Consider the following 230,686-nt stretch of genomic DNA (forward strand, 5'->3'; position numbering starts at 1 on the left):
AGGCGGCGGCACCGGTGCCGCCTCGGCAGCCGCCGCCACCGAGGCGGCGACCGGCACTTCGATCGGTGTCGCGGCGACCGGCGTCGGGGCAAAGATTTCCGAGGTCTGGACCGGGGCGGCCACCGTCGTCTCGACCGGTGCCGCGGCGGCCATCGCCGCTGCCGCCGTCGCCGCGTCCTGCACGTCGATCTGCGACGGCTCGATCACGAAGCAGCACACCGCGAGAATGTCGTCGGCGCCGCACGTGGTATCGAGCCACAGGTGCAGCGTGTCGCCGCTCGACTGGCGGCCAGCCACGTCGCCCAGATTGCCCAGTTCTTCCGCGAGCAACGTCTGGTCCTTCTCGCCCACGCCGGTGAGCGTGACCTTCAGACGCGTCTGGCCCGGCGGGACAGCGCTTGCGGGCGCGCCGCTCGCGTCGGTCGCCGCCACGCCCGCGGCCGGTGATGCGGCTGACGCGGCAGTCGTCGCCGATGCGACAGGCGCCACGGGGGCGACAGGGGCGGCCGCGACACCGCTCTCTTCGGCGGCAAGCTGCTGAAGGACGGCACAGATGCGCTTCATCGCCTCGGCATCGGGCTCACTGGAGGCGCGGTAGGCATTCAACTGTTGATGCAACACGTCTTTGGTTTCCAGGAAGGTGTCGACCATCTCCGTGCGCAACTGCAATTCGCCGCGGCGCGCGCGGTCCAGCAGGTTTTCCAGCAGGTGAGTGGTCTCGGTGAGCGCGGTGAAGCCGAACGTCGCGGCGCCACCCTTGATCGAGTGCGCCGCACGGAAGATCGCATTGAGCTGCTCGTTATCGGGTGCATTGATATCGAGCGCGAGCAGGAGATGCTCCATCTCGGCGAGCAACTCTTCCGCTTCATCGAAAAAGGTCTGGTAGAACTGGGTGATATCCACCGATTTCCTCGTCCTAACTTGGTTGTGCCATCGACGACATCGTCATGCGCCTTCGCCGACGAGCGAGCCCACTACGTCGACCAATGCCTCGGGGTCGACCGGTTTGATCAGCCAGCCACTGGCGCCCGCCTCGCGGGCCGCGGCTTTGTACGCGCCGTCGACTTCGGTGGTGAGCACCAGAATCGGCGTTTCGGCAAACGTGTCGAGTTCGCGCAGCGCGCGAATGAGCGACAGGCCGTCCATGCCAGGCATATGCTGGTCGGTCAGCACCAGATCGAACGCCGCGTTCGACGCCAGCGCCAGGGCCTCCTGCCCGTCGCGGGCAGTCGTCACGGCGTAGCCGGCCTCGTCAAGCGTGGCCGCCAGTATCTGACGCATCGACGCAGAATCGTCGACGGCGAGAATCGTGTTGCGAAGGGCCTGCATGCGTCTCCTCTTGTCCGTTATCGCAGAGCGGCGTCGGGTGCCGCCGGGGGGGCAGGCGGTGCCGGCAGCTCGCCGTTGATGAGGGCGTTCACGGCATCGCTGCCGGCACCGCGGGCATTCGCTGCGTCGATCGTCGGTTGGTCGGCCTCACGCTTGACCGACTGCTCCGCGCGCCGATTGAGCACGATGATGCTGATGCGGCGATTGATCGGGTTGTACGCGTTATCGCGATCGAGCGGCACGGTGGACGCCAGGCCCACCACGCGCAGCACCTTCTCGCCATCGAGACCGCCGGCAATCAGTTCGCGACGCGACGCGTTCGCGCGATCGGCCGACAACTCCCAGTTGCTGTAACTCTTGTCGCCCTGTGCGTAGGCGGTGGCGTCGGTATGGCCCGACAGGCTGATGCGGTTCGGCATGTCGTTGAGCGACTTGCCGATCTCGCGCAGGATGTCGCGCATATACGGCTGCACCTGCGCGCTCGCGTTGGCGAACATCGGCCGGTTCTGGTCGTCCACGATCTGGATGCGCAAGCCCTCGGTCGTCACGTCGATGAGCAACTGCTTGCGGAACTGCTTGAGCGTAGGATTGTTTTCGATCGCCTTCTCGATGCGCGCCTTGAGTTCGCGCAAACGCTGCGCTTCGGCCCGCTCGGCCAGCTCGGCTGACATCGCCTGACGCGATCTGGCTTGATCGCCGCGCGATTTCTGGCCGTCGGTGCGGGTCGTGTCGGGGCCACCACCGGGAATGACGCCGCTATTGTCGGCCGCGTTATGTCCGCCGGAGAGCGCGACCATGAGCGGCGTGCGGAAGTATTCGGCAATCCCCGTCAGCTCCTTGCTCGTCGCGGAACTGAGCAGCCACATCAGCAAGAAGAACGCCATCATCGCCGTCATGAAGTCGGCGTACGCAATCTTCCACGCGCCGCCGTGATGGCCGTGCGCGCTGCGCGCTCGGCGCTTGACGATGATGGGCCGCTCTTCTTTCTCGCTCATTGCTGCGGCCCGTCAGCGTGCCTTGACCTGTCGCACGTGCTCTTCGAGCTCGGCGAACGACGGACGGACGGTGGAATACAGCACCTTGCGGCCGAATTCGACCGAGAGTGCCGGCGCGTAACCGTTCAGGCTGGCGAGCAGCGTGACCTTGATGCACTCGTAGAGCTTCACGGATTCGTTGATGCGGTGTTCGATGAGCTGCGCCAGCGGCGAGATGAAGCCGTAGGCGAGCAAAATGCCGAGGAACGTGCCCACGAGGGCCTGGGCGATCAGCGCGCCCAACACCGCCGGCGGCTGGTCGGCCGACGCCATCGTGTGCACCACACCCATCACGGCCGCCACGATACCGAAAGCGGGCATGGCGTCGCCCGTCTTCTGCAGACAGTGCGCGGGGACTTCGCCTTCATGACGATACGTTTCGATTTCGTGATCCATCAGGTTCTCGATCTCGAACGCATTCATGTTGCCGCTGACCATCAGGCGCAGGTAGTCGGTGAGGAATTCCATGATGCGCGGCTCGCCGAGAATGCGCGGGTACTGCGAGAACACCGGGCTCGATGCCGGGTCTTCCACGTCGCCTTCGATGGCGAGCATGCCGTCCTTGCGCGCTTTCGCGAGCAGCACGTACAGGAGCGCCATCAGCTCCATGTACAGATCCTTGGTGTATTTCGAGCCCTTGAACAGCATCGGCAGCGCTTTCATCGTCGCCTTGATCGCCTTGCTGTTGTTGCCCACCACGAACGAGCCGATGCCCGCGCCACCGATGATCAGCAGCTCGGTCGGCTGAAACAGCGCGCCCAAGTGGCCTCCGCCCATGACGAAGCCGCCAAAGACCGATGCCAGAACGATGATGTAACCAATGACGACAAGCACTGCCGGATACCTCTCGCAAAAATACGTCTACGGAAAATTGTCCGTCCTGTTCAGAGGGCTTAACGGCAGACACGCAGGGAAACTGTAGGGGGTGCGACCTCGTGACGTAGGCTTGCCTAGGCGGCCAGCGGAGAAATTTCGGTGACTGGCGCCAGATCGGCCGCGTGCGCATGCTTCGCCTTGCGGGTCTTGCCGGCGCGCGACGGCGGCTGGCAAAGTCCGCAAACGTACTGGCCATGCGGCTCATGGGCGTGCGTGACGAAATGTCCGCCGCATCGCGTGCACGGCGTCATCTGCAACATCTTGCTGTCGAAGAAGCGAACGAGCGTCCACGCGCGTGTAAACCCGAGCACCGCTTCCCAGTCGTGCATCTCCACGTGCTCCATGTACAGGCGGTACGCCTTGACGATGGCTTCGATGCCCCGGCACCCGCCGTGCTGCACAAGGTGGCGATAGATATTGTGGAAAAGGGACGAATGGATGTTCGGCAACCACGTCACGAACCAATCGGTCGAGAACGGCAGCATGCCCTTGGGCGGCGATGCCCCCTTGAGTTCTTTGTAGAGTTTGATGAGCCGGTCACGGCTCAGGCTCGTTTCCGCTTCCAGCAGCTGGAGGCGGGCGCCGAGTTCAATCAGCTCGATGGCCAACTGAATTTCACGGGCCTCGAGAACGACGCTTTTGGTACGCATGGGCAAACTTCCTGGCAAGTCACGCGAGGCGCCGCCCACCGGGCGGCGTAGCGTGCGTGGCGTGCTTAGCCGATCTGCTCGACGGGTTGCCCCGCCAACAGAATCGAAGCGTGCGATTGCTGCATACCCACGTCTTTCGTGCTGTGCGTGAGACTCGACAGCATCACGTGGTCGTCGAAGCGAAATCGGCACAGAAGCTGGTTCGACCCCGCGAATTTGACGAGTTGAGCCAATGTGAGACGACCGAGCACGTCGGCCAGTTGATCGCTGATCCCCATGCGGAACATTGCCGCGGCACGATCCTCACGGATCAGGCGCTGAGCCAGGACGAGATAAGAGAGATTCAATTCACGAATCTCATTGAGTGTTTCGCTGTTTCGCATGCGGCCCCCCGGCGCAATGGATGGATCTGGCGTACGACTGCCTAGTCCCTCGCATTGTGGACAAGGGCGAAAGATAAAGAAATCGGAGAAAAACTACGCGGGGCGGCGAGAAAAGCAGACGTTTTTTGTAGGAGTTTTTCCTACAGACGGGGCGCAAGCGGCCCCTTCGATACGCTTGGGGATAGCGATCGTGGCGAAATCATGTCAGCGTCACGAAGACGTCATGAAGCTGCGCTTTACTACCTGACTGTATGTCGGCAGGCGGGTGCCGAACTTTAGCCATTCTTGCAAAAAATTTCCGGGGGCTTTGCAGAGGGGCTATGCATCGCACTTTGCCTATCGCGCCAGCGCACGAACAGTCCAATTACAAACTGTTACAGGTGGCATGACGCGTCTCGAAGATCAGGGTTGGAAGCCAATTTCGCGCATCGGTTCCCCGAAAATCTTCGGCATCGGCGCTCGTTTGTCGTTCGTACCCGTCTCGGTGTGGTGCGATTCCAACACTCGATGATGCCGGGTGCGGCGGCGTTCGCGACTTATGGCGAAGTAGCGCGGGATCAAGCCGGTCCGGCAGCGGGGGGCAATGCCCGGGCCGCGCGGCGGATCAGTACCGTGTGGAAGCACCACGACAGCACACCGCACACGGCCATGACGGCCGCCATCGGTACCGCCGAGCGGGCGTGCATCAGACCGACCGCGGCCCCCGCGCTCGCGGCGGCGAGGAATTGCAGCGCGCCCAGCAGGGCCGATGCGGCCCCGGCGCGTTGATGCTGTCGGTTCAGCGCTTCGGCCACCGCATTCGGCTGGGAAAAGCCCAGGCTCGTGACATAGGCGAATAGCGGCACCATCAACCCGACCAGTCCACCGAGCTTGAGCGCCGCCACCGCCAGCATCAACAATCCCAGCACGGCGACCAGATTGTTGGTTCGACGCAGCACTTCGGCCGGTCGGCGCTTGCGCAACAGGTGGGCGTTGACCTGCGAGCCGGCAATAATGCCGCACGCGTTCAGCCCGAAAAGCCAGCCGTAGTGCGCCGGGTCGACTCCGTACAGATTGATGAACACGAAAGGCGAGCCGGTGATGTAGGCGAACATCCCCGCCTGGGAGACGCCCCCCGCGAGCGCATTGCCCATGAATTCGCGATCGCGCACGAGTGCGCCGTAGTTGTGCCACGCCGTAGCGAGCCAATGACGAGCCTGTTTTGCGGCCGCGCGCGTCTCCGGCAGCCAATAGACGGACATCGCAAAACACAGCGCGCCGAACACCGTCAGGCCCCAGAAGATCCAGCGCCAGCCGACGACCAGCAGGACTTGCCCGCCGATCAGCGGTGCGAGGATCGGCGCCGCGCCCATGATGAGCGTCATGCGCGACAGCACACGCGCCACGGTGCTCGTGTCAAACAGGTCGCGCGCCATCGCACGGGCGATCACGAAGCATGCACAGCCGCCCACCGCCTGAATGAAGCGACAGACAATCAGCGTCTCGATATTCGTGGCGAGCGCACATCCGGCCGAGGCGATCGTATAGAGCGCCAGACCGGCGTAGAGCGGCCGCTTGCGCCCGTATCGGTCGGCCAGTGGCCCGTGCAGCAATTGGCCCAGCCCGAGACCGATGAAGAACGACGCCAGCGAGAATTGCGCGGCGGCGTCCGTCGTATTCAATTCGCGTGCAATGCTCGGCAGCGCGGGCAGATACATGTCGATCGACAGCGAGCCGATGGCCGACAGAATGCCGAGAACGAAAACCGTGCGGAAGGTGTGGGCAGGCATAGCGCGAAACCTAGGGTAATCCCGAATCATACGGCATTGCCCGCGGGTGCGCTCAAAAAATAAGCAAGGGCCCGCTATTCACGCGGGCCCTGACCCGGCGGCGGTCAGGCTGTCTTCGCTTCCGACAGCCCCAGCGATTCGACCATCTGCTCGCGCATGACGAACTTCTGCACCTTGCCCGTGATCGTCATCGGCATCTCGGTGACGAAGCGGATGTAGCGCGGAATCTTGTAGTGCGCGATCTGATCCTGGCAGAAGGCACGGATATCGTCTTCCGTCGCACTCTGTCCCGGTTTGAGAATGATCCAGGCGCACACTTCCTCGCCATACTTCGCATCCGGCACGCCGAACACCTGCACCGCCTGCACCTTCGGGTGACGGAACAGGAACTCCTCGATCTCGCGCGGGTAGATGTTCTCCCCCCCGCGAATGAGCATATCCTTTACCCGGCCGACGATATTGCAATAACCCTCCTCGTCGATCGTGGCCAGATCGCCCGTGTGCATCCAACCGTCGCGGATCGCCTCACGGGTGCGCGGCTCGTCGTCCCAATAGCCCTGCATCACCGAGTAGCCCTTCGTGCAAAGTTCTCCCTTTTCGCCCACCGGCACGATCTCCCCGGCAGCATCCACGAGTTTCACTTCGAGGTGCGGCTGCACGCGCCCGACGGTCGTCACGCGCTTCTCGAGCGGATCGGTGGTCGTGGTCTGGAACGACACGGGGCTCGTCTCCGTCATGCCGTAGGCAATCGTTACTTCGCGCATGTGCATTTGGCTGATCACGCGCTTCATCGTCTCGATCGGGCACGGCGAGCCAGCCATGATGCCCGTGCGCAGGGTATCGAACCGGTAGATGTCGAAGTCCGGATGATCGAGCTGGGCGATGAACATCGTCGGCACGCCGTGCAACGCGGTGCAGCGCTCTTCAGACACCGCGGCCATCGTCGCCTTCGGGTCGAACGCCTCGCCCGGGAACACCATCGTCGCCCCGGTCGACACGCAGGCGAGCACTGCCAGCACCATGCCGAAACAGTGGTAGAACGGCACCGGAATGCACAGGCTGTCATGCTCCGAGAAGCGCATCGCCATGGCGATGAAACGGCCGTTGTTGACGATGTTGTGATGGGTGAGCGTGGCGCCCTTCGGGTTGCCGGTGGTACCGCTCGTGAACTGGATATTGATGGCGTCGAAACAATCGAGCCCATCGGTGATCTCGCGCAGCGCGTCGAGATCGGCATCCGCACCGAGCGTGACCACGTCGCTGTAGTTCATCATGCCCGGCGTCACGCCCGAGCCCATGCGAATGACGGTGCGCAGCGTCGGCAGCTTCGCCGAGTGCAGTTGACCGGGAGAACTCTCTGCCAGCTCGGGCGCGAGCGTGTTGAGCATGTCGAGATAACGCGACGTCTTGAAGGACTCCGCCGCGATGAGCGCTTTACATCCGACCTTGTTGATCGCGTATTCGAGTTCGGCCAGCCTGTACGCCGGATTGATGTTCACCAGAATCAAACCGATCCGCGCCGTGGCGAACTGCGTGACCAGCCACTCCACACGGTTCGGCGACCAGATGCCCACGCGATCGCCCCGCTTCAGGCCCAACGACAACAGCCCGGAGGCAAACGTATCCACATGCGCGATGAATTCCCGCCACGTCCAATCCACCCCCTGCTCGCGAAACACGACAGCCTGCCGCTCGGGATACTTCGCCGCCGTCTCGGCGAGCAGACCGAACACCGTCAACGTCGATAGCGGAATGGTGGTGTCACCCTTCACATACGACAGTCCATTACGAGGTACAACGCCCGAATCTTCCCGGCTTTCCATGCGCTTGTCTCCTGAGGCAATGCTGAAGGGGTGAAATGCTGATGTCCGGCGCTCGCCCGCGAAAATGGCCCGCCTGTTGTCGTCTCATCGAACGACGGGGGCGCTAGTCATAACAATAGCGCGCGATGCTGACTTGACGTTTACGTTAACGGAATTCCGGCAGCGGCACGAGTGGGGATGGCCCTGAGTTGGGCGAAGAATACGCGGGGCGGTGGGCACGCGGTGCCCCCAGGCGGCGCACATGCCTGGACAAAACAAAAGCCCCACGCACTTGCATGCATGGGGCTTTTGGCCGCGGCGTGGCGATGGTCGTCGCGAAGACGGCTATCGATGTGCTACGGCGAGCATGGCGTACAGCGTCGACCGCGAGGCCGTCGCCGCAGCGATGCGGAGTTACTTCACCTTGCGGAACTTCTGGATCGCAGCGAGTTGGGCGATGGCTTCGGCCAGTTCGGCTTGGGCGGTCGCATACTCGATGTTCGAATCCTTGTTCGACAGCGCTTCTTCGGCACGGCGCTTGGCTTCGGCGGCCTTGGCCTCGTCCAGATCCTTGCCGCGAATTGCGGTATCCGCGAGCACGGTCACCGTACCCGGTTGCACTTCGAGAATGCCGCCGGCCACGAAGACGAAGTCCTCGTTCCCTGCCTCGTCCTCGATACGCACCGCGCCCGGCTTGATGCGCGTGATCAGCGGCGTGTGGCCGGGCAAAATGCCCAGTTCGCCGGCTTCGCCAGGCAGCGCCACAAAGCGCGCCGGACCGGAGAAGATCTGCGCTTCGGCGCTGACGACGTCTACTTGAATGGTTGCCATAATCGCTCCCGTTGAGTGTGATGAAGCGGCAGGCGCGCCAGTCCGGACATTGCCGTCCTCGCTTCGCTACCCCGCCCCGCAACAGTCACCTGCCGGCGTGCGGTGGCGTCTCTCGCGAGACCCCGCCGTCGCCCGGCACTCAACCGTTTACTGCATCTTCTTGGCTTTCTCGAACGCTTCGTCGATCGTGCCAACCATGTAGAACGCCTGTTCCGGCAGGTGGTCGCACTCGCCATCGACGATCATCTTGAAGCCGCGGATCGTTTCCTTGAGCGGAACGTACTTGCCCGGCGAACCCGTGAACACTTCGGCCACGTGGAACGGCTGCGACAGGAAACGCTGGATCTTACGCGCACGGGCCACGGCGAGCTTGTCGTCCGGCGACAGTTCGTCCATGCCCAGAATCGCGATAATGTCGCGCAGTTCCTTGTAACGCTGCAGCGTCGATTGCACGCGACGGGTCACCGTGTAGTGCTCTTCGCCAATCACGTTCGGGTCGATCTGACGCGAGGTCGAGTCGAGCGGATCGACGGCCGGGTAGATACCCAGCGAGGCGATGTCACGCGACAGAACGACGGTGGCGTCCAAGTGACCGAAGGTGGTGGCCGGCGACGGGTCGGTCAAGTCATCGGCAGGCACGTACACGGCTTGCACCGACGTGATCGAGCCGGTCTTGGTCGACGTAATACGCTCTTGCAGCTTACCCATTTCTTCCGCCAGCGTCGGCTGATAGCCCACGGCAGACGGCATACGGCCGAGCAGTGCCGAGACTTCGGTACCGGCCAGCGTGAAACGGTAGATGTTGTCCACGAAGAACAGCACGTCGCGACCTTCGTCACGGAAGTGCTCGGCCATCGTCAGACCGGTCAGTGCCACGCGCAGACGGTTGCCCGGCGGCTCGTTCATCTGGCCGTACACCAGTGCGACCTTGTCCAGAACGTTCGAGTCCTTCATTTCGTGGTAGAAGTCGTTCCCTTCACGGGTACGCTCGCCCACGCCGGCAAACACCGAATAACCGCCGTGTTCCTTGGCGATGTTATTGATGAGTTCCATCATGTTCACGGTCTTGCCCACACCGGCGCCACCGAACAGACCCACCTTGCCGCCCTTGGCGAACGGGCAGATCAGGTCGATCACCTTGATGCCGGTTTCGAGCAGTTCGGTCGACGGCGACAGTTCGTCGAACGCCGGTGCCTTCTGGTGAATCGAACGGGTGTGTTCCTTGGCGATCGGACCGGCTTCGTCGATCGGACGGCCCAGCACGTCCATGATGCGACCCAGCGTCGGCTTGCCGACCGGCACCGTGATCGGCAGACCGGTGTTTTGCACCGTCATGCCGCGGCGCAGGCCTTCGGAGGAACCCAGACAGATGGTACGAACCACGCCGTCGCCCAGCTGTTGCTGGACTTCGAGCGTCAGTTCCGACCCTTCCATGGTGAGCGCGTCGTAGATCTTCGGCATGCTTTCGCGCGGGAATTCCACGTCGATAACGGCGCCGATGCACTGTACGATTTTGCCTTCAATCAAAGCAGTACTCATCGCTTTTCCTTTAGATACTCAAATTCATTTCGCCTTGCGGCGCATCGGCCCGTGCCACCGCTTAGACTGCGGCGGCGCCACCCACGATTTCGGACAGTTCCTTCGTAATCGCTGCCTGACGACCCTTGTTGTAGATCATCTGCAATTCACCGATCACGGTCTTCGCGTTGTCCGATGCGGCCTTCATGGCCACCATACGGGCGGACTGTTCCGACGCCATGTTCTCTGCGACAGCCTGGTACACGACAGCTTCGACGTAACGCACCAACAGGGCATCGACGACCGTCTTCGCATCCGGTTCGTAGATGTAGTCCCACGAATGCTGCGCCGGCACTGCGCTCGCGTCGTCCGACGCACCCTCGAATTTCTCGGGCAGCGGCAGCAGTTGTTCGACCACGGCTTCCTGCTTCATCGTGTTGACGAAGCGGTTGTAGGCCAGATACACGGCGTCGAGCTTGCCTTCGGCATACGCGTCGAGCTGCAGCTTCACGGCACCGATCAGCTTGTCCAGATGCGGGGTGTCGCCCAGTTGCACGACATGCGAAACCACCTTCGCGCCGATACGGTTCAGGAAACCGAAGCCCTTGCCGCCGATGGCGGTGGCCTCGATCTTCAGGCCCTGCGCTTCGATGGCCTTCATCTTGGTCACCACGGCACGCAGCACGTTGGTGTTCAGGCCACCGCACAAGCCCTTGTCCGTCGTCACCACGATGATGCCGGCAGCTTTCGCGTCGGCATGCTTCACCATGAACGGGTGGTGGTATTCCGGATTCGCCTGGCCCATGTGCGCGGCGATCTGGCGTACCTTGTCAGCGTACGGCCGGGCATGACGCATGCGTTCCTGCGCCTTGCGCATCTTCGACGCGGCCACCATTTCCATGGCCTTGGTGATCTTGCGCGTGTTTTGCACGCTCTTGATCTTGCCGCGAATTTCCTTCATTCCAGCCATTGCTTACTCCTTGTCTCGGCGCGATGTCCGCTCTTGCCTGAACATCGCGCCTTCCCGGGTCCGTTGAATAGTTACCGATTCAACCGGATTAGTAAGCGCCGGTCTTCTTGAAGTCCTTGATCGCAGCGTGCAGGGCGGCTTCGTCGTCCTTCGAGAGATCTTTGGTCTCTTCGATACGGCCGATGAGCGCACCGTGGCTGGTCTTCAGAACTTCGCGCAGACCCTTTTCGAACGGCAGCACCTGAGCGATTTCGAGGTCGTCCAGATAGCCGTTGTTGGCGGCGAACAGCGACACGGCCAGTTCCCACACTTGCAGCGGCTGGTATTGCGGCTGCTTGAGCAGTTCCGTCACGCGGCGGCCGCGCTCGAGCTGCTTGCGGGTGGCTTCGTCCAGGTCCGAGGCGAACTGCGCGAACGCAGCCAGCTCACGATACTGTGCGAGGTCGGTACGAATACCGCCCGACAGCTTCTTGATGACCTTGGTCTGCGCTGCACCGCCCACGCGCGACACCGAGATACCGGCGTTGATTGCCGGACGGATGCCTGCGTTGAACAGATCGGTTTCCAGGAAGATCTGGCCGTCGGTGATCGAGATCACGTTCGTCGGAACGAACGCCGTCACGTCGCCGGCTTGCGTTTCAATGATCGGCAGTGCCGTCAGCGAACCGCTTTGACCCTTCACGGCGCCATTGGTGAACTTCTCGACGTACTCTTCCGAGACGCGAGCGGCGCGTTCGAGCAGACGCGAGTGGAGATAGAACACGTCACCCGGGTAGGCTTCACGGCCCGGCGGGCGGCGCAGCAGCAGCGAGATCTGGCGATAGGCCCAGGCTTGCTTGGTCAAATCGTCATAAATGATCAGCGCGTCTTCGCCGCGATCGCGGAAGTACTCGCCCATCGTGCAGCCGGCGTACGGTGCGATGAACTGCATGGCTGCCGAGTCCGACGCCGTCGCCGCCACCACGATCGTGTATTCCATCGCGCCGTGCTCTTCGAGCTTGCGCACCACGTTCATGATCGACGAGGCCTTCTGACCGATCGCAACGTACACGCAGGTCATGCCCTTGCCCTTCTGCGAGATGATCGCATCGATGGCGACAGCGGTCTTACCCGTCTGACGGTCACCAATGATCAGCTCACGCTGGCCGCGGCCGATCGGCACCATGGCGTCGATCGCCTTGATACCGGTCTGCACCGGTTGCGACACCGACTTACGCCAGATCACGCCCGGGGCGATCTTTTCGATGGCGTCGGTATGCTTGGCGTTGATCGGACCCTTGCCGTCGATCGGCTGGCCCAGTGCGTCAACGACGCGGCCTTTCAGTTGCGGGCCGACCGGCACTTCCAGAATGCGGCCCGTGCACTTGACGGTGTCGCCTTCCGAGATGTGCTCGTATTCGCCCAAAATCACGGCGCCGACGGAGTCGCGCTCGAGGTTCAGTGCCAGACCGAACGTATTGCCCGGGAATTCCAGCATTTCGCCCTGCATCACGTCCGACAGGCCATGGATACGGCAGATACCGTCAGTCACCGAGATCACGGTGCCTTCGTTACGGACTTCGGCGCCGCTCTCGAGACCTTGAATCCGGCTCTTGATCAGTTCGCTGATTTCAGAGGGATTGAGTTGCATATGTGCTCCTGATATTCAATTCTTGCCGTCGCAGTCGTATCGCGCCGGCCTCAGGCCGTCAGCGACGTCCGCATAGCTGCCAGGCGGGCGCGCACCGAAGTGTCCAGCACCTCGTCGCCAACCACCACACGCACGCCACCGATGAGCGACGGGTCTACCGTCACGCTCGCGTTGAGCTTGCAGCCGAACTTGTGCTCGAGGCCCTTGACCAAAGAGGTCAGTTGCTCACCTTCGAGCGGGAAGGCGCTTTCGATCGTGGCATCCGCCGAACCGGAGGCAGCGTTCTTCAACGCTTCAAACTGTTCGGCGATTTCCGGCATGGCGGCCAGACGGCCGTTCTCGACCACAGCGGCGACGAAGTTGCGCACTTCGGCGTCGGTCGATTTCACGGCCGCGGTCAGCACATCGACAACTTGCGCCGGCGTGATTTTCGGATCGTCGGCCAGCTTGGCCACTTCGGACAGCGCTGCCACTTGCGCCAGTTCACGCACCAGCCCCGACCAGCGATTCAGGTCGCCGGTCTTGGCCACGCGGAACAGCGCTTCGGCGTACGGACGAGCGATGGTTGCGAGTTCGGCCATGATCAGAGCTCTGCCTTGAGTTGGTTCAGCAGGTCGGCATGGGCCTTGGCGTCAACTTCACGCTTCAGGATCTGCTCGGCGCCCTTGACAGCCAAACCGGCAACGTCTTCGCGCAGCGATTCACGGACCTTGACGGCCTGATTCTCGGCTTCGGCTTTGGCGTTGGCGATGATTCGGGCGGCTTCGGCTTGCGCCTGGGCCTTGATTTCGTCGGCCACGGCCTGAGCACGCTTCTCGGCGTCGGCAATACGCTTCGCGCCTTCGTCGCGGGCTTCCGCGAGGGCTTGCGTGGAGCGCTTGTTGGCGGCGTCCAGTTCGGCCTTGCCCTTGTCGGCGGCAGCCAGACCGTCAGCGATTTTCTTCGCGCGTTCGTCGATAGCCTTGATCAGCGGCGGCCACACGAACTTCATCGTGAACCATGCCAGGATCAGAAACACGACGGTTTGCGCGAACAGAGTTGCGTTTATGTTCACGGTGTTTCCTTTCGGTGATGCGAGTCGATTGGCAAAACAGCGCGCCCCATGGTGCCAGCTGGCTTGGGCGCGCCGTTCATGTCCAGTTGGCCGCGCGGATCATTGCGCGACCGGCCGAAAGAAACTTAAGCGAGCTTCGACAGCAGCGGGTTCGCGAACGCGAACAGCATGGCAACGCCCACGCCGATCAGGAATGCCGCATCGATCAGGCCGGCCAGCAGGAACATCTTCGTTTGCAGCGGGTTCATCAGCTCGGGCTGACGGGCGCACGCTTCGATGTACTTACCGCCCATCAGCGCGATACCCAGGCAGGCGCCGATAGCACCCAGACCGATGATAATGCCGATAGCGATGGCGGTCAGACCCTGGATGTTGGCGATGAAAGCTTGCATGATTACTCCTTTTGGTTAGAGACTTGAAACTTTAAATTTGAAAAACTGTGAAACCGGGAAACACGTAACTACCGCAACGATCCATCAGTGATGGTCGTGCGCCTGGCCGATATACACCAGCGTGAGCATCATCATGATGAACGCCTGGAGCAACACGATCAGGATGTGGAAAATCGCCCATGCGGTGCCGGCAATGATGTGACCGACAAAACCCAGCACCGACGCATCCGCGCCAAAGCTCCAGATGCCGCCCAGCAGAGCGATCAGCAGGAACAACAGTTCGCCGGCGTACATATTGCCGAACAGTCGCATACCGAGCGACACGGTCTTGGCACAGAATTCGATGAGGTTGAGCAGCAGGTTCGGGATCCACAGCAGAAAGTGGTTACCGAACGGTGCCGTGAACAACTCGTGCATGAAACCACCCGCGCCCTTGATCTTGAAGCTGTAGTACAGCATCAGGATCAGCACGCCGACGGAAATGCCGAGCGTACCGTTCAGATCGGCCGTCGGCACGATACGGTGATGGGTAATGATGTCGCCCAGACCGACCCACCCGATCACCTTTGACGGCAGATCGACGGGCAGCAAGTCCAGCGAGTTCATGAGGGCGACCCAGACGAACACGGTCAACGCCAGCGGTGCGATGAAGGCACGATTGCCGTGCACGATGCTCTTCGACTGGTCTTCCACCATTTCGACGAGCATTTCGACCGCCCCCTGGAAACGGCTCGGCACGCCCGAGGACGCTTTACGGGCAGCCAACCAAAGCACGAAACAGCCCAGAACGCCCATCGCGATCGACCAGAACATCGTGTCCCAGTTGATGATCGAGAAATCGACGATCTTGGTTTGCGTCGAGCTCGCAAGGTTTTGCAGGTGGTGCGAAATGTACTCCGACGGGCTCGGAGCGTGGCCGGCTTCTAATGACATAGCGATCAAACACCCAATTATGAAAATCCGCACACGGTAGCGTGTCGACGCGCGAGCGGGTTCTCACCGCTACTTCAATGCCATCGCAAGCCAATAGACTTTGAGCGTGAGCACGAAGGTGACCAGCAACGCTATCCAGTGCACGCCTGGGTAGCCGAAGGCTATGGCCACAAACAACGCAATCGTCGTTGCTACCTTGACCGCCTCTCCCACCATCAACGAACCGACGGAGAGGCGATCACCTGACATTCTTAGCCGCAGCGCAAACAATGCGCCCGGCAACCAACCGATCATTCCACCCAGCCATGCGGACACCGCCGCGTCTCGTGGCGATGCCGAGAGTAACCACCAGGCCAGCGCCGCTACCAGCGACAGCAGTACCTGGGCTCCCACCACCCTGAATGGAGTCACACGGGACACGCGCCCCACATCGGGACCGAACAGGCGCTCAGCCTGCGCACGTGTGAGCGGAACGATGGTTTCTTGCGCCTGCTCGTCGTCCCAGACCTCTGATGCTGCACGTGCCGGCGCTTGCGGTTTCGGTTCCAAGTTCGACCGTTTTTCGTCGGTCATCTCGTAGCCTCCCCGCCCGACTCGTGCAAAACGAATGGGCTCTTCAAGCAGATAAATCCGCGAGATTTTACGGGAAATTACGAACCCCAGTCAATCGAAACACGCAACAAATTCGCCGAAATTGTGCAGTGCATGCTCCGATTTGGCGCCAACTCTCAAGGAGCCCGATTTTCCTCATGGTGCAGCGCGGCAAATGCCCCAAACGCTGCGCAATCGCTGCGACTTGACGTCTTTCGATGCGCGATTATCCCCATTTGAGGGCAACGTATCCGACACACAGTGCCACCAGATAAAACGGCAGGGAGAGCCAATGAAAGCGCCACCAGATCTTGTCCGATTTCGCCATGCGCAATGCAATCAGGTTGGCTAACGAACCGATTGCAAGGCCGAAGCCACCGACCGCCGCACCATGCGCAAGCGCCGGCCAGTTGTGACTGTACTCCGCGAGCAGGATCGCGGCGGGAACGTTGCTGATGAACTGCGACAGCACCGCGGCCCCCATATAGGCCATGCCGGATCCGGACAAATCCACCTGACCGAGCGTCGCGCGCACCTCGGGTAACCCGGCCACCCCTCGCAGCACCACGAACATCAGCACGAAGATGGCAAGCAGCAACCAGTCGATACCGAAGACCGCGTTGCGCCGCGCGACCAGCAGGACCGCCGCCACCCCCGCACAGGCCCAGGTGGCAGCGCCGTGATCCGCCAGCACCACGAATGCCACGAACAGCGCCAGGGCGACCCACAGCAACGGCCAGCGCACGTCATGCGCGGGGCCGCGCCGCTGAAAATGCAGGACACGGGAATCGAACGCCATCGCACACGTCACGAGCAACACGGCCATGAGCGCCAACGTCAGAGGCGTCATCATGACGACGTAAGCACCGAAGCCCATGCCACTGTGTTGCCACAGGAAGAGATTCTGCGGATTGCCGAGCGGCGTAAGGCTCGAGCCGGCATTGACCGCTAGCGCGAGGAAGATGATCAGCCGTTCAATCCGCACGGGCGCAATGCGTGCGAGCGACTGCGCGAGCGGCACGACGGCAAAGAGGGCAACGTCGTTGGTGAGCAGCGTGGAGAGGGCCGCGGCGAACGCCACCATCAACAGCGCGAGACGTCGCTCGGTGCGAAACGCCCGCAGCAACCGCTGGGCAAGCCAATCGAGGAAGCCGCTCTGATCGATCGCGCGCGTGAGCATCAGCAATCCGGCGAGCGTGAGAATCGTGTGCTGATCGATGCGTGCGAACAGGTCCCCAAGGCTCGCCGGCCGGGCTATCTGCAAGGCGACGAATCCCACGAGCAGGATGACCAGCACGCGATCGCCGCGCACGCGCTCGTAGGTTGCGCGCAGGGCGCGCAATACACGCGTCGCTGCGGTACCGTGCTGTGACGATGGCGCTGCCGATGACGATGAAGCAGGCACGGCCGACGTCTGCGACGGGTTCGCCTTCGTCGGCTCCACGGACTTGCCCGCGGGATCGCTCACGAGAGGACGCTCAGCACACCGACGTCATTCGGCACGAATGCGCGCGAGAATGCCGTCGAGCGAGTCGAGGCTGCCGAATTCAATCATGAGTTGTCCGGCGCCTTTGCGGCCGACCTTGATCTTGACGTTCGACGCGAGCAAATCCGACAACTCTTCTTCGAGACGCGTCACGTCGCGACCGCCCTCTTCCGCCGAGCGACGACGAATCCCGTCTCCCTGCGGCTTGAGCGACGCATTGACGATGCGCTCCGTGTCGCGCACCGACAGGCGCTTGTTCACCACTTGATTGGCGAGCGTGATCTGCGTGGCGGCGTCGACGGAGAGCAGCGCACGCGCGTGCCCCATGTCGAGATCGCCCGCGAGCAGCATCGTCTGCACGGGATGCGCGAGATTGAGCAGGCGCAACAGATTTGACACCGCGCTGCGCGAGCGGCCAAGCGATTCGGCGGCTTGCTCGTGCGTGTAGTTGAACTCGCCGAGCAGACGCTGAATGCCTTGCGCTTCTTCGAGCGGATTCAAGTCTTCGCGCTGAATATTCTCGATGAGCGCCATCGCGGCGGCGGCTTCGTCGGGCACGTCGCGCACGAGCACCGGCACTTCGGCCAGTCCGGCGATACGTGCGGCACGAAAACGTCGCTCGCCCGCAATAATTTCGTACTTCTCACCATCGACGGGACGCACCAGAATCGGCTGCATCAGGCCCTGCGCGCGAATGCTCGCGGCGAGTTCCTGCAATGCGCCCTCGTCCATGCGTGTGCGAGGCTGATACTTGCCGGCCTGAAGGCGCTCGAGCGACATGACCGACGGTGCGCCGTCGGCGCGCGCGTCGGTCGCGCCGTTGTGATTATCGGCGTGGGCGCCGAGCAGGGCTTCGAGGCCGCGGCCCAGGCCCTTTTTCTTCAGTGCGGTGGGTTTGGTCGCCATGTGAATGCGTTCCTGCGCGAATGCGCCTTACATAGTTTGAATACGCGCGATCATTTCCGCGCCGAATTGCAGATATGCCTTCGCGCCACGCGATGCGGGATCGAAAACGACGCCCGGCATGCCGTAGCTCGGCGCTTCAGCGAGTCGCACATTGCGCGGAATGATCGCGTTGAATACCTTGTCTCCGAAGTGCTCCTTGAGCTGGTCCGAGACTTGTTGCTGCAGCGTGATGCGCGGATCGAACATCACGCGCAGCAGGCCGATCACCTGCAGGTCGCGGTTCAGATTCGCGTGCACTTGCTTGATCGTATTGACGAGATCCGACAACCCTTCGAGCGCGAAATATTCGCACTGCATCGGAATGATCACGCCGTGCGCCGCGCACAAGCCGTTGAGGGTGAGCAGCGAAAGCGTGGGCGGGCAGTCGATGAGGACGAAATCGTACGCGTCGTCGACTTTGGCGAGCGCCAGCTTCAATCGGGTGTCGCGATTGTCGAGCGAGACGAGTTCCACGTCCGCTCCCGCGAGTTCACGGTTCGCGGGCAGCACATCGTAACTCCCCGACTCAGAGCGCTGGCAACTCGCGACCACATCGGCACCGTCCACCAGCACTTCGTACACGCTCGATTCGAGAGCGGCTTTGTCGATGCCGCTGCCCATCGTCGCATTGCCCTGCGGATCAAGGTCGACCAACAGGACACGCTGCCCGTGCGACGCCAGTCCGGCAGCGAGGTTCACCGTGGTGGTCGTCTTGCCGACGCCGCCCTTCTGATTGGCCACGCAGAAAATTTTCGCCATGCCGATGTAGTCCTCCGAATGCTGCCGTGTTGATGCGATTGATGCAGATGACGCCGGGATGAAACCGGTGCGAACGCGCCGTGCCGCCAGCGACCGCCGGCTGGCTGAGGCACGACTTGCGCGATTCGCTCCGTCCCGCAAATTCGATTATCTGAGTAAAGCTCAGTTATTGCCTTCGCTGACCGGCGTCAGATGCGCCGACGGGCGGTACTACTGGAGCGCTCGCCTTTTGGGGCGTCAACACCAGTTTGTCCGTGTCGTAGCCCTGCTTGCGCAACTGGGCACGCATTTGATTCAGTGCGTTGTCGTCCATCGACGGCGTTCGCGAGAGGACCCAGAGGTACTCGCGACCGGGCTCTCCGACAGCGGCAAACTGATAGTCGTCGTCGAGCACGATAACCCAGTAGTTCGCCCAAAGCCAGGGAATCCAGTGCAACCATTGCGGCGCGAACGTCACCTTGAAGCGAGCCGTGCCGGTGCCCTGCCCATCGGTGCGTGCCAGACCGGTATCGCTGACCCACGTACCGTCGTCCTTGCGGCATCGGTTGATGACTTCGATCCGCCCGTCCGGTCGCGCGGCATACTGCGCCGTCACGTCCGACACACATTTTCGCTCGAAGAAATTCGGATAGCGTGCGATTTCGTACCAGGTGCCGACGTAGCGCGCTTTGTCGATCTTCTGTACCGGCCGCACGCGTGTCGTCAGCGATTCTTGTCCGGATTGACCCCATGCGACCGCGGCAACCACCGAAAAACTGACCATGACGGCCCCTGCCCAGCGGGTCATCTTATTCATGCTGTTACCTTCACGCGAAGCAAATGACGCTCGGCGTCGAGAAATGGGACGTTCAGCGCCAGGCGCTCAACCAGTGCGTAGCCGGTCGGCAGCGTGAGTTCGCTCTCGGACGCCACGCCTTTCATGGCCCAGAAGCTGCCGTCAGGAGCCAGCAAGGCTCCCGCGAGGGTGACGAAATCGGTCAGCTCAGCAAAGGCGCGCGACACGATGGCGTCGAAAGGGGCGCTCACTTCCTTGCCAACAACGAGTGACTCGACCCGGCCGGTCACGACCGTCAGATTGCTCAACTTGAATGTCGCGCGGGCCTGTGTGAGGAACGCTGTTTTTTTGTGCACGATGTCGTTGACCGTCACTTGCCAGTCGGGACGCACAATCGCGAGCACCACGCCGGGTAGCCCACCGCCTGAGCCCACGTCAAGCACACGTGAAATTGGCTCACGGTCAAGGCGCGGCAGAATAGAGAGCGAATCGAGCAGGTGCTTGACGACCATCTGGCGCGGATCGCGGATGGAGGTCATCTGCAACGAGGCATTCCATTTCGCCAGCAACGCCTGATAGTCGAGCAGGCGCTGCTGTTGTGCGTCGCTGATGGACAGGCCAAGTTGCCGGATGCCGTCGGCCAAGAGCACGGCCAGCTCATTGCCGCCGTTGTCGGCGGAACGTCGCGGATCGGTCATGAGGGCTCCGCGTCAGGCTGCGTGTGCGTCGCCGTCATCGGCGGCAGCGGTCGCTTCCCCTGACGCGCGACGGCGTCCGAGACCCTTCTTGAGGTGGATCATCAGCAGCGAGATCGCGGCGGGCGTCACGCCGGAGATACGCGATGCCTGGCCCAGTGTCTCAGGCCGCTGCGCGCCCAGCTTCTGGCGCACTTCGATCGACAGCCCGCGCACCTCGTTGTAGTCGATGTTGGCCGGCAGCACGGTGTTTTCGTTGGCTTCCTTACGCACGATCTCGTCGGCCTGGCGGTCGATGTAGCCCTGATACTTGGCGGCGATCTCGATCTGTTCACGAATCTGGTTTGCTTGCAGCGGATCGTCGGAGAGCGCTGTTTCGGCGGCAAGACGGCCGCCCTGCACGGCCATGAGGGCGTCGTAGCCAACTTCCGGGCGACGCAGCAAATCGGCCAGCGAGTATTCATGGTCGATGGCTTTGCCGAGCAGCGGCACGGCATCTTCGGCCGGGAAGGTTTTCGGTGTCACCCACGTCGATTTGAGACGTTCTGTTTCACGTGAAACAGCATCGCGTTTGCGGCAGAACGATTCCCAGCGCGTATCGTCGACGACACCGAGTTCGCGGCCGACTTCGGTCAGGCGCATGTCGGCATTGTCTTCACGCAGCGACAGGCGATACTCGGCGCGGCTGGTGAACATGCGGTAGGGTTCGGAGACACCACGCGTAATCAGGTCGTCGACGAGCACGCCAAGGTACGCCTGATCGCGGCGCGGACACCAGGCATCACGGCCTTGTACTTGCAACGCGGCGTTGATGCCGGCGAGCAGCCCTTGGGCGGCGGCCTCTTCGTAGCCCGTGGTTCCGTTGATCTGACCCGCGAAGAAGAGCCCGGAGATGACGCGGGTTTCGAGCGAGCTGCGCAGCCCACGGGGATCGAAGTAGTCGTATTCGATGGCATAGCCTGGACGCAGGATGTAGGCATTCTCCATGCCTTTCATCGAGCGGACGAGTTCGAGTTGTACATCGAACGGCAGGCTGGTGGAGATGCCGTTGGGGTAGAACTCGTTGGTGGTGAGGCCTTCGGGTTCGAGGTAGATCTGGTGCGACGTCTTGTCGGCGAAGCGGTGAATCTTGTCTTCGATGGACGGACAATAGCGCGGACCGACGCCTTCGATGACGCCGGTGTACATGGGCGACCGGTCGAGTCCGCCGCGGATGATATCGTGGGTGTGCTCGTTGGTGTGGGTGACCCAGCAGGGCACTTGGCGCGGATGCTGTTCGGGGCGGCCAAGAAACGAGAACACGGGAACGGGATCGAGGTCACCGGGCTGCTCTTCGAGAACGGAGAAGTCGATGGAACGGCCGTCGATGCGTGGCGGCGTACCGGTTTTCAACCGACCTTGCGGTAGTTTCAACTCTTTGAGGCGAGCGGACAGGCTGACGGCGGCCGGGTCTCCGGCGCGCCCGCCAACGTAGTTGTTCAGCCCGACGTGGATTTTGCCGTCGAGGAAGGTGCCGGCGGTGAGAACCACGGCGCGGGCGCGGAAACGCAGCCCCACTTGGGTGATGGCGCCTACGACACGTTCGCCTTCGACGATGAGGTCTTCGACGGCTTGCTGGAAGAGCCAGAGATTGGGCTGATTCTCGAGGCGATGGCGGATAGCCTGCTTGTAGAGAATTCGGTCGGCTTGGGCACGGGTGGCGCGCACAGCCGGCCCTTTGGACGAATTCAGGATGCGAAACTGGATACCGCTCTCGTCGGTCGCGGCGGCCATGGCCCCGCCCAGTGCATCGACCTCTTTGACGAGATGGCCTTTGCCGATCCCGCCGATGGAGGGATTGCAGCTCATCTGACCGAGGGTCTCGATGTTATGGGTGAGCAGAAGCGTCTTGCAGCCCATGCGGGCCGAGGCGAGCGCAGCCTCTGTGCCGGCATGGCCGCCACCCACTACGATCACGTCGAACTCGGTCGGATAAAGCATCGTCATATTGCCGCGAACGGCAAACTCTCTGGATTCGGTAATGGCGGAATTATAGCGGTATTGCGGTGCATCATTTGTAACCGCTGAGGTGTTTCACGTGGAACGTTGGCAAAACGACGATGGTGTAGGGGACGGTTTCACGTGAAACGTCGCTGGGTGGACTCGGCGGATGCTTTGACTTTACCGCGACGTGAAGGCACGACCCCACCACCCTGCCCTCGAATTCCGCCCTCACCCTCACTCACCTCCGGGTAGCGGAGATTACCGGCACCCCGACTGCGCTCCACTTGAAAGTCGCTCCGTCAGGGCACCGGTAATCTCCGCCAATCCATTGCCCCAGGACAACCATCGCCAGATCGTCACTCGGTGTTTCACGTGAAACGTGGTTGGGTGGACTCGGCGGATGCTCTGGCTTTTCCGCGACGTGAAGGTACGACTCCACCCCCTTACCCTCGAATTTCATCGCCCCCTTTTTCATCTCGGCGGCGCCAGCGGACTTCAATGGAGGACGCGGTTGAAAGATCGAATGCAGTAGTCGTGGGATTGGCCGAGCCCTGAGGGAGTGACTTTGAGGTGGAGCAGAATCAGTGTGCCAACAATCAATTACCACCGCCCGGACGGATGAGAGCACGGCACCTGATTGCAGGGACGCGGCGTTTCTGCTTCCTTGTTTCCCCTCCCGCTCTAAGTGAAAACCTCGGAAGCAAAAGCGACGCGACAAAATCGAAAGCGCCTCCTGGCATCGCACGTTGAAACCTGCATATCCACAGGTGTCCGCTTACCCCGCAAATCGCATTCGGGAATTTGCTTTTCTGTGGATAACCTCAAATGTCATTTTCTTGAGATTCTCGAAAATATCGCCAAACCCCTTATTGCGGCAGTGCGCCATGGATTTTGCAGCGCTGCAAATATCCACAAGCAACTGTGAATAAGTGAGCCCACCGGTGCAGCGGATGGCGCCCCTCACTTCGTCAAAAAATAGGGGCAGATGACCGTCGCCGACAGGTGCCGGTCAACCTCCGGAAATGAAAAAGCCCGCCAAACTGGCGGGCTCTCCGAGGGTACCAACGCGACAAGCGACGCCCCCCCTTCAGGCAGCCTTCTTCGCCAGCCCCAGATACGTTTCGATGACTTTAGGATTGTTGGCCAGTTCTTGCGCCGGGCCCTCCAACGCGAGTTCGCCCGTCTCGATGACGTAGCCGTAATCGGCCACCTGTAACGCCGCGCGGGCGTTTTGTTCGATCAGCAGCGTGGCCACACCGGTATTACGCAAGTCGCTGATGATGTGGAAGATTTCCTTGACGATCAGTGGTGCCAGCCCGAGGCTGGGCTCGTCAAGCATCAGCAGCTGCGGCTTGGCCATCAATGCACGGCCCACCGCGAGCATTTGGCGCTCACCGCCCGACAAGGTCCCCGCTTGCTGCTTCTGGCGCTCTTTGAGACGCGGGAACAGGGCGTAGACGACTTCCATCTGGTCCAGGAAGTTCTTCTCCCCCGCCCGCTTGCGACGGTACGCCCCCAGCAACAGGTTGTCCTCGACGGTCATCGTCGAGAACAACTCGCGCTTTTCCGGCACCAGGCACATGCCGCGGGCCACGCGGGCTTCGATGCCCAGCGCCGACATCTCGTGGCCGAGATACGCGACGCTCCCACGGCTGGAGCCGTTGTGCGGCAATGCCCCCATGATGGCGTTGAGCATGGACGACTTGCCCGCTCCGTTCGGACCGATCACGGTGACGATCTGGCCCGCCCCCACCCGCAGATGCGCACCGTGCACCGCTTCGACTTTGCCGTACGCCACGGCGAGGTCCTTGACCTCCAGAATCGCGTCTGCCATCACTCCACTCCTCCCAGGTACGCTTCGAGCACTGCCGGGTTCTTCTGCACGTCTTCGGGCAGGCCCTCGGCGATCTTGGTGCCGAACTCCATCACGACGAGGTGATCGGTCAGGTTCATCACGAAGTCCATGTCGTGCTCGACCAGCAGCACGCTCATCCCTTCGTCCTTGAGCTTCTTGAGCAAATCGGCCAGGGCCTGCTTCTCTTTGTAGCGCAGGCCGGCTGCCGGCTCGTCGAGCAGCAGCAATGTCGGATCGCACGCCAATGCGCGTGCAATTTCCAGAATACGCTGCTGGCCCAACGCGAGACTGCCCGCCTCGTCATACATGTGCGCGCCGAGACCCACACGCTCGATCTGTCGCTTGGCTTCGTACAGCAGCATGGCTTCTTCCTGACGATCAAGACGCAGCACGCTGGACCACACGCCCCCCTGGGGACGTCGGCGCAGCCCGTTCTTGTCTCGCAGATAGGCGCCAATCGCAACGTTCTCGAGCACGCTCATCTGCGGCATCAAGCGCACGTGCTGGAATGTACGGCCGATACCGCGCTTGACGATCTCGCGCGACGGCAGCCGATCGATTCGCTCGCCGAGGAAGGAGATCTCTCCGCGAGTGGCCTGCAGCACGCCGGTTACCAGGTTGAACGTGGTCGACTTGCCGGCGCCGTTCGGCCCGATCAGGCCCACGATCTCGCCCGCTTTGACCTGGAACGAGACGTCGTTGACCGCCACGAGACCGCCGAACTCTTTGCGCGCCTTGTCCAGCGTCAGCACCACTTCGCCAACCGCCGGCTTGGCACGATGACCCAGCGGATCCGCTTGCTCCGGCGCCTTCGCGACACGACGCGCCGGGAAGATCTTGCCGAAGAAGGGCCACACGCCGTCGCGCGCATATTGCAGCAGCAGCACCAGCAACACGCCAAAGACGATGGTCTCGAAGTTGCCGTTCGCCCCCAACAGCATCGGCAGGATGTTCTGGAGGTAGTCCTTGAGCACGGTCAGGATCGCGGCGCCGAGCACCGCGCCCCACACATGCGAGACGCCCCCCACCACGGCCATGAACAGGTATTCGATGCCGTGGTTCAGGTTGAACGGCGTCGGATTCACGGCGCGTTGCAAATGCGCGTACAACCAGCCCGAAATGGCGGCGAGCACGGCGGCGTACACGAACACGACCACTTTCATCCACGCAGTGTTCACGCCCATCGCCTCGGCCATCACGCCCCCCCCCTTGAGCGCACGAATGGCGCGGCCAGGACGCGAATCAAGCAGGTTCTTGACCGATACAACCGCCAGCACCACGACGATCCAGATCAGGTAGTACATCTGACGCCCGCTCGCCAATTCCTTGCCGAAGAGGCTGATCGTCGGGATATCGTTCAGACCGTCGTACTTGCCCAGGAACTCGAGGTTGCCGAACAGGTAGTACAGCGCCAGGCCCCATGCAATCGTGCCCAGCGGCAGGAAGTGGCCCGACAGGCGCATGGTGATCGCGCCAATGACAAGCGCTGCCGCCGCGGTGATGATCACCCCGACGATCAGGCCGAGCCACGGCGACGCGCCATAGGCCGTCGTCAGATAGGCCGTCGCGTAGGCGCCCAGACCGACGAATGCCGCCTGTCCGAACGACGTCATGCCCGCCACGCCCGTCAACAGCACAAGACCAATGGCCACAATGCTGTATAGACCGATGTAGTTGAGCAGCGTTACCCAGTACTCAGGCAAACGCACGGGTGCAGGCAGCACCGGCAACACGGCCAGCACCACCAGGAAAATCAGGAAGTATTTGTTTTTCATTCTGTGGTCCGCCCCGGCTTATTCCTCGTCTTCTTCCACATGCTTGCTTGTGAGCGACAGCCACAGCAGCACGGGAAGGATCAGCGTGAAGACGATGACCTCTTTGTATGCACTCGCCCAGAACGACGAGTAAGACTCCAACAGGCCGACCAGAATGGCGCCCAGCGCCGCAACCGGATAACTCACCAGACCGCCGATGATCGCGCCCACGAAGCCCTTGAGGCCGATCAGGAAGCCCGACTCGTAATAGATCGTCGTGATCGGTGCGATCAAGATGCCGCACAGCACGCCCAGCACGGCGGCCAGCGTGAACGCCAGACGCCCCGCCTGCACCGTGCCGATGCCCACGAGCCGCGCACCCAGCCGGTTCACGGCCGTCGCACGCAATGCCTTGCCCGAGAGCGAACGATCAAAGTAGAAGTACAACGCCAGGATCATCACGACCGAGACACCCAACACCCACAGGCTCTGGCCAGACACCATCACGGAGCCGATGTTGAAGTTGGCGTCGGAGAACGCCTGCGTGCGCGAGCCTTCCGCCCCGAACATCACGAGCCCCAGCCCCGTCAGCGCGAAGTGCACGCCCACCGAGACGATCAGCAGCAACAGCGTGCTCGCCTCCGCCAGCGGCTGGTACGCGAGACGATAGAGCATCGGCCCCATCGGCACGACGAGCAACATCGTGAGCGCGATTTGGACGAGCATCGGCAGATTCATCGGTGCCAACGCCCTGACGACGAAGAACGCGGCAATTGGAAACACCAGGTACTTGCCCGCAAGCGTCGGCACCAAGCGCCCCGCCAGCTTGCGACGCTCGCTGTGACGCAAGACGCCCGCCGTCTCCACGACGAACGTACATACGCCCATCGCCACAAGCATCCAACTCGTCAGCGGAAACTTCTGGGTTTGCAGTGCCGCCAGCGTAAGCGCGCCATACGACACGAACTCGCCCTGCGGAATGAAGATGACGCGCGTGACGGAGAACACCAGCACCAGTGCCAATGCCAGCAAGGCATAAATCGCACCCGTGGTGATGCCGTCCTGCGCCAGGATGGCTGCAATCGAAAGATCCATGCTCCTCTCACTTCGTTTGAGTACTTCTTGAACCGACTGGCGAGACAGCCGGTGTGATGCACGGCGCAGCGCGCTGCCGCCCCGTTCCCCTTCATATCCCTACGCCCCCACGGTCCCCGTGTGACAGCGCACAGAATTATGTATTGTATAAATCATTATGCATTGGTAAAACTCGGGCGACTACTGAGTCATCGACGTCTTGTCTCGAGTGACGTCGCTGCCTGCCATGCCGTCCACGCCACCGGCACCGGGCGTGCACCGGTCATCCGCGCAATGCCAGGTTTCCCGCAAACGGTCATTGCGCCACCTTTCGGCGGCGACGCGGCTTGGCCGGCAGCGATGGCGCAGCGGCCAGCACCTCCGGCGGCAGGGCCTCGCGCACGACGTCGAGCAGCCGGTAGATCTCGGCGAGTGTGTCTCGCCCGACCTTGTCTTCCAGATAGCGATAGCGCGCCTCGACCAGCGGACCGAGCTTTTTGCAGAGTGCGCGGCTCGATGGCGTGAGCGACACCATCACGCGACGCTGATCGACAGCCATCCGACGGCGAATGATGAGGCCCGACGCCTCCATGCGCTCCAGCATGCCGGACAGGCTCGGGCTGAGGATGCAGCACTCCCGCGCGACCTGCCCGATTTCCATTTCCCCGGATTCGCTATCGTTGACGGCCCTTATGACACGCCATTGTTGTTCCGTGATGTCGTAACGATTGAGCAAGGGGCGGAACAGCCCCATTGCCGCTTCCCGCGTCTGTAACAACACCAACGATAGGTTGCGGTGTTCGAATTCACCCGTCATGGATTTACGCTCGAAAGGATCGGCCGGCCAGCCCCCCCGGGCGGCGGCGATCAGGTTGGGACAATGCGGCCTCTCAGGTGCCGCTCGCAAACGCATGTCCTGCCGTCTCTTTGCGAAGCGCGAAACTACCACGCTCAAAAAAAACGGGCGCGAACGCCCGTTCTTCCGGCCCGGTCAGTCCAACCGGGCACAGATACCGCAGATCCATCGGTGGTGACAGCGGGGCATGCCTGTGAGCTATAGGCAGCCCCGGCGTCCATCAGTTCGCCAATTTCCACTTGCCGTTGACGATTTCCACCATCACGCGCGAGCGCTGGTCCAGGCCGTTGTGATCCTTCGCGCTCATGTTGAAGATGCCCGCGGTGCCCGGCATGTCCTTGACGTTCTCCAGGGCCTCGCGCAATGCCGCGCGGAACTCGGCCGTGCCCGGCTTGGCCTTCTTCAGCGCAACGGGAATGGCCCTCTGCAGCAACAGACCGGCGTCCCAGGCGTGACCGCCGAAGGTCGAGATGGAGCCCGCGCCGTATGCCTTTTCATACACGACCTTGTAGGCAGCGGCCGACTTCTTCACCGGATTGTCGGCAGGCAGTTGGTCGACGACGAGCAGCGGGCCCGCCGGCAGGTACGTGCCGTCGCAATCCTTGCCGCAAACGCGCAGGAAGTCGTTGTTGGCTACGCCGTGGGTCTGGTACAGCTTGCCCTTGTAGCCACGCTCCTTGAGCGTGCGCTGCGGCAGCGCTGCCGGCGTACCTGAACCCGCGATCAGCACGGCATCCGGATTCGCCGCCATGATCTTGAGGACCTGGCCCGTGACCGACGTGTCGGCACGATTGAAGCGCTCATTGGCCACGACCTTGATCTTGTTCAGATCGGCAGCCTTCTGGAACTCCTTGTGCCAGCCTTCGCCGTAGGCGTCGGAGAAGCCGATGAACGCGACCGTCTTCACGCCGTTGTCGGCCATGTGCTTGGCAATGGCGGTGGCCATCAGAATGTCGTTCTGCGGGGTCTTGAACGACCAGGCGCGCTTGGCGTCCACCGGTTCGACAATGGCAGCGCCCGCGGCCATCGAGATCATCGGGGTCTGCGTCTCTGCCGCCACGTCGACCATCGCCAGGGAGTTCGGCGTGACCGTCGAGCCGAGCACGGCGTCAACGTGATCTTCGCTGATCAGCTTGCGCATGTTCTTGACGGCCGTCGTGGTGTCGGTCGCGTCGTCGAGCAGGATGTACTGCACCGACTGGCCGCCGATCGTCTTGGGCAGCAGCGAAATGGTGTTCTTCTCGGGAATGCCCAGCGAAGCCGCCGGACCGGTCGCCGACAGCGACACGCCAATCTTCACCTGGGCGCTCGCAACGCCCGTAGCCAGCATCATCGCCGACGCCACGCACAGCAACTTCAGTTTCATTTGGGTCTCCTCGCAAAAATTTTGAATTCGTTGTTCTGACCATTGTTGAACCCGCCGGCCCGATATTAACCGACCGCGCAGTCGGCAAATTGTCGCTCATCTTACGGGCACCGGCGCCTTCTCGTAAAGTGCGGTTTCTCCACCTGTGGCTTCAACCGCAACGGCTCGCGTCCGAACGGCGCCCGGCGCCGCCTCCACGACCCTTCACGACCCTCCTCCCCATCCCCCCCAATGCCGCGCTTACGCACGCGCGATGCTGCCCGGTCTCCCGTCAGCCGCGAAGCAATGCGTCATAGCCGGTCTTCACGATCAGCACGGCGAGCACACACAGGAACATGCGTCGCACGAAACCCACGCCACGTTTGAGCGCGAGCCGGCTGCCCACCTGACTGCCCAGCACGTTCATGACCGCCATGCCGAGGCCAACCTGCCACGCAACGTGCCCGCCCATGCCAAACAGCCACAGCGCGGCCAGGTTGGTCGCCACGTTCACGATCTTCGCCGACGCCGAGGCGTTGACGAAGTCCTGCCCAAACAGGCGGACAAACAGGAAGACAAGGAAGCTGCCCGTGCCGGGGCCGAAGAAACCGTCGTAGAAGCCGATGGCGCCGCCCACGGCGATCGCCATGAGGGTCACCCCCATCCCACCTGTCACAGGGGCGTGCACCGTCCCGAAATCCTTCTTGCGCAGGGTGTAGATCGCCACGCCGGTCAGCACGAACGGCAGCAGCTTGCGAAGCACGTCGGCCGGTACATGGGAGACGGCGTATGCACCACAAAACGAAAACAGGAAGGCGGCGACGGTGGCCGGCAACAGAATGGCCCAGCGCAGTTGAATGCCGCGCGCGTAGCGCAGCGCAGCCGATGCCGTGCCCCAGATTCCAGCCAGCTTGTTGGTACCGAACAGCAACGGCGGCGCCGCGTTCGGGAAGACGGCGAAAAGCGTCGGTACGGAGACCAGCCCGCCACCGCCGACCACCGCATCGACCAGACCGGCCACGAACGCCCCGACTGCGAGCATCAGCCAGTCGGTCAGCGCCCAACTCGTCAACATCCGTCACCCCAATCGGCAAACAGGCGTTTTTCGGGACGTGCTCCGCCCGCCGCAATGACACGCCGGACATGGGCGCGCAAAAGTGCTGGTGTGGGAACGTGAGGGGGGTGGGGCATGCGACCAGGACTGTCGAGGGACGAGAATCGGGCTTCTGCGGATGACGACCTCGCACTGCGGCGAAGCCCAATATAAAAAGCGCTGTTGGAGTTTTCTCCAACAGCGCTTCCCTTTTTGGCGGTGCGCGTTATCGCGCTTATTGTCTCCTCGATCCTCGCCCCTATATCCTGCCGTGACGCGAATTGAAGGAGAGAATAAAGGAGCACCCGATGCACCACAAGTCAGCATTTACCCCTACGGATTAGGTTTTTTCCGACACGCGTGCGCCAGGGTGAAGAGCGGGCGCCCCAAGCCGGTGCGCCCGCGCCTCCGTCAAGAAGGTTGCGCCGTGGTGCGCGCAGGACGGAACAACCGGCTCCGTGCCACCAGCTCGCCCACCAGTCCGCGGCGGAAGGCCAGCACGCAGATGATGAAGATCGCCCCGATGACGATCGTCACCGACTCGCCGAGCGTCTGGAACCAGGTGATGCCCGTGGCCGTCGCGAGCCAGTCGCCGATGTCGCCGAGCTTGTTCTCCAGCACGACGATGACCACCGCCCCCACCACTGGACCAAACATCGTGCCCAGCCCACCCACCAGCGTCATCAGGATCACCATGCCCGACATTGTCCAATGCACGTCCGTCAGCGTCGCGAAGCCCAGCACCAGCGTCTTGGTCGAACCAGCCAGCGCGGCAAGCGTGGCCGACAGCACGAATGCGAGCAGCTTGAAGCGATCGACGTCGTAACCGAGCGAGATGGCGCGCGGTTCGTTCTCCTTGATCGCCTTGAGCACCTGACCGAAGGGCGAATGCACGACACGCATGATGAGCAGGAAGCCCAACGCGCAAATGGCCAGCACCACGTAGTAAAGCGTGAGGTCGGAATCGAGCGACAGCAGGCCGAAGAGGCTGCCGCGCGGCACGCCTTGCAGACCGTCCTCGCCACCGGTGAACGGCGCTTGCAGGCAGAGGAAGTACAGCATTTGCGCCAACGCCAGCGTAATCATCGCGAAGTAGATGCCCTGCCGCCGGATCGCCAGCACCCCCATGACGAGGCCAAGCAACGCCCCGGCCGCCACGCCCGCAATGATGCCGACTTCCGGCGTGAACCCCAGATTGCGCACCACATAACCGGTGACGTAGCCTGCGCTGCCAAAGAACGCGGCATGACCGAACGACAGCAGACCCGTAAAGCCGAGCAGCAGGTTGAACGCACAAGCGAACAGCGTGAAGCACAGCACCTTCATGATGAATACCGGATACGCCCCGGCGAACGGCGCGACGATCAGCGCCAGTAGCAAGAGGGAATAAAGCACCCGTTGTTGCGTCTCTTGTTGCATGGTTCCGCCCCTTACTTTTGTTTGCCGAACAACCCTGCCGGGCGCAGCAGCAACACGATCACCATGATGACGAACACCACGGTCGCAGACCCTTGCGGGTAGAACACCTTGGTAAAGCCTTCGATGATCCCGAGCATCAGACCGGTCAGGATAGAGCCCATGATGGAGCCCATACCACCGATCACGACCACCGCGAACACGGTGATGATCATCGACTGCCCCATGAGCGGCGAGATCTGGATAACGGGCGCGGCGAGCACGCCCGCAAACGCGGCGAGCGCCACCCCGAAGCCATAGGTCAGCGTAATCATGAGCGGCACGTTCACGCCAAACGCTTCCACCAGCTTCGGGTTTTCGGTGCCCGCGCGCAGATACGCACCGATCTTGGTCTTCTCGATCACGAACCACGTTGCGAAGCACACCACGAGCGAAGCCACCACCACCCACGCGCGATAGTTCGGCATGAACATGAAGCCGAGATTGGTCGCGCCGGAGAGCATGTCGGGGGCGTCGAAGGGCTGCCCCGACACGCCGTAGATCGAACGGAAGACGCCCTCGAGCACGAGCGTGATGCCGAACGTCAGCAACAGGCCGTACAGGTGATCGAGCTTGTAGATCCAGCGCAGCATGGTGCGCTCGATGACGATACCGATGATGCCCACCACGACGGGGGCGAGAATCAACATGACCCAGTAATTGAGGCCGAGATAGTTGCCGCCCATCCAGGCGAGCATGGCCCCCAGCATGAACAACGCGCCGTGCGCGAAGTTGATCACGTTGAGCAGGCCGAAAATCACCGCCAGGCCGAGGCTCAGCATGGCGTAGAACGAGCCGTTCACCAGTCCCAGCAGCAGTTGGCTCAACAGCGCCGGCAGGGGGATGCCTAGTAATTCCATCGAAATCGATTCTCTGCGAGAAAGGTCGCGACGGGACACGCGTCCCGCCGCTTTCGGAGCATCGTGCTAACGGCGCTTACTTCTTCCAGATCGGACAGGTCGACTCTTGCGGCGTGGTGAACGCCTTGTCACCCGGAATCGTGGCGACGATCTTGTAGTAGTCCCACGGCGCCTTCGATTCCTGCTTGGTCTTGACCTGCATCAGGTACATGTCGTGAATCATGGAGCCGTCCTTGCGGATGTAGCCCTTGCTGAACATGTCGTCGATCTTGATCTTGTGCAGTTCGTCCATCACCTTGTCGGCGTCGGTCGAGCCCGCGGCCTGAACCGCCTTCAGATACGTCATCGTGGCCGAATAATCGCCGGCCTGCAGGCTCGACGGCATCTTCTTCATCTTGTCGAAGTAACGCTTGGAGAAGGCACGCGTCTTGTCGTTCTTGTCCCAGTACCAGCTATCGGTCAAGTACATGCCGCCGGTGTTATCCAACCCGAGCGAGTGAATGTCGTTGATGAACACGAGCAGACCGGCGATTTGCATCTTGCCCTTGATGCCGAACTCCTTCGCGGCCTTGATGGCGTTGACCGTGTCGCCGCCGGCATTGGCCAGGCCCAGCACCTGGGCGCCCGACGCCTGCGCCTGGAGCAGATACGACGAGAAGTCCGAGGCCGAGAGCGGATGTCGCACCTCGCCCTTCACCGTGCCGCCGTTGGCCTTGACCACATCGGCCGTGGCCTTCTCCAGCGCGTGGCCGAACGCATAGTCGGCCGTCAGGAAGAACCACGACTTGCCGCCGGCCTTCACGACGGCCGAGCCGGTGCCACGCGCCAGTGCGACGGTGTCATAGGCATAGTGCACGCCGTACGGCTGGCACTGGTCGTTGGTCAGGGCATCCGAGCCGGCACCCACGTTGATGTAGACACGTTTCTTCTCCGCCGAGACCTTGTTCATCGCCAGGCCAGTCGCTGAGTTCGTGCCGCCGATCAGCATGTCCACGCCATCACGGTCAAACCATTCGCGCGCCTTGGACGCCGCGACGTCCGCCTTGTTCTGGTGATCGGCGGTGACCAGCTCGATCGGCTTGCCGAGGACCTTGCCACCGAAGTCGGCGATGGCCATCTTGATGGCTTCCGCCCCGCCCGGCCCGTCGATGTCGGTATACAGGCCCGACATATCGGTAATGAAACCGATCTTCACTGCATTGCCGTCGGCATGGGCCTGTGAGGCCATCGCCGCAAAACCGAACGCAGCCGCAACGGCCAACGCCTTCATCCGCATCGTCATCTTTGTCTCCTTCGTGGATTGGATTGCCTGGTTTCATCGCCCGGCAAGTCTGCGCGCCGGGCAACTCACCTCATACCCCTAACAACTCGTGCAGCACCGGCATCTTCGCCTCCAGCTCCGGAGCGCCGAAGCGCTCCACGATCTTGCCGTGCTCCATCACATAGAAGCGATCGGCCAGCGGAGCCGCAAAACGGAAATTCTGTTCCACCATCACGATGGTGTAGCCCCGCGCCTTGAGCGTGGTGATCATGCGTGCCAACGTCTGCACGATCACGGGCGCGAGCCCTTCGGAGATCTCGTCGAGCAGCAGCAGATTCGCACCGGTGCGCAGAATGCGCGCCACCGCCAGCATCTGCTGTTCGCCGCCCGACAGGCGCGTGCCGGGACTGTGGCGACGCTCCTTCAGGTTGGGGAACATGTCATAGATTTCGTCGAGCGACATGCCGCGCCCGCCGTCGTCGCGACGATTGCCTCGCACACCGATATAAGGCGGCAGCAACAGGTTTTCCTCGCACGACAGGCTCGCGAAAATGCCCCGCTCCTCGGGGCAGTAGCCCACGCCATGGTGCGCAACCTTGTAGGTCGGCAGGTGAATGGTCTCCTCGCCGCCGATCCGGATCGAGCCCTGACGCTGGCCAGTCAGGCCCATGATGGCGCGCAGCGTGGTGGTGCGCCCGGCGCCGTTGCGTCCGAGCAGCGTCACGACCTCGCCGCGGCCGACCGCCAGATCCACCCCGTGCAGAATGTGCGATTCGCCGTACCAGGCCTGCAGTCCTTCGACTTCGAGTGCGGGCACATTCGCGCCACCATTACCGCCGCCGTTACCGTACATAGACGTCCTCACCCGTGCGCTCCCTGCAATTCGCCGTCCGCGGTGCCCATATAGGCTTCCATCACCTGCGGATTCTTCGAGACTTCGTGATACGGCCCTTCGGCGAGCACCTCGCCGCGCTGAAGCACGGTGATGGTGTCGGAAATGCCGGCGATCACGTTCATGTTGTGCTCGACCATCAGGATCGTGCGACCGGCCGACACTTTTTTGATGAGCGCGGTGACACGATCCACGTCTTCGTGGCCCATGCCTTGCGTCGGCTCGTCGAGCAGCATTAGTTCGGGTTCCATGGCAAGCGTCGTGGCGATCTCGAGAGCGCGCTTGCGCCCGTAGGGCAGCTCCACGGTCAGCGTATCGGCGAATTCGGTCAGGCCGACTTCCGCGAGCAATTCCATGGCACGGGCATCGAGCTGATGCAGCGAACGGCTGCTGCGCCAGAAGTGGAACGCGGTGCCGAGGTTGCGTTGCAGGCCGATGCGCACGTTCTCGAGCACGGTGAGGTGCGGGAAGACGGCGGAGATCTGGAACGACCGGATGATGCCGCGTCGCGCGATTTGCGCGGGCGCTTCGCGCGTGATGTCTTCACCGTTGAACGTGATGGTGCCGGCGCTGGGCACGAGGAACTTGGTGAGCAGGTTGAAGCAGGTCGTCTTGCCGGCGCCGTTAGGCCCGATGAGTGCGTGAATGGTACCGCGCGCGACGCGCAGGTCGACCCCGTTCACGGCGGTGAAGCCACGAAACTCTTTCGTGAGTCCGCGGGTCTCGAGAATGTAATCGTTGTTCGCCATGTCTCCTGCCACATTCCTGGTTGGCGGTGCGAGGCAAATGACCGCCTCGGCACCATCGTCTGTGACAACCGCGAGGCAGGCGGACATCGCTGTGGGTGGCGTCGTCGGCGAGGTGCCCCGCGTCCCGAGGTGTGTCGCCGAATTCTTGGTCCGGTCGCACACTGGGAACCGATATTGTGTGTGGTTTGCTGCAACGCGATCATTGGGATTTGCACTAGGCTTCGCGTCTACCGAAACGCGCATGCACACACGCTTTGGAGACCCTTCGATCGCGGCGCGAACACGTCCCCAACCCCTTATGGCATAAGGCTTTTGCCGCGCCCGCAAATAAGCGTCCGGCCCCGTTTGACGATGCCCCGCCGTGGGTCGCGCAACCGACATTAGGTATTACTACGTAAGTTTTATAGTAAATATCCGGAAATCCGGAAAGTGCGCCGGGCGCCGTCATCATCGGATTTTCACCAAACTACGCCGCGTCACTTCGTGACAGCATCGAACGCTCGCCCCGGAAGAGATTCGATATGCGCAGCGCGGAAGTCCTTTGGCTCACCAGTTCGCTCACGGCGATCAGCGCGCTGCTGCTCGACGTCACGTTGCCCGCGTTCAGAGCCATGGCACTCGACGTTCGGATCGACGTCCGCGCCATCGCCGCCATCGTCGGCCATGTGGCGCTGCACTCTCAGGACTGCAATTGATCGTCGACCCGACGTCCGTTCGCTTCGGTCGAAAGCGCGTGCTGCTCGGCAGCCTGACGCTCGCTAGCATGGGTGCCGTCGATCAGCCACGGCTCGTGGTGCTCGCCGGCCTGCTGATCACGTGCTCGCTCACCGCCCTGCTTTGCGCGCCGCGCGAATCATGTCGCTCGCGCGCTCGGCAATCATGATCGTCGGCGAGTTCGTGTTGCCCGACGTGATCACCGGCATGACCGACGCATCGACCACGCGCAGGTTCTGCACCCCTCGCACGCGCAACTGCGCATCGACGACCGCCTGGGGATCGTTGGCTCGGCCCATGCGGCACGTGCCCACCGGATGGAAGATCGTCGTGCCGATGTCGCCCGCCGCGCGCTTCAACTCCGCGTCGGTCTGGACCGACGGCCCCGGCAAATATTCGCGCGGTTCATAGCGCGCGAACGCCGGTGCGCCCACGATGCGGCGCGTCAATTTGATGGCATCCGCCGCCACGCGCAAGTCCGCTTCCGTCGACAGATAATTCGGCGCGATGCTCGGCGCAACGCGCGCATCAGGTGAGCTCAAATGGACATGGCCGCGCGACGTCGGCCGTAGATTGCACACCGACGCCGTGAACGCATTGAACTTGTGCAACGGTTCGCCAAAACGCTCCAGCGACAACGGTTGTACGTGATACTCAAGATCAGGGCGCGCCATATCCTCACGACTGCGAGCGAACGCCCCCAACTGCGACGGCGCCATGCTCATCGGTCCGCGCTGCGCAAACGCATATTGCATGCCGATCTTCAGCTTGCCGAACCAACTGTTGGCGGTGAGATTTAGCGTCGGAACCCCGCGCAACTTGTACACCGTGCGCAATTGCAGATGGTCTTGCAGGTTCTCGCCCACGCCCGGCAGGTCCGAGACGACGTCGATCCCGAAACCGCGCAGACGCTCGCCATCGCCAATGCCCGAGACCTCCAACAGATGCGGCGAGTTCACCGCCCCTGCCGCAAGAATCACTTCGGCACCCGCCAGCGCCGTGAAGTCCTCATTGCCGCCGCGATACGCCACGCCGGTACAGCGTGTGCCTTCGAACAGCAAGCGACTCACACTCGCGCCCGTGATGATCGTCAGGTTCGGCCGCTGCGACGCCGGACGCAAGAACCCCTTGGCCGCACTCCAGCGCACACCGCGCCGCTGATTCACTTCGAAATAGCCAATGCCGAAGTTGTCGCCCTGATTGAAGTCGTCCGTCTTGGGAATACCCACCTGCTCGGCGGCGTCGGCAAACGAATCGAGCACACGCCACGACAGGCGCTGCTTCTCGACACGCCACTCGCCACCACTGCCGTGAAACGCCGTGCCGCCCTTGTGGTGATCCTCGCTGCGCTTGAAAAGCGGCAGCACGTTGTCCCAACGCCAGCCGTCGTCGCCGGTGGCGTCGGCCCACACGTCGTAATCCTCACGCTGGCCGCGCATGTAGATCATGCCGTTGATCGACGAGCTGCCGCCCAGCACCCGCCCGCGCGGATACGCGAGCGAACGCCCGTTCAGCCCTGCCTCGGCCTGCGTGCGATACAGCCAGTCGGTGCGCGGATTGCCAATGCAGTAGAGGTAGCCGACGGGGATGTGAATCCAGTGATAGTCGTCCTTGCCGCCCGCTTCGAGCAGCAGCACCGTGACGTCGGGGTCCTGCGTGAGGCGATTGGCCAGCACGCACCCGGCCGAGCCGGCCCCCACAATGATGTAATCGAAGCGATCCGGCTTCGCTGCCTGCTTGTTCATTCCCGCCTGTCTCCGTCGATGGCGCAGCACTCGCCATGGTGCGGTGCCAACACTGGTGCGGCACCCGAGTGGGATGGACTGTCGCCACCCGCACCGGGTTCATTTTTGTCATCAGGTCCGACATCCGGCGCGACACCCCGGTGTGCGCCGATCCGCACGGCACTCGATTATTTCGCCACCGGCATCGTGAATTCCGCCCCCTTGGCGATGCTGTCCGGCCAGCGCTGCATCACACTCTTGAAGCGCGTGTAGAAACGAATGCCCTCCTCGCCATACGCGTGATGGTCGCCAAACAGCGAACGCTTCCAGCCGCCGAACGACTGCCACGCCATCGGCACCGGAATCGGCACGTTGATGCCCACCATGCCGACCTTCACCTGACGCGAAAACGCACGCGCCACGCCACCGTCGCTGGTAAAGCACGAGACGCCATTGCCATATTCGTGCCCATTGACCAGGTCGATGGCCGCCGCAAGATCCGGCACACGCACCACCGCCAGCACCGGCCCGAAGATCTCTTCCCGATAGATCGTCATTTCGGGCGTGACGTGATCGAACAGCGTCCCGCCGAGGAAAAACCCCTGCGCGTGGCCCGGCACCTGCAAACCGCGGCCGTCGACCAGCAGCTTGGCCCCCGCGCTCACCCCATCGGCAATATAGCCCTCGATCTTCGCCTTGTGCGCGCCGGTGACGACCGGCCCCATTTCCGAGGCTTCGTCCACCCCTGGCCCCACGCGCAACGCCTTCACCCGCGGCACCAACGCATCGACCAAACGATCCGCCACCTGGCCCACGGCCACCGCGACCGAAATCGCCATGCAGCGCTCGCCCGCCGACCCGTAGGCCGCACCGATCAGCGCGTCGACCGCCTGATCGAGATTCGCGTCGGGCATCACCACCAGGTGATTCTTCGCGCCGCCGAGCGCCTGCACTCGCTTGCCGTGACGCGTGCCTTCCGTATAGATGTACTCGGCAATCGGTGTCGAGCCCACGAACGACAGGGCGTCGACATCCGGATGCGCCAGCAGCGCGTCGACCGCCACCTTGTCTCCCTGCACCACGTTGAAAACACCGTCGGGCAGGCCCGCTTCGCGCAGCAACTCGGCGATCAACAGGCTGGCCGACGGATCGCGCTCGGACGGCTTGAGCACGAACGTATTGCCGCACGCCAGCGCCATCGGGAACATCCACATCGGCACCATCACCGGGAAATTGAACGGCGTAATGCCGGCACATACGCCAACGGGCTGACGCAGATGCCAGTTGTCGATACCTCCGCCGATGTTGTCGCTGTGCTTGCCCATGAGCAGGCTCGGCGCGCCGCAGGCGTACTCCACGACTTCAATGCCGCGCGTGACTTCGCCGCACGCATCGGAGAACACCTTGCCGTGTTCCCGCGTGATGATGCGCGCCAGCGCTTCCTGATGCTCGTCGAGCAACGCCTTGAACTTGAAGATCACGCGGGCACGCTTGAGCGGCGCCATCTCCGCCCACGACGGCAGCGCTGCCTTGGCCGACGCCACTGCGGCGTTCACGTCGTCAACACCGGCCAATGCCACTCGCGCGCCGACGGCGCCTTGCGCCGGATCGAAGACGTCGCCGAAACGCTCGCCGTCACCCGCCACGCGGCGGCCGCCGATGAAGTGGCCCACTGTCGGAATATCAGCATTTCTCATGTTTATCTCCCCCGAATCCGGCCAAGTCGGTGACACGGCCACTACCCTGTTTCGTCAAACGCTCGCCCACGGCTCACGCCACATTAAGCGCCAAGCGTACTGCGGCGCACCGACGCAATCCAATGAGAAATTATCAAAAGCAATATAAGATTCACTTATGTTGCTCTCCCTTCCCCGATAACGCACACCTCGGGCGCCGCCCGGGCATGCCTCCCCATGGAACTCGCCCATCTTCGCGCTTTCGTCGCCATCGCCCACGAGGGCAACCTCACCCGCGCCGCGCAACGCCTGCACCTGACGCAACCGGCGGTCAGCCTGCAGGCGAAAGCGCTCCAGGAGGCGCTGCGGCTCACGCTCTTCACACGCACGGCGCAGGGGTTGGCGCTCACGCGCGACGCGCAGGTCCTGCTGCCACTGGCCGAGCGCATGCTCGCCGCGCTGGCCGATCTGCAGCAGGCGGCCGGCGCGATGCGCGACACGGTGCGCGGACGGCTGCGCATCGGCACGATTCTCGATCCCGAATTCACCCGGCTGGGCGCCTTTCTCAAACGGCTGGTCGAGTCGTATCCGCAGATCGAGACGGCGCTGCATCAGGGGATGTCCGGCTCGGTGCTGCAACAACTGGGGCGCGGCGAACTCGACGTCGGCTTCTATCTCGGCCTGCCTGACCCCGAGCGCTTTCACGCCATCACGCTCACGCCATTCTCGTATCAGGTGCTGGCGCCCGCCGGCTGGCGCGAGCGCGTGGCCCGGCGCGGATGGCGCGAACTCGCCGCGTTGCCGTGGATCTGGACACCCCCCGAATCAGCCCACAACCGCCTGCTCACGGAACGGTTCGGCGCTCTGGGCGTGTCGCCCACGAAGGTGGCGGAAGTGGATCAGGAGCCTTCGATGCTCGATCTGGTGAAGTCCGGCGTTGGCCTTTCGCTCGTGCGCGACTCGATCGCGTTGCGCGAGGCGCACGCTCATGGCCTGGTGATCGCCGACGGCGTAAGCGTGCCGACGGAACTCACGTTCGTCACGCTGGCCTCGCGACGCGAAGAACCCGCCATCGCCGCCGCCTTGCAATTGGTGACGGCGGTCTGGGCCTGAGCGCGCGAGCAACGGCCACGGCACGCCCTCGCCCAACGCCCCGCGCCCTCTACCCACGGTTGGGGCGCATAATTCGGGGCTCGGGCCTTCGGGTTCCAAACCTTCAAAAGCCCCCTGTCCCGCGATTCATGTCCACGTCGTGGCGCATCCCGGAAGACGCTGCCATGCCGGATCCCGGTGAAAGCTCTAGAATTTAACTCTGTCTTCGAGGAGTCGATCATGTCTGTGAGAATGGAACGCGATACCTTCGGCGAAATTGCGGTACCCGCCGACCGTCTCTGGGGTGCGCAAACGCAGCGCTCGCTGCAGAACTTCAAGATTTCCACCGAGAAGATGCCGCGCGAACTCGTGCGCGCGCTCGCTCGCGTGAAGCGCGCCGCCGCCGAGGTCAACAAGGGCCTGGGCGTGCTCGACGCGAAAAAGGCCGACGCCATCATCCAGGCCGCCGACGAAGTCATCGCCGCTCAGCACGACGACGAATTCCCGCTGGCCGTGTGGCAAACCGGCTCGGGTACGCAGTCGAACATGAACATGAACGAAGTCCTCGCGAACCGCGCCAGCGAACTGCTCGGCGGCGTGCGCGGCGAAACGCGTCTCGTGCACCCCAACGACGACGTGAACAAAGGCCAGTCGTCGAACGACGTGTTCCCGACGGCCATGAACGTGGCCGCCCTCGACGCCCTCGTCAATCACCTCAAGCCCGGCGTCGGCCAACTGCGCGACACGCTCGCCGCCAAGGCCCGCGCTTATGACGATATCGTCAAGATCGGCCGCACCCACCTCCAGGACGCCACGCCGCTCACGCTCGGCCAGGAAATCTCGGGTTGGGTCGCGCAGATCGACCACGGTCTGAAGCACGTCGACGACGCCCTGCCCCACGTGGCGGAACTGGCACTCGGCGGCACGGCGGTGGGCACGGGTCTGAACGCGCATCCCGAATTCGCGAAGCAAGTGGCCGCCACGCTCGCGCGCGACACCGGCCTGCCGTTCGTCACCGCGCCGAACAAGTTCGAAGCGCTGGCCGCCAACGACGCCATCGTCAACGCGCACGGCACGCTCAAGACGCTCGCCGCCAGCCTGATGAAGATCGCCAACGACGTGCGCTGGCTGGCCAGCGGCCCGCGCTGCGGCATTGGCGAGCTGATGATTCCGGAAAACGAACCGGGCAGCTCGATCATGCCGGGTAAGGTCAATCCGACCCAATGCGAAGCGATGACGATGCTGTGCGCCCAGGTGCTCGGCAACGATGTGGCGATCAACATCGGCGGCTCGATGGGCAACTTCGAGCTGAACGTGTTCAAGCCGATGCTCATCCATAACTTCCTGCAAAGCGTGCGCATGCTGGCCGACGGTGCGGTGAGCTTCGACGACAACTGCGCCATCGGCATCGAACCGAACCGCGCGCGCATCGGCACTTTGCTCGAAGAGTCGCTCATGCTCGTGACCGCGCTCAACCCGCACATCGGTTACGACAAGGCCGCGCAGATCGCCAAGAAAGCGCACAAGGAAGGCACTACGCTCAAGGCGGCCGCCCTCGCGTTGGGCCACGTCACGGCCGAGCAGTTCGACGCCTGGGTTCGCCCCGAGCAGATGGTCGGCAAGCGCTGATTTCGCGCGAGCCCTCACCCTTCACTTCGCCACCACGCATGCCCATCTCGCCGTTGCCGCCGTTGCATTGCCTGATTGCTTTCGATGCAGCCGTGCGGCACGCGAGCTTCACGCGGGCCGCCGTCGAACTCAATCTCACGCAAAGCGCCGTCAGCCGGCAAATCGCGCAGCTCGAGGAATTCCTCGGGCGCGCGCTGTTCACGCGCGAGCATCGCACGCTGCGGCTAACGGTGGCGGGGCAACGCTACGCCGAACAGATCCAGCGCCTGCTCGGCGAGTGCGCCGAAGCCACCGCCGACCTGATGAAGCGGCGCGGCGATCTGGAACTCACCGTGGCCTGCTCGTCGGGCGTGGCTGTGTTGTGGATGACGCCACAACTCATGCGATTTCGCGCCGCGCACCCTGACATCAAGATTCGCGTGATCGTGAAAGACGGCATGACGTCGCTGTCCGCGTCGGAGTTCGATCTCGGCGTCTATTACGTGCGTAACGACCTGCCCCCGGACTTCGCCGGTCGGCGGCTCTTCGACGAGGAAGTGTTTCCCGTCTGCTCGCCCACCTATTTGCGCGGGCGCCAGCTCACGCCGGCCGATCTCGTCGGCGAGACACTGCTCTTCATCGAAGACGGCCAGCGCAAGTGGATGTCATGGACCGACTGGTTCGAGCTGCAGGGGGTGAACGCCCCGAAGTTTCCGCGCATGGTGAGCGCGAACTACTACCCGCTACTCGTGCAGATGGCGATCGAGGGTGGCGGTTTGGTCATGGGATGGCGTCATATGATCGATCCGTGCCTCGACGCGGGCCTGCTCGTGCAGGCGTGCCATGCGACCGCCAGCCTGGGCGGCGGCTACTATCTCGTATGGCCTGCCGAGCGCCACGAGCATGCCGCAGCGCGAATTTTCCGTAACTGGATCTACACGGAATATTGTTCCCCATCATAGGGGTTACGCCATCTTTTGGATCGTTGCCATGCGCCACACGCATGGCAACATGCGGAATTTTCGTTTGGCCTGTCATTTTGTCTGCACTACTTTGTGTCTTATCCGCGCACGTGTGCCGATCCCGATGGGAGCGCAGACGTGATCCGACATAAAAGCAGGCGTATTACCGGTATGACGTAGTCGCAAGGCACGCAACGGACGCCACCCATCTTTCGGGAGACTCAGATGCAGGCGACTTTGGCAGTGCCTCAACAGAACCTGGCCCGTCAGCGCCGTCACGCGATCGTGGCGACGGTGATCGGTAACGGTCTCGAGTGGTTCGACTTCACCGTGTACAGTTTCTTCGCGGCCATCATCGCGAAGCAATTCTTCCCCACCGGCGACGATCTGTCGTCGTTCCTGCTGGCCGTGGCCACGTTCGGCGTGGGCTTCTTCATGCGTCCGGTCGGCGGCATCGTGCTCGGCATCTATTCCGACCGCGTGGGCCGCAAGGCAGCCCTGTCGCTCACCATTCTGCTCATGGCCGCCGGCACCGCGATGATCGGTCTGGCCCCAACCTACGAACAGATCGGTCTGGGCGCGCCCCTCATCATCGTGCTGGCGCGTTTGCTGCAAGGCTTCTCGGCCGGCGGCGAAATGGGCGGCGCAACGGCCTTCCTGACCGAGTACGCGCCCGCCAATCAGCGCGCCTATTACTCGGCCTGGATTCAGTCGAGCATCGGCTTCGCCGTGCTGCTCGGCGCGGCCGTGGGCACGTTCGTGACGACGGAACTCGATCACGCCTCGCTCGCGTCGTGGGGCTGGCGCGTGCCGTTCCTCGTCGGCATGCTCATCGGCCCGGTCGGTTTCTACATCCGTAACAAGATCGACGAAACGCCGACGTTCCAGCATGCCGAGAAGTCCGATACGCCGTTGCGCGACGTGCTCTCGCAATATCCGCGTGAGACGCTCGCCAGCTTCTCCATGGTCGTGCTGTGGACGATCTGCACCTACGTGCTGCTGTTCTACATGCCGACGTATGCCCAGCGCGTGCTCAAGCTGCAAGCCTCCGATGGCTTCACGGCGGGCATGGTCGGCGGCGCGATGATTCTCGTGTTCGCGCCGGTGGTGGGCCGTCTGGCGGATCGCTATGGCCGCCGTCCGTTCCTCTCGGGCTCGGCCCTGCTGATCCTGCTGCTCGCATGGCCGATGTTCACGTATCTGAACGTGGCGCCTGGCCTGCACTCGCTGCTGATGTTCCAGATCGTGTTCGGCCTGCTCATCGCTTGCTATACCGGTCCGATTCTCGCGGCGTTCTCCGAGATGTTCCCGGCGAAGGTGCTCTCGACGGGTCTGTCGGTGGCCTATAACTTCGCGGTGACGATCTTCGGCGGCTTCGCCGCACTCATCATCACGTGGCTGATTGCCCGCACGGGCAGCAACATGGCGCCGGCTATCTACGTGATCGTCGCGGCGGCCATCAGCCTCGTCGGCACGTGCTTCGTGAAGCCGCTGCCCAAGGCCTGAGTCCCCCTGTCGTCAAGGCGCGCCCTCACCGGCGCGCCTTGTGCATTTTTTCAAGGAATTCCCCATGTCCGTTACCCTGCTTCGCGGCGGCAATGTGCTCGATGCAGTCGCCGGCCGCCTGCTGGAAAGTCACGATGTCGCTATCGAGGGCAATCGCATTACCGCACTCAGCGCCACGCCGCTAGACATCGACGGCGCGACGGTGATCGACGTCACCGGCAAGACCGTCATGCCCGGCATGATCGACTGCCACGTGCACGTGCTCGCCTCGCATCCGAACCTCGTCACGAACGCCAGCCAGCCGAACGTGCTCACCGTGCTCAAGTCGCTGCCGATCATGCAGGGCATGCTCAATCGCGGCTTCACGACCGTGCGCGATGCCGGCGGCGCCGATTGGGCGCTGCAACAGGCCATCGAGCAGGGCGTGATTCCCGGGCCGCGCATTTTCCCGTCGGGCAAGGCGCTCTCACAGACGGGCGGACATGGCGATTTCCGTCCGCGCAGCGACACGCTGGAGCCGTGCTCGTGCGCGTTTCGCGCGGGCGCGATCGGGCGCGTCGTCGACGGTGTCGATCCGATCCGCCTCGCCGTGCGCGAGGAGATTCAAAAGGGCGCCACGCAAATCAAGCTAATGGCCTCGGGAGGCGTGGCGTCGCCGGTCGATCCCATCGCCAATACGCAATACTCGGAAGACGAGATCCGCGCAGCGGTCGCCGAAGCCGAGGCGGCGCAAACCTATGTGATGGCTCACGCCTACACCCCGCGTGCGATTGCGCGCGCCGTGCGCTGCGGTGTGCGCACCATTGAGCACGGCAATCTGTGCGACGCCGAGACGGCGAAGCTCATGGCCGAGAAAGGCGCATACGTTGTGCCGACGCTGGTCACCTACGACGCGTTGGCCAAGGACGGCGCATCGCTGGGCCTGCCGCCGGAGTCGGTGGCCAAGGTGGAGAGCGTGCAACGCGCGGGGCGCGAATCGCTCTCGATCTATCGCGACGCGGGTGTGAAGATGGGCTTCGGCTCCGACCTGCTCGGCGACATGCACAAGTATCAGTCCGACGAGCTGACGATCCGTGCCGACGTGCTGGGGGCCGCCGAGACGCTTCGCTCGGCAACGGTCATCGGTGCGGAGATTCTGAATCGCGCGGGCGAGCTGGGGGTGATCGCGCCGGGCGCGCTGGCCGACGTGCTGGTCGTCGACGGCAATCCGCTCGAATCCATCGAGGTGCTGACCGGCCAGGGCGAAAACATCCGCTGGGTCTTCAAGGACGGGAAGGTCGCCAAGCAGCCGGAATAACCGCAATCACCGAAGCCGCCGCCCGGCAACACGCGCAAGCGCGTTCGCGGTGAGCGGAAGGAGAAGCGCCGCGATGTCTCGCACGTCGCGGCGCTTTTTATTGCGACCGCAGTCGTTGCCGGTGGTGCCTCGATACCCCGATTCCGACAATTCGACGCGCGAATGAAAAGCGCGGCGGTGCGCCGCTGCATAGACTCCTCGCAATGTCGCGCAGAAGGTGTCTACCCATGAAGCTCGCTCCGCCATCCTACATGTCATTAGGCTTCGATACCGTCTTTGGCGGTCGCGTCGCCAAGCAGTCATCGCCAATTACGCGGTCCGAATGGAAACAGGTCGGGGTTCGGCAGCATGCGCCAACCCCTGGATCGGCATTGTCGGTCACCGCGGGCGACGATGCCCTACCCACGATCGAAACGCTCCGGGCCGACATCGTTGCGAACCTGAGCGCGATCAAGCGCGATTGGGATGCGGCGGCGCAAACGGTCAGCCCCGAAGCGGTCCGGGGCAAACTGTCCGGCGAATACGACGCCATCGCACGGCTGTCGGAGGTCGTCTCGACGCATGCGACGTCCGATATTCTCGGCGTCGACGCACTGATCGACCAGTTCGAGAAGGCCATCGTGAAAATCGGCAAGGCAAGCGATCTGTCCTTCACATCGCTCAAGCGCGTCGACGCCCAACAATCGATCTCCGACACGGCACAACTGACGCCGAAAGCGAAGGCGGCGTTCGACGCGCTCCGTCATTTGAAAGCCGCACTCGACACGATGGTGTGCACGACATCGGTGCGACGGGTTCTGGCGGACCAGCAGCGGGCCCTGGAAAACGCAGAGATGACGCCGGCAGCGCTTCGACAAGCGAAGGCGGAGCTATACGCGGCATTCGTGGTGACGGGCGAACTGTTGAGCAAGACCGAGCCGCTGATCAACCACTATCTGACTCAGGCCCAGGCGGCCATCCCGGGCGAGAAGCGGAGATGGAAGACAAGAATCCTGATTCTCGTCTCGTTCCTGGTCATCACGGTCTCGTTAGGCGTCGCGTCGGCGGTGCTTCCCGGGTTGCTGCCCGCACTTGTCGGTCTCGCGGTAGGGTTGAAGCTCGCCTCGACGGCTGCCGGTGTGCTCACGGCATGCAACGGGATCTTCAATGTCTTCGGTTATGCACGCAATCGCGGCTGGGGCAAGCTATCGAACGAGATCACGGCGATCAAGAACCTGAACGACGCCGTCAATCGCGGGCTGGAAGCGAGGCACAGTGAGCATCAATCGGGAGCGACCACCGAAATACAGGCGCGTCTCGACGAGCTCGGTCACGACATTGCGCGCGCCACACGCAATCAGCGCGTGCTCAACGAGAATCTCGAGCATCTCGACCACACGTTTGGGAATACTCGGCTTTGACGGCGAGCCATTGGCTCGGCGAGGGTTCATTCAACACGAGGAGACAAATTCACTATGCGTCCAATCAAGTACGTATCTGCCCCGCCCGCCGTCGATTTGGCGCAACGCTATCGAACACTCGCTGCACAAGGGCAGATCAGGGACGCCCTGACGGACGCGGAAAACGGCCTCGCGGAACTGCTGAGCCTGCAGAATACGGCGCTGTCCCGCGTCGAGCGCCTCGTCCGTCAGGCGAACGCCGGCGCTGCGGCGCGCGATGCATCCGCTGACGAGGCGCAACCCCTGCTCCGCGCCGAATCGTTCAGGAACGACATGGCGCAGTGTGGATCGAGCCCCAACGGCGAAACCGCCAGTGCGACCCGACCTGGCGCACGCACGCCTCCCGCGACAACGCATCGCCCTCGGCCGCGCCCATGAAAAAAAGCAGCCCGTCCGGGCTGCTTTTCTCTTAAGGCAAGACGCCGACGCAACGGTCAGCGCACGCCTTATTTCTTCCAACCCGGGGTGACGAACACCGAGCGCACATCCTCGAGCGTTTGCGAGACCGTCTCACGCGCACGCTCCGTGCCGGCTCGCAGCATGTCCCACACGAACTCCGGATTCTTGGCGAATTCCTCGCGACGCTCACGCATCGGACGCAGCATCTCCTGCAACCGCTCTTCCAGACGCGCCTTCACCTTCGAGTCGGCCAGACCGCCGCGCACGTAGTGATCCTTGAGCGCCTGCAAGCCTTCCTTGTCTTCGTCGAAGGCGTCGAGATACGCGAAGGCCACGTTGCCTTCGAGGTGCCCCGGATCCTCCACCTTCAGATGCAGCGGATCGGTGTAGCACTTCTTCACGGCGGCGCGGATCTCGTCCGGCGTCGACGAGATGTTGATCACGTTGCCGAGCGACTTGCTCATCTTGGCCTTTCCGTCGATGCCTGGCAGACGCCCGATCGGCGGCACCAGCGCCTTTGCTTCGACCAGGATCTCGCGATCGGCCAGGCGGTTCAGGCGGCGCACGATTTCGTTCGTCTGCTCGATCATCGGCAACTGGTCTTCGCCGACCGGCACGAGGGTGGCCCGAAACGCCGTGATGTCCGCCGCCTGGCTCACCGGATACGTGAGAAAGCCGGCCGGAATATCGCGCTCGAAGTTACGCAGCCCGATCTCCTGCTTGACGGTCGGGTTGCGCTCCAGGCGCGCCACGGTCACGAGGTTCAGGTAGTAGAAGGTGAGTTCGGTCAGTTCGGGCAGCCACGTCTGCACGCAGATGGTCGTGACGCTGGGGTCGATGCCGACGGCCAGATAATCGAGCGCCACTTCCGAGACGTTGCGGTGCACCTTGCCGCGATCGTCGGTGTTGTCCGTCAACGCCTGCGCGTCGGCGACCAGAATGAACTGCTTGTACTCGTGCTGATACGCCACGCGGTTCTTCAGACTGCCGACATAGTGGCCCAGATGCAGCGGCCCCGTCGGGCGGTCACCCGTGAGGATCACCTTGCGATCCGCAGGTGCCTTCGAAACACTCATTTTCCTCTCCGTAATCAAGCGCTTATGGCAAGTCCCAATGCCTCGTGCGCGATGGACGGCCTCCCGTCGCAACGCCACCACCGGCATCCGCCTCACCCCATTGCGTCAACCTTAACCCCCGAATGGTAGCGCGTCGGCGCGAAGGCGGTACAGAATCGGCCGCGACGCCTGAACGCTTCCCCCGATCGGCAGCTACGAATCCCGGTGCGGTTCATGTGGACGGCGCCGAGCGCGTACCGACGCTATCGAAACGGCAAGACCATTTCGCTTCACGAAGTACTTTCTGAATTTCAACGGCACCGGCTTCATCAATCGATCGTCGGACCTCGCTCGTTTTGCGCGAAACGTCGGCCTGGACGGTTTCGTTGTCGAAAATCAGCTATACATGCGCGATCAGCACACCACCGCATCGTAAAGAGATTCGCTTTGATTGCTACACGCCAAGCAGGAAGCTACTCGCGTTTGCTCGCCTCCCGTGCAATCGGCGCGTCGATCCTATGGATTGACTTCACACTTATCTTCGAAAACCTCGCATTTCGGTGGAATGCCGACGCCGTCGTGATTGGATTCGCGATGGCGTTCTACGGCGTGCCCGGCGTCCTTGCGGGCCCGTGGATCGGGGCGCTCGTGGATCGCCACTGTCCATGGCGGATGTTGCGTTGGAGCTACCTTATTCGCGCTGCCGCGGCGCTGGCGCTCTGGCAAGCCCCTACCGTCGGGATTTTTCTCATCTGCGTCGCATCGAAAGGATTCGCCAACCTCGTCCCCGGCCCCGCCGAACAACACTTGTTTCGCCGCTTGCTGGCCGACGAGGCACTTCCCGGCAATGCCAGCAAAGTCACGCTCATTGATCAGTTGGCGAAACTGGTAGCACCACTCGTCGCAGCACTGCTGGCGACATGGCACCTTCAGGGTTTTGCCATCTCGGCGGCGCTCAGCGTCATCGGCATCCTGCTCTTGCCAAACGGACTCGCCCCAAACACCGGCAAACGCGGCGGGGCTCTCCCCTCAGCACGTCCCGTCTGGTCAGTCTTCCACGATGTCCTGATGCATCACGCCATGCTGCGCCGGGTGTTCCTTGTCACGCTATGCCAGGCGTTTGTCCTCGGCTTCTACGACGCACTGCTCGCTCTGTTTCTGAAAGCGCGCGGCTATCCCGACGGGACCTTCGGCAGCATTGTGGGGTGCACGGCAGCCGGCGCAATTCTGGGGACACTTGCCTTCAAAGCAGCGGTAAGGCGATGGCCCCCGACGGATCTGCTCGCTGCTTCATCGCTGCTCTTCGGCATCACCATATTGGCGCCTGCGGCCATTGTCTACGCGAACGCCACATTGCCGGTAGTCGCCATGCTCGGCCTTTGGATCGGGAACGGATTCGGGTACGGACTTGGTGTCATGCTGATGATGCTGACGTTCCAGCGGGAATGTCCCCGCGAGGTGTTGGGGACGGTGACGTCCACTGGCAGAAGTCTTCAGCTGCTGCTGATGATCATTGCGCCGCTGATCGGCAGTGCCCTTTCAAACGTCACCAGCATCGAGTTCGTGTTTCTATGCGCAGGAGGCGCCGCTATCGGACTCGCCCTGTTCACCCGCCTGGTTCCCGTCGCACAACGCCCGCCGCCACACTCGTGAATGGCGAACGAAGCCAAACCGTTTGACAAGCTTCCTGCCACTCGTTCCAACAAGTTTGGTAGGTAATTGTCGAATGGGGCGCCCTCATGTCTTATTGCGGAAGGCGCCCCCGATCAAGCCGATCCCCTTACTTCGCCGTCACCACAGGAATGCCCTTGAGCGACTTGCCGTTGCTACGCGCGTGCGCCAGCGCCTGCTCGACGGCATCGCCCGTGGCGGGGATCACGCCCAGCCGACCCGCAATCGTGGCCTCCACGCGCTTGGCCGTCGCCAGGTTCGCCAGCTTCACATGACCATAGCCGCGAATCTTCGCCGGCGCTTCGGCCAGGGCGATCACATCGGCCAGCGTCTCTGCCGACAAGCCTGCCAACGCGCGCTCCAGCGTCGTGCGATAGTCCGCGATCAACTGACGTTCCATGCGGCGCTCCAACGTGTAACCGAAGACGTCCAGCGCGCCGCCGCGCAAGCCGCGCAGCTTCGCCATCCCGCGCAGCACCGGCCACAGCCACGGCCCGATCGTCACCTTCTTCGGCACCCCACCGTCCTTGCCGCGGGCAATCAGCGGCGGCGCCATATGGAACTCAACTCGGAAGTCACGCCCCGGCTTGCCCTCGAAGGTCTCGCCCAATGCGTCGGCGAAGTCCGTCTGCGCATACAGCCGCGCCACTTCGTACTCGTCCTTGTAGGCCATCAGGCGCGAGAGCTGCTGCGCAACAGCACGCGACAAGCGACCCGGCGCCCCCGCCACGCGCGTTTCCGCATCGGCCACCTGCTTCACGAAAGCAGCGAACTGCGCCGCATACGCTGCACTCTGGTACTGCGTCAGCAACGTCATCCGATGCGCAACGAGCTCGTCGAACGTCATGTCGTCGGCCACCGGTGCATGGACCGGCGTCGGCGTGGCCTTGGCCGTCGTCTGCGTCAACGCTGTCGGATCGCCCGCCGCCAGCCGGCCGATCGCCAGCGCGAGCTGGTTCATCGGCACCGCCACATTGTTCAGCTCGATCGCGCGTTGCAGCGCATCCAGCGACACCGGCACCAGCCCCAGTTGCCACGCGAAACCGAGCATGATGATGTTCGCGCCCATCGTGTCGCCGAGGAACCGCTGGGCGAGCGCCTGAGCGTCGCACGCATCGAGCTTGTCGCTACCTGCCGCGTGACGCATCTTCTCGAGCAGCGCATCGGCATGAAGATTCGCGTCGGGGTTCTGCACGAACGTCGCGTTCGGAATCGCATGCGTGTTGACCACCACGCGCGTGCGGTCGCGCCGCACGGTTTGCAGCGCATCCGCACTGGCGCCCACGACCATGTCGCAGGCGAGCAGCACGTCGGCCTGCTGCGTGTCGATGCGCACCTGATTGAGCGCCTGCGGCGTGTTGGCAAAGCGCACGAACGACAGCACAGCGCCGCCCTTCTGCGCGAAACCCATGAAGTCGAGCACCGATGCGCTCTTGCCTTCCAGATGCGCCGCCATCGTGATGAGCGCACCGATCGTCACGACACCCGTGCCGCCCACGCCCGTGACCATGATGTCGAACGGTGCATCGCCGGCGAGTGCGCTCGGTTGCGGCAGCGCGTTCAGACGTCCCTCGAAGGCCGCCTGATCGAAAGCGGCGGCGAGCGCCTTCTTCAACTGCGCGCCCTTGACCGACACGAAGCTCGGGCAGAAGCCGTTCACGCAGGAGAAGTCCTTGTTGCACGACGACTGATCGATGCGACGCTTGCGCCCCAGCGCCGTTTCCACCGGCTCGACCGACAGGCAGTTCGATGCCACGCCGCAATCGCCGCAGCCCTCGCAAACGGCCTCGTTGATGAACAGACGCCGATCTGGATTCGGGAATTCGTTTTTCTTACGACGACGACGCTTCTCGGCCGCGCACGTCTGATCGTAAATGAGCACGGTCGTGCCCGCGATCTCGCGCAACTCGCGCTGCACGGCATCGAGTTCGCTACGGTGATGGAACGTCGTGCCCTTCGGGAACTGGCCTTCGTGGCCGATGTACTTCTCCGGCTCGTCGCTCACCACGACGAGCTTCGCAATGCCCTCGGCTTCCACTTGGCGCGCGATCTGCGGCACCGAAATCGAGCCGTCGACCGGCTGGCCGCCCGTCATCGCCACGGCGTCGTTGTAGAGAATCTTGTAGGTGATGTTCGCCTTCGATGCCACCGCCTGACGAATCGCGAGCAGCCCCGAGTGGAAGTACGTGCCGTCGCCCAAGTTCTGGAAGACGTGCGCACGTTTGGTGAAGTGCGAGTGCGCGGCCCAGTCGACGCCCTCGCCGCCCATCTGGATCAACCCCGTGGTGTCGCGATCCATCCACGACGCCATGAAGTGACACCCGATACCGGCCTGCGCGATGGAGCCTTCGGGCACCTTCGTCGACGTGTTGTGCGGGCATCCCGAGCAGAAATACGGCACGCGACGCACGCCGTCGGCCGCATTCGACAGGATGTCGTGCGCCACGAGATCGACCACGCGTTCACGGCGATCGAGCGTCGGGCGATGCTTTGCCAGCCAATCGGCGAACACCGGCAACACGCGCGACGGACGCAACTCGCCCAGCGCGGAGAGCAGCGCGCGGCCCTCGGCGTCGGTCTTGCCGAGCACGCTCGGGCGCGTGCCCGTCGTGCGGTTGTAGAGGTATTGCTTGATCTGCTGCTCGACGACCGGGCCCTTCTCCTCGATCACGAGGATTTCCTTCAGGCCAGCGACGAACGTGTCCAGGCGCGACATATCCAGCGGGAACGACAGGCCGACCTTGTAGATGCGCACACCGGCCGCCGCGAGATCGTCGACGGTAAGGTCGAGACGGCGCAGCGTCTCCATCAGGTCGAGATGCGCCTTGCCGCACGTCACGATACCGATGTCGGCGTCCGGCGCCGGGGCAATCCACTTGTCGATGCTGTTCACGCGCGAGAAGGCGCGCACGGCATCGAGCTTGTCCGCCAGACGCGCTTCGAGCGCCAGGCTCGGCAGATCGGGCCAGCGATTGTGCAGGCCGCCCGCGGGTGCGACGTAGTCGGACGGCTCGACCCAGTCCGTGCGGATCTTGTCGAGGTCGACGGTGCCGCGCGACTCGACTGTCTCGGAGATGGCCTTCAGGCCCGCCCAAGCGCCCGAGAAACGCGACAGCGCATAGCCGTAGAGACCGAATTCGACGAGTTCGCCGATGTCGGCCGGATTGAGTACCGGCATGCTCCACGACATCATCGTGAAGTCGCTCTGATGCGGCATGGACGACGACACGCAGCCGTGGTCATCGCCTGCCACTACGACCACGCCGCCGTGACGCGACGCACCATACGCGTTGCCATGCTTGAGCGCATCGCCCGCGCGGTCCACGCCCGGGCCCTTGCCGTACCACATGCCGAACACGCCTTCGACAGTGCGCTCCGGGTCGGCTTCCACGCGTTGCGTGCCCATGACGGCGGTACCGCCCAACTCTTCGTTGATCGCCGGCAGGAACTTGACGTTGGCCGCATCGAGCAGCTTCTTCGCCTTCCACAACTGCTGATCCACGCCGCCGAGCGGCGAGCCGCGATATCCGCTGATGAAGCCCGCGGTGTTCAGGCCACGCGCGGCGTCGAGCTGATGCTGCATCAGCAGGATGCGCACGAGCGCCTGCGTGCCGGTGAGGAAAATCTGACCGCGACTCGCCGCAAGCGCGTCGGAGAGCTGGTAATCGGGATGGGCCAGGGGATTGGCCGTCGGCGTCGCAAGGGCGGCGCGCATGGGGGCATTCATCGTGTCTCTCCTGATCCCCGCGGCCTGCGTCAGATCGATCTGACGGCGACATCGGCCGTGCTTCGGGGGCATTTGTTCTGTTCGTCTCGACGTCCCGACCGCATCGAGCGGCCACGCATCGGTATGCAAGCAGTGTATGGGGAGGTAAGAGAAAGATTTTTACTATTTCACTCCGTTTGGCGCACAATAAGAAACGTTCATTTCGTAGATGGCGGTTTTGAGAAATGGAATTACTCGATAATTTTGCACGCCAGATTCTGCGGCTATTGCAGATCGACTCGCGCCGCTCGGCGCAGGAACTGTCGGATAACGTGGGGTTGTCGGCAACACCATGCTGGCGGCGCATCAAGGACATGGAGCAAAGCGGCGTGATCCAGCGCTACACGGTGCTGCTCGATCGGGAAAAGCTCGGCCTGCACGTGTGCGCCCTGGCCCACGTGCAACTCACCCGCCACACGGAGGGCGGCACGGAGCAGTTCGAGCGCGAAATCCGCACCTGCCCGGAAGTGACGGAGTGCTACAGCACCACGGGCGAAGCCGACTACATCCTCAAAATCGTGGCGCCCGACATCAAGGCCTACGACGCGTTCCTGCACGAACACATCTTCCGTCTGCCCGCAGTGGCCAACGTCAAGACCAGCGTCGTGCTGCGTGAAATCAAGTTCGATACGAGCTTGCCGATCTGACGCGCGCCTTTCATCCCCTTCCCATTCATTGACATCGCGTCACCTCACCTCTTGACGCGTGGGTCGTTCTTCGCCAACAATGCAAATGATTCTTATTAACATCTTCGTCTCAAGGCCGAACCTATCCGGCCGCGCGGCGTGAGATCTTTCGCCAGCCGCGCCTGCCGGCGTGTTCCCGAGCCTCGATAACGACACGCGGAACACGACGATTGCCACGAGCGCTTGCCAGCCAGCAACGGGGTTTTCTTGCTCTGGGAGCCAGCAGTGAAGCAGTCGTCAAGCGGCGGGGGCCGCGCTTTTGTCATGTCAACGCGCCGGGGTGGCCGGAATTTCGGCATCCACGGTTCGATCCGATCCGAAGATTCGCCCCGCGATCCGGCGCGTCGATGGCGTCTCCGCCCGCTCGCAGGGGCGGTGCTCGCTGCGGTCTGGTCGCCCGCGGTCTTCGCGCAACCGGCATCGGGCACGGGCTCGGCGCAGTCCGTTGAGACGCTTCACCTCGCGCAAGCCTCGCCCAACGCGTCCTTGCAGGTCGCTGAAGCCAATCTGCGGGAGGTCAACGTCACGGCGACGCGCACCCCGACCAAAGCGGATCAAACCCCGGCGTCGATTTCGGTCATTACCGACCAGGATCTCGAAGAACAACAAGCGCAAGACATCAAGGAGGCCCTGCGCTACGAGCCTGGCGTCACCGTGCGCCGCGCGCCGTATCGCCCCGCTTCGGCGGCCGCCGGCGGCGGTCGCGACGGCAATTCGAGCATCAACATTCGTGGCCTCGAAGGCAACCGCGTGGCGCTCTTCGAAGATGGCATCCGCATGCCGTCCGCCTATGCGTTCGGTCCGCTCGAAGCAGGTCGTGGCGACTATCTGGGCATGGACCTGCTGCGCCGCATCGAAATCCTGCGCGGCCCGGCCTCGTCGCTCTACGGCAGCGATGGACTCACCGGCGTCGTCAACTTCCTCACCAAGGATCCCCAAGACCTGCTCGATGTGTTCGGCAAGTCAACCTATGTCTCGCTGCGGCCGTACTTCAACTCGATGGACCGCAGCTTCGGCACGACCGCCCAGGCCGCGTGGGGCGGCGAGCAGTGGCAGGGCATGGTCATCGTCGACGGCAACAAGGGCCACGAACTCGACGGCAAGGGCACCAACAACTCGGCCAGCACGTCGCGCACAACGGCCAACCCACAGGACAGCAATGGCGACTCCGTGCTCGGCAAGCTGGTCTTCAAGGCCACGCCCCGCTCGACGTTCAAGCTCACGGGCGAGACCGTGCGCCGTCGGGTGGACTCGAACGTTTTGTCGGCCATCAATCCGCCCACGACACTGGGCCTGAACACGAGCGATCGTCTCGAACGCAACCGCGTCAGCCTCGATTACGACTTCAGCGACGCCTCGCAGGCCTACGTGCAGAACGCGCACGCGCTGCTGTACTTCCAGGACGCGAAAAACAGCCAGTTCGCGTACGAGAAACGCACGGCGGGCGATCGCACGCGCGACAACACGTACAAGGAGCGCACCGTCGGTGGCGCCGCCCAGGCGGAAAGCCACTTCACGACCGGCCCGCTCGCGCACAAGCTCGTGTACGGCGCCGACGCGAGCCTCGCTTACATCACCAGCTATCGCAACGGCACCGTGCCGGGCATGGGCGAGTCATTCCCCAACAAGGCGTTCCCGGACACCGACTACACGCTGTTCGGCGCCTTCGCGCAGGACGAGATCCGCTACGGCGCGCTGAGCGTCACGCCGGGCATTCGCTACGACGCCTACTGGCTCTCGCCCAAGCAGAACGATCCGCTGTACGTGTCGCAGACGGCCTCCGGCGCGCGCGTTCAACCGACTTCGTCGAACGATGGCGCGCTCTCGCCGCGTCTGGCGATCATGTACGAGATCGCGCCGTCGCTGATTCCTTACGTGCAATACGCACGTGGCTTCCGCACGCCAACGCCCGACCAGGTCAACAACGGCTTCTCGAATCCGATCTTCGGTTACATGTCGATCGCGAACCCGAACCTCAAGCCCGAGACGAGCGACACGTTAGAGCTGGGGTTGCGCGGACGCCTCGCCACCACGCTCGGCCCCGTCACCTACAGCACCGCCGTCTTCGCCGGCAACTACCGCAACTTCATCTCGCAGCAGAACATCAGCGGCTCGGGCCGCCCGAGCGATCCGCTCATCTATCAGTACGTGAACTACAGCCGCGCCCGCATCCAGGGCTGGGAAGGCCGCGCCACGTGGGCGCTCCAGGGCGGCGTGACGCTGCGCACGGCGATGGCCTACACACACGGCACGACGCAAAACAACGGCGCCGCCACCCAGCCGCTCAACACCGTCAATCCGTTCTCGATGGTGCTCGGCGTGCGCTACGAGCCGAACACGACGTGGTTCGCGCAAGCCGACCTGCTCTTTCAGGCCGCGAAGGCACAAAGCCAGATCGCGAATACCTGCACCTCGGGCACGCAGCAGAACCAGACCTGCTGGGCCCCCCCGTCGTCGGTCGTACTCGACCTGTCGGGCGGCTATCGCCTCAACAAGTCCGCGACGCTCTACGCCGGCATCTACAACGTGTTCGACCGCAAGGCCTGGAACTGGTCGGACGTGCGCGGCCTCGCCGATAGCTCAACGCTCAAGGACGCGTATTCGGCACCGGGCCGCAGCGTGGCCGTGAGCCTGAAGCTTCAGTACTGATTCGACGGCACGAGACTCGCAACGGCGCTCGCGCTCGCGCGCCCGCCATCACGCAACGAACGCAACCCCCGCCACCAAGGAATCGCCATGATGAACACGCAAACCGCCACCCCCGCCGCCCACCCGGCGTTCCCTGCGCTCGCCGACGTCACCCGTCTGCGCAGCGACTTCCACCGCGTCAAGACCGAACGGAACCTGCGCGATCGCGACGCCGCCGCCGCCCTGGGCGTCTCCGAAGGCGAGACGGTCGCGGCGTTCGTCGGCGAGCACGTCGTGAGGCTGCGTCCCGAGTTCATCGAGATCGTCGAAGCGTTGCCCACGCTGGGGCGGGTCATGGCGCTCACGCGCAACAACGCCGCGGTTCACGAAAAGGAGGGTCAGTACGAGAAGCTCTCGCACACCGGCACCATTGGCCTGGGGCTCGGCAAAGACCTCGACCTGCGCGTCTTCTATCACCAATGGGCGTTCGGGTATGCCGTCGAAACGCCGACGGAGAACGGCCCCCGCCGCTCGTTGCAATTCTTCGACAAGACCGGCACTGCCGTGCACAAGATGTTCCTGCGCGATCACAGCGATGCGCTCGCGTATGACGCTCTCGTCGCCCGCTTTCGCGCGAGCGACCAGACGCCGGGTCAGCACGTCGTCGCTGCCGACGTCCCGAAGGCCGAGACGCCCGAGGCTGACATCGACGCCGCCGCCTTCCAGCGCGACTGGCTGGCCATGACCGACACACATCAGTTCTTCGAACTGCTCAAGCGCCACCGGGTGTCGCGCGCCCAAGCGTTGCGTCTCGCCCCCGAAGGTCATGCGCAACGCGTGAGGGCGGCATCGGTGCGCGCGTTGCTCGACGATGCCGCCGGCACCGCCCTGCCGATCATGGTGTTCGTCGGCAACGCGGGCATGATCCAGATCCACACGGGGCCGGTAAAGACGATTCGCGTGATGGGTCCGTGGGTCAATGTGCTCGATCCGGGCTTCAACCTGCATCTGCGTGAAGACCTCGTCGACTCGGCCTGGATCGTGCGCAAGCCGACGGCAGATGGCATCGTCACCTCGCTGGAACTGCTCGATGCCTCGGGCATGGTGATCGCCATGTTCTTTGGTGAGCGCAAGCCCGGGCAGGCCGAGCGCGACGACTGGCGCGAGACGCTCGCTCGAGTGAGGCATGCGTCGCACGCGGGAGACGCGCAAGGCGTCACGGAGACTTCGACGTGAACCGCCCGATCGACACACGCGGGGCCTCGCGGCGCGCTCTGTTGATCAGGGGCGCTGCGCTGGCAGTCGGCGCGTGGCCGGGCGCGCGAGCCATTGCGGCGCAGGCCAGCGCAACGACGCCTGATGCACCTGGGCGAGGCGGGCCGAAGCGCGCCGTGGTCGCGGGCGGCGCACTCACCGAAATCGTCTACGCGCTCGGTGCGCAGGATCGCGTGATCGCCAACGATCTGACGAGCCTGTATCCGGAAGCGGCCACCCGACTGCCCAAGATCGGGTACCTGCGCACCTTGTCGGCGGAAGGCGTGCTCTCGCTGCGTCCCGACCTGCTGCTCGCGGGCGCGGAAGCGGGGCCGCCCAACGTGCTGTCGCAGATCGCGGCGGCGGGCGTGCCGGTCGAGCGCTTCGTACACGGCTATACCGCCGAGCGAGTGCTCGACAACATTCGCGCCGTCGCCACCGCTCTGCGCGTGCCCAAGGACGGCGCACGCGTGGCGGACCGCTTTACCGCCGACTGGCTGCGCGTTCGCGACGACGTCGAACAACGGTATGGCATCGCGCGCCGCCCACGCGTGCTGTTCATCCTCGGCCACATGGGCAACCAGGTGATGGTGGCGGGGCAAGACACGGCGGCGCACGCCATGCTCGCCTACGCCGGTGCGGAGAATGCGTTGCGTGGCTTCACCGGCTACCGGCCGCTGACGGCGGAAGCGGCCGTCGCGGCCCAGCCCGACGTGCTGCTCACGACCACGACCGGGCCATCGCCCGCCGATCCCGCGGTAACGCTGCTCGCACAACCGGGGCTCGCGAACACGCCCGCCGGACGCGCCAAACGCGTGGTGAGCTTCGACGCGCTGTATCTGCTCGGCTTCGGTCCGCGACTGCCGCAGGCGGTTGCCGATCTCGCGCTGCGCGTGCACGCCGCTTGACCATGCGCCAAGGCTATCCCGAAATCCGCCATTCGCCCGTGAACGAAACTATTTCAGCCGCGCCTGCGCTACCGAAGTCGTTGCCATCACGCCCATCTGAAGCGGGTCGGCCCACGACCGTTGCCGCCACATCGCATCACACCGGCACGGTGCGACGCCGCCCGCCACGATGGTGCGTCATGACGGCGCTGGCCGCCTTGCTCGCCGTCGCGGTGCTCGCCGCGCTGTGCGGCGGGGCTTATCGCATCGCGCCCGGAGAAGCGATTGCCGTGCTGTTCCGGGGCGCCACAGGAGACTTCGCGCAGGACCAGGCACGCAACGTCATGTTGCAGATTCGCCTGCCGCGCATCGTGCTCGGTATTCTGGTCGGCGCGGGCTTCGGCGCCGCCGGCGCCGCGTTGCAGGCCCTCTTCCGCAACCCGCTCGCCGACCCCGGACTGATCGGCGTGGCCAGCGGTGCGGCGTTGGGCGCGGCAGGGGTGATCGTCCTCGGCGGTGTTCTGCTTCCGGCGGCGCTCGCGGCGTCGCTGGGCTTGTGGCTACTGCCGGTGGCGGCGTTCGTCGGTGCGCTTGGTGTCACCACGCTCGTCTACCGTCTGGCCGCGGGACGCGGTCGCCTCGCCCTGCCGTTGCTGTTGCTCGCCGGCATCGCGATCAATGCCGTCTCGGGGGCGGCCATCGGTTTGCTCACCTACCTCGCCGACGATACGCAGTTGCGCACGCTCACCTTCTGGACGCTCGGCAGTCTCGGCGGCGCGCAATGGCCGATGCTCGGCGTGATTGTATGGCCGGTCGCGCTGGGGATCGTCGCGCTCGCCACACAGTGCCGCTCGCTGAACGCCTTGTTGCTGGGCGAAGCGGAGGCGTTGCATCTCGGCGTCGCCGTGCAGTCGGTCAAGCGTCGAGTGATGGTGGCGTGCGCGCTGTGCGTCGGTGCGCTGGTCGCGTCGAGCGGCATGATCGGATTCATCGGCCTGATCGCACCGCATATCGTGCGGCTGGTCGTCGGGCCCGACCCGCGCGCCGTGCTCCCGGCAGCCGCGCTCTTCGGTGCGATCCTGACGTTGCTTGCCGATCTGGTCGCGCGCACCTGGGTGGCGCCGGCCGAGTTGCCGCTGGGCATTCTCACGGCACTGCTCGGCGCGCCGTTCTTCCTGATGCTGCTGTGGCGACGCCGCGGACAGTTTGGGCTATGACGCTCACCGAACCGGTCTGATAGAACAGGACATCGCCATGCTCAGTGCGCACGACCTCACGATTGCCCACACCGATTCGCCCGTGCTCGACGGCCTGTCGCTCGACATCCGTCCCGGCGAATTGCTGGTGCTGCTTGGCCGCAACGGCGCGGGCAAGAGCACGTTGCTCAAGGCGATGGCCGGCGATCCGCTGCCCGCGCGCACGCACATGCGCGGCGACATCACGCTGAACGGCGCGCCGCTCGCGCAATACGCCCCGGCGGCGTTGGCTCGCTTGCGTGCCGTGCTGCCGCAAACGGCGCAGTTGGCGTTTCCGTTCAGCGCGCTTGATATCGTGGCGATGGGGCGTCTGCCCTACCCGAGATCGCGCAGACGGGACGCCTCCGGCAAGACCGTCGCGAGCGATACGGAAATCGCGACGCTCGCGCTGGAACGCGCGGGGGCGCTGCCGCTACGGCACCGTGACGTGATGACCTTGTCTGGCGGGGAATGGGCGCGAGTGCAGTTTGCGCGAGTACTTGCGCAGCTATGGCCCGACGACGAGGCTTCGGCCCCGTCGGTGCCGCGCTATCTACTGCTGGACGAACCGACGGCGGCGCTCGACCTCGCGCATCAGCATCACCTGCTCTCGCTCACGCGCGAGCTTGCCGCAACGTGGGGCTTCGGTGCGATGGCCATCGTGCACGACGTCAACCTCGCGGCGCGTCACGCGGACCGTATGGCGTTGCTTGCCAACGGACGCATTCTTGCAGCAGGGACACCTCGCGACGTGATGCGCGCCGACCTCATCGAGGCAACGCTCGGCTTGCCGGTGCACGTGATGACGCCCGAGGCATTGCCCGGCTATCCAAGGCTCAAAGACGCTTCCGCAAGCGTGCCCTTCGCGTTGCCCGCGTGAACACGCCACGCGGTTCACGCGTCGGCGCGACCTGGGCCCAACCCCGTTCATCCCACCGGCGTCAGACCGCTCAGGCGGCGGGCACGCCGTCCTTTGCGAGATTCGCGCGTGCGCACAAGACGGCGGCGAGATCCCACAGGGCGTAGCCCACGCTCTTGAAAATCACCGGCCCGCTCGAACGGAAACGATCGGGGGTGATGATGGCGTCGAGCAACGGTGCGGCACGTCCCCAGTCGATGGCCGCATGCAGCAGATCGCCGGCTTCGTGCTTGACCTCCCAGGTATCGACGACGAGCGTACCGCGCACGGCGGCGTCGCGACACAACTGCGGCGGCAACTCGCGCATGTCCGGACGGAACGCACCGACGCCCGCGACAAAGATGTCGTCGCGCCAGCGCAGCACGTCGCTATCGGGCAGCACAGGCTCACTGCTGGTGGTCGCTGCAATCACGATGCTCACGGTGTTCAGCATCGGTTCGACCGCGTCGACCACGGTGGCTTCCACGCCGAGCGACGCGGCGTGTTCCGCGAGCGCGTGGGCGCGCTCCGCGCTGCGCGAAAAGATCATGAAATGACGCGTGCCCATGCCTGCGGCAAACGCTTCCAGGTGCGCCCTCGCCTGCACCCCCGCCCCGACGATCAACACCGGTCCCTTGGGGCGCGGCGCGAACTTGCGGGCGGCGAACAGCGTCACGGCGGCCGTGCGTCGACCGGTGATGGTAGGCCCGTCGAGCAACATCAATCGCTCTCCGGTATGCGGATCGAACACCATCACCTCACCAATGATGGAAGGCTTTCCCGCACGGCAATTCTCCGGATGCACGGTGATGTGCTTGGTCATCGCGACATCGCGATTGGCGGCGGGCATCACCAGCAGCACACCGCCACGGCGGCCGCGCTCCGGTTCGGTCAACGCGAAATGCAGACGCGCGGGCGCGCGCGCGGTGCCCGCGCGCATCTCCATGAGCATGGCCTCGATGCCGTCGGCCAACTGAGGGTACGGCAACAACTGTGCGGTTTGACGCGCATCCAGCGTGATCATCGATATGTCTCCGCTCCGGGGCGCGCGTCATTGGCGAGAGGGGTCGCTCTCGTCGCCGTCACATGGCGTCACGCGTTAGCAGGTTTGATTTCAGTGTAGCCTGCATCGCGTGAACGCGTCTGTTGCTTCAAAAATTATTCGCGACCTCGCGCGCATACGCTCATCGACTCGCATTGCGCATGCGCTTGCCATCGTCGAGCGTCGCACCGCGTACCTCGAAGTGCACGCGGTCACGCACCGCCCCGGCAGCATCGACGAGTTCGAGCGTGTGACGCCCCGGCCACGGCAACCACCCCACGCGCGCACGGCCCGCGAGCGGCTTGCCGTCGAGTCGCCACGCCGCCCCCTTAGGCCACGCGGCGGCCACCTGGAACCACAGGCGCTGGTTCGCGGGCGGAATATCCGGATCGAGTGCCACGATCGTGCCCTCGGGGGGCCCGACAATTCGCCAGAGTGGTCCGCCGGGCGCTTTGGTCGCGAGCGAGGACAGCACGATTGTGCGCTGCGACGTTCCGGGAAGAAACCACTCGTCGCGTGCAGGTTCAACGCGCTCTGCGTACTGCACAGCCACATGTTCGAGTCCGGGCGGCGGCGTGGGCGGCAGGCTCGCCGTGCGTCGATGCAGATAGTCCATGAGGCGATGCCAGATCGGTGCGGCACCCGACACCCCGGAGACGTCCCACATCGGCGCGCCGTCGGCATTACCCACCCAAACCCCGACCGTATAGTGCCGCGAATATCCGACGGCCCAGTTGTCGCGCATGTCCTTGCTGGTGCCCGTCTTCACGGCGGTCCAGTAGCGCGTCGAGAGCGGGCTGTCGAGCCCGAACGTGCGGGTGCGCGCCTGCCGGTCGGCGATCATGTCAGAGACGATGAAACTGACCTGCGGCGAGAAGACGGTCGTGGGCATCACCTCTTTCGCGCGCGCTTTCGTGACGTCACCAGCACGCGGGCGTACCGACTCCGGCATGCGCTCGTTCACGCCGCTGGCGGTGCCTCCGTTGGCGAGCGCGCGATAGGCATTCGCGAGCCTGAGCAGTGTCACGTCGGCACTGCCAAGCGCGAGGCTGTAGCCGTAGAAGTCGCCGCTTTGCGTGAGCGGCAAGCCCAGTGAGACGAGCGTCTGGGCGAACCGGCGCGGTGTGACCATCACGAGCGTGCGCACGGCCGGCACGTTCAGCGACGAGGCCAGCGCCGTGCGCGCGCTGATCCACCCCTTGAAGTGATGATCGTAGTTCTGCGGAATGTACAGGCCGCCCCCCGTGGGCAGATCGATGGGTGAATCGTCGAGGAGCGACGCTGCCGTCACGCGATGCTCCGCAATCGCCTGGGCATAAAGAAATGGCTTGAGTGTCGAGCCGGCCTGCCGCAGCGATGTGACGCCATCGACCTGTGCCGCCGACGACAATGGCCCGGAGGAACCGACCCAGGCGAGAATATCGCCGCTCGCGTTATCGATGACGACAATGGCCCCGTCCTGCACGTTGCGCGAACGTCCCGGCGTGCCCAGCTCGCGCAGCGTCTGCTGCAAGGTGGTCACCGCCATGCGCTGGAGATTCGCGTCCAGCGTGCTGAGAATTCGCGTGCCCGCGGGCGGACGACTCGCGCTGAACACTCGACGCGCGAAATGCGGCGCAAGGCCAACGGCATCGCGCGTCGTCATTACGCTTGCCGGTCGCGAAAACACGAGTTGCGCGTAGCCATCGAGGCCGTTGCAGTCAGACGCCTGCCTCATGTCACGCAGAATGCCGCAGGCGCGCTGCGCCACGCGCGCGGCGGGCGCGTTCGGCGCGCGCAGCAGCGCAACGGCCAACGCCGATTCGCGGGCGTCGAGTCCGCTGGGGAACTTGCCGAACAGCGTTTGCGAGACGGCCGAGATGCCGACGAGCTCGCCCCGAAACGGCACGAGGTTCAGATATGCCTCGAGAATCTGATCCTTGCGCCAGCGCTGCTCCAGCCACAACGCCGTTGCCGCCTGACCGATCTTCTGAGAAACGGATCGATTGTGGGTACTCGGTCGCAAATCGTCGTCGAGCAGACCTGCCAACTGCATCGTCAGCGTGGAGGCGCCGCGCGTGCGCGTATGCCAGAGGTTGCCCCACGCGGCGGCGGCCACGCCGCGCCAGTCTACGCCGCTGTGCTCATAGAAACGCTTGTCCTCGGAAACGATCAACGCCTCGCGAAAAGCGGGCGAGACATCGGCGAGCGTTACCCAGTCGCCGCGTTGCGCCTGCATGTCGGCCCGCAGGCGCTGCAAGGGAATGCCGCGACGATCCAGCAGAATCCAGTCCGACGCGCGCCAGTCATCATGCACCTCGTCAAACGACGGGACGGCGTGCGCCGGTGCCGGGGACAGAAATGCGCCGAGCGTCAGCGCAACGCTCAACACGACCTGACGGCCAACGCCCCAGCCCCGATGCTCAGTCGCGGCGCACATGCATCTCACCCGGTTGCGACAAATCCGCAGGACGCACTGCCAGGATGCCGGCCGCGAGCATCAGTTGCGCGAGTGCGTAAAGAATCCAGATGGCGTACTCCTGGGCCAGGATGGGGCCCACGAAGCGCGTGGTGCCGATGAGCGCGTCCGAGACGGTGAAGAGCAGCGCGCCGACGGCGGCCCATTCGCCCGGCAGGTCGGCCAGCAGCGCCGCCGAGGCCATCATCGCCAGCACGATCACGTAGCACGCCACCGGTGCCTTGAGTTCCCCCATTCCCGGCCAGTACATCGCGTACGCCAGCGCCGCCGCCGCCCACACCAGCACGATGGCGACGCGATGCCAGCCGGGCACCTTCGCCCAGGGGCGCCGCAAGCGCCAGAACAACAAGAAATACGCGAGATGGGCCAGCAGGAATGCGCCCAGGCCCAGAATGAAACCTTGTGCCAAGGTCGGCGAGGCGAGCAGCACGTCACCCGCGCCCGACAAGATCAGCGCCGCGCAAAGCCACACCCGCTCGCGCGGCACCCGGTGGTAAAGCGCCGCGAACAACAACAAGGCACACAACAGCACCTTGGCAATGCCCTGGTCGGCATAAGGTGCGCCGCGCAACGCCAACGCATAGGCGGCGCCCGCAATCGCGGCCAGCCACCAGAAGCGGCGCGCCTCTCGTGGCAGCGCCGCCGCCGGGTCAAAGAAGTTCGACGTCATGACAGTGCGCCCCCCATTCGTCATTACTTCGCCGGCACCACTTGCACCGGCGCGTTAGGCGTCTCGCCGTACATCGCCGGTTCGTACATCGCCTCGACCCGCGTTGGCGGTGTCGCGAACGTGCCGACGTTGTTCAGACGTACCGTGTACTCGATCCGATGCTGCCCCTTCGGCAGGTAATCGTAGTAGGCACGGTAGGTGTCCTGCGCGCGCTCCTCGAAAGCCGGCGTGGCGCCTTCGCTCTTCTCGCCTTGCGTGGCGATGACCGAATCGCGTCCAAGCCCGCCGCCCAGCACTGTCGCCCCGCCAGGCAGCGGATCGCTCACCACGACCCAACGCATGTCGGCCTGCGCGTCGATATCCAGACGCACGCGCAATACCGCGCCACGCACGAAGCGATCGCCCGAACGATCGGCGGCGTCCTGCACTTGAACGCTGCGCGTCACGCGATAGCCGGCGGAGAACGGCGCCTTGAGCGGAACGGCGGCCAGGCTCTGGATCGTTGCCCAAGGCTTGCCGGCGCCCGTCTGATCCAGGCGCAATACATCGCGCGCGCTGTCCTTTGCGGCAGCCGCGTTGCTCAGCCATGGCAACGACACGGCCGGCGGCACGGTGCCCGCCTTGAGCTTGTCCCAGACGACGGTTTGCACGCTGCCGCTCGTCTGGTTGTCGCGCTGCCACTGAATCGCCGTTTGCCCCGATGGCGTGTCGCGCTCGAATCGCGCCGAGAATCGATCCACGGCCAGGCCCCCCCAGACGTTCGCCGTGGTCGTCGACCAGGCCCCGCGCGACTGCAGTCCCAGCAGGCCGATCACGAGACGCGGCATCTCGTCCTTCCATGCCGGGTTCGCGTTCATCAGCAACGCCAGCCGCGCCGCGTTGGTCTCGGGGCCGACCATCAGCCACCAGAGCCCGTCGCTTGCCTGCGTGGAGAACCCCACACGTGTTCCCTGATACGACAGACGCGCCCGCAGGATCTGCTCGGCCTGCGCCATGCGCTCGGCACGCTGGGGCGCGTCGGGTAACCGTTGCAGGATCGCGTACCAGTCGATGACCGCAGACGTCGGCCAGTCGTTCGGCGCGAGGGTGAGCGAACTCAGCATGCGTGCATTCGCCCGGCCGTACCGGGACAACGCTTCGATGGCGCTCAGCTTGCGCAACGTCAGGTCGTCACGCGGGGCCCAGAAGCGGCGCGTGAGGCGCCCTTCGACGAACGCCGTCAGTCCGTCCTCCATGCGTGCCAGCGCGTCGTCCGGCAAGGCATAGCCTGGGTCGAGCGCCTTCGCTTCGCTGCTTACGGCCAGCAGATAGGCAGTGAGCGTATCGCTGCCCTGATTCGCGAAGCCCTCTTGCGGCGGGAAGTAACTCGCCAGCCCGTCGTCGTCGAGATACGACGGCAGCGTGCCCATCACCCGTTTCCACTGCGCAGTGTCGCGCATGCCGATCGCCTTCGACGCCCGTTGCTCCAGGCAACCGTACGGATAGACCTCGAACCAGCGCTTCACTCCCGGCAATCCCTGCGACAGACGCGGTTGCAGGCTGATGCGAACCCCGCCGCGCAACGTTCCGGTGCTGTCTGCCACCGCGCCCGCCGGCGGTGCCATGGGCAGCGTCAGACTGCCTTCGACCTGCGTGAGCACCGACTGCTGGACGCTCGCAGGCAACGAAGGCTGGATGTCCTGCCCGACCTTGATGGCATCGCTCGCGGCGGGCGCCGTGCCCGTCGCCGGTGCCTGTGCACTGACTTCCCACAACACGCGTTGGGCACGCGTGTCCGCCAGTCCTGCAGGCGCCGTCACGTCCCACGTCACTTCACGCGATTCGCCGGCCGGCACGTCAATCCGTTGCGGTGCCAGGGTCAGTTGCGTGGCGCGTGCGGTCAACTGCACCTGCATCGCATGTTGTGTGGTGTTGCGCACGGTGAACTGGGCACGATACATGTCGCCCTCGCGCACCAGCGGCGGCAAGCCCGAGATCAATTGCAGATCCTGCGTGGTGCGAATGGTCGCGGTCCCGGTGCCGAACCAGCCAAGCGCCTGCGCGCCGGGCCCGCCATCATCGGCCACCGCCACGATGCGGAAACTGGACAGCGCGTCGCCCAGCGGCACGTCCACGCTCGCCTCGCCCTTGTCGTCGAGCACGACGCGCGGTTGCCACAGCAGCAGCGTGTCGAACAGCTCGCGCGTCGGACTCTTGCCGCCGCCGCCGCCCGCTGGTACGGCCTTGCGACCGTAGTGGCGGCGTCCGATGATCTCCATCTGTGCGGTGGCCGTCGTCACGCCGTAGCTGCGACGCTGCCACATGGCATCGAGCAGATTCCAACTGGTGTTCGGCGCCAGCTCCAGCAGCGCCTCGTCGACGGCCGCAACGGCAACCTCGGTGCCGGCCACGACCGGCTTGCCGTCCGGCTGCGTGACTTTGATGCGCACCTTGGCATGACCGCGCACCGGGTAGGTCGCCGCGTCCGGCTTCACTTCCACGCCAAGACGCTGCCCCGCCGTGCCCACACGCAACTCGGTCAAGCCGAAGCGATAGGCCGGTTTGCCCAGATCCACCAGCCCCGTCGGGGCCTGATACTCCCGGCCCTCGTACCAAAACGCCCGGAACCATTCCAGCGGCTGCTTCCAGCCCCATTGGAAGAACGAGTACCAGGGCACTTCATGGATTCGACCGCGCACCGCGAGCACCGACACGTAAACGTTGGGGCCCCAGGTGGGTTCGACCTTGAGCGAAATGCTGGGGTCCTTGCCGGAGATCTCCATCGTGCGCGTCTGGATCACGCCTTCGCGCTCGATCGCGACGAGCGCCGTTGCCGAGCGGAACGGCATGCGCACCTGAAGCTTGGCCGTCTCGCCCGGCTCGTAGGCCCGGCGCTCCGGCAGCACATCCATCCGGTCGGTATTGTCACCGCCGAACCAGACCTCGCCGCGTCCCGTCACCCACACGCTCGTTGTCGACGTACTCAGATTGCCCTTGTCGTCCTTGGCCTGTGCCACGAGCGTAATTTCGCCCGGCTGCGAGAGCGAGACGTCGCACGCCAGCAAACCGCGCTCGTCGGTCTTGCCGTTGCATACCGTGCCGAGATCCTTGACCTCGGTGTGGTTGTCGTACGCATAGAACCCCCCCACCATGCGCTTGCGGCTGCTGGTGGTCATCCGCGCCTCGGCGCGCACGTCCATCGCCACCCCGGCCTTGGGCTTGCCTTGTAGATCAAGCGCGAGCGCTTTCACCGGGAGCTTGTGGGTCACCGACACCCAGCTTTCGCTGCGCACGCCGGTGATCAGATTCGCGGGCCACAAGGTGGCATTGCCGCGAAGCGTCTGAATCTCGCCGTTCGGATCGGCGAAGCTCGCCTCGAGCACCAGATCGCTTGGACGGTCAACCTTGGGCAAATCCTTGAGCGTCAGATTACCTGCACCGTTTCTGTCGAGCACAAGCCGTTGCTTGTCGGCGACCAGCTTCTGATCGCTCGCTCCCGCACTCTCGTCATTGCCCTGATCCTCGTCATCGGCCCCCGACTGCGCCGACGGCGGACGGTACGGCGTGAAGCTGAAATCGTCGTACCCGTCGAAGGTCATGTCTCGCGCGCGCAGCAACGCCGAGACGCGCACCGGCAAGTTGCCCGCCGGGCCACCCGCCACGTAATTCACCTGCACATTCACCGGGGCTTCGGTCTTGTTGATGAGCGGTGACGTCGCGGCATCGCGCACACCAATCGATCCGGCCAGCACCGGCAGTCGGAAAGCCTCCACGCGGAAGTGCCCCGCGTCGAGCGATGATGGATACGACTTCGGACGCGAATCCGCCTCCGTGTAGTCGAGCGTCACCGCGTACTCGCCAAGCTTCGCGCCCTGCGGAATCTGGAAAGTGTTTTCGGCGAGCCGTCCGTTGCGCCACTTGATGGGCTGCGTGTAGGTTTGTCCAGACCCTTGATGGGTGATCGTCAACTGCGACGGCAAGCTCGCGGGCAGGGCCAGCCCCTGCATCGTTTCCTGACGGATGAAGTGCTTCATCGACACCGTTTCGCCAACGCGGAACAGCACGCGGTCGAACACCGTCTGCGCGCGCACGGTGGGACTGCTGCCACCGTCGGTCGGCACATGAAACCGCCAGGGCTCGATGCCGCGATCCCAGTCGGAAGACACAAACGCCATGTCGGGATCGCTCCCCTGCGTGCGGGCGACCACGAAGTACCCCGAGCGCATCGTCTTCTCGCAGTACCGGTATCGCTCGAGCGACTTGTCGATCTTCGCCACGCCCGTCTTGTCGGTCACGGCGCTCGCCACTTCGCTGCCATCGCAATCGAGCACTCGCACCTTCGCATTGGCCACCGGCTGGCCTTTGTCCAGCGTCGTCACCCACGCAATGGCATTCTCGCGGCCCATCTTGAAATGCACCCCAAGATTGGTGACGAGCACCGTCGTGCGTACGTACATCGGCAACGACTTGCCCAACAGGGCCGCCCCGAGCGATGGTGAGGCCAACTCCACGACATAAAAGCCGGGCTTCTGGAATGGAATGCCGACCACTTCGAACGGGCGAGGATCTTTCTCCTTGGGCACGGGCAGGGTCAGCGCCTGCACGCCAGGCCATCCGGACAGCAACGACAGGCTGCGCGTGTCATAACGCGTGATCTTGTCCTCGACGATCACCGCGGCATTCGGCCCGAACGCCACATTGGCCGCCGGGGCCGTAAGTATCGACGGCATCTCCTGCGCAATCTGCTTGCGGGTCATCGTCGTTTCGTCGAATCGGCGCACGCGCGACATCCAGTTCATGACCTCGGCGTCGTCGTCGACCCGCAGTTGCAGGGTGCGCCCGCTCCCGCCGGTCTTGGCGGCCTCGCCAGCCACCCCCAGCCCGTTGATCTGCAGCGCCGGCTCGACCTTGCGCAGCGTGACCGGCAGCATCGGCGGCATGCCGGGCTCGGCAAAGCGCTCCACAATACCGAACGGCGCGGCCGCGAACTTGGCCAGCGGCGGCATCGTCGCCGTCTTCGTCTTCAGCGGGAATTCGCCGGCGTTGTCGAGCGCTCGGCCACTGTCGTCCGTAAATCCTTTCGGCAGCGAGATCGTCAAATCGGCCTTCTCGGGGAACGGCGCGTTGAACGTGACATCGCTCACACTGGACGTGCGATCCGAATCGCTGAACGTCGGCGAGCGTTCGGCACCCGCGCCATGCAGACGAATCTTGGCCGCCATGTCGCGCGCGACGGGCGAGTTGAACGTCAGACGCAGTGGCCGCAACGGCGTGCAGGGCGCGTTCGCATTCTCGCGCTCGCAACTGAAACTGGCCGTGAACGGTTCACGCACATCGTATTCAAAACGTCGCGCCTGCGTCGTTGGCACGCCCGATGGCGTGGTGATACCCGCGCCCCACACCAGGTGCATCTTGGCGCCCGCCGCAAGCGTTCGGTTGCATTGCAGCATGACGACACGCGCTGCCTGCTTCTCCAGACTGAAACGCTTGAGCAACGCCGAACGCGTGTCGCCCTCGATTCCCTTCACGCCGATGCGCTCGCCAACTCCTTCCGTCTCGCACCAGGCGTGTTGAATCACACTGGCGGGCTGCGCCGCGCCATTGAGCGTAAGGATGAAGATCTGGTTTTCGTCGATGGGACCGTACGACGGACGGATGGACGTGACGGCCGGGCCGCCCGTGTTGAACGCGTAACGCGTGGTGCCCGACAGCGCGGCGCCCGAGACGGCGGACAACCCGCCGCGCAGCTCCACCGAGCATTTCGCACCCGGCGGCAGCGACGACTTGAAATCGTAGACCCAGATCTTCGGTTCGAGCCAGTGGCCCTCGCCTGCGAGCGACGTGTCGGTGCACTTCACGGCGGCTGGCGCCTGCGCGCGCGGATCGCCCGCCGGCACCATGGCTTCGTCGAACTTGACGACGACCTGGTCCACACTCGCGACCTCTCCTTGCGGACTGACGCTCGTGACGCGCGCCGCCTGCACGGGCGACGCGGCGAACCCACCAAGACACAGCACCGCCCACACCCACGGCGCGGCCGGCCAGACGCGTTGCGTTCGGCTTTGCATGCCGGTCTCCTCCCGAGTTCTGGTCAGGCGATTCTACCCCGCAGTCGTTGGCATTTCGAACCGTTTCCCTTGCCATGCCCATCAGGAAACCGCATTTCGGATCGGCCGCTCGACCGAGGCGGAATCTTCTGGGTTGGGTTCCAGGATTCGCCTATGTCACACTGGCACCTTTCCATGTTCGCAACGTGGGCGCGTCATGTCTCTAGCCATTCTCCACCCCAAGAAGAACGCACTGGTCTATCTGGTGAAGATTCTTAGCGGCTCGCTGATCGTCTGGTTCGGCCTGCGGGCGGCAGGCTTTCCAGAGCCTTATTGGGCAATGATCTCGCTCATCATCGTGACCGAACCGGACCCGATGCAGGCGCGCAGCAACTTCAAGGCGCGCTCGATCAACACGATTACCGGGGCCGTCATCGCGTGCATCGTCTTGCTCGTCTTCGGGCCCGGGCTGGCGGCCATGCTTGTGGGCATCACGCTGGCCACGCTGGCTGCAATGCTGGTGCAGAACTATCCGGCCAATTGGCGTCTGGGCCCGGCCACGGTGGTCATCCTGATGTCGGCAGCGTTGAGCGGACAGGGGCAAGGGCTGCATCAAGAGCTCAGCCTCGCCATGTTGCGTGTGATCGAAGTGCTGATCGGCTCCACTGTCGCGCTCATTCAGTCGCTAGTCTACGGACGCTACGTGAAGCCCTGGTTGATGCCCACTGACTGAGCTGTCGAACATAAGGCCGCGCAAACGGCTGGCTGTCCGATCCATCGATCGGACAAGCGAACGCCTGCCCCAAGCGCGCAGGGACATGCCGGGACATCCGGCAAAGGAAAGGAAAATAGCGATGCGAGGCGGCGTGGCGCCGCACCCGCTCAGCGAGACGATTGTCGGTTCGCCAGATAGTGCAGCGGCAGCGCATTGCTGCGCTTGAAAGCGCTGAGCACGATGTTCGAGCGCACGTTCTCCACGCCCGGCACCTGCATCAGCCGCTTCATGACGAAGGCCGACAGAGCATTCAGATCCGGCACCACGATGCGCAGCAGGTAATCCGCCTCGCCAACCACCGCGTGACACTCGAGCACTTCGGGCAACAGATCGATTTCCGCCTGAAAACGTTCGATGACCTGATCGCCATGATGTTGCAGGCGCAACGTCGTGAATGCCGTCACGGCCAGGCCCAACGCCTCGGGTCGCAGCACCACACGATATCCCTCGATAACGCCTTCAGCCTCGAGCCGCTGCAGGCGGCGGCCTATCTGCGACGCGGAAAGCGCCACGTGCTCCGCCAACTGATGGTGCGTGGCACGCCCCTCCTTCTGCAACGCGTCCAGAAGAGCCAAATCGAAGTGATCCAGAACAAGCATGACGATTCTCCGCAATAAATCACATTTTTATGCGAAATTTATGCAAACGACTTTCACCACAGGCGCATTATGCGCCCATTTCGCATGCCATGCGCACTACACTTTCAATCACTGCCACTGCCTGATTGAGTCGTTCGCATCATGTCCCTTACTGCCATGCTCCGAGAGCAATTCGATGCCGGTCTCAAGACCCGGCCCGACTTCACCATTGAACAACCCGTCGATCAATACGGCGCGGTCGATCACGCGGTGTGGCAGCAACTCTACGAACGTCAAACGGCGATGCTGCCTGGCCGGGTCTGCGATGCGTTCATGGACGGCATTCGCGCCCTCGACATGGACGCGCGTCGCGTGCCGGCGTTCGAACACCTGAACGAAAAACTGATGGCTGCGACCGGCTGGCAGGTCGTTGCCGTACCCGGACTCGTGCCGGACGACGTCTTTTTCGAGCATCTCGCAAACCGCCGCTTCCCGGCGACGTGGTGGATGCGCCGTCCCGACCAGCTGGACTACCTGCAAGAGCCCGACTGCTTTCACGACGTCTTCGGTCACGTGCCGCTGCTCGCCAATCCGGTGTTCGCCGATTTCATGCAAGCCTACGGCAAAGCCGGCAAGCTCGCGCAATCGCTGGGGGCGCTCCCGTTGCTCGCCCGTCTGTACTGGTACACCGTCGAATTCGGCCTGATGCGCGACGGCGACGGCCTGCGCATCTATGGCGCCGGAATTGTCTCGAGCCGCGGCGAAACCGACTTCTCGCTGACCTCGCGCGCGCCGAATCGGCTCGGATTTTCGCTCGAGCGGGTACTGCGCACCCAATACCGCATCGACACATTCCAGCAGACGTACTTCGTAATCGACGACTTCGCCCAACTGTTCGACGCCATGCGTGCCGACCTGCCGACGCTGTTCAAGACGTTTGCCGAGCAGCCGGCATTCGAGGCCAACGCCCACAACCCCGACGACACGCCTATCCTGTTGCCGGCATGATGGCACGGCCTGGCTCGCCCCGGGTCTCGCCGCGGCCTGCCGATCGACGCCTCCTGGCGCCCGGTTTTATGTCGCGACCCTTCGCGTTATAGGACAGGGCTCACGCACACGCCCAGCTCGCCTGTGAAACAATAGGTCGCATGAACCGGCAACCCTGCCGCTTCGTGGGCGCTGCGTGCGGCCCAGCCGACAACCCTCCTGACACCGTACGCAGCCATCACTGACGCCATGCCGGCGTCGGTGCATGCCCGTTGGCCCGATTTGCACTGAACGCTTTGAAAGGAATGCCATGACAACACGACTCTCCTCCGAGGCACGCGCCAGCCTGACCGAAGTGCTGCCAGAGTGGCACCAGGTGGTCGGACGCGACGCCATCCAGCGCAGCTTCACATTCCACGACTTCAATGAGGCCTTCGGCTTCATGGCGCAGGTCGCGCTCAAGGCCGAGAAGATGAACCACCATCCAGAGTGGTTCAACGTCTATAACCGGGTAGACATCACCCTCTCGACGCACGACGCCGACGGCTTGACCCAACGCGATGTCGATCTGGCAGTGGCCATCGACCAGTTCGCAGGCGATCGCGCCTCCAACTGACCCGCCGCTGCGCGCTTGCTGCCGCGGGTAACGCCCGACGCGCTCAGCGCTTCGGCGCGAGCAGCGTGCCACGGCACGCCTTGGTACCGCAGTGGCAAGCGTATTCGCGTTTGAGTTTTGCCGTGTAGCGCGCGTCGATCACCAGACCGTAGTCGTAAAACAACTCTTCGCCAGGCTCGATGTCGCGAACGGCATAGATATAGACATGTTCGCCCTCTTCACGCGCTTCGCAGTTGGGCGAGCAGGCGTGGTTGATCCAGCGGGCGTTGTTGCCGTCGACCTTGCCGTCGATGCACCGTCCGTCTTCCAGACTGAAGTAGAAGGTGTGCGTCGGGTGGGCCGGATCGTGAGGATGGCGGCGCAAGGCCTCACGCCACGAAATGATCTCGCCCTTGTACTCGATCACGCGATCCCCTTTCTTGAGACGCTTGAGCGCGTACACCCCCTTACCGTGGACGCCGGACTTCCTGACTTCGATTCTGCGCTTGGCTGCCATCTCTGTGCGATGAGGTTTCGTGGATGCAAAAAAGCGCAGTGTACAGGCAGGCGACACTCATGTGCGTGACAAGCGTCGACGAAAAAAAACGTCACCCGGTACCGAATGACGTTCTCCCCCTGGCTCGCGCCGCCTGCGCGTGACGAATGCCGGTCAGCCGCTCAGGTTTTGCTATACAGCTTCCAGACTTTGCGCTGCATGGCGATGTCGGCGTCCTCGTGCGCGTTGCAGTCCAGCGGCAGGCGCGAATCGTCAAACGTCACATTGAAGTGATCGCAGTGGTATTGGCCTTTGCCGCGCGCCGAGACTTCGAAGTGGCTGCACGTCAGGCACATGCGTTGCGGTGGTACGTCGCCCCGCTCCTGCATCGTGAAGATCAGCTTGACGAGCGTTCGGTAGAGTTGGGCACATTCCTTCTCGCCCAGCGATTCCGACGCCGTGGTCAGGAAGTTCGGCCATTGCGACGCCTTTTTGGCTGCCGTCTTTCCGCGCGCGGTCAGACGTAGCGCCAGGGCACGGCCGTCGTTCGCATCGCGACGCTTCTCGACCAGGCCCTTGTTTTCCAACGTGCTTACGGCCTCGCTGACCGTGGCCGATGTGAGTGCGGCATCCTCGGCAATTTCGCCCAATCGCATCGGCACGCCACGCGAGAGCAAGAGCGTCAGAATCTCGCCCTGCGTCGGCGTCAATCCAGCCATTGCCGCGCCCTCCCAGGCGTGGCTCCGTAACGCGGTTCCCATGCGCAACAAACCTGCTGTCACGCGCTTGGACAGCGCTTCATCTAGTGGGGTCGGAGTAGCCATGATTTTCGTTAGGATTTCTAAAAACTATACGTCAGTAAAACAGCTTGTCAAATGAACTTACGGGCGGTGCATCACACGTCTCGTCATTGCCTTTCATCCATGTCGGCGCCCCGCCCGGGGGAAACCCTAAGCCACTTCCGTGTCGATACGCGACGGCAAGTCGCTGTTGAACCCACCGCCCCACCACGATTCCATTGTGTGTTCTGAGTTTGATTTTGGCGTATCAGTTCTTGTACTGATCTCCCAAATCCTACTCAAGATGTTTACAAAATATTGGTGTCCTGCGCACTCGCTTTGCGAAGGATCAAATTGGGAAAAACATTTCGCATCCCATGCCAATTACGCGGCAGATCGAACAGGCGTCGCCCGCAACGGGCGTTGAGAACCGCCTCGCATCCCGCACGATCTCCCCGCACATCGGCAAAGCCTCGCCAGACATGGCTCGCAGACCTTATCGATCCCACCCACGGGCCACCATCGCGAACAACGATCTTGTGAAAATCCACTCGATTTTCGAGACATTTCGGCGCCATCCGACGTGGAACGCGAGCGTACCCGATGCCCCGCGTTTCGTAGCAACCGTCCAACGACACGCGAATCATTTGAAACGCGACCGTAAATCGCCAATCGCCGAGGGAGGTTTTGCGCAGGAAACTGGAGGGAAGTGCGGGGCAACGTGTCCGCGGGAGGCCCCTTCCGGACACGCGAATTGAAGAATTTGACAGTCCCAGCGATCTCGCTCGTTACATTCAGCAAAACCAGCATCTTTCACTTCTTGCACCACGCATGCCAAGTCACATTTCAAAGTGGCGAGATTGTATCCGCGAACCGTTTGGCTAACGCAGGAACGTCAAAATTATCCACAAAACCCCGTTTTCGAGGGTGTCTTGCACAATATTTAGGCGCCTGTGGATAACTTTCTGGATAACCTGTCGGACTGGTTGTGCATGGGTTCGGGATAACTCGCGAATCTTTCCACAAGGCCAAAAACTGTTCCGAGTTGTTCTTGGGATACCCGCTGTTTTTCCATCCAGTTCTCATTCGGGCAACTTTCTGTTTACTCAACGTTAACTGTGGTTATCCACAGGAGTGGGCCGCCTTTGTTAACTACTACTATGTATACATACAGTAAACCTATTAAAACCTTAAAACCTTGCTATGGGCGACGCAAAAGCGGCAAAACGCGCTCGGCCTGAATCGTGGAAAGCTCATCGCTCGCGAGGCACGATTCGGCCAACGGCTCAGGGACACGGCACGGCGCGTCGTGGGTGGGACTAAACGGAAACGCTTGCTCCCCGGTAGCGCGTGCCGGAGGTTGCAAAACGTACGGGCAAGAAAAAACCCCGCCAAGGCGGGGTTCCTCACACCGATCGCATAACAACGATCGCGTCCTGAGACCGACGGTACCCAGTCCGGCCCGTCGGCCAAGGCCTCAGTTCATGCGGCCCATCGCAAGCATTGTTGGCGAACCATTTCGTTGAGTGACTTGGCTTCCCCGTGGACGTCACGCAACCAAACAGCGTCGTTCTTGCCGGATGCGACGAGCTGACGGACTTCTTCGCAGGCCGCTTCGGCTTCTAGCACCGCGGCGTGCGGCTTGATGATGTCCAGCGTGCGCATGATGTGCTGCCCCAATGTGGTGCGCTCGCCGGTCTGAGGATCGACGTAAGCCCCTTCCAGCCCAAAGCGGCAAGCTTCAAAGCGATTGAACGTGTAGACGAGGTAATCGTCCTCGCTCAGCACAAACGGACGCTCCTCGAGCAGATAACGGGCCAGGGACTGGATGTAACAGGCGATAGCGGCCGCGCGGCCGACCGATAAGGGGGTATCCATGACTCGCACTTCGATCGTCCCAAAACCCGGTTTGGGCCGAATATCCCAGTAGAAGTCCTTCATGCTCTCGACGACGCCGGTTTTCACCATCTTGTCGAAGTACGTCTCGAAGTCTTCCCACTTCAGCACGAATGGCGCACGGCCCGAGAGCGGGAACGCGAACACCGAGTTCAGACGCGCCGAGTGGAAGCCCGTGTCGACACCTTGCACATAGGGCGACGAGGCCGATAGCGCGATGAAGTGCGGGATATAGCGCGACATGGCGTGCAGCAGGTACAAGGCACTGTCCGGATCCGGGCAGCCGATGTGCACGTGCTGGCCGAAGACCGTGAACTGCTTGGCCAGGTAGCCGTATAACTCGGACAGGAAGTGAAAACGTGGCGAATCGTAGATCGTACGTTCGCTCCAGCGCTGAAAGGCATGGGTGCCGCCGCCACACAGGCCGACGTTGAGCTGCTCGCTCGCCGCCACCAGCACGTCGCGAACCCGGCCCAGCTGCGCGACGGCATCGCTATGTCGATGGCAGATGTCCGTCGAGAGCTCGATCATGCTTTCCGTCATTTCCGGCTTGATCTCGCCCGGGTGTGTCTCCTTGGCCACGAGCCGCATCAAATCGGCGGCGGCTTTGGTCAGATCGTAATCGTGGCGATTGACGATCTGCATTTCCAGCTCCACGCCGAAAGTGCACGGCTTCGAGGGAATGAATGCTTCTAATGACATGGTTTAATCCTTCCGTTCACCGACCAGGGCCAACGCCCAATAAACCACCAGCGGCGCGACCAGTTGCAGTACTGCGACCGTGCACATCACCACAGCCTTGAGCGTCGGGTCGAACTGCGGGTAAATGTCGTACGTGTCGGCAACGAGTACGAACGCGAGACTGGCCATCGGGCACAACGACAACCCGAGCGCGACGGCCTGCTTGTAACTGATCCCCGCCTGATGGGCCACGGCCACCGTGCCCACCACCTTGGCGATGCCGCGCACCACGATGATGGCTGCCGCGGCCAGACCGCCGATCACGACGTATTCCCACCGGAACGCCAGCGACGTCAGCACGAAGAGCACCACCGCAAGCAACCAGCCGGCCGTGCCGAAGTACGCGGGCCAAAGCTGCGGACGCTCATCCAGATTTCGGAAAATGATCCCGGCAAGCAGCAATGTGAGCGAGTTCGGTAACTTGAGCATATGCACCAGCGCGACCATCAGCATGATCAAGCCGATGAGAATCACGAACGCATGCTGGTCCTGGCTACCGAACTTGCGAAAGATCAGATTGCACGCCTTGGCGAGTACGAACGCCAGCACGATCGAGCCAATGAGCAGGTACAAAGGATGAAACAGGACGACCCACACGCTCGAGTGGTACGCCTGGTGCATCCATCCGTAGACAAGCTTCACCGCGACGACCGCGTACACGCTGTTAAGGGCCGCCAGGGCCAGCAAACGCTCCGTCACCTGCCCCTCGGCACGCAGCTCGTTCTTGAGCTGGATCACCACGGCCGGCGAAGTCGCCATGCTGATCGAGGCGATGAGCACTGCGCTCAGCGGCGCCACCCCGAACACCCACAGCACGGCATAGACCGCTACGAAGGTGAGCAAAGCTTCGAGCGCACTGGTAACGATGATCCAGGGGTTGGCCCGCATCCATTTCAGGTTGAGGCGGCTGCCCAGTTCGAACAGCAACAAGCCCAGCGCAAGATCGATCAGCAGCCGAATGGCCGCGCTCGTCTGTGCGTCCAGCATCGAGGAAAGACCCAGGGTACCGCCGACCAGCCCGACCACGGCGTAACCGGTGATGCGCGGCAGGCGCAGTCTCCGGAAACAGATTTCCCCCGCGAGTCCGGCAAAAACCAATGCCAGCCCGGCGAAGAAAACGGGATCGGGCGTCGGCGGCCAGCCCGGAAAAAGGGACAGTTCCGACGTCATTAATGCTCGCTTTGCGCCGCTTGACGGCGCATCAAGTGGTGGAAAGGAAAGAAAGTCGCGCGCGGGGTTGCAGATTAAGAACAAATGCACGACGAACCCGAAGGGTTGGGCCCATTTTGCCACACTCGGTTTCCGACGCTTCCAAACGGGCGTCTCGATGGCAGGAGGTTTGACCTGGCACAAACCCATTTCATCCCGATGCCGAACGGTGGGGACGGCGCACCTTGGAGGCGGGATATGGCCCTTCAGCCAGGAATTACGGGGGCAAGCCCCGAAGGGGCACCGCCCCCGCATGGGGCGGGGTTACGACCGCTATAGGGTCAGATTCGATTTATTGAATCTCCGTGCACTTTCGGAGAACGACGGCAGGCGGGCGCGGGCCGCGCGTCATGAAGGAACGTGGGTAACGTCGATGGGCGATAGCGAGGTCGCAAGGTAGCGGGCGCGGCGAGCGAAGGATCCGGCCAAGCCCGACGGCGCGCGAAGTCGGCGTGCCTGTTGGGGCACGCGCGTTGTCAGCCTTTGCGCAGCCAGTGCATCAGGTATCGCGCCGGGTCGATGGCGTCGGCCAGATCGCTGCCGACCGGCCACGGTTCGCCCTCGATCTGACTGGCGACCAGCTCCGCGCACAACGACGCAAACGTCAGGCCCCGAGAGCCGAACGCGAAGCTGGCATACAGGCCGTCAAGGCGCGGCAGATCTCGGAGATGCCCGCCGCCCAACTGCTGACGTTGCGTGTCGAGAATGGCCATGTCAGGCAGTTGCCCCGCCATCGGCAGGCGGTCGGGCACCATGGAGCGAAACGCCGTGCGCCCGCCCAATTCGGCGGCGGCGTGCTCGCTCGCCAGCCCCCCATCGCCGAGCGTGTTCGCATGGGCTGGCAACAGCGCGGCAAGCCGACGCAGATTGGCCTGGTGATCGGTGACGCGTATGGCCTCGGCCGGGTCGTCGAAGCCGTAGGTCGCGCCTGTGATCGGCCCGGTGCCCCCCAGCGACGACGGCGTTACGTAACCGTCTCCGCACACCGGCACGCGCAGGTCGGTCAACATGTCGGGGGGCAGGAACGTCAATTGCCCACGCACCCGTTTGACGGGTACAAACTCGGGCGCGAGGTATGGCGCGAGCAGTTTCTGGGAGATGTCTGCGGCCGTCACAACGATGGCATCGGCCTCGGCCAACACGTGACCCGCTTCGTCGATCGCGGTCCAGCGGCCGTTGCAGCGTTCGAGCCGTTCCACGCTCACGCCGTAGCGGGCATCGAGCAACGGCCCGGCAGCGACCAATTCGGCCCGGCACAGCATCGCCGGCGCCAGCCAGCCCCCTTCCGGAAACCAGACGCCGCCGCGCGCGATCGTTTCGCCGGCAAGCGCCGATGCTTGCGCCGCATCAACCCACTTCGCGTACGTCTGCGGATACCGGTGCGCCGCTATGAGTTGCTGCAACGCGTGCGCCTGATCGTCGTCCGTGGCAACCTGGAGCAAGCCGTCGGCATGCCCGGGCAGCCCACCCGGCAGCGTTCTCCACTGCGAGAGCGCGTACAGAAAGCCCGCCCGCGTCAAGCGAGACAGCACGTTATCGTCAACCGAGAGTTGCGGATGAAAGACCCCCACCGGGTTGCCCGACGCCGCCGTGCCAGGTGCTTGTGCCCGTTCGAACAGGCGCACCCGCCAGCCGCGGGCGACAAGACGCCGCACCATCGCCGCCCCCGCCATCCCCGCGCCGACCACAATCGCCTCACGGGCGCGCTGCGGGGGCACGGTAGGCGGATCGTAACGCCGCATGCGATAAGGCGGCGCGTATTCGCCCGCAAGCATGTCCCGCTTGCCGCCGTGTCCGGCACGCGGGGCGACTTGGAACCCCGCGCCGATGAGCTCACGTCGTACCGTTTCGACGGCGGTATGCGTCGCCAGCGTGGCCCCGTCACGCGCCAGACGGCCAAGCGTCTTGAAGACGTTAGGCGTCCACAGATCGGCGTTTTTTTCAGGCGTGAAACCGTCGAGATAAAACGCGTCCGCGCCGGCTCGCAGCGACGGCATCAGATCGAAGAAGTCGCCGAAACCGACGCTCAGGACCACGCCGGGCGCCGGCTCCAGCCGGTGCCAGCCTGCCACGGGGGCTGGCCAGACGTCGCACAGCTTCTGTACCAGAGGGGCGAGTTGCGTCATGCCGGGCAGCACGAGCATCGCCTCGAGACAATGCCGTAGATCCTGCACCCGGAACGGAAATTTCTCCACCGACACGAAGTGCAGCCGCGCAGGCCGCTGCGGATCGTCCCGCCAGGCGGCCCACGTGGCCAGGAAATTCAGGCCCAGACCGAAGCCGGTCTCGACGATCACGAAACCCTCGCGACCTCGCCAGCGTTCGGGCAGACGGTTGCCGCCCAGAAAGACATGTCGCACCTGACCGAGCGCGTCGCCGGTGCTGTGATAGGCCTCGTCGAAGACTGCCGAACAAGGGGTGCCGTCGGCGCCGGTCGCCGGTTCTGCCGGCACGATGGGACTGGCGCCTGCGCGACGCTTCATTCGCCGCCCCGCTCTTCTGTCACGATCTCGATGAGTCCCGGTAGCGACACCACGCCCAACCATTCGCCTGCCTCGTTCGCCACGGGCACCCAGTCGACGTGCAACTTGCCGACAGTGCGCAGCGCGCCGACCAGCGTCATCTCGCCGTCGAGGGCTTTGCACGGCGCGATCGCCTCCGTCCACAACGCGGGTTCGCCGGTGGCTTGCCGCCGCCACCAGCGTGCGGCGTCAAGCGTTCCGATTAGACGGCCGTCTTGGTCGCGCACGACGAGGTTGCGATAGCCGGTGGCGATGAAGCGCTCGGCGAGGACTTCCGAGGGCGTGTCATCGCCGACGACGGCGTCGTTGTCCGTCGCCAGCGACGACAGGCGCATCTCGCTGCCCTCGCCGGTCATCGAGAGCCACCGGCCCGCCACTTGATTTCGACGCAGCGATTTCGCGTAGACGGAATCCGCGCGTAACGTGTGCGCCGTGATGTACGCCGTCACGCATGCCAGCATCAGCGGCAGCACGACCTGGTAACTCAGCGTCATCTCGAAGATCATCAGAATCGACATCAGCGGCGCATAGGTCGTTGCCGCAAGGAACGCTCCCATGCCGACCACGGCGTAGCTGCTCGCCACGGAGGCGGCGGCGGGCGCGAGCGCATTCATCGCGATGCCATAGAGGCTGCCGAGCGCGGCACCGACGAAGAGCGTCGGCGTGAACACGCCACCCACGGCGCCGGAGCCCGCCGACGATGCGGTCGCCAGCACCTTGAACACCAGCACCATTGCGAGCGCTTGCCATGCCCAATGCGTGTGCAGGATCGAGTTGACCACGCTGTAGCCGTTACCCCAGACGTGCGGCACCTTCAGCGACAGTATCCCCACGATGAACCCGCCAAGCGTGAGGCGCAGGAACAGCGGCACGGGTAGCGCGCTGAAACGATGCTTGGCGGTGTCGAGCAGGCGCAGGAACAGGGGCGCGAGTACGCCGGCGAGAATGCCGAGGCCAACGTAGAAAAAGACTTCCCAGCCGGAAACGAAATCGAAGCGCGGCATTCGGTAGACCGCTTCGTAGCCGAGAAACTGACGGATGACGATGTTCGCGATGACTGAGGCGACGACCAGCGGGCCGAGCGTTGCGGTGGAAATAGAGCCGTAGACGATTTCGGAGATGAACAGCGCGCCCGCGATCGGCGCGTTATACGCCGACGTGATACCGGCCGTCGCTCCGCAAGCGACGAGCAGGCGCAAGCGCTCGGGCGGGAAGGCGAGCATGCGGCCGACGAGCGACGCGAACATCGCGGCGAGTTGCACCATCGGCCCTTCCCGGCCGATCGAGGCGCCCGAGGCCACCGAGCACAGCGACGACAGGCTTTTGACCAGGGTCTGGCGCAGGCTCAGCACGCCGGTGCCGATGGCAATGGCTTCCATGTAGTCGTCGGAGCCCTTCTTCGGCACCCACAACGTGGCGAACTGCAGGATCAACCCGGCGATCAGGCCGCCGGTGGTCGGCAGCAGCAGGCGTTGCCACCAGTTCAGGCCCTGCGCCAGCTCGACCATGCCGCTGCGGTGGCCGGCGAGGAGAAATTGCAATCCCGAGAGCGCTTCGCGAAACGCCACGGTGGCCAACGCCCCCAGCAGACCGACGATGCCGGCAAGCAGCAACGTGATTTGCAGGGTATTCGGGGCGAACTGGCGCCGCACCCACACAACGACGGGCGATTTCGCCCAGGCAGACACTGCTGACACGGATAAAAGACAGTCGTGATCGGAATTGGGTCCCATGGTATCGAGCGACGCTCATTTTTGAAAGCGCTCCGCTGGACGGCGGGTTAACGCAACAAAACTGAGCGTCGCTCAGATAACCCAATTTTTTGGCGTCGCCGAGGGGCCACGCGAAACGGTCCGGGCGCACTTGCGCTCGAACGTGCCGGCGTGTGGGGAGTATTGGCGAGCCGGACGACGGATCAGTCGGGGGCTCCGGGCGCAGTATTCGGATACGCCCTTACGCTGTCCTTGAACGATTTCACCATCTTGAGCATCGGACCGAGCACCCACGTGTTGCGCACGAGAATATCGGTTTCTTCTTTAGGATCCTGAACGAGATGGAAGAGGTAAGGCGACTCGAGTTTATTTGCGCCGGCGTTCACATACGGCTCCCACACGAAATGGAGTTTCCAGTCGCGCCATTTCACCGCGCGCAGTTCGTCTTTGATGTAGAAGAGAAAACCTTCCCGGTTCGACGTAGTCTCTTTGCCGAGAAGAAAGTTGAGCTGACTCACGCCGTCGATGGGTCGTCCGTCGTCGGGCATGTCTCCGTCTATCAATTCTGCAAAGGTGGGTAACAGGTCGACCACGTGGACGATCTGATTGTTGACGTCGACGGGAATTTTGCCCGGCCAGCGCGCGATGAACGGCACGCGCAGGCTGCCCTCCATTGCCGTATGGTAAGTGCCCGTCCAAGGGCCTGCCGTGCCGCGATAAGGTGCGCGGAATTCCGGGCCGTTGTCGCTACAAAATATAAATAGCGTGTCGTCGGCAATGCCGAGCGCGTCGAGCTGGTCGACGATCTGGCCCACGCGGAAGTCCATTTCCGCGAGCGAGTCCGCGAATTCGCCCATGCCGGTCTTGCCATCGAAATCCTTGTGAGGCAACGTCGGGAAATGCAGATGTACGAGCGGCAGATAGAGGAAAAACGGCTTGGCTGCCCGCACGTTGCGTTCGATGAATGCCTTAGACCGTTCGACCAGTTCCTCGTCGATGGTCCGGCGCGTTTCCAGATCGTAGAGCTTGACGTTGTGGGACGGCTCCCCCTTCTTGCCTTCCATGATGTACGGGAGTTCAGCGACGCTCGGATCGAAACCGATCGAGCTCGTGAACTGTGTCTCATCGGTGGTGCGTGGAATGCCGTACCACTCGTCGAAACCGCGATCCGACGGGTAGCGGCCGTCGATATCCCCCAGATGCCATTTGCCATAATGCGCTGTCGCGTAGCCCGCGGCCGACGCCATCTGTGCGAGCGTCCATTCCTTGCGTTGCAGCCCTTGCGGCAGCCCTGGCGGTACCGACTGGAAGGCGCCGGTCCGAATCGGATGGCGGCCCGTCATGAGTGCGCTGCGGGTAGGGACGCAGTCGCTTTCGACGTTGTAATTCAGGAGACGCATACCGCTTGCCGCGAGTGCGTCGATGCGGGGCGTCGCGGCACCGCGCATCATTTCGCCACCGCCGTAGCAGCCCAGTTCGCCCCAGCCCAGGTTGTCGGCGACGATCAATACAATGTTCGGTTGAGTGCTCATGATGTAACTCGATACGGACGGTTTAGTCGGCAGGTTGATGGTCGCCGAACTTTCGGAGGCAAATCAGCAGGGAAATCACGCTGATGACGGCGGCGACGGCGATATACACTGCCGGTACCAATCGGCTATCGGTCGCGCTAATGGCCCATGTCAGGATCAGCGGTGCAAAGCCGCCGAAGATCGCGACCGCCAGGTTGTGCGTGAGCGCGAGCCCTGTGGTGCGCACGCGGCTTGGGAAGAGTTCACTGAGCACGGCGGGCATCGGACCCTGATAACCACTGATCGCAACGCCGAGCACGGCACAAATGACGATGAACGCAAACGGTGTCGGGCTTGCAATCAGCCAGGCAAAAAGCGGCACCGCCACCAGACCGATCAGTGCCGCTGCGACGAGCAGCGTGGTCTTGCGTCCGTGTCGATCGGCGATCGCGCCGGCAATAGGACATGCGACCATTTGCAGCGCACCCATCAATAAGGTGCCGGCGAAAGCGAGCGACGAATCGATGCCGAGCTGGCGCGTTGCGAACGTCGGCATGTAAAGCACGATCACATACGAGGACGACGTCACCAGCACATAGATGCCGATGGCCAGGGCGAGTCGGACCTTGTTGTTCTGGAAGGTGACGCGCACTGGGCTGGTGGCACGAGCGTCTTTCGCGAACACCGGCGTCTCGTCTACATGACGACGGATCACATACGCAATCGGAATAATCAGTAAACCGAAGAAAAACGGCACGCGCCATCCCCAATCCAGCATCTGCTCGGGCGACAGATAGTGCGAGAGCAGCGTGCCGAAGAGCGATGCGAGCACCGCCGTACCGCCTTGTGCGGCCATCTGGAAGCTTGCATAAAAGCCGCGTTGGTGACGCGGCGAATGCTCGACAAGAAAGCTCGTTGAGGCGCCGAACTCGCCGCCTGCGGAGATCCCCTGAATTAACCGTCCGGCCACGACGATGATTGGCGCAGCGATGCCGATGGACGCATATGACGGCGTGACGGCAATCATCAAGGTGCCGACCGCCATCAACGCTATGCTCAGCGTAAGACCGCGCTTGCGGCCATAGCGATCCGAGTAAGACCCGAGAATCAGCGCGCCAAGCGGACGCATCAGGTATGACGCGCCGAATGTGCTAAGCGCGACGAGCAGCGACGTGAGTTCGCTCGCCGACGGGAAAAATAATTTCGCGATCGTGACGGCGAAGAATCCATACACCACAAGATCAAACCATTCGAGCGCCGTGCCGATCGTTGCGGCGACAACGACGGTGCGCAAGCGACCGCGATGGTGTGTTGCCACCAACGTCGCGGCCGCGGCCGAGCTTTCCACGTTTGTCATGTCCATGTCCTGTTTCCGCTGTCTCCATACGGTTTTCTGTAGTCGTGACAGGAAGTATTGGCAGCACAAATTCGTGGTACAAGCACGGGATCGATATTTTCAATAACCAATGGTTATCATGAACCTCGACGACTTGCGGTATTTCCTGGCGATTGCCGACACCGGACTGTTGCACCGGGCGGCTGAACAGGTCGGGGTTAGTCAGCCGGCGCTGACCAAAACCGTTCGCCGCCTGGAGGCCGAGCTGGGGGTGGCGCTGTTCGAGCGCTCGCCGAAAGGGATGCTGCTCACGCGATTCGGCACCGAGTTTCAACGGCACGCTGCATCGTTGCGCACCGCGTACGAAGACGCGCTGAATCAGCTTGGAGAAATGTCGGCCGGAGAACTGGCCAAGGTTCGACTGGGGGCGACGCCGGCGGCTGAGCCGCTCGTGGATCGTGCATTTCTGGCACTGGTCAGGAACCGCCCCGCGCTTCGTCTGGATCTGACGGTTCAATTGTCCGATACGCTGATCCGGGTACTGCTGGACGGAGAGATCGATCTGGCGGTCGGCCCATTGCCTGCAGAGTTGCCGGAAGCCCTGCGAGCCATCCCGCTTCTGACGGAATCCACGTTTGTCGTATGCCGGGCGGGTCACCCGCTTTGCTCGACTACCGGTAGCGTTTCGCCGAGCCAGCTTGGGAGCTACCCATGGATTTTGCCCGGGCACGGCGTCTCCGCGCGGCAGCAAATCGAAGCGTACTTCAGGAAGCACCGTGTCGAAGGACCGCGAGTCCAAGTGCAGAGCAGTTACAGCTCCCCGGTCGGCGTGTTCTTCCTGGTCGCTAACACCGACATGCTCGGCATTTGCAGCACGCAGCATCGCCCGGTGGCCGAACAGTTGGGGCTCAAAACCCTGGTTGCGAGTCAAGCGACGTGGTCCCGGCAGATAGCGATCCTGACGCGCAAGAGCGGCTCACTCTCTCCATTAACGCAAACGTTTCTTCAACAGATCGTTGAAGAGGCGACTTTCAGCGCCTGATACGCCCCCAAGCAGACCGACCAAGCTGGCAAGTGGCAACGCGATTTGCCAAGTGTTCGGGATGACGTGATGCCTTGCCCACACAGCCAGGGGAAATTTCCGCTACAAAACCGAGCAATGCTCAAATAACGCAATTTTGCCGCTGCGAATAGCGTATTCATCATGTGAGTTGAATGCCAGCGACGAGGACGTCGATTTGCCGATTCCCCCGTTCTCACAGCGGCAAATGTCAGAGACGGCGACCGATGCGGTGATTTTCTGAGCGTTATTCAGATAAAGGTAAATTTCGAGGCCGCAAAGGCATTTGAACGGATGCGCGTGACAGTTTCCCGTGACAGTTGGCACCGACAACGACATCGTCCGAAGGCGGCGCCGCGCGACGAACGGTCAGCGCGGCCGCCCGCAGCTCGACATACCTAGCCTGTCGTCGCACCTTCACTCGCAGCGGCGGGGCCGGTGCCGTTCCGCCGAAACGCCTGGTGCGGCCCGTAAGGCGACGTGTCATTGCTCCTGGTCACATCCCACGCGGTGAAATAGAATGGCGCGCAATTGAATTGGATTTTAAAAGTCGTCTACGAATGGCAGTGAACAAAAAAGCCGCACAAAAAACACCCGTGCGTCTGGAAGATCAGTTGGGTTTCGCGCTGTACTCGGCATCGCTTGCCATGACGAAAGCCTACAAGCCGGTGCTCGATCGATTGGGTTTGACGTACTCGCAATATCTGGCGATGCTCGTGCTCTGGGAGCAGGACGACATTGCCGTCAATCAGCTTGGTGCGCGCCTCGGACTCGACTCCGGCACGCTTACGCCGCTGCTGAAACGACTCGAATCCATGGGGCTTTTGACGCGTCGACGAGGTGAAGTGGATGAGCGTCAGGTGTTCATCGATCTTACGCCACGAGGGATGAGTCTGCGTCGTGACGCGCGTCAGGTGCCCGCGCAAATACAGGCGGCTACGGGCCAGTCCGATGCCGCGCAAAAGACCTTGCGCACGCTGCTTCTTCAGCTCAAAGACACCCTCAACGACGCTTGATTTCAAGCAAAACGCGCGCTTCCCTTTGGGTAAGCGCGCGTCATTCAATTGTGCGCAATGGTTCGCGCGAACGGGGAAAGTTCAGTTAGCTGGGGCGAGCGTTTCAATGCCGTCGATCTTGTCGACGGTGTAGCCGGCATTGCGCCAGGCGTCGAGTCCACCCAGCAACGGACGGACTTCCGCGAAGCCCTGCTGACGCAGTTGCTGCGCCAGGCGCGCGGCCGACACTTCGTTCGGGCACGCGCAGAACACGACGATGCGGCGATCGCGCGGCACATCTCGCAACTTTTCCTCGATTTCGCTCGGGGCAATGGCCAGCGCGCCGGGAATCGTGAATGGATCGACGGCCCGCACCGCGGCGGAGCGCACGTCGATCACAACGGGCGTGATGTCGTCCTTCATCCAGCTTTCCAACGTCTGAACGCCAATGCGCGCCATGCGTAGCGAGCGCAGCAGACGGTAGCGGTTGAGCCAGCGGTTGAGCAGATACAGTGCGAAAACGAGCACGATCAGCCACAGCACGCCACGGCCGAGCGTGTCGAAGGTGTCGAGCAGGGCGACGATGTGCGAGGCGAAGCCCACGCCGAGCGCCACGGCGACACCGGACCAGACCAAAGCGCCGATTGCGTCGTACATCAAGAACGTGCGCCACGACACCCCCAGCGCACCGGCCATCGGCACCGACAGCGCCGAGAGTCCCGGCACGAAGCGAGCAAACATCAATACGCGCACGCCGTGGCGGCCCATCGCACCCTCCGTGCGGCTCACGCAGGTGTCGGGCGAGATCGACAGGCGACACATCAGCCGCAAAATATGGTGACCATAGCGGCGTCCGGCGAGAAACCAGAGCGCGTCGCCCAGCAGCGCGGCGCCGATCGCCAGCGCGACGATCAGCGGCGCCGGGAACAGCGATGTCGACGCCGTGACTATGAGTGTGGGATAGGCCGGCAACGGCAGCCCCAATGCCTGTCCGAAGATATTCAGAAAGACCAGCCAGAGCCCGTAGCGGGCGATCAGATCGAACAGCATGCAGGATCCCTGTCGGCAAATAGTCGCAATACCGCATGGTAGCGTCCGGCGGTCACAGCCAGAAGCCGCGAAGCGGAGACGTAGTGTTGCTTTTCTGGAACGATTGCCGTGTCGCGTTGCGACGAGTGGGGTTCGGGGTCGTCACGGGGCGCTCGCGTCAGTGCCCGACCGCGGCTTGGGCCCCGCGCTTCGGTCGAGTCAGCCAGACGAGCACCGCCATGGCGAGAAAGACGTATCCGGACAGATGGAAGATGTCGTTCGTCGCCAGCATGAACGATTGGCGTGTCACGAGATCGTTGAGCATGCCGAAGTCGGTGCCGTTCGCGAGTCCCAGCCCTTGGCGCAGTTGGTCGAGATAGTTCGTCGTCGCGGTGGAATACGGCGTGAGGTTCTCGACGAGCCGTGCGTGATGGTAGATCGCCCGGTCCTCCCACATTGTGGTGCTCACGGCCGTGCCGATAGCGCCCGAGAGCGTGCGGAAGAAGTTCGACAGGCCGGCCGCAGCCGCCAGACGCTCGTCGGACATGCTCGAGAGCGTGATGGTCGTCATCGGCACGAAGAAGCACGCAATGCCGATGCCCTGGACGAGCCGGGGCTCGATCACCTTCGCGAACGACAGATTCAATGCGAAGTGCGAATTCCAGAACGACACGCCGGCGAACACGACAAACGCGAACGAGGCCACCGCGCGCAGGTTCAGCCGGTTCATGTTCTGGCCAATGATCGGCGAGAGCAGCAGCGCCAGCAGGCCCACGGGGGCTGTTGCCAACCCGGCCTTGCCTGCCGTGTAGTCCATCACCGTTTGCAACCACAGCGGGAAGATGACCACCGAGGCGAAGAATGTCATGAAGCCGAACGAGATCACCACGACGCCCAACGCGAAGTTGCGATCCTTGAACAGCGTGAGGTCGACGATGGGCTTGTCGGACGTCAGCTCCCAGATAATCAGGAACGACAGGCAGATCGCGGCGGCAAGCGCGAGCGTGACGATCAGGCCGCTGTTGAACCAGTCGCGGTCCTTGCCGAGGTCGAGCATCATCTGCAACGAGCCTACGCCGATGGCGAGCAGCGCCAGACCGATCAGGTCGATAGGCAGCTTCTGGGTCTTCGTCTCATGCCCACGCAACAGGAGGAAGCAGGACACGGCGGAGAAGATCCCGACGGGCACGTTGATGTAGAAGATCCACGGCCAGGTGTAGTTGTCGGTGATCCATCCGCCCACCACGGGACCGAAGATCGGCGCGACGATCACGGTCATGGCCCACAGGCCGAGTGCGAGGCCGCGTTTCCTCTCGGGGAAGCTGCGCAGCAGAATGGTTTGCGAAAGCGGCACCATCGGGCCGGATACGAGCCCTTGCAGCAGCCGGAAGAAAACGAGCGTCTCCATATTGGGTGCCAGGCCGCACAACATCGACGCCACCGTGAAGGCCGCCACCGACGAAACAAACAGCTTCGCTTCGCCAACGCGACGTGCCAGCCATCCGGTAAGGGGTACGGCGATGGCCGCGGCCACCGCGTAAGAGCTGATGACCCATGTGCCCTGGCTGTTCGATACCCCGACGCTGCCTGCAATGGTGGGCACCGCAACGTTGGCGATGGACGTGTCGAGCACCTCCATGAAGGTACCCAGCGCGAGGCCTACCGTGAGAATCGCCAGTCGCGTACCGGTCAACGGCGCGCCCTGCGGCGCTGCGGTGGCGTTTGCAGTGGCTGCGTCGGCCATGTGAAGTGTCTCCGTGGAATGCTGGCCGGGTCGCAGCGACTCGGGCCAATGTGATTCCCGGATGGTGCCGCAGAACGGCGATGATGTGCGACGAGGGTTTGGAATTCGCGCTCTAAATCGTCAGGATGCGCGCCGATTGGCCGATCAACCGGGGGGCGTTTGCGCGGATCACGCGCCCGGTAAGGGTTTGGGACGAGACCGTTTCGTTGGGTGTAATCGACGTGCGGCAATTGATCTTCGTTTGGCGAACGCAAGACGCTTTTACCCCTTGACGTCGCCGGGCCGTCGAGATTGAATCGCCGCTGACGTCCGACGTGTGCGAAGCCACGTCGCGGCCCCCTGGGCGTCGTCGTGCAGGCTCAACTACCGTTCGCTCGTCAGCGCTTTTGGCACCCCGGCGACTGCGAAATCACAGGATCAGCCCATGCAGCCAGGTAGCGTCGTTCCGCTTCAGTACAGTGAATTCCTCGTTCTGCTCTCCTTCGTGATCTCGGCGCTGGGGGCCTATGTGGCGTTGGTGGCCGCGTCCCGTATTCGCGACGACGACGGCCGCATCAGTGTCGGCTATCTCGTGGTGTCGGCCCTGGCCTTGGGGGGCATTGGCATCTGGGGCATGCATTTCATCGGCATGGCCGCGCAGCGCATGCCATTCCCCGTGTCGTATTCGCTATGGCCGACGCTCGGCAGTCTGCTGCTGGCCGTGGTGGTCTCGGGGGCGGCGCTCTGGTATGTTGCGCGCGCGCCCTATCGCAATGCCATGCGCTGCGTGATCGGTGGCGTGGCGGGCGGCTTGGGCGTCGCGGGCATGCACTACCTGGGGATGAACGCTGTGCGCACGCAGGCGTATTTCGAATGGAATACGACCATCGTCGCCCTGTCGGTGGTCATCGCGATCGTGGCGGCGAGTGTGGCGCTCTGGCTGGCGTTCCATCTCGAGACGAGCCTGCAACGCGCGCTGGCGTCGCTGGTGATGGCGGTGGCCGTTTGCGGGATGCACTACACGGGCATGCGCGCCGGCACGATCATCTGCACGTCGTCCACGCGTGCGCAGATCAGCATGCGGCTGCATGGCGACATGCTGCCGTATGGCGTGTTCCTGATCGCTTGCGTGGTCCTGCTCGCGATGGCGGTGCTGCTGTATCGTACGTCGCGTCGTCGGCGCGAGCGCATGGCGGCGCGCCTCGACGCCCTCATGCGTCAGCACGCGGGACCTGTCTGACCTCGCGGTGGCATGCGTCTGAAATGCGAAACGCCGGCCCGTCGAAAAGACGGACCGGCGTATTGATGGCTGAGCGCCCTTCGGCGCCGCGCACGGTTCAGTGCAGGATGGGGCTGCCTCCGACAGGCATGACATCGCCTGTTTCGATCAGGTCGGCGATGAAGAACGGTTCGGTGTTGAGTTGTTTCGATGCACCGGGCTGGCCGGAATACCAGCACACCATTGCCATGTCGCCCAGCACGCGGGTAACGATGCCCATGGCACCCTGCGGCACTGCGATGTGATTGGATTTGACGATCGATCCGACTTGCACTTGAGCCTCCTGCGAATGACGAAAAACCGATGCACCAACCGGCCGGCCAATGCATCGTCATCCGACTATACCGTATTGCGTTATTGGCATCGCCGATTTCTCGGGAGCGGTCGTGGTAAAGCCGTCGGCCGCTCCGCCGTGGTGTTGCGCGAGCACACGGTAGTGCGGGCCACGTGGCGTGCGCACCGAGTGGACGAGCGCATATCCCTCGCAATGCCACACGATCGGACGGGGATTCAGATCGGACGGCGCGCGCCGCGCATGGCGCAGCAGCGTCACATGCGGACGAAACGATTGCGTGACGACGAGCGCGCCGGTTGCGCGCCATTGCGAGAGGAGTGCGTCGCGCGTGGCGGTGAGGCTCTCGGGCACTCCGGTCGCGCCAGCCCAGACAACCTTGCGATCGGCCCAATAGCCCAGATGGTCGAAGGTGAGCGTGAACGGCGCGAGCGGCGTGCGTTGCATGAGCGCGAGCAGTACCGGCAGACGGGTGGGATCGACTTCGTCGAGAAAGGCCAGCGTCAGGTGCAGCGTTTGGGCACGCAGCACACGTCCGCCGCATTCCGCGTGAGCTGAAGCGGCCCACTCGTGAAGCTGCGCACGTACACCCGACCCAGGCCACAGGGCAAGGAAGAGTCGCATGAGAACACCACAGGTTGGATCCTGCTGATGATTCTCATAGTAGACGGGCTACCGGTCGAACGCCAGTTGGGCCGGGGCGGGCGAGCGGTACCCGACGCCTTGACGACGAGCGCTCGCTGGCAGCAAAAGCGTGAGGCGGGGCGCGACGCCCGTTCCGTCAATTGGTCGAGATGGCGGGGGTGATGCCGCGACGGCCGCGGCGGGGCGACTCCGCCGGTTTCTCTTGGGGTTTGGCCTGCACGGGCGGATGCATGATGCTGTTCCAGTTGTTCTGGATGGCGGTATCGGCGGTGTCGTGGGAGATGGCGCGCGAGATGTCGGCGCTCGGATTGAAGACGCCCGATCCCGTGGCGCCATTGGCGCCGGCCGACGTTGTTGCATTGCCTGGGTTGGCTGCTGAAGGGGTGTTCTGTGCGTGAGCGTGCGTCGTCAGCATGAACGTGGCGCAGAGGGAGGCCATGATGGCGGGCAGAATCACCCGGCGGGAGGTTTGCGGCACGGGCGTGTTGAGCGTACGTTGGCCGGTGGAATCGTGGGTCATCAAGTGTCTCGGGCAGAGCGACGCAACGTCGCCGACAGCGCAGGCTGGGGCGACGTCGGGATCACGTCATTTTTATGGAATCAGTAGCTGCCGGGCGGGGGCTTCCAGCCCGGGGGCGGTGGCGGCGGTGGCGCATAGCGCTGCACCGGTTGGGGCGGCATCATCATGTCGCCGCGAACCGGGACACGATTGCCGGCCGCATACATGCACTGAACGTAGGCCTGATCATAGCGGCTTTGGGTGACGTATGCAGACGATTGCGCGTTGCCCATGCCGACGGCACTCCCGGTGAGCAGGCCTGCCCCGGCACCGATGGCCGCGCCAGAGCTACCGCCGAAGGCTGCGCCGGCGGCCGCGCCGATGGCGGTGCCGAGAACGGCGCTGCCGATCGCGCTGTTGTTGGCAGCGGTGGCGGTATCGAGTCCGCCGTTCTGGCCGGAGGCGTATTGGCGGCAGTTGAAATCGTCGCGACGGAACTGGTCGAACGATTTACCGGTGCCGGGTAACGCCATGAGACTCGGGCCGGTGGGGACCACGGCGCATCCTGCGAGCGTCGCGGCGGCGATAACGATGGCCAACGGTGCGGTGAGACGTTGCGCGCGCCGCTTGCGTCCGGTCGCGGGCGTGGCAGGCGCCGCTTGGGGCGATTGAGGCGCGGCAACCGACGGATGACGCGCTCGGGAGACTGACGATTCGAATGACATGGTGCGTCTCCCGATCAGTTCGACGCCGGTTGCGCGGGCACTTCGCGCCATCCGGCCGGACACGTTTTTACGTAGGGGTAGTAGGCGCCGGCCTTGTCGCAGTAGTACCAGGTGTCGCTGTTCGCGCCGGACGGGTCGCCTTGGGCGCCGGGTTGCGGCTGTTCGATATACTGCTGCGGCTGGCTGGGAACGACGACAACGGGGGGCGCGTAGTACGGTGCAGGTGGATAGTAGGGATAGCCGTAGGGGTAGTAGCCGGGGCCGACCCAGACACGCACACCACCGCCATGCCAGGCGAGCGCACTGCTGCTGGCCATGGCAGCGGCCACGGCGACGACGCCGAAGCCGAGGACAACAGGAAGACGTTTCACGACACTGACCTCGAAATACGAACGCCGGGCGCGGTGGATTCCGCCTCGCGTATGCGCGTCGTCAACGAGGGAAGTCTGACCCGATGAGACGCAACGCCGCCCAGGAGTTGATGCTTTCGAGTCTAGGCCCGTCCCCCAGTCGGAGCAATTACGATGCGTGTGATAAGTGTTTCAAAGCATTACGTTTTCTATGGGACGGCATGACGATTGGGGACTCTCGCAACGCGCAAAGCCCATCACTTCCCAATACAAAACCGGCTGAAAATCACCCCGAGCAGATCGTCCGATGTGAATTCACCGGTGATCGTGCTGAGCTGCTCCTGCGCGAGGCGCAATTCTTCGGCAAAAAGATCGAGCGCGCTTGCGTTCCGGCGTGCATGGGCGTCTGCCATTTCGATATGTTCGCGGGCCGCGCGCAGTGCCGACAGATGTCGTTCGCGCGCGAGAAAGACCCCTTCGTTGCCCGCCTGCCAACCGGCAATCTTGAGCAACTCCGCGCGTAGCAGGTCGATCCCCTGCCCGTCCTTTGCCGATAGCCGCACGCCGAGCGGCGCCGCACCCTCTTTCGGCAACACCGTCGCCGGCTCGCCCGCCAGATCCGTCTTGTTGTACACACGCACGATGGGCACATGCTTCGGCAACTGCTTCGCGATGACCTGGTCTACCGGCGTCATGCCGGTGCGCGTGTCGAGTAAATGCAGCACGGCGTCCGCCTTCGCGATCTCGCTCCAGCTACGCGCAATGCCGATACGCTCAACTTCATCCTCCGTTTCACGCAAGCCCGCCGTGTCGATGATATGCAGTGGAATGCCGTCGATCTGAATGGTTTGCTGCACCTTGTCGCGCGTGGTCCCGGCGATCGGCGTGACGATGGCCAGCTCCGCACCGGCCAGCGCGTTGAGCAACGACGACTTGCCCACATTCGGCTGCCCCGCCAGTACCACGTTGATTCCCTCGCGCAGCAACGCCCCCTGCCGCGCTTGCGACAGCACCCGCGCCAGTTGCGTGCGAATGCGCTCGAGCTGCCCAAAGGCATCGGCTGCCTCCAGAAAGTCGATCTCCTCTTCCGGGAAGTCGAGCGTCGCCTCGACCAGCATGCGTAGATGAATCACCAGATCCACCAGCGAATGAATTTCGCGCGAGAACGCGCCGTCGAGTGATCGGCTCGCCGAGCGCGCCGCAGCCTCGGTGCTCGCTTCGATCAGATCGGCTACGGCCTCCGCTTGCGCGAGATCGAGCTTGTCGTTCAGAAACGCGCGATGCGTAAATTCGCCGGGCGTCGCCAGGCGCACGCCCAGTTCTGCCCCTTCATCCAGACACCGCTGCAGCAGCAGTTGCAGCACGATCGGTCCGCCGTGGCCCTGCAACTCCAGCACGTCCTCGCCCGTGTATGAATTCGGGCCGGGGAAGTACAGCGCGATGCCGCGATCGAGCGCCTCGCCGGTGGCATCGAGAAACGGCAGATACGACGCATGACGGGGCTTGAGCGGCTGCCCGACCAGACGCGCGATGACGCGCTGCACGGCGTCGCCGCGATGCTTGCCGAAGGACACCCGCACCACGCCGATCCCGCCGCGTCCGGGGGCGGTGGCAATGGCAGCAATCGGGACGGCGGAGACAGTGGCGCTCATGGCACGGTTCTTTGAAAAACAGAGGCTTATTTTGACATGCACCAAACAAAACCGCCCGCGAGAGACTCGCGGGCGGCTGTGTCATTCAGTCGGTCGGGCCGGAAAACGTCAGGCCGCCTTCTTTTCCTTCTTGGCGCCCAGCATTCGGTTGATCGACCATTGCTGCGCAATCGACAACGAGTTGTTGACCACGTAGTACAGCACCAGGCCCGAGGGCAGGAAGAGGAACATGAACGAGAAGATGAGCGGCATGAACATCATCATCTTGGCTTGCATCGGATCCGGCGGCGTCGGGTTCAAACGCGTCTGGATGAACATCGACACGGCCATCAGCACCGGCAGGATGTAATACGGATCCTGCGTCGAGAGGTCATGAATCCAGCCCAACCAGGGCGCACCGCGCATTTCCACCGACGAGAGCAGCACCCAGTACAAGGCAATGAACACCGGAATCTGGATCACGATCGGAATACAGCCGCCGAACGGATTGACCTTCTCGGTCTTGTACAGCTCCATCAGGGCCGCGTTCATCTTCTGCGGATCGCTCTTGTAGCGTTCGCGCAGTGCCTGCATCCGCGGCGTGATTTCCTTCATGCGCGCCATCGACTTGTAGCTCGCGGCCGACAGCGGGAAGAACACCAGCTTGATGATCACGGTCACGGCAATGATCGCCCAACCCCAGTTGCCGATCAGCCCATGCAGCTTCGAGAGCAGCCAGAACAGCGGCTTGGCGAGGATCGTGAAGTAACCGTAGTCCTTCGTCAGCTCCAGGCCCGGCGCAATCTGCTCGAGCATGTGCTCTTCCTGCGGACCGGCGAACAAACGCGCATCGACCGTCTCGCTGCCACCGGCCGGAATGCTCGCGAGCGGTTCTTTCACGCCCACGCGATACAGGCCGTTATCCAGCTTGCCGATGTAGTTGTCGCGCTTGGCGCCTTCCTTCGGAATCCAGGCCGTGGCGAAGTAATGCTGCACCATGCCGATCCAGCCATCGCTCGACTGCTTGACGTACTTCGCCTTGTCCTTGTCGATGTCGCTGAACGTGATCTTCTGGAACTTCTCGTCGCTGCTGTAGACCGTCGGGCCCGTGAACGTGTGCGAGAACTTCGCGCCGCTGATCTCACGGCCGTCGCGCACCAGTTCCATGTACAGCGTCGGCTGAATGGCGGCGTCGGACTTGTTGACGATCGTGTTGGACACGTCGATCACGTAGCTGCCGCGATGGAACGTGTAAGCACGCACCAACTGCAGGCCGCCCTTGACCGGCGATTCGAACTTCACGGTCAGTGTGTCGCCCGTCATCGTGGTCGGGCCCGGCACCTGCGTGAAGATGTCGTTGTGGTTCGGGAAGTCGCCGCCGATCAGACCCGTGCGAGCGTAATACTGCTGGCTCGGCGTGTTGTCGAACAACACCACGTGCTTGTCAGCCTCGGTGGCGTCGGGCCATTGCTTGAGCGCCAGGAACGACACGGTGCCGCCTTGCGCGCTGATGTCGGCCTCATAGACGTCGGTCGTGATGCGGACATTCTGCGCAGCGGCAGCGGCCGGCGCGTTGCCCGGGGCACTCCCCGCCGCGGGCGCCGCGTTGGCACCTTGTGGCAGGTCGTTGGCCGGCGTCGGACTTCCGCCCTTGGCGGCCGGGGCGGAGACCTCGGGCGTCGGGAAGAACAGCGACGAATGGCCATTGGCGCGTTGCCAGTTGTCGAAAAGCATCACGACAGACAGCGCGAAAATGACCCAGAGAACGGTGCGTTTGATGTCCATGCGGTAACTCGTGGTGGACGAAACTCAGGAATGGCCCGGCGCGCGGCGCGTTACTGCCGATGCGGCCGCAGGCCCGGACGAGACCGTCTGCCTGGCTCGCGACATGCCGCTTCCGGCGGCCGTATCTGCGGCGCCTTGGTCGGTGTTATCGGGAGCGTGACAGACGTGTCGAGCCGGCGGTACAGGATCGAAACCGCCGGGGTGAAACGGATGACAGCGACATAGACGCCGGGCCGCGAGATAAGTGCCGTAACCGGCACCGTGTTCGACGATGGCCTCGCGCGCGTAGTCGGAGCAGCTCGGATGGAAGCGGCAACGGTTCCCCAGCCAGGGACTGATCACCAGCTTGTAACCGCGCAGGAGCAACAACAGCACGCTTCGCATCTCGATTCCGCCTGTCAGTCCGGCCGAAGTGGCCGGTTGGGCGGCGCATGCCCGGGGTCGGGCGCTACCGTGTAGGACTCACTACCTTCTGTCTTGGCGTCGGTCGTGCGGCGCTTGCGGGCGGCTTTTTCTGCCGCGTCGAAGAGCTGCGCGAATTCAGCCTGGCACAGTGTATTCAACACTGGCGCGGCCGCCGCCGTGTACGTTCCCTTGTCGAAGCGCCGGGTCAGTCGCAGCACGAAGTCCCAGCCGGCCAGCGCGGTGCGGCGCTGGCGAAACATCTCGCGCGCCTGACGCTTGATCAGGTTGCGAGTGACCGCGCGGGGCGCGTGCTTCTTACCGACGACAATACCGATGCGGCCCTCATGAGGCGTGGCATCGGTATCGACAAGGGCGTCCGGCGCAGACTCGCGCCAACGCATATACAACACGAAGTGCGCGCTGCGGCGCAAAGGACGCAAACTAAAAACGGATGAAAACTCATCCGTTTTGAGAAGTCGCGCAGCCTTGGGAAACCCCATTGCCGGGACTTCGCGCCTTGCGGATTTGACGCGCAAACCGCGGTACGGCCGAGAACCGCGATTAGACGGCCAGGCGCTTACGGCCCTTGGCGCGACGAGCGGCGATGACCTTGCGGCCGCCACGGGTCTTCATGCGAACCAGGAAGCCATGGGTGCGCTTGCGGCGCGTCACGGAAGGCTGAAATGTACGTTTCATGATGCACTCACTGTGTGAAAAAATTCCCGCGCAGCAGCATCGTGAAACGCCACATGGACACCGTGAAAACCTGCAAATTCAAGGACTTTCACGCGCGGCCCAGCCGTCGGGAGTTGGATAGAATCCGGTTATCTTTATAACGAACCCGCTATTTAATCGGCTTTTCCGTTGTGTGTCAATAGGTTAGCCATGACACGCGATACGCCGGTACGCGACCGGCACCGTCGCCGGCGGAGATCCGCCAGCCAGCGGCCTTCCGGCGGTCGATGATGGCAGAAATTGCTTGAGTCGCTGATTTCTGCCGACAGGGAAACACCTGACGAAGAAGATATCCCGGCGGTCGCGGCAAATCGTCGTATTTGCTGGGCATTTGTGCAGGGACTGCGCAACGTCAGGCGGGTTAACGCGGCCCGCCCGCCCGGAGACGCCGGTGCTGTGGGCATTCCTGTGGATAACTCGCTTTGCCAACGCTTTGGCGGTAAAATCCCCCATCATTTTTTTTCCCAGCAGAGTACCGGTGACGCCGCCATGTGGACAGCGCGCCGGGTTTTGTCGTCTGCGCGCGCCGACACCGGCCGTACGCGCGAGGCAAAACCCGAACGCAGCGCCATGGTTCGTGGGTTGCCGGGCGCCTGCAATGCGCCGCCGGTCTGACTCGACCCCGGCCGGTCTGCCCGTCCCGGCATTGCTCGGGAACGGGGTCGCCGGCTTGGTTTGCGACACTCTGTCCCCATATCTGATGTATCGGATAGTGGGGGGGCATGAGCGTCGGCCGAACGAGTCGGACGAGCGCCCGCGCCACCTGGATACGCCCTGCATGAATGACTTCTGGCAACACTGCGCGACACGTCTCGAACAAGAGCTGACGCCCCAGCAATTCCGTACCTGGATCAAACCGCTGGCGCCGCTCGACTTCGATGAACAGGCGCGCACGCTCAAGATCGGCGCACCCAATCGCTTCAAGCTCGATTGGGTGAAGAGCCAGTTCTCCGGGCGAATCCAGAGCATGGCGTCGGACTTCTGGAATGCGCCGATCGAAGTAACGTTTGTGCTCGATCCGAAGGCTGGCATGCGCGTGCCGTCGTCGACTCCCGCCCCCACGCCTGCGCCGAGCGCAGCGCCCGCCCCGGCGCTTGCTGGCGGCGCGCGTGCGAATCCGGCCGTGGCTGCGTCGCAGGCGGCCGCGAATGGCGGTCGTGGCGCCGATTCGGCGTCGCTCGACGGTGAGCGCCCCGATCTGGAAGCGAGCGAAGCCGACGCGGTGCGCCGCAATTGGCGGGTGACGCCACAAGAGCCGGTGCAATTGGGGGAGGTCGAGTCGATCTACGAGCGCTCGAAGCTCAATCCCGTGCTGACCTTCGACAATTTCGTGACCGGTAAGTCGAACCAGCTCGCGCGCGCCGCGGCGATCCAGGTCGCGAACAATCCCGGCACGTCGTACAACCCGTTGTTCCTCTACGGCGGCGTTGGTCTGGGTAAGACCCACTTGATCCATGCCATCGGCAACCAGTTGCTGGCCGAGAAACAGAATCCGCGCATCCGGTACATCCATGCCGAGCAGTACGTGTCCGACGTGGTCAAGGCCTACCAGCGCAAGGCATTCGACGAATTCAAGCGCTATTACCACTCGCTCGATCTGCTGCTGATCGACGATATTCAATTCTTCTCGGGCAAGAGCCGAACGCAGGAAGAATTCTTCTATGCCTTCGAGGCGCTCATCGCGAACCGTGCGCAGGTGATCATCACGAGCGACACGTATCCGAAGGAGATCACCGGCATCGACGATCGGTTGATTTCGCGCTTCGATTCCGGGTTGACGGTGGCCATCGAGCCGCCCGAGCTGGAAATGCGCGTGGCCATTCTCATCAAGAAGGCGCAGGTCGAGGGCGTGGGGCTGTCGGAGGACGTGGCGTTCTTCGTCGGCAAGCATCTGCGCTCGAACGTGCGTGAGCTCGAAGGCGCGCTGCGCAAGATTCTGGCTTACTCGAAGTTCCACGGTCGCGAGATCACCATCGAACTGACGAAGGAAGCGCTGAAAGATCTGCTGACGGTTCAGAATCGTCAGATTTCTGTCGAAAACATCCAAAAGACCGTGGCCGATTTTTACAATATCAAGGTCGCGGACATGTATTCGAAAAAGCGCCCGGCCAATATTGCACGGCCGCGGCAGATCGCCATGTATCTGGCGAAGGAGCTGACGCAGAAGAGTCTGCCCGAAATCGGCGAGCTGTTCGGCGGGCGCGACCACACGACGGTGCTTCACGCGGTACGCAAGATCGCAGAAGAGCGCGGCAAGGATGCGCAGCTCAATCATGAGTTGCACGTGCTGGAGCAGACGCTCAAGGGGTAAAGCCGGGCGGATGCGCGGGGCGGCGGGCGGGGTAGCCGGCATCCCTGTGGATAAGCGGGGGGCGGTTTGGGGGAAACTGGGGTTTTCGGGCACAATAGCGGGTCGGCGCACAAAGCGTCCCCGGTTCGTCCACAGCGTTTTCCGCCCTGTTATCCCTTCTGCAAGCACTTGATCGATAAGGGAATCTTCGGGTTTTCAGCAGAAACTGGCACCCGTTAACAGTTACTACGAAGGATAAATATGCAATTGGTCAAAACTCAACGAGACAATCTGCTGCGGCCGCTGCAAATTGTGAGTGGCATCGTCGAGCGTCGCCACACGTTGCCGATCCTGGCCAATTTGCTCATTCGCAAGCACGGACAGGACATTTCCTTCCTGTCGACCGACCTTGAGTTGCAGATCACGACCACCGCCGACTGCGGTGCCGGCGCCGATGACGTGGCGACGACCGTGGCGGCGCGCAAGCTGCTCGACATTCTGCGCAACATGCCCGACGCCGAAGTGGCGCTGTCGCTCTCGGACAAGCGTCTGACGGTGCAGGCGGGCAAGAGCCGTTTCCAGTTGCAGACGTTGGCGGCGGAAGATTTCCCGACGGTGGCCGAGGCCAAGGACTACGCCGCGAGCTTCTCGCTGCCGCAGCGTGCGTTCCGCCAACTGCTGGGCATGGTGCACTTCGCGATGGCGCAGCAGGACATCCGTTACTACCTGAACGGCATGCTGCTCGTGGTCGAGGGCGAGAAGATCGAAGCGGTCGCAACGGACGGCCACCGTCTGGCGTACTGCAACACGACGATTGCCGGTGAAAAGTTTGCGCGTCAGGAAGTCATCATCCCGCGCAAGACGATTCTCGAGTTGCAGCGTTTGCTCGAGGACATTGACGACCCGGTGAAGATCGACGTGGCGCCGAGCCAGGTCAAATTCTGCTTTGCGAACGTCGAATTGGTGTCGAAGCTGGTCGAGGGCAAGTTCCCCGATTTCAATCGCGTGATCCCGAAGGGGTATAACAAGAGCTTCGTCATCAGCCGTGAAGAGTTGCATCGTTCGTTGCAGCGCGCGGCGATCGTCACGTCCGACAAGTTCAAGGGTGTGCGTTTCCTGGTCAGCGACAACTTGCTGAAGATCAGCGCGAACAACACGGAAAACGAAGAAGCGCAGGAAGAGATCGAGATCGATTTCACGGGCGAGTCGGTGGATATCGGCTTTAACGTGACGTACCTGCTCGACGTGTTGTCGAACCTCAAGGTCGAACAGGTGAAGGTGAGTCTGGGCGACGCCAATTCGAGCGCGTTGATCACCTTGCCGGACAACGACGAATTCAAGTATGTCGTGATGCCGATGCGCATTTGAGCGGATATTCCGCCGTACGCGCCGTCACATGCGCGAAGGGGCCGAGCGCCCCTTTGGCGTTTCTAGAGAATTATCCTTTTGCGGGATAAGCCGCCTTCGCGGCGCCAATGGCGCGCGGAGGGGGCAGGTCATGAAGCAGTAATTCGTCAGTTAATGACGCGGTAACCGGAAGATTGTCATGAGCGAACAGCAAAAGCAGGCCGATAGCGGCTATGGTGCAGCCTCCATCCAGATCCTTGAAGGTCTGGAGGCTGTGCGCAAGCGTCCCGGCATGTACATTGGCGACACGTCGGACGGCACGGGCCTGCATCACCTGGTATTCGAGGTGCTGGACAACTCGATCGACGAGGCGCTTGCCGGTTACTGCGACGACATCCACGTGATCATTCACGCGGACAATTCGATTTCCGTGACGGACAACGGTCGCGGCATTCCCACGGGGATCAAGTTCGACGACAAGCACGAGCCGAAGCGCAGCGCGGCGGAAATCGTGATGACCGAACTGCACGCGGGCGGCAAGTTCGACCAGAACAGCTACAAGGTGTCGGGCGGTTTGCACGGTGTGGGCGTGTCGTGCGTGAATGCGCTGTCCACGTACCTGAAGCTCACCGTGCGTCGCGACGGCAAGAAGCACTTCATGGAGTTCCACCAGGGCGTGCCGCAGAACCGTGAGCTCGAGGTGGTCGACGGCGTTGAGACGTCGCCGCTGAAGCTGCTGGGCGACACCGATAAGCGCGGCACCGAGGTGCACTTCCTCGCCGATGAAACGATCTTCGGCAAGGTCGAATTCCATTACGACATTCTCGCCAAGCGTATGCGCGAGCTGTCCTTCCTGAACAACGGTGTGCGTATTCGCCTGACGGATCTGCGCACGGGCAAGGAAGACGATTTCGCGTTTGGCGGCGGCGTGAAGGGTTTCGTCGAGTACATCAACAAGACGAAGACCGTACTGCATCCGACGATCTTCCACGTGACGGGCGAGCGCGACGGTATCGGCGTGGAAGTTGCGATGCAGTGGAACGACAGCTACAACGAGACGGTGCTGTGTTTCACGAACAACATTCCGCAGCGTGACGGCGGCGCGCACTTGACCGGTCTGCGCGCGGCGATGACGCGCGTGATCAACAAGTACATCGACGAAAACGAGCTGGCGAAGAAGGCCAAGGTCGAGACGACCGGCGACGACATGCGCGAGGGTTTGACGTGCGTGTTGTCGGTGAAGGTGCCGGAGCCGAAGTTCTCGTCGCAGACGAAGGACAAGCTGGTGTCGTCGGAAGTGCGCGCGCCGGTGGAAGAGTACGTGGCGAAGGCGCTCGACGAATTCCTGCAGGAGACGCCGAACGACGCGAAGATCATTTGCTCGAAGATCGTTGAAGCGGCGCGGGCGCGCGATGCGGCGCGCAAGGCGCGTGAAATGACGCGACGCAAGGGCGTGCTCGACGGCGTGGGTCTGCCGGGCAAGTTGGCGGACTGTCAGGAGAAGGATCCGGCGCTGTGCGAGATCTACGTGGTCGAGGGCGACTCGGCAGGTGGATCGGCGAAGCAGGGGCGCGACCGTAAGTTCCAGGCGATTTTGCCGTTGCGCGGCAAGGTGCTGAACGTTGAGAAGGCGCGTTTCGACAAGCTGATTTCGAGCGAGCAGATCGTGACGCTGATTACCGCGTTGGGTTGCGGCATCGGCAAGGACGATTACAACATCGACAAGCTGCGTTATCACCGCATCATCATCATGACCGATGCTGACGTGGACGGCGCGCACATCCGCACGTTGTTGCTGACGTTCTTCTACCGTCAGGTGCCGGAGCTGATCGAGCGTGGTTACGTGTACATCGCACAACCGCCGCTGTACAAGGTCAAGCACAACAAGGACGAGCGTTACATCAAGGACGAAGGCGAGCTGGCGCAGTACATGCTGAAGCTGGCGATGAACAATGCCGAGCTGACGCCGTCGACCGGGGCAGCGCCGATTGCTGGCGATGCGCTGGGCGAGTTGACGCGCAGCTACCAGTTGGCCGATGGCGTGATCGACCGTCTGAGCCGGATTTACGAGGCGTCGGTGCTCACGGCGGTGACCGAAGGCGTGGAGATCCAGCTGGACAACGAGGAATCGGCGAAGCGCACGGCTGCGGCGTTGCAGGCGGCGCTGAGCGACGATCCGTTGGCACCGGAGATAACGATTACGGCGGTGATGGAAGACGTCGAGAATGCGGAGCCGGTGGCGTCATTGCGCGTGGAGCGTCGTCATCATGGCAACGTGAAGCTGAGCGTGATCGACCAGGGCTTCCTGCAAACGGCGGACTATGCGCAGTTGCAGAAGACGGCGGAGACGTTCAAGGGCTTGATCGGAGAAGGCGCGACGATTCGACGTGGCGAGAAGTCACAGACGGTGTCGAACTTCAAGGCGGCGATGAAGTGGCTGATGGCGGATGCGGAGCGCAACGTCTCGAAGCAGCGCTACAAGGGGCTGGGCGAGATGAACGCGGCGCAACTGTGGGACACCACGATGGACCCGACGGTCCGCCGCTTGCTGCGCGTGCAGATCGAAGACGCGATCGCTGCGGATGGGATCTTCACCACGCTGATGGGGGATGATGTTGAGCCGCGTCGGGCGTTTATTGAGTCGAATGCGTTGAGGGCTGGAAATATTGATGTTTGATTGGTGTCGGTTCTCACAGTAAATGCAAACTGTGTCAAGTTAGTGCAAAAGTATTGTCACAGTTAATGCAAAAAAAGCCGAAAAGGCCTGCGCGCATTTTTGTTGGTGGCGTAGGGCGCCAGAGTGAGTGCGACTGGCGCCATACTTTTGCGATTGAGCGATATTTCAGCGCGCTGTGGGGATGATGCGGGGCAGCTGTTTGGAAAGCTACCGTCGCGCCACGAGGGGGATACTTCAACAGCCTGTTAGGCCCGGACGCCTCACGAGTCATACGCATCGGAGCGCTATCGTGCCGGCATGAATTCAGCGATTGCTGGCTCATTCGTAACAGGGGCGGGGCCTTTCGACGCTACCAGCGTCAGCTGCTCTGACATATATTCTGCAAGCCCACCGAGCCAGTTGATCAGCTGTGCCTTCTCTAAAAACGGGTGCTGAACAGTCGTTGGGCTTCCAGCCTGCCAGGCAGCATTCGTGGCGAAATGAATTCGTTCAATTTCCGTTCGTGACGCAACCTTCGCCGTTGAGAACTCCTTCGGCCTTTCGTCGGCGCTACCAGTTGCTCCGAAGGAGTCATTGGGCCTATCCAAGAAGTCCAAGCCGAGCAGGTGCCAATGAGGCTGTGCGTGCCGAGAGCTTCCAATGTCCCGGAGATCCCACTCCGCTCTCACTATGGGCGAAAGCTCCTTTCCAGCAAAGATCGAGACGCTGACCGAGGTCATTGCGAAGGTTGATTCGTACTTGTGGTCGAATCGCAAACGAAGCCCAAAGTAGAAACTGTCAGGAACTATGAAGGGGTGAATTGCCGCGACAGGCAGAGGCAACTTCTCATTTGCGCGAGTCTCGATGAGGGTCCCTGCCGTCTGGTAACGGTCAAGCAGGCAATAGAATGTTCCTATCATTCCTCCTTTAGGCTTTCTCTCAATCTTTATTCCCTTCCCCTTGCGCCAGTGCTTCTCCAATACCTTTTCGCAGGCAGAGATCAGGCCCTCGTCGTATGCGAGAAACTCAGGAGCTGATGGCATCGAGCGGAATACCGTAAGCCCCGCAGACGAGCTCGGTCAGAATATCGAGATCAACTGCCTCCTCTGACGCAATTCGCTTTCCCCACACAGCTAGATCTCTCAAAACTCGCAAATTTGCAGGTGTCGGAGCAAGGAGGGGCAGTTCGCCAACATACTTACTTGACAAGTCCCATTGTCCGCCACCAACTTGCGCCGACACTTGAGACAAAAGCTTTTCTGCAAGTCGACTCGCGAATACCGCTACGAGAGCAAGAGCATATTCGTCGCTCGAAATATGTTGCCAGTGCTTCTTGGATTCACGTGGTAACCATCCGTGGCCAACCACCACAACAAATTCCCCGGTTGTGTCCCATGCAAACGCACCTGTCTGACCAAAATATTTCGTTACGAGCTTTGGCTTTACTGCATATTGCCATTCTCTTGGCCAAATTAGTCCCCACCACGGCTGACTTGCCTTGACAAGGCTTCTACGTGCTGTAAGTTCTGATTTGTTCGGCCGAAGATACTCTTCATAGTATGCGGGCACGAGTCTCGCCAAATCGAGCTCTGAGTCGATTGGATCTAGCCCTGTTGTATAGGGATAAAAGATATAAGTTTCTAATTTAAGGTGCGCCTCGACTAGCGTAGCATTGGTAACGGCTGGTCGAAAAAATGCCCGTTCTGCTTCACTCATACGAGTAAAGAAATCCTTTGGCACTAAAAATACGTCCCCGCCCATGCGGACGCCTTGCTTGATGTCAAAGAGATTTTTCGCGGCTACCAGACCTTTTCGTTCCCCCAAAAGTCGCCCTAGTGCCCACCCCGTGTAGGGGCGCGGCAGCCAAGAGCGAGGTTCGTATATAGACGCCTTATCCCGATAAACAGAATAACCGCCTTCGCTAATTACAACATTCCCTTCAAGTTGAAATTTTCGAAGCCCGCGCAAAGCCTCGCCTACCGACCCTGGACGTGGGTCAGTCCAAACTAGCGTTGCGGGTTGTCGACTTGTCGTCCGCTTCGCAACAAAGAGACCGGATTGCACCATCGCGTGCATATAGAGCGATGGATTGGCAAGATTGACGATAACGACAGGCGAAATCTCTTCCAATAGAGCTTCACGAAGCTTCCTAGACGACGATGCATCGAAGAACGAGCGAGGTGCAACACTGGCGAGCACGCCATCACTTACCAACGCTTGGCTCGCCCGCATGATAAATACCGAAGCCAAGTTTGGTTTATTTGCCTGAAGTCCCATCAGTTGCCGTTGGACTGCGTCTTGTTCGGCGCCGTGCATCTCCTGCCAGGATTTGAATGGCGGATTCATCAAAATAACATGATTATCTGCCGGCCAACTCGGCTCAGTGACGGAGTTGTGACATTCAATCTGGACGACCACTCGCCCATTCCAGCTCGCCGCTTCCCATCCGAGGCTAAACTTAGCGATATCAACGGCAGCCTGAGACTGATCCCAGCCCCGTAGCAACACCCGCCCGCTAAATCCGTTAATTTCGAGAATTCTCAATGCTTCTTTTAGCAATTCACCAGACCCACAAGCGGGATCGAATATAACGATCTCTTCAATTCGTGAGTTGGAAAATTCGCGCAAGCCCTCTTCTGCTAGGGTCCTGGCAATTGAAGGTGGCGTGAAATACGCTCCATCGGTGATTCCCAAGGAGCGCGTGTTAACCACTGCGTCGAGCGGTCCTAATCCCGGAAGCCAATCTTCATCGGGAAGGACTACTTGTGCGTGTGCCTCCTGAAATAGTGCGCCTGAAGCGTGACGCAGAAGAAGGGCAAAGTCCGGGCGGAGCATCCTGAATGAACCGATTTTGCCTGCCAAACGATCAAAGAAGTAACCTTGGTCGGCCTCAGATATCGCATCAAATGCTGTCTTCCCGCTAGCTGGCACCGGCCAGTTTGCGGGCAATTCTCTCCCGAGCTCCGTCTCACTTGCAACGCAGCCGAGTAGATAGAGGAAGGCGCCGAGTGCGCTGAAGCCGGTCGAGCCTTCGCGCAGACTGGACCGCATGGATCTGAACACGCCAAGCGCATGGCTTACAACCGAATTTGAGCCATCGGGGCTATTCTTCTCCAGATATCGGTGGAACTCGTCCAAGTTCGTCCGAATGCTAGAAGTGGTATATTTTTCGGCGGAATCTGGTCGATCCCAGCGGACCACTTCAACGTAATTTCTGGTAACTGTTAGATGGTGGCCAATATTCGATGACCAAGCGGTAGCACTCCGGTCCAATAGCGGAATGCCCTCGTCTTCATCCAAGCAGAAATTGCCGGCGACCCCATTTAGGAGGACGTGCTTGGTATCTGTGTGCTGCTCACGATAGAGGGGAACAGCCAACAGGCCTAGGCCGTGCTGCCACGCGCGGTACGACAACATTATTTGATCCATACACTATGCCTTCGTGAAAACCGCTGTGAGCGGAAGCGGTAGGCTAATTTGTGAATCCGGCTCGTCGTTTTCACGAAGGCTCTGTACTAGCTCATCTACACAGCGAGCAAGCGGCACCACGACATGCAGGGAATTTCCTCCCTGCGAACTTCCTGTGGCTACCCGCTTAACGGAGTTGTTTTCGAGTTGAATAACCAGCGCCGTATGCCCGGATATCGCGTGAGGAGCGATCGCCCGGCACACTTCGAAGAGTTCTTCCGCGAAGCTGGAGACGAAGCTGACACCCATGCCGCTTCGTGCCACCAACAGGTAAACAACCTTTAGTGCGACAAGATCAGAGAATGAAAAGGACGCCGACTGTCCGTGGTGGTCAGCAAGAGGGGGCAACGCTCTCTTCCAGTACCGAAGAGTCTCCTGACCAATCCCGACAGCCTTCTGTACCTGCTGAGGGGTGTAGTGCATAATGTACGAAGTTGTTGTTAACAACAATTTGTTTGGCGGTATTGTACGACTTGGCATGCCCCCAGTCGAGGGCGATGAGCAACACTGCACTTTTAACAACACTGCACCATTCGCAGGGATGTCGACAATGACAGGTCCAGCTGCGCAGCTCGCACTAGGCGGCAGGTGTCAACGCCGGTTTAAATCTGACCCTCTGGGGATGCGGACAAAGGGTCAGTTCTTGGTGCACATCAACACCCAACTGTGAGCACGTCGTGGCGCAATGCCTGGGATCACGTGATTCCGTTCTTTGCGTTTCCACCGGACATCCGCAAGGTTATATACACTACGAACGCCATTGAGAATATCAACTCGCAACTGCGCAAGATCATCAAGACGCGAGGTCACTTCCCGACGGATGATGCAGCGACGAAACTCATTTGGCTTGCACTGCGCAATATCACCGCTGATTGGGGGCGTGCAGCCAAATACTGGAAAGCGGCCATGAACCAATTCGCTATCCTCTACGCCGATCGTTTCGTGCGACCGTCCGAGTGATTCCCAACCCGCCTTGAACACGGAATTTCTGACACCCCCTTCTTGGCGTGTGCTGAAGTCGATAGGTCGGCACTTTTGCAAACGAAGCGAAGTCGAACCGCGGCTTAGCAACGGGACATTCGAGTCTTGCACCGCTGCTGTCACCACGGTATGGCTGTGATGAGCGCACACGCAGACGATACGCTTCCGCCGGCAGTGACAACAGATATTCGCGGCTACTGTCCGGAAAACTACCTGTAGCCGCCTCACGGACGCCCACATCTGACGGTGAGCAATGGCCGACGAAGCAACGCTCGTTTTCGCCCATGGAATGGCCGTTTACTGAGTCGAGCCGGCGCCTGAACGTCTTGGCCGCTGGGTGGGCGTTTGACACATCATGGCCGATTCCTGCCTGACGCAATAGGTCGCTGCCGAGCCCGAATATCTCGTCGGCTCAGCGCCGCTCCGACGGTGGCTTCGGAAGTGGAAGCGTCGTACGGCCGGTCGCGAAAGCCGTTCTCTGAATACTAAGCCAACGTCTTTAAGACGGAATATCTCCGCGCAGTGTGCCGCCCCCTACGCTTATGCCGAACCCGTTTCCGCAAATTTACATATCTTGATGTGGCGATACTGCCCATGTTGATGGCGCAATCTTCAGTGAATTGAATTTCCCTTCAAGTTGTTGATTGACAATGATTTTTTGGGGATTTAGGCTTTTGGTAATTCGTATTGAAAAGCTGAGTCACAATGAGCCCATTCTCCCAATTCCTGCATGATCTGCGTATGCGGCGAGATCTGCGCCAAGCAGATCTCGCGGAACTGCTGGGGTATGAACAGAGCTACATATCGGCGTTGGAAGTTGGCCTCAAAGGGCCTCCCACAAACGAATTTCTTGATCGCTTGATACAAGCGCTTGACCTGTCAACATCAGAGCAGCACGACTTGCGTGCTGTCAGCCATGCTTCGCAGCGCAAGCTTGTCATCGAACCCGACGCGCCGCCCGATATCTATTGGCTTCTTACCGAGCTTCGCGACAAGCTACCGCGTATCAGTCCTAGCCAGGTCAGAATCATTCGAGAGGTGCTTGGCATGCGTGCGGCATCGAGCGACGAGCGTTCAGAGCCTATGCGTCGATTGAAGCGACGCAGAAAAGAGGAGGCCACAATGTAAAAACGGGACAAACCTTTCGGCTTGCCCCGCTGGTGTGAGCATCTGACGATACCCACGAGTTGGCACTTCAAGTATCTCCTTTGCCCCCTCCAGCGTCAAGCCGAATCCCCTATTGATACCTGTTAACCGCCGGGAATATTACTCGGCGAGGGCGTTGCTACGCCAAAAAACAGGCATATCCAACAATTGCAGCAGCGTTGGAGGGAATCGTTTTGCCTTCACGCTTAGCTGCGAGGAGAAATCATGTCCACTCACTCGTGGCATGGGAATTGGCGAGGACGCACGCCAGTAGGCGATCCCCATCGCCGGGCCAGAGAAGTCATCAGTCCATCGGGGGGCATCGTTCGCGGCAAATTTCCAAGCCGTAAGAACGGACGCATGGTGCATCACGAGGGCCTGCTCGAACTCGATGCCATTTACCTGTTTGAGACTTCGCCCCGGATTGTTCGGTATCGGGAGCAGCCGCCAACCATTCATTATCCGGACGGTGCCAAGGTACGGCGCTATACGCCCGATTTCGAACTGGTCTTGGTCACCGGAGAAACCGTGTCGATCGAAGTGAAGCCGACGCGCAGTCTCGCTGATGTCGCGGTTCACCACAAGCTGGCCTGCGTGGCTGCCCACCTAAGCCGCTCGGCCACGCCCTTTGTGATCCTCACGGACAAAAGCTTGCGCGAGGAGCCTCGACAGTCGAGCTTGCGCTGGCTGTACCACCAGGCGACGCGCGTGCCACCGACTGCCGATGCGATGCGCATCGTGCTCGATAGATGTCAGAGGCATTTCCCGATATCGATCAAGGAAGCGGGTGTCCTGCTCGCCGAATGTGGTGTCGACCCTTATAGCTTGCTATTCGCCGGATTATTGCGGTGCTCGTTGGAAACGCCTGTGTCCCTGGATGCCTTGCTCAATCTTACGACGGAGTTAGACGATGACTGGTTTTGCCTTGCGCCGGAACATGGCTTTTGACTGGAACGGCACAAAATACAGGATAGATCGCTTGCCGACAAATGAGGACGTGTTGCTAGAACGCGTCGAGGACGGGCAATTCTCCGTCGTTCGACGCGATCAGCTTCTCGCCGAGTATGGGCAAGGCCATATCTCAGCCGCACCACTGGCATCTGCTGGCGATGCCGCCTGCGAAATTTTCTCAAGACCCCTTGAAGATTTGCCCGCCCCCATCCGTCAAGCCTTTGAGCGTCGGCGGCACTACCTGCAAACTATTCTAGATGCCGGGAAACCCGCTTTTACTAAAGCTTATCTGAGACCGCTCATCCTCATGGCTGCGGGGCAGATTGGGGATGACAATCCGCCTGATGAAACTACCGTGTACCGATGGTACCGCCGTTTTCAAGCTAGCCTGGATACGCGAGCGCTCATTCCGCGGACAGACCGACGAGGCTCGCGCGATCTAAAACAAGACGGGCCAGTGCTGAGCTTGATGTCGAGTGCGATAGAGGAGGCGTTCAAGGTGTCGCCACAGGCCACCGGGCGAAATATCTATACGCGATTGATCGCAAGCATTGACAAGGAGAATCGCGGGCGGCTTCCAACGCAGCAGATGAAGCCTCCCAGCCTGAGCACCGTATATCGCATGCTTGCACGTGTCGAAGCATATGATCGTTTGTCTCTCCGAGACGGGAAGGCCGCCGCAGACAAACGCTTCAGAATCGTTAAAGCCGGTGTGAAGACGGAGCACATTCTGGAGCGCGTCGAGATAGACCACACGCCCCTCGACCTCTTCTTGATTGACGAAAGAACTTGGTTGCCGTTAGGTCGACCCACGCTAACCGTGGTGATTGACCACTTCAGCCGGATGCTGCTCGGTTTTCATCTGAGTTTCGACAATCCATCCACTGCGGCCGTCATCGGTGCACTTCGACACGCGATTCTACCGAAAAGGCCCGTAGCAGAGGCGATGCCCGGCATGAAGACCGAGCACAAATGGAATTGCTACGGCCGGCCGGATGTCCTTGTGGTGGACAACGGTTTGGAGTTTCACGGCAATGATCTGGAAAGCGTCGCCTATGACCTGGGTATTCGAATCCAGTTTTGCCCCAAGCATCAGCCGCGCTTCAAAGGTGTTGTAGAGCGGTACCTCAAAACCATCAACTACTTTTTCGCACATCAGTTGCCTGGCACCAGCTTCGCTCGCCTGCATCAGCGTGGCGACTACGATCCCCAGAAGCACGCACTGCTGACATTTGCCGAATTCAATCATCTGTTCGAGAAGTGGGTCGTCGATGTTTACTCACAGACACTGCACAGGGGCATCGGCACAACGCCTTGGGCAAAGTGGGCCGAGGGGCAAACGCGCCGAGAGCCCGATTTACCGACGAATTTGCGCACGTTACAGCGACGTATTGGACAGGTCAGCGAGCGCGCGTTACGGCAGGATGGCATTCAGTTAAACGGCATCCGCTACAACGGAGACGCGCTTGGCCCTATCCTGCGCGCCTTCGGAGTAGGTATTCAAGTACGCGTTCTGTACGACCCGGAAGACTTAGGCGAGATTCAAGTATGGGGGCCAGACGACACGGAACCTGTCGCCGTTCAAGCACTCGACCAGAGCTACGCCAGCGGATTGACCGTGCGACAAAACAATCTGATCCGTAGCCTGCTGCGCGAACAGGGCGCTACTAAGGAAGACCGGACTTCCCTGGAGAGAGCTCGTCATGAACTCTCACGGTCTGTCGGTGAGTTGATGAGCAGCCGCAAACAGCGCGACCGACGCCGGGCAGCAACCATTCTTGGCATTAGTAGCAGCAAACAGGAAGAATCGCTGTCTCAGTCCGCGAAGCTAACAAAATCGCCCCAATCTCCATCGAAAACGATTCCGTCGGTAGGCAGGGACAGCCAGCTACCGCTGCCTCTGGTTTTGCCAGCATTTCAACTTAAGAGAGCCAATGGAGGGCAACCGTGAATTCCCACGATATATACAACGCGATCAAGCGATTTGATGAGGACTACATCCTATTCCCGCCGTTCGTTGCAGCAACACAGTCCATCGAGACCAATCTTGGTCTTTATCGCGAGACCGGCCTCGCCCAGCACTTGCTGGTCTTGGGTGAAAGTGGGACAGGCAAAAGTAGTCTGTGCCGCTGGATCGGCCAGAAATACCAACGCTTCGAGCTATCGGATAGAGACATTTTGCCGGCACTAATCGTAACTGTACCGCCTGCGGCCACCATCGCGAGTGTCGCCGAATCGATGCTTGTGAAGCTCGGCGACCCCAGTCCAGCAATGGGCACGATATCGAGCAAAACTGCACGCGTTATCACACTCTGTCGCGAGTGCCGTGTCGAGATTGTTCTTTTCGACGAAGCGCAGCACGTTCACGATCGCGGAAAAACCGCAACGCACTATATGGTCGGTGATTGGATCAAAAGCCTCATCGACGAGCTGAGCGTACCAACTGTCTTCCTAGGGTTGCCGCGCCTCGAGCAATTGCTGCAGGTGAATGAACAGTTGCGTCGGCGCTTCTCTCGGCGGTTGCGCCTGGCTTTGGGGCAAAGCGAAGTAGATACCATCCATAACGAATGCTTGCAGTTATTTATTTCTCTTGGCGCGTGCATTCCTCTTACTCTGTCGTCTGGTCCATATGGTTGGGGTGAAATGGGCATGCGACTGTACTACGCAAGCGATGGTCGAGTGGCATACATAAAGAAGCTGCTGATCGGTGCATTACGTCACGCCATGGAAATGCAAATTCCCGAAATAGGACCGGCGGTTTTAGAACGTGTGTTCATCGATGATGTTTGGTCGGGGGGCATTGGCAAGCTCAATCCCTTCAATCTTGAGTTCGAGTTTCGGCGACTTGACCGAGGCAACGAGCCTTTCGAACGCGGTAGTTATGCCGTAAGGAAGCCTCGAGGGGGGAAGGCATGATCCCGCAGACCGCGCTTCCAGTGAGGCCTGTGCTGAAAGAGGGGGAAATCCCAGCCGAGAATGTATACGGTTCGCACTGGTCAAATGGTCACTTTGTTCGGAATCCAGTGTTTTGTGCTGTTGATGCGCCCTGTAACGGCAGTGAGGAGAATACAAACTTTGAGTTGGTCCAGCGCTTACTGAACAGTAATAACTGCCTGAATCGGCCGTGGTGGGCTACCCGGCGTCTTGACCCAAACGAAAGCGGCGAGAGGCGCCCAAAATGGAGCGGGCTCCGTTTTGACCGAATGCGGTTTCGCCGGGGTGGCGAGCCATTCCAGACGTTTGGAGAAATTGGGCGGCGGAGAATGCCATGATTGAAACCGCAACGTTCGATATGTACCCAGTGCGGCTTGAGCCGAAAGCCGGGGAGAGCCTTCCCGGGTATTGTTGGCGATTCTATCGGGGAAACGGGCACCAGCCGCCCAAAGCCTTTAACAAGGAGACGTTTGATGTTCGGCGTGGGAGTCAGCGCCGCGTGGGGGCCTCCGCATTTGAGCACGTATTTGGCATAGGGCGCATCAGCCCCATTGTTGACGCCGAATCGGAAATGGCTGACCTCGCAAGGAAATTTGAAGCGAAGACGTGGTATCGCCGGGCCAAGGTTAGTCGACACTGCGTGACGTGCGTCGCCCTGGGACGCCCACACTTGTTGAAACATGACTTGCCTCTTGCGCGAGCGTGTCCTGAACATTCATGTTGGCTGATTTCTGGATGCACAGGCTGTGGGACAACACTGGGTTGGAGAAGTATCGGTGCCGGTTGGCACTGTAGCAACTGCGGCCTTTACTTGGGTGGTATGAAAGCGGCGCAGGCCCCCAAATGGGTATGCGAGCTGAGCAACTGGCTAAATTCTTCGATCAACCCGTTGAACGCTGCGCATTCGGCGCACGTCGCCCCAGACGATCGGAGGCCGACGCCTCCTGGGAGTCGATGCATCGTCAGCCTCTCTGAGCCGTTTGGCTCTGCACTAAAACTACTCGTTGACGTCGCCTCGGCGGAAGCGATGGGCGGCGCAACCCCAGTTGGCGAAAGCAAAAAATTCTCGCCAAACAATCGATTGAGCAACCTACTTACGGGCTACCTGGAACGCGTGTCGGACGTCGATCTCAAATTCCTCAAGGAGCTTCTGAAGGATGAGGCGATATACGAGCAGATCTGTACGAGGATTGCGGCTTGAAAAATCAAGGCACAGATGCCATGTTGCCTGTTCGGCCTAGGCCCGCTAAAGGGGAGTCGACCATGGCGTATCTAATGCGGGTAGCTCGGGCGAATGGCTATATGTCTGTTGGTCAGCTTCGCACGGCTATTGCTTCCTCAACGCCGGCTCCATTCAGTGAACTGTGTCAGCGGCTTCGTCTGGGCGCAACTGAGCAGTCGCGGCTTTTTGGCGTGACTCCGAGGAACTGGGCGGGATGTTTTTCCTTGCCGGGGTTAGCCCAATCCGCCTTCAATCAGACGTACCGACGGTGGTGTCCGGCTTGCCTCGGTTCCGATGGACTTTTCCTGGGCATGTGGGAAATCAAGCTTGTCTGTATTTGCATCCGGCATCGTGCATGGCTATGCGACGTCTGTCCGCGTTGTAAGCGTTCGCAGAGCTGGCATGGCGTGAACTTATTGAAATGTGAATGTGGAGCCGAATTGGCGCATGGTGCTGGTGAGCGAGCCATAGCTGCGGAGGTTATGCTGACTCGCGCCCTGCTGGCGTTTGAGCATGAGGTGCCTGCTGCGGAGGGCACGCCTCCGCTTGACGCTGCAGCGACGCACCGGTTGGTACTATACGTTGGGAGGTTTGGCACGAATTCTCAGCCAAACCGACCTGGCCAAGTAGCAGGATTAAGCCGTATGTCGACAGCGCGAACGCTCGTTGCTGGCACAGCTTCGCTATTGCATAACTGGCCCGGAAGCTTCTACACGTTGTTGGCATCGCTCCAACAGTCGAGTGCTTCATCTTCGAGTGTGCGACGAGCATTCGGAGTTTTATATCACGTTCTCTATGACGATCTGAAACCGCCGTGTTTCCAGTTTTTGAGAAATGCATTCGAAGACTACCTGAGTGAACACTGGTGGGGCATGGTGTGCAAACGGAATCGCTTATTGAGGCGCGAAACCGTGGCATCACATCCGCGCATCACATTGCAACAAGCCGCGACAGCAGCAGGCGTGGATCGGGCGGTCATACGTCACCTGGCGCAGGCAGAGTTGATTCCAATAGACCAGGCGATCTACACATCCGGAAGGCGAGCCAGCACGATGCACCAACGCGACTTGGTTGGTTTGGTCACGCTGGTGGAGGGCGCCGTTACGCTGAAAACGGCATCACATTTGTCGCAAATTTCGGAGCGTCGGCTGCGCGAGCTGATCTCGGATGGAATCATCAAGCCTTTGGTGTCTCGACATTCTCAGCGTACGGCCGCATGGCTGATTCCGAAGGTCGAATTGGATCGGCTGCGTATCGTTCCGAATGCACCGGACATTGCGGCAGGGATAATCTTGCTAGATGTGTTCAAGTACTGGCGTTTGCGCGAGCACGAAAGTACTCAGTTAGTCAGAGCAATTCTTGATCGGGAAATCTCGACGCACGCTCCTCACAAGGCGGCTGTGCCGCTGGGACTCGCAAAATTGGACCGCGTTACGGTTAAATTATGGTTGGCAAGTCAGCGTGACGCAGCGGAGGCTGCTATGTCCGTTGATCAAGCCGCCAAGCTGCTCGGCGTAAAGCAACAGGTCGCGTACAGTTTGATTCATGGTGGATATCTACATTCATGCTACGACGCCGGTTTAGGGCATCGTGTTTCGATGGAGCAAGTGGAATCGTTCAAGCAGGAATACGTATCGTTGGCTGAACTCGCTAGACAATACTCCCGCTCGCCTCGCGCGCTTCTGTCCGAACTCCCAGCCAAGCCTGCGTGTGGCCCCACCGTGGACGGATGCCGTCAATACTTCTATCGGCGCGCCGATCTGGCGCCTCGCAAACGATTGTCACGAACATCGGAGCGATCGTATCCGGAAAAACGGCACTGACCGGAAATGGGGAGCACTCTCCACCTGTGCAAAGTGGAGAGGTACAAAAAACCTGGTCAACTCGGTTAGGGCTGGTGTGCCACGGAAGATTCGCCTGGCAATTGCCGCTGTCGGCGAAGGGGGGGCGGAATGCGTAGGCTCACAGCACTTCTCCCGGAACGGCGACATCGAAAAGCGGGGGAACGACAGGCGTGATGAAGAACTCCCACGGAACGGTGCGCAGTTTTTTGAGGAATTGACCCTTGACGCAGGTAAAATAGTAGAGAATTTCGCGCGTTGAGGCTGTGTCCGCTATGGGCAAAAATCCGAATCCAAAAATCAGTGACGAGGAACGCGTGCGGCGGAAGGCGGCCATTGACGTTGCCCGCGGAAGTGTGCGCTTTGAAGGCATCATCCTTTCCGACGCCGTCGAAGAAGCTAACCGTCGGTTCATTGAAGGCGAGTTGACTGGGGACGAACACATCGAGGCAGTAAAGGCCGCCGTTGGCTGGAAAGGTTAGCGTTCGAAATTTGGCCCCTGCCGATCTTTGCACTATTCGTGACACAGAGTCCTCGTTTTTGCATTTATCGTGACATGAGCGGCTGGTCCCTGTGTCGACGAAAATGCAAATACCCTTCGGAATCAGCGGTGCGTTTTGCACTTACTGTGACAACCGACAATTGGTGCCGTAGATAGACGCATAACCTGAGAATTTGGGACCCATAAGTTGAGAAGCTTATGGGTCATTTTTATTTATAGTCAAAAATTATGGGCGATTCCTTTGCGCGCGCCGCATCGGCAATGTCCCATAAATCTTCAGTGTGAGACGCTGAAGGCGCGTAGTCCGGCGAAGGTGGAGTTATGAAAAAATCCCCCCGCTGCGGGGAGTTCTGGGGGTGGTCAGATCGGCAGGGGTTACTCAACCAGACCATTTGATTTAACAAACGGGTGATCGACTTGATTCCTCATCGGGTCTCTCACTCCACTCTGGAGTCGATCTTCATTGTATCCATTGTGGTGATCAGAGCATTCTGACTCGCCATCAACTGGTCGCTATCGAGGAACGCGGTCGCCTGGAGGGGAAAGAATTGCAGCGAAGTCAAACCAATGCAGCCAAACGCGGCTATCAAATATGGCTTCAGGAAGTCTGGCTGCTTTGCACGATCACCTGTAAATACGCCTCCGGACGCGATACCGATATAAACGGGCTTGTCTTGCAGCAGGCCAAATTTCTCTCCTGTTGGTGATGCTCCAATCGTGCGCCCCATCCGAAGAATTTGATCGATCCAGGCCTTGAGTACAGAAGGGACCGTGAAATTGTGCATCGGCGTACCAATGACAAGAACGTCGGCGTCCTCAACCTCCTGGATCAATTCTTCCGACAAGACTGTAGCCACGCTCGACTGTTCAGAGGTCAATGCCGTTGGCGAGGAAAGAACTGCGGCGTAGCCGGCCTCCGTATGGGGTATGGGGACCTGACCCAGATCACGACGTATGACGCAGGCATCGTGATCAATGGCAAAAAGTCGCGCAACAATCGCGGCGGAAAGCTTCCGGCTATGCGACTCTTCTCTAGGACTGAAATCCATGTGCAGAATTTTCATAGGGCACTCTCCAATGGCTTTACGAAACCGACAATTGCGTCAGGCAGACCTTCGCACAAGGAAAAACGACGCGCCGTAATATTTGTCGCGGCCGTATCAAGAACCAGTCGTTTGCAGCATTCCTCGACGCTTAGCGTAGGCGGCGAAGTCCCGATATCACCTCTGGAACATTCCAGATGGCTCTTCCAAGGGCTGTGTGCCGTTATTGCCGCATCCCGACCGCCAGTCGGTTGAATGCGCTCATCAACGCAATGGCAAAGCACAGGTCCGAAATTTCGACATCGCTGAAATGCGCCTTGAGTGGCTCGTAATCCTCGTCAGGTGCATGCGTCTGGTCCACATGTGTCAGCGCCTCCGTCCAGGTCAGTGCGGCGCGCTCCCGTTCGGTGAAATGCTCGCCCACACGCCATCCGGCGAGGCTGTCCAGCTTGGCATCCGGCACGCCACCGGCACGTAGTGCCTTTGCATGCATTTCCAAGCAGAAAGCGCAGCCGTTGATTTGCGACATCCGCAGCCAGACCAACTCGATCAGCTCCTTGCCGAGGCTGCTCTTCTCCAGAGCGACTTTCGTAGCACCGAACCCACGGTAGGCTTCGGGAGAGAGCGTGTGATAAGGCAAACGTTTCGGGATACTCATAAAAAAACTCCTATAAAAAAGTTAGAGCGCAATCGCGTTCGTTACTTGGGCGAATTACAGCGGTTGGCGGAAATGCATCCCCACGGCCAAAAGGCCTTGACGGAAATAAAATCGTTGCCCAAAGGAATTTCCCAAGGCGGTATCCAGAACGAAATTCGCACAACCTTGCTTTTTTGCTTCGTCGCGCAACGTATTGATCAGTTTTCCACCAAGGCCTTCGCCGCGGGCGTCGGAAGTTATCACCAAATCGTCGACGTAGAGAAATCGTCCATACAGCAGATTCTCGTAGATGCGATAGCCGGCCAAACCTTTGACTTGTTCGTTCTGCCATGCAGCCAGCAGACGATATCCGTGTTCAGCCTGACGACGCACTTGCGCGGCAAATGTAGCGGTATCGGTCAAATGAGGGCGCAATTCGCGCATGACGTTAAAGCACGCCTGGCAATCCTGGTCACCGTCGACATGCCTCAATTGCAAGGTGTTCATATGGATATTCCTTATGTGAAGTCCTTGTTGAATAGCCAGTACTTTAGGAAAATTATGGCCTACCGAATAGGTGTAAGAATTGAATAATTTCATGGGGCATTTCGTATGGACTCGCAGCACCTGAGACCGAGCCAAGAGCGCGATGCGCCGATCTATCTGCAGTTGTATCGGCGCTACCGAGAGGCGATTGCTAGCGGCAAGCTCCGTCCCGGAGATCGCGTGCCGTCCGTGCGTAGCCTTGCCAGCGAGCTGAACCTGGCGCGTGGCACCGTCGAATTGGCCTATCAGATGTTGGCGAACGAAGGCTATTTCGTAGCGCGCGGCGCTGCCGGAACAGTCGTGTCCCCCCGGCTTGGGAGCTTGGCTGAACCAAGTCACGCCAAGGTGTCAGTGCCTCTTGTCTCAGCGTCGCCTCGCCCTCAGGCTGCATTTAGTGAAGCGCTCCCGTTTCAACTCGGCTTGCCGGCATTAGATGCATTCCCGCGAAAGGCCTGGTCGCGTCTAGCTGGACGAAGCCTGCGGGCTCTGGAGACGATGGCTATGACCTATCCCGATCCAGGGGGGTATGAACCCCTACGTCGCGCCATTGCCGCCTATTTGGGCATCTCACGCGGCATTACATGTTCACATGAGCAGGTGTTCGTGACGACGGGTTATCGAGGAGCACTGGAAGTAGTGTGCCACGCGCTGTTGAAGGCCGGAGACTTGGGCTGGTACGAGGAGCCAGGATATATCTTCGCCCGACAGTTCTTGGAGCGCGCAGGAATGCGCTTAGAGCCTGTGCCGGTCGATGAGGAAGGTTTGAACGTGAGAATCGGTCAACGACGTGCGGCTCATGCGCGTTTCGTCGTGGTTACTCCTACGCACCAAAGTCCGATGGGCGTTGCCTTGTCGTTGCCGCGGCGACTGGAACTTCTAGAATGGGCGAGCCGTAGCGAAGCATGGATTATCGAGGACGATTACGACAGCGAGTTCCGTTATCACGGTCGCCCCTTGCCGGCGTTGAAAAGTCTGGATCGTGATGGGCGGGTAATTTATACCGGTACTTTTAGCAAAGTTCTGTTCCCTGGCTTACGGCTAGGCTATCTGGTTGTACCCGCATCTCAAGTTGGCAGGTTTAGAGATACTGTGAACCACTGTCCCGGCCCTGGCTCAATTCTTCTCCAGGCCATGGTGGCAGATTTTATGGAACAGGGGCACTTTGGCAGGCACCTACGTAAAATGCGAACCTTGTATGCGACCCGCCGCAGCTATTTGGTTGATGCAGTGAGTCAGACGATGGGAGAACTCTTGCATATCCAGTCCCAAGCAGGCGGCATCCATGTTTTGGCTAGCCTGAATACCGGGCAGGATGACCGGATATTGGCGGAGGCTGCTCAAGCTAAAGGGCTCGCCATTCAGGCACTGAGCAACTGGCGGATGCGCAAGTCACCGCAACAAGGTTTGTTGATGGGGTTCGCCAACTTCGAAACAGCTGAAGAAGCTGTGGCGTCCGTCCGACGCCTCAAGGTGGTATTGGCCAAGCACTAATCTCAGGCCCGCGACCGAGGCGATGTCCTGCCGACCGGCCCGCTGCGGGTGACCAATTCCGATGCGCGCCTGCCGATGCTGCTGGAGGGGCTCGGCATCGCAGAGCTGCCGGAGTTCATCGCGGGCGAATATCTGAGCGACGGACGGCTCGAGGCGATCCTCACCGACTGGTCGTTGACGAAGGGCGGCCTGTATTTTGTGACGCCGTCGGCGAGGGCACGGCCGGCGAAGGTGAGCGCGTTGTCAGACTACTTTGCCGAGCACCTGAGCGAACCGACCTGGCGATGGCCAAAGTAACACATTTCATCAGCCCGCCACGTCATTGCAATAGCGCAACGACACGTTTCAATCACTTCTTCTTTGATCCGAATTTGGCCGAGCGGATCAGTCCCTGCCGTCAATCTGTAGGGAACCACGGGCTTTGTGACCAAGCAGCCGTGCAACGGGTATCTCGACAAGTCGGCAGTGGACGACGACGAGCCGGACCGTATGTGATCGTGTGGTGAGCGTCGCAGTAGGTGACGCCGCGACGGTTTGCGTATCATGACGCGATAACTTCACGGGATTGCCCGAGATTGCGCTGCCGCGCGCGTTGCGCAATCCGCCGTGACGCCTATCGCCGACGAACGATCATGATCACCTTCAAGCAAATCGAAGCGCTCTACTGGGCCAACAAGCTCGGCACCCACGCTGCGGCCGCCGAGCGGTTGCACACCACGCAGTCCGCCGTGTCGAAGCGCATTGCCGAGGTCGAGGAGTTTCTTGGGGCGACGTTGTTCGACCGCAGCGGCCGGACCATGCAGCTCACGGCGAAAGGGCGCGAGGTGCTCGAACTGGGCGAAGAGATCCTGCAACTGCGCGACCGTCTGCTGGAGCGCATGGGCAAGCCGGTGGACGTGGTGCGCCGGTATCGCATCGGTGTCACGGAGCTGATCGGCCTGACATGGTTGCCGAAGCTGGTGCAGGAGATGCGCGAAACGTATCCGCTCGTCTCCATCGAGCCGGAGATCGATCTGAGCACGGCGCTTACGGTGAAGTTGCAGCGCGCCGAAATCGATCTGGCGATCATTCCGCTCACGGCCACCGGTCCCGGTTTCACCGCCGTGCCGCTCGACACGATGGCGCTGCAATGGATGTGCAGCCCTTCGCTCGTCGACACGTCGCGCACGCTTGCCCTGAACGAAATCGCCCAACATCCGATCCTGATGCAGATCGACACCTCCGGCGTGGACGCCGTGTTCGATCGCTGGTTTCAGACCAAAGGGCTGGCGATTCGCCGCATGTACGCGGGCAACAGCCTGAATGCACTCAGTGCGCTCACCGTGGCCGGTTTCGGTGTGAGTTACTTGCCCGACCTGTATTTCGACGATCTGGTGCAGCAGGGGCTGCTCAAGCGCATGCCCGCGGACGAGCCGCTGCCGACCGTGCGGTACTACGCCGTCTATCGCAACGACGGTCCGGTGGCATTCAACGCCGATATCGCCTCGCTGGCGCAGCGCCTGTGCGATTTCCGCAAGCCGACCTTCCAGCCCGCGCAGCCCCCGTCGGCCCCCACCTCCCCCTCTGCGAGCTGACCCGGCGCGGCTTCCCGCCACTCTGCGCGCGAAGCGTGAAAATTTTTCCGACTTGAAGACGCCTTTTATTCGCTAGTTTCAAAACGGCGTCATCCCCATACTTGTCTGCAAGAGACGCACGAAGCATACGTGCGGCAAACGAGTCGCAAGGAGTGGGGACATGGCAGGTCAGACGCTTTCCGAAAAGTTGCTTTCCCGTAAAGCGGGCCGGACGGTGCGCGCCGGCGAGATTGCCATCTGCACGGTCGACTTCGCGCTGGGCACGGACGCGTCCGTGCCGATGGCGCTCGATTATTTCGACGCCATGGGCGGCACCGCGCCGCTGCGCCCCGAACAACTGATCTTCGCGTTCGATCACTACGCGCCCGCGCCGTCGGCGAAATCCGCACTGTTGCAGGCGCGCATCCGCCGCTTCGCCTCGGCGCACGACGTGAAGGTCTTTGACGTCGGGGCAGGCATCGGCCATCAGCTCATGGTCGAACATGGCTACGCGCGACCAGGCCGCCTGCTCGTCGGCGCCGACAGCCACTCGGTCATGTACGGCGCGACCGGTTGCTTCGCCACCGGCATCGGATCGTCCGATCTGGCAGGCGTCATGATGTCGGGCAAGGTCTGGCTCAAGGTGCCCGAGAGCATTCGCGTCGAATTGACCGGCGCACCCGGCGCAGGCGTGGGAGGCAAGGACATTGCACTCGCGCTGGCGCGGCGACTCGGCGCTGACGGTGCCGCTTATCAGACGCTCGAATTCCATGGCGACGGCATCGCTGCACTCGATTTCGACGACCGGCTCGTGATCGCGAACATGGTCATCGAAATGGGCGCGAAGAACGCCCTGTTTCCCGTCGACGACATCGCACGTGCCTATCTTGCGCAACGTCCGTGGCAAGGCGATCAGGACGAGTTGGAAGACCTGTTCGCCGATGACGAGGCCGATTACGCCTCGCGGCTCATGCTCGATCTGTCGACGGTCGAGCCCAACGTGGCGCGCCCGCATCAGGTCGATAACGTGGTGACGGTGTCCGAACTCGGGCACACGCCGATCCATATGGCGTATCTCGGCACCTGCACGGGCGGACGCGTCAAGGACTTCCGCGAAGCCCTCGCGGTGCTGCGCGAGCACGGCGGCCCGGCCCCGGGCGTTCAGCTCGTGGTGACGCCCGCATCGCGTGAGGTCATGGAAGACCTCGTGCGTGGCGGCGAACTGGCAGATTTCCTCGCTTTCGGCGCGATTGTCGTCACGCCTGGCTGCGGCTCATGCTGTGGCACCGGTGGTGCGATCCCGGGCGACGGCATTAACGTGGTGTCGACCGCCAACCGCAATTTCAAGGGCCGCATGGGCAACGCCACCGCAAACATTTATCTGGCCTCGCCGCAGGTGTGCGCGGCCAGTGCAGTGGCCGGCTATCTCGTGGCGCCGTCGCAACTCGGCCATCGCTGAGCGAGTGACGTTCCCGTTCCCGAATCCAATACGCCATCGCTCATGAACGCTCAAGCCCAAACTCACGCCCAAACCCTTGAAGGTCGCGCCCGCTGTTTTGGCGACGACGTCAACACCGACTACATCATCTCCTCGCGCCGAAAGCGCGACTCGCTCGACCCGCAAGTGCTGCGTCAATACCTGTTCGAAACCACACATCCCGAGTTCGCACAGAGCGTGCTGACAGGCGACGTAATCGTCGCGGGCAAGAACTTCGGTTGCGGCTCGGCCATGGAAGTTGCCGTGACGGCTGTCGTCGGGGCAGGCATTCGCGTGGTGCTGGCGCAGACCTTTGCGCGCACCTATTTCCGCAACGCCATCAACAACGGGTTGTACGCGATCGAATGCGACACGTCGCACATTCGTGAGGGCGATACGGTGCGCGTCGTCTTCGGCGAGCGCACGGAAGTCTGGATAAACGACGACGCCACCCCGTTGCCTGGCGCACAGATTGCGCCGGAGATTCTTCAGATTCTGAACGCCGGTGGGCTGGTGCCTTACCTGCGCGAACACCGCACGCTCTGACGGACGGCATCCACCCTACGTCCTTCCCATTTCCGAAGAGGTCACCATGAACGAACACCATCAGGCCGGATTCCGCGTGTTGCCGATGCCCGAACCGATCCCCGCCGACATTCTCGATGCCTACGCCAACATCGTCACGTCGCACATCAGCGACAGCATGCAGCGCATCTGCGGTGTGCAGGGGCTGCGTCCCTATCACGCAGGCAAGCGCCTCGTGGGGCGTGCGATTACGGCGAAAGTTCGGCCGGGCGACAACATGATGATTCACAAGGCCATGGACATGGCCGCGCCCGGCGACGTGATTGTCGTCGACGCCAGCGGCGACGTGACGCAGGCGCTGGTCGGCGAACTGATGCAGATCCACGCCGAAGTGCGCGGCATCGCCGGTTTCGTGATCGATGGCGCCGTGCGCGACATCGGCGCGTTCCGTGCGGCCGACTTTCCCTGCTACGCCCGTGGCAACACACACCGGGGACCTTTCAAAGAAGGCCCGGGCGAGGTCAACGTGCCGGTGAGCATCGGCGGGCTGGTCATCAACCCGGGGGATCTCATCGTCGGCGACGAAGACGGCGTCGTGGCCGTTCCTCCCGATCAGTGGACCTATGTGCTCGGCAAGGCGCGCGAGCAGGCCGCTCGCGAAGATCAACGCAAGATCGCCATCCGAGCGGGCAAGGACAAGCGCGAGTGGATCGACGAACGTCTGCGCAAGCTCGGCGTGATCGCCTGATCGCTGTCCCCCGCTTCCCTGCCTCTCATTTCTACGGAATCGAAACATCATGAGTTTGTTGGCTACCCGCATGGGCCGCATCAAGCCGTCGCCCAGTTCGATGGCGACGGGACGCGTCAAGGCGCTGCGCGCGCAAGGCCGGAACATCATCGGCCTGACCGCCGGCGAGCCTGACTTCGATACGCCAGACCACATTATCGAAGCCGCTTACGCCGCCATGAAGGCGGGCAAGACGCGCTACACCGTCGTCGACGGCACGCCGGAGCTCAAGCAGGCCATCTGCGAGAAATTCCGCCGCGAGAACGGACTCGACTACGGCGTCGATCAGGTGACGGTTGCCAATGGCGGCAAGCAGATCATCTTCAACGCGCTCACGAGCACGGTGGACGACGGGGACGAAGTCATCATCGCCGCACCTTACTGGGTGTCGTATCCCGACATGACGCTGCTTAACGGCGGCACGCCGGTCATCGTCGATTGCCTCGCCGAGAACGGCTACAAGCTCACCGCCGCGCAACTGGAAAGCGCGATTACGCCGCGCACCAAGTGGCTCATCCTGAATTCGCCGTGCAACCCGACGGGGGCGACCTACACGCGTGAGGAACTGCAACGGCTGGGCGACGTGGTCGCGCGCCATCCGAACGTGATGGTGCTCACGGACGACATTTACGAGTACCTCGTCTACGACGACGAGGCGTTCGTGACGTTTGCACAGGTCAACCCGCATCTGCTCGATCGCACGCTTACCGTGAACGGCGTTTCGAAGGCGTATGCGATGACCGGATGGCGCATCGGTTTCGCAGGCGGCCCGCGCGATCTCATCAAGGCGATTGCGAAGTTGCAGTCGCAGAGCACCAGCAGCCCATCGGCGATCAGTCAGGCAGGCGCGCTCGCCGCGATGACCGGCACGCGCGACTTCCTCGTCGACTGGAAGGCACAGTACACGGCGCGCCGCGATCTGGTCGTTGATCAGCTCAATGCGGTGGAGGGATTGCACTGCGCGAAGCCGGTCGGGGCGTTCTACGCCTACCCGTCGTGCGCGGGCGTGATCGGCAAGACCACGCCGGAAGGGAAGGTCATCACCAACGACACCGACTTCATTCTGTACCTGCTCGATACGCAGGACGTGGCCGTGATTCAGGGCGAGGCATTCGGCATTTCGCCGTCGTTCCGGCTCTCGTTTGCCACGTCGATGGAGAACCTGCGCGAGGCGTGCACACGCATCGCACGCGCGTGCGCCGCATTGAAGTGATGCGGTGACGCGCATTCCGGCCGGCGAATCCGTCGGTCCATAACCATAAGTGACCGCTGTCGAAGGCGGGTGGAGACGAGACGATGAAATTCACGAACTACGGGGTTGTGTTGTTGGCGTTGATGGGCAGCGTGGCGAATACCCAGGCCGCCACGCCGCTCACCGGGTCGCTCAAGACGATCAAGGAAAACAATGTGATCGTGCTGGGCAACCGGGAGTCGTCAGTGCCGTATTCGTACTACGACAACGGTCAGAAGGTGATCGGTTATTCGCAGGACATTGCCATGCGGATCGTCGACGAGATCCGGAAGGAAATCGACGCGCCCAATCTGCAAGTACGAATGATGCCGATCACGGCGCAGAACCGCATTGCACTGGTGCAGAACGGCACCATCAACTTCGAATGCGGCGGTACCACAAACAATGCGGAGCGCCGCAAGCAGGTCGAGTTCTCGAACACCATCTCGATCACGGAAACGCGTCTGCTCACGAAGAAAAGCTCGGGGATCAAGTCGTTCAACGATATCAACGGCAAGACGATCGCGGTGACCGCGGGCACCACGTCGGAGCGCTATCTGCGCAAGCGCATCGCGGATAACAAGCTGAACGTGGCGATCGTGGCGGCCGTGGATCACGCGCAGGGCTTCATGATGGTGCAGCAAGGCCGGGCGGCGGCGTTCTTCATGGACTCGGACGTTCTGTCGGCCGAACTGGCGAAGGCGAACAAGTCCGACGAGTACATCGTCACCGGCGAGCCGCAGACGTTCGAGGCCATCGCCTGCATGCTGCCGAAGAACGACCCCGCGCTCAAGGCGATCGTCGACCGGACGATTGCCCGCATGCAGACGAGCGGCGACGCCTACAAGCTCTATCAGAAGTGGTTCATGTCGCCGATTCCGCCGCAGAACATCAACCTGAATCTGCCGCTCAGCCAGAAGCTCAAAGCAGTGTTCCAATCGCCCAACGATCAGTCGCTGGACGATTGACAATGAAGGAACCGGGGGCGCACGGGCGGGAAGCCGACGTATGCATAAGGAATGTGGGCAGACCGTAATATGCCCCCGGGCGCGATCGTGCGCCACGGGTGTGATGACGAACGAGGGGGCTTGACTTCAAGGGTTGGACATCATGGGAAAGGGCTTGGCCGCGCGGTGGCGGCTCGCCGCTACGGTGGCGGCCGGCCTGTTGTACGTCTACTCATTTCAGGTGTTGGGGGGCGCTTCAAATCCGGGGCGGTTCAGTGCCACTGTCAACAACCCATACAGAACCACTACCCAGCCAATTGCACAAGCGCCCGATTGAATGCGCCAGGGTTAGCGATGTTCATCCCATGCGAGGCACCCGCGATGGTTTGACGCTCGGCATGTCCGATCCACTCGTGAAGTTTCTCGACGGTGTTCCGGAACATGCGCGGGCTCTTCTGCCCATCGATCAACAGTGTTCGGCACTGAATTTCGCGGGCCGCTTCACGGGTATAGGCGGGCAGCGGGTCGCGCAACTGCTTTGGCAGCGTGACCGCATTGTCCAGCGCCATCCTGCGAAAGCTCTGGGTGCTCTTGCTCCAGAATCCCGGCAGGGTGACCGAGTCCACGAACAGGTTCAGGCCGGCGTCGAATTTGCCTTGCTCGATCAACTCGGCCGCCGTGGCTCTCAACAATTGCGTAGCGGGCGGCAATTTGCCGGTGTCCGCTTGCGGCGTCACCTGCAACGGACCGCCGGGGTCGGCCAGCGTAAGCGTCTTCACGAGGTGGGGGTATTGGCGCGCCAGATGAAATGCCACGCAGCCCCCACGTGAATGGCCGACCAGATGTACGGCGCCAAGGCCCAACGCCTCGATGAACTCCGCCATCTCCACCACGTGCGCCTCCCAACTGAAGTCACCGTGCCCGAACGCGTGCGTTTCCGGCCAATAGTGACCCAGGCTCGGCGCGAAGCAACGGAAGTGCTCCGACAACGCGGCGAGCTGCGGATCCCAATAGCGGTAATCGCATAACGATCCGTGCACAAAGACCATCGGCTCGCCGCTGCCGGCTTGCACGTAGGGCACCGAGGCGCCTGACGCAATGGCCGCAAAATTGGGTTGCGGCTGCACACCGGCAAGGGCCAGCGTCGTCAGGGGTGTGTGGGCATTCATGGTCAAGACTCCGTTTTCCCAAACTTTGCGCTAATGCGATGGAAAAGAAAATCGCATAATATTGATGCAATCTTTCAGTTTTTCTGATGCATCTACGCGAGGCAGTGCCTATGAGTACCGAGATGAAAGCCCTCGACGTTGGCGTGCTCACCATGATCGTCGCCGTGGCCGATACGGGCACGATCAGCCGAGCCGCCGATCTCGTGCACCGCTCGCAATCGGCGGTGAGCATGCAGATCAAGGCGCTGGAGTCGGCGCTGGGCAAAGCGCTCTTCGTGCGTAAGCCGCGCAGCGTGGTACCGACGCAAGACGGCGAGGTGCTTCTGGCATACGCGCGGCGGATCATCGCGCTGCGCGACGAGGCCTGGGCGGCGGTCGTGCGGCCGGACGTGACGGGCCGCGTGGTGATCGGCGTACCGGACGATTACGCGTCGTCGCTCTTCCCGCCGATTCTCAAGAAATTCTCGGCGAGCTATCCCAAGGTCGAAATCCAGGTGATTGGCTTGCCCAGCGTTGCGCTGGCGCCGATGCTGCGCGACGGTACGGTGGACCTCGTGTGCGCAACGCGGGTCAAAGGACTGACCGGCGAGTTCTTGCGGCACGAGCCGATGGTGTGGGCGGCCGCCCCGGGCGCGACCGACATTTGGCGAGAGCGGCCACTGCCCATCGCAGTGTTCTTGCCGGGAAGCGTCGCGCGCGAGAAGGCGATTCGGAGTCTGGAGCGCGCAAAGATCGCCTATCGAACGTCGTATGAGAGTCCGAGCCTGCTGGGCCTGCTGACGATGGCCCGCGCCGGCCTCGCCATTACGCCGCTAGCGCGATGCGCCGTGCCGTCTGATTTCACTTTGCTTGGGGCGGCCCATGGTCTGCCGGAGATTGGCACGCTCGAGATCGTCCTTGCGCGAAGTGTCACGTCCAACCGACAGCCCTGTGATTTTCTTGCGGAGCGCATCATCGCCGAGCTGAATGCGTGAGTGCGGCGCGTTGCTTCAACGCCGCCGCCGTCGCGGCATCCTGCTCTGGCCGGGCGGTAGATGGATTAGCGTAAGACGCTCTCGGCTCGGTCGCCTGATTTGACGCCTACCTCCGCATCTGCCTGCTACCGCTTTGGCGTGAAGGTAGGACGTTCGCAATCAATTGCCAATACCCGACAATGCACCGGTGGCGGACTATTCACCCACCATCAGCTTGGGCGCGTGACGCTTCTCCACTGCGAAGCGCAAGAGTGCCGCGCCTCGGTAAACGCCGTGCGCAAATTTCCCATAAGGCACCGTCAAGAAGAGCGCCATCACGACGCCTAGGTGTGCAGCGAGCAACGTCGGCATGAGAGGCGTTTGACGGAAGGCGAGTAGCGCGAGCCCGGTCACGCTAATCAGCAACAAAAGAAAAATGAATGCGCGATCCATCGGGCGTTGGGAAGCCGTTCCGTGTAGCGGATGGCGCCGCATATTCAACCACAACAAGCCGAAAGCGCCCACGGTGAGTAACACGCCGCCGGCAGTGCCGAGAATCACCGGCAAACTCGCCAGTGCGTACGGTGCCTCGAGGTTGAGAAAATAGTGATAAAGCGTCGCCACGCTCGTAGACGCGAAGCAGAGCATGAATCCGTAAAACGTCAGGTGATGGAATCGTCGTCGTGCCAGCGAGTATCGATCGTCGTCATTGTTGCAGCCTTCTCCATGTCCACCACCCAGGTATCTCAACGTCAGAATATCTCTGGAAGCTTCCGCGGCCGCGCCAGCGGAAACTGCACCGGGAGGCTCGTTCCTCCAGAACCGGCGCACGCCGACCGACAGCGCGAATGCGTCAAATACAAAAACGGCGCCGAACATGAGCGCGAGCAGATTGTGCGGGAATACATGATAGAAAGACGCGAGCGGAGTCGCAGGAACCAAGTCGCCCAATATCGCGATACTGAGCGAAAAGAAGAGTGCCAGGCCCGCGGCGAGAGCAATTGCCACCGTCAATCCGTTATTTTTGTACAACGAGCCGAAGACGGGCGGCCAAGCGTAGTCGCTATAAGTCTTGACGCGAACGTCCGCCATCGCTTTAGGGACGTTCACGGCGAATTCGTGCGGCGGAGCGTACTGGCAAGCATGCAGGCATGCGCCGCAGTTGTGGCAAAGATTGGCCAAGAAATGCGCGTCCGCGACACCGAACTCGAGGCGACGTGTCATTGCAGGAAAGACAGCGCAGAATCCTTCGCAGTAGCGGCACGCGTTACAGATCTGCATGATTCGGCTCACCTCAGCTTCGGGGGCGTCCATGCTTAGTGCGACCGGCTGATTCAGTGCCAATGCGTTTGCTTCTCTAGTCAAAGCTTCAAGCGACTGCATGATCGTCTTCCTTTACTGCGTGTTCATAGCCGGCAGCCTTTGCTGCCTGTAACCCGGCGATGCGACCGAATGCGGTCCCGATCGCCATCCCGACCCCAGCCGTATAACCCTTGCCCAATACGTTGCCCGCCATCATTTCCCCCGCGACGAAGAGATTGTTGCTGCGCTCGCCTTCAATGAAGACTGCGGCTGTCTCATCGGTCTTTAGCCCGAGATAGGTGAACGTAATGCCCGGACGAAGTGCGTAGGCGTAGTAGGGCGCGCGGTCGAGCGGCCGAGCCCAATGGGTTTTGGGTGGGGTGAGCCCGTCCGTGCGGCAATCGTCCAGCACCGCGTGATCGAACGTTCCCGCGCGGCAAGCCGCGTTGTACTCGCGAATGGTCTCGGTAAATCTTTCCTGATCCAGCCCGATCGCCTGAGCGAGTTCGGAAAGACTGTTGGCTTTGATCCCAGGAAACACCGGTGGCATAAAACGGCCAATGGCCTTCGAGTCGATGATGGAATAGGCGATCTGGCCTGGCTGGTGTGCGACCAAACGTCCCCATATGGCGTAACGCTTTGGCCAGAAATCCTCGCCCTCATCATAGAATCGCTCGGCGTTGCGATTGACGACCACGCCAAGCGATACGCAATCGACGCGCGTGCAAATGCCGCCGTCATACAGCGGTGCGCGCGCGTCGATGGCGACGCAATGCGACTGGGACGGGTCTCCAATCGCGTCCGCACCCGCTTCGATCATGAACTTCAAGAGCACGCCCATGTTGAAGCGTGTTCCGCGAATGAGGAAATTGTCCGCGACCCACTCGCCGTCGACCTGCCCCCACGCCTGTTTGAGCCACTCGCGATTCGATTCGAAGCCTCCGGCAGCAAGTACGCAAGTCTTGGCTTTGATGCGCTCCGCGCCGATACGCGCGGCTACGAACCGGCCGCCCTCGAGTTCGATGGAGTCCACCGTGGCGTTGTATCTGACCTGCACCCCCAATCTCTCCGCACTACGGTAATAAGCGTTGACGAGTGCTTTGCCTCCGCCCATGAAGAACGCGTTGGTTCTTGCGACATGCAGCGCACCGGAGAGCGGGGGCTGAAATCTGACGCCATGCTTGCGCATCCACCCGCGGCAATTCGACGATGCTCGAATGGCCAGTCGCGCAAGCCTTTCGTTTGTCATGCCGCCGGTCACTTTCAAAAGATCCTGCCAGTACTCTTCCTCAGGGTACGCGTCGATGAGCACGTCCTGCGGCGCGTCATGCATGCAGCGCAGATTTCGCGTGTGTTGCGAATTGCCCCCGCGCCATTCTCGCGGCGCTGACTCGAGCAACAGCACGGACGCGCCCGCTTCACGGGCCATCAGCGCCGCGCAGAGGGCAGCGTTGCCGCCACCAATGACTAACACGTCAACCATGAACGTCGTCCTAATGTGAATTCATCTTGACCGAGTGTATGCGTCACGACAGACCGCATCTACAGGGGCCTGGGCAACACGTCTTTAGAAATCGTGAAGTACTGTCGGCTAGTCGATGAGGGAAGCGCCAGCCCATTCTCCGCGTGCTGTTACTTTGCGTGCGGTATCGACCAGGACGATTCTTGCGGCAAGCCCGGCCGGCGATAGCTCGTCATCCGAAAGACTGGCGACATGACTCGAACGCACCAGGTCTTGTTCAACGATCTCGTGGGCGACGAAACTCCCCTTCGCATGCCTTGTCAGGGCTGCGCCGGGCTGGATCGTAAAGCCAAGACCCGCGCCGACGGCCTCCATCAGCATTGCAAGTCCGTCGATCTCGGCGACGACGTTGGGCTTGCGACCGATGCGACCAAAAGCTTCATTGATGAGCGCTCGAAGCCGATGGGATTCGCTTGGGAGGATTAGCGGGGTTGAATGGAGATCGGCGAGCGATAGCGATCCCTCCGAATGAGGGGCGCTCGATTGCTCGCTTCCGATGAGATAAAGGCGCTCGGTAACAAGGCGTGTGACCGCGAAGTGTTGAGAGAACGTCACGTCGTAGAGCACCGCTAGATCGATTTGGCGCGATGACAGCATCGCATTGAGCGATCCCGAAAGACTTTCCACGAGACGTAGACGTACGTCAGGGTAGCGATCGCACATGGCGCGCGTGAAGGGCAGGCCTAGAACGCCTGCGACGCTGGGAGGCATGCCGATGCTGACTTGTCCAGACAGGCGCGCATGCTGTGCGACCTCGATCGCTTGGTCTGCATGTCGTAGCGCCAGTTGAGCCTGTCGGAAAAAAGCCAGGCCCGCGCCTGTGGGACGAACACCGGTCTTTGTCCGCTGCAGCAACCTGGCCGACAGTTCTGTCTCAAGACGGCTGATCTGCTGACTCAGCGCGGACGTCCCAACGCCTAATTCGGCGGCGGCCCGGCCCATGCTGCCTAGATTTACGACACGTACGAAGTAGCGTAATTGACGAAATTCCACCTTTGCGCTCCTCTCGATTTTCCTTGCAGCCGGGTCATGCGCCGATGAGCTCGCCGTCCAATCGCCACTCAGGACACCACGTGTTCCCGAGTCATCGTTCGGTTGCGCGACGAACATCCGATAGACGACTTCTGACAAGAGCGAACGGCGCACGCGACCTGCGAGCGTGCGCCGCCACGCGCGTTTTTCTAATGGACGCTATGTGGCCGCCCGTTCTTGTTTTCGCGCGCTAGTACCGGGCCGACGCAATTAAAACCGGTGGCGAAGGCCGACGGTCACTGCCGTCTGATTGTTTGTGGACGACGCCGTCAGTCCGTCGATGTCGGCCGTAATACCGGATCGTCCCGTACCGCTGACATGTTGATAGACGGTCTGCAGATAGACATCGGTTCGCTTCGACAGCAGATGATCCAGTTCGAGGTTCACCTGGTTGAACTTAGGCGACACACCGTTGAAGTTTGCATCAGTGAACGTGTACGAACTGAGCAGCATCCATGCGGGTGTCATGGTGTAACGTACGTTGACCTCGTAGTTCGTGAAGCGCGCGCTGCTTCCTCCGAGTGCGAGATTACCGGAGCGACCGGAAGCCGAGCTGCTGATAGAGACAGGATTGTCAAGGCGCGTTTGCGTAAATACCAGGCCGACCGTCGCCTTGCCGAATGCGTAATTAACCCCAGCACCATAAGTACGCTGACGTTCAGCAGTGAAAGGCGCATCGTCGCTGACAGCGCCGGTGGGATTGACGGATGTTCCGCCGTGATTGACCAACAAATACGAAGTTGCAAATCTGAGCGATCCGTACGCGTAATCCACACCCAGATTCCACGTGCGATTTGCGCTGAAGCCGCCTGCCTGGTTCGAGAAGCCATAGATGCCGCCGAATCGCAATCCGCCATACGTCGGGCTCTGATACTTCACAGAGTTATTGACGCGAAAGGAGTTGTTGAGATTGTCGTTATCGTATGGATGATTGGACCAAGAGCCGGCTGGAAGCCCCAACGGACCGAGGTAGTCGACGATGTTGCTTGTTTGCCGGCCTACCGTTACGGTGCCAAATTGCGAGCTCGCTAGGCCGACGAATGCTTGACGACCGAATTGCCTGCCGCCCTGCTTAAGCTTGCCATCGAGAATGCCGTACCCGCTCTCGATTGTGAACAGCGCGGACAACCCGCCGCCGAGATCCTCGACGCCCTTTAAGCCCCAGCGGTTGCCGTTGAGGCTACCCGCGGACGTCTGGACGTTGTGCGAACCTCCTTGATTGCTGACAAACGTGAGTCCAGTGTCGATGAGGCCATAAAGCGTAACTGAGCTTTGCGCATGGGCGAGCGAAGCCGTTGCGGACAGAATGCCCGCAAAAAGAAGTTCTCTTTTCAAGATTCAATTCCCTGTGGATGTGAGGTTATTCGACTTGAATCAGCAGCATCGTTGACATTCCAAAATGCCGGATTTGCCGAATGCCAAACGCTACTTCATCGCCATTGGCCAGATGGGTGTTGAGCTACTCGTGCCGAAAATTACCAAGTCAATTTCGGATTTGAAATTAATTTTTTCTTATGCTGCATAAGTGCGCTGAATTGTTCACGTGAGAGCACGCGAAAAATCGGCACTTATCACCGAGGGGCAGTGACGCAACAATGCAGCGGCGAAGAGGCGAAGAGGCGAAGAGGCGCAGATCACTACTGAGCTGTCGATCTGGTCTAGGGGAATCAAGGTGGCAACACGAAGGCGCGGCGAGGACCCATCTCCCGGCCATCACATTGGGAAGGATCGGTATCCTTCCTGTTCAATGTCGATTATGGGTTCGACGACGTACATGCCTTCTGAACGATTTCGCGGCGCAGTTGAGGGGCGAGCATCGTGATGAACGCGTAGGTGTATGGCCGCAGGTAATGCTTGTTGTTCAGTACGAGGTAGGTGGTGCTCTCCGGGAACAGGTGGTCGACATTGATTGCGCGCAAGCCGAAATCGCGCTGAGGATCGAACGCAATGTCGGGCAACACGGTAACGCCGAGTCCATGTTCGACGTACGCTTTGACGACATCGGCATTGGTGCCTTGCAGCAATGTCGGTGACCTGAGATGCAGTCGATCAAGTTCGCGCAGCAGTGTTGTGCGCGAGTTGGACGGCTCGAAAACCACGATCGGATAGCGTGCGATGTCTTCGAGTGAGGGGCGCTCCATGTCGAGGAGTTCGTGCCCAATCGGTACCAGCAGCACGCGCCGGTAAGTGTGGAAGGGAAGCGCCACGAGTCCCACCGGCAGCGAGTCGAACGTACTGAGCACACCAATGTCGGCGCGCCCAGTAATGAGCGCGTCGAGAATTGCTTTGCCGCTCTCGGGCCGGATGGTAATTTGCACCTTCGGGTATTCCCGAGTGAATTTGCTTAGTACCGTGGGCAGACGGAAACGGGCCTGAGTGTGACTCGCCGCAATGGCGAGAGTACCGTTCTCATCGGTGCGATGCGCCCGCCCCAGTTGCCGGATGTCGTCGATCTCCATCAATGCGCGCTGGGCTCGCTCGATCACCAGCGCACCATCACTACTGATCGCAACTAGGCGGCTGCGCTGCCTGACGAAGATTGCGAACCCGAGCTCCTCCTCCAATTGCCGGATCTGCGTGCTAACGCCAGGTTGCGACGTATTCAACGTCTCGGCTGCTTTGGAAACATTCAGATCCTGGCGGGCCACCTCGCAAATGCAGCGGAGTTGCTGAACGTTCATGGTGGACCTTCCCCTACATGTATAAAAAATTCATATAGCACATTATAGAGAGTTACTTCCTCTGCAGATAATGAATTGATAACGTTTCTCCATCAAACAGGAGAGATAGACATGGATCGTCGCACCAAACGCCACGCCCTTGTGCAGGAAACGATGGCGGAGATTATTGAACGAGTTGGGCAGCGCACCCCTGATCGCGCGCTGCTGAGCGAGGTGAGCCGGATTCTGCAACGCCTCACCGACGCGCAGGACCTATTCCCGTTGGAAGATTTTCCCGCGCCGGCGCCCGGTGCTCCGCAGACATCGCTGCGCTATTTGCTGAACGAACAGCCGGATCACGGCTTTGCGCTCTACGTGAATTCGATCGTGCCGGGCAAGCGCACTGCACCGCACAATCACGGCACTTGGGCCGTGATTGTCGCCCTGGCGGGAGAAGAGCTCAACCGCATTTACCGGCGCGTAGACGACGGTAGCGACCCGGAGCGCGCGCAGCTTGAATTGGAACGGGAATACGTTGTGCGTCCGGGCGCGCCCATCGAGTTCATGCCGGACGATATCCACAGCATCCACGTTGACGGCGCCAGCACCGTGCGACATCTGCACTTGTATGGCCGTGGTCTCGAAACGTTGAGTGATCGGATTGGGTTTGATCTGGAGACCGGTCGAGTCCTCAACTACAACCAGAACTTCATGCGGCCAACCGTCGGCAAGGATTTCGCGTAATCCACGCGATGTCAATGGAGCGCTCGCGCGACGGTGGGTGCGGGCGACGTAGATCTTCACACGGGGGTTATCGATGATCGAAGTATGGGGACGCAACACATCATCCAACTTCGCGAAGGTGGTGTGGGCGCTGAATGAGCTCGATGTGCCGTTCAAACTTCACCTTGCGGGGGGAGACTTCGGCTCGCTTCGCTCTGACGCTTACCTGTCGCTCAATCCCAACGGCCGGATTCCGACGCTGCGCGATGGCTCGTTGGTGTTGTGGGAGTCGAACGCGATCGTACGCTATCTTGCCGCGCGTTACGGTGACGGCACGCTGTGGCCGGTTGATCCCGGCGCACGCGCGGCCAGCGACAAATGGATGGATTGGGCGTCGTTCAATCTCATTCCGGCGTTGCGGGCGCTCCGTGAGGCTCGGAAGCAGTCGGCCCCGGTCGACCATCTACGTGCGCTGGGCAATCGCGTTGTCGCGACAGCGAAGATTCTGGATGCAAGCCTGGGCGAAGGGCCGTTCATCGCCGGCGCCCGGCTCACGATAGGCGACATCTCACTCGCGCCGCACGTTCACCGGCTATCGCTCCTTGACGATGGGCTCGCCGAATTGCCGGCGGTTGAGCGTTATCGCGCAGCGCTGCGCGCAAATAGTGGCTATCGGGAGTGCGTCGAAGCGCATATCACTTGAGCGGAAGCGAGGTCAGCGCGCACGCGCGACGAGCATTGCCAGGAAGGAACGCATGAATTGCCTGGATTGCTCGTTTTGCGCGTGCGGCATCGACCTCGTCGAGGCGGCGCGTCGCCCGCCGATGATCATTAACGCAAACGGACAAACTATTTCATGAAACGAGCAGATACGGTATTGACCCATGCCGGCCGTAGCCCCGCCGACCACGCGGGGATGGTCAATCCGCCGGTATATCGAACGTCGACGGTGATCTTTCCAACGCTGGAAGCGTACGAAAAGCGGCGCGAATTAGGGGACCATGGCGTGCGCTATGGCCGGCATGGCACGCCGACGACGTTTGCTTTCGAGCGCGCGGTTGCCGAACTCGAAGGAGGATATCGGTCGGTGGCGCTACCCAATGGTCTCGCTGCGATCGCAGCAACGCTTTTGGCCCTGGCGGCGCCTGGGAGTCATGTATTGGTGCCTGATACGGTGTACGCGCCAGCGCGTAAATTTTGTATGCGGCGACTCGTGCCGCTCGGCATCGACGTGCAGTTCTACGACCCAAAGATCGGTGCCGGCATCGCGGCGTTGATTCGTGAGGAGACGGCGGTTGTTTATTGCGAATCGCCCGGATCGATGACGTTCGAAGTGCAGGATATTCCGGCGATCGCGAAGGCGGCGCGGGCCGCGGGCTGCGCGGTCGTAGCGGACAACACATGGGCGACTCCCTACTTCTACTCGCCGTTCGAACATGGCGTCGACGTATCGATCCACGCCGCCACCAAATACATCGGTGGTCATTCCGATCTGATGATGGGCGTGATCACAACCAATGAGCGCTACTGGCGCGTGGTGCGCGATGCCGTGAGCGATTTCGGCTACGGCGTTAGCCCCGACGACTGCTACCTCGCCCTGCGCGGACTGCGCACGATGGGCGTGCGATTGAAGCAGCAAATGGAAAGCGCACTGGCCGTAGCGCGCTGGTTGCAGGCACGTCCCGAAGTCAGTCGCGTGCTTTATCCCGCGCTACCCGAAGATCCTGGCCACGCGCTATGGCAGCGGGATTTCCGCGGGGCGGCGTCCTTGTTCGCCATCGTGCTGCGCGAGGACTGCACAAACGTACGAGCCTTCGTTGACGCGCTGCGGCTATTCGCAATTGGGTCCAGCTGGGGCGGCTTCGAAAGCCTGGTCAACGTTGTCCACGCCGAGGCGGTACGTACCGTGAACGCGTGGCGGCCGGAAGGGGCAGTGGTCCGTCTTCATGTCGGTTTGGAAGACGTGTCGGATCTGATCGGCGATCTCGAACAAGCGCTGCCTGCGCTGCGAACCGCGTGCTGACGCGGAATTTCAACGAGGAGAAGGGGACCATTATGAGTAAAGGCATCGTCTGGAAAATCGGGGCTTTGTTCGCAGTACTGACTTCGTCGGTACTGACAACGGGCGCGCACGCCGCCACGCTTGCGGAAATCAAAGCGCGTGGCGAGTTGATTTGCGGCACGCAGAATGCAACAGCGCCGTACGCGTACCAGGATCCTAAAACCCGCACTTTCGTGGGCTATGACGTCGATATGTGTCACGCGCTCGCCGCTGGACTCGGCGTTGCTCTCGAGCACAAGCCGATGTCAACCGAGGCGAGAATCGCGGAATTGGACATGGGGCGCGTCGACCTGGTCGCGGGCTCGATGACTTATCTGCCACAGCGCGCACAACAAGTCGACTTTAGCCTGCAGTACCTGCAGGACGCGATCCGTGTCCTGGTCAAGAAGAAGTCCGGCGTCACCGACATCGCGCAGCTCAAGGGGGCTCGCGTGTGCGCGACCAGCGGCTCTGGCTCGGCCGCAATCGCAGGCCAAGTGCTCAAGCAGGCAAAAATCATTACGTTTAGCGATATCGCCGCATGCTATCTCGCGCTGCAGGACGAGAAGGTGGATGGCGTGGTGGGCGGTGAATTGGGTTTGATCCGCTTTCAGAACAATACCAAGAATGGCGACGACCCGACCGTGCTGCTGCCGCAACCCGTATTCATTGAACATATGGGGATCGTCGTGAAGAAGGGCAATGCGCCGCTCTTGGCCGCGATTAACCAAGTGATCACCCAGATGGATCGCAGCGGTGCGCTCAGTGCGATCTACGACAAGTGGCTCGGGTCGCAGTCGATCTACAAGCTAACTCGCACCTTCAAGGTCGAGCCCGTTGACCAGCCCTGATTTGGCCAAATTGAACGATGCAATTTAATCTTTCGTTCCTTCTGACGAACGGTTTTGCCGACCTGCTCGCCTCTGGCGCACGCACCACTTTGTCGCTGTTCGCGTGCGCGTGGGTCGGCAGCTTCATCGTCGCGCTGGTGATCGTCGTGCTGCGGGTGGTGCCCGTCAGGCCGATCGCCGCGCTGATGAGCGCGTTTGTCATATACCACCGCAACGTGCCGACCGTCGTGCAGATCATGGTCTGGTATTTCGGGGTGCCGCAGCTGCTGCCTCGTGCCATCCAGCTCTGGATCAACCACCACGACAGCGAATTCCTGTTGGCTGCCGTTGCACTGTCTCTCAACGCCGCCGCGTACTTTTCAGAGGACATTCGCTCGGGACTGCGCTCGGTTCCGTATGGACAAATTGAAGCGGCGCGCTCGATCGGACTGAGCGGCGGCGGGGCGATGCGCTACGTGCTGTTGCCGCAGGCGCTGCGTATCGGGCTGCCGTCGTTGCTCAACCGCTCGCTGATTCTGTTCAAGGACACGAGCCTTTCGATGGTGATCGGGGTAGCGGAGATGACGTATCAAGTGCATGCGATCGAGAACCAAACGTTTCGCGCGTTCGAAGTGTTCGCGGTATCGACGGTGTTTTATCTCTTGTCCTGTTGGCTCCTGATGGGCCTGGGCGCGTGGTTGTCCTGGCGCTACGCGCCGGCGCCGAGGGGGTGAGCGCGATGTTCGACATTCTGCATCGATACCTGCTGGTCTTTCTGGTGGGAGGCTGGCCGAGAGGGCCGATCGGCGGCTTCGCGCTGACACTGATCCTTGCGGTCCTCGGTTTGGGGCTAGCGTTTCCGGTCGCACTTGCGCTCGGGCTGGCCAGAATGAGTCCGTGGCGCGTACTCCGCTGGCCCGCATTCGCCTGGGTTTACACGTTGCGTGGAATTCCGCTCCTGATGATTGTGTTCTGGGCCTACTACGTGATTCCGCTTGCCACCGGGCGGACCATTTCCGCGTTTTACACGGCGCTTGCGGCAATCGTCGCCTACGAGGCGGCGTTTCTCAGCGAGATCGTGCGGGCCGGATTACTTGCATTGCCGCGCGGACAAACCGAGGCGGCTCGCGCATCAGGCTTGTCGCACCTTCAGGCGCTACGGCACGTGCTGTTGCCGCAGGCGCTGGTGAACATGATTCCTTCGTTTGTCAATCAGTTCGTGTCGACGATCAAGGCAACCTCGATCGTGTATGTGATCGGCGTTCAGGAAGTGACGTTTTCGGCGCAACAGGTCAACAGCATGGAAACGACGAATGCGCTGCAGGTCTTTCTGGTGCTGGCCGGGTTTTATCTGCTGGCCTGTGCATCGCTCTCGGCGCTAGCGCGAATGCTGGACAAACGTATCCAGCGGCGACGCGCCGCGCAATGAGCATTCGGCAAGTGATGAGCAAAGGATTGGAGATGGACGCGATGATCGAGTTCGACAACGTACAGAAATGGTATGGCAAGTATCACGCGCTGAACGGCGTAAGCGGGAGCGTGAATAAAGGTGAAGTGGTCGTCGTCTGCGGGCCATCGGGCTCCGGCAAGTCGACATTGATCCGCACCGTGAATCGTTTGGAGGATATCGGGGGGGGCACGATTCGCGTTGACGGCAATGACATCTACGCGAAAGGACGGCGTCTGAATGCTTTGCGCGCCGGAATTGGCTTCGTATTTCAGCAGTTTAATTTGTTCCCGCATTTGTCAGCACTCCAGAACGTCATGCTCGCGCAGACCAAGGTGGCTGGAACGCCGAGACGGGACGCCGAAATGCGTGCGATGGCACTCCTGGAACGGGTTGGACTCGGCCATCGCGCGGACGCGATGCCGAGCATGTTGTCGGGAGGGCAGCAGCAGCGCGTTGCAATCGCGCGCGCGCTGGCGCTGCAACCCCCGCTGATCCTGTTCGACGAGCCGACCAGCGCGCTGGATCCGGAGATGGTGTGCGAGGTGCTGGGCGTCATGAAGGCACTCGCGGCGGACGGCATGACCATGGTGGTTGTCACACATGAGATGGGCTTCGCGGCCGATGTGGCGGACCGGATCTGGTTTATGGATGCCGGCACGCTCCTCGAAGATACGACGCCGCAACAGTTCTTTTCGGCGCCGCGCCACCCGCGTGCGCGCCAGTTTCTATCAGACGTGGTCCGGCCTCAGCCGTTGGCCGAGTCCCTTCCTGTTTTGCACCCGGCCGCGGGCGCATGAGTGCGTCTTCGTAGCGCCACCGTATCGATATTGGAGAAAGGTAGATGATGCATCTCGACGACGTCTCGATCGAGCAATTGAAGCAATGGTTGGCGGGTAGCGACGAGTTCGCGCTCATTGACGTCGGCGAGGAGGGCGAATTCGGGCTCGGCCATCTGCTGCGGGCGATTAACGTGCCATATAGCCGGCTCGAACTGCTGGTGCCGCCGCTCGTACCGCGCCGCTCCTGTCCGATCTTGCTGATTGATCATGGAAACGGTATCGCGTCGCGCGCGCGTGAACGACTGCGTGCGTTCGGCTATTCGCAGTTAGGTGTGGTGCGAGGTGGCGTGCCGGCGTGGCGTGCGGCCGGCAACGAGGTATTTCAAGGCATTTATGTGCCGAGCAAGGCCTTTGGCGAGTGGGTTGAGCATACTTTCGACACGCCGTCGATCGATGCAGGCCAGTTGGCGGAATTGTTGGATGCCAACGCCGAGGTGATCGTGCTTGACCCGCGCACGGAAGCGGAGCACGCGGCCCGCCATGTGCCGTCCGCCGTATCTTGCCCGGGCGGGGAATTGGTCTATCGATTCGACGATCTCGTGTCGTCGCCTGACACGCTGGTGGTTGTTGCGTGTGGCGGACGCACGCGTGGCATTGTTGGCGCGCAGACCCTTATCAATTCCGGCGTGCCTAATCGTGTCGTTGCGCTCGCGGATGGCAATCACGGTTGGCGCCTTGCGGGCTTCGAGCTGGAGGTCGGCATGCACCGCCGCTTCCCTTCTGTGAGCGAGGCGGGTAGCGCACGCGCAGCCGAGCGCGCGCGGGAAGTCGCTCGCCGCTTTGACATCGCACGCATTGAGCGCTCGACGTTCGACGACTGGATGTCCGAAGCACAGCAGGCGCGTCGCACGACGTACGCGTTCGACGTGCGCACGCCGCAGGAATTTGCATGTGGCCATCTTCCCGGTACGCGGTCGGCTCCGGGTGGGCAGTTGATTCAGGCGACTGACCAATGGGTCGGCACCTTGAACGCACGTGTCGTGTTGATCGATTCAGACAACGCGCGTGCAACGATGACCGCGCACTGGCTCAAGCATATGGGCTGGGACGTTTACGTGCTGACGGACGCGTTCGGCGTAGATGCGCCGTCGTCGGATGCAGCCCAGGTTAACGGTTATGCCGTTGGCGCCGACGCGGCAGATCGCGCGGCGCGGGTCGAGCGCGAATGGAGCGCCGGCGTTCGGGGTGCCCCTGAAATTTCGCCGGTCGATGCGGTGGCGCGAATTCGAGCCGGCGCACTCGCCGTTTCGTTCGATTCGAGTGCGGACTATCTTGCGGCACATCCGCCTGGCGCAGTGTGGGCGAATCGTGCGCGGCTGGACGAGATCAAGGCGCATGTTCGAAATGACCGCCCGCTCGTGCTATTTTCGAGCGATGCCGCGACCGCCCATCTGGCTGCGCTCGATCTGGCGGAAGTTGCTGGCGAAGGCGTATCGGTCGCCGTCGTGGCCGGCGGGCTGCGTGCTTGGCGTGACCAAGGGCTTCCCATCGAGGCGTCTCCCGACAGCGCATTGTCCCAGGACGCGCGTGTAGATGTGCTGTATTGGGCGAACGATCGCCGCCAAGGTAATGCTGACGCGATGCGCGCGTATCTCGATTGGGAGAAGCATCTGCTGGCGCAGGTTGCCGCAGACGGCTATTCGTTCGGGTTGGGCGGAAGATCGATCGACGCGCCCACACTGAAGCGATGGCTGCACGACGGCGACGAAATCGCGTTGTTCGATGTTCGCGAACATGGTCAGTACGGTGAAGGACATCCGCTCTTCGCGGTGTCGCTGCCGTACAGCCGGCTCGAAATCGATGTCGAACGGCTTGCGCCGCGAAAAGATGTCAGGGTCGTCATATTCGACAGCGGTAGCGAAAGCCGTGACGACGGCGCGCCCTCGGTCGCTGCGCGGGCATCGCAGAGGCTGGCCGCACTCGGATATACGAAAGTGCATGTGCTCAACGGCGGTATGCACGCGTGGCGAGACGCCGGGCTCAACGTGTTTAGTGGCGTGAACGTTCCGTCAAAGGTTTTCGGGGAACTGATCGAGCATGCATACGACACACCGCGCGTGAGCGCGGACGAACTGGTCGCTTGGCGTACCAGTGGGCGCAATGTGCTGCTGCTCGACGGACGTCCCATCGACGAGCACAGAAAAATGTCGGTGCCCGGCTCAATTTGCGTGCCCAACGGCGAATTGGCGTTGCGCGTCGATGATTTGCCGGGCAGCAAAGAGGCGATCCTCGTCGTCCACTGCGCAGGACGCACGCGCAGCATTGTGGGCGCCCAAACATTGATCAATCTGGGCTGGCCGAAGGACCGTGTTCTGGCGCTCGAAAACGGAACGCAGGGCTGGTATTTGGCCGACCACGCGCTTGAACATGGGGACGAACGGCGTTATTCGGACACTGTGTCGCCGGCCACGCTTGCTGCGGCGCAAGTTGCAAGCGCGGCGCTCGCGGAGCGCTTCGGAGTGCAGAGCATCGATGCTGACGCCGTCGTGCGATGGCAGGCGGAAGGCGAATATTCCGTGTTTTTGTTCGACGTGCGGACGGCTGATGAATACGCCGCTGGAAGTCTTCCTGGCGCGCGCCACGTGCCAGGCGGGCAACTGGTGCACGCAACCGACCGCTACGTTGGTGTGCGCCACGCGAAGGTGATCGTATTTGACGACGACGACGCGCGGGCACCCGTCATCGCTAGTTGGCTGCGGCAACTCGGCCACGACGCTTACGTGCTTTCGGCCGGCGTGCGTAGCGGGCTGACGCTGCCGCGCCCGGACCGGTGGCGAGCGCATGCGCTGCCCGGCATTGACGCGAGCGAGCTATCGGCGCGACGCTACGATGCGCAGGCCTGCGTGGTCGATGTCCGCTCGAGCATGGCGTTCAGGCGCGCGCACGTGGCGGGAGCCATCTGGTCGATTCGACCGCGCCTCGCGACGGTCGCGTTACCGTCCGATCGCGCGGATGTCGTGCTCGTTGCAGATGATGACGCCGTCGCTGCGCTAGCGGCGGCTGAATTGCTCGCACGTCGCGATGTCTCGAGTGTGTCGGTGCTGACGGGCGGTTTCGCGACCTGGGCGGCCGCCGGGCTGCCTTGCGAAAGCTCACCGGATCAACCGTCAGATCAGGCCTGCATCGACTTCTTATTCTTTGTGCACGACCGGCACGAAGGTAATCGAGAGGCAGCGCGGCGCTATCTGGAATGGGAAACCGGACTCATCGGACAGCTTGATGCCGACGAGTTGGCCGAGTTCGACATGCGCGGGGGGCGGTGATCCACCGAGTTCGCTCCTGCCCGTCCCATAGTCCGCCAACAGCTTCGTCCATGAACCGGTCGGCGGGCTAACTTCAAACTGATGACCCGCTGGGGAGAGTCGTCCTCCATGTCGAGGGTATAGAGGACGACGCCCGGGTATCAACTCCGATCCGAACGAATTGTAGGCCCTTCGCGCGGCGGAGGAGGTAGCGCGAAGCCGTAAGGCCGCTGAGGCGCGCAGCATCTTACAGACCTGACGTCGTCGCATCCATTGGCGCCGAACAAGCGTTCGGCGTGCGACTGTTTGAGCGCACCAAGCTTAACGTCATGCATGTCGTGATCCGTCGCGTGGCAAGAAAATGGCGCCGCGAACCGAAGGTTCGCAGCGCCATATTTCCGTGCGCCGCGCACTATGGCACAAGCAACGCACCGTAACACGCCATCACACTTACATCTGCACCGTGTCGGCGACTTCCTTGAAGTCTTGGATCTGATCGAAGTTCATATACTTGTAGATCTTGTCACCGTCGGTGGCGAGCACGCCCATGTCGGCCATGTACTCTTCCTTGCTCGGGATCTTGCCCAGGCGCGAGCAGATCGCCGCCAGTTCCGCCGAGCCCAGATACACGTTGGTGTTCTTGCCCAGACGGTTCGGGAAGTTGCGGGTCGACGTCGACATGACCGTTGCACCTTCGCGCACCTGTGCCTGGTTACCCATGCACAGCGAACAGCCCGGCATTTCCGTGCGCGCACCCGCCGTACCGAACACGCCGTAGTGACCTTCTTCGGTCAACTGCTTCTGGTCCATCTTCGTCGGCGGCGCCACCCACAGCTTGACCGGAATGTCGCGCTTGCCTTCGAGCAGCTTCGATGCCGCACGGAAGTGACCGATGTTGGTCATGCACGAGCCGATAAACACTTCGTCGATCTTCGCACCAGCCACGTCCGACAACGTCTTCACGTCGTCCGGATCGTTCGGGCAGGCCACGATCGGTTCGTGGATGTCGGCCAGATCGATTTCGATGACGGCAGCGTACTCGGCGTCGGCATCCGGCGACAGCAGTTGCGGATCGGCCAGCCACTGCTCCATGGCCGCGATGCGGCGTTGCAGGCTGCGCGGATCCTGGTAGCCCTGCGCAATCATCCACTTCAGCAGCGTGACGTTGCTGTTGAGGTACTCGATGATCGGTTCCTTGTTCAGGTGCACCGTGCAACCGGCGGCCGAACGTTCGGCGGAGGCATCCGAGAGTTCGAACGCTTGCTCGACCTTCAGATCGGGCAGGCCTTCGATTTCAAGCACGCGGCCGGAGAAGATGTTCTTCTTGCCCTGCTTGGCCACCGTCAGCATGCCTTGCTTGATGGCGTACAGCGGAATCGCGTTGACCAGATCGCGCAGCGTGACGCCCGGCTGCATCTTGCCCTTGAAGCGCACGAGCACCGATTCCGGCATGTCCAGCGGCATCGTGCCGGTGGCAGCGGCGAAGGCGACCAGACCCGAGCCCGCCGGGAAGCTGATGCCGATCGGGAAGCGCGTGTGCGAGTCGCCGCCCGTGCCGACGGTGTCCGGCAGCAACATGCGGTTGAGCCACGAGTGAATCACGCCGTCGCCCGGACGCAGCGCAATGCCGCCGCGCGTGCTGATGAAGTTCGGCAGGGTCTGGTGCGTCTTCACGTCCACCGGCTTCGGATAGGCGGCGGTGTGGCAGAACGACTGCATGACGAGATCGGCCGAGAAGCCGAGGCATGCCAGATCCTTGAGTTCGTCGCGGGTCATCGGACCCGTGGTGTCCTGCGAGCCGACCGAGGTCATCTTCGGTTCGCAGTACGTGCCCGGGCGGATCCCCTGGCCTTCAGGCAGGCCGCAGGCGCGTCCGACCATCTTTTGCGCCAGCGAGAAGCCGCGGCCGTTGTCGGCCGGTTGCTGCGGCAGACGGAACAGAGTCGATGCGGGCAAGCCCAGCGCTTCACGTGCCTTGGCCGTAAGGCCGCGGCCGATGATCAGCGGAATACGGCCGCCGGCGCGCACTTCGTCGAACAGCACGTCGGACTTGACCTGGAATTCGGCAATCACTTCGCCGTTCTTGAGGGCCTTGCCCTCGTACGGGCGCAGTTCGACCACATCGCCCATTTCCATCTTCGACACGTCGAGTTCGATCGGCAGTGCGCCGGCGTCTTCCATCGTGTTGTAGAAGATCGGGGCGATCTTGCTGCCCAGGCACACGCCGCCGAAACGCTTGTTCGGGATGAAGGGGATGTCTTCGCCCGTGAACCACAGCACCGAGTTGGTGGCCGACTTGCGCGAGGAGCCGGTGCCGACTACGTCGCCCACATAGGCGACGAGATGGCCCTTTTCCTTGAGCGATTCGATGAACTTGATCGGGCCGCGCTTGCCGTCTTCTTCCGGGGTGATGCCGGGGCGCGCGTTCTTGAGCATCGCCAGCGCGTGCATCGGGATATCCGGGCGGGTCGTGGCGTCCGGGGCCGGCGAGAGGTCGTCGGTGTTGGTTTCGCCCGTCACCTTGAACACGGTGATGGTCAGGCTCTGCGGCACTTCCGGACGGCTGGTGAACCATTCGGCGTCGGCCCAGCTTTGCAGCACGGCGCGGGCGTTGGCATTGCCCTTGTCGGCCAGTTCCTTGACGTCATGGAACTGATCGAACATCAGGAGGGTTTTCTTGAGGGCCTCGGCAGCGACGGTGCCGACTTCGGCGTCGGACAGCAGCTCGATGAGCGGCTGGATGTTGTAGCCGCCCAGCATGGTGCCGAGCAGTTCGGTCGCACGGGCGCGCGAGATGAGCGAGCAGGCGGTCTCACCCTTGGCGACGGCGGCGAGGAAGCCGGCCTTCACGCGAGCGGCTTCGTCCACCCCGGCCGGGACGCGGTTCGTGATGAGCTCGAGCAGCGTTTCGGCTTCACCCGCCGGCGGATTGATCAGCAGCTCGACCAGTTCAGCGGTCTGCTGTGCCGTCAGCGGCAGGGGCGGAATACCAAGCGCGGCGCGGGCGGCCACGTGAACACGATAGTTTTCGAGCATGAGAAGACCTGCTGGCAATTCGTTTCGGGGGGAGGGGGTCAGCCCTCCGAGGCTTGTTCCAAGACTGCGTCTAGCGCGATTTTAGTCCCTATATCTGGCAAGGTCAAACGTCTTATGTCTTATGTCTTATATAAGACTGTTCGCGATGCGCAAATGCACGGCTCCGTCGCGAGATCAGCTTGGCGAGTTTTCGGCATGGCCGGGGCGATACGGAAGACGTCTCTTCCGCTCGAAGGCGGGGCAACTTGGCGATGGCGTACGGTGCAACGTACCGTGAATGGAAGCGCCGACGCTCAGACGTCGGCTTCACAGTCGTGAGGGGGACACTCCCGTCCCTGACCCGAGCGCCGCTGGCGTTTGCGCAAATCCTGGCGTCAGCGTCGACAGGTAATCAGGCCATCACTCAAATACGACGAGGCTCTCAGGCGAAGGCGGGAGGGGCGCTACGCGCATCTTTGAAAAACCGGCGTCTCGGCCCATCTCCTCGAGTTCACGTGCGGTGTAGGCATCGCCTCGCGGAGTCGATCCGAGCATCATGAACGAGAATGCCGCGGCGAAGGGCGGCGAGACGCGATCGTCGTCAGGCACGAACTCCACCGCGAGCACTCGCCCTCCGGCCCTGAGGCTATTGCGTACTTTCGAGAGCAGTCCCACGCAGGTGGGCGGATCGAAGTGGTGCAGGAAATTCGAAATCAGAACAAGATCGAAGTCAGTTCCCCATTCGACGTCAAACGCGCTGCCCTCGATCGTCTGATAGCGCGCGCTTACGCCGGCCGCCGCTGCGTTCTCCTTCGCAACCGCCAATACCGCCTGCCAGTCGGTTGCCACGACTTGCGCCGCGGGAAACGCGCTAGCGATCGCAATGCCAAAGACCCCGTGCCCGGCGGCAATGTCGAGCACGCGCTTCGGTGCTTCCGGCCATGTGCCGACGTGCTGAGCCACGGCCTGCGCCGTTGGCGCCACAAAGGGCACCATCGCGCGCGCGAATTTCACCCAGACGGGGTTGTCGGGGGACATATTGCCCAGCCCTACGGAGCCGCCGTTTCGAACGAACGCAACCGGATCCTCCAGCCACAGCGCCGTCATTTCGGGGGCCGCAAGAAAATCAGTAACGCTTCCCATCCAAGCCGGCGATGAAGTAGTAAGGAACACCGCAGTCGACGGCGTCAACAGATACCGCCCCGTCTGCTTCTGCAGCAGCCCAAGCACGGTCAGGTAATCGCACAGAATGCGCACGCCGCGCACGGAGGCCTGAACGCGTTTCGCTATGGGCTCAAGTTCGCCTTTTTCATTCTCGATCGCGGTGAACAGGTCGAGCGCGACGGCGGCTTTCACCGCCGCGGTCTTTTGATATCCGAGTAAGGCATCTACGAAGGCTTGCGGAGAGATGTCGTCCATGACCAAAGTCCTTTCGCGAAATACCGCTGCAAGCGGCCTTGCCGATGAGGACGGGCGGTCATGCCCTCAGGGCGACGGGCTGACGGCTCCGGGAATCTGTTCGAGTATAGGAAATTCGCTGCCAGGTGCTAACGTTTTCGTTTCACGAGCATTGCCTCGCCATTGCATGGGCGGGCCTAGTGTGCGCCCCATTTCGAAGGCATTGAGAATGCCCGCTTCAACGCCGACCCATTACCGTCGCAACTGCAGCGCATACGTAAACCGATCAGCCGGATAAACGCTGACCGTCGCTTCGAAGACGATGCCGCGATCATCCACATAGTGGCGTGTGATCTCCAGCGCATGCCCGTCCACCTCAGCGCCGAGCGGTTTCGCGAGCCGAGCCGGGATCCCCGTCGCGCGGATCTCCTGCCGGACTTCGCGCACGGTACGCCCGAATCGTTGTTCGACGATCTCGCAGATCAGGCCTGAGCCCTTGCGAAGGTCCTTCTTTATCGCCGCGCCGATCAGTGGTTCGAGATAGACGTCCGTCCAGCAGATCGGCTTGTCCGGCGCCGCAGGATTGACGCGTAGCATTTCCGTGCGCATCCAGCGCGATCCTGTCTCCACGCCCAATTGCGCCGCCAGTGTCGGGCTCGCCGAAATCTCCGTGACCGACTGCACTTGCCGCTCCGTCACCACGGCGAATTGAATGAGATCCTCGATGCTTGACATCGACTGGTGGAATCCAACGCGGGGTTTCGTTGCTTCAACGCGGATGCCTGCGCGCTTCCGGCGCGAAATCAGCCCGAGTTCTTGCACGCGCTCCAGTGCCGAGCGCACCGTCGCGCGGCTGACCCCGTACTGAGCGGAAAGGTCGACTTCGCTCGGTAGCGAAGCGCCAACCTGGAATGTGCCATCGCCGATCGCTTGTATGAGCTGCTCGGCCAGTTCGGCATATCGGGGTTTCATCTGCATCTGTCCTAGTTGCGTTCGTTCACCGGATTCTCGGTGTGTGGCGCGCCCATGCTAGCGGTGCGCGCGCCCGCTGCCAAGTCGCGCCTGCGCCCGCATCGCGTCGATCGTCCGCGTAAACCCGAGGTTGACCGCATAGAACTCACGCGGATATAGTCCGTACATATTAAAAAAGTACGGACTTATTATACGGCTTTCCATCGTCACGAAGCCGTCGATCCCGGAGACAAAAAGTATGACTGTTCATAGCGAAAGCGCCAACCACCGCAACGCCGAGTTGAGTCTGCCGGCGACGCGCAAGAAGACGCCGTTCTACGCGCGCCTGGGCGTACAGATCGTGGTCGGCATCATTGCGGGCCTGGCGCTGGGATTCATTGCGCCGAAGTTGGCCATCGACATGAAAGTGTTGGGCGACATCTTCCTGCGTCTGATCAAGATGATCGTCGCGCCGCTCGTGTTTCTGAACGTCGCGCTTGGCATCGCCGCAGCGGGCGACCTGAAAAACGTGGGACGCATCGGTTTTCGCGCGCTCATCTATTTCGAGATCGTGTCGACGATTGCGCTGGCCATCAGCATGGTGGTGGCGAACCTGTCGGGCGTGGGGACAGGTATGCATCTGACGCAGAGCCCCGAAGCTGCCGCGCTGGCCCACGCGAAATACGGCAAGAGCGGACCGATGTCGTTCGAGCACTTCCTGCTGACGCTCTTTCCCGACAACTTCGTTGGCGCGTTCGCCAACGGCTCGCTGTTGCAGGTGCTCGTGATCTCGATCGGTTTTGGCGCCGCACTGCTGATGCTCGGCAAAGACACGCGCGAGAGCGTCGAGGGTGCTCTCACACGCATGTCGGAGTGTTTCTTCAAGTTCGTCGACGTCATCATGAAGTTCGCGCCGCTCGGCGCGTTCGGCTCCATCGCGTTCGCGATCGGCAGCAGCGGCATGAGCGCGGTGATGTCGCTCGGCTACCTACTGCTGGTGATGTACCTGACGCTCGCATTCGTGATCGTCGTCGTGTTCGGCGTCATTCTACGGCTGTACGGCTTCAACATCTTCCGCTTCCTGCGTTACTTCAAGGACGAGATCTACCTGCTGTTCGCCACGGCGTCGTCGGAGAGCGCGCTGCCGCGCCTGTTCGAAAAGCTTGAGCGGCTCGGCTGCTCGCGTCAGGCCACCGGCCTCGTGCTGCCGACCGGCTACGCGTTCAACCTCGATGGCACGTCGGTCTACATGGCCCTGTGCGTGCTGTTCCTGGCCAATGCCTATGGCGTGCCGCTCGATCTGCATCAGCAACTCGGTCTGCTTGCGCTGATGCTCGTCACCTCGAAAGGCGCAGCCACGGTCTCGGGCGGCACGTTCATCGTGTTCGCTGCGACCGTCACCGCGTCGGGCCTGTTGCCGCTCGAAGGCCTGCCCATTCTGTTCGGTATCAACCGCTTCACGTCGCAGGCCGTGTGTATCTGCAATGCCATGGGCAACGGCGTCGCCGCGCTGGTCATCGCCAAATCGACCGGCGAATTCGACGAGAGCGCAGCGCGTACGGAATATCAGCGTGTGTTCGGCGCCGCGCCCGGAAAGATCATCTGATTCGACTTAGCAAGGAAGGCATGATGCGCATCACCGCTATCAAGGAAATCACCGTCCCGCTCGAAGGAAACGTCGCCAATGCGTTCGTCAACTTCTCTGAGCACACGATCTCGCTCGTCGCGCTCGAAACCGATGTCATCCGCAACGGCAAGCCGGTCGTGGGATACGCGTTCGATTCCATCGGTCGCTTCGCCCAAGGCGGCATTCTGCGCGAGCGCATGATGCCGCGTCTCAAGGCCGCCAAGCCCGAAAGCCTGCTCGATGCCTCGGGAGCGCAGTTCGACGCGCAAGCGGTGCTCAGTACCGTGCTGCGCAATGAGAAGCCCGGCGGTCACGGCGATCGCGCGGCCGCCGCGGGGGCTCTCGAGCTGGCCGTATGGGATCTGAATGCGAAGCTGATGGACGAACCGGCGCACGTCACCATCGCGCGCCACTATGGTCGACAAGGCCATCGTAACGGCGTGAACGTCTATGCGGCGGGCGGTTATTACTATCCTGAAGACAGCACGCAACGACTCGTCGACGAATTCACGTGCTACCGCGAGATGGGCTTCGATTCGTTCAAGATGAAGATCGGCGGTGCGGATCTGAAGACGGACATCGCACGCATCGAGGCGGCGTTGACCGTCGCGAAGGAGGGACAGCGGCTTGCCGTCGATGCGAACGGCCGCTTCGATCTCGACACCGCGCTGGCCTACGCCGAAGCTATCACACCGTTTGATCTGCGCTGGTACGAGGAGATTGGCGATCCGCTCGATTTCGACCTGAATCGTCAGGTCGCGCAGGCATACGCAGGACGCATTGCGACCGGCGAGAACCTGTTCTCCCTCCAGGATGTGACGAACCTCGCGCTGTATGGCGGCATGCGTCCGGGTAAGGACTACTTTCAGATGGACCCGGGTCTTGCCTATGGGCTGACCGAATACGCACGCATGATCGAGATGCTCGAGCGTTACGGTTTCAATCGGCAGGATTTGCATCCGCACGGCGGGCATCTCATCAATCTGCACATCGCGGTTGGCCTTGAGCTGGGCGGATGCGAGGCGTATCCGGGCGTGTTTCAGCCGTTCGGCGGATATGCGGTGGGCTGCGGCATCGGTGGGGGGCTCGTTCGCCCGACCGACGCGTCGGGCTTCGGCCTCGAAGAAAAGGACGGACTGCGCCCATGGCTTGCGCGTCTCGTTGGTTAAACGAATTGAGCAAGGACACTGCAATGGCAACGACGGTTTTCGACTCGGCGCTTTTCCGGGACATGTTCGGCACCCCCGGGATGCGCGATGTGTTTTCGGACGAGGCTTATCTCAAACGCTGCATCGATGCGGAAACGGCGCTCGCCCGTGCGCAGGCGAAGTCGGGGCTTATCCCCGAGGGCGCGGCGCGCGCCATCACCGAGGGGGCAGACTTCAGCAAGCTCGACCTGGATCAGTTGCGCCGGGAAACGGAGATCGTGGGCTATCCAATCTTGCCGCTCGTGCGACAGGTCAGCGAGATGTGCGGCGATGCCGGACGCTATCTCCACTGGGGCGCGACGACACAGGACATCATGGACACCGCCACGATGCTGCAATGCGCGCAGGGCGTGGCGATCATCGGCAGTCAACTCGACGAGGTACGCGAGGCGCTGCGCGCGCTCGCGCTGAAGCATGCCGATACGGTGACGGCTGGGCGTACGCACCTGCAGCACGCGTTGCCGGTGACGTTCGGCTTTCGCGCGGCCGTGTGGCTGTCGGCGCTGAACCGGCACGCCGAGCGGCTCGAGCAAGCCAAGGCCCGTGCGCTGATGGTGGAGTTCGGCGGCGCTGCCGGCACGCTGGCATCGCTTGGCGATCCGCAGCGCGCGCTCGAGACGCGCAAGTTGTTTGCGCAGGAACTTGGCCTTCGCGACCCGGAAATCACGTGGCACGTCGCGCGCGACGGGTTGAGCGAGTTGGTCTCCCTATTGGCCAATATCGGCGGGTCGCTCGGCAAGATCGGGCTCGATGTGATGATGATGGCGGCGTCGGAGTTCGGTGAAGTCGCGGAGCCCTTCGTGCCCGGTCGCGGCGCGAGTTCGACGATGCCGCAAAAGCGCAACCCGATTTCGAGTGAGCTGATGTTCGCCGCGGCCAAGATGCTGCGCGAACGCGCTGCGCTCATGCTCGACGCCACGATGCACGATTTCGAGCGCGCCACCGGTCCGTGGCATCTCGAATGGAGCGCCGTTCCGGAGAGCTTCCTGCTGGCCGCAAGCGCGCTGCATCAGGCGAATTTCATGTTGCGCGGCTTGCAGGTCGATACCGAACGGATGCGACGCAACCTCGACCTGACCGGCGGCTTGATCGTTGCCGAGGCCGTGATGATGGGGCTCGCGCCGGCGATCGGACGCCAGCACGCGCACGACGTCGTCTACGACGCGTGCCGTGTGGCCATCGAAAGCGGCGCCACGCTGTACGAGGTGCTCAAGGACAATGCGCAGATTCGCGACCGCCTGGAGGACAAGCAACTCCGGTCACTGACGGACCCGGCGAACTATCTCGGCGCCGCCGCGCATATGGCACGACTTGTGGCGCGCGGCGGTTGAACGCCGCGGGCGCCTCGTTGTCACTGCGCTTCGCCGGCGCTGAAGGTGTCATCGTCCTTGACGTGGCTTGGCATCAAAATCCCGGGGCACCTGCTGCCCCGTTGATTTGAGAGGCAACGGAACTCAACGCACGGGTGTCGTGGCCCTCACTGCTGCCAACCCTCGCCGAATGATCTCCACCACGGCGTCGACGTCCTCGCTAGTATTGAAGATACCGAACGAGATGCGAATTCCATCTCGTTCCGGGGAGACGCGCACTCCATTTTCAGCAAAGTATTCGGTCCACGCCGCAGCCGGGAGCGCCAGCACATAAATATGGGATCGCGAGCGGCGTTCGCGCGGTCCCACGAGCGGCACACCCAATGCGTCAAGCTCACCGATCAGGCGATCCCCCAGCAGCAACATGTGCTCCTCAACGTTCTTCAGACCGATGCGCTCGATCAGCGCTACGGACGCCATCAGCGCGTGCAAATGCGGCAGGTTGAAATTGCCGAGCTCAAACCGGCTTGCGTCGTCGCGGGTTCCCATGTCATCCGGTCGGGCAACATAGTTCGCCGGCGGCCGAGCCATTGCCGACATTGCAAGGTACGTCGGCTGTAGTTCAGTCAGCCCGGCGCGCACATACAGAAATCCAAGTCCCTGCGGAACCAACAATCCCTTGTGGCAACCTGCCGCGAGCATGTCGACGCCGAGCGCATCGACGTCCAGCGGCAACACCCCCACTGACTGCATGGCATCGACAATCAGGTAGATGTCTCGCTCACGGCATAGCCTGCCGATGCTGGCGATGTCGTGACGCTGTCCGGCATGGAACGTGACATGCGATAGGGTGATGACCTTCGTGCGGTGGTCAATCAATGGCGCAAAGATATTTGCGTCTGCCACATCGGTGTTGGAAGTCAGCTTGGCAAAGCGAACCTCGATACCCTTGCGCTGCAGATTGAGCCAAGCGTAAGCGTTGTTTGGATGATCGCCTTCGATCAGCACTACGTTGTCACCGGCTTTCAGGGGAACCGCGTTGGCCGCGATGTTCAGCCCTTCCGACGTGTTCTTGGTGAATGCAATCTCGCCGGGCGACGCGTGAATGAATCGCGCCGTGCACGCGCGCGCCTCCTCCACGCGCCGCATCCAAACCGGTTTCGGGCCTGCCGCCTCATATCCCTCATCGAGGAATCCCTCGATCGCGCGGCGTACCGGTGTGGACAGCGGCGTCTGGTGTGCTGCGTCCAGGTAAATCAAGTGTTTCGTGACAGGGAACAGATCTCGAATGCTCGAAAGGCTTATGGGGTTACTCATGACGTTCGCAAGTTTGATATCGCTCATGGCTCGGTGGATGACTTGAGCCGATAGACCACATGACCTCGGCCACCCTCAATGAAGCTTGACTCTTGGCATCCCGATTCGTCGAAGCCCGTGCACGGTGGCATCGACAAGCATTCGACGGAAGCCGGCAACGGTCGCAATGTGCTTCCGATATAACGCGGCGTACATGAATCGTGCCAACAGACCCTGGATCAGGATGTTTCCGCCGACAATCCCGCCCATCAGGCTTCCCACTGCTGAGGCCCCGCCCAGAGACACAAGAGACCCGTGGTCCGTATATCGGAACTCGGGGAGCGCGCGTCCGTTGACTCGCGCCCGCAGCGCCTTGGCAAGAAACGTAGCCTGCTGGTGAGCTGCTTGAGCCCTGGGAGGCACAAACTGGGCCCCCCGCCATGAGCAACTTGCGCAATCGCCGAGCGCAAAAATGCTCTCGTCGGACTCAGATTGCAGACGATTCGTCACTTTGACCTGATTCAATCGATTGACTTCCAGGCCATCCAATCCTGTCAGAACATCCGGTGCCTTGATGCCCGCTGACCAGATGGTGATGTCAGCAGGCAGGCGCCGTCCGCTCTTTGTCGTGACTTCGCTGGCGCCCACGTTCGTGACGGGGTCTCCGACGAACACGTGGATTCCGAGACGTCGAAGCAAATCTGTCGTGGTCGTCGCCACGCGCTCCGATAGCGCCGGTAGTATTCGAGGCCCGGCTTCAATCAAGCTGATGTTGATATCGCTGCCGTGTCGACGAGCGTACAAGCCGAACTTGCGAAATGCCGTCTCCATTCGACGAAGTTCCGCCGATAGCTCTACTCCGGTCGCGCCGCCACCGATAATTGCAACGTGAACACCGTCGGATGCTTTCCCTTCTGCCATTTTCGAGGCTTCGCGAATGCAGCTTTGCATGAGCTGTCTGCGTAGCTTTTCCGCCTGCTCCAGACAGTCCAGCGGCGTCGAGTTCTCTTGCGCGCCGGGCACACCGAAGAAATTGGTTTGGCTGCCGAGCGCCAATACCAGCGTGTCGTATTTCAGTTCTCGGGCCGGAAGCACTTCTTCGTTGGAATCCCATGACAACACGGGAGCCAACCGCAGTGTCTTTTCAGTTCGGTCCAGCCCCACCAATTCGCCTTGCACAAACCCGAAATGATGCCAATGAGCCTGTGCCGCGTACTCCAATTGGTGCGCCTCGGTATCCAGGCTGCCTGCCGCGACCTCGTGGAGCAGGGGCTTCCACACATGGGTTCGGCACCGGTCGACGAGGGTCACCTGGGCTTGATTCCTGCGTCCCATCGTTTCACCAAGACGGGTGGCCAGCTCCAGGCCGCCGGCGCCGCCGCCAATAATAATGATTCGATGCAAGTCACTCGTTTCCATCTGGATTCGACTAGTTGTAACCGAGGATGGCGGCGGTACTGACATCCGGGCGTTCGGATACGTTGCCGGCGAGCATCGTCATCGGCATCGTGAGCATCACCTGGTAGGCGGACGACTTCGTTCGAGCTTGCGCGTCTCGCGCGTTCTGCGCGGCATCGTCAATGCGGGCCCCGGCGTCATCAGCATTGGATTGGGTCATTTGAACACCGGCGCAATGATGGTTGAAATCATCTGGACGACGGCGAGGTGCGTCGCTTCAGGAAGACCGTCGACGTTGCCGTCAACAACGTTATCGACCGAATTGATCAATCCGACATCGACGCCCCGTCGCAATAGTGCCGCTTCCAGCGGGGGCGTGTGAGCCAGCGAACGCCTTCCCATCCGGGCGGCAAATGCGCCCGCGATGGCGTAGCAGCCCCAGTTTGAGCACGCCGCGGTGACCAGAGCATCCGTCCCCGTTACCGCGCCGATGCCCGGTGAGCCGTCTGGCCTGGCGTCGCCGAACTTCACATGCTTGCGCACGGCATCGGCGACAACGCCCATGCCGATTTCATTACCGCCATCACCCACAGCGACCGTGGGGATGCCTTGGGATCGCGCTTCGTCGAACATGAAATCGATGCGAGCGCGCCCCATGCCGTAGTCGATGCCGCGCATGCTGCAATAGATGCCATCCACGTTGCGGCCAACGCGCTCGGTCGAGAAGAAAAGCGCAGGCTGGTACTTGGCAATCAACGCACGCGACGCTTCTTTCGCATTCACATCGTCGATCGGAAACGGTTCAACGCTGACCACTGCAAGACTGCCGTCGTCGCGCGCAATCGTTGCCTGCTCGTAAGGGAGCACCGTCAGTCCTGCCGTTGTCAGAATGGCCGATGTGCTCTCGATAAGCGTTTCTTCGACGAACGCGATGCAGAGCGCCTTCTTCGCCAACGACAGCGCACGAACGATCGCGGCCAGCCCGGCAGGCCCATCGTTCTCCCCGATGGTGGGAGAAATCCAGGCGCGAGACACGGAACCGGTCGTTACAAAAACGTTCGAGCGCTCAGGAATGGCAGACAACGCATCCGCCGCCGCGCCCACCAACGAGCCTCCCTGACGCTCACGCGCGGCTGTGTAAAGGTGTTCGACGCCGCGACCGCCCAGGTCAAGCGAGACCAGAGCATCCAGGCGATTATCAATTGCAGAGAAATTTGCCGTCGACATAGTCACTTACCAATGATGATTTGCGAAATGGCGGCGCGGTCGCCTATGACTTGCGCGACCTTTTCCAGCGAATCCATAACCGCATGAACCACCGCGTCAAATCCGCCAACGCGATCCAATGCGTCAAGCGTGGGTTTCAGGCGCAGCGAAACGCGCGCGCCAGGCTGGCCGTGCGTGTTGACCGTCAGCACGCCATGATCTTGCAAGAGGATCATCCCGAGTGCCGAAGTCGCCTCGCACGGGACCACGACCGGTGTCGAACCATCTTTGCCCGCCATGCGTAACAGCACGCGCAGGACGGCGTCTTCTTCGACCATGGGCCCGAGGTCGCTTCGCTGGACGAGGTCCCGTCCAAGCGTCTCCTCCAGCACTGCGGCGAGCTTCTGGCCGGCCTCCGCTTCCTTGCGCAAGTCGTCAGGCTCATACTTCTTGAGCGAGCGAAGTACCGCAGCGGTGATCGGCGCGCGCGCCTCCATGCCAAACTCCGCGCCCTTGGCACCGGCGGCCGTGACCAGGTCGGCTCGCCCGACCAACACGCCGGCGCGCGGGCCAGACAGACCCGCCTTATCGCAGTTCGTGATGGAGATATCGGCGCCTAACTGCAGACTCAACTGCCCGCGATGGAGGACCGTACGCAGGCGGGCACCATAGGCTTCGTCGAGAAATACTTTTGCGCCTGAGGTGTGGGCATATTGGATGACTTGCGTGGTAACGCCGTCTTGCATTCGCTCCAGGCTACTGGTCACGGTGGTAATGACGACGAGTGCCGGGCGGTGCTCGTTAATGGCGCCCTGCCAATCCTTGTCGCCCTGAGCCTCGACCACAGGCACGCCGGCAATTTTGGCGCCGCGAACGACAGAGGCGTGCGAACGTCCGCCCGGCGGAACGACCGATACCACCGGCAAGCCGCCGGCCAACGCCGCAATAGTCGCAATGATGCCGGCACTCGTGCGATTGAAGGTCGCAACCGCGTCAGCCGAGCGACCGCCCATATGACCGATGGCGACTTGGCGCAACTCTTCTGCCGCGAGCCCGGGACCCACCCACTCCTCGCACAACGTTGCGATGTCGTCGGGAACGATCGGAAAGTCGCGTTGGTTGCCTGTGAACACGCCAATCGACTCAGACCCCAGCAGTCGTACCCGCTGCGCTGCGATGTGTTGGCCGTGTCGAAGACGAAGGGCTTCTTCGATACTGGATTTGATGATGGAGCCACGCGCGAAGCCCACCGTCGGGTCAATGGGGTTTCCAAAACTATCCGTCTTTATGGCAGATGCGACGACGGAATGCCGTTCGATGTTGACGCTACTCATTGATGTCACCTTTGTTTATCCCGTCGTCGCTCAATCCGTAGTGCGACGACGGGTTCCTTATCGGTCAGCGATTAACGGAAATAACGCTCCTAAGGAGCGCGACAAACGCCGCGTGGCCTTCCCAGTCGATGCCATCGACCGCCGCTTCGGCAAGCGAGGTCGCCCCGTCTCGAGCCCCCGCTTTTACGGTCGCGTCGATGAGCTGAAACTCGGAGGCCGGCGAATGCAATAGTTCGGGACGATTGGATTGCCACGCGAGCGCAGCTGCGACCGCGTAAGCCCCCCAGTTGGATACCGATGCACTGACCACCACGTCCGTGGCGGTAACGGTCACGACCCCCGACGCGTGACCGGCGAGGGAACGCCCACCGTAAGGGTGTGCTGCCGTAATGGCATCACGAACTGCACCGAAGCCAACCTCGTTTCCGCCGTCGCCGATGCCGATGCTCAAGGCGCCTGCCTTTCTCGCCATATCGGCGAGAAGATAGACGTGACCGACGTCGTCCGGATGTCGGCAATCTCCCCGAACACCGTGGAAGAAGCCCTCGACGTTTGGTCCGTCTCGCTCGACGAAAATGACGGCCCGAGGTCGATGCGTATTCATCAGCGCTTGTGCATAGCGCTCGCCGCCCGACTTCCCAAGGGGAAAGCAAACGGTCTGAATGGGGGCGCAGTCGGGTAAATCGGCATTCACGAGGTTTGCTACGGCCTCCACCGGGGCCGAATGCGCTTCTTCCGTCACCATCACGATGCGAGCGCCATAACCAAGCATCAGGGCCCGCGCGAGGACTGCGGCGCCAACAGGGCCGTCCGTCTCCCCCTGGGGGAGTTTCGGCGCGGTTCCGGCGCCGGTGGCGATAAAGACCGTGTCGCCGTGCGAGAGCACGTCGGCGAGGCGGCGCGCCGCCAATGAGCTGAGCGGCTCACCATGATGTGATCGGCAGATGGCGTACATCGGAACCACGTAGCCGGGCGGCAAGCCACCGGACATCGGTCGAATCTCGACCGTCATAAGGCGGTCGATGCGCTCGCCGGTAATTTGATTGGGCAGCGGTGTCACGATATCTCCCGTCACTGGTCGATGCGGGCGCGGTAGGTCTCTTTGACCATCAAGATGCAGATCATCGAGATAACGGCGGCGACCACGACATACCACGAGACTGCGGCGGAGCTACCGGTGCGCGACACCAGCCACGCTGCGATGAGCGGTGTCGGCGCACTCGAGATGATTCCCGACAACTGATACGCGGTTGAAGAGCCCGAGAAGCGATATCGTGTCGGATACTGCTCCGCGTAAATCACCCCGTGCAACGAGCCAGTCGCCGCGTGACCAATGCCAAGACCCAACGAGATGGCGACGCTAATCAGTGTGGGATTGCCGGTATCGAGCAGCCAAAACATGGGGAATGCATACAGCCCGAAGAAGACCGTACCGATGCCATACACGATGCGGCGTCCCCACTTGTCCGAGAGCCAGCCGAAGAACGGTTGCATGACCAAGTCCACCGCCGCAGCGATCAGCAGTGCCGTCGACGCAACGCTACGAGGCAGGTGAAGCGTGGTGGTGATGTAGGTCAGCGCATAGACGGTAATCAGGAAGTATCCGACGTTCGCGACCGTCTGGAAAAAGACCATGATGAGTGTCTTTTTCTTTTCGTTTTGCCACACTTCAAGCAGCGGCGCGCGCGATACCTTGCCCTCGCTTCGCACCTTCTCGAAGGCGGGAGGCTCCGTCACTTGCAAGCGGATGTACATACCCACCGCCAGCAACGCCAGGCTCAAGATGAACGGGATGCGCCATCCCCAGGTGAAGAACTGGTCGTCGGGGAGCGATGAGACAATCGCGAAGGCGCCACTGGACACGAGCAGTCCCGCGGGCACACCCATCTGCATCGTGCTGCCGAACAATCCGCGCCGGCCTTCGGGGGCGTGCTCGACAGACATCAACGCAGCGCCTCCCCACTCTCCACCGAGGGCGAAACCCTGGATCACACGTAACAGGATCAAGAGTGCGGGGCTCCAGTGGCCGATGGCATTTTGGGTTGGTAAAAAGCCGATGGCTGCGGTACAAAGCCCCATCACCAGGAGCGTGAAGAGCAGCATTTTCTTGCGGCCGGTTTGGTCGCCAAAGTGACCAATGACCATACCTCCCAAGGGGCGCAGGATGAATGCCACTGCAAACGAAGCCATCGACGCCAACGTCGCGAGCTCCGGAGATAGGTCGTTGAAGAAGACCTTTGGAAACACCAATGCAGCCGCCGTTCCATAGAGGAAATAGTCGTACCACTCGACGGTTGTTCCAATGAAAGAGCTGAATGCTGCTCGGGTGGACACCCTGTGCCCACCGTCGCTCTGTGCATGTGCCGCGATGTTGAGATTTGTCGTCACGATGAACCTCGCCTGTCACCAAACTCACAACGGCGGCCCGGTCGTTGCCGGACCGCCACGCTTATTTCTAGTTATACGTTGATGGTCACGCTCTTGCGGGCCGTATAGGCCTCGAGCGCCCCCTCGATCGAGTACTCGGCGCCGATACCGCTTTGCTTCGCGCCGCCGTATGACATGCCGGGAATCTGTCCGCCGGCGCGATTGACCTGGAGCCAACCCGCATCGATGCGCTCTGTCGCGCGAAGCGCCGTCGTGAGGTCGTTGGTGAAGACGTAGGCGGCCAGACCGTACACCGTGTCGTTTGCCCAGTTGAGCACTTCTTCTTCATCCGACCACTCGATGGCGACGAGCACCGGACCGAAGACCTCCTCACGGGCAACACGCCAGCGGTTATCCACGCCGGCGAAAATCACGGGTTCAGGGAAGAAGCCCTTGGCTTCCTCGACGGTCGGCGGCAAGGATCCGGTCAATACCTTGGCGCCATTGTCGATGGCCTCCTTGATAAAGGCGCGCACTTCGGCGTAACGCTCGGCGTTGATGATGGCGCCAATGTCGTTGGTCTCGTCGAGCGAGTCACCAATCTTCATTTCCTTCACCTTGGCGACGAGCTTCGTCATGACCGGTTCCCACACGCTGGTGTGGACATAGAGGCGTGAGCCTGCCGTGCACGACTGGCCTTGGCGAGCGAATCGCATGGCGTTGATGATGCCCGTCACTGTTGCGTCGATATGCTCCGGCGTAGCAGCATCCGGGTACACGATGCAGGGGCTCTTGCCGCCAAGCTCAAGCGTCGAGCGCGCGATACGATCGGCAACGGCACGGCCGACCAACTTGCCGACTTCGAGCGACCCTGTGAACGACACTTTCGCGACATGCGGATGTGCCGATAGCGGCGCACCCGCATCGATGCCCGTCCCCGTGACGACATTGAATACGCCCGCAGGGAACAGGTCCGTGGCCAGCTCGGCAATCTTGATGACGGCGAGAGGCGCGTCTTCCGCCGGCTTGAGCACCAGGGTGTTGCCGGTGCCGAGCGCCATGCCGATCTTGACGGCAGCCAGAACGACCGGCGAGTTCCACGGGATGATGGCGCCGACAACGCCCAGCGGCTCACGTGTGGTGTAGCTGAATATTCCCGGACCGAGCGGTAAGGTTTCGCCCTTTTGCTCGGCAATGACGCCGCCGTAATAGCGCAGGACTTCGGCAGCCCCCAACACTTCCGGGCGGCTTTGCGTGCGCAGTGCATTGCCACTTTCTGCGGCAAGAACGCGCGCGATTTCTTCCGCGTTCGCCGTCACGCGGTTGCCCAGTTCGATGAGTAGCGCACCGCGTGCGCGCGACGCCATGCGGCGCCACGTCGGGAAGGCCGCGCTGGCGGCTGCCACGGCAGCCGCTACGTCATCGGCGTCGCTGGCACCGATGGTCGCCAAGATAGTGCGACGCGAAGGGTTTTCAACGTCGAGCGTCTTGCCGTTGGCCGGCTTACGCCATTCGCCGTTGACGAGCAAACCGGTGATGCCGGCGTTCGGCAACACGACTTCGGGGGTGAGGTTGTCGGTGTGAGTGTTCACGGAATTTCCTTGTCGAGTACGGGGGCTTATTTCGCTGTCGGCAGGCTCAGACGCACACCCATCAACGCTTCGTAGATTTCATTGACGCTGGTGGAGTCCTTGCCGCCCAACCCCTTCGCTCGGGCTGCGTTGTAGGTCTGGAGCACCAACTGACCAAGCGGCATCGGGAGATTCGAGAACTCGTCGAGGCACAGCTTGATGTCCTTGTGCATGAGGTCGATGGCGAAGTTCGCGGGGCGCTCCGCCGTGAACAAGGTCTTCGGCAGGTAATCGAGCATCTTGCTGCCGGCCAGACCTGCCGACAGGACTTCGCACAGCACTTCCAGGTTCGCGCCTGCCTTGACGCTTGCGGTGAGTACTTCTCCCAGCGCCACGGTATTGATGGCGGTGAGCAGGTTGTGGCTCAGCTTGGTCAGTTGCCCCGCGCCTGTCGGTCCGCAATGCACCACGCGCCCGGCGAGAACGTCGAACACCGGTTGCAGCTTTTGCAGCAGCTCGGCCGTCGCTCCAACCATGAGGACCAACTTGCCGCTCTCCGCGCCCAGCACGCCACCGCTGACCGGTGCGTCGACGAAGTACACGCCTTGCTTGGCAGCAACTTCCGCGATCTCCTTGGTGGTGGCAGGATCGACAGTGCTGAAGTCGACGATGATGGCGCCATCGACTGCGCTTTTGAGTACGCCTGTCTCGCCCATCACGGCATCGCGCAGGGTTTTGGGGCTCGGCAAGCTCAGGAGAATTCGCTCGGCGCCGCGCGCGGCATCGGCCGGACTTTTTGCGCCGGATGCACCCTGGGCAACCAGCGAGTCAACGGCAGCCTGACTCGGGTCATACACACGAACCTCATGGCCGGCTGCGAGTAGGCGGGCGGCCATGCGTCCCCCCATGCGTCCAACACCAATGAATGCAATCTTCATTTCCACTTTCTCCATCTAAGACCGGGTTGTAAGGGCCGATGCGGTGCGTTGGGCACCGCTCGCAAGCTCACGCCATTCAGGGGGGGGCCCCGTCCATCGTCGCGAGCGGAATCTCGGTGAAGTGAAATATAGGTAGACAAATTAAGAAAAAAAAGACGACACTTTTTGACGGTATGCGTAAATATTGCTTACCATTAGGTGCCGTACCTTCTTGGCAGGGAGACAGAACGATGCTTCACTTGGGACGTTTGCGATTGCTTCACGAGTTGTCCGTGTTGGGCACGATTTCCGCCGTCGCCGAAGCGGTTCACCTGACCAGGCCGGCGGTATCGCAGCAACTGGCGCAACTTGAAGACGACCTGGAAACCGTGCTGATCGAGCGCTCTGGACGCGGGGTTCAACTCACACCCGCAGGCCGCCGTCTGGTGGCTCGATCGACCGACCTGTTTGCGATGGTCGAGGAGATCGAGGCGGAAGTCGCTGCCGCGAATATCGAGGTATCGGGCGAGGTGCGGCTGACGGCGTTTGGCTCGCTAGCGAGTACCGTGGTGCCACGTGCAATCCATCAACTGGTGGAGCAACACCCGAAGCTCAACGTCATCTTTACGGAACTGGAACCGTCGGAGGGGCTGCGCGCCGCTGCGGCAAAGCAAACCGATATCGCGATCGTCGATGACTTGGTCAACGCCGAATCGCTGGCAGATGCGCTCGAATTCATTGCGCTATGCGTGGATCATTTCGACGCGGTCGTTTCGGCGTCGCACAAGCTGGCTTCGAGAAAGTCCATCCAGTTGGCGGACTTGGCTCACGAGAGATGGGCGCTGAACCAATCCGCATCCACGTACCACACGTTCATCCTGAACGCCTGCTATGCGGCCGGGTTCACGCCCAGGGTCACGGCCAGCAGTCGCAATACAGCAGTGACGTTGGAACTTGTGAGAACAGGTTGCGTGGTCGCCGTGCTCCCGCGCTTGGCGCTCAAACATGCGGAACTCGATGCCGATCTGTCTATCATCCCGCTTGCGCCTGTGTTGAATCGCCGGGTATTCGTTGCCTCGCCCAGAGGTGTCGCGAAGCGTCCGGCGGTGGCCGCCGTGCTGGACGCGCTGCAAAATGCAGCGACGCAGTTCGTCTGATCGCGAACATCCTGCCGAACGAGGTTTCGAGCGGTGGCGCGGAGCTGGTCTATGGCGTCGGTACATTCCCGGACATGGCGTCTGTCTGAGCGCCGCGACGACGCTTGATAAGCGCGTATCCATCGACCGAATTCAAACGCACGCAGCTATCCTGCGGGCCACGGCTGGTGCGCCTTTCTACCCATTTCCCCGCAGTTCTTTTCGCCCCGAATCCTCCGCCGATCGACTTGAAAGGGAAGATTTTCTTTCTTATTCGGAAAGAAATGACCGCCTTTTTTTCTATTTTTTGACTGCCTAGAGTGCATTTACGCCCTATCCGGCGTTTATCACTTAACGGGTCGATGAGGCCTCAGTCAAAAGGAGTTCGGGGTATGTTGCAACGAGTTAGTCAGGTGATTCTTGTCGCGGCGAGCGCATTCGTCCTGGTCAGCAACGTGCAGGCGGCTGACACGCTGGCGAAGATCAAGGGCACCGGTGAAATCCGTCTCGGCGTACGGGATGCGTCCGTACCGTTTTCATTCCTCGACCAAAAGGAGAACTACGTTGGCTTTTCCATTGATCTGTGCCACAAGATTGCGGATAGAGTGAAGCAAACGCTCGGTATGTCCTCGTTGAAAATCACGAACGTACCTGTCACGTCGGCCAATCGAATCGCGCTGGTGAACAACGGGAACGTCGATATCGAATGCGCCAGCACGGCCAATAGCCTGGACCGACAAAAGCAGGTGGGCTTTTCCGTCGCGACGTTTGTGAGCCACACACGCTGGCTCGTGAAGGCAAATTCCGGCATCAAGACGGCTGCCGACCTGAAGGGCAAGACCGTCGTCTACACGCAAGGCTCCAACGCCTTGGAGTTTGCGAAGGAAATCAGCCAGAAGAACCACCTGAACCTGAAATACATTCCGGCGCATGACCACGGAGAGTCGATGCTCGTGCTGGAGAATGGTCGCGCAGCAGCGTTCATCGAGGACGACATCCTCCTGGCCGCGAAGAAGGCTGACGCCAAGGATCCGAGTGCTTACACCTTCCTGCCGGAATCGTACAACTCGCTATATTACGGTCTGATGATCGCGAAAGATGACCCTGCGTTCAAGAAGGTCGTGGATGACACGCTGAAATCGCTTATGGCTTCCGGAGAATTCGACCGCATCTACAAGCAATGGTTTGAAGACGCGATTCCCCCGCGTGGCATCAAACTTAACTTTCCGATGAGTCAGGACCTGAAGGCTCGGGTCACATCCCCGAGCGATAAGGTTCCCTCCTGACAGACATTGCCAACGGGCAGCGAGCGCTGCCCCCATTTTGCTACGTCATCCATGGAATTGCTTTTTGAAACCACCATCGACGGAGGCCGGTATATCGACTGGCTCCTGTCCGGACTCGAATGGACCGTGCTTCTTTGGCTAGGCGGCGCTGTCATTGCTACGGTCCTCGGCATCGTCGTAGGGAGCGGCAGGACCGCACGCAGTCTTGGGTTCCGTGTCATCGCGCGCGCCTACGTTCAGGTATTTCGCAATGTACCGCTCCTGATGCAAGCGTTTCTCTGGTATTTCGTGCTTCCCGAGTTGCTGCCCGTCAGCCTGGGTTCGGCACTCAAGCAGATGCCTCCGCCTTGGGGGAGTTTCGTACCTGCGCTGGTAGCCGTCGGCACCTATACAGGCGCTCGCGTCGCCGAACAGATTCGCTCCGGCATTCAGTCGTTGCCCAAAGGTCAGCGAGAGGCCGCGTTTGCGTTGGGCTTGTCGAGCTTCACAACGTACGCGTTGATTCTGATTCCACAAGCGCTGAGGACGATGGCCCCTTCGTTGACGAGCGAGGCGCTTGCACTGCTCAAGAACACGTCGGTGGCGATGACCATCGGGCTGTTGGAACTGACGGCACAAGCGCAACAAATGAACGAATTCACATTTAGAACGTTTGAGTCGTTTAGCGTCGTCACCGTAACGTACCTCGTCCTTTCGCTGCTTATCTACGGTGTCGCCGAATTGGTCATCCGCAGATTCTCGTCGACGAAAAAGTCGGCGTTGGCACCCGTAACGGAGTCATTGTCATGACGTTTGACTACGAAGCCATTGTCGCTGCGCTCCCCTATCTCGGCCAAGGCATGGTTTTCACGCTGCAGCTGACGCTCGTCGCCTTTGCCGGGGGACTGGTCATCGGTACCGCCATGGCGGTCGTTCGCCATATTGAGGTGCCCGTGCTGAGTAAAATCATCTGGGCCTACGTCACGGTGATGCGCTCCATTCCCCTCATCATGGTGTTGTTCTGGTTCTTCTTTCTTGTGCCGGTGGCGCTTCGTACCCTCTCACCGAACGGGATGTCCATTTCGGTCAGTCCGCAGTTGACCGCTTTCGTCACATACACGCTTTTCGAAGCGGCGTATTTCTGCGAAATCATTCGGTCCGGCCTGTTGGCCGTTCCGCGTGGGCAGTTTGAGGGGGCGAAGGCGCTCGGGCTCAGCACTTGGCAAACCTTCTCACTGATCATCGTTCCGCAGGCAGTCAAGGCCGTGGTGCCGATCATGGTGACGCAAGCCGTCATCCTTTTCCAAGATACGTCGCTCGTGTACGTCCTGTCGCTGACGGATTTCGTTGGCGCCGCGTCGAAGATTGCCCAGCGCGACGGCAAGCTCGTTGAGTTCTATACATTCGCCGCCGTTGTCTACTTTGTTGTCTGCTCGATGGTTGCCGAACTTTCCGATTACTTGCGGCACAGGCGCCAGACGACGAGCGCCATGCGAGTCCCCTCCGGCGAAGCCCTAAAGGCGACGGCCTGACCATGTCCCCCAAGGAATATGCAATGAACGCAACGCATCACCCGGTCGTTGAGCTGAGCAACGTTACCAAGAAGTTCGGCGAGCACACCGTCCTGCAGAATATCAACCTGAAAATCTACGCGGGGCAGAAGGTTGTCATCTGCGGTCCTTCCGGCTCAGGGAAGTCGACCTTGATTCGATGTATTAACGGGCTGGAGGATATCGATGGCGGAACCATCGTCGTTCGCGACCCCGCGACGGGGGCGCCATACGAGAAGCCGCTCGATGTCCGTCGGCACGTCGGCATGGTATTCCAGAGCTTCAATCTGTTTCCGCATTTCAGCGTGCTCAAGAACTGCATGCTCGCGCCAATGAAGGTGAGGGGACTGGATGCCGCCAAGGCCAGGCAGGTCGCGATGGCGCTGCTCAATAAGGTTCGAGTGGGAAGTCAAGCGGGCAAGTATCCGCCGCAACTCTCCGGCGGTCAGCAACAGCGGGTGGCCATTGCGCGTGCGCTATGCCTGAATCCTGCAGTGATGCTTTTTGACGAACCTACGTCGGCGCTTGACCCGGAGATGGTGAAGGAAGTCCTCGACACGATGGTCACTCTGGCGGCGGAAGGAATGACGATGTTGTGTGTCACTCACGAGATGTCGTTTGCCCGAAAGGTGGCTGACCGTGTCATCTTTATTGACGGTGGGCGCATTCTGGTTGATGCGGCACCTCAAGAGTTCTTCGCCGAATCTTGTCACCCGCGCGTTGGTGAGTTTCTCGGGCAGGTACTCGCCAGTCTCTGAACATCGGGAAATCGAGCCCACTGCAGACTCCAGGACTTCGGTGCCGCAGGCCAGCGCCTCATCGGACCGGCCTGCGGCGAGACGCCGACGCAGCTCAAACCGCACGGCTAGCCGCGACCTCTCATTTCGTCGGGACCTCACTCCGACGCGAGGCCTCCCGAATCTCGACTCCGTCGCGCACAATCGTCCCATCATGTTCCAGTTGCGCCAGCGTGCGATAGAGGGTTTCGTGGGCGACGCCGAGGGTGGCGGCCCATTGCATGAGCGTTCCGGGTGGTTTGAACCGTCCTTGATCGTCGCACTCCAGCCGCAGGCAATGCAGCACGCGCTCGCGCGGAGAACGTAGCGTCAGGCGTTCCGCGCGGGCACGGCTGCGTACAAGTTGCCGCGACAGCAGCCGGATCCAATCGATGGCAAACCCGGCATCGCGCTGCAGACACGCCAGCAGGGCCTTCGCTGGAAACGCCAGCAATTCGCTCGCACCGCCGCTAAACGCGTCACAGTGATAGTGCGAGCTGAAGAGGCTCGCCTCGGCCAGGAAATCGCCAGGCCCTCCGGTTTGCAACGTGATGGATTCGCCGTGCGCTTCGTCACGTCGCAACAGCACCTGCCCCGTTTGAATCAGATACACCGACTCGACCCGCTGTCCGCGCTTGAACACGTAAGTGTTAGCCTCGTACCGGCGCAACCGGGCGGATTCGCGCAGTGCGTCCGGCCACGTTGGCGGACACGACACCGATCCGGGGGCGAGGGCATCGGAGAGATCGGCCATGCGTGTCCCGGTGGGTATGCGCGACTTACTTCGCCGTCGAAGCGTTCATCGGATGGTGGTGCATCATGCCGGGATCGTGTCCCGCCATGGCGTCATGACCATGATCGGACAACTGTGCGTCGAACCATGCATGCAGCGCGTCGACCACGCGCGGCTCGGTCGCGCGATAGACGATCTCACCGCCATTCGGCAAGTCGCGATAGCTGACCTTGAGTTCGCCCGGCGGGGCGTCCTGCAACACCTGTAGACCTGGCATGTCACTGCCGTGAATCGATTCGGGCGCCCCGAAGTTGCCCGCCGCGAATTGGCGCGCGATGACGGTCATATGCTCGCGGATCAGCGCGACCTGCTTCGGGTCGCGATGCTTTGTGACAACCTGCTGCACGCCGCCCGTGGTCGTTTTCGTAAAGACATGGGTAGTCGCGCCCAACGAGAACGGCATCACCTCCGCCCCGTGCTGCGCCACCGTCGCCTGGCGCGCGGCGAGGTCGGCGAAGGCGACCGATGAGAAAGCGGCGCCACCGAACAGGGCGGCGGTCGCGGCCCCAACCAACAACAGTGAAGGGCGTTTCATGGATAACTCCAATCGAAAGTGCATTCGAAGTCTACCGGCGGCACGCCACGCTGACTATGACTGAAATCATACGCCGCGCCATGCCGCTCGACCCGGCCAATACTGTGCGACGCCCCGGAAATACCGTCGCATAGTCACGATTGGGCGCGAGCGCGCTCCACCAGATGTTCGACCATTCGCTGCGCGGCGGGCGGTAACGTGTCGAAGTCGCGATAGCAGATGATGAAGCGTCGGCGAGCCCAACTGTCGGTCAGCGGGATCGTCTTGATCTTCATGCTGGATTGGTAGATCTCGCCAACTTCGGCGGGAATCACGCTGATGCCCAGGTTCGCGGCAACCACGCGCAACGCCGCATCGAAGCTCGATACCACCGCGCGATAAGTCACGGTCCGCCCGACATTCGCGGCGGCTCGCTGCAGCAACGTATGCACCGCCGTCGCCGGGGGCATGCCCACATGGTCGTAGTCCAGCGATTGGTGAAACGACAGCGAGCGGCGCCCGGCCAACGGGTGCGCCGGATGCACCGCCAAGGCCAGCGAATCTTCGCGGTACGGCACCGCCTGCAAGCCGTCCAGCGCAACGTTGTCCCAACAGACACCGACGGATGCGGCGCCCTCGCGAATGCGGCGCACCAGATCGACCGACAGCCGCTCCTCGACATCCACCCGAATGTCGGCATGGGCCGGGATCGACATGAAGTCGGAGATATCGTCCAACAGCGATTCCGCAATGGCCGACGCGGACGCACACAGGCTCACCCGCCCCTTCAATCCGCCCCCGAACGACGCCGCGTCGGACGCGATTCGCTCCATCGTGAACAGCACGCTGCGCGCATTCTCCAGCACGGCCAAGCCGGCGGCCGTGGGTTGTACCCCGCGCCGCGTGCGGGTCAACAGCGTCACGCCAAGGTCCGACTCCATCTGCGCAATTCGCTTGCTGATCGCCGACGGCTCGATATGCGCCTCGCTCGCCGCGCGACCGATGTTGTTGTGGTCGCACACGGCCACGAACAAGCGCAGGGTCTTCAAATCAATGTCGCGCACAGCGCCTCCTCGGTCGGCTCCATTCTGACATTCCGGAATGGAATGCCTAGGCTGCCTTTTCTTCTCTTTATTTCCATTCAGGAATGACTAAAGTTAGCACAAAAGCCGGGTGATCTGACCGGCACCAATAACTTTGGAGATGCCATGTCCCTGTATCCGTCGCGAGTCGTCTTGCGCGAGGTCGGCATGCGCGACGGGCTGCAAAGCCTGTCCAGCGTGCTGCCCACCGAACGCAAGATCGAGTGGATCGACGCGGCCTACGCCGCCGGTCTGCGCGAAATCGAGGTCGGCTCGTTCGTGCCCCCTGAGCGTCTGCCCCAACTCGCCGACACGCCCGCACTCGTGGCCCACGCGCGCACCCTGCCCGGTTTGTCCGTGAGCGCACTGGTGCCGAACCTGAAAGGCGCCGAGCGCGCATTGGCCTGCGGTGTCGACCGCTTGCTCGTTCCCCTCTCGGCGAGCCATGCGCACAGCCTGGCCAACCTGCGCAAAACGCCCGATGACGTTATCGCGGAGGTCGGGCGCATGCGTGCCGCACGCGACGCCGCCGGCGTCAAAACAAAGATCGAGGGCGGCGTGGGCACAGCCTTCGGCTGCACGCTGCAAGGGGTCGTGCCGGAAGCCGACGTGATGCGCTGTCTCGCTGCGTTGCTCGACGTCGGCGCCGACGACGTCAGCCTGGCGGATACGGTGGGTTACGCCGGCCCCGGCGCGGTGAGCCGGCTGTTTACGCAAGCGCGCAAGCTGGCCGGCGAGCGCCTGTGGTGCGGTCACTTCCATGACACGCGCGGATTGGCGTTGGCCAACGTGATCGCGGCACTCGGCACGGGTGTCGATCGCTTCGATACGTCCCTTGGCGGCATTGGCGGGTGTCCGCACGCGCCAGGCGCAAGCGGCAACGCCGCCACCGAAGATCTGGCCTTCATGCTGGATGACATGCACATTGCGACGGGGCTCGATATCGATGCGCTCCTTGCTCTTCGCGCCCGCCTGAGCACGTGGTTGCCGGGTGAAACATTCCACGGTGCGCTCGCGCGCGCCGGACGGCCCCCATTGACGGACGCGTCGCACGAGACGCTACCGACCGCTGCCTGAGGATTGCCACGATGTCCCAAGAAAATCGTTTGCCGCTCGACGGCGTGCGAGTCGTTGAGTTCACCCACATGGTGATGGGCCCGACCTGCGGGATGATTCTCGCGGACCTGGGCGCCGAGGTCATCAAGGTCGAGCCACCCGGCGGCGACAAGACACGCAAGTTGCCGGGGTTGGGCATCGGATTCTTCCGCGCCTTCAATCGCAACAAGAAAAGCGTCGTCATCGACATCAATACCGACGATGGCCGAGCAACGGCGGCCGAACTCATTGGCGAGTGCGACATCGTGATCGAGAACTTCCGCCCCGGGTTGATGGCGTCGTGTGGCCTCGATTACACGACACTGTCCAGTGAACACCCGCGCCTCATTTACGTATCGCACAAGGGCTTCTTGCCCGGGCCGTACGAGAAGCGTCTGGCGCTGGATGAAGTGGTGCAGATGATGGGCGGGCTCTCGTACATGACGGGCCCTGTGGGCCGCCCGCTTCGCGCAGGCACATCGGTCAACGACATCATGGGCGGCATGTTCGGCGCGATCGGCGTGCTGGCCGCCCTGCGCGAGCGCGATGCGACAGGCCGGGGCCAGGAGGTGCAGAGCGCGTTGTTCGAGAACTGCGTTTTCCTCAGCTCGCAGCACATGCAGCAGTACTCGATGACGGGCGAAGCGCCTCCGCCGATGCCCGCCCGCGTGTCGGCCTGGAGCGTCTACGACGTGTTCATGCTCGCCAACGACGAGCAGCTCTTCATCGGCGCGGTTAGCGACAAGCAGTTCCTCAAGCTCTGCGATGTACTCGGCTGCCCCGAGTTCGCCGCCGAACCGCAATTCGCCACGAACGCCGACCGCGTCGCCGTGCGACCGCATCTGCTGGAGCGACTCGGCGCCGTGCTTCGTCACCACGACATGCAAGCGCTGATGCCTCGACTCGAAGCGGCGGGCATTCCGTTCGCGCCGATCGTGCGTCCCGAACAGTTGCTCGACGACCCCCATCTTCGCGCCAGCGGCGGCATCGCGCCGATGGAGACCGACGACGGCACCGTCACCGATGTCGTGCTACTGCCGATCACGTTGGGCGGGCGCCGTCCCGGCGTCAGGCAGGCGCTCGCAAAAGTCGGTGAACACACGCAGCAAATCCTCGGGCGTCTGACGCGCAGGGTCGCCGCCTAACGAAACCGCAACCGCGCATTCGCACGTCTGGCGAAGCACGCGAGTGATATGCGCTTAAACGATGTCGCGGCGCCATAACAAGACCCATGCCGCGATGGACACTCTGGAGACAAGCATGACAACAGGTCTGACCGCGGGCGCACCGCCCTCTGAAGCAAATCACGTTTCCGCCGACATTCACCCCGCCGCGGAAGTCGCGGCCCGAATGGATCGGCTGCCGGTTACCGGTTATCTCTGGAAGCTCGTCTTGCTGATTTCGCTGGGCGGCTTCTTCGAAATCTACGACCTGATTTTCACCGGGTACATTGCGCCCGGCATGGCGAAGAGCGGTCTTCTGAGCGCCACCACCCATTCGCTGTTCGGATTTCACGGGATTGCCGGCTTCATTGCCGCGACGTTCGCCGGCTTGTTTGTCGGCACGTTCTGTTTCGGCGGGTTGCCGGATCGCTTCGGCCGCCGCGTCGTGTTCACGTATTCACTGCTGTGGTACTCGGTTTGCTCGGCCATCATGGCGCTGTCGAACTCACCGGAGTCGCTGATCATCTGGCGCTTCATCGCCGGGATCGGCGTCGGTGTGGAAATCGTCACGATCGACAGTTACGTGACCGAACTGATGCCACAACACATGCGCGGACGTGCGATGGCGTTCAACCAGATGGTCATGTTCGCGGCTGCGCCGGTCGCGGCACTGTTGTCTTACTGGTTGGTGCCGACCACCCTGTTCGGACTCGACGGATGGCGTTGGGTGGTGCTCGCGGGTTCGGTGGGCGCGGTGCTGGTCTGGTTTGTGCGACGCGCCGTGCCGGAAAGCCCGCGTTGGCTCGCCATGAATGGTCGCGCCGACCAAGCCGACGCGATCGTCTCGCACATGGAGCGAGCCGTGATGAAGGAAACCGGATCGCCGTTGCCGGCGCCGGCTGACGTCGTCCAACTGCCGCCGCAGCGCCGGGCGACGTTCGCCGAGCTGCTTCAGCCGCCGTACCGCTCGCGTCTGTTGATGCTGATCGCGTTCAACTTCTGTCAGGCCATCGGGTACTACGGATTCGCCAACTGGGTGCCGACCCTGTTGATCGGTCAGGGCATTACGGTAACGAAGAGCCTGCTGTATTCCTTCATCATCGCGTTTGCGCTACCGCTCGGACCGGCGCTGACTCTCTTCTTCGCCGACAGAATCGAGCGCAAGTGGCTCATCGTCGGCTCCGCTGCGGCCGTCGTGATCTTCGGTCTCACGTTCGCCCGGTTGACCAGCGTGCCGGGGCTGATCGTGTGCGGCATCGTGATCAGCCTGTTCGGCCAGATCATCTCCGTTTGCTACCACGCCTATCAGGCCGAGCTTTTCCCGACGGCGATCCGATGCCGCGCCAACGGGATCGTGTATTCGGCCAGTCGAGCGGGCGCCATGCTTTCCGGCTTTCTCATCGCGGCATTGCTGCGCGACTTCGGCGTGCCCGGCGTCTTTACCGGCATTACGGTCTGCATGGTGATCGTCATGATTTCCATCGGGGCATTCGGACCGAAGACGAATGGCGTACGTCTGGAAGTGCTGTCGCACTGACGTCGATGTTCTCCCGCTGATAACCCGGGAATAAGGCGTAGGATTCCTATTACGTCCCCGCTGCACGACGGGGACTGGGCAGGCCCGTCGCGCACGCGATGGGCCACCAACGGGACAACGACCATGCGTACGCCTCCCAAGGTTATGTCATCTGCCATGCATCCCGAAGCGGAAGACCCGCTGCCACCCACCGACCCTGCGAAAGGGCTGACGACCCCCGAGGCGCAGGATCGACTGCAACGGTTCGGCGCCAATGTCATCGAGGATGTGCGGCTCCCCGCGTGGCGCCAGTTCGCAGGAAAATTCTGGGGGCCGGTGCCGTGGATGCTGGAAGCGGTCGTTGTGCTTCAAGTGGCGTTGGGCAGACCTCAGGAGGCCCTCGTCATCCTGTTCCTGTTGGCCTTCAATGCGGCCGTCGCGTTTGTCCAGGAACGTCGCGCCAAGGACGCGCTGGCGCTGCTGCGTCGCCAGTTGCAAGTCAGTGCGCGCGTGATGCGCGACGCGCAATGGATGCGGCTATCGGCCACCCAACTCGTGCCGGGAGATGTCGTCCACGTGCGCGCCGGCGACATCGTGCCCGCCGACCTCATGTTGTTCGACGGCGCCGTGTCGCTCGATCAATCGGCGCTCACGGGCGAGTCGCTGGCCGTCGGCGCCGGTCCGGGGCAGCCGGCCTACACCGGGTCGATCGTGCGTCAGGGGGAAGGCAGTGGCGAGGTCACGGCCACCGGGGCACGCACCTACTTCGGCCGGACCGCTGAACTGGTGCGCACCTCAAATGCGCCGAGTCACATGCAGGGCACCATTTTCGCGATCGTCAAACGTCTCGTCGCGTTCGACGCCGTGCTGGTGGTCCTGGTGATTCTCTATGCTGTGACGCACGGACTTCCCATGACGGAGACGGCGATCTTCGCGTTGCTGCTGCTCGTGGCGTCCGTGCCGGTCGCGCTCCCGGCGACCTACACGCTGGCCACCGCGATGGCGAGTGCCGCGTTGGCCAGGCAAGGCGTGCTGGTCACGAGACTGCCGGCAGTTGAAGAGGCCGCGGCGATGGACACGTTGCTCTCCGATAAGACCGGCACGTTGACGAAGAACGAGTTGTCGGTAGCGAAAGTGACGGGCTTCGACGGTTTCGATGACATCGCTGTGCTGCGCGCCGCGTCGCTGGCGAGCGACGACGCTTCGCAAGATCCCCTGGACCTCGCTATTCTCGCGGCCCATCGCGACCAACCCGATGCGCAAGCGCTCCCTGTGCGCAAAGCCTTTCGCCCTTTCGATCCCGCGACGCGCTTCAGCGAGGGTGTCTATCTCGTCGATGGCACCGAATGGTATGCGCTGAAGGGGGCGGTCCGTGCCGTGCTTGCGCAGTGCGCCGCGCCGCCCACACAACCGGACGCCATTACCGATGCCGCGCAGTTGCTCGAGGGCGCGGGCGCGCGCGTGCTGGCTGTTGCGCAAGGCGGCGCTGGCGCGGTCCGTCTGGTGGGCCTCGTGGCGCTGTCCGACCCACCCAGAGACGATGCCCGGGATCTCATCGTCGAGCTGGGCAACCTGGGGGTGCGGGTGTGCATGGCCACGGGCGACGCGCTGGAAACGGCGAAGTCCATCGGACTACGGCTGGGTCTTGGCGCGCGCGTATGTACCGCGCACACCGACGATCTGCGTCATCCTGAGCAATGCGATATCTTTGCGCGCGTCTTGCCTGAAGAGAAGCACGCCATCGTTGCCGCACTGCAAGCGGCAGGGCACGTGACCGGCATGACAGGCGATGGCGTGAACGATGCTCCCGCGTTGCGTCAGGCGGAACTCGGCATCGCCGTGGCCAGCGCGACCGATGTGGCCAAGGCGGCGGCAGGCGTCGTGCTGACCGATCCAGGTCTGGAGGGCGTATTGTCGGTGGTCGCGGCGGGACGGGAGGTGCATCGCCGCATGCTGACGTACATCCTCAATAAAGTCGTCAAGACGCTGGAAATCGTCGTGTTCCTGACGTTCGGTCTGTGGTTCACGCACGGCTTCGTGATCTCGTCGCCGTTGATCGTGCTGCTGCTGTTTGCGAATGACTTTGTCACGATGAGTATTGCCGCCGACAGGACGCTGCCAGCAAGCCGACCGCAGCGCTGGCAAGTGGGACAACTCATCGGTGCGGCAGCCGTTCTGGCGGCGGTGTCGCTGGTGTTCTCGCTGTCGCTCTACGCGACGATGCGCAGCCGGCTCGGCTTGGATCCTGCGCAGATGCAGACGCTGGTATTTCTCTTGTTGGTCTTTACGACGCAGGCCAACGTCTATGTGCTGCGCACCGACGGGCGGATAGGGTCGCTGGCGCCCAGCCGGGTCCTCGTGGTGGCGAGCGTGAGCGCCGTGGTCATCGTCAGTGGCATGGCCGCGAGCGGAACGTTGATGGCGGCTGTGCCGATAACGCTCATCGGCATGCTCCTGGTCGCCGTGACCGTGTTCGCATTCGTTCTGGATGCGATCAAAGGCGTTGTGTTCAGGCACAGCCGTCTCGTCGAGCGGTAGCGAAATCGTCGTTTCGTGCGCTGAACTGCACTCACGCGCGTGTGACGAATGACCGAGGGGCAACGCGCAATCGCGCTAAGGGTTCGCTAAGGCAGCACGCCTACGATCAATGTGAAGGTTGCGCGATGGCTGAGTCATCGCCCCTTCACACCCATCGTCACCCTTAGGAGTTCGATCATGAAGACCTCATATGTTGCTGCGCTCGTCGCCGTGGCGGGATTGCTTGGTGCACTACAGATCAACGCTCAAGCGGCGCAAAGCCAATCCGTGATGGCCAGCGGTGCTCAGTCCTCTTCGCCCACACGTGCGCAGGTGTACGCGCAACTCGTGAACGCGGAAAGGCATGGGCTGTTGCAGCAAGACGACACGGTCTATCCCGAGACCGCGATGAACCCACGTTCGCAGATGCACGTCACGCGGCTTGCCGTCGAGCAAAGCCTGAGCCGCGCCGAGCAGCACGGCTTGCTCACGCAGTCCCGTAACGCCTATCCTGTGGTTCACCTGACGGCCCGCACGCAAGCGGCATGGGCTCCGACGATGCAGGTCGCGAGTGAGTCGTCGATCGAGCGGCAGTATGCGCATCCGTAATCGTCACGCGGCGTCTGGCCGATCGATATTGACGATTCGGCGACGAAATGCGCACTTGCTAAGTCTTCGCTAAGTGTCGCGCCCCAGAATTCTGATCCATGGGGCACGGCGCTTGGCGACCGTGTCAGCCGGATTACGTTTTCAATCAGTGGCGAAGAGGCTTCGATGAAACAAACCATTACCCGTTACGATGCGGCATCCCGCTATCTGCACTGGCTTACTGCAGCCCTGTTGGCTGCGCAATTCGTGGTCGCCTTGGCGATGCCCGATATCACGCGGAACACCCCCGCCATCGGACTTGTCGCATGGCATCTCTCGCTGGGCGTCACGATTCTGGGACTCACTGCCATTCGACTGGTGTGGGCGCGTTGTCGCAGCACCCCGGTCAATGGCGTGAAGTCGATCTTGCACACGTTCGCCTCCCTTGCGCACAAGGGCTTGTACGCACTGTTGGTGGTGGTACCCGTTCTGGGTTGGATCAACGCCTCGGCACGGGGCTATGGGCTGAAGTTGCTCGGTGCGGTGCCGTTGCCTGCCTTGTCGGCACAGGGCTCGTCGTTCGGACACTCGATGGGCGACGTGCACTCGTTCCTCGCGTATGTATTGCTTGGCGCGATCGGGCTGCATATCTGTGCGGCGCTCTACCATCACTGGGTACTGCGTGACGGCACCTTGCACAAGATGCTGCCCGTGCAGAATCAGCCGGCGCCCAGCACGACCCGTTGATAGGCTGTGTCTCGCGCGACGCTGCCTGATCGCCGTCGCGCCGCACGAATCCACCCGTCGAATCCATTCGCCCGCCCATCGTTCCCGGTGGCCGCGGGCGAATGCGTTTTCGGCGGGTCCTGGCCGTCATGCGCCGCGACCATCACTGCGCCGAAGCCGCTCAGTTTGCCCCGGATTCTAATGCGTGGCTAAGTGAGAAGGCTTAGGCTTCGTTTTACGCGAATTCCCGCGTCACTTTAAGCCATCTCATTTCAAGGAAGACGCCGCATGGAGCGCCTGAATGACACGTTGTTTCTCATGCTCAATGCGTCGACATTACCCACGCCCGCGGTATTCGGCACGGCGGTTTTCTTTGCGCAGTATTTGATTCTGACGGTGCCCGTGGCAATGGGCCTGTTGTGGCTGCGCGCCGACGAGGCGCAGCGCCGGTCGCTGATTGCCGCCGCCATCGCCGGCGCCATCGGCCTCGCAGTCAATCAGGCGATTGGCTGGGTGTGGCAACATCCGCGACCGTTTGTCGTTGGCATCGGACACACCTATCTGGCGCACGCGGCAGACAGTTCATTTCCGAGCGATCACCTCACGCTGATCTGGTCCGTCGCCTGCGCGCTCCTGTTGGACAACCGAACCCGAACGGTGGGCATTGCGGTCGCACTGCTCGGCCTCCCCGTGGCGTGGGCACGCATTTTCCTCGGCGTGCATTACCCGATGGATATGGCGGGATCGGCGGTTGTTGCGGGCATTTCCGCTTCGCTTGCCACGCGGCAGATGCGCTGGCTTCGAACAGCAGCCTACCGTCTGGCCATGGCGATTCACCAGAAGCTTTTCGCGCGTTTGATCGAACGTGGATGGGTTCGGGCATGAGCAACATGCCGTGCGGCGGACTAAGGGTGAGCTAAGCGTTTTACTGGACACTTCACATGTTATCTAATGAACCCGGAGGCAAGCATGAATCGCATCAATGCATCTAGCCCGGTATGGTTAAACAAAGTGCCTGACGTGACCCTGACGTTCTGGCTCATCAAAATGATGTCGACGACGGTCGGAGAGACGGCGGCCGACTTCTTGAACGTCAATCTTGGGTTCGGATTGACCGGAACGTCTGCCGTGATGGGTTTGCTTCTGGCGATCTTTCTGGGACTGCAAATCAATGCGCGCCGATACATTCCATGGCGCTATTGGAGCACCGTCGTATTTGTCAGTGTTTTCGGAACGCTCGTTACTGACAACTTGAGCGACAACCTTGGCGTACCGCTGGCGGTGTCGACGCTTGCGTTTTCGGCCGCGTTGCTCACGACGTTCGGAATCTGGTACGCGAAGGAGCGTACTTTGTCGATTCATTCCATCGACAACATAAAGCGGGAGCTATTCTATTGGACGGCGATTCTGCTCACCTTCGCATTGGGAACGGCGGCGGGCGACTGGGTAGCCGAGGGGCTCAATCTTGGATACGCGAATTCCGCTCTGTTGTTCGGTGCGCTGATCGGCGTCGCGGCGACGGCGAGATTTGTGTTTCATCGAAATGCTGTCACAACTTTCTGGGTCGCCTATATTCTGACTCGCCCGTTCGGGGCATCGTGTGGTGATCTTCTCTCACAACCTTTATCCAATGGCGGTCTGGGCCTGGGTGTTGTCGGCACCAGCGCCGTATTCGTGACCGCAATCTTCGCGCTGGTCTTGTATCTCTCCATCGCCGAGCGCGCCGCGGCACGTCAGCGAGTCTGAATCTTTCCATGACATCCCCAAACATGAATGCCAACGTACAGAAAACGCTAAGCAAGGTTCCCGAGGTCACACTCCTCTTCTGGGTGATCAAGATCGCCGCCACGACCTTGGGCGAGACCGGGGGCGATGCCGTCTCCATGTCGATGAACCTCGGCTACCTTGTCGGCACCGCGATTTTTGCCGTGGTGTTCGCCATTGCCGTCTCGGCGCAGATTCGCGCCAAGGCATTTTCACCCGCGTTGTATTGGGTGACGATCATTGCCACGACGACGGTCGGGACCACGCTCGCTGACTTCGCCGATCGGTCGCTGGGCATCGGCTACGCCGGGGGCTCGTCGATCCTGCTCGCCTTGTTGCTCGGCTCGCTCTGGCTCTGGTACCGCACGATGGGCTCCGTGTCCGTGCATTCGATCCACTCGCCCAAGGCCGAAGCGTTTTATTGGGTTACGATCATGTTTTCGCAGACGCTGGGCACCGCATTGGGTGACTGGACGGCGGACACGGCAGGGCTTGGCTATACAGGCGCGGCGGTGGTGTTCGGAGCGCTCCTGCTGGTGCTCGTCGGTGCGTATTTGTGGACAAGGACGTCGCGCACCTTCCTGTTCTGGGCAGCCTTCATCCTGACGCGTCCGTTGGGTGCCGTTGTCGGCGATTTCCTGGACAAGCCGGTCAGCGCAGGTGGGCTTGCCCTGAGCCGGTACTCGGCGTCGTTTGCCCTGCTTGCATTTATTCTGACGAGTCTGCTCTTGTTCCGGCAGCGCGCCGCGGCGAAAGCGCACTGATCCGTCGCTAGAAAGGAAATGGCATGCGCATCTTGCTCGTCGAAGACGATCCGATGATCGGCAGTGTCGTTCGCGATTCGCTCAAGGACGCGACATTCGCTGTGGATTGGGTCACCGACGGACCGGCGGCACTGGCGGCAGCCGACTGCCAGCATTACGACCTGATACTGCTGGATCTGGGCCTGCCGGGCAAAGATGGTCATGCGGTGTTGCAAAGCCTGAGGTCGCGAGGCCATCAGGTTCCGATCATTATTGTCACGGCGCGCGATACGTTGCCGGAACGATTGAAGGGTCTCGACGCCGGCGCTGACGACTACGTGCCGAAGCCTTTCGAAATGGCGGAATTGCTCGCCCGAATCCGGGCCGTGATGCGGCGTCAGGCGGGACAGGCGCTGCCGGTCATGTCGAACGGCATCGTCACGCTCGATCCGGGTACCCGGAAAGCCCATACGTCGGACGTTGCGCCGGTGCAATTGTCGAATCGGGAGTTCGCTTTGCTGCAGGCGTTGCTGACGCGGCCCGGTGCCATCCTGTCCAGAAGCGATCTGGAAGACCGGATTTACGGGTGGGGAGACGAGGTCGAGAGCAACGCCATCGAATTTCTCATTCACTCGCTTCGCAAGAAGCTCGGTTCGAGCATCATAAAAAACGTGAGGGGAGCGGGATGGATGGTATTAAAGGGCGATTGAGCGATTCCATTCGCCTGCGCCTGAGCTTGTGGCTCTCGGTGGCGATCCTCGTGTTTGCCGTGATCGCCGGGGTCATTTCCTTCGCCGCGGCGTTCGACGAAGCCCATGAGCTGCAGGACGACGTGCTGCGTCAGGTCGCGGCCCTCGTCGATAACAACCATCTGCAGACCAGCGAATTTCGCAATCTTCAGGCGCCCCAGGCGCCGCAGGCGAGTGGGGAAGAGGCACGCGTGGTCGTTCAGCCGCTCGGGGTGGCAACGCGTCCGGGCGCGGGCGACGGCGACGACAAGCTGCCGCTGTCGCTGCCGGTAACGATGGCCGACGGCCTGTCGACCGTCACCGTGGGCAAAGAGCCGTATCGGGTGCTGGTCAAGACGCTGCAATCCGGCGCGCGCATCGCGGTGGCGCAAGAGACGGACGTGCGCGACCAGATCGCCCGGACCAGCGCGATCCGGACCATCATGCCGCTCGTGGCATTCGTTCCCGTGTTGCTGCTGGTGGTCGGTTGGCTGGTGCGCAGGATATTCCGGCCGGTGGCGAGCCTGTCGAGCGAGATCGACAGGCGTCAATACAGCGAGCTGCATCCGGTGTCGACTGAGCATCTGCCGAACGAAATTCGTCCGTTTCTGCGTGCCATCAACAACCTGTTGTCGCGCGTGTCGACGTCGGTCGATGCGCAGCACCGCTTCGTGGCCGACGCCGCGCATGAATTACGCACACCATTGACGGCGCTTTCGCTTCAGGCAGAGCGACTTGCCGAGGCGGATATGTCCGCGACGGCCAGGGAGCGCCTGGTGGAATTGCGCCAGGGCATCGAGCGCGGTCGACACATGCTCGAGCATCTGCTGACGCTGTCCAGCGTGCAGGCAACACAGAGCGACGGGCATGCCACCACCGACTCCGTCCTGCGGGTGTTCCGCGAGACGCTGGAAACGCTGTACCCGCTGGCCGAAGCGAAGGGCATCGACCTCGGCATCGAAGCGACTGAGGACGCGTCGCTCCCGATGAGCGAGGCGGACCTGAGCATGCTGATCAAGAATCTGGTCGACAACGCGATTCGCTATACGCCGGCCGGGGGGCGTGTGGACATGGTGCTCGCGTCGGGCAACGGGCAAACCGTTCTGCGCGTCAAGGACACCGGTCCAGGGATCGCGCCGAAGGAGCGCGATCGTGTTTTCGATGCTTTCTACCGGGGGCTGGGAACCAGCGAAGTGGGATCGGGCCTTGGGTTGTCGATCGTGAAGGCCATTGCAGAGAAGGCCGGCGCCGATGTTCGTCTCGCTTACGCGGATGAGCGCGCCCGAACCGGTCTGAGTGTGACTGTCGTCGTGCCGGGCGCATCGACCGATGCGCGTGAGGGGGGCGGGGCGTGACGGGCCTGTCCGACGTCTACGAGAAACGGCTCCATTTCATCTTCGAGGCGAGCCTGTGGATAAAGGCGCTCTTCGCGCTGGCGGAGATCGTCGGCGGCATTGTTGCGTACTTTATCCCTCGGCATTTTCTGCTGTCGATCGTGCTTTGGGTGACAGGGAACGAGATGGCGGAAGATCCGCACGATGTCGTCGCCGGCTTTTTGCTGCATACGGTGCAGCATCTTTCCGTCAGCTCGCAGAAATTCGCGGCGGCTTACCTGCTCGCGCACGGTGTGATCAAGTTATGGCTGATCATCGGCTTGCTGCGCGACAAGCTCTGGTATTTCCCCGTTTCGATGGTCGCGTTCGCCCTGTTCGTTGTCTACCAGCTCTACCGATTCACGTTCACCCATTCGCCGTGGCTGCTGGTCCTCTCGGCACTCGACATTGCCATCATTGCACTGACGTGGCACGAATATCGCCTCTCGAAGAAGACGCTCCATGCGCGTGGGAACGCCGGAACCGTCACGCGCAGCTAACGTCCGCCGGGCGTCAGTGAAGCAGGCTTGCAAAACAAAAAGGCAGACGAACTCGCGCTCATCTGCCTTTTGAATGCCTGGTGCCCAGGGCGGGACTCGAACCCGCACGCCTCTCGGCGCTACCCCCTCAAGATAGTGCGTCTACCAATTCCGCCACCTGGGCAGGGGAGCGAGATTGTAACGGGAAAATCGCGTTTTGTGAACGGCCGTTGCCGCGCTTCAAGCCGCCCGACGCTTCATCGACCCGACCACTGACAACGACGGCGCGTGCGGCGCCGCGTGCTGCCCGTCGCGCAGACGGAAGCGCGCCACCGTCTCCGCCAGCATACGCGCCTGCTCGCTCAGCATGGCCGACGCGGCCGCCGATTCTTCCACCAGCGCGGCGTTCTGCTGCGTGGCCTGATCCATCTCCGAGACCGTGCGGTCGATCTGGCTGATGCCCGTGCTCTGCTCGGTCATGGCGCCGTTGATCTCGCTCACCAGACGCTGCACGCGCGTAATGCCGTCAACGATTTCGTTCATCGTCGTGCCCGCCGCCTGCACCCGCTCCGTACCGCTCTTGACGTTCTGCACCGACGTCTCGATCAGCGTCTTGATTTCCTGTGCCGCCGCCGCACTGCGCTGGGCCAGCGTGCGAACCTCACCCGCCACCACGGCGAAGCCACGTCCCTGCTCGCCGGCACGTGCGGCCTCCACGGCTGCGTTGAGCGCCAGGATGTTGGTTTGGAACGCGATACCGTCGATCACGCTGATGATCTCCGTGATGCGCTCCGACGACTGCGTGATCGCCGCCATGGTGCCGACCGCATCGGTGACGACCTGACCACCACGCGCGGCGGCGGCGCTCGCTTCGTTGGCCAGGCGCGTGGCATGCTCGGCGGTCTCGGCCGTCTGCTTGACGCTGGACGTCATCTCCGTGAGCGCTGACGACGTCTCCTGCAACGACCCCGCCGAAGCTTCCGTGCGCTGCGACAAATCGCGGTTGCCCATCTCGATCTCACTGGTGGCCGATGTCATCGACGACACGCCCGAGCGCACATCGAGCATCACCGAGCTGATCTTGTCGACGAATGCGTTGAACGACTTCGAGATTTGCGCCACCTCGTCCTGTCCGATGACATCGAGACGCTGCGTCAGGTCGCCGTCGCCCGAGCCGATGGTGTCCATGGCGTCGCGCACGATCGACAGACGCTTGAACGCGCGCGACGTGAAGATGGAGGCGATGACCAGTGCGATCAACGTCAGCACCACGAGCGTGATACCCGTTGCGCCCAGCACATGTGTCAGGCCCGCCGTGGCTTCCGTGCGGTCGAGCGCCACCACCAGATACCAGTCCGTGCCCGGAATGCGCTTGGCCTTGAGCAGCTTGGGTGCGCCGGAGAGGTCCATCGCGACCGGTGCGGCGCCGTCGGCAGCCATGCCCGGCAGCGAGTCGGCGGTGAGCGCGGGCGCCACGTCCGTTGACGGCTTGAGCGAGAACTTGTTATCCGGGTGAGCGATCACCTGGCCGTCGCTCGCCACCACCAGCGCGAGGCTCGACGGCGTGGGATGCACCGCCTTGATGATGTCCTGCACGCCGGTGAGCGCCACGGCGCCGCTGACCACGCCGGTGGTCTGGCCGTCACGCAGGATCGGTGCGGTGAAGGCGACATACGGAATGCCGGTCGACGAATCGCCATACGGCTTGGTGACGGTGAGCTTGCCCGCCGCCAGGGCGCTCTTGTACCACGGGCGCGCCGTCGGGTCGTAGTCCGGCGGCGTGGGCGCGGTGGAGAAGAATGTTTTGTCCGACCAGCCGATGCTCGTGATCGGGAAGTCATTGGTCTTGCCCATGAGCTTCACGAGCCCGGCCGGATCTCCTTTCTCGACGACTTGCGACGTCGCCACGACCGCCTGCGCCTTGTCGGCGGACCAGCGCTCGATGGTGCCGGCATTCCCATTGGCCACGGCCGACAGCGTGTCGGCGATGCTCGACATCATGCTGTCACGCACGATGACGTAAGTCGTGATGCCAGAGAGAATCAGCGCGCCCACCACCGTCAGGCAGGAAATGAGCAGAATCCGGGTTCGCAACGAAGTGACTTTCATGAGCTTTCATCGGTAGGCCCGCGCGCGGACCGTTGAATGGGGGGAGGCGACGGGCCGGGCGGTGCCACCTGCGCCGTCGCATTGATACATTGCTGCATTACTCTCTGGCCTTACGGCTGGGGGAGGCAGAAACTTTAATGCGCGCAGGTCAATGGGGGTCTATCGGCGTTCAACGGTGGCGCCTCGCGACGATCGGCACGCCTGTCGTACGTCATCGACGCCTTTGACGGATGAACGAACCCACGGACCAACGCATGAGCGCGCCTTGCGGCGCACAGGAGGGCGAGCGGGAATTCAGAGGGCGCTGGCGCGCGCGAGATCGGGGAAGCCGAGCGTTGTCGCGTGGCAACCGTCCGCCAGCGCGTCGTCGTGGGTCGAGAAGAATACGCAGCCGTCCTGGCCGAGGGCAGTGAACAAGTCGATCAACACGGCGCGGGAGGGGCCATCGAGACCGCCGCTGGGCTCGTCCGCGAGAATCACGCGCGGCGCACCGAACCGGGTGGCGGTCAAATAGAATTTGCGACGCGTGCCAAGCGACATCTGGTCGAAGCGCTTTTCCATATGCGGCATCAGACCAAACCGCTCGGCCAGATCGAGCACGCTGGCACTCAGGTGCGTTTGCCTGTCGGCGGCGCGCTGCTCGAGAAAGCCACGTCCGGTTTGCGACGGCTCGCCCAGGCAGTCGAACGGCACCACGGCGAGCGACGCCTTGGCCTGGGCAGGGGCGTCATGCATGGCGTGTCCGTCGATCCAGACCCGACCATCGTCCGGCACGACCGTGCCGGCGAGCATGCCGAGCAGCGTGGTCTTGCCGCCGCCCCCTTCGTCGCGCAGAGCAAAGCAACCGCGCCCGGCGCGGAAGCTCAGGTGCTCGAAAAGCGTGAAAGTGCCGAAGCGTTTGGCGAGATTTTCGAAACGAAGCATGGGCGGGTGTCGGCTACTTCAGATAGGCCTTGATGACGTGAAGCACGGGGGCCAGTTCGGCCTCGCGGTGGGTCTGCTCGGGTTCATTGACGAGGTGATCGACGAGATGGCCTTCGATGACCGCGCCCATCAAGCCGTTGACCGCCCCGCGAATCGCCGCGATCTGCTGGAGAATCTCGATGCAGTCGCCCTCTTCGTTCAACTGACGCTCCAACGCCTGCGCCTGCCCCTGAATGCGACGTACGCGTGCCAGCAACTTGTGCTTTTCCCGAATCGTGTGCACGGTCTGTCGCGCTCCTGTCTGTGTCGATCAAATGGCCAAAAATGTTAGCACGTACATACTAGGGGGCAGTATATCCCCGATTCGGCTTCCCGCGGATCGGAGGCGCGCCGCCGATTACTCGCCGATCAGAAACGGCGGACCGAAGCGCGTGGCGATGTGCTCGGTCGACTCGAACAATTCGCGCAGGACCTGACTCGTACACGTCGGCTGCACGTAGAGATAGAACGCGACGTCGGGCAAGCGCGGCAGGCCGTCGGCTTCGGAGAGCACGCGCATGTTCGCATCGAGCAGCTCGGTGGTGCGAGCCGTCACCCCGAGGCCCGCGCTGATCGCCGCCCTGATGCCGGTGAGCGTTGGCGAGATGAAGCTCGTGCGCCAGGCGATGCCCGCCGCGTTGAGCCGCTCGATGGACAGGCGGCGGAACAGGCTCAGTTCGTCGGCCATTACCAGCGGTACAGGCGCGGACGAATTGAAGATGAAGTCATCGGCGCAGATCCACACCATCGGCGAAGTGCGCAGCTTGATGCCGGGGAAGGCTTCGTCGTAGCGTGTCGAGATCGCCAGATCCAGCGCCTTGTCGCGCAAGGCATCCATCAAATGCGGGCTGCGTCCGACGATGATCTCCAACTGCAATTCCGCCGAAAGCTTCGATAGCCGCCGCAGCATGCTCGGCAGAATCGAGTCGGCCACGTCGTGCGGCGACCCGATGCGCAGTTTCTCCACCGGTCCGCGCGTTTGCATGACCTGCACGGCCTGATCGTTGAGCGCCAGAATCTTGTTCGCATAGGCGACCAGGCGCACGCCGTCGGCGGTCATCGCCTTCTGCCGGCCCTGCTTCTCGAACAGCGCGCACCCCATCTCCTGTTCGAGCCGCTGCATCTGCTGGGTGATCGCGGACTGCGTGCGTCCCACGCGCGTGGCGGCTGCCGCAAAGGTCTCGTGCTGCGCTATCGCCACGAAAGTGCGCAGCAGATCGATATCCAGATTTCGCATGGGTTTTGGGTTGATACTTCAGAGTGGCTTAAGTTTTCGAGATAAAAATTAAATTGTTCTCGGGAATTTTGGTCGATAACCTGCCTGACACTCAAGCAATATTTATGTAATCGGTGGTGAGCCGGCGTTGACCGGCCCCCCTGATCATCGATTCGCCCTTCGGTCGAACTCAAGGAGACTCAGGATCATGTGGCAACGACACTTTGCAGCCGCGCTGTTCGCGACACTCGCCATCACGGGCGTCGCACACGCTGACCAACTGGCCGACATCAAGGCGCGCGGCACGCTTGTTTGCGGCACGCAGAACGCCAGCGAGCCGTATGCGTTTCCCGACGCGGCCACGCGCAAGATCGTCGGATTCGACGTTGACGTGTGCAACGCGATCGCGAAGGGGTTGGGCGTGAAGCTCGAACACCGTGCGCTGTCGACCGACGCCCGCATCCCCGAACTCAAGACACATCGCGTTGACGTGCTGGCCGCCGCCGTCGCCTGGATGCCGGCCCGTGCCGCACAGGTTGACTTCAGCGACCAGTACTTCGTTGCCCCGATTCGCGTGCTGGTGCGCGCCGACTCGCCGGTGCAGACGCTCGATCAGCTCGCCGGCAAGAAAATCGCCGCGTCCGAGGGATCCAGCTCGGCCGCCGTGTCGGTCACGCGTTTGCCCGATTCGAACCTGCTCACGTTCCACGACATTTCGTCGGCGTTCCTCGCACTGCAGCAAGGCAAGGTCGAAGGGCTGGTGGCGGGCCAACTGATTCTGGCGCGCTTCGCCAACGAAGCCGCCGCCAAGGGCGGTCAGCAGTATCGACTGCTCACCAAGTCGGTCTTCGAAGAACGTTGGGGCGTGGTGACCAACAAGAACGAACCCGCGCTGCTCGCCGCGGTGAACAAGATTCTGGTCGACTACGACAAGTCGAATGGTTTGCAGGACAGCTTCGACAAGTGGCTCGGCAACAAGTCGGTCTACAAGTTCACGCGCGACTACAAGGTCGAGCCGATCAAGGTGCAGTAAGCGAGACGCGGCGTAATGTTCGATCTTTCGTTTCTGCTCGAAGACGGCTACCTGAAGCTGTTTCGCGACGGGGTGCTGACCACGCTCCAACTGTTCGTGGTCTCGGGGCTGCTGGCAATCGTGGTGGGCGTGGTGCTCACCACGTTGCGCGCCCTGCCGGTGAAGCTCTTCAAGGGCTTCGTGATCGTAGTGGTGGAGTATCACCGCAACGTGCCGGTGCTGGTGCAGATTCTCGTGTGGTACTTCGGCGTGCCGCAACTGCTGCCCGAAGGCCTGCGTGACTGGATCAACGCCGGAAACACCGAGTTCGTCTTCGCAACGCTCGCGCTGGCGCTCAATGCCGGCGCGTTCATCTCCGAAGACCTGCGCTCGGGGCTGCGCGCGATTCCGCATACGCAACAGGAAGCTGCGTGGTCGATCGGTCTCACGTATTTGCAGTCGTTCCGTTACGTCGTATTGCCGCAAGGCATTCGCGTGGCGACGCCCGCGTTGCTCAACCAGGCGCTGCTGCTCTTCAAGAACAGCTCGCTGGCGATGGCGATTGGCGTGCACGAACTGATGTATCGCACGCGTCAGATCGACAACCTGACGTTCCGCACGTTCGATGTGTTCATGGTGGCGACGATCCTGTATCTGATCGGCACGCTGGCCTTGATGGCGCTCTCCGAGCACGTTGCCAAACGCCGTACGGCACCCTCGGGAGTTTGAGACGATGTACGAGATCCTGCATGACTATCTGGCGCTGTTCCTCGTCGGGAGCTGGCCCAACGGCCCGCTCGGCGGCGTGGCGATCACGCTCATTCTCTCGGCGCTCGGGCTGGTGATGTCATTCCCGATCGCGGTGGTGATCGGCATGGCGCAAGTCTCGCCGCTGCGCTGGCTGCGACGTGCGGCCGGCGTATGGACGCGGCTGGTGCGCGGCATTCCGCTGTTGATGATCATCTTCTGGGCGTATTTCGCTGTGCCGCTGCTCGTGGGCGCCGAGGTATCGGCATTCACCACGGCCGTGTGCGCGATCATCGTCTACGAGAGTGCCTTCCTGTCGCAGATCGTGCGTGCCGGCCTCGAAGGCCTGCCGCGCGGCCAGATGGAAGCGGCGCGCTCGAACGGGCTATCGTGGCTGCAAAGCATGCGTTACGTGCAATTGCCGCAGGCGCTCGCGAACATGCTGCCGTCGATCGTGAACCAGTTCGTGTCGATCATCAAGGCGACATCGCTCGCCTATGTGATCGGCGTGCCCGAGTTGACCTACTCGGCCGCGCAGGTCAATACGATCGTGCTGACCAAGCCGCTGCAGACGTTCCTCGTGCTCGCAGCTTTCTATTTCGTGTTGTGTTTCGCCATTTCGCGCTTCGCTGGCTGGCTCGAGCGTCGTATTGCTCGTCAGCGCGCGGGGTTGGCGTGAACGCAGGATTCAAGAAGGAGAACGCGATCATGACCATGCTCGCATTCGAGAAGGTCGATAAGTATTACGGCGAGCATCACGTCCTGAAGGGGATCGACGCCACCATCGGGCGCGGCGAAGTCGTGGTCGTGTGCGGCCCGTCGGGCTCCGGCAAGTCGACGCTGATTCGTACCGTCACGCGGCTCGAAGCCATCCAGAAAGGCCGCATCCTTTTCGAGGGCAAGGACGTCACTGCGCGCGACATCAAGCTCAATCAGTTGCGCGCCCGCATCGGCTTCGTGTTCCAGAGCTTCAATCTGTTTCAGAACCTCTCGGTGCGCCAGAACCTGATGCTCGGACCGACGAAAGTGCTCGGCCTGTCGCGCGACGAAGCCACGGCCCAGGCCGAGACGTTGCTCGCCAAGGTCGGCCTTGCCCACAAGATCGACGCCATGCCGGCGAACCTCTCGGGCGGTCAGCAGCAACGTGTGGCCATTGCCCGCGCGCTTGCCATGAAGCCGCCGCTCATGTTGTTTGATGAGCCGACGAGCGCCCTCGATCCGGAGATGGTGCAGGAGGTGCTGCAAGTGATGCGCTCGCTGGCGGAGGAGGGGCTGACAATGATGATCGTCACGCACGAGATGGGTTTCGCGCGCGACGTGTCGAGCCGCGTCTGGTTCATGGACCAGGGACAGTTGCTCGAAGACGCGCCGCCGGCGGAATTCTTCAGCCAGCCGAAGCACGCACGTGCGCAGCGATTCCTGCAGGACGTGCTGCGTCCGTCGCCGATGATCAGCATGCCGCGTGACGCCGTGCCCGCTTGACGGCTACCGGATAAGCACGACGCAGACGACGCAGACGACGCAGACGACACATACGCCATACCCGAATATGCGACCGTGTTCCCATCGGGACCATCGCAAAACAACGTACTACGGAGAAGACTTCATCATGTCCACGCCTACCCTTGCCGAACAACGTCAGGCCGCCGTCGGCGACGCCATTGCAGCCATGAAGGCGTCGCTGGCCCCTGAGGGCGAGACGCGCCCCGCGCTGGCCGCCGTACTCGATCAGGTCAAATCGCTCGCCGCGCGCGCGGCGCTGTGGAACGAGGCCGACTTCCCGCCGCCGGCCGATGGCGAACTGCAAGCGCGTTACCTGATTCACGAAGATGCGGACAAGACCTACGCGCTGTACCTGAACGTCATGCGTCCGGGCAAGAAGATCACGCCGCACAACCATACAACGTGGGCCTGCATCGCGGCGGTCGAAGGGGTCGAATACAACTACGTCTACCGCCGTACCGACGACGGCAAGACGCCCGGCGTCGGCACGCTGGAAGTGAGCGACACCGTCGTGGTCGATCCGGGGCACGGCATTGCGCTGGCGTCGGAGGACATTCATGCCGTCGAGATCCAGGGCGACGCACCGATCCGCCACCTGCACATGTACGGCCGTGCGCTGGAGACGCTCACCGAGCGCATCACGTTCGATCTCGCCAAGGGCACGTATCAAGTCATGGATATCGGCGTGAAGACCCGCCGCTAATACCGCAGTGACCGCCGGCGCGAACCGGCGGCAAACCTCCTGACGGCGCGAGTGTTCCTCGCGCTCCCTTTCCACATCGCCCCGCCGGGCGGTGCGGGCCTGCTCATCCCTACGCTTTGGGAATGGCCGGGCGGAACCTGACAATCGACGCAACGCTATGACCTCGTTTACTCCTCACTTTGTGCCGCCCGCCCGCCTCAAGGAATGGCTGCACGACGGCGCCGAGATCGCCGTGTTCGACGTGCGCGAGCATGGCGAGTACGGCGAAGCGCACCTCTTCTATGGCGTGACGCTGCCCTACAGCCGCCTCGAACTCGACATCGTGCGGCTCGCGCCGCGACGCGACGCTCGCGTGGTGCTCTATGACACCGATGCGAGCGTCGCGGTGCAGGCGGCGCAACGTCTGGCCGCACTCGGCTATACCGACGTGCATGTGCTCGAAGGCGGTACCGTCGCCTGGCAACAGGCGGGCTTTCGACTGTTTGCCGGTGTGAATGTGCCGTCGAAGACCTTCGGCGAGCTGGTGGAGATGGCGTATCACACGCCTCGCGTGACGGCGCGCGAGCTGGCCGCCATGCGCGAGCGCGGCGATGACGTGGTAATTCTCGACGGGCGTCCCGTGAGCGAATACCTCAAGATGACGATCCCGTCGTCGATTTGCTGCCCGAACGGCGAACTCGGCTATCGCATTCGCGAGCTGGCGCCGAACCCCACCACGCCCATCGTCGTGAATTGTGCCGGCCGCACGCGCAGCATCATCGGCGCCCAGACGCTCATCAACCTCGGCATTCCCAACCCGGTGATGGCGCTGGAAAACGGCACGCAGGGCTGGTATCTGGAAGATTTGCCGCTGGAGCATGGCAGCACGCGCCGCTATCCGGACGCGGTCGCGCCGTCGAGCCTTGCGCTGATGCGCGAAGCGAGCGGTGCGCTGGCCGAGCGCTTCTCGGTGCCCGAGGTGGAGGCCGCGACGTTTGCGCAATGGGCCACGGACACGTCGCGCACGCTGTTCCTGTGCGACGTGCGCACGCCGGAAGAATTTGCCGCTGGGTCGCTGCCCGGTGCGCAGCACACGCCGGGCGGCCAGTTGATTCAGGCGACGGATCAATACGTGGGCGTGCGTCACGCCCGGGTGGTGCTGTTCGACAACGATGGGGTGCGCGCGCCGATCGTGGCGAGCTGGCTGCGTCAGTTGGGGCATGATGCCTATGTATTGCGCGGCGGACTCGCCAGCGGTGCGTCGCTGCCGGGCCATGCGCCGGCCATGGACACGATGCTGCCCGAGATCGATGTCGCGACGCTCGCCGCGGCGCAGGCCGACGAGCGTGTCACGGTCGTCGATCTGCGCTCGAGCATGAGCTACCGTCGCGAGCATGTGCCGGGTGCGCAGTGGGCGATTCGCCCGCGGCTGCCGAACCTGCCTTCGTCGCGTAACATCGTGCTCGTCGCGGACGAGCGCGGCATCGCGGAACTGTTCGCGGCCGACTGGCAGCGCACGCATGCAAACGACGCGCGCACGATCTCGTTGCTCAAGGGCGGCTTCAAGGCTTGGGCCGCAGCGGGTCAGCCGGTGGAGAGCACGCCAGAATTGCCGGCAGATGCCGAATGCATCGACTACCTGTTCTTCGTTCACGATCGTCACGACGGCAACAAGGCGGCGGCACGCCAGTATCTCGCGTGGGAGACTGGCTTGCTCGCCCAGCTCGACGACCGGGAGCGCGGCGCGTTCCGTATCGGTGAGCCTGCCGTCGCGAAGTAAGCCACGGCGTTGGCGTGTGCGCCGGTTGCGCACGCCAACGCGTTATCTTCTGACTCGTTCGAAGCCTTCGAATCCTTCAAAATCCTATCCCCCACGCCCGATCATGTCTCGACAATCGCCTCCCAAACGTCTCGCTACCCGCCTGGTCAAGGGTGGCACGCACACCGCCGTGGTTGGCGGTCGCGCTGTCAATCCGCCGGTGGTGCGCGCTTCTACCGTGCTGTTCGATACGATGGACGAGATGAACGACGCGCGCCGCCGTCGCGGCACCGAGCGTATGTTCACCTACGGTGCGCGCGGCAATCCGACGGGCTTTGCGCTGGAGGATGTCGTTGCCGACCTGGAAGGCGGCTATCGCACGCGCCTCTTCCCGACCGGGCTCGCAGCGATTTCGATGGTGTTTCTCGCTTACGTGCGCCCCGGCGACCATGTGCTGATCTCGGACTGCGTGTACCAACCGCTGCGCCACTTCGTGGAGACGTTTCTCAAGCCGTGGGGCGTGAATGTGAGCTACTTCCGTGCCGACGGCACTGATGCTGCCGAGCACATGACGCCCAGCACGAAGATGATTTATGTGGAGACGCCGGGATCGCTCGTGTACGAGTTGTGCGACATTCCGGCGCTGGCGGATCTGGCACATCGCCACGGTGCGTTGCTGGTGGCGGACAACACGTGGGGCTCGGGCGTGCAGTGCCGTCCGCTCATGTTGGGGGCCGACGTCTCGGTCATGGCGGCGACGAAATACCTGAGCGGGCACTCCGACGTCATGATGGGGACGGTCACCACGACGCAGGACGTTTGGCAGACGCTCTCGACGATGGCCGATGCGCAGGGCGTGGCCGTGAGTCCGGACGACGCATATCTGGTGCTGCGCGGTACGCGCACGCTGGCGGCGCGCTTGCAGATGCACGAGCGTCATGCGCTGGAAGTTGCGCATTGGCTCGGCAGTCTGCCCGACGTGGCGCGGGTGTTCTGCCCGGCGTTGCCGACGCATCCGGGGCACGCGCTGTGGCAACGGGATTGTGTGGGCACGAACGGTCTGATTTCGTTCGAGTTTGCCAATGCGACGACGGCGCAAGCGGACCGCTTCGTCGATGCGCTTGAGCTATTCGGCATCGGGGCGTCGTGGGGCGGTTACGAGAGCCTGGCGACGGTATCGAACGTGGCGGGCACGCGCACGTGCGAGGACTGGACATCCGCCGGCCCGATCGTGCGTCTGCATATCGGTCTGGAAGATCCGCAGGATCTGATCGAGGATATGGCGGCGGCGCTTGAGCAGGTGTTCGGGCGGTGAGGCGTTCGGCAGGTGGGTAAAGCGTTGAGGTACTGAGCCGTCAAGACCTTGAGTTGTCGAGGTGTTGGGAGTTAAGGCGCCAGGGCATTGCTGCGGTCGTGTGTGCAGGCGTTTGCGCGATGTCGCGTTACGGCGCCAAAGCCTCGGGGGGCTTCAGCGCTGACCCTGAATCACAAAGAGGGCGCGGGCGAGGACGCCCGCAGCCGAGCACGTCGTTACTTCCCTGCGGGGGAGGTGTGTGCACCCCCGTCGAGGGTGGTCAGAATGTCGTGCGCCGCGCGGATGCGCTCGTCCATCGCGTAGTTTTTGTTCGCGAGCAGCACGATGCCCATCTGCTTCGACGGGACGAAGGCGACATAAGCGCCGAACCCGTTCGTCGAACCTGTCTTGTTGACCCAGACGACGGGCGTGGGGGCCATAGGCGGCGCGAGTTCACGAACGGCTGTCGGCTCGTAAGCCATCCGGGCCGAGTTGCCGTCAAGCAGCGCATCGACGCTGACCGGATACGGGTATTGCTCCCAAATCAAATCCTGCGTCATCGGTTTGTCGAAGAAATAGCCGGTGTGGGTCGCGTTGATTGCCTGATTCAGCCGGTCGTCTTGCGCCGGAAGTCCGAGGTTGGCGCGAACGAACCGCAGCAGGTCGCTTGCAGTCGTCTTCACGCCGTAAGCCTCTTGATCGAACACGCCTGCCGAGACGCGAATCGGCTTGCCGTCTTTTCCATATCCCCACGCATAGTTCGCCTGCTGGTCTTTCGGCACCTGAAGGTAGGTGTGCCGCATGTCGAGTTGCTTGAAGACGCGCTCAGTCACGAGTGTTGCGAAGTCGCCGTGCATGGCGCGCGCGGTGATCCAGCCGAGGGCACCGATGCTCACGTTCGAGTAGGTGCGCACCGTGCCGGTGGGCTTCGACGGCTTCCATGACGTGAGGTATTGCAGCATGCCGTGGGTGCTATGAACGTTGTCCGGCACTTGCAGCGGCATGCCGCCAGTCGTGTGCGTGCCGAGATTGACGAGCATGACGTCACCGAACGCCGTGCCGGCGAGTTCGGGGACGAAGCGGCTGGTTTTGTCGGTGAGCGAGAGGGCACCGGTGACTTGTGCGTAGGCGGCGAGCGTCGCAGTGAAGGTCTTGCTGACCGAGCCGATTTCGAAAAGCGTGTCGGTCGTGACGGGTGTATTCGCTTTCTTGTCGGCCACGCCGTAATTGAAGACGTAGGTATGTCCGTCGACGACGACGCCAACGGCCATGCCGGGAATCTCCTGCCGGGCCATCAGTGGGGTGATCGTCTTGTCGACGAGCGCTTTGATTTCGTCTTGCCGGGGATTGGTCTGGACTTGCGCTTGCGGCTCGGCGGCGTAACTGCGCGCGCTGAACGTCATCCAGGTAATGGCGGCGGTTGCCGCAAGCGCGGCGAAAACGGTGAGATGGGGCTTTGTCATCGAAGGTGGTCTCCGTGTGGGCGGGCGCTTGGGACGCATGAGGCACGAAGGGCAGCAGGCCGGTTGAGTCTCATGGTAATGCGCGGTGATTCATGCCCGGAAGCGTAATCGCAAATCGGTGAGCATTCGCGGTGCGACGACGTAACTAACGTAACCGATGTAATCGATGCAACCAAATGGGGAGCTCGCCAAGCTTAGTGAACGCGAGCGGTGCGACAGCGGAGAAATGGCCCTTCCGACGTTGAATCCTTCGCTTTATCGATCACGCTCTTCCGCGCCTGAACACAGGTGGGACGCCGGCGCCTCTGTCCCTCAACTTTATTGAGGCGTTGGCGAAAAGTGGCTTCGAGGGCGAAGTATTGAACCGCACCGGATTTGAACTGACCCCTGAGAGTTGGACGTTAGAGCGTTGGTTTTTTCCCGGTGCGGTTCAGTGTCGGTGCTGTGACTCAAATTGCCCCGACTTTTGGCTTGCAGGAGAACGTCTTTCGCGTCGATGTTCGAGCCGATGATATTGACGTTGCCTTTCCTGACGCCGCGTCATCAGTCGCGACGAACGTTGTAGTGTCTCCGGCCGTGATGTTGCTTGGCACGTTCGGCGCGCTTTCGGACGAAGACGGTGACTTGATTGTCGAAGACTCCAAACTCAATTCGACCTTCGCTTCAGGCTTGCCGCTGCCGGCGGCAGCACGCGTCTGATTCGCGAAGTTCTGCAGCGCATCGATCGTTGGACTTCACCGCAGCAGATCGGCAGTGGTTCAACAAAAAACGTTAGCAAAACTAATGGTTGAATCACAAACAGACTTCTTTTTCCGGACGGAATTTTTCGAGTCTGGATACGTTGCCCGAACGCGTCGGGCGTCAATGGCCCTTGACTGGGTGCGGCGGCACCCGCGCTCGGTTGGGGACGAGACAAATGAGGGGGAATGCGCGGAACGGGAGGCGAACGGGCGATGCGCACTTCGCCGGGAGGTGAATCTCCGCAGGGTGCGGAGCGTTGCGTGACGCGATAGGATGATCGTCGGTCGGGACGAATCAAGGGTTGGGTGTCAGCCCCTTCGCGTGCGCGCCCGCAGCGCCCAATAACGACACGGACCTCGCGCCAGACACCCCGGCAGCAGATCTGCGCAGGGTGTCGGTCGCGGTGTTATGCCGGTTCGAGTTCCCGGCTGCTGGATTCGCGCATGGCACGAATGGGCTCGGCCAATATCATCGCGTCGACATTGAGCGGCGGTACATCGCCGAACAGCGGCCGGTAGACGAAGTCGCCCACGTCGATCGCCTCGCCCGTCAATGCGCAAACGCCAGGGTGATTCGCCCGGCGAATGCGCCAGATCTGCGCGCCGTAGTTGCCGCCCATGGCGTCGTTCCACGACACGGTGATTGTCAGTTCGCTGGAGATCTCCAGCACACGCACGATGGGCGCGCGGCGCGTGTAGGGAATGACGGGCCGGCACACGACCGGTTCGGCATCGAGCATCGCCACGGTGTGTTGCCACACGCCTTGATCGCGCGGCGCGGCGCGCGACGTGCGTGAAGTTCGTGACGTCGCGGATGTCGGGGATGTGCAGGCGTCGCGGTGGGTACCGCTTAGTTTGGGGCAGTGAGTTCGGTCGCTTCGCATGGTCAGGCCAGCCGGGTGCGCGGCCCGCGAAGGCCGCCGAGTTTTTCCGCGCCCAACAGCACCGTCGCGCGGGCGAACCCGTGCAGCGCATGCTGATGGCGCCGATACAACATGGCGTGGCTCCACTGCGCGAAGCGTCCGCGCACGATGCCACCTTTGAAAAAGCCGAATCGCCCAAGGGCGCCAAACGCGTTGTAGCCGGAAAGCGAGACCAACGCGCCGGGATCGCGATAGACGAACGGCGGAATCGCGCGTCCCTCAAACCACGCGCCAAGATGCCGGCCCAGATGCGCCGCCTGCTGCGTGGCCACCTGAGCCGTCGGCGGCAACGGGCACTCGCCCTTCGCGGGCACGAGCGACGCACAGTCGCCCAGCGCGAAGATTCGCTCGTCCTGTGCCGTCTGCAACGTCGGGCGCACCACGATCTGGTTGGCAACGTTGGTCAAGAGCCCGCCAATGCCCTGCAAGACGTCTGGCGCTTTCACGCCGGCCGCCCACACGAGCAGATCGCCGGGAATCAACTGACCGTCGTCACGATAGAACCCGTCACGGTCGGCGCACACGATGCGGGTGTCCGTCAGCACGCGAAAGCCCAGGCGCTCCAGCCCCGCCTGCGTCGACTCGGACACCTCCGGCGGAAATGCCCCGAGCACACGCGGACCACGCTCGACGAGCGTGAGCTTCAGCCGTTCGCCAATGCACGGATCACCATAGCCAGCCGCCAGCGCGAACGTGCGGCTCAGCTCCGCCGCGAGTTCCACGCCCGTGGCGCCACCTCCGGCGATCACGACACGCAGCGCGTCGTCGTTCACGGCGCTGCGCAGCGCTTCACATCGCAACGCCGCTTGAAATGCCTCGGCCTGCGGCTGACTGTCGATGAAATGGCAGACGTCGCGCACACCGGGCAGACACGCGTCGTCAGCCTGCGAGCCAAGCGCCAGCACGAGCGCGTCGTAAGGCACGCGACGCTCGCCCAACAAACGCGAGCCGTCGGGCGCGTCCATCTCGCCGAGCACAATCTCCCGTCGCGACCGATCCAGCCCGCACATGCGCCCCGCCTGATACGTAAAGCCGTTGCCGCACGCATGGGCGAGATACGTCACCTGTGTGTGCGTGACATCGCGCGTGCCTGCCGCTACGGTGTGCAGCATCGGCTTCCAAAGATGGGTGGGGTGGCTGTCGATCAGCGTCACGCGCGCCGTGCCGGCAAGGCCGAACGTACGGCCCAGACGCGTTGCCAGCTTCAGGCCGGCGATACCGCCACCGACAATCACGATTCGGTTTGCGCGAGACATTTGGGGGAAATGCCAAATTCAACAAGTGATGAATAAGCGCATAATAGCGAGCGTGGCCCCGGCGTGTCAAATGGCAATTGCCTGGGCAGGCAGCGGCGTTCGGGTCGGGTAGACTTGGCGCATTGCTGTCGCGAACTCGACCCACCCATCGCTCAATGACTCCGAACAAAGCCGTCCCGCAAGCCGAACCGCCCCGCAAACGCGCACGTGGGCGTCCCACGTGCAACTGCTCGCATGGGGCCGACGCGTTGTTGCTCAACGCGCGGCGTATCTTTGCGCAGCGCGGTTTCTATGCGAGCAGCGTGCGGCAGATCGCGGAGGCGTCCGGGGTCGACGCGGCCCTGATCTCGCATCACTTCGGCTCGAAGGAGGCCCTGTGGGTCGCGGTCGTCGATCAGATCGCGACGCTCACGCGCTCGATGATCGAGCAGACGCTGGCGCTGCGGCACGCGCCGCTGGAACCTGCCGAGCGCATCGAGCAGGCGGTACGGGTGTTCGTGGAAGTCGTCTTCGAGAATCCGGACATCGGTATGTTCTTCTCGACGGCCGCGACCGAGGAAGGCGAGCGGCTCGACATCATCATGCAGCGACTGGTGCGCCCGTATCGCGATGCGATGGTGCCGCTCGTGGCCGACTGGCTCGAAGCGCAGAAGCGCCCGGGGCAGGACGCCGACGTGATGTTTTTCATGCTGACGTCGGCCATCAGCAAGACAGTGTCGTATCGGCACATGATGGGACCGTTCCTGCCGCCCGAAGGCATGGCCGATCTCAAGCGCACCGTGCTCGACTGCGCGATGGCGCTGATTCGGCAATGATCCGCCGGCGCGGGCGGTGCGCAAGCGTCTTACAGGCTTTGCGGCACCGCGCCGACCAGCGCTTTACTGTGGCATCTCCTCCGGAGTGTCCGTGCTCGGTACGCGCGTGGCATCCCCGTTTGCCGAGGTCTCGCTGCCGATCACGCTGATCTCGAACAGCGACTTGCCCGCGAGCGAGCGAGCCTCAGGATCTTCCGGGTAAGTCTTGAGCAATGGCAGGATCACCGAGCCACCGATGACATTGCGACGACTGTTATCCGCCGGCGACAAACCCCACACGTTCTGATAGGTCATCGGCACGCTTTCGCCGTCGCGCTGCGCATTGCCGAGGTACAGCATGATGTGCCCATTGATGTGGATGAGCGTCATCAGCGGCCGGCCCCGCTCGGCCAGCGTGCGCAACCTTGTGTCGATATCGGCGGCGCGCAGATCGGTTCGCACGCCCGCGCGCAACTGATCCGACGAATGGCGCGGCAGCCACACGCCGAACGGGGCGAAGAGGCTGCGCGTCTCGGCCGAGCAGTCGTTGTAGAACAGCGTGTTGCCCCACCCGTACGGACGCCCGATCAGTTGCTTCATCACCTGCGCCATATGGCGCGGCGTGAGCGTCCATGGCATCGGTACCAGGGTCGAGGCGTCGAGCGGGGTCGTGCGAATGTGTGCCTGACGCCGAAGATCGGCCACGGGGAACATCGCGACCGGGTGCCCGTCGCGAAGCATTGCAGGCAGCACGGTGCCGATCGGTGCAAACGTTCGGTAGATGGGCGCCGTCGCGCCGGGCGGCGTGTCGGCCAAGGCCACGTCGGCGCGCACGATGGCGCCGAGGCGGCGCTGTGCCGCGTCACGCCACGTGGCGATGAAATGCTCGTCGACCGAGGCCACGGTGCGGGCATCGACCCAACCGATAAGATCGGGCGAATAGACAAGCAGCCACGCGCCGTCGACGCTGCGGGCGAGCGTGTAGACCGGCGTGCCAGGCCGCAACGCGGAGTCCTGCAGGGCATCGAACGGATAGCCTTCGCCTGCCTGATGGAAATCATAGAACGCCGGGTCCTGCGTGGGGAGCTGGCGCACCAGCGCATTGTCGACGGTGATGCCGCGACGGCCCGGATCGTATTGCGCACCGGCCTGATCGGCGTCGAGTTGGGCCAGCCCCATGTTGGCTTCGATGGCGCGGATCCACGACGACGTGTGCGCATGAAAGTTCTCGCCATAGGTCTTGGCAACCCCGGGCACGCCGTTATCGAACCGTCTGGCGCGCCGCGCTTGCGAATCCGCGATCTGCTGGGCACCGGCGGGGTTGAGCAGCGATGTCGACAGCCATGTGCCGTTCCATGGCGACGGGTCGCGCGGCGAGGTGCCGAAGTAGCGCGCGCGGAAGGCCTCGAACCGACGCGTTTGCTCCTGCGCGGAGAGCAGCGGCCGATCGTAGTCGGGCGCATCGGGCCGGATCCAATGATCGACGTTCTGATCGTAATGCTCGATGGGGAAGCGGCCGACGTTGTAGCGCGTCGCCGTGCCAGCCGCCGCCGGCTGAGACGCCGTGGGCGGTTGCGGTGCGCCTGCGCACGCCGCGAGCACGACGAGCGGCAGCAGCGACGTGAAGCCGGCAAGGCGGGTAACGGGGCGCCGCGGGGCGTTCGAGGCGTTGCGCCGCGTGATGTGCATGACATGCGCGACGGACGACGTGGCACGCACGATGACGCCGCGCGCCGCAAGGAGGGCACCCATGTTGTGCGAAAGAGAGTCCGGATGCCGTCATGCTACTCCATCGACACAGGCGTGAAATTGAAGCGCGCGGCGAGGCATGCAACGCGGCGCTACCGTGCCTTCGGGCGTGGCGTGAATGCTGTACAAATATACAGTACAATCACGTCAAGCCGAGCGACGCGTGGATGCTGTCAGCGACTGTCGCATCGGCCTGATACAGTAGTTCCCCCGAGGCGCGCACGCGCGCTGTCAGACGTCACGCTGTTCATTGTCAACCAAGCGGCCCTGATCCAGTGGATACCTCATCCCCGAAACCCGACCCGTCGTCCAACCACGCCATTCGTATTCGTGGCGCCCGCCAGCACAATCTCAAGAATCTCGACGTCGATCTCCAGACCGGTGAAATGACCGTCGTGACCGGCCCGTCCGGTTCCGGCAAGTCGAGCCTGGTCTTCGACACGCTGTTTGCCGAAGGCCAGCGCCGCTACGTCGAAACCTTCAGTGCCTACGCCCGCCAGTTCCTCGACCGCATGGATCGTCCGCAGGTCGATCACGTGGAAGGCGTGCCGCCGGCCATCGCCATCGATCAGACCAACCCCGTGCGCAGCTCGCGCTCGACGGTCGGCACGATGACCGAACTCAACGACCACCTCAAGCTGCTGTTCGCCCGCGCGGCGGCGCTGTTCGATCGCGAGACGGCACAGCCGGTGCGACACGACACCCCCGAGACGATCTACGCCGACCTGATGGCGCGCACCGCGCCGGGCGATCCGCGTCTGGTCGTTACGTTCCCCGTCGAGTTGCCCGGCAGTGTCACCGCCGACGAGGTCGAACAGTGGCTCTCGGCATCGGGCTACACGCGCGTGCAGGCCGAACGCGAAGTCGCATCGGCTGACGGCGCGCGCAAGGTGCTCGATGTCGTCGCCGACCGCTTCCGCCTGCAGAACACCGAGAAGGCACGCGCGATGGAAGCCATCGAGGCGTCGCTCAAGCGCGGGCGCGGCCGTGTGAATGTCTACGTGCTGGCCGACGAGGGTGAGCCCGACATCTGGCGCTATTCGCAGGATCTGCACTGCCCCGACAGCGACCTGCACTACGCCGATCCGCAACCGGCGCTCTTCTCGTTCAACTCGGCCTATGGCGCCTGCGAAGCCTGTCGCGGGTTCGGCCGCGTGATCGGTGTCGACCTCGGTCTGGTGATCCCGGACGAGCGCAAGACGCTGCGCGGTGGCGCGATCAAGACCATTCAGACGCCGGCGTGGAAAGAGATTCAGGATGACCTGCTCGAATACGCGGGCAAGGCGAGCATTCCGCGCGATACGCCCTGGTCGAAACTCTCGCCCGAGCATCGCGAGTGGGTCATTGAAGGCGATCCCGACTGGAAAGGCGAGTGGAACAAGCAGTGGTACGGCATCCGCCGCTTCTTCGGCTATCTGGAGTCGAAGGCGTACAAGATGCACATTCGCGTGTTGCTCTCGAAGTACCGCAGCTACACCACGTGCGAGACCTGCGGCGGTGCACGCCTGAAGACGGAGGGTTTGCTCTGGCGGCTCGGCTCGAAGGAGAACGCCGACGCGGTTCTGCCGCCCGCCCAGCGCGTCATGCCGCGTGGCGTGGCGTGGTCGCGCGAGGCGCTCGAAGCGCTGCCCGGCCTCACCATGCACGACCTGATGCTCATGCCGATTTCGCGTGTGCGTCAGTTCTTCGATTCGCTCACGTTGCCGTCGAGCCTGCTCGACGACGCCCTCAAGCTGTTGCAGGAAGAGGTCGGCACGCGGCTGAAGTATCTGTGCGACGTCGGCATCGGCTACCTCACGCTCGACCGCCAGAGCCGCACACTCTCGGGCGGCGAAGTGCAGCGTATCAATCTGACGACGGCGCTCGGCACGTCGCTCGTCAATACGCTCTTCGTGCTCGACGAGCCGAGTATCGGCCTGCATCCGCGCGATATGGACCGCATTGTCGCCGCCATGCATCGCCTGCGTGACGCGGGCAATACGCTGGTCGTGGTCGAGCACGATCCGGCGGTGATGCTGGCCGCCGACCGCGTGATCGACATGGGGCCGGGGCCGGGGGAGCGCGGCGGCCAGATCGTCTTCGACGGCACACCCGAGGAAGTGCGCCATGCCGACACGCTGACCGGCAGCTATCTGGGCGGACGCAAGCACGTGGCGAACGCGTCGAACTGGCGCGCGCGTCCGGTCGACGCCGCGACGCCTCGCCTCGCGCTGACCGGCGTGCGCGAACACAACCTCAAGCAGGTCAGCGTCGAGATTCCGCTCGGCCGGCTCGTGTGCGTGACCGGCGTGTCCGGGTCGGGCAAATCGACGCTGGTGCAGGACGTGCTCAACCCGGCACTGGCGCGTCACTTCGGCGACCCGACCGAAGCCCCCGGGGCCCACGACGAACTCATCGGCGCCGAACAATTGTCGGGCGTGGTGTTCGTCGATCAGTCGCCCATCGGCAAGACGGCACGCTCGAACCCGGCGAGCTACGTCGGCGCCTTCGACGAGATTCGAAAGCTGTTCGCGGCCGTGCCGGCGGCGCTGCAACGCGGCTACAACGCCAGCACCTTCAGCTTCAATTCCGGCAACGGGCGCTGCCCGACATGCGGCGGCTCGGGCTTCGAGCACGTGGAGATGCAGTTCCTGAGCGACGTGTACCTGCGCTGCCCGGACTGCGACGGCAAGCGCTATCGCGCCGAAGTGCTCGACGTGAAGATTCAACGCGCCGTACCCGGTGAAGCGATGCGCGAGTTGAGCGTGTCGGATGTGCTGGAGTTGACCGTCAACGAGGCGGTGAAGCTGTTCTCGTCGGATCGCGACGTGTTGCGCGTCTTGCAGCCAATCGTCGACGTGGGTCTCGAATACGTCAAGCTCGGTCAGCCGGTGCCCACGCTCTCCGGCGGCGAAGCCCAGCGCCTGAAGCTTGCGGGTTTCCTGGCGGAAGCGGCGCAGAAGAAGACGGCGAGCGGACAGAAGGTAGCGCATCGCGGTCGGCTCTTCATCTTCGACGAACCGACAACAGGGCTGCATTTCGACGACATCGCCAAGCTCATGCGCGCGTTCGCCAAGCTGCTCGACGGCGGCAACTCGCTGCTCGTCATCGAACACAATCTCGATGTGGTGCGCGCGGCCGACTGGATCATCGACCTCGGGCCCGAAGGCGGCGAGGGCGGCGGCGAAGTGCTGTGCGCGGGTACGCTCGCGCAGGTGGTGGCGTGCGAGGGGTCGCACACCGGGCGCGCCCTGGCCGACTATGAGCGCAATATCGTGGCGCCCGGCCGATCAGCGGCGGTGGCCAGCGCCGATGGCGATCCGGGTATGCCGCTGCAAACGGCCTTGCGCGCGGCGCGCACGCAGCGCAAGCCGGCCGGCGGCAACGACATTCGTATCGTCAACGCCCGCGAGCACAACCTGAAAGCGCTCGACGTCGCGATTCCGCGCGGCAAGTTCAGTGTGATCACGGGGGTCTCGGGATCGGGCAAGTCGACGCTGGCGTTCGACATCCTCTTCAACGAAGGGCAGCGCCGTTATCTCGAATCGCTCAACGCCTATGCGCGATCCATCGTGCAACCGGCAGGGCGCCCGGAAGTGGATGCGGTGTACGGCATTCCGCCGACGGTCGCCATCGAGCAGCGCCTCTCGCGCGGCGGACGCAAGAGTACGGTGGCGACCACAACCGAAGTCTGGCACTTCCTGCGTCTGCTGTACGTCAAGCTCGGCATTCAACACTGCATTCACGACGGTTCGCCCGTAACGGCGCAAAGCCCCGATTCCATCGTCGCGCAACTGATGCGCGATCGGCGTGGCCAGCATGTGGGGCTGCTCGCGCCGCTGGTCGTGGGGCGCAAGGGGATCTACACCGATCTCGCGAAGTGGGCCAAGGCGCGCGGGCATTCGCATCTGCGTGTCGATGGCGTGTTCCTGCCGGTCGACCCGTGGCCGAAGCTCGATCGATTCCGCGAGCACACCATCGAACTGCCGGTGGGCGACGTGATCGTCACGCCCGAGACCGAAGGCTTGCTGCGCACGCTGCTGGCGGCGGCGCTCGAGCAAGGCAAGGGTGTGATGCATCTGCTCGCGCCGCTCGACGGTCTTGGCGACGCCATGAGCCGCGAACAGCCGGGCGAAGGCGTGGGCCAGATCGAGGTGTTCTCGGTCAAGCGCGCCTGCCCGGTGTGCGGCACGAGCTATCCGGATCTCGATCCGCGCATGTTTTCGTTCAACAGCAAGCATGGCTGGTGTCAAACGTGTGTGGGCACGGGCCTGGCGCTCACGCGCGAGCAGCGCGACGCATTCGACGACACCGTGCTCAATCAGGACAACCGGGGGCGCGAGCATTCGTTGCCGTCGGAGGAGCAGGAGCCGGAGGGCGTGGGTGATCAGCCGTGTCCGGATTGCCACGGGGCACGGCTCAATACCGTCGCGCGCGCGGTGACGTTCGACGAGCACGCGATCTCCGGCGTGGCGCAGTGGACCGTGACCGATGTGCGCGAGTGGATCGAAGGCCTCGAATTGCACGGTCGCGAGGCGAGCATCGCGCGCGACCTGATCAGTGAGATTCAGGGACGTCTGGCATTTCTCGAGGAAGTCGGGCTGGGCTACCTCACGCTCGATCGCGCGGCGCCGACGCTCTCGGGCGGCGAGTCGCAGCGCATTCGACTGGCGGCGCAGCTCGGCAGCAATCTGCAGGGTGTTTGCTATGTGCTCGACGAGCCGACCATCGGCCTGCACCCGCGTGATAACGGCATTCTGCTCGGCGCGTTGCGCAAGTTGGGTGACCAGGGCAACACGCTGGTCGTGGTCGAGCACGACGAAGACACGATTCGCCGCGCGGATCACATCATCGACATCGGTCCCGGTGCGGGCAAACGTGGCGGCACGCTGGTCGCGCAGGGCAGCGTCGCCGATCTGGCCTCGCACCCCGAGTCGCTGACCGGCAAGTTCCTGGCGCAACCGTTGCAACACCCGATTCATCCGCGCCGTGAAGTCGTTGCGCCTTCGACCGGCGTCGAGGCGGTGCCGCTGAACTGGCTGACGGTGCATGGCGCCACGCTCCACAACCTGAAGGACGTGACGGCGTCGTTGCCGTTGGCGCGACTCACGGCCATTACCGGCGTGTCGGGGTCGGGCAAATCGACGCTCGCACGCGACGTGCTGATGACGAACCTGCTCGACGCGGTGGGGCGTTCGGTGCTGTCGTCACCTGCCGAGCGACGTGCCCGCAAGGGCACGGTGCGTCACGCGGTGAAGGCGGACGGTAAGCCGCGTGCGACGTCGGCGGCACCGGCGGTGCCTCGCGGTCCTGTGGTGCACGCGTGGCACGGTTGCGCGTCGGTGACCGGCTGGGAGGCGATCGACCGCGTGCTCGAAGTCGATCAGACGCCCATCGGCAAGACACCGCGCTCGTGCCCGGCCACGTATATCGGCTTCTGGGACACGATTCGCCGCTTGTTTGCCGATACGCTCGAAGCGCGCGCCCGTGGTTATGCGGCGTCGCGCTTCTCATTCAACACTGGCGAAGGCCGTTGTCCGGCGTGCGAGGGGCAGGGCGTGCGCACCATCGGCATGAGCTTCCTCGCCGACGTGAAGGTGCTGTGCGACGTCTGTCACGGTCAGCGGTTCAACGCCGAGACGCTGGCCGTCACTTGGCGCGGCAAGAGCATCGGCGACGTGCTGACGATGGAGGTCGACGAAGCCGTCGAGTTTTTCGCGTCGATGCCGAGCATTGCGCATCCGTTGCAACTGATGCAGGACGTCGGTCTCGGCTATCTCACGCTGGGGCAGCCGTCGCCGACGTTGTCGGGGGGCGAGGCACAGCGCATCAAGCTCGTGACGGAGTTGACCAAGGTGCGCGATGACGTCACGCGCCGCGGGCAGAAGACGCCGCACACGCTGTATGTGCTCGACGAGCCCACGGTCGGCCTTCACATGGCGGACGTGGCGCGTCTGATCCATGTGCTCCATCGGCTGGTGAATGGCGGGCACACTGTCGTCGTCATCGAGCACAACCTCGATGTGATTGCCGAAGCCGACTGGATCGTCGATATGGGCCCGGAGGGCGGCAAGCACGGCGGGATGGTCGTCGCCGCGACGTCGCCCGATGCGCTGACGCAGGTCGCGGCCAGCCACACCGGCATCGCCCTCAAGCCGGTACTCGGCCACTAGCGCACTCAATACGCCACAGGCGGGGATCGAGCGACATACGTCTCGCTCGGTTCCCGCCTGTGCGCAGACGTTCCCCTTCCGTTGTCATGACGCTCGGCCGTCGTCCAGCCGTCGTTACGCCGGCTTGTATGGACGTCGAGGCTCGATGCGGGATGCGTCGCGCCAATTATTTCTAAAACAGAAATTACAAATGGACAAATATCGTCTTTATTGCAATTTACGATGCCAATAGACTGCAATTGTCGACGATGAATTGAACATCGCCGCGACTCAAACAGACAGGAGAAAACATCATGAAGCGCGCTCTTATTACCTCAGCCCTGGTTTCCGCAATGTTGGCCGTGTCGGCCGGTTCGGCCTTTGCCAGCGATGCCTTCGACGGCCCGACGGAATTCTCGTGGGTGCCGCAAACCAGCATGCTGACCCGCGCTCAGGTCGGTCAGGAACTGGCGCAAGCCCAGCAAGCCGGTCTGCTGCAGCAACACGATTCGGTTTATCCGAAGACGATCGCCAACTCGGGCGCTGCAGCGGTAGCTGCGACCCCGGGGTCGATCATCAACCTCGCCCTTGCTGGCAGCACGTACTTCGGTAGCTGATTCGCGTCACCCATCGCAGTACTGGCGGCACCTCCCGTGAGCCAGCGCCTGTGCGGCGCATCGCGACTCCGGGTCGCTGCCTCCGATAACAAATCGGCCACATCGCGTGGCCGATTTTGTTTTGTGCTTTCCCCCTTTGCGATGCGTCGCGCCCTGTGGACAAATCTGTCGATAACCCTGTGGGTAAGCTGTGGCACACCTGTGACCAAGCTGTGGATTTCCGGTGGGCAAGTCGCCCCGCATTGGCCCAAGGTACCCGTCGGAAACGGCTCACTTGCTCACTTCGCGACACGTCTGTTGGAGTATCATGCGCGGCAGCCGGTGGTGGGTAGGGAACCGGCGCCGCCGTCATGTGACCGTCACGAAAATGTCATGTATCCGGCGTAGGCTCCTTGCCCATTTCACAAGGATTTCGCATGGATTATCTGCAAGTGCTCGTGCTCGCGATTGTGCAGGGCGTGGCGGAGTTGCTTCCCGTGTCGAGTTCGGCACACGTGATCATGGCCGAGAAGCTGATGGGTCTCGACCCGTCGGCGCCCGCCATGACGTTGTTGCTCGTCATGCTGCACACCGGCACGATGCTCGCCGTCATCGTCTATTTCTGGAAGTCGTGGCGCGAGCGCTATTTCTCGTCGAAGCACGATTTCATGCATAACGCGAAGCAAGTCGTCATCGCGACGGGCTTCACGGGCGTGATCGGGCTGGCCTTGATGCTGTTTATCGAGAAGGTCTTGATGCGTGGCTCCGAACACGCCGAGATCGAGCACTTGTTCGGCAATCTGTACATCATCTCCGGCGGCCTCGCGATGGCGGGCATCCTGATTCTGATCTCGGGCAGTAAGCGTCCGCCGATGGGCGATCGCCCGTTGCGGGGTGCCGACTCCGCCTGGATCGGCGCGGTGCAGGGCTTGTGCCTGCCGTTCCGTGGTTTCTCGCGCTCGGGATCGACCATCTCGACGGGAATGATGCGCGGGCTCGATAAAATTCGTGTCGAGGAATTCAGCTTCGCGCTGGCCGTGGTGCTCACGCCGCCGGTGATCGCCAAGGAGGCGTACCGTCTGTACAAGTCGGGCGGCGCGCAATCGTTCTCCGGCCACTACATGACGGTGCTCACGCCGAGCCTCGTCGGCATGGTGTTCAGCTTCCTCGCCGGTCTGGTGGCGCTGCGCTGGTTGTCCCGCTGGCTCGAACACGGCCGCTGGTATCTGTTCGGCATCTACTGCCTCGTGGCCTCGGGTGTCGTGCTGGCGGCGAGCCAATATCTGTAATCGGTCAGGTGACGTCTTGCGTGGGCGGCGTGCCAGACGCTGCCCATGCCATGCCCACAGGCGTCACACCAGTCCCGCCACGACCTCCAAAAACGCGGCAATCGCCCGCGACGCCCGCCGCTGCGCGAGACACACAACGACCGTTGTCGTCTCCACGCGTGCGTCGCTGATCGATACGGTGGCAAGTCGCGCGTCGGGCGTGTGCTCACGCGCCGACACCGCAGCGATTCCCAGCCCCAGAATGACCGCCTCGCGAATCGCTTCGCGACTGCCGATCTCCATCGCCACGGTCGGTGTCACCCCCGCCGCTTGCAACGCCGCTTCGAGCGCGTGACGCGTAGTCGATCCCGGCTCGCGCATGAGCATCGGTTCGTCCGCCAGCGCCGCGAGCGGTACGCTGCGTCGCTTGGCGAACCGGTGCGCGCGCGGCACCAACAGCACGACCGGATGGGTGCGATAGGGCACGGCATGCAGACGCGCGTCGTCGTGATAGCGCGCGAGCACCGCCACGTCCGTGCGGTAGGCCAGCAGGCTCTCGATCATCTCTTCGGAGTTGCCCGGCCGCATGGAAATGCGAATGCCCGGGTAACGCGGCTGGAATGCCGCCACAATCTCCATCGCGTGATGCGGTCCGACGGCACCCAGGCGTAGTTCGCCGGTGCGCAGCTCGCCATGCTCCTTGAGCAGACCAAGCGCCTCGGCTTCGTCGGAGAAGATGCGCAGGCTCACCGCATACAACGATTTTCCGGTCGGCGTGAGCGTCAGTCCACGACCGTGCCGGTAGAACAGTTCGACACCGTAGGTCTCCTCCAGCGCACGAATCTGCGTGGTCATCGTGGGCTGGCTCACATGCAGCGCCTGGGCCGCGCGCGTCACGCTGCCGTGGTGCGCCACCGCATGGAACGAGCGCAGTTGGGTAATCCGCATCGATGACGCTCCCGTGACGAGGTATAGGTTTTACCAATACTTTGACGAAAAATTGTGAATTGGAAGTATAGGACGGTCCTCACCATAATCCAGCTCAATCTTCGTCAATCGATCGCAGCGCCTGCGGGTGCAGCGGCACCTCCTCACCATGACTGCATGTTCACGTTTCCATAATCCGGTCGATGTTAGGTTCGGCGCGGGTGCCCTTGCTCAGTTGCCCGAACTGGTCGGCGAGCGGCGGGTTGTGCTCGTCACCATGCCCGAAGCGCGGGCGCTCGGCATGACGGGGCGAGTCGAAGCGCTGCTCGGGCAACGGCTGGCAGGGACGATCGATCGAGTCAGCCCGAACCCGGATGTGCGCGAACTCGCCCCGATGTATAGCGATTTCTGGCGGCGGTACGGCCAGTGCGAGGTGGTCGTGGCGCTGGGCGGCGGCAGCGCGCTGGACACGGCCAAGCTGCTGATGGTCGCGGGCGAGGACGATCGCTTTGCGACGCTCGTCGATGCGCTTGATGCGGGGGGCGACTTCCGGCCATCGCGGACCAAGCGGCTCATCACCGTTCCGACGACGGCGGGCACCGGCAGCGAAGTCACCCCGTGGGCCACGTTGTGGGATCGTCATGTGAAGCACAAGAAGTACTCGCTGCATTTACCCGAGACGTGGCCGGAGGCGGCGATTGTCGATCCGCAACTGACGCGCTCGCTGCCGCACGCCGTAACGCTGCAAAGCGGGCTCGACGCCCTCTCGCACGCGCTCGAGGCGATCTGGAACGTCAACGCCAATCCGATTTCCGACACCTTCGCCGTGACGGCGGCGCGCGACATGATGCGCGTGTTGCCGCAGCTGATGGTGTCGCTGGACGACGAGGCGTTGCGCGCTCAGGCGGCGCTTGCGGCACTGCAAGCGGGCATGGCGTTCTCCAACACGAAGACCGCGTTGGCGCATTCCATTTCGTACGACATGACGATTCGACATGGACTCCCGCACGGCATTGCGTGCTCGTTCACCTTGCCGGCGGTGATGCGTCTGGCGATAGGCCGCCGTGCCGATCGCGACGCGGTGCTGGCGCAGGTGTTCGACGGCGACATTGGCCGCGCCCCGGACAAGCTCACCGCGTTTCTCAACGGTTTGGGCGTGGCGACCGAGTTTTCAGCCTATGGCGTGTCCGAGCCTGAATCGAGTGCGATGATCGCCGCCGCGCTCGACGGCCCGCGCGGACGCAATTTCATCGGCGCTACCGCCTGATCGTCAGGTGGCCGCCACGGTCGTATGCGTTCGCGCGCATGCGTGTTTTCGCGTCTTACCCGCAGTCCCCGTAATCCGCATCATCAAAACATAGCCGCATGATCCAAAGGCGGCACCGAGACATCCAGGAGACAGACGCCCGGCGCAGACCGGTGCGTCGCAGCGCGCCGCCACGGCGCGGCGCATCAACAGGAGGCGCAATGGAACAGGTTCTCACGGGCGTGGGCGGCAGCGATGCCGTCACCGCCGAAAAAGCGGTGCGCACGGTCGCGCTGGCCAGCCTGATCGGCACGACCGTCGAATGGTATGACTTCTTCCTGTACGGCACCGTGACAGGCCTCGTCTTCAACAAGCTCTTCTTTCCCAGCGGCGATGCCTTCATTGCCACCGCGCTCGCCTATACGGTCTACGCGGTGGGCTTCGCCACGCGTCCGATCGGGGGCATCCTGTTCGGTCACTTCGGCGACCGGTTGGGACGCAAGCCATTGCTCATCGTCACGCTCTCCATCATGGGGGTGTCGACGTTCCTGATCGGACTGGTGCCGACCTACGACAGTATTGGCATGGCGGCCCCGCTGATTCTGCTGTTCCTGCGTCTGTTGCAGGGCATTGGCCTGGGCGGCGAATGGGGTGGCGCGGTGCTCATGGCGTTTGAGTACGCGCCGCGCGACCGGCGCGGGCGATTCGCGGCGTATCCGCAGATCGGGCTTGCCGTGGGGTTGTGCCTGTCGACCGGTGTGGTCGCGCTGCTCTCATCCACGCTGACGGATGCACAGTTCATGGCCTGGGGCTGGCGCCTGGCGTTCATGCTCAGCGTGGTGCTCGTGGCGGTGGGCATGTTCATCCGGCTGCGTGTACTGGAGACACCCGAGTTCGCGCGCATCAAGGACAGTCAGCGCGTCGCGCATGTGCCGCTCTCGGAGATTGCGCGCGATTACCGGCGTAACGTGCTGCTGGGCTGGGGCGCGCGTTACATCGATGGCGTGGTGTTCAATGTCTACGCGGTGTTCGCCATCTCGTATCTCGTTGGCACGCTGCACTTTCCGAAGACGCCGATCCTGCTGGCAGTCACGCTCGCGGCCATGGTGTTGATCGTCACGATTCCGTATGCCGCGAAGCTGTCGGACCGCGTGGGACGCCGTCGAGTGTTCGGCTGGGGCGCGTTGGCCTGCGGCGTGTCGGCGATACCGGCATTGGCGGTGATGCACTATGCGACGAGCGTCTGGTGGGTGTCGCTCGCGGTGATTGTGCCGCTGGGCGTTGTGTATGCGTTCGTTTATGGTCCCGAGGCGTCGATGTTCTGCGAACTGTTCGACACGCGGGTTCGTTACACGGGCATCTCGGTCGTGTATCAAGTGTCAGGAATCGTTTCCAGCTCGATCACACCGTTGGTGGCGGCGACGCTGTTCGAATACGGGGGTCACAAACCGTGGTGGATCGCGGTGTATGTGCTGGCGGTGGGATGCCTGTCCGCCGCGTGTGCGGCAGCGATGAAACGGACTTACTGAGGGGGAACGACGGGACGGGGATGCGTGTGGGGTGCCCGAGCATCGGGAATTCGGCAGGCCGGTGGATGGCTACCCGGCTTGCCGTTTTTTGCGCGGCTTACTGACCGAAGTAGATCGAACCGGCGCGATTCACCCGGCCCGGAACTTCATAGGCAGGGGCGACGGTCGTCGTTTGCGAAGTCGCTGCCACCGCACCCGGCTGGGCCTGCGTTTGAACTTGAACCTGCGCTTGCGTCCGCGTTTGCTGCGGTTGGGCGGCCGCTGGGGTATTCTCGGCGGCGCTCGCGGCACCTGCGCTCAATAGCGCGGCAGCGAAGGCCGAAGCGATCAGAATGGACTTCATTGTCATTTCTCCTGTCTGGCGAGACGTCCACCATGGGCGCCGTCATTGGCGCCAATCTACGCCCACGCAGGAAGGAGAAAAATGCGCTCCCGGAGAAGGGAGTATTGCTGAAAATGAAACAATAAAACGCCGAAAAGCGCGATTCACCGTGCGGGACAACGAGCCCGGACAATACGCGCCGCAGTGATGCGCCCAGTATCGCTTGGCGTCGAAGCGTTCAGCGACGCGTCACGCGCGCTTGCTGACGGCGCGTACGCGCGGCACGGCTGCGCAGATACGACGCGGTGAGCAGCGAGGCACTTGCCAGCAGAAGGAAAGAACCGAGGGCAGCCATGGTAATGCTCCTGTACGAGCCGGCGTCGTCCGCGGTGCGGTGCACCCTGCGAGCCACGACGTCGACTGACTTCATCATGTTGTCACTCTACTGCTGTCGCACTTGGCGATAAACCCCATCCGATCAAACAAGTTGTTGCGCGCCGCGACATTTCCCTCTAATTCGTGCTGCGATCCGCCTCAGACCGGTGGTATCCACCGCTGTTGTCGGCATTAACCAATTGATTTTCATTGGTTTTTTGGAATTCGGCAATCTACGGGACGCCGACGCCGCAGCGTTGCGAAAAAACCACGGGTTTTCCCTAGGATTGGCCGATATTCAGGCAATGGTCGGCGCAGCGCAGCAAAAGGGGGGGGCGGCGGCAGATTCGGTCCGGCTGAGCGGTGCGCGTCTGCTACCGGGTCCGACGCCGATGCTCGTCAGTGGCCGCGCGAAAGCAGCACCGGTGCCTGGGCAATCAAATAGAGCACGGCGCCGATCAGTCCACCGACGAGTGTGCCGTTGATGCGGATGTACTGCAGGTCCTGCCCGACGCTCAGGCGGATTTGCTGTGACAGGTGCTCGGCGTTCCAGCCGTGTACCGTTGCGCGAATGTGCTCCGTCACGAAGTCGGCAAAGCCCGGTGCCATGCGCTCGGCCGCATCCAGCAATTGCGCGTCGAGCGCTTTGCGCAGCGAGTCGCTTCGCGCCAGCTCCTGACCCATCCACGCGGCCGCGCCGGTAATCTTGGCGCCGATCACCGAGTCGTCGCGCGCGAGGTCGCGCCTCACCCAGCTTCGCCACTCGTTCCACAGACCGCCGACATAGGCGTTCAACGCGGTGTCGCCTTTCAGTTGGGTCTTGAAAGCATCGAGCTTCGACTGAAAGTCGGCGTCGTGCTTGAGCCGCTCGATCAGCCTCGCGAGCGCGCGATCGAACGCCTGACGCAATTGATGCGATTCGTCCGCTTCCATTTGCGCCAGCAGGCGCGTGACGGCCGCCGAAATCATGTCGGAGCCCTTGTTGCCGATCCACTCCGACGGCAGCACCTTCTCCTTCTTCGGATGATCGCTCTTGAGCCAGTCGACGATGCGCGCCGAAATGAATTCGCGCGTCTGCGGTTCGTTCAGGAGTTCGACGAGGTAGTCGAGCGTCTCGTCGAGCAGCGCTTGATGACGGCCGTCGCGCGTGAGCGTGTCGAGCATGGCGGCCGCCGATTGTGACAGGTCGAGCCGGTCGATCATCGTGTCGAGCGCGCGGCGGATAAAGGCCTGCACGTTGCGCTCGTCCATCACATCGAGCACCCCGCTGGCCACTTTCACCAGCACCGCGCTCAACTGACGCGTGTTTTCGTACGAGCCGAGCCAGTGCGTGACGGCGTCCGCCGGGTTCTGTTGCCGGATGAGCCGAACGACCGAGGGGGTGTCGAGAAACTTCTCGCGCACGAAGCGGGCGAGACCGTCGCCGAGGGCGTCTTTCTTGCGAATCAGGATGTTCGTGTGCCGCGCGAGCCCCGGAATCGGAATGCGCCGGAACAGGGCTTCGACCGCGAACCAGTCCGCCAGTCCGCCGACCATCGCGGCTTCGGCCGCCGCCCGGATCCAGCCCGTAACGAAGTGCTCGGGCATGAAGAGCGTGGCGACAAAGATCACCAGCGCGGCCAGAAGAAACCACAGGGCGCGACGCTCGGCGCGTTGCAGGGCGATGGCGGGGTCCATGCGCAGCCGGCTCCTAAAATACAAAGACGCCCGACAGGTTACCCCGTCGGGCGTCCAATGATAAGCCGCTAACCGATCGACTTATCGTCGTGCGATTACCCGCGTTGCTTCGCCTTCAGTTCGAGTCGGTACTTGTGCAGCAGCGGCTCGGTGTAGCCGCTGGGCTGCGTCAGACCTTCGAACACCAGGGCGCTCGCGGCCTTGAATGCCAGCGAGTCGTCGAAGTTCGGCGCCATCGGACGATAGTGCGCATCGCCCGCGTTCTGCTTGTCGACCACGGCGGCCATGCGCTTCAGGGTCTCTTCGACCTGTGCGCGCGTGATGACGCCGTGACGCAGCCAGTTCGCCAGATGCTGGCTCGAAATGCGCAGCGTGGCGCGGTCTTCCATCAGGCCGATGTCGTTGATGTCCGGCACCTTCGAGCAACCCACACCCTGATCGATCCAGCGAACGACGTAGCCCAGAATGCCCTGCGCGTTGTTCTCGATCTCCTTGCGGATTTCGTCGGCGGACCATTCGGCCTTGGCCACGACCGGCACCGTCAGCAGGCCCGTGAGCAGCGTGTCGCGCTCCTTCGCGTAGTCGATCTTCTCGAGTTCCTGCTGGACGGCCTGCACGTCGACCATGTGATAGTGCAGGGCGTGCAGCGTGGCCGCGGTCGGCGACGGCACCCAGGCGGTGTTCGCCCCGGCCTTCGGATGCGCGATCTTCTGCTCGAGCATGGCTTGCATCAGGTCCGGCATGGCCCACATACCCTTGCCGATCTGTGCGCGTCCCCGCAGGCCGGCGGCCAGACCCACGAGCACGTTGCTCTTCTCGTAGGCCGTGATCCACGCCGACGACTTCATGTCGCCCTTGCGCATCATCGGACCGGCTTCCATCGCGGTATGCATCTCGTCGCCCGTGCGATCGAGGAAGCCCGTGTTGATGAATGCAACGCGCGCTGCGGCGGCGGCGATACAGGCCGAGAGGTTCACGCTCGTGCGGCGCTCTTCGTCCATGATGCCCATCTTGAGCGTGTTGCGCGGCAGGTCGTACAGCGCTTCGATGCGGCCGAACAGTTCGTCGGCGAAGGCCACTTCGGCCGGGCCGTGCATTTTCGGCTTCACGATGTAGATCGAGCCGGTGCGCGAATTCAGGCGATGCTTGCGGTCATGCAGCGAGGCGAGCACGGTGACCACGCCGTCGAGAATGCCTTCCGGAATCTCGCGGCCTTCGCGATCGGTGATCGCCGGGTTGGTCATCAGGTGACCGACGTTGCGGATGAACAGCAGCGAGCGGCCGTGCAGCTTCACGGGCTGGCCGTTGGCGCCGGTGTATTCACGGTCGGCGTTCAGGCGGCGCGTGAAGGTCTTGCCGCCCTTCTCCACGGCTTCCGTCAACGTGCCTTGCATCAGGCCGAGCCAGTTGCGATACAGGTCGACCTTGTCGTCGGCGTCCACGGCGGCGACCGAGTCTTCGCAGTCGATGATGGTCGTGACGGCGGCTTCGACGAGCACGTCCTTGATATGCGCCGCGTCGGTCTTGCCGATCGGGTGGCTGGCGTCGAACTGGATCTCGAAGTGCAGACCGTGGTGTTTGAGCAGCACGGCCGTCGGCGCCGCGGCGTCGCCTTGATAGCCGACGAACAGGGCAGGCGTGGCCAGGCCCGTCTCGCCGGTCTTGGTCGTGACGATGAGTTTGCCGTTCTCGACGCGATAGCCGGTGGCGTCCTTGTGCGAGCCGTCGGCCAGCGGCGCGGCCTGATCGAGGAAGCCGCGTGCGAAGGCGATCACGCGTTCGCCGCGCTTCGGGTTGTAGCCGGTGCCCTTTTCTGCGCCGTCCGTTTCAGGGATGGCGTCGGTGCCGTAGAGCGCGTCGTACAGGCTGCCCCAGCGCGCGTTGGCGGCATTCAGGGCGTAGCGGGCGTTGGAGAGCGGCACCACGAGCTGCGGACCGGCTTGCTCGGCAATTTCGTGGTCGACGTTGGCCGTCGTGGCCTGCACGCTGGCAGGCGCGGGCAACAGGTAACCGATCTTTTCGAGGAACGCGCGATAGGCCGCGGCGTCGGCGATGGGACCCGGGTTGGCACGGTGCCAGGCGTCGAGTTCGCTTTGCAGGCGGTCGCGTTCGGCGAGCAAGGCGCGATTCTTCGGGCCGAGGTCATGAACGATGGCGTCGAAGCCTTTCCAGAACGCATCGACATCGACACCGGTGCCCGGCAGGGCTTCCTTTTCGATGAACGCGATCAGGTTGTCTGCGACCGTCAGGCCGCCACGCTGGGAAGTGGAAGTCATGATGCTGTACTCGAGTTTGAAAACCAGGTTGACGCGATTTCGTCCAGTGACCTTGCCGAGACACCCACGCGGTTGGCGTGAGGATGACGACCGGGTGGTTGACGATAAGGGGCAGTCTTATATAAGACCCTGAGTGTAATCCTTCTCCGGTCGCTCGGAAACCCGGGATTTCGCGCCGTGATACGCCCGCAACTTATAGGCGGCATAAGGATTTGCGTATGAAGCCGGCGCCACGGGGCTTTGCGTCGGATACCGAAAGCGGGCGGTGCGGTTGCAGCATTCGGTATGGCATTTCACTTCATGAGAAATGGGGGCGCCGTACGCGGCGGTGACCGCTACGCGGATCGAGGTGCGTCGTGCCTGCGTTGAGGCGACGGGTACACTCATCGCTTGCACCGAATTTGCGCGATGCGGCCGCATCGAGCCATTCCCCCGAAAACATCTGCCCCGGAGGCATGAGTCGTGAAACAGATCTTGATGATGAGCAGTTCCCGCAAGGGCAACCAGGGCTATCTGGCGCATGCTGACGATCAGATGCACGCGGTGCTCGGCGATCGCGCGAAACGCGTGTTGTTTGTGCCGTACGCCGGGGGCATCACCTACAGTTACGACGAGTATGAAGCGCGCGTGAGGCCGACGTTCGAACGGCTGGGCTATGCCCTCGAGTCGATTCACCACCACAAGGATCCGCGCGCCGCCGTCGAGCAGGCGCAAGCCGTCGTGGTGGGCGGGGGCAATACGTTCGTGCTGCTCGATCGTCTGTACAACGCGGGCATCGTGGGCCTGCTGCGCGAGCGTGTGAGCGCGGGGATGCCTTACGTGGGGTGGAGCGCCGGGGCGAACGTGGTGTGCCCGACCATTCGCACGACCAACGACATGCCGATTGTCGAGCCGCCGACGCTCAAGGCGCTCAACCTGATTCCGTTCCAGGTGAATCCGCATTTCATCAGTGGGAAGCCTGCGGGGCACAACGGCGAATCGCGCGAGGAGCGGCTGGCCGAGTATCTGGCGATCAATCCGGACGAGCGCGTCGTTGCGATTCCAGAGGGCACGGCGTTGCATGTGCAGGGCGAGAACGCCACCGTACTCGGTGAATTCGACGCATTGCATTTCAAGCAGGGCGGTATCGTCGACAAACTCGCGACGGGTAGCACGTTTGCGCTGGCGTCGATCTGACGTCGATCGGATTCGCGGGGGCATCGTGCCATCGCGCAGATGACGGCCGGCCACGTGTCGGTCGGGTCTTCCGATATTTCCGAAAGCTGACTTTTTTGCGTCCAACGGCATTCTGCTGGTGCATTTCCGCTGGCAGAATGCGGCGTCAAATTTGTACATCTCGGAAAATGCGCGTATTCCATCGCATCAGCGACCGGCCGGAGATCTGCGCGCTCGTCGCCGCCGTCCTGAACGGCACGATCGGCGTGTTGACGCGAACCGGATTGGATCAAGGGGCTACGCCCGCGTTGATCGCCTTCTGGAAGTGCTTCGGCGCGTTCGTCGTGGTGTCGCTGCTTTGTGCCTGTCGTCACGAACTCGGCGCGCAGACCATTCGGCTGGCCCGTCGCTGGCCTCAGTTCGCATGCCTCGCGTTTCTCGGCATTTTCAGCCTTTACTACTTCGAGACGATGGCGTTCTCGCACGCATCGATTCCGCTCGTCTCGTTCCTCACGTATGCGGCGGGCGGCGCTACGCTCGCCCTGTCCGGTCGGTTTCTCGGGGAGACGACAACGCGTCGGAAGGCGGCCGCCTTTCTGGCAATCGTCCTCGGCGTCGGTGTGATGGGCCTGTTCGAAAGCGGCATCGACGGCAGCACGGCGGGCATCGCCCTGGCGCTGGCCGGTGGATGTGGCTACGCGCTGTTCATCTTCCTCGCCAAGTGGTTCAGGATCGGCTCGGGATTGCCGCAGCTCGTTTGGCTATTTGGGTTCGGCAGTGCGTTTCTGTCGATACCACTGATGCGCGAGGGATTCGCCATGCCCAGCGGCTTGGCCTGGATAACGCTATGCGCGCTCGTGCTGCTTCCAACGATCGGGGGCTTCTATTTCACCACGCGGGCGGTTGAGAGCGGTCAGGCCAGCAAAGTGCAGATCATCGAGACCAGCGACCCCCTGTTCGCGACGCTGTTCGGATTCGCGCTCTTCGGCGACCGGCTGAGTCGAGAAGGCATGCTCGGCGCAGGCTTCATCGCCATCGGACTCGTGATTGCGGTCTGGCATCGACCGGGGGATGGCGCAACGTCGGCGCGCTACGACGTGTAGCCCCTGCGCAAACGAAATCGCCGCCCAGGTGTGAGCCTTGGGCGGCGGTTTACCTGCACGCAGCAACGGCGACATCGGCGACGCCGACCCTTGTGCCGACAGCGACAGTGTCAGGACCGATGCGTGATCAGGCTTCGTCGTCGAGCCACGGCACTTCGACGTCGGTCAGGAACGCGACCATCGCGAGCGGACGCGCTTCATGGCGCCCCATCTTGCCATCGGCGCGGTGCCACACCACCTCGAAGGTTTCCGGATACTTTTCAGCGCTCAACCGTACGGTGCGCAGCTCTTCTTCGTCGGCCTCTTCGATGGGGCCGTCGAACGACAGCATGAGCGCCTGCGGCCACACACCATCTTCCGGGTCGTAGACCTTGTCGCCGTTGGGCACGTCGACCACCGCTTCGACGCCGATCGTTGCCGACGCTGCCACGATCATCTCGCCAAGGGCGCGCAGCAGCGCGGTCGCACGGGCGGAGTTGATCTGGCGCATGGCGAGATCGCCGCGCGTCAGCGCTTGTTCCAGCTTGGGATCGGTTTTTTGTTTGGACATGCGGTTCCTCGGTAAAACGTTAGCCACCACGCGGCAGCCATGCCATGTCGCTGCGACACCGGTGCGCTACGTGGGGTTCCGATGCTACCACCGTCGCGCATGCCGGGGCGCATTACAATGCGGGTTTTCGTTATTTACGCTTCGCCGGCGCAGTTGTTGTCGTCGACCCGCGCCATCTGGAGCCCGTTGTCATGGATTCGCCCAAGCCCGCCCAATCAGTTCAAGCTTCCCAAGCCGCCGCGTCCGGTGCCAGCGACGTCTATCTGCGTCTGCTCGGTGAGACCGCCAAGATCGACTGGAAGGATCTGGAATCGTTCTTCGCGCGCGGTGTGCTGCTGTATGTGGCGCCCGGCGTCGACCTCGTATCGGTCGCCGAGGCCGTTGCCAACGACGATAAGGCCACCGTGTCTCAATGGCTATCGTCGGCCTTGGTGCAGCGCATGCAAGCCGAGCAAGCCGCCGATTTCTCCGCGCGCACGCCGGAGCTTTGGGCGGTGGTTGTCGCGCCGTGGGTGCTCGTACAGGAACGCGGCATCGTTGCATGATGGCGTGACGCGCGCGCTGATAAACCCCCGTCAACGCGTCGAATTCGCTACTTCGTCATTACTCCGGAATTCCCGCTTCGATGAGGCGCCGCGTGCAGTCTTCCAACAGATCCTGCGCCACCGCCGACGCAAACGCATAGTCCGCGTCGAGCGATTCCGTCATTTCATGCGCCGTATACAGGCCGGCTTCGCGCGAGAGCGTGCCGGCCAGTTCGCGCGCGAAATCGTCGCTCAACGTTGAAAGCAGGCGGCGCTCTTCGAGCGGTAGCTGAAGCTTCGAGCGCGATAGCCACAGTTGCGCGAGCGTCGCGCCCTGCTTGTCCGTCATCCACTGCCCATGCTCGTAAAAGGCCGACAGACGCTCGGCCGTCAGCGCGAACAGCAGCGCGCGACGGGTGTTGAAATTCAGACGAATCGGAGTGGCTTCCGGCATGACGGCAACCGCAATAAGCGGACAAAATCGGGATCAGGGGGCAAAGGTATCACGCGAAGAGTCGCAGCAGCGCATTGCGCGCATGACGGATCAGGTCGGTTTCGTCGGCGCGTCCGGGCAGCAGGTGGAATTCCGCGCGCGGCAGCGGCGGCAGACCGAGCGACGGCGGACACACCACGAGATCGGGCGTGAGTGCCGATTCATTCAGGCACGAAATCCCCAGCCCCGCGCCGAGCGCCAACTGCATGCCGGCCACGCCCGCCGCCGAGTGGGAGATGCGATAGGCCACGTTATGCCGCTCCAGTACTGTGAGTACGAGGCTTTGCAGCGTGCATGCCGGCGGCATTGTCACCAGCGGCAGCGGATCACCGAGGGGCTCGGCCAACGTCGACGACATCGCCCACACGAGCCGCTCGCGGCGCACCAGCGTGCCCGGCGTTCTGTAGCCCAGCGCCTTCGCGCCCTTGCCGATATCCTCGTTCATCAGACGCAACACCAACCCTACGTCGAAGTGTTCACCGGTCAGGGCGGTGCGCTCGATCTGCGCGCTTTGCATGGCGCTCACATGCAGTCGCAGGCGCGGGTAAAGGCTCGTGAATCGCTTGAGCACGCGGCCGACATCGTGCGGACGGTAATAGTCAGTGATGGCAATGCGCAACTCGCCGTCGAGCAGCACGCCCTGCAGATCCTCGAACGCCGCCTCGGACAGTGCCGAGATCTGCCGCGCATAGGTGAGCAACCGCGTGCCCGCCGGGGTCGGACGCATGCCTTTGCGCGATCGCACCAGCAACGGCTGACCGGCGCGCGCCTCGAGCTTCTGAAGTTGCTCGCTGACCGTCGATTGCGACAGGAAGATCTGCTCCGCTGCCGCCGAAATGCTGCCGGCGTCGTGGATGGCGATAAACGTGCGCAACTGTGTGAGGTCGAAGGCGCGGGGGTTCATGGTGGCTCTCGCGATGATGATCCGGAAAACACGATACACGGCATCGAATTTTCCCGCTTTTCCGATGCAATGTCTATCCGTAGGATGCGGTTCATGGTGGCCCGAACTGTGCATTGGCACCCGTCGGACGCCGCGATTCCCCCCTCTTCCCTTATGAGCCGTGTGCCTGCGGGCCGCGCACTGTCACACATGAACGAACGTCTGTGTACCGCTCCCGCCACGGCCCGTCGGATGGCCCTGGCATCGAATGCCTCGACGCCCCCCCGCAAATTGGGCCGCAACCACCGCTGGAAGGTGCTGGGGGTTGGCGTGGCCGCCAATGCCAGCTTTGCCGCTGCGATGGGCGGCATTCCCGCCACCGCAGTGCAAATGCGCAGTGCCTACGCCCTGGCCAATAGCGATCTCGGCATCGTGCTCGGCATGATCGGGCTGGGCATCGCCGTCTCCGAACTGCCGTGGGGCATGCTCACCGACCGCTGGGGCGACCGGCGCGTGCTGCTTGTCGGATTGATGGTGACGGCGTTCGCGCTTGTTGGCCTGGCGTTCTGGGGCGTGCCGACGGCGCATTTCGTCCCGTCGATGCCGATGCTTGCGGCGGGGATGCTGGCGATCGGCGTGCTCGGCGGCAGCGTCAATGGATCGAGCGGGCGCGCCATCATGCGCTGGTTCCACGATCGCGAGCGAGGGCTGGCGATGAGTGTGCGGCAATGCGCCGTGCCGCTCGGCGGCGGCGTGGGCGCGCTGGCGTTGCCCGGCGCGGCGCAGCACTTCGGCTTCGAGGCCGTCTTCGGCGGGCTGGCTTTGGCGTCTTTCGCTGCCGCCGTCGTGGCGTGGCGGTGGCTGCTCGAACCGCCGGAGGAACCGCAGGAGCGCGCGAGCAAGACGGCGCGCGGGGATGCCGTCGCCGACGGACTTCCGGCGCCAAGCTACTCGCCGTTGCGCGACGCACGCTTGCTGAGCACGGCGCTGGGGATGGCGGTGCTTGCCATGCCGCAGATCGCGGTGCTGACGTTCGGGACGGTGTTTCTGCATGACGTTGCGCACGCCAGCGTCGCGACCATCTCGCTGACGCTCGGCGCGGTGCAGGCCGGCGCCGCGATCACACGGGTGTGGAGCGGGCGTTTCACCGACAAGCGCCGCAACCGTCCGCAATATCTGCGCGTTTGCGCGATGGCGGTGGGGGCGGTGTTTGCCTTGCTGGCGCTGCTCGTGACGGCGCTGACGCATCGCCCGGAATGGCTGGCGCATGGCACGCCGTGGATGATCGCGCTGCTGATTGCAGGGGGTGTGGTGGCGTCGGCGTGGCACGGGGTGGCGTTCACCGAGTTGGCCACCCTGGCGGGGGCGTCGCGTGCGGGAACGGCGCTCGGCATCGGCAACACCGGTGTGTTCCTGACGATGTTCCTCACGCCGCTCGCGATTCCGCTGCTGCTGTCGATTGGCGGCTGGGGACTGGTGTGGGCCGGGGGGCTCGTGTGTGCCGCGCTGGCATGGCCGCTCTTTGTCTGGTCGCATCGCGGCCTGGCGCGGGCTTGATCGCTACCGCAGCCCGAGGCGCCAGACCCCAAGCGTGTTACGTCTGGAAAGCGCGAAGGTGTGAATGGGCACGAAGGGCGCGCAGCCCATTCGGCACGGTTGACCTGCTACGGCAGACGCACGTTCGCCACGAGAAAGTCGAGGAACGCCCGCACCCGTGCGGGCAAATGACCGCCCTGCCCTACATACACCGCATGCACGGGCTCCAGATCGCCCGGGTTGTAATCGTCGAGCACGGTGACCAGCCGGCCGGCGCGCAGATCGTCGTCGACGTGGTAGCGCGAATGGCGCGCCAGCCCCAGCCCCTGGACCGCGAGCTTGCGCATGATCTCGCCGTCGCTCACGACCATATTGCCGACCTGCGGATAGTGCGTGATGCCGCCGGCGCCATCGAGAAATGGCCAACCCTGCACCTGACGGTCGAAATTGAACGCCATGACGTTGTGGTGGATCAAGTCGGCCGGCGTGCGCAGCGGGCCGTTGCGGGCGAGATAGTCGGGCGACGCCACCACGTGCAAGCGGCTTTCGCCGAGCTTGCGAGCGACTAGCCGGGAATCACGAAGCGGGCCGGCCCGGACGGCGACGTCGGCGCGTTGCTCCAGCAGATCGACGACCGTGTCGGTGAGTGTCAGATCGAGACGGATCTCGGGGTATTGCGCGAGAAACGCCGGAATGACGGGCAGCAGATAGTGTGAGCCGATCGGTACGCTGGAATTCACCCGCAGCAGCCCGCGCGGCACCGCACCCGCCGCCGCTTCGCGCTCTGCGGCTTCGATGTCGGCCAGCACGCGCATCGCCCGCTCGTGAAAGGCCGTGCCCTCGGGGGTGAGTTGCAGGCGGCGCGTCGAACGATTGAACAAGCGGGCACCCAGACGCGCCTCGAGCCGCGCAATCAGCTTGCTCACGGCGGACGGCGTCATATGCAGCGCGCGCGCCGCCGCCGAGAAGCCGCCGAGCTCGACCACACGCGAGAAAACTTCCATATCGCCGGAGCGATTGACGTCCTGTCGACCCATCGGCGGTGTCCTCCGGCGTTCCTGCGAAAGGGGATGCGGGGTGTTGTGACATCAAGTCACAAATCATGTTCCTTCGCGCAGTCTATTTCACCAATGCGAGCGCGTCTATATTCCGCACATTGGTGTATCGCCATTCCCTGAGTGGCCTGACCTTCCTTAATCCCGAGACAGGAGTCTTTCGTGCCCATCGCTCTCTACGCCCTGACCGCCGGTGCCTTTGGCATTGGCGTGACGGAATTCGTCATCATGGGTCTGCTGCTCAACGTCGGCGCCGATTTCGGCGTCTCGATCGCGGCCGCCGGCCTGCTGATCTCCGGTTATGCCCTGGGTGTCGTGGTCGGCGCCCCGCTCATGACCACGGTCACTGCCCGCTGGCCGCGCAAGACCGTTCTGCTGGTGCTCATGGCGATCTTCACCATCGGTAATGCCGCCTGTGCACTGGCGCCGAGCTATGCGGCGCTGATGGCCGCCCGCGTGCTGACGTCGTTCGCGCACGGCACGTTCTTCGGCGTCGGTTCGGTGGTCGCCACAGGCCTCGTGTCGCGCGAGCGCCGAGCGTCGGCCATCGCCGTGATGTTCACGGGGCTGACCGTCGCCAATATTCTCGGCGTGCCCTTCGGTACTTGGCTGGGGCAGCACTTCGGCTGGCGCGCGAGCTTCTGGGCGGTGACGCTGATCGGTGCGCTCGCGTTTCTCGTGATCGCCGGGTTCGTGCCGAAGATCGCCGCGCCTAAGGATGCGGGTGACTGGCGGGCGGATATGCGGGCGCTGGCACGCCGTCCCGTGCTGCTCGGATTGCTCACGACGGTGCTCGGCTGGGTGGGCGTGTTCGGCGTGTTCACGTACATCGCCCCGCTGTTGACCGAAGTGACCGGTTTTGCCGAGCGCGCGGTCTCACCGATTCTGTTGATCTTCGGTGGCGGTCTGGTCGTCGGCAACCTGCTGGGCGGCAAGTTGGCGGATCGTCGCGTGGTGCCGACAGTGCTCGGCAGCCTGCTGATGCTCGCCGTGGCGCTGGGGCTGATGACGTTCGCGTTGCACTCGCGCTGGCTGGCCATCGTCTTCGTGGCCCTGCTCGGCGCAACCGCCTTCGCGACGGTCGCGCCGCTGCAACTGTGGGTGATGGAAAAGGCCTCGGGGGCGGGGGAAAGCCTGGCGTCGAGCTTCAACATCGCCGCGTTCAACCTCGGCAACGCCATCGGCGCGTGGCTCGGCGGCTTCGTCATTGAACACGGTCCCGGGCTGACGGCCGTGCCTTGGGTGGCTGCGCTCGCGCCGCTGGCGGGCGTGGGCGTGGCGCTGCTTAGCCTGCGTCTGGATCGTCGCGACGCAATGCTATCCGTCGTGCCGAACTGCGAAACGCCCGCGTTGTGATCCACGCGCGGGCCTGACGCGAGTGCGTCAGGCCATGACCCCCAGAATCACACTGGCGGCCGCGAACGCGGCCGTCGCGCCGACACCCACCGTCAACCCGCGAGCGGTCAACGTGTCATGCGGCATCACGGCGGCGAGCCGGCTGCCG

At 62.4% G+C, this 230,686-nt stretch carries 193 protein-coding genes, 1 tRNA gene and 5 pseudogenes (1 of these 199 cut by a window edge); 91 read left to right on the forward strand and 108 right to left on the reverse strand.

Annotation, left to right across the window (positions count from 1 at the left end; genetic code table 11):
• From PCE31107_RS00005 to PCE31107_RS00170, 34 genes are all read right to left on the reverse strand, one after another.
• Positions 1–903, reverse strand: a 903-nt coding sequence (locus tag PCE31107_RS00005) for an Hpt domain-containing protein (RefSeq protein ID WP_281352544.1), incomplete at its 3' end; no start/stop codon positions are given.
• 42 nt (positions 904–945) lie between these two features.
• Positions 946–1,329, reverse strand: coding sequence for a response regulator (locus PCE31107_RS00010; RefSeq protein WP_150605735.1), 384 nt, complete (start codon positions 1,327–1,329; stop codon positions 946–948).
• 17 nt (positions 1,330–1,346) lie between these two features.
• Complete coding sequence (gene motB, locus PCE31107_RS00015; protein WP_017233808.1) at positions 1,347–2,324, reverse strand: flagellar motor protein MotB; 978 nt, start codon at positions 2,322–2,324, stop codon at positions 1,347–1,349.
• Positions 2,325–2,336: 12 nt separating this feature from the next.
• Positions 2,337–3,197: a flagellar motor stator protein MotA gene (gene motA, locus PCE31107_RS00020; RefSeq protein WP_017233809.1), complete on the reverse strand. Its 861-nt coding sequence runs from the start codon at positions 3,195–3,197 to the stop codon at positions 2,337–2,339.
• Positions 3,198–3,313: 116 nt separating this feature from the next.
• Positions 3,314–3,889, reverse strand: coding sequence for a flagellar transcriptional regulator FlhC (gene flhC, locus PCE31107_RS00025; RefSeq protein WP_130027583.1), 576 nt, complete (start codon positions 3,887–3,889; stop codon positions 3,314–3,316).
• A 65-nt stretch (positions 3,890–3,954) separates the two neighbouring features.
• Positions 3,955–4,272: a flagellar transcriptional regulator FlhD gene (gene flhD, locus PCE31107_RS00030; RefSeq protein WP_130027584.1), complete on the reverse strand. Its 318-nt coding sequence runs from the start codon at positions 4,270–4,272 to the stop codon at positions 3,955–3,957.
• Between the two features lie 557 nt (positions 4,273–4,829).
• Positions 4,830–6,041, reverse strand: coding sequence for a Bcr/CflA family multidrug efflux MFS transporter (locus PCE31107_RS00035; protein ID WP_150605736.1), 1,212 nt, complete (start codon positions 6,039–6,041; stop codon positions 4,830–4,832).
• Between the two features lie 104 nt (positions 6,042–6,145).
• Entirely contained in the window at positions 6,146–7,864 is a 1,719-nt protein-coding gene (locus tag PCE31107_RS00040; protein WP_150605738.1) for an AMP-binding protein, read from the reverse strand.
• A gap of 393 nt (positions 7,865–8,257) precedes the next feature.
• The gene (locus tag PCE31107_RS00045) at positions 8,258–8,674 is read right to left on the reverse strand and encodes a F0F1 ATP synthase subunit epsilon (protein WP_017233814.1); all 417 of its coding nucleotides are present in this window, start codon (positions 8,672–8,674) and stop codon (positions 8,258–8,260) included.
• Between the two features lie 147 nt (positions 8,675–8,821).
• Entirely contained in the window at positions 8,822–10,213 is a 1,392-nt protein-coding gene (gene atpD, locus PCE31107_RS00050) for a F0F1 ATP synthase subunit beta (RefSeq protein WP_017233815.1), read from the reverse strand.
• Between the two features lie 61 nt (positions 10,214–10,274).
• Positions 10,275–11,162 (reverse strand): F0F1 ATP synthase subunit gamma, encoded by an 888-nt coding sequence (gene atpG, locus PCE31107_RS00055; protein WP_130027585.1) that lies wholly within the window; start codon positions 11,160–11,162, stop codon positions 10,275–10,277.
• 88 nt (positions 11,163–11,250) lie between these two features.
• On the reverse strand, positions 11,251–12,792 hold the full coding sequence (gene atpA, locus PCE31107_RS00060; RefSeq protein ID WP_150605740.1) for a F0F1 ATP synthase subunit alpha: 1,542 nt from the start codon (positions 12,790–12,792) through the stop codon (positions 11,251–11,253).
• 50 nt (positions 12,793–12,842) lie between these two features.
• Positions 12,843–13,373 carry a F0F1 ATP synthase subunit delta gene (locus PCE31107_RS00065; RefSeq protein WP_130027587.1) on the reverse strand — a complete coding sequence of 177 codons (531 nt, stop codon included), beginning with the start codon at positions 13,371–13,373 and terminating at the stop codon, positions 12,843–12,845.
• A gap of 2 nt (positions 13,374–13,375) precedes the next feature.
• A complete protein-coding gene (locus PCE31107_RS00070) occupies positions 13,376–13,846 on the reverse strand; it encodes a F0F1 ATP synthase subunit B (protein WP_017233819.1) in 471 nt (156 codons plus the stop codon).
• A gap of 125 nt (positions 13,847–13,971) precedes the next feature.
• Positions 13,972–14,238 (reverse strand): F0F1 ATP synthase subunit C, encoded by a 267-nt coding sequence (gene atpE, locus PCE31107_RS00075; protein ID WP_017233820.1) that lies wholly within the window; start codon positions 14,236–14,238, stop codon positions 13,972–13,974.
• Positions 14,239–14,322: 84 nt separating this feature from the next.
• A complete protein-coding gene (gene atpB / locus PCE31107_RS00080; protein WP_017233821.1) occupies positions 14,323–15,171 on the reverse strand; it encodes a F0F1 ATP synthase subunit A in 849 nt (282 codons plus the stop codon).
• A gap of 69 nt (positions 15,172–15,240) precedes the next feature.
• The gene (locus PCE31107_RS00085; RefSeq protein ID WP_130027588.1) at positions 15,241–15,744 is read right to left on the reverse strand and encodes an ATP synthase subunit I; all 504 of its coding nucleotides are present in this window, start codon (positions 15,742–15,744) and stop codon (positions 15,241–15,243) included.
• A gap of 244 nt (positions 15,745–15,988) precedes the next feature.
• Positions 15,989–17,104: an SLC13 family permease gene (locus PCE31107_RS00090; protein WP_130028022.1), complete on the reverse strand. Its 1,116-nt coding sequence runs from the start codon at positions 17,102–17,104 to the stop codon at positions 15,989–15,991.
• Positions 17,105–17,254: 150 nt separating this feature from the next.
• The gene (locus tag PCE31107_RS00095) at positions 17,255–18,154 is read right to left on the reverse strand and encodes a ParB/RepB/Spo0J family partition protein (RefSeq protein ID WP_150605743.1); all 900 of its coding nucleotides are present in this window, start codon (positions 18,152–18,154) and stop codon (positions 17,255–17,257) included.
• 27 nt (positions 18,155–18,181) lie between these two features.
• On the reverse strand, positions 18,182–18,952 hold the full coding sequence (locus tag PCE31107_RS00100) for a ParA family protein (protein WP_150605745.1): 771 nt from the start codon (positions 18,950–18,952) through the stop codon (positions 18,182–18,184).
• 166 nt (positions 18,953–19,118) lie between these two features.
• Complete coding sequence (locus tag PCE31107_RS00105; protein ID WP_150605747.1) at positions 19,119–19,748, reverse strand: lipocalin family protein; 630 nt, start codon at positions 19,746–19,748, stop codon at positions 19,119–19,121.
• A complete protein-coding gene (gene rsmG, locus PCE31107_RS00110) occupies positions 19,745–20,425 on the reverse strand; it encodes a 16S rRNA (guanine(527)-N(7))-methyltransferase RsmG (protein WP_150605749.1) in 681 nt (226 codons plus the stop codon). The genes PCE31107_RS00105 and rsmG overlap by 4 nt, the downstream gene beginning before the upstream one ends.
• Before the next feature lie 12 nt (positions 20,426–20,437).
• Positions 20,438–22,402, reverse strand: a complete 1,965-nt coding sequence (gene mnmG, locus PCE31107_RS00115; protein WP_150605751.1) for a tRNA uridine-5-carboxymethylaminomethyl(34) synthesis enzyme MnmG — start codon at positions 22,400–22,402, stop codon at positions 20,438–20,440.
• A 1,090-nt stretch (positions 22,403–23,492) separates the two neighbouring features.
• Positions 23,493–24,239, reverse strand: a complete 747-nt coding sequence (locus PCE31107_RS00120; protein WP_017233829.1) for an ABC transporter ATP-binding protein — start codon at positions 24,237–24,239, stop codon at positions 23,493–23,495.
• Positions 24,239–26,035 (reverse strand): branched-chain amino acid ABC transporter ATP-binding protein/permease, encoded by a 1,797-nt coding sequence (locus PCE31107_RS00125; RefSeq protein WP_017233830.1) that lies wholly within the window; start codon positions 26,033–26,035, stop codon positions 24,239–24,241. The genes PCE31107_RS00120 and PCE31107_RS00125 overlap by 1 nt, the downstream gene beginning before the upstream one ends.
• Before the next feature lie 18 nt (positions 26,036–26,053).
• A complete protein-coding gene (locus PCE31107_RS00130) occupies positions 26,054–27,109 on the reverse strand; it encodes a branched-chain amino acid ABC transporter permease (RefSeq protein WP_017233831.1) in 1,056 nt (351 codons plus the stop codon).
• A 295-nt stretch (positions 27,110–27,404) separates the two neighbouring features.
• On the reverse strand, positions 27,405–27,905 hold the full coding sequence (gene hpaR / locus PCE31107_RS00135) for a homoprotocatechuate degradation operon regulator HpaR (protein ID WP_150605753.1): 501 nt from the start codon (positions 27,903–27,905) through the stop codon (positions 27,405–27,407).
• Positions 27,906–28,164: 259 nt separating this feature from the next.
• On the reverse strand, positions 28,165–29,310 hold the full coding sequence (locus tag PCE31107_RS00140; protein WP_017233833.1) for an ABC transporter substrate-binding protein: 1,146 nt from the start codon (positions 29,308–29,310) through the stop codon (positions 28,165–28,167).
• Positions 29,311–29,581: 271 nt separating this feature from the next.
• Positions 29,582–30,364 carry a sulfite exporter TauE/SafE family protein gene (locus PCE31107_RS00145; protein WP_150605756.1) on the reverse strand — a complete coding sequence of 261 codons (783 nt, stop codon included), beginning with the start codon at positions 30,362–30,364 and terminating at the stop codon, positions 29,582–29,584.
• Between the two features lie 429 nt (positions 30,365–30,793).
• On the reverse strand, positions 30,794–31,801 hold the full coding sequence (locus PCE31107_RS00150; RefSeq protein WP_130027597.1) for a branched-chain amino acid ABC transporter permease: 1,008 nt from the start codon (positions 31,799–31,801) through the stop codon (positions 30,794–30,796).
• Between the two features lie 11 nt (positions 31,802–31,812).
• Complete coding sequence (locus tag PCE31107_RS00155; protein ID WP_017233836.1) at positions 31,813–32,697, reverse strand: branched-chain amino acid ABC transporter permease; 885 nt, start codon at positions 32,695–32,697, stop codon at positions 31,813–31,815.
• Between the two features lie 76 nt (positions 32,698–32,773).
• The gene (locus PCE31107_RS00160; RefSeq protein ID WP_130028023.1) at positions 32,774–33,973 is read right to left on the reverse strand and encodes an ABC transporter substrate-binding protein; all 1,200 of its coding nucleotides are present in this window, start codon (positions 33,971–33,973) and stop codon (positions 32,774–32,776) included.
• 76 nt (positions 33,974–34,049) lie between these two features.
• Positions 34,050–34,811 (reverse strand): ABC transporter ATP-binding protein, encoded by a 762-nt coding sequence (locus PCE31107_RS00165; RefSeq protein ID WP_130028024.1) that lies wholly within the window; start codon positions 34,809–34,811, stop codon positions 34,050–34,052.
• Positions 34,812–34,819: 8 nt separating this feature from the next.
• The gene (locus PCE31107_RS00170) at positions 34,820–35,599 is read right to left on the reverse strand and encodes an ABC transporter ATP-binding protein (protein ID WP_150605758.1); all 780 of its coding nucleotides are present in this window, start codon (positions 35,597–35,599) and stop codon (positions 34,820–34,822) included.
• 521 nt (positions 35,600–36,120) lie between these two features.
• On the opposite strand from PCE31107_RS00170, the gene PCE31107_RS23265 reads away from it, so the two are divergent.
• The gene (locus tag PCE31107_RS23265; protein ID WP_174966503.1) at positions 36,121–36,294 is read left to right on the forward strand and encodes a hypothetical protein; all 174 of its coding nucleotides are present in this window, start codon (positions 36,121–36,123) and stop codon (positions 36,292–36,294) included.
• A gap of 129 nt (positions 36,295–36,423) precedes the next feature.
• Here PCE31107_RS23265 and PCE31107_RS00175 read toward each other — a convergent pair whose 3' ends face one another.
• Together PCE31107_RS00175 and PCE31107_RS00180 are read right to left on the reverse strand one after the other, a co-directional pair.
• Positions 36,424–38,058 carry a GMC family oxidoreductase gene (locus PCE31107_RS00175; protein ID WP_150605760.1) on the reverse strand — a complete coding sequence of 545 codons (1,635 nt, stop codon included), beginning with the start codon at positions 38,056–38,058 and terminating at the stop codon, positions 36,424–36,426.
• Positions 38,059–38,225: 167 nt separating this feature from the next.
• Positions 38,226–39,734 carry a CoA-acylating methylmalonate-semialdehyde dehydrogenase gene (locus PCE31107_RS00180; protein ID WP_150605762.1) on the reverse strand — a complete coding sequence of 503 codons (1,509 nt, stop codon included), beginning with the start codon at positions 39,732–39,734 and terminating at the stop codon, positions 38,226–38,228.
• A 216-nt stretch (positions 39,735–39,950) separates the two neighbouring features.
• Here PCE31107_RS00180 and PCE31107_RS00185 point away from each other — a divergent pair, with 216 nt between their 5' ends.
• From PCE31107_RS00185 to PCE31107_RS00215, 7 genes are all read left to right on the forward strand, one after another.
• Positions 39,951–40,826 carry a LysR family transcriptional regulator gene (locus tag PCE31107_RS00185; protein ID WP_130027600.1) on the forward strand — a complete coding sequence of 292 codons (876 nt, stop codon included), beginning with the start codon at positions 39,951–39,953 and terminating at the stop codon, positions 40,824–40,826.
• Positions 40,827–41,045: 219 nt separating this feature from the next.
• Positions 41,046–42,434: a class II fumarate hydratase gene (gene fumC, locus PCE31107_RS00190; protein ID WP_246181670.1), complete on the forward strand. Its 1,389-nt coding sequence runs from the start codon at positions 41,046–41,048 to the stop codon at positions 42,432–42,434.
• Positions 42,435–42,472: 38 nt separating this feature from the next.
• The gene (locus PCE31107_RS00195; protein ID WP_017233845.1) at positions 42,473–43,375 is read left to right on the forward strand and encodes a LysR substrate-binding domain-containing protein; all 903 of its coding nucleotides are present in this window, start codon (positions 42,473–42,475) and stop codon (positions 43,373–43,375) included.
• Between the two features lie 225 nt (positions 43,376–43,600).
• Entirely contained in the window at positions 43,601–44,881 is a 1,281-nt protein-coding gene (locus tag PCE31107_RS00200; RefSeq protein WP_130027601.1) for an MFS transporter, read from the forward strand.
• 64 nt (positions 44,882–44,945) lie between these two features.
• Positions 44,946–46,178, forward strand: coding sequence for a metal-dependent hydrolase family protein (locus PCE31107_RS00205; protein WP_150605764.1), 1,233 nt, complete (start codon positions 44,946–44,948; stop codon positions 46,176–46,178).
• Between the two features lie 371 nt (positions 46,179–46,549).
• On the forward strand, positions 46,550–47,578 hold the full coding sequence (locus tag PCE31107_RS00210) for a hypothetical protein (protein WP_174966504.1): 1,029 nt from the start codon (positions 46,550–46,552) through the stop codon (positions 47,576–47,578).
• Between the two features lie 54 nt (positions 47,579–47,632).
• Positions 47,633–47,995: a hypothetical protein gene (locus PCE31107_RS00215; protein WP_150605768.1), complete on the forward strand. Its 363-nt coding sequence runs from the start codon at positions 47,633–47,635 to the stop codon at positions 47,993–47,995.
• A 68-nt stretch (positions 47,996–48,063) separates the two neighbouring features.
• Here PCE31107_RS00215 and trpS read toward each other — a convergent pair whose 3' ends face one another.
• Positions 48,064–49,092, reverse strand: a complete 1,029-nt coding sequence (trpS, locus tag PCE31107_RS00220) for a tryptophan--tRNA ligase (RefSeq protein WP_017233850.1) — start codon at positions 49,090–49,092, stop codon at positions 48,064–48,066.
• A 462-nt stretch (positions 49,093–49,554) separates the two neighbouring features.
• Here trpS and PCE31107_RS00225 point away from each other — a divergent pair, with 462 nt between their 5' ends.
• Positions 49,555–50,724 (forward strand): MFS transporter, encoded by a 1,170-nt coding sequence (locus PCE31107_RS00225; protein ID WP_174966505.1) that lies wholly within the window; start codon positions 49,555–49,557, stop codon positions 50,722–50,724.
• A gap of 127 nt (positions 50,725–50,851) precedes the next feature.
• Here the strand turns inward: PCE31107_RS00225 and PCE31107_RS00230 are convergent, their stop codons facing one another.
• The gene (locus tag PCE31107_RS00230) at positions 50,852–54,457 is read right to left on the reverse strand and encodes an indolepyruvate ferredoxin oxidoreductase family protein (protein ID WP_425494704.1); all 3,606 of its coding nucleotides are present in this window, start codon (positions 54,455–54,457) and stop codon (positions 50,852–50,854) included.
• A gap of 236 nt (positions 54,458–54,693) precedes the next feature.
• Here PCE31107_RS00230 and PCE31107_RS00235 point away from each other — a divergent pair, with 236 nt between their 5' ends.
• The 6 genes from PCE31107_RS00235 (at position 54,694) to PCE31107_RS00260 (ending at position 62,078) form a co-directional block, all read left to right on the forward strand.
• Positions 54,694–55,155 (forward strand): Lrp/AsnC family transcriptional regulator, encoded by a 462-nt coding sequence (locus PCE31107_RS00235; RefSeq protein WP_130027606.1) that lies wholly within the window; start codon positions 54,694–54,696, stop codon positions 55,153–55,155.
• Positions 55,156–55,458: 303 nt separating this feature from the next.
• Positions 55,459–57,843 (forward strand): TonB-dependent hemoglobin/transferrin/lactoferrin family receptor, encoded by a 2,385-nt coding sequence (locus PCE31107_RS00240; RefSeq protein WP_150605774.1) that lies wholly within the window; start codon positions 55,459–55,461, stop codon positions 57,841–57,843.
• A gap of 87 nt (positions 57,844–57,930) precedes the next feature.
• A complete protein-coding gene (locus PCE31107_RS00245) occupies positions 57,931–59,058 on the forward strand; it encodes a hemin-degrading factor (RefSeq protein ID WP_174966506.1) in 1,128 nt (375 codons plus the stop codon).
• Positions 59,055–59,984, forward strand: a complete 930-nt coding sequence (locus PCE31107_RS00250; protein WP_150605776.1) for a heme/hemin ABC transporter substrate-binding protein — start codon at positions 59,055–59,057, stop codon at positions 59,982–59,984. The genes PCE31107_RS00245 and PCE31107_RS00250 overlap by 4 nt, the downstream gene beginning before the upstream one ends.
• A 2-nt stretch (positions 59,985–59,986) precedes the next feature.
• Positions 59,987–61,180, forward strand: a complete 1,194-nt coding sequence (locus tag PCE31107_RS00255; protein WP_174966507.1) for a FecCD family ABC transporter permease — start codon at positions 59,987–59,989, stop codon at positions 61,178–61,180.
• Between the two features lie 37 nt (positions 61,181–61,217).
• Complete coding sequence (locus PCE31107_RS00260) at positions 61,218–62,078, forward strand: heme ABC transporter ATP-binding protein (RefSeq protein ID WP_150605780.1); 861 nt, start codon at positions 61,218–61,220, stop codon at positions 62,076–62,078.
• 70 nt (positions 62,079–62,148) lie between these two features.
• Here the strand turns inward: PCE31107_RS00260 and PCE31107_RS00265 are convergent, their stop codons facing one another.
• From PCE31107_RS00265 to PCE31107_RS00280, 4 genes are all read right to left on the reverse strand, one after another.
• Complete coding sequence (locus PCE31107_RS00265) at positions 62,149–63,120, reverse strand: delta(1)-pyrroline-2-carboxylate reductase family protein (protein WP_130027610.1); 972 nt, start codon at positions 63,118–63,120, stop codon at positions 62,149–62,151.
• A 160-nt stretch (positions 63,121–63,280) separates the two neighbouring features.
• Complete coding sequence (gene pbpC, locus PCE31107_RS00270) at positions 63,281–65,557, reverse strand: penicillin-binding protein 1C (RefSeq protein WP_150605782.1); 2,277 nt, start codon at positions 65,555–65,557, stop codon at positions 63,281–63,283.
• Positions 65,541–66,266 carry a lysoplasmalogenase gene (locus PCE31107_RS00275; protein WP_130027611.1) on the reverse strand — a complete coding sequence of 242 codons (726 nt, stop codon included), beginning with the start codon at positions 66,264–66,266 and terminating at the stop codon, positions 65,541–65,543. Before PCE31107_RS00275 ends, pbpC begins: the two co-directional genes overlap by 17 nt.
• Positions 66,267–66,289: 23 nt before the next feature.
• Positions 66,290–72,313, reverse strand: a complete 6,024-nt coding sequence (locus PCE31107_RS00280) for an alpha-2-macroglobulin family protein (protein ID WP_150605784.1) — start codon at positions 72,311–72,313, stop codon at positions 66,290–66,292.
• A gap of 196 nt (positions 72,314–72,509) precedes the next feature.
• Here PCE31107_RS00280 and PCE31107_RS00285 point away from each other — a divergent pair, with 196 nt between their 5' ends.
• A complete protein-coding gene (locus PCE31107_RS00285) occupies positions 72,510–73,025 on the forward strand; it encodes an FUSC family protein (RefSeq protein WP_130027612.1) in 516 nt (171 codons plus the stop codon).
• A gap of 149 nt (positions 73,026–73,174) precedes the next feature.
• On the opposite strand, the gene PCE31107_RS00290 is transcribed toward PCE31107_RS00285, so the two are convergent.
• Positions 73,175–73,666 carry an Lrp/AsnC family transcriptional regulator gene (locus PCE31107_RS00290; RefSeq protein WP_017233863.1) on the reverse strand — a complete coding sequence of 164 codons (492 nt, stop codon included), beginning with the start codon at positions 73,664–73,666 and terminating at the stop codon, positions 73,175–73,177.
• A 141-nt stretch (positions 73,667–73,807) separates the two neighbouring features.
• Here PCE31107_RS00290 and phhA point away from each other — a divergent pair, with 141 nt between their 5' ends.
• Together phhA and PCE31107_RS00300 are read left to right on the forward strand one after the other, a co-directional pair.
• Positions 73,808–74,653 carry a phenylalanine 4-monooxygenase gene (gene phhA, locus PCE31107_RS00295; protein WP_150605786.1) on the forward strand — a complete coding sequence of 282 codons (846 nt, stop codon included), beginning with the start codon at positions 73,808–73,810 and terminating at the stop codon, positions 74,651–74,653.
• A gap of 289 nt (positions 74,654–74,942) precedes the next feature.
• Positions 74,943–75,248, forward strand: a complete 306-nt coding sequence (locus tag PCE31107_RS00300) for a 4a-hydroxytetrahydrobiopterin dehydratase (RefSeq protein ID WP_017233865.1) — start codon at positions 74,943–74,945, stop codon at positions 75,246–75,248.
• Positions 75,249–75,291: 43 nt separating this feature from the next.
• On the opposite strand, the gene PCE31107_RS00305 is transcribed toward PCE31107_RS00300, so the two are convergent.
• The 8 genes from PCE31107_RS00305 to PCE31107_RS00340 form a co-directional block, all read right to left on the reverse strand.
• A complete protein-coding gene (locus PCE31107_RS00305; RefSeq protein WP_017233866.1) occupies positions 75,292–75,744 on the reverse strand; it encodes an SET domain-containing protein in 453 nt (150 codons plus the stop codon).
• Positions 75,745–75,905: 161 nt separating this feature from the next.
• Positions 75,906–76,547 (reverse strand): MarR family winged helix-turn-helix transcriptional regulator, encoded by a 642-nt coding sequence (locus tag PCE31107_RS00310; protein ID WP_165385397.1) that lies wholly within the window; start codon positions 76,545–76,547, stop codon positions 75,906–75,908.
• 1,437 nt (positions 76,548–77,984) lie between these two features.
• Positions 77,985–79,100, reverse strand: a complete 1,116-nt coding sequence (locus PCE31107_RS00315) for a YbdK family carboxylate-amine ligase (protein ID WP_150605788.1) — start codon at positions 79,098–79,100, stop codon at positions 77,985–77,987.
• Positions 79,101–79,103: 3 nt separating this feature from the next.
• Positions 79,104–80,309 (reverse strand): cation:proton antiporter, encoded by a 1,206-nt coding sequence (locus PCE31107_RS00320; RefSeq protein ID WP_150605790.1) that lies wholly within the window; start codon positions 80,307–80,309, stop codon positions 79,104–79,106.
• Positions 80,310–80,824: 515 nt separating this feature from the next.
• The gene (gene mnmC / locus PCE31107_RS00325) at positions 80,825–82,831 is read right to left on the reverse strand and encodes a bifunctional tRNA (5-methylaminomethyl-2-thiouridine)(34)-methyltransferase MnmC2/FAD-dependent 5-carboxymethylaminomethyl-2-thiouridine(34) oxidoreductase MnmC1 (RefSeq protein ID WP_150605792.1); all 2,007 of its coding nucleotides are present in this window, start codon (positions 82,829–82,831) and stop codon (positions 80,825–80,827) included.
• On the reverse strand, positions 82,828–84,603 hold the full coding sequence (locus tag PCE31107_RS00330) for a ClcB-like voltage-gated chloride channel protein (RefSeq protein WP_425494699.1): 1,776 nt from the start codon (positions 84,601–84,603) through the stop codon (positions 82,828–82,830). Before PCE31107_RS00330 ends, mnmC begins: the two co-directional genes overlap by 4 nt.
• 182 nt (positions 84,604–84,785) lie before the next feature.
• Positions 84,786–86,114 (reverse strand): arylsulfatase, encoded by a 1,329-nt coding sequence (locus tag PCE31107_RS00335; RefSeq protein ID WP_150605794.1) that lies wholly within the window; start codon positions 86,112–86,114, stop codon positions 84,786–84,788.
• A gap of 22 nt (positions 86,115–86,136) precedes the next feature.
• Positions 86,137–87,450, reverse strand: coding sequence for an MFS transporter (locus PCE31107_RS00340; protein ID WP_150606806.1), 1,314 nt, complete (start codon positions 87,448–87,450; stop codon positions 86,137–86,139).
• A gap of 118 nt (positions 87,451–87,568) precedes the next feature.
• Between PCE31107_RS00340 and PCE31107_RS00345 the strand changes: the two genes are divergently transcribed.
• Positions 87,569–88,471: a LysR family transcriptional regulator gene (locus tag PCE31107_RS00345; RefSeq protein WP_174966508.1), complete on the forward strand. Its 903-nt coding sequence runs from the start codon at positions 87,569–87,571 to the stop codon at positions 88,469–88,471.
• Between the two features lie 578 nt (positions 88,472–89,049).
• The gene (locus PCE31107_RS00350) at positions 89,050–89,505 is read left to right on the forward strand and encodes a MarR family winged helix-turn-helix transcriptional regulator (protein ID WP_130027617.1); all 456 of its coding nucleotides are present in this window, start codon (positions 89,050–89,052) and stop codon (positions 89,503–89,505) included.
• 81 nt (positions 89,506–89,586) lie between these two features.
• Here the strand turns inward: PCE31107_RS00350 and PCE31107_RS00355 are convergent, their stop codons facing one another.
• Both PCE31107_RS00355 and PCE31107_RS00360 read right to left on the reverse strand, forming a co-directional pair.
• Positions 89,587–90,534 carry a DedA family protein/thiosulfate sulfurtransferase GlpE gene (locus PCE31107_RS00355; protein ID WP_150605797.1) on the reverse strand — a complete coding sequence of 316 codons (948 nt, stop codon included), beginning with the start codon at positions 90,532–90,534 and terminating at the stop codon, positions 89,587–89,589.
• A gap of 157 nt (positions 90,535–90,691) precedes the next feature.
• Positions 90,692–92,257: a DHA2 family efflux MFS transporter permease subunit gene (locus tag PCE31107_RS00360; RefSeq protein ID WP_150605799.1), complete on the reverse strand. Its 1,566-nt coding sequence runs from the start codon at positions 92,255–92,257 to the stop codon at positions 90,692–90,694.
• A gap of 424 nt (positions 92,258–92,681) precedes the next feature.
• On the opposite strand from PCE31107_RS00360, the gene PCE31107_RS00365 reads away from it, so the two are divergent.
• Positions 92,682–93,476: an MHYT domain-containing protein gene (locus PCE31107_RS00365; RefSeq protein WP_150605801.1), complete on the forward strand. Its 795-nt coding sequence runs from the start codon at positions 92,682–92,684 to the stop codon at positions 93,474–93,476.
• 97 nt (positions 93,477–93,573) lie between these two features.
• On the opposite strand, the gene PCE31107_RS00370 is transcribed toward PCE31107_RS00365, so the two are convergent.
• The 10 genes and pseudogenes from PCE31107_RS00370 to rpmH form a co-directional block, all read right to left on the reverse strand.
• Positions 93,574–93,789 (reverse strand): hypothetical protein, encoded by a 216-nt coding sequence (locus PCE31107_RS00370; protein ID WP_017233878.1) that lies wholly within the window; start codon positions 93,787–93,789, stop codon positions 93,574–93,576.
• Between the two features lie 57 nt (positions 93,790–93,846).
• Positions 93,847–94,431, reverse strand: a complete 585-nt coding sequence (gene thpR, locus PCE31107_RS00375; RefSeq protein WP_150605803.1) for an RNA 2',3'-cyclic phosphodiesterase — start codon at positions 94,429–94,431, stop codon at positions 93,847–93,849.
• 157 nt (positions 94,432–94,588) lie between these two features.
• Positions 94,589–94,972: a hypothetical protein gene (locus tag PCE31107_RS00380; protein ID WP_130027622.1), complete on the reverse strand. Its 384-nt coding sequence runs from the start codon at positions 94,970–94,972 to the stop codon at positions 94,589–94,591.
• 80 nt (positions 94,973–95,052) lie between these two features.
• On the reverse strand, positions 95,053–95,676 hold the full coding sequence (locus tag PCE31107_RS00385; protein WP_150605805.1) for a YMGG-like glycine zipper-containing protein: 624 nt from the start codon (positions 95,674–95,676) through the stop codon (positions 95,053–95,055).
• A 14-nt stretch (positions 95,677–95,690) separates the two neighbouring features.
• A complete protein-coding gene (locus PCE31107_RS00390) occupies positions 95,691–96,047 on the reverse strand; it encodes a hypothetical protein (protein ID WP_017233882.1) in 357 nt (118 codons plus the stop codon).
• Positions 96,048–96,283: 236 nt separating this feature from the next.
• The gene (mnmE, locus tag PCE31107_RS00395) at positions 96,284–97,678 is read right to left on the reverse strand and encodes a tRNA uridine-5-carboxymethylaminomethyl(34) synthesis GTPase MnmE (RefSeq protein ID WP_150605806.1); all 1,395 of its coding nucleotides are present in this window, start codon (positions 97,676–97,678) and stop codon (positions 96,284–96,286) included.
• A 108-nt stretch (positions 97,679–97,786) separates the two neighbouring features.
• The gene (yidC, locus tag PCE31107_RS00400) at positions 97,787–99,442 is read right to left on the reverse strand and encodes a membrane protein insertase YidC (protein ID WP_130027626.1); all 1,656 of its coding nucleotides are present in this window, start codon (positions 99,440–99,442) and stop codon (positions 97,787–97,789) included.
• Between the two features lie 174 nt (positions 99,443–99,616).
• Positions 99,617–99,826, reverse strand: a pseudogene (yidD, locus tag PCE31107_RS23840) (membrane protein insertion efficiency factor YidD); the annotation flags it as partial.
• 14 nt (positions 99,827–99,840) lie between these two features.
• Complete coding sequence (gene rnpA, locus PCE31107_RS00410) at positions 99,841–100,347, reverse strand: ribonuclease P protein component (protein ID WP_150605808.1); 507 nt, start codon at positions 100,345–100,347, stop codon at positions 99,841–99,843.
• Between the two features lie 61 nt (positions 100,348–100,408).
• Entirely contained in the window at positions 100,409–100,543 is a 135-nt protein-coding gene (rpmH, locus tag PCE31107_RS00415) for a 50S ribosomal protein L34 (protein WP_010806664.1), read from the reverse strand.
• Positions 100,544–100,822: 279 nt separating this feature from the next.
• Here rpmH and PCE31107_RS00420 point away from each other — a divergent pair, with 279 nt between their 5' ends.
• The 4 genes from PCE31107_RS00420 to gyrB all read left to right on the forward strand — a co-directional run bounded on the left by PCE31107_RS00420 (position 100,823) and on the right by gyrB (position 106,896).
• Positions 100,823–101,197 (forward strand): hypothetical protein, encoded by a 375-nt coding sequence (locus PCE31107_RS00420; protein WP_150605810.1) that lies wholly within the window; start codon positions 100,823–100,825, stop codon positions 101,195–101,197.
• A 163-nt stretch (positions 101,198–101,360) separates the two neighbouring features.
• Positions 101,361–102,893 (forward strand): chromosomal replication initiator protein DnaA, encoded by a 1,533-nt coding sequence (gene dnaA / locus PCE31107_RS00425; RefSeq protein ID WP_150605812.1) that lies wholly within the window; start codon positions 101,361–101,363, stop codon positions 102,891–102,893.
• A gap of 240 nt (positions 102,894–103,133) precedes the next feature.
• On the forward strand, positions 103,134–104,240 hold the full coding sequence (dnaN, locus tag PCE31107_RS00430; RefSeq protein ID WP_017232945.1) for a DNA polymerase III subunit beta: 1,107 nt from the start codon (positions 103,134–103,136) through the stop codon (positions 104,238–104,240).
• A gap of 178 nt (positions 104,241–104,418) precedes the next feature.
• The gene (gyrB, locus tag PCE31107_RS00435) at positions 104,419–106,896 is read left to right on the forward strand and encodes a DNA topoisomerase (ATP-hydrolyzing) subunit B (protein ID WP_150605814.1); all 2,478 of its coding nucleotides are present in this window, start codon (positions 104,419–104,421) and stop codon (positions 106,894–106,896) included.
• Between the two features lie 284 nt (positions 106,897–107,180).
• Here gyrB and PCE31107_RS00440 read toward each other — a convergent pair whose 3' ends face one another.
• From PCE31107_RS00440 to PCE31107_RS00450, 3 genes are read right to left on the reverse strand one after another with little or no spacing between them, the layout of a single operon-like run.
• Complete coding sequence (locus tag PCE31107_RS00440; RefSeq protein WP_150605816.1) at positions 107,181–107,918, reverse strand: hypothetical protein; 738 nt, start codon at positions 107,916–107,918, stop codon at positions 107,181–107,183.
• Entirely contained in the window at positions 107,902–110,292 is a 2,391-nt protein-coding gene (locus tag PCE31107_RS00445; RefSeq protein WP_174966509.1) for an N-6 DNA methylase, read from the reverse strand. The genes PCE31107_RS00440 and PCE31107_RS00445 overlap by 17 nt, the downstream gene beginning before the upstream one ends.
• A 15-nt stretch (positions 110,293–110,307) precedes the next feature.
• The gene (locus PCE31107_RS00450; protein WP_150605821.1) at positions 110,308–110,823 is read right to left on the reverse strand and encodes a MerR family transcriptional regulator; all 516 of its coding nucleotides are present in this window, start codon (positions 110,821–110,823) and stop codon (positions 110,308–110,310) included.
• 174 nt (positions 110,824–110,997) lie between these two features.
• Between PCE31107_RS00450 and PCE31107_RS00455 the strand changes: the two are divergent.
• The 9 genes and pseudogenes from PCE31107_RS00455 to PCE31107_RS00490 all read left to right on the forward strand — a co-directional run.
• Positions 110,998–111,303 (forward strand): annotated as a pseudogene (locus tag PCE31107_RS00455) (transposase); the annotation flags it as partial.
• Positions 111,304–112,029: 726 nt separating this feature from the next.
• Positions 112,030–112,452 carry a helix-turn-helix domain-containing protein gene (locus PCE31107_RS00460; protein ID WP_150605823.1) on the forward strand — a complete coding sequence of 141 codons (423 nt, stop codon included), beginning with the start codon at positions 112,030–112,032 and terminating at the stop codon, positions 112,450–112,452.
• Positions 112,453–112,695: 243 nt separating this feature from the next.
• On the forward strand, positions 112,696–113,418 hold the full coding sequence (locus PCE31107_RS00465; protein WP_150605825.1) for a TnsA endonuclease N-terminal domain-containing protein: 723 nt from the start codon (positions 112,696–112,698) through the stop codon (positions 113,416–113,418).
• Positions 113,381–115,372 (forward strand): Mu transposase C-terminal domain-containing protein, encoded by a 1,992-nt coding sequence (locus PCE31107_RS00470; RefSeq protein ID WP_150605827.1) that lies wholly within the window; start codon positions 113,381–113,383, stop codon positions 115,370–115,372. The genes PCE31107_RS00465 and PCE31107_RS00470 overlap by 38 nt, the downstream gene beginning before the upstream one ends.
• On the forward strand, positions 115,369–116,337 hold the full coding sequence (locus PCE31107_RS00475; RefSeq protein WP_150605829.1) for a TniB family NTP-binding protein: 969 nt from the start codon (positions 115,369–115,371) through the stop codon (positions 116,335–116,337). Before PCE31107_RS00470 ends, PCE31107_RS00475 begins: the two co-directional genes overlap by 4 nt.
• A gap of 376 nt (positions 116,338–116,713) precedes the next feature.
• Entirely contained in the window at positions 116,714–117,556 is an 843-nt protein-coding gene (locus tag PCE31107_RS23935) for a TniQ family protein (protein WP_484549307.1), read from the forward strand.
• Between the two features lie 20 nt (positions 117,557–117,576).
• Positions 117,577–117,921: pseudogene (locus PCE31107_RS23890) on the forward strand (TniQ family protein); the annotation flags it as partial.
• A 300-nt stretch (positions 117,922–118,221) separates the two neighbouring features.
• Positions 118,222–119,400, forward strand: coding sequence for a helix-turn-helix domain-containing protein (locus PCE31107_RS00485; RefSeq protein ID WP_246181671.1), 1,179 nt, complete (start codon positions 118,222–118,224; stop codon positions 119,398–119,400).
• A gap of 293 nt (positions 119,401–119,693) precedes the next feature.
• Entirely contained in the window at positions 119,694–119,900 is a 207-nt protein-coding gene (locus PCE31107_RS00490) for an antitoxin VbhA family protein (RefSeq protein ID WP_150605835.1), read from the forward strand.
• A 457-nt stretch (positions 119,901–120,357) separates the two neighbouring features.
• Here the strand turns inward: PCE31107_RS00490 and PCE31107_RS00495 are convergent, their stop codons facing one another.
• From PCE31107_RS00495 to PCE31107_RS00505, 3 genes are all read right to left on the reverse strand, one after another.
• Positions 120,358–120,984: an FMN-dependent NADH-azoreductase gene (locus PCE31107_RS00495; RefSeq protein ID WP_130024397.1), complete on the reverse strand. Its 627-nt coding sequence runs from the start codon at positions 120,982–120,984 to the stop codon at positions 120,358–120,360.
• Between the two features lie 202 nt (positions 120,985–121,186).
• On the reverse strand, positions 121,187–121,621 hold the full coding sequence (locus PCE31107_RS00500) for a carboxymuconolactone decarboxylase family protein (RefSeq protein WP_150605837.1): 435 nt from the start codon (positions 121,619–121,621) through the stop codon (positions 121,187–121,189).
• 54 nt (positions 121,622–121,675) lie between these two features.
• On the reverse strand, positions 121,676–122,107 hold the full coding sequence (locus tag PCE31107_RS00505; protein WP_130027630.1) for a GNAT family N-acetyltransferase: 432 nt from the start codon (positions 122,105–122,107) through the stop codon (positions 121,676–121,678).
• A 105-nt stretch (positions 122,108–122,212) separates the two neighbouring features.
• On the opposite strand from PCE31107_RS00505, the gene pdxR reads away from it, so the two are divergent.
• From pdxR to PCE31107_RS00545, 8 genes and pseudogenes are all read left to right on the forward strand, one after another.
• Positions 122,213–123,637 (forward strand): MocR-like pyridoxine biosynthesis transcription factor PdxR, encoded by a 1,425-nt coding sequence (pdxR, locus tag PCE31107_RS00510; protein WP_150605839.1) that lies wholly within the window; start codon positions 122,213–122,215, stop codon positions 123,635–123,637.
• Positions 123,638–123,658: 21 nt separating this feature from the next.
• Positions 123,659–123,934: pseudogene (locus tag PCE31107_RS00515) on the forward strand (LysR substrate-binding domain-containing protein); the annotation flags it as partial.
• Positions 123,935–124,269: 335 nt separating this feature from the next.
• Positions 124,270–125,211, forward strand: coding sequence for a LysR family transcriptional regulator (locus tag PCE31107_RS00520; protein ID WP_130024400.1), 942 nt, complete (start codon positions 124,270–124,272; stop codon positions 125,209–125,211).
• Positions 125,212–125,371: 160 nt separating this feature from the next.
• Positions 125,372–126,649 carry a 3-isopropylmalate dehydratase large subunit gene (locus PCE31107_RS00525; protein WP_150605841.1) on the forward strand — a complete coding sequence of 426 codons (1,278 nt, stop codon included), beginning with the start codon at positions 125,372–125,374 and terminating at the stop codon, positions 126,647–126,649.
• Between the two features lie 42 nt (positions 126,650–126,691).
• Positions 126,692–127,213, forward strand: coding sequence for a LeuD/DmdB family oxidoreductase small subunit (locus PCE31107_RS00530; protein WP_130024402.1), 522 nt, complete (start codon positions 126,692–126,694; stop codon positions 127,211–127,213).
• 46 nt (positions 127,214–127,259) lie between these two features.
• Positions 127,260–127,940, forward strand: coding sequence for an RraA family protein (locus PCE31107_RS00535; protein ID WP_150605843.1), 681 nt, complete (start codon positions 127,260–127,262; stop codon positions 127,938–127,940).
• Positions 127,941–127,989: 49 nt separating this feature from the next.
• Positions 127,990–129,192 carry an aminotransferase class I/II-fold pyridoxal phosphate-dependent enzyme gene (locus tag PCE31107_RS00540; protein WP_130024404.1) on the forward strand — a complete coding sequence of 401 codons (1,203 nt, stop codon included), beginning with the start codon at positions 127,990–127,992 and terminating at the stop codon, positions 129,190–129,192.
• An 83-nt stretch (positions 129,193–129,275) separates the two neighbouring features.
• Entirely contained in the window at positions 129,276–130,178 is a 903-nt protein-coding gene (locus PCE31107_RS00545; RefSeq protein ID WP_130024405.1) for a glutamate/aspartate ABC transporter substrate-binding protein, read from the forward strand.
• A gap of 284 nt (positions 130,179–130,462) precedes the next feature.
• On the opposite strand, the gene PCE31107_RS00550 is transcribed toward PCE31107_RS00545, so the two are convergent.
• Complete coding sequence (locus PCE31107_RS00550; protein WP_150605845.1) at positions 130,463–131,326, reverse strand: alpha/beta fold hydrolase; 864 nt, start codon at positions 131,324–131,326, stop codon at positions 130,463–130,465.
• Between the two features lie 122 nt (positions 131,327–131,448).
• Here PCE31107_RS00550 and PCE31107_RS00555 point away from each other — a divergent pair, with 122 nt between their 5' ends.
• Positions 131,449–132,300 carry a LysR substrate-binding domain-containing protein gene (locus PCE31107_RS00555; RefSeq protein WP_174966511.1) on the forward strand — a complete coding sequence of 284 codons (852 nt, stop codon included), beginning with the start codon at positions 131,449–131,451 and terminating at the stop codon, positions 132,298–132,300.
• Positions 132,301–132,495: 195 nt separating this feature from the next.
• Here the strand turns inward: PCE31107_RS00555 and tcuB are convergent, their stop codons facing one another.
• The 5 genes from tcuB to PCE31107_RS00580 all read right to left on the reverse strand — a co-directional run bounded on the left by tcuB (position 132,496) and on the right by PCE31107_RS00580 (position 138,816).
• Positions 132,496–133,662, reverse strand: a complete 1,167-nt coding sequence (tcuB, locus tag PCE31107_RS00560; protein ID WP_150605847.1) for a tricarballylate utilization 4Fe-4S protein TcuB — start codon at positions 133,660–133,662, stop codon at positions 132,496–132,498.
• Entirely contained in the window at positions 133,649–135,064 is a 1,416-nt protein-coding gene (gene tcuA, locus PCE31107_RS00565; RefSeq protein WP_150605849.1) for an FAD-dependent tricarballylate dehydrogenase TcuA, read from the reverse strand. Before tcuA ends, tcuB begins: the two co-directional genes overlap by 14 nt.
• 108 nt (positions 135,065–135,172) lie before the next feature.
• Entirely contained in the window at positions 135,173–136,096 is a 924-nt protein-coding gene (locus PCE31107_RS00570) for a LysR family transcriptional regulator (RefSeq protein ID WP_150605851.1), read from the reverse strand.
• A gap of 249 nt (positions 136,097–136,345) precedes the next feature.
• The gene (locus PCE31107_RS00575; protein WP_150605853.1) at positions 136,346–137,470 is read right to left on the reverse strand and encodes a porin; all 1,125 of its coding nucleotides are present in this window, start codon (positions 137,468–137,470) and stop codon (positions 136,346–136,348) included.
• A gap of 419 nt (positions 137,471–137,889) precedes the next feature.
• Positions 137,890–138,816 (reverse strand): LysR substrate-binding domain-containing protein, encoded by a 927-nt coding sequence (locus PCE31107_RS00580; protein ID WP_150605855.1) that lies wholly within the window; start codon positions 138,814–138,816, stop codon positions 137,890–137,892.
• Positions 138,817–138,927: 111 nt separating this feature from the next.
• On the opposite strand from PCE31107_RS00580, the gene PCE31107_RS00585 reads away from it, so the two are divergent.
• From PCE31107_RS00585 to PCE31107_RS23575, 9 genes and pseudogenes are all read left to right on the forward strand, one after another.
• Positions 138,928–139,539, forward strand: a complete 612-nt coding sequence (locus PCE31107_RS00585) for a cysteine dioxygenase family protein (protein ID WP_150605857.1) — start codon at positions 138,928–138,930, stop codon at positions 139,537–139,539.
• A 73-nt stretch (positions 139,540–139,612) separates the two neighbouring features.
• On the forward strand, positions 139,613–140,221 hold the full coding sequence (locus PCE31107_RS23270; protein ID WP_174966512.1) for a glutathione S-transferase family protein: 609 nt from the start codon (positions 139,613–139,615) through the stop codon (positions 140,219–140,221).
• A gap of 153 nt (positions 140,222–140,374) precedes the next feature.
• Positions 140,375–141,541, forward strand: coding sequence for a cystathionine beta-lyase (metC, locus tag PCE31107_RS00595; protein ID WP_150605859.1), 1,167 nt, complete (start codon positions 140,375–140,377; stop codon positions 141,539–141,541).
• 32 nt (positions 141,542–141,573) lie between these two features.
• Positions 141,574–142,410 (forward strand): transporter substrate-binding domain-containing protein, encoded by an 837-nt coding sequence (locus tag PCE31107_RS00600; protein ID WP_150605861.1) that lies wholly within the window; start codon positions 141,574–141,576, stop codon positions 142,408–142,410.
• A gap of 17 nt (positions 142,411–142,427) precedes the next feature.
• Complete coding sequence (locus PCE31107_RS00605) at positions 142,428–143,123, forward strand: amino acid ABC transporter permease (RefSeq protein ID WP_150605863.1); 696 nt, start codon at positions 142,428–142,430, stop codon at positions 143,121–143,123.
• Between the two features lie 5 nt (positions 143,124–143,128).
• A complete protein-coding gene (locus PCE31107_RS00610) occupies positions 143,129–143,818 on the forward strand; it encodes an amino acid ABC transporter permease (protein WP_150605865.1) in 690 nt (229 codons plus the stop codon).
• A 41-nt stretch (positions 143,819–143,859) separates the two neighbouring features.
• Positions 143,860–144,636, forward strand: a complete 777-nt coding sequence (locus PCE31107_RS00615; protein WP_150606808.1) for an amino acid ABC transporter ATP-binding protein — start codon at positions 143,860–143,862, stop codon at positions 144,634–144,636.
• A gap of 47 nt (positions 144,637–144,683) precedes the next feature.
• Positions 144,684–145,733: pseudogene (locus PCE31107_RS23570) on the forward strand (rhodanese-like domain-containing protein); the annotation flags it as partial.
• A 594-nt stretch (positions 145,734–146,327) separates the two neighbouring features.
• On the forward strand, positions 146,328–147,941 hold the full coding sequence (locus PCE31107_RS23575; RefSeq protein ID WP_246181708.1) for a rhodanese-like domain-containing protein: 1,614 nt from the start codon (positions 146,328–146,330) through the stop codon (positions 147,939–147,941).
• A gap of 429 nt (positions 147,942–148,370) precedes the next feature.
• Here the strand turns inward: PCE31107_RS23575 and acnB are convergent, their stop codons facing one another.
• From acnB to PCE31107_RS00635, 3 genes are all read right to left on the reverse strand, one after another.
• Entirely contained in the window at positions 148,371–150,956 is a 2,586-nt protein-coding gene (gene acnB / locus PCE31107_RS00625) for a bifunctional aconitate hydratase 2/2-methylisocitrate dehydratase (RefSeq protein WP_150605869.1), read from the reverse strand.
• Between the two features lie 399 nt (positions 150,957–151,355).
• Positions 151,356–152,354: a methyltransferase gene (locus PCE31107_RS00630; protein ID WP_150605871.1), complete on the reverse strand. Its 999-nt coding sequence runs from the start codon at positions 152,352–152,354 to the stop codon at positions 151,356–151,358.
• A 231-nt stretch (positions 152,355–152,585) separates the two neighbouring features.
• Positions 152,586–153,305, reverse strand: a complete 720-nt coding sequence (locus tag PCE31107_RS00635; protein ID WP_174966513.1) for a GntR family transcriptional regulator — start codon at positions 153,303–153,305, stop codon at positions 152,586–152,588.
• Positions 153,306–153,543: 238 nt separating this feature from the next.
• Between PCE31107_RS00635 and PCE31107_RS00640 the strand changes: the two genes are divergently transcribed.
• The 3 genes from PCE31107_RS00640 to PCE31107_RS00650 are packed head-to-tail and all read left to right on the forward strand — an operon-like array spanning position 153,544 to position 157,450.
• Positions 153,544–154,890, forward strand: a complete 1,347-nt coding sequence (locus PCE31107_RS00640) for a cation:dicarboxylate symporter family transporter (protein ID WP_150605875.1) — start codon at positions 153,544–153,546, stop codon at positions 154,888–154,890.
• 23 nt (positions 154,891–154,913) lie between these two features.
• Entirely contained in the window at positions 154,914–156,080 is a 1,167-nt protein-coding gene (locus PCE31107_RS00645; protein WP_150606810.1) for an enolase C-terminal domain-like protein, read from the forward strand.
• Positions 156,081–156,103: 23 nt separating this feature from the next.
• A complete protein-coding gene (locus PCE31107_RS00650) occupies positions 156,104–157,450 on the forward strand; it encodes a class-II fumarase/aspartase family protein (RefSeq protein ID WP_150605877.1) in 1,347 nt (448 codons plus the stop codon).
• 123 nt (positions 157,451–157,573) lie between these two features.
• On the opposite strand, the gene PCE31107_RS00655 is transcribed toward PCE31107_RS00650, so the two are convergent.
• The 9 genes from PCE31107_RS00655 to PCE31107_RS00695 form a co-directional block, all read right to left on the reverse strand.
• Positions 157,574–158,773 (reverse strand): aminotransferase class V-fold PLP-dependent enzyme, encoded by a 1,200-nt coding sequence (locus PCE31107_RS00655; RefSeq protein ID WP_246181672.1) that lies wholly within the window; start codon positions 158,771–158,773, stop codon positions 157,574–157,576.
• 48 nt (positions 158,774–158,821) lie between these two features.
• A complete protein-coding gene (locus PCE31107_RS00660) occupies positions 158,822–160,129 on the reverse strand; it encodes an NAD(P)/FAD-dependent oxidoreductase (RefSeq protein ID WP_150606814.1) in 1,308 nt (435 codons plus the stop codon).
• A 25-nt stretch (positions 160,130–160,154) separates the two neighbouring features.
• Positions 160,155–160,343, reverse strand: coding sequence for a hypothetical protein (locus tag PCE31107_RS00665; RefSeq protein ID WP_150605879.1), 189 nt, complete (start codon positions 160,341–160,343; stop codon positions 160,155–160,157).
• Entirely contained in the window at positions 160,340–161,350 is a 1,011-nt protein-coding gene (locus PCE31107_RS00670; protein ID WP_150605881.1) for a glutamate cyclase domain-containing protein, read from the reverse strand. The genes PCE31107_RS00665 and PCE31107_RS00670 overlap by 4 nt, the downstream gene beginning before the upstream one ends.
• Positions 161,351–161,352: 2 nt before the next feature.
• On the reverse strand, positions 161,353–162,663 hold the full coding sequence (locus PCE31107_RS00675; protein ID WP_150605883.1) for a PLP-dependent aminotransferase family protein: 1,311 nt from the start codon (positions 162,661–162,663) through the stop codon (positions 161,353–161,355).
• A 64-nt stretch (positions 162,664–162,727) separates the two neighbouring features.
• A complete protein-coding gene (locus tag PCE31107_RS00680; protein ID WP_150605885.1) occupies positions 162,728–163,723 on the reverse strand; it encodes a glutamate cyclase domain-containing protein in 996 nt (331 codons plus the stop codon).
• Positions 163,724–163,734: 11 nt separating this feature from the next.
• Entirely contained in the window at positions 163,735–165,051 is a 1,317-nt protein-coding gene (locus PCE31107_RS00685) for an MFS transporter (RefSeq protein WP_217425174.1), read from the reverse strand.
• A 71-nt stretch (positions 165,052–165,122) separates the two neighbouring features.
• Complete coding sequence (locus PCE31107_RS00690) at positions 165,123–166,622, reverse strand: aldehyde dehydrogenase family protein (RefSeq protein ID WP_130024417.1); 1,500 nt, start codon at positions 166,620–166,622, stop codon at positions 165,123–165,125.
• Positions 166,623–166,648: 26 nt separating this feature from the next.
• A complete protein-coding gene (locus tag PCE31107_RS00695) occupies positions 166,649–167,539 on the reverse strand; it encodes an NAD(P)-dependent oxidoreductase (RefSeq protein WP_206100050.1) in 891 nt (296 codons plus the stop codon).
• 230 nt (positions 167,540–167,769) lie between these two features.
• Between PCE31107_RS00695 and PCE31107_RS00700 the strand changes: the two genes are divergently transcribed.
• The 5 genes from PCE31107_RS00700 to PCE31107_RS00720 all read left to right on the forward strand — a co-directional run bounded on the left by PCE31107_RS00700 (position 167,770) and on the right by PCE31107_RS00720 (position 172,227).
• Entirely contained in the window at positions 167,770–168,675 is a 906-nt protein-coding gene (locus tag PCE31107_RS00700; RefSeq protein ID WP_150605887.1) for a LysR family transcriptional regulator, read from the forward strand.
• Positions 168,676–169,046: 371 nt separating this feature from the next.
• Entirely contained in the window at positions 169,047–169,940 is an 894-nt protein-coding gene (locus PCE31107_RS00705; protein ID WP_150605889.1) for an amino acid ABC transporter substrate-binding protein, read from the forward strand.
• Between the two features lie 51 nt (positions 169,941–169,991).
• Complete coding sequence (locus tag PCE31107_RS00710) at positions 169,992–170,729, forward strand: amino acid ABC transporter permease (RefSeq protein WP_150605891.1); 738 nt, start codon at positions 169,992–169,994, stop codon at positions 170,727–170,729.
• On the forward strand, positions 170,726–171,451 hold the full coding sequence (locus PCE31107_RS00715; protein ID WP_150605893.1) for an amino acid ABC transporter permease: 726 nt from the start codon (positions 170,726–170,728) through the stop codon (positions 171,449–171,451). Before PCE31107_RS00710 ends, PCE31107_RS00715 begins: the two co-directional genes overlap by 4 nt.
• Before the next feature lie 2 nt (positions 171,452–171,453).
• Positions 171,454–172,227 (forward strand): amino acid ABC transporter ATP-binding protein, encoded by a 774-nt coding sequence (locus tag PCE31107_RS00720; protein ID WP_246181673.1) that lies wholly within the window; start codon positions 171,454–171,456, stop codon positions 172,225–172,227.
• 121 nt (positions 172,228–172,348) lie between these two features.
• On the opposite strand, the gene PCE31107_RS00725 is transcribed toward PCE31107_RS00720, so the two are convergent.
• The 3 genes from PCE31107_RS00725 to PCE31107_RS00735 all read right to left on the reverse strand — a co-directional run bounded on the left by PCE31107_RS00725 (position 172,349) and on the right by PCE31107_RS00735 (position 174,616).
• Positions 172,349–172,999 carry a Crp/Fnr family transcriptional regulator gene (locus PCE31107_RS00725; RefSeq protein WP_130024423.1) on the reverse strand — a complete coding sequence of 217 codons (651 nt, stop codon included), beginning with the start codon at positions 172,997–172,999 and terminating at the stop codon, positions 172,349–172,351.
• A 25-nt stretch (positions 173,000–173,024) separates the two neighbouring features.
• Complete coding sequence (locus PCE31107_RS00730) at positions 173,025–173,573, reverse strand: aspartate carbamoyltransferase (RefSeq protein WP_150605895.1); 549 nt, start codon at positions 173,571–173,573, stop codon at positions 173,025–173,027.
• 134 nt (positions 173,574–173,707) lie between these two features.
• Entirely contained in the window at positions 173,708–174,616 is a 909-nt protein-coding gene (locus tag PCE31107_RS00735) for a LysR family transcriptional regulator (RefSeq protein ID WP_130024425.1), read from the reverse strand.
• A gap of 144 nt (positions 174,617–174,760) precedes the next feature.
• Here PCE31107_RS00735 and PCE31107_RS00740 point away from each other — a divergent pair, with 144 nt between their 5' ends.
• From PCE31107_RS00740 to PCE31107_RS00795, 12 genes are all read left to right on the forward strand, one after another.
• Positions 174,761–175,711 (forward strand): hydroxymethylglutaryl-CoA lyase, encoded by a 951-nt coding sequence (locus PCE31107_RS00740; RefSeq protein ID WP_130024426.1) that lies wholly within the window; start codon positions 174,761–174,763, stop codon positions 175,709–175,711.
• 11 nt (positions 175,712–175,722) lie between these two features.
• Positions 175,723–176,874, forward strand: coding sequence for a CaiB/BaiF CoA transferase family protein (locus PCE31107_RS00745; protein WP_150605897.1), 1,152 nt, complete (start codon positions 175,723–175,725; stop codon positions 176,872–176,874).
• Positions 176,875–176,989: 115 nt separating this feature from the next.
• Positions 176,990–178,429 carry an MFS transporter gene (locus PCE31107_RS00750; RefSeq protein WP_150605899.1) on the forward strand — a complete coding sequence of 480 codons (1,440 nt, stop codon included), beginning with the start codon at positions 176,990–176,992 and terminating at the stop codon, positions 178,427–178,429.
• 144 nt (positions 178,430–178,573) lie between these two features.
• Positions 178,574–180,946, forward strand: coding sequence for a plasma-membrane proton-efflux P-type ATPase (locus tag PCE31107_RS00755; protein WP_150606820.1), 2,373 nt, complete (start codon positions 178,574–178,576; stop codon positions 180,944–180,946).
• A gap of 177 nt (positions 180,947–181,123) precedes the next feature.
• Positions 181,124–181,534, forward strand: coding sequence for a DUF4148 domain-containing protein (locus PCE31107_RS00760; RefSeq protein ID WP_150605901.1), 411 nt, complete (start codon positions 181,124–181,126; stop codon positions 181,532–181,534).
• Positions 181,535–181,699: 165 nt separating this feature from the next.
• Positions 181,700–182,260, forward strand: coding sequence for a cytochrome b (locus PCE31107_RS00765; RefSeq protein ID WP_130024430.1), 561 nt, complete (start codon positions 181,700–181,702; stop codon positions 182,258–182,260).
• 267 nt (positions 182,261–182,527) lie between these two features.
• The gene (locus PCE31107_RS00770; RefSeq protein WP_150605903.1) at positions 182,528–183,124 is read left to right on the forward strand and encodes a phosphatase PAP2 family protein; all 597 of its coding nucleotides are present in this window, start codon (positions 182,528–182,530) and stop codon (positions 183,122–183,124) included.
• 84 nt (positions 183,125–183,208) lie between these two features.
• A complete protein-coding gene (locus PCE31107_RS00775) occupies positions 183,209–183,985 on the forward strand; it encodes a COG4705 family protein (RefSeq protein WP_150605905.1) in 777 nt (258 codons plus the stop codon).
• 23 nt (positions 183,986–184,008) lie between these two features.
• Positions 184,009–184,767 carry a COG4705 family protein gene (locus PCE31107_RS00780; RefSeq protein ID WP_150605907.1) on the forward strand — a complete coding sequence of 253 codons (759 nt, stop codon included), beginning with the start codon at positions 184,009–184,011 and terminating at the stop codon, positions 184,765–184,767.
• 23 nt (positions 184,768–184,790) lie between these two features.
• The gene (locus PCE31107_RS00785) at positions 184,791–185,456 is read left to right on the forward strand and encodes a response regulator transcription factor (protein WP_130024432.1); all 666 of its coding nucleotides are present in this window, start codon (positions 184,791–184,793) and stop codon (positions 185,454–185,456) included.
• Positions 185,432–186,829: an ATP-binding protein gene (locus tag PCE31107_RS00790; protein ID WP_150605908.1), complete on the forward strand. Its 1,398-nt coding sequence runs from the start codon at positions 185,432–185,434 to the stop codon at positions 186,827–186,829. Before PCE31107_RS00785 ends, PCE31107_RS00790 begins: the two co-directional genes overlap by 25 nt.
• Entirely contained in the window at positions 186,826–187,347 is a 522-nt protein-coding gene (locus tag PCE31107_RS00795; RefSeq protein ID WP_150605910.1) for a DUF2127 domain-containing protein, read from the forward strand. Before PCE31107_RS00790 ends, PCE31107_RS00795 begins: the two co-directional genes overlap by 4 nt.
• A gap of 78 nt (positions 187,348–187,425) precedes the next feature.
• On the opposite strand, the gene PCE31107_RS00800 is transcribed toward PCE31107_RS00795, so the two are convergent.
• From PCE31107_RS00800 to PCE31107_RS00820, 5 genes are all read right to left on the reverse strand, one after another.
• A tRNA-Leu gene (locus PCE31107_RS00800) sits at positions 187,426–187,510 on the reverse strand.
• Positions 187,511–187,566: 56 nt separating this feature from the next.
• Complete coding sequence (locus PCE31107_RS00805) at positions 187,567–189,435, reverse strand: methyl-accepting chemotaxis protein (protein WP_130024433.1); 1,869 nt, start codon at positions 189,433–189,435, stop codon at positions 187,567–187,569.
• 294 nt (positions 189,436–189,729) lie between these two features.
• On the reverse strand, positions 189,730–190,359 hold the full coding sequence (locus PCE31107_RS00810) for an ABC transporter ATP-binding protein (protein WP_130024434.1): 630 nt from the start codon (positions 190,357–190,359) through the stop codon (positions 189,730–189,732).
• Positions 190,360–190,372: 13 nt separating this feature from the next.
• Positions 190,373–190,642, reverse strand: coding sequence for a metal/formaldehyde-sensitive transcriptional repressor (locus PCE31107_RS00815; protein ID WP_150605912.1), 270 nt, complete (start codon positions 190,640–190,642; stop codon positions 190,373–190,375).
• Positions 190,643–190,756: 114 nt separating this feature from the next.
• Positions 190,757–191,635: a LysR substrate-binding domain-containing protein gene (locus PCE31107_RS00820; protein WP_130024436.1), complete on the reverse strand. Its 879-nt coding sequence runs from the start codon at positions 191,633–191,635 to the stop codon at positions 190,757–190,759.
• Between the two features lie 187 nt (positions 191,636–191,822).
• On the opposite strand from PCE31107_RS00820, the gene PCE31107_RS00825 reads away from it, so the two are divergent.
• The 7 genes from PCE31107_RS00825 to metC (PCE31107_RS00855) all read left to right on the forward strand — a co-directional run bounded on the left by PCE31107_RS00825 (position 191,823) and on the right by metC (PCE31107_RS00855) (position 198,632).
• Complete coding sequence (locus PCE31107_RS00825) at positions 191,823–192,647, forward strand: transporter substrate-binding domain-containing protein (RefSeq protein ID WP_017231481.1); 825 nt, start codon at positions 191,823–191,825, stop codon at positions 192,645–192,647.
• A gap of 15 nt (positions 192,648–192,662) precedes the next feature.
• Positions 192,663–193,355: an amino acid ABC transporter permease gene (locus PCE31107_RS00830; RefSeq protein WP_017231482.1), complete on the forward strand. Its 693-nt coding sequence runs from the start codon at positions 192,663–192,665 to the stop codon at positions 193,353–193,355.
• Positions 193,356–193,359: 4 nt separating this feature from the next.
• Complete coding sequence (locus PCE31107_RS00835; RefSeq protein ID WP_017231483.1) at positions 193,360–194,052, forward strand: amino acid ABC transporter permease; 693 nt, start codon at positions 193,360–193,362, stop codon at positions 194,050–194,052.
• A 35-nt stretch (positions 194,053–194,087) separates the two neighbouring features.
• Positions 194,088–194,855: an amino acid ABC transporter ATP-binding protein gene (locus tag PCE31107_RS00840; protein WP_150606822.1), complete on the forward strand. Its 768-nt coding sequence runs from the start codon at positions 194,088–194,090 to the stop codon at positions 194,853–194,855.
• Between the two features lie 127 nt (positions 194,856–194,982).
• Positions 194,983–195,579 carry a cysteine dioxygenase family protein gene (locus PCE31107_RS00845; protein ID WP_150605914.1) on the forward strand — a complete coding sequence of 199 codons (597 nt, stop codon included), beginning with the start codon at positions 194,983–194,985 and terminating at the stop codon, positions 195,577–195,579.
• Positions 195,580–195,736: 157 nt separating this feature from the next.
• Entirely contained in the window at positions 195,737–197,338 is a 1,602-nt protein-coding gene (locus PCE31107_RS00850; protein ID WP_150605916.1) for a rhodanese-like domain-containing protein, read from the forward strand.
• Between the two features lie 103 nt (positions 197,339–197,441).
• A complete protein-coding gene (metC, locus tag PCE31107_RS00855; protein ID WP_130024440.1) occupies positions 197,442–198,632 on the forward strand; it encodes a cystathionine beta-lyase in 1,191 nt (396 codons plus the stop codon).
• A 215-nt stretch (positions 198,633–198,847) separates the two neighbouring features.
• Here the strand turns inward: metC (PCE31107_RS00855) and blaPNC are convergent, their stop codons facing one another.
• Positions 198,848–200,074, reverse strand: a complete 1,227-nt coding sequence (blaPNC, locus tag PCE31107_RS00860; RefSeq protein WP_150605918.1) for a PNC family class C beta-lactamase — start codon at positions 200,072–200,074, stop codon at positions 198,848–198,850.
• A 444-nt stretch (positions 200,075–200,518) separates the two neighbouring features.
• Between blaPNC and PCE31107_RS00870 the strand changes: the two genes are divergently transcribed.
• Positions 200,519–200,773, forward strand: coding sequence for a hypothetical protein (locus tag PCE31107_RS00870; protein WP_150605920.1), 255 nt, complete (start codon positions 200,519–200,521; stop codon positions 200,771–200,773).
• Between the two features lie 448 nt (positions 200,774–201,221).
• Here the strand turns inward: PCE31107_RS00870 and PCE31107_RS00875 are convergent, their stop codons facing one another.
• Together PCE31107_RS00875 and PCE31107_RS00880 are read right to left on the reverse strand one after the other, a co-directional pair.
• Positions 201,222–201,575 (reverse strand): DUF3331 domain-containing protein, encoded by a 354-nt coding sequence (locus tag PCE31107_RS00875; protein ID WP_165385215.1) that lies wholly within the window; start codon positions 201,573–201,575, stop codon positions 201,222–201,224.
• Positions 201,576–201,700: 125 nt separating this feature from the next.
• Positions 201,701–202,993, reverse strand: coding sequence for an NAD(P)/FAD-dependent oxidoreductase (locus PCE31107_RS00880; protein ID WP_150605922.1), 1,293 nt, complete (start codon positions 202,991–202,993; stop codon positions 201,701–201,703).
• Between the two features lie 155 nt (positions 202,994–203,148).
• Here PCE31107_RS00880 and PCE31107_RS00885 point away from each other — a divergent pair, with 155 nt between their 5' ends.
• Complete coding sequence (locus PCE31107_RS00885) at positions 203,149–203,808, forward strand: TetR/AcrR family transcriptional regulator (RefSeq protein ID WP_130024450.1); 660 nt, start codon at positions 203,149–203,151, stop codon at positions 203,806–203,808.
• Between the two features lie 63 nt (positions 203,809–203,871).
• On the opposite strand, the gene PCE31107_RS00890 is transcribed toward PCE31107_RS00885, so the two are convergent.
• Positions 203,872–205,539, reverse strand: coding sequence for an SH3 domain-containing C40 family peptidase (locus PCE31107_RS00890; protein ID WP_246181674.1), 1,668 nt, complete (start codon positions 205,537–205,539; stop codon positions 203,872–203,874).
• A gap of 272 nt (positions 205,540–205,811) precedes the next feature.
• Here PCE31107_RS00890 and uvrA point away from each other — a divergent pair, with 272 nt between their 5' ends.
• The 3 genes from uvrA (at position 205,812) to PCE31107_RS00905 (ending at position 213,552) form a co-directional block, all read left to right on the forward strand.
• Positions 205,812–211,688 (forward strand): excinuclease ABC subunit UvrA, encoded by a 5,877-nt coding sequence (gene uvrA / locus PCE31107_RS00895; protein ID WP_150605925.1) that lies wholly within the window; start codon positions 205,812–205,814, stop codon positions 211,686–211,688.
• Between the two features lie 293 nt (positions 211,689–211,981).
• On the forward strand, positions 211,982–212,284 hold the full coding sequence (locus PCE31107_RS00900) for a DUF4148 domain-containing protein (protein ID WP_130024451.1): 303 nt from the start codon (positions 211,982–211,984) through the stop codon (positions 212,282–212,284).
• 416 nt (positions 212,285–212,700) lie between these two features.
• On the forward strand, positions 212,701–213,552 hold the full coding sequence (locus tag PCE31107_RS00905; RefSeq protein ID WP_130024452.1) for an undecaprenyl-diphosphate phosphatase: 852 nt from the start codon (positions 212,701–212,703) through the stop codon (positions 213,550–213,552).
• A gap of 63 nt (positions 213,553–213,615) precedes the next feature.
• Here PCE31107_RS00905 and PCE31107_RS00910 read toward each other — a convergent pair whose 3' ends face one another.
• Positions 213,616–214,479 carry a LysR substrate-binding domain-containing protein gene (locus PCE31107_RS00910; protein ID WP_150605927.1) on the reverse strand — a complete coding sequence of 288 codons (864 nt, stop codon included), beginning with the start codon at positions 214,477–214,479 and terminating at the stop codon, positions 213,616–213,618.
• Between the two features lie 148 nt (positions 214,480–214,627).
• Here PCE31107_RS00910 and psrA point away from each other — a divergent pair, with 148 nt between their 5' ends.
• Positions 214,628–215,725, forward strand: coding sequence for an iron-containing alcohol dehydrogenase PsrA (psrA, locus tag PCE31107_RS00915; protein ID WP_150605929.1), 1,098 nt, complete (start codon positions 214,628–214,630; stop codon positions 215,723–215,725).
• Between the two features lie 200 nt (positions 215,726–215,925).
• The gene (locus PCE31107_RS00920; RefSeq protein WP_150605931.1) at positions 215,926–217,233 is read left to right on the forward strand and encodes an MFS transporter; all 1,308 of its coding nucleotides are present in this window, start codon (positions 215,926–215,928) and stop codon (positions 217,231–217,233) included.
• Between the two features lie 97 nt (positions 217,234–217,330).
• On the opposite strand, the gene PCE31107_RS00925 is transcribed toward PCE31107_RS00920, so the two are convergent.
• The 3 genes from PCE31107_RS00925 to PCE31107_RS00935 form a co-directional block, all read right to left on the reverse strand.
• Complete coding sequence (locus PCE31107_RS00925) at positions 217,331–217,576, reverse strand: hypothetical protein (RefSeq protein WP_150605932.1); 246 nt, start codon at positions 217,574–217,576, stop codon at positions 217,331–217,333.
• Positions 217,577–218,329: 753 nt separating this feature from the next.
• Positions 218,330–219,607, reverse strand: coding sequence for a DUF445 domain-containing protein (locus PCE31107_RS00930; protein WP_150605934.1), 1,278 nt, complete (start codon positions 219,605–219,607; stop codon positions 218,330–218,332).
• 95 nt (positions 219,608–219,702) lie between these two features.
• Positions 219,703–221,883 (reverse strand): malate synthase G, encoded by a 2,181-nt coding sequence (locus tag PCE31107_RS00935; RefSeq protein ID WP_150605936.1) that lies wholly within the window; start codon positions 221,881–221,883, stop codon positions 219,703–219,705.
• 462 nt (positions 221,884–222,345) lie between these two features.
• Here PCE31107_RS00935 and pepE point away from each other — a divergent pair, with 462 nt between their 5' ends.
• Together pepE and PCE31107_RS00945 are read left to right on the forward strand one after the other, a co-directional pair.
• Positions 222,346–223,059, forward strand: coding sequence for a dipeptidase PepE (pepE, locus tag PCE31107_RS00940; protein WP_130024459.1), 714 nt, complete (start codon positions 222,346–222,348; stop codon positions 223,057–223,059).
• A gap of 167 nt (positions 223,060–223,226) precedes the next feature.
• Complete coding sequence (locus PCE31107_RS00945) at positions 223,227–224,141, forward strand: DMT family transporter (RefSeq protein ID WP_150605938.1); 915 nt, start codon at positions 223,227–223,229, stop codon at positions 224,139–224,141.
• Positions 224,142–224,268: 127 nt separating this feature from the next.
• Here PCE31107_RS00945 and PCE31107_RS00950 read toward each other — a convergent pair whose 3' ends face one another.
• Positions 224,269–224,691, reverse strand: a complete 423-nt coding sequence (locus PCE31107_RS00950) for a hypothetical protein (protein ID WP_130024461.1) — start codon at positions 224,689–224,691, stop codon at positions 224,269–224,271.
• Between the two features lie 191 nt (positions 224,692–224,882).
• Here PCE31107_RS00950 and PCE31107_RS00955 point away from each other — a divergent pair, with 191 nt between their 5' ends.
• The gene (locus tag PCE31107_RS00955; RefSeq protein ID WP_150562493.1) at positions 224,883–225,236 is read left to right on the forward strand and encodes a DUF2288 domain-containing protein; all 354 of its coding nucleotides are present in this window, start codon (positions 224,883–224,885) and stop codon (positions 225,234–225,236) included.
• A gap of 58 nt (positions 225,237–225,294) precedes the next feature.
• Here the strand turns inward: PCE31107_RS00955 and PCE31107_RS00960 are convergent, their stop codons facing one another.
• Positions 225,295–225,669: a hypothetical protein gene (locus PCE31107_RS00960; protein WP_130024463.1), complete on the reverse strand. Its 375-nt coding sequence runs from the start codon at positions 225,667–225,669 to the stop codon at positions 225,295–225,297.
• A 49-nt stretch (positions 225,670–225,718) separates the two neighbouring features.
• On the reverse strand, positions 225,719–226,612 hold the full coding sequence (locus PCE31107_RS00965) for a LysR family transcriptional regulator (RefSeq protein ID WP_150605940.1): 894 nt from the start codon (positions 226,610–226,612) through the stop codon (positions 225,719–225,721).
• A gap of 231 nt (positions 226,613–226,843) precedes the next feature.
• On the opposite strand from PCE31107_RS00965, the gene PCE31107_RS00970 reads away from it, so the two are divergent.
• Positions 226,844–228,148 (forward strand): MFS transporter, encoded by a 1,305-nt coding sequence (locus PCE31107_RS00970; protein ID WP_150606828.1) that lies wholly within the window; start codon positions 226,844–226,846, stop codon positions 228,146–228,148.
• A gap of 107 nt (positions 228,149–228,255) precedes the next feature.
• On the opposite strand, the gene PCE31107_RS00975 is transcribed toward PCE31107_RS00970, so the two are convergent.
• Entirely contained in the window at positions 228,256–229,164 is a 909-nt protein-coding gene (locus PCE31107_RS00975) for a LysR family transcriptional regulator (protein WP_150605942.1), read from the reverse strand.
• Positions 229,165–229,344: 180 nt separating this feature from the next.
• Between PCE31107_RS00975 and PCE31107_RS00980 the strand changes: the two genes are divergently transcribed.
• Positions 229,345–230,538 carry an MFS transporter gene (locus PCE31107_RS00980; protein ID WP_150605944.1) on the forward strand — a complete coding sequence of 398 codons (1,194 nt, stop codon included), beginning with the start codon at positions 229,345–229,347 and terminating at the stop codon, positions 230,536–230,538.
• Positions 230,539–230,565: 27 nt separating this feature from the next.
• Here PCE31107_RS00980 and PCE31107_RS00985 read toward each other — a convergent pair whose 3' ends face one another.
• Positions 230,566–230,686, reverse strand: partial view of a TOBE domain-containing protein gene (locus PCE31107_RS00985; RefSeq protein WP_150561976.1) — the 3' portion only. It continues 731 nt past the right edge of the window; 121 of the gene's 852 nt are visible here — the last part of the coding sequence; its start codon lies beyond the right edge, outside the window; its stop codon occupies positions 230,566–230,568.

The sequence above is a fragment of the Pandoraea cepalis genome (genome assembly GCF_902459625.1).
Classification (GTDB): domain Bacteria; phylum Pseudomonadota; class Gammaproteobacteria; order Burkholderiales; family Burkholderiaceae; genus Pandoraea; species Pandoraea cepalis.

Excerpts from the sequence above, each read along its gene's own strand:
- PCE31107_RS00010 (WP_150605735.1), bottom strand. The coding sequence starts at position 1,329 with ATGCAGGCCCTTCGCAACACGATTCTCGCCGTCGACGATTCTGCGTCG.
- motB (WP_017233808.1), bottom strand. The coding sequence starts at position 2,324 with ATGAGCGAGAAAGAAGAGCGGCCCATCATCGTCAAGCGCCGAGCGCGC.
- flhC (WP_130027583.1), bottom strand. The coding sequence starts at position 3,889 with ATGCGTACCAAAAGCGTCGTTCTCGAGGCCCGTGAAATTCAGTTGGCC.
- flhD (WP_130027584.1), bottom strand. The coding sequence starts at position 4,272 with ATGCGAAACAGCGAAACACTCAATGAGATTCGTGAATTGAATCTCTCT.
- PCE31107_RS00035 (WP_150605736.1), bottom strand. The coding sequence starts at position 6,041 with ATGCCTGCCCACACCTTCCGCACGGTTTTCGTTCTCGGCATTCTGTCG.
- PCE31107_RS00040 (WP_150605738.1), bottom strand. The coding sequence starts at position 7,864 with ATGGAAAGCCGGGAAGATTCGGGCGTTGTACCTCGTAATGGACTGTCG.
- PCE31107_RS00045 (WP_017233814.1), bottom strand. The coding sequence starts at position 8,674 with ATGGCAACCATTCAAGTAGACGTCGTCAGCGCCGAAGCGCAGATCTTC.
- atpD (WP_017233815.1), bottom strand. The coding sequence starts at position 10,213 with ATGAGTACTGCTTTGATTGAAGGCAAAATCGTACAGTGCATCGGCGCC.
- atpG (WP_130027585.1), bottom strand. The coding sequence starts at position 11,162 with ATGGCTGGAATGAAGGAAATTCGCGGCAAGATCAAGAGCGTGCAAAAC.
- atpA (WP_150605740.1), bottom strand. The coding sequence starts at position 12,792 with ATGCAACTCAATCCCTCTGAAATCAGCGAACTGATCAAGAGCCGGATT.
- PCE31107_RS00065 (WP_130027587.1), bottom strand. The coding sequence starts at position 13,373 with ATGGCCGAACTCGCAACCATCGCTCGTCCGTACGCCGAAGCGCTGTTC.
- atpE (WP_017233820.1), bottom strand. The coding sequence starts at position 14,238 with ATGCAAGCTTTCATCGCCAACATCCAGGGTCTGACCGCCATCGCTATC.
- atpB (WP_017233821.1), bottom strand. The coding sequence starts at position 15,171 with ATGTCATTAGAAGCCGGCCACGCTCCGAGCCCGTCGGAGTACATTTCG.
- PCE31107_RS00085 (WP_130027588.1), bottom strand. The coding sequence starts at position 15,744 with ATGACCGACGAAAAACGGTCGAACTTGGAACCGAAACCGCAAGCGCCG.
- PCE31107_RS00095 (WP_150605743.1), bottom strand. The coding sequence starts at position 18,154 with ATGGCGACCAAACCCACCGCACTGAAGAAAAAGGGCCTGGGCCGCGGC.
- PCE31107_RS00100 (WP_150605745.1), bottom strand. The coding sequence starts at position 18,952 with ATGGCGAAAATTTTCTGCGTGGCCAATCAGAAGGGCGGCGTCGGCAAG.
- PCE31107_RS00105 (WP_150605747.1), bottom strand. The coding sequence starts at position 19,748 with ATGAATAAGATGACCCGCTGGGCAGGGGCCGTCATGGTCAGTTTTTCG.
- rsmG (WP_150605749.1), bottom strand. The coding sequence starts at position 20,425 with ATGACCGATCCGCGACGTTCCGCCGACAACGGCGGCAATGAGCTGGCC.
- mnmG (WP_150605751.1), bottom strand. The coding sequence starts at position 22,402 with ATGCTTTATCCGACCGAGTTCGACGTGATCGTAGTGGGTGGCGGCCAT.
- PCE31107_RS00120 (WP_017233829.1), bottom strand. The coding sequence starts at position 24,239 with ATGGCAGACGCGATTCTGGAGGTCAAGGACCTCGCCGTGGCGTACGGC.
- PCE31107_RS00125 (WP_017233830.1), bottom strand. The coding sequence starts at position 26,035 with ATGAAAAACAAATACTTCCTGATTTTCCTGGTGGTGCTGGCCGTGTTG.
- PCE31107_RS00130 (WP_017233831.1), bottom strand. The coding sequence starts at position 27,109 with ATGGATCTTTCGATTGCAGCCATCCTGGCGCAGGACGGCATCACCACG.
- hpaR (WP_150605753.1), bottom strand. The coding sequence starts at position 27,905 with ATGACGGGTGAATTCGAACACCGCAACCTATCGTTGGTGTTGTTACAG.
- PCE31107_RS00140 (WP_017233833.1), bottom strand. The coding sequence starts at position 29,310 with ATGAAACTGAAGTTGCTGTGCGTGGCGTCGGCGATGATGCTGGCTACG.
- PCE31107_RS00145 (WP_150605756.1), bottom strand. The coding sequence starts at position 30,364 with ATGTTGACGAGTTGGGCGCTGACCGACTGGCTGATGCTCGCAGTCGGG.
- PCE31107_RS00150 (WP_130027597.1), bottom strand. The coding sequence starts at position 31,801 with ATGCAACAAGAGACGCAACAACGGGTGCTTTATTCCCTCTTGCTACTG.
- PCE31107_RS00155 (WP_017233836.1), bottom strand. The coding sequence starts at position 32,697 with ATGGAATTACTAGGCATCCCCCTGCCGGCGCTGTTGAGCCAACTGCTG.
- PCE31107_RS00160 (WP_130028023.1), bottom strand. The coding sequence starts at position 33,973 with ATGCGGATGAAGGCGTTGGCCGTTGCGGCTGCGTTCGGTTTTGCGGCG.
- PCE31107_RS00165 (WP_130028024.1), bottom strand. The coding sequence starts at position 34,811 with ATGTACGGTAACGGCGGCGGTAATGGTGGCGCGAATGTGCCCGCACTC.
- PCE31107_RS00170 (WP_150605758.1), bottom strand. The coding sequence starts at position 35,599 with ATGGCGAACAACGATTACATTCTCGAGACCCGCGGACTCACGAAAGAG.
- PCE31107_RS23265 (WP_174966503.1), top strand. The coding sequence starts at position 36,121 with ATGCGCAGCGCGGAAGTCCTTTGGCTCACCAGTTCGCTCACGGCGATC.
- PCE31107_RS00175 (WP_150605760.1), bottom strand. The coding sequence starts at position 38,058 with ATGAACAAGCAGGCAGCGAAGCCGGATCGCTTCGATTACATCATTGTG.
- PCE31107_RS00180 (WP_150605762.1), bottom strand. The coding sequence starts at position 39,734 with ATGAGAAATGCTGATATTCCGACAGTGGGCCACTTCATCGGCGGCCGC.
- PCE31107_RS00185 (WP_130027600.1), top strand. The coding sequence starts at position 39,951 with ATGGAACTCGCCCATCTTCGCGCTTTCGTCGCCATCGCCCACGAGGGC.
- fumC (WP_246181670.1), top strand. The coding sequence starts at position 41,046 with ATGTCTGTGAGAATGGAACGCGATACCTTCGGCGAAATTGCGGTACCC.
- PCE31107_RS00195 (WP_017233845.1), top strand. The coding sequence starts at position 42,473 with ATGCCCATCTCGCCGTTGCCGCCGTTGCATTGCCTGATTGCTTTCGAT.
- PCE31107_RS00200 (WP_130027601.1), top strand. The coding sequence starts at position 43,601 with ATGCAGGCGACTTTGGCAGTGCCTCAACAGAACCTGGCCCGTCAGCGC.
- PCE31107_RS00205 (WP_150605764.1), top strand. The coding sequence starts at position 44,946 with ATGTCCGTTACCCTGCTTCGCGGCGGCAATGTGCTCGATGCAGTCGCC.
- PCE31107_RS00215 (WP_150605768.1), top strand. The coding sequence starts at position 47,633 with ATGCGTCCAATCAAGTACGTATCTGCCCCGCCCGCCGTCGATTTGGCG.
- trpS (WP_017233850.1), bottom strand. The coding sequence starts at position 49,092 with ATGAGTGTTTCGAAGGCACCTGCGGATCGCAAGGTGATCCTCACGGGT.
- PCE31107_RS00230 (WP_425494704.1), bottom strand. The coding sequence starts at position 54,457 with ATGCGCGCCGCCCTTGCGACGCCGACGGCCAATCCCCTGGCCCATCCC.
- PCE31107_RS00235 (WP_130027606.1), top strand. The coding sequence starts at position 54,694 with ATGGAATTACTCGATAATTTTGCACGCCAGATTCTGCGGCTATTGCAG.
- PCE31107_RS00240 (WP_150605774.1), top strand. The coding sequence starts at position 55,459 with ATGTCAACGCGCCGGGGTGGCCGGAATTTCGGCATCCACGGTTCGATC.
- PCE31107_RS00245 (WP_174966506.1), top strand. The coding sequence starts at position 57,931 with ATGATGAACACGCAAACCGCCACCCCCGCCGCCCACCCGGCGTTCCCT.
- PCE31107_RS00255 (WP_174966507.1), top strand. The coding sequence starts at position 59,987 with ATGCGCCAAGGCTATCCCGAAATCCGCCATTCGCCCGTGAACGAAACT.
- PCE31107_RS00260 (WP_150605780.1), top strand. The coding sequence starts at position 61,218 with ATGCTCAGTGCGCACGACCTCACGATTGCCCACACCGATTCGCCCGTG.
- PCE31107_RS00265 (WP_130027610.1), bottom strand. The coding sequence starts at position 63,120 with ATGATCACGCTGGATGCGCGTCAAACCGCACAGTTGTTGCCGTACCCT.
- pbpC (WP_150605782.1), bottom strand. The coding sequence starts at position 65,557 with ATGTGCGCCGCGACTGAGCATCGGGGCTGGGGCGTTGGCCGTCAGGTC.
- PCE31107_RS00275 (WP_130027611.1), bottom strand. The coding sequence starts at position 66,266 with ATGACGTCGAACTTCTTTGACCCGGCGGCGGCGCTGCCACGAGAGGCG.
- PCE31107_RS00280 (WP_150605784.1), bottom strand. The coding sequence starts at position 72,313 with ATGCAAAGCCGAACGCAACGCGTCTGGCCGGCCGCGCCGTGGGTGTGG.
- PCE31107_RS00285 (WP_130027612.1), top strand. The coding sequence starts at position 72,510 with ATGTCTCTAGCCATTCTCCACCCCAAGAAGAACGCACTGGTCTATCTG.
- PCE31107_RS00290 (WP_017233863.1), bottom strand. The coding sequence starts at position 73,666 with ATGCTTGTTCTGGATCACTTCGATTTGGCTCTTCTGGACGCGTTGCAG.
- phhA (WP_150605786.1), top strand. The coding sequence starts at position 73,808 with ATGTCCCTTACTGCCATGCTCCGAGAGCAATTCGATGCCGGTCTCAAG.
- PCE31107_RS00300 (WP_017233865.1), top strand. The coding sequence starts at position 74,943 with ATGACAACACGACTCTCCTCCGAGGCACGCGCCAGCCTGACCGAAGTG.
- PCE31107_RS00305 (WP_017233866.1), bottom strand. The coding sequence starts at position 75,744 with ATGGCAGCCAAGCGCAGAATCGAAGTCAGGAAGTCCGGCGTCCACGGT.
- PCE31107_RS00310 (WP_165385397.1), bottom strand. The coding sequence starts at position 76,547 with ATGGCTACTCCGACCCCACTAGATGAAGCGCTGTCCAAGCGCGTGACA.
- PCE31107_RS00315 (WP_150605788.1), bottom strand. The coding sequence starts at position 79,100 with ATGTCATTAGAAGCATTCATTCCCTCGAAGCCGTGCACTTTCGGCGTG.
- PCE31107_RS00320 (WP_150605790.1), bottom strand. The coding sequence starts at position 80,309 with ATGACGTCGGAACTGTCCCTTTTTCCGGGCTGGCCGCCGACGCCCGAT.
- mnmC (WP_150605792.1), bottom strand. The coding sequence starts at position 82,831 with ATGAAGCGTCGCGCAGGCGCCAGTCCCATCGTGCCGGCAGAACCGGCG.
- PCE31107_RS00330 (WP_425494699.1), bottom strand. The coding sequence starts at position 84,603 with ATGGGACCCAATTCCGATCACGACTGTCTTTTATCCGTGTCAGCAGTG.
- PCE31107_RS00335 (WP_150605794.1), bottom strand. The coding sequence starts at position 86,114 with ATGAGCACTCAACCGAACATTGTATTGATCGTCGCCGACAACCTGGGC.
- PCE31107_RS00340 (WP_150606806.1), bottom strand. The coding sequence starts at position 87,450 with ATGACAAACGTGGAAAGCTCGGCCGCGGCCGCGACGTTGGTGGCAACA.
- PCE31107_RS00345 (WP_174966508.1), top strand. The coding sequence starts at position 87,569 with ATGAACCTCGACGACTTGCGGTATTTCCTGGCGATTGCCGACACCGGA.
- PCE31107_RS00350 (WP_130027617.1), top strand. The coding sequence starts at position 89,050 with ATGGCAGTGAACAAAAAAGCCGCACAAAAAACACCCGTGCGTCTGGAA.
- PCE31107_RS00355 (WP_150605797.1), bottom strand. The coding sequence starts at position 90,534 with ATGCTGTTCGATCTGATCGCCCGCTACGGGCTCTGGCTGGTCTTTCTG.
- PCE31107_RS00360 (WP_150605799.1), bottom strand. The coding sequence starts at position 92,257 with ATGGCCGACGCAGCCACTGCAAACGCCACCGCAGCGCCGCAGGGCGCG.
- PCE31107_RS00365 (WP_150605801.1), top strand. The coding sequence starts at position 92,682 with ATGCAGCCAGGTAGCGTCGTTCCGCTTCAGTACAGTGAATTCCTCGTT.
- thpR (WP_150605803.1), bottom strand. The coding sequence starts at position 94,431 with ATGCGACTCTTCCTTGCCCTGTGGCCTGGGTCGGGTGTACGTGCGCAG.
- PCE31107_RS00380 (WP_130027622.1), bottom strand. The coding sequence starts at position 94,972 with ATGACCCACGATTCCACCGGCCAACGTACGCTCAACACGCCCGTGCCG.
- PCE31107_RS00385 (WP_150605805.1), bottom strand. The coding sequence starts at position 95,676 with ATGTCATTCGAATCGTCAGTCTCCCGAGCGCGTCATCCGTCGGTTGCC.
- mnmE (WP_150605806.1), bottom strand. The coding sequence starts at position 97,678 with ATGAGCGCCACTGTCTCCGCCGTCCCGATTGCTGCCATTGCCACCGCC.
- yidC (WP_130027626.1), bottom strand. The coding sequence starts at position 99,442 with ATGGACATCAAACGCACCGTTCTCTGGGTCATTTTCGCGCTGTCTGTC.
- rnpA (WP_150605808.1), bottom strand. The coding sequence starts at position 100,347 with ATGGGGTTTCCCAAGGCTGCGCGACTTCTCAAAACGGATGAGTTTTCA.
- rpmH (WP_010806664.1), bottom strand. The coding sequence starts at position 100,543 with ATGAAACGTACATTTCAGCCTTCCGTGACGCGCCGCAAGCGCACCCAT.
- dnaA (WP_150605812.1), top strand. The coding sequence starts at position 101,361 with ATGAATGACTTCTGGCAACACTGCGCGACACGTCTCGAACAAGAGCTG.
- dnaN (WP_017232945.1), top strand. The coding sequence starts at position 103,134 with ATGCAATTGGTCAAAACTCAACGAGACAATCTGCTGCGGCCGCTGCAA.
- gyrB (WP_150605814.1), top strand. The coding sequence starts at position 104,419 with ATGAGCGAACAGCAAAAGCAGGCCGATAGCGGCTATGGTGCAGCCTCC.
- PCE31107_RS00440 (WP_150605816.1), bottom strand. The coding sequence starts at position 107,918 with ATGCCATCAGCTCCTGAGTTTCTCGCATACGACGAGGGCCTGATCTCT.
- PCE31107_RS00445 (WP_174966509.1), bottom strand. The coding sequence starts at position 110,292 with ATGTTGTCGTACCGCGCGTGGCAGCACGGCCTAGGCCTGTTGGCTGTT.
- PCE31107_RS00450 (WP_150605821.1), bottom strand. The coding sequence starts at position 110,823 with ATGCCAAGTCGTACAATACCGCCAAACAAATTGTTGTTAACAACAACT.
- PCE31107_RS00460 (WP_150605823.1), top strand. The coding sequence starts at position 112,030 with ATGAGCCCATTCTCCCAATTCCTGCATGATCTGCGTATGCGGCGAGAT.
- PCE31107_RS00465 (WP_150605825.1), top strand. The coding sequence starts at position 112,696 with ATGTCCACTCACTCGTGGCATGGGAATTGGCGAGGACGCACGCCAGTA.
- PCE31107_RS00470 (WP_150605827.1), top strand. The coding sequence starts at position 113,381 with ATGACTGGTTTTGCCTTGCGCCGGAACATGGCTTTTGACTGGAACGGC.
- PCE31107_RS23935 (WP_484549307.1), top strand. The coding sequence starts at position 116,714 with ATGTACCCAGTGCGGCTTGAGCCGAAAGCCGGGGAGAGCCTTCCCGGG.
- PCE31107_RS00485 (WP_246181671.1), top strand. The coding sequence starts at position 118,222 with ATGTCGACAGCGCGAACGCTCGTTGCTGGCACAGCTTCGCTATTGCAT.
- PCE31107_RS00490 (WP_150605835.1), top strand. The coding sequence starts at position 119,694 with ATGGGCAAAAATCCGAATCCAAAAATCAGTGACGAGGAACGCGTGCGG.
- PCE31107_RS00495 (WP_130024397.1), bottom strand. The coding sequence starts at position 120,984 with ATGAAAATTCTGCACATGGATTTCAGTCCTAGAGAAGAGTCGCATAGC.
- PCE31107_RS00500 (WP_150605837.1), bottom strand. The coding sequence starts at position 121,621 with ATGAGTATCCCGAAACGTTTGCCTTATCACACGCTCTCTCCCGAAGCC.
- PCE31107_RS00505 (WP_130027630.1), bottom strand. The coding sequence starts at position 122,107 with ATGAACACCTTGCAATTGAGGCATGTCGACGGTGACCAGGATTGCCAG.
- pdxR (WP_150605839.1), top strand. The coding sequence starts at position 122,213 with ATGGACTCGCAGCACCTGAGACCGAGCCAAGAGCGCGATGCGCCGATC.
- PCE31107_RS00520 (WP_130024400.1), top strand. The coding sequence starts at position 124,270 with ATGATCACCTTCAAGCAAATCGAAGCGCTCTACTGGGCCAACAAGCTC.
- PCE31107_RS00525 (WP_150605841.1), top strand. The coding sequence starts at position 125,372 with ATGGCAGGTCAGACGCTTTCCGAAAAGTTGCTTTCCCGTAAAGCGGGC.
- PCE31107_RS00530 (WP_130024402.1), top strand. The coding sequence starts at position 126,692 with ATGAACGCTCAAGCCCAAACTCACGCCCAAACCCTTGAAGGTCGCGCC.
- PCE31107_RS00535 (WP_150605843.1), top strand. The coding sequence starts at position 127,260 with ATGAACGAACACCATCAGGCCGGATTCCGCGTGTTGCCGATGCCCGAA.
- PCE31107_RS00540 (WP_130024404.1), top strand. The coding sequence starts at position 127,990 with ATGAGTTTGTTGGCTACCCGCATGGGCCGCATCAAGCCGTCGCCCAGT.
- PCE31107_RS00545 (WP_130024405.1), top strand. The coding sequence starts at position 129,276 with ATGAAATTCACGAACTACGGGGTTGTGTTGTTGGCGTTGATGGGCAGC.
- PCE31107_RS00550 (WP_150605845.1), bottom strand. The coding sequence starts at position 131,326 with ATGAATGCCCACACACCCCTGACGACGCTGGCCCTTGCCGGTGTGCAG.
- PCE31107_RS00555 (WP_174966511.1), top strand. The coding sequence starts at position 131,449 with ATGAAAGCCCTCGACGTTGGCGTGCTCACCATGATCGTCGCCGTGGCC.
- tcuB (WP_150605847.1), bottom strand. The coding sequence starts at position 133,662 with ATGCAGTCGCTTGAAGCTTTGACTAGAGAAGCAAACGCATTGGCACTG.
- tcuA (WP_150605849.1), bottom strand. The coding sequence starts at position 135,064 with ATGGTTGACGTGTTAGTCATTGGTGGCGGCAACGCTGCCCTCTGCGCG.
- PCE31107_RS00580 (WP_150605855.1), bottom strand. The coding sequence starts at position 138,816 with ATGAACGTTCAGCAACTCCGCTGCATTTGCGAGGTGGCCCGCCAGGAT.
- PCE31107_RS00585 (WP_150605857.1), top strand. The coding sequence starts at position 138,928 with ATGGATCGTCGCACCAAACGCCACGCCCTTGTGCAGGAAACGATGGCG.
- PCE31107_RS23270 (WP_174966512.1), top strand. The coding sequence starts at position 139,613 with ATGATCGAAGTATGGGGACGCAACACATCATCCAACTTCGCGAAGGTG.
- metC (WP_150605859.1), top strand. The coding sequence starts at position 140,375 with ATGAAACGAGCAGATACGGTATTGACCCATGCCGGCCGTAGCCCCGCC.
- PCE31107_RS00600 (WP_150605861.1), top strand. The coding sequence starts at position 141,574 with ATGAGTAAAGGCATCGTCTGGAAAATCGGGGCTTTGTTCGCAGTACTG.
- PCE31107_RS00605 (WP_150605863.1), top strand. The coding sequence starts at position 142,428 with ATGCAATTTAATCTTTCGTTCCTTCTGACGAACGGTTTTGCCGACCTG.
- PCE31107_RS00610 (WP_150605865.1), top strand. The coding sequence starts at position 143,129 with ATGTTCGACATTCTGCATCGATACCTGCTGGTCTTTCTGGTGGGAGGC.
- PCE31107_RS00615 (WP_150606808.1), top strand. The coding sequence starts at position 143,860 with ATGATCGAGTTCGACAACGTACAGAAATGGTATGGCAAGTATCACGCG.
- acnB (WP_150605869.1), bottom strand. The coding sequence starts at position 150,956 with ATGCTCGAAAACTATCGTGTTCACGTGGCCGCCCGCGCCGCGCTTGGT.
- PCE31107_RS00630 (WP_150605871.1), bottom strand. The coding sequence starts at position 152,354 with ATGGACGACATCTCTCCGCAAGCCTTCGTAGATGCCTTACTCGGATAT.
- PCE31107_RS00635 (WP_174966513.1), bottom strand. The coding sequence starts at position 153,305 with ATGAAACCCCGATATGCCGAACTGGCCGAGCAGCTCATACAAGCGATC.
- PCE31107_RS00640 (WP_150605875.1), top strand. The coding sequence starts at position 153,544 with ATGACTGTTCATAGCGAAAGCGCCAACCACCGCAACGCCGAGTTGAGT.
- PCE31107_RS00645 (WP_150606810.1), top strand. The coding sequence starts at position 154,914 with ATGCGCATCACCGCTATCAAGGAAATCACCGTCCCGCTCGAAGGAAAC.
- PCE31107_RS00650 (WP_150605877.1), top strand. The coding sequence starts at position 156,104 with ATGGCAACGACGGTTTTCGACTCGGCGCTTTTCCGGGACATGTTCGGC.
- PCE31107_RS00655 (WP_246181672.1), bottom strand. The coding sequence starts at position 158,773 with ATGAGCGATATCAAACTTGCGAACGTCATGAGTAACCCCATAAGCCTT.
- PCE31107_RS00665 (WP_150605879.1), bottom strand. The coding sequence starts at position 160,343 with ATGACCCAATCCAATGCTGATGACGCCGGGGCCCGCATTGACGATGCC.
- PCE31107_RS00670 (WP_150605881.1), bottom strand. The coding sequence starts at position 161,350 with ATGTCGACGGCAAATTTCTCTGCAATTGATAATCGCCTGGATGCTCTG.
- PCE31107_RS00675 (WP_150605883.1), bottom strand. The coding sequence starts at position 162,663 with ATGAGTAGCGTCAACATCGAACGGCATTCCGTCGTCGCATCTGCCATA.
- PCE31107_RS00695 (WP_206100050.1), bottom strand. The coding sequence starts at position 167,539 with ATGAAGATTGCATTCATTGGTGTTGGACGCATGGGGGGACGCATGGCC.
- PCE31107_RS00700 (WP_150605887.1), top strand. The coding sequence starts at position 167,770 with ATGCTTCACTTGGGACGTTTGCGATTGCTTCACGAGTTGTCCGTGTTG.
- PCE31107_RS00705 (WP_150605889.1), top strand. The coding sequence starts at position 169,047 with ATGTTGCAACGAGTTAGTCAGGTGATTCTTGTCGCGGCGAGCGCATTC.
- PCE31107_RS00710 (WP_150605891.1), top strand. The coding sequence starts at position 169,992 with ATGGAATTGCTTTTTGAAACCACCATCGACGGAGGCCGGTATATCGAC.
- PCE31107_RS00715 (WP_150605893.1), top strand. The coding sequence starts at position 170,726 with ATGACGTTTGACTACGAAGCCATTGTCGCTGCGCTCCCCTATCTCGGC.
- PCE31107_RS00720 (WP_246181673.1), top strand. The coding sequence starts at position 171,454 with ATGTCCCCCAAGGAATATGCAATGAACGCAACGCATCACCCGGTCGTT.
- PCE31107_RS00725 (WP_130024423.1), bottom strand. The coding sequence starts at position 172,999 with ATGGCCGATCTCTCCGATGCCCTCGCCCCCGGATCGGTGTCGTGTCCG.
- PCE31107_RS00730 (WP_150605895.1), bottom strand. The coding sequence starts at position 173,573 with ATGAAACGCCCTTCACTGTTGTTGGTTGGGGCCGCGACCGCCGCCCTG.
- PCE31107_RS00740 (WP_130024426.1), top strand. The coding sequence starts at position 174,761 with ATGTCCCTGTATCCGTCGCGAGTCGTCTTGCGCGAGGTCGGCATGCGC.
- PCE31107_RS00745 (WP_150605897.1), top strand. The coding sequence starts at position 175,723 with ATGTCCCAAGAAAATCGTTTGCCGCTCGACGGCGTGCGAGTCGTTGAG.
- PCE31107_RS00750 (WP_150605899.1), top strand. The coding sequence starts at position 176,990 with ATGACAACAGGTCTGACCGCGGGCGCACCGCCCTCTGAAGCAAATCAC.
- PCE31107_RS00755 (WP_150606820.1), top strand. The coding sequence starts at position 178,574 with ATGTCATCTGCCATGCATCCCGAAGCGGAAGACCCGCTGCCACCCACC.
- PCE31107_RS00760 (WP_150605901.1), top strand. The coding sequence starts at position 181,124 with ATGAAGACCTCATATGTTGCTGCGCTCGTCGCCGTGGCGGGATTGCTT.
- PCE31107_RS00765 (WP_130024430.1), top strand. The coding sequence starts at position 181,700 with ATGAAACAAACCATTACCCGTTACGATGCGGCATCCCGCTATCTGCAC.
- PCE31107_RS00770 (WP_150605903.1), top strand. The coding sequence starts at position 182,528 with ATGGAGCGCCTGAATGACACGTTGTTTCTCATGCTCAATGCGTCGACA.
- PCE31107_RS00775 (WP_150605905.1), top strand. The coding sequence starts at position 183,209 with ATGAATCGCATCAATGCATCTAGCCCGGTATGGTTAAACAAAGTGCCT.
- PCE31107_RS00780 (WP_150605907.1), top strand. The coding sequence starts at position 184,009 with ATGAATGCCAACGTACAGAAAACGCTAAGCAAGGTTCCCGAGGTCACA.
- PCE31107_RS00785 (WP_130024432.1), top strand. The coding sequence starts at position 184,791 with ATGCGCATCTTGCTCGTCGAAGACGATCCGATGATCGGCAGTGTCGTT.
- PCE31107_RS00790 (WP_150605908.1), top strand. The coding sequence starts at position 185,432 with ATGGATGGTATTAAAGGGCGATTGAGCGATTCCATTCGCCTGCGCCTG.
- PCE31107_RS00805 (WP_130024433.1), bottom strand. The coding sequence starts at position 189,435 with ATGAAAGTCACTTCGTTGCGAACCCGGATTCTGCTCATTTCCTGCCTG.
- PCE31107_RS00810 (WP_130024434.1), bottom strand. The coding sequence starts at position 190,359 with ATGCTTCGTTTCGAAAATCTCGCCAAACGCTTCGGCACTTTCACGCTT.
- PCE31107_RS00820 (WP_130024436.1), bottom strand. The coding sequence starts at position 191,635 with ATGCGAAATCTGGATATCGATCTGCTGCGCACTTTCGTGGCGATAGCG.
- PCE31107_RS00825 (WP_017231481.1), top strand. The coding sequence starts at position 191,823 with ATGTGGCAACGACACTTTGCAGCCGCGCTGTTCGCGACACTCGCCATC.
- PCE31107_RS00830 (WP_017231482.1), top strand. The coding sequence starts at position 192,663 with ATGTTCGATCTTTCGTTTCTGCTCGAAGACGGCTACCTGAAGCTGTTT.
- PCE31107_RS00835 (WP_017231483.1), top strand. The coding sequence starts at position 193,360 with ATGTACGAGATCCTGCATGACTATCTGGCGCTGTTCCTCGTCGGGAGC.
- PCE31107_RS00840 (WP_150606822.1), top strand. The coding sequence starts at position 194,088 with ATGCTCGCATTCGAGAAGGTCGATAAGTATTACGGCGAGCATCACGTC.
- PCE31107_RS00845 (WP_150605914.1), top strand. The coding sequence starts at position 194,983 with ATGTCCACGCCTACCCTTGCCGAACAACGTCAGGCCGCCGTCGGCGAC.
- PCE31107_RS00850 (WP_150605916.1), top strand. The coding sequence starts at position 195,737 with ATGACCTCGTTTACTCCTCACTTTGTGCCGCCCGCCCGCCTCAAGGAA.
- metC (WP_130024440.1), top strand. The coding sequence starts at position 197,442 with ATGTCTCGACAATCGCCTCCCAAACGTCTCGCTACCCGCCTGGTCAAG.
- blaPNC (WP_150605918.1), bottom strand. The coding sequence starts at position 200,074 with ATGACAAAGCCCCATCTCACCGTTTTCGCCGCGCTTGCGGCAACCGCC.
- PCE31107_RS00880 (WP_150605922.1), bottom strand. The coding sequence starts at position 202,993 with ATGTCTCGCGCAAACCGAATCGTGATTGTCGGTGGCGGTATCGCCGGC.
- PCE31107_RS00885 (WP_130024450.1), top strand. The coding sequence starts at position 203,149 with ATGACTCCGAACAAAGCCGTCCCGCAAGCCGAACCGCCCCGCAAACGC.
- PCE31107_RS00890 (WP_246181674.1), bottom strand. The coding sequence starts at position 205,539 with ATGGGTGCCCTCCTTGCGGCGCGCGGCGTCATCGTGCGTGCCACGTCG.
- PCE31107_RS00900 (WP_130024451.1), top strand. The coding sequence starts at position 211,982 with ATGAAGCGCGCTCTTATTACCTCAGCCCTGGTTTCCGCAATGTTGGCC.
- PCE31107_RS00905 (WP_130024452.1), top strand. The coding sequence starts at position 212,701 with ATGGATTATCTGCAAGTGCTCGTGCTCGCGATTGTGCAGGGCGTGGCG.
- PCE31107_RS00910 (WP_150605927.1), bottom strand. The coding sequence starts at position 214,479 with ATGCGGATTACCCAACTGCGCTCGTTCCATGCGGTGGCGCACCACGGC.
- psrA (WP_150605929.1), top strand. The coding sequence starts at position 214,628 with ATGACTGCATGTTCACGTTTCCATAATCCGGTCGATGTTAGGTTCGGC.
- PCE31107_RS00920 (WP_150605931.1), top strand. The coding sequence starts at position 215,926 with ATGGAACAGGTTCTCACGGGCGTGGGCGGCAGCGATGCCGTCACCGCC.
- PCE31107_RS00925 (WP_150605932.1), bottom strand. The coding sequence starts at position 217,576 with ATGAAGTCCATTCTGATCGCTTCGGCCTTCGCTGCCGCGCTATTGAGC.
- PCE31107_RS00930 (WP_150605934.1), bottom strand. The coding sequence starts at position 219,607 with ATGGACCCCGCCATCGCCCTGCAACGCGCCGAGCGTCGCGCCCTGTGG.
- PCE31107_RS00935 (WP_150605936.1), bottom strand. The coding sequence starts at position 221,883 with ATGACTTCCACTTCCCAGCGTGGCGGCCTGACGGTCGCAGACAACCTG.
- PCE31107_RS00945 (WP_150605938.1), top strand. The coding sequence starts at position 223,227 with ATGCGCGTATTCCATCGCATCAGCGACCGGCCGGAGATCTGCGCGCTC.
- PCE31107_RS00950 (WP_130024461.1), bottom strand. The coding sequence starts at position 224,691 with ATGTCCAAACAAAAAACCGATCCCAAGCTGGAACAAGCGCTGACGCGC.
- PCE31107_RS00955 (WP_150562493.1), top strand. The coding sequence starts at position 224,883 with ATGGATTCGCCCAAGCCCGCCCAATCAGTTCAAGCTTCCCAAGCCGCC.
- PCE31107_RS00960 (WP_130024463.1), bottom strand. The coding sequence starts at position 225,669 with ATGCCGGAAGCCACTCCGATTCGTCTGAATTTCAACACCCGTCGCGCG.
- PCE31107_RS00965 (WP_150605940.1), bottom strand. The coding sequence starts at position 226,612 with ATGAACCCCCGCGCCTTCGACCTCACACAGTTGCGCACGTTTATCGCC.
- PCE31107_RS00970 (WP_150606828.1), top strand. The coding sequence starts at position 226,844 with ATGGCCCTGGCATCGAATGCCTCGACGCCCCCCCGCAAATTGGGCCGC.
- PCE31107_RS00975 (WP_150605942.1), bottom strand. The coding sequence starts at position 229,164 with ATGGGTCGACAGGACGTCAATCGCTCCGGCGATATGGAAGTTTTCTCG.